This window comes from Aureibaculum flavum (genome assembly GCF_016406085.1).
Classification (GTDB): domain Bacteria; phylum Bacteroidota; class Bacteroidia; order Flavobacteriales; family Flavobacteriaceae; genus Aureibaculum; species Aureibaculum flavum.
In genome coordinates this window covers 1-230,686 of record NZ_JAEHFJ010000005.1, presented here as the reverse complement: position 1 = coordinate 230,686, position 230,686 = coordinate 1, and the positions used below count along the sequence as shown (strand labels likewise).

Here is a 230,686-nt window from a genome sequence, read left to right as displayed (position 1 = left end):
CCTTGTTTTAGACGCGAAGCAGGTTCATATGGAGCTCATGTAAGAGGTTTAAACAGATTACATCAATTTGATAAAGTTGAAATAGTAAGAATTGAGCATCCAAATAATTCTTATGATGCCCTTGACGGGATGGTTAATCACGTTAAAGAAATTTTACAAGAGCTAAAGTTACCTTATCGTATTTTAAGATTATGTGGTGCAGATATAGGATTTACGGCTGCACTAACCTATGATTTTGAAGTATTTTCAACAGCTCAAGATCGATGGCTAGAGATCAGTTCTGTTTCAAATTTTGAAACATTTCAAGCAAATCGTTTAAAGTTACGTTTTAAAAATGAAGATGGAAAAAGTGAATTGGCACATACGTTAAACGGAAGTTCATTAGCATTACCTAGAGTTTTAGCTGGAATTTTAGAAAATTATCAAACCGAAAATGGAATTGAAATTCCAGAAGTTTTACAAAAATATACAGGTTTCAAAACTATAGACTAAAATATATCCACTAAATAACATTCTATTTTTTTAATAAATAAGCAGACCGTCTTGTCGATCCGAATTAAGTTTCAAATTGACAAGACGGTCTATTTTAATCGATGTTGTAATTATATTTAAGGCTAAAAGCCACTACACGGCAAGTTTATGCTTTAATCGCACAAAACGTAATCACCAAAAGCTATATCAAAAATTCTTTTAAAGAAAATTAGAACTTCTAATAACTAATTAGCGACAACAGCCACCATTAATCTTTTATAACGATTTATTTCTAGTAACGCTTTAAAATAGTCATTGATTTGACCATTCTTCATAAAAAAAGTAGCTTGTTCTTTTGCGTTTTGATGTTGTTGTTTTAACTCGTTCATGGTAAAAAAAATTAGTTGATTTTAACTTTAAGGCAATGATTATGCCAAAATGCAAATTGGGTTAAGTAATTTTTTTATCTCACGTATTATTTTTAATTAGTTAAAACTTCTTTTATTACCTTTGAAGCATATGTCAAATTAATTTCGACACAAGCTATAACGACATGCCATCTAAAATTATTGTACTGTTTTTTTTAATTTCATCATTTTGTAGTGCACAAAATGCTAATTTGGCCAACATGTACTTTGAGCGTGGCGATTATATACTCGCCAAATCACTGTACGAGCAACTCTATAAAAAAAACGATGTAAGACGCGATTATTTTAAACGGTTACTCTCTTGCTACCAAGCACTTGAAAACTACGATAAAGCTACCTCTTTACTTATCAAACATCAAAAAAAATTCAGAGATCAAACCAATTTATGGGTTGAAATAGGTTATAATTTCCAGTTGCAAGGGAAAACAGAAGAAGCTGTAATAAATTATGAAAAAGCACTTAAATATATTGAAAATGACCCCTATCAAGGTAATGTCATGGGCCGGGCTTTTGAAGAAAATCATTTAACAGATTACGCTTTACGATCCTACAAAAGAGCAATGGAGTTGAATCCTAATTTAAATTTAGACCTTAATGTAGCCTATCTATATGGTGAAAAAGCAGATATTGAAAATATGTTTGACAGCTATTTGAATTTAGTTGAAAAAAACGAAAAATATTATGCTACTGTGCAACGATATGCTGGTAGATTTATAACTGACGATAGTGAAGACCCTAGTAATGTTCTCTTCAGAAAACTCGTTTTAAAAAGACTACAGAAGAATCCGAACAACTCATGGAACAAATTATTGAGTTGGTTATTTACACAACAAAAAGACTATAACAAAGCTCTAGTTCAAGAAAAAGCTCTATTCAAAAGAAATTCAGAAAATTTATTTAGAATAGAAGAACTAGGCGACATTGCTTTTTATGACAATGATAACACTACTGCACAAGAAGCCTTTAGTTATGTTTTAGAAAATACCAAAGATCAAAATTCAATATTAAATGCCCAATACTACTTATTAAATGTGGCTATTAAAACTGCGGTGACAAAAAAAGAAATACAAACTGTTGAAGAACAGTTTCAAGAATTATTTACTGAATACGGTCGCACTTTTACCACTTTAGATTTACAAATGGCTTATGCTGATTTTTTAACCTTCACAAAAGACGAACCTGAAAAAGCGATTGTTATTTTAAAGGATGCACTCAAAGAAACCACTTCTGATTATCAACATGGTAATTTTAAATTAAAATTAGGAGATGTGTTGGTTTATACCAATAGATTTAACGAGGCATTAATCAATTATTCACAGGTACAAACAGATTTAAAAAACAGCACACTTGCACAAACGGCTCGCTTTAAAGTAGCTCAAACATCTTATTTTAAAGGCGATTTTAAATGGGCATTATCACAATTAAAAGTATTAAAAAAATCAACATCACAATTGATTGCCAATGACGCCTTAGAACTTCATTTATTAATTTCTGAAAATATTATAGGGGACACTTTACATACTTCATTAAAAATGTATGCCAAAGCAGATGTATTGGCATATCAAAATAAAACACAAGCAGCTATTGATACATTAAACGCTGTTTTAATAAAATTCAAAGGTGGTGCTATTGAAGATGAAACCATCTATAAACAAGCAGAACTCTATACTAAAATCAAAAAATACAACTTAGCTGAAGGCAATTATTTACAACTAATAGAATTAGATAAAACAGGCATTCTAGTAGATAATTCTTATTTTAAATTGGCCGAATTATACCAAAACAACTTAAATAATAGCGATAAGGCAAAAGAAATGTATCAAAAGATTATTTTTGAATTTCCAAATAGTATATATTTAGTTGAGGCAAGAAAACAATTCAGGAAATTGAGAGGTGATATAATTAACTAGCGTTAATAAATTACAAAAAGACAAATTTCAATTTTGGGATTTGAGATTTTAATAATTAAAAATTATTTTTTATGTATATCTATAATGTAACTATAAACATAGAAAGTTCTATTGAGCAGGAATGGCTTAAATGGATGCAAAACGAACACATACCTCAAATGTTAGAAACAGGTAAGTTTTTTGAAGCTAAAATGTGTCAAGTAATGGTTCAAGAAGAAACGGGCGTTACCTATTCTATTCAGTATACTGCTGAAGACAAAGAAGCAGTAGAAAGGTATTATAAAGAAGATGCTGACGAGCTTAGGCAAGAGACTACAAAATTATTTGGCAGTAAATTTGTAGCATTTAGAACAGAATTAAAGGTAGTAAATCACGTTAAGAATTTTATAAAATCATAAAAGATTCAATGTCAGTAAGAGCAAAAAAACACTTAGGTCAACACTTCTTAAAAGATGAAAATATAGCGAAAAAAATCGCTGATACACTTACTGAAAACAATTACGATACGGTTCTTGAAATAGGTCCTGGTATGGGCGTATTGACTAAATATTTATTGCAAAAAAAACTAACTACGCACGTAATAGAAATTGATACAGAATCTGTAGAATACCTAAAAGCCCACTATCTCAATTTAGCAGATAGAATTATTTCAAAAGATTTTTTAAAGTTAGATATTAGTACTATTTTCAATAATGAACAATTTGCTATTATAGGTAATTTTCCATATAATATATCTACCCAAATAGTTTTTAAAACTATTGAAAACAGAAACCTCATTCCTGAATTATGTGGAATGTTTCAAAAGGAGGTTGCCAAACGTATTGCTGAAAAACCAGGTAGTAAAGCTTATGGTATTCTATCCGTATTAACACAAGCATTTTATGATGCTGAATATTTATTTACTGTTTCTCCAAGTGTTTTTAACCCACCGCCAAAAGTAGAATCAGGTGTTATACGATTGATTCGTAAAGAAAATTACAATCTTCCTGTTGACGAAAAGCTTTTCTTTAAAGTTGTGAAAACTGCTTTTAACCAACGTAGAAAAACGATGCGGAACAGCTTAAAATCATTGAATTTATCAGATAAATTAAGAGAAGATACTATATTTGCCCAACGCCCTGAACAATTATCTGTTGAGGAGTTTATAAACCTTACTAAAAGTATAGCCAACGATGCCATTTGAAATTACAGATGAACTGATTAAACAAATTGAAGAGCTTATCTTAAAACAAGATAATGAAACACTCTTAGGTTTGCTGGCAGAGGAGCATCATGCAGATATTGCAGAACTACTAGAGGACTTAAATCTAGAAGAGGCTACTTATATCATAAAATTATTAGATAGTGAAATAACATCAGACATTTTAATGGAAATGGATGAAGACGATCGTGAGAAAGTCTTAAAGAACCTATCGTCCAAAGAAATTGCAAAAGAGCTTGATGAGTTAGACACCGATGATGCGGCGGATATGATTGCCGAACTTCCTGAAGAACGTCAAGAAAAAGTAATTTCAAAAATTGAAGATGAGGAGCATAAAGCTGATATAAAAGAATTACTAAAATATGACGAAAATACTGCAGGTGGTTTAATGGCGAAAGAGCTAGTTAAAGTTTATGAAAACTGGAATGTATTAAAATGTGTGAGAGAAATGAGAGCACAGGCAGAATTTGTTACGCGTGTACATTCTATTTATGTGGTTGATGAAAAGGAAGAATTAAAAGGAAGACTTTCTTTAAAAGATTTACTGGTAACCTCAACAAAAACACATATTTCTGAAATTTATATTCCAAAAGTTGATTCGGCAAATGTTCATGACAAGGCAGAGGATGTAGCTCGGGTAATGCAAAAATATGACTTGGAAGCGATACCAGTGGTTGACGATAAAAATCATTTACTAGGTAGAATTACCATTGATGATATTGTTGATGTAATTAAAGACGAAGCTGATAAAGATTATCAAATGGCAGCTGGTCTATCTCAGGATGTAGAAGCAGATGATACACTATGGCAGCACACTAGAGCTCGATTACCATGGTTATTTTTAGGACTATTGGGAGGAATTGGAGCTGCTTCCATAATGGGTGGCTTTGAAGACCTTATTAGCAAACATGCGGTACTTTTCTTTTTCACTCCATTAATTGCAGCCACTGCTGGAAATGTTGGTGTGCAATCCTCAGCTATTATTGTGCAGGGCTTGGCCAACAATGATCTAAAAGGTAGTATTGGAGAAAGACTGTTTAAAGAATTCTCTTTATCGCTTATAAACGGTTTAGCATTATCATTATTTTTACTTCTCTTTACATGGATTTGGAAAGGAAATATGCTCACTTCCATAGCAATTTCTATATCTTTATTCTCAGTAATAGTTGTAGCCGGAATAATAGGAACTTTTATTCCGTTATTTTTAAATAAAAGAGATATAGACCCAGCCTTAGCTACGGGACCATTCATAACTACAAGCAATGATATTTTTGGTATTCTAATTTACTTTTGGATTGCCAAAATGGTATTGGGCATTTAATTAGTAAACAAATCAAATATATTACTTAAAGCACTTGTCTTCGCTTTATAAAATTCAGTATAAGAACATTTTTCGCAAGTTACCGAGGTATATTTTTGACTTTGAACATCAAAAATTTTACTGAGTGTTCCACCAGTTCCTCTCATCTGCCCTACTTTATAAGTTTTGTTATTACATTTCGGACAACTATAATTTAATTTTCCCATTTTATGATTGTTTTTAAGTTACAACTATACGTAGTAAAAATTAGTAAAACGTTACAGTAATCAAGGTACTTCACTATTAATATTTTCCCTACTTTTGTAGACTATTTCAAATTAATATTGGATGTCTGAAGAAAAAAAATCGCTCAATTTTTTAGAGCAAATCATTGAAGAAGATTTGGCTAACGGGCTTACTAAAGATAAATTACACTTTCGTTTTCCGCCAGAACCAAATGGATATCTCCATATTGGACACGCTGCATCAATTTGCTTAAATTTCGGATTAGGAATTAAGTATAATGCCCCCGTAAATTTACGTTTTGACGATACCAATCCTGCCAAAGAAGAACAGGAATATGTAGATGCTATTAAAAAAGATATACAATGGTTAGGCTTTAAATGGGCCAACGAATTATACTCGTCAGATTATTTTCAACAGCTATATGATTGGAGTATTCAACTTATTAATGATGGATTGGCTTATGTTGACGATCAATCATCGGAAGAAATGGCCATCCAAAAGGGCACACCTACTGAAGTTGGAACGAATAGTCCAAATAGAGATAGAAGTATTGAAGAGAACCTAGAATTATTCATGAAAATGAAAAATGGTGAATTTCAAGAAGGCTCTCATGTATTACGTGCAAAAATTGACATGGAGCATGTAAACATGCATATGCGTGACCCAATTATGTACCGTATTTTGAAGAAGCACCACCACAGAACAGGAGATGATTGGTGCATTTACCCAATGTATGACTGGACCCACGGTGAATCTGATTATATTGAACAAATTTCTCACTCAATTTGCACTTTAGAGTTTAAAAGCCATAGAGAGTTGTATGATTGGTATGTTGATCAAGTATATTCTGGTGATGATCTAAGACCTAAACAACGTGAATTTGCTCGTCGTAATTTGAGTTATACGGTAATGAGTAAACGGAAATTACTCCAATTGGTACAAGAAGGACATGTAAAGGGATGGGATGATCCTAGAATGCCTACCATTTCGGGATTACGTAGAAGAGGTTACACACCAAACTCAATTAAAAAATTTAGTGAAATTGCGGGTATTTCTAAACGTGATAATGTGACCGATGTAGCATTATTAGAGTTTTGTATTAAAGACGATTTAAACAAAACTGCCCCAAGAGTTATGGCAGTTTTAAATCCTGTAAAAGTGGTCATTACAAATTATCCAGAAGGTAAAGAAGAATGGTTAACTGCAGAAAACAATCCTGAAGATGATAATGCAGGTAACAGAGAAGTTCCTTTTTCTAAAGAACTTTATATTGAAAAAGAAGATTTTAGAGAAGAAGCTAATAAAAAATTCTTTAGATTAAAATTAGGTAAAGAAGTGCGTTTAAAAAATGCATATATTATCAAAGCAGAATGTGTAGTAAAAGATGAAAATGGAGAAATTTTAGAAATTCATTGTACGTACGACCCTCTATCTAGAAGTGGTAGTGGCACAGAAGAAAGCCAACGCAGAGTAAAAGGTACATTGCATTGGGTATCAATCGCTCATGCAATTAAAACAGAAGTTAGATTATATGACCGGTTGTTTATTGATGAAGCTCCAGACAGTCATAAAGACAAAGATTTTAAAGAATTTATAAATCCGAATTCTTTAGAATTAAATACAAATGCTTTTGTAGAACCAAGTCTTAAAGAAGCAACTATCGGTGATAGATTTCAGTTTCAACGTTTAGGCTACTTTTGTGTAGATGATGACAATACCGCAGAACATTTAATCTTTAATAGAACCGTACCTTTAAATGACAGTTGGGCTAAAATAGAAAAAAAAGGGGAACAGAAAAAACCAGCTAACAACAACGCTATTAATGAATTATTAGCTATTTCTGGTAAATATTTAAAGTCAAAAGAGAATGATGATCGCTTGAGTTTATTAGATAAAATGTCTGATTTAAGCAAAAAGATTGAATTTAAAAACTTACCTGAATTATTAAAAACGGCAGCTAGCAATAAAGAATATTTCACATATCTAGTTGTTTTTAACAACTCAAATGCGTTAGAAATCTTAGCTAAAGAGCATGCTAACCTAGTAACAGAATTTATCAGTGCTGCATTACAAATGAAAAATTCTTATGTACGTTATCAGGCTGTTGAATTTATATATATCAACAGTAGCGTAAAAGATGATTATATCACAATACTAAAAGATATGGTAGCAGAGGAGCGAAATTCTATGATTGCTGAACGCTTAGAGCTCATTTTAAACTAAAAATATTAAACCGAGGTATTGTTCCTTTGAAACCCTTAATTTGTATTATGATAACACAAGGTTCCGATTCCATAGAATGGATTTAATTTAATTATATTTATTCAACATTATCAAAGTCTTTGTTGTTTTATCATTATTATTTAGATTATTTATACTCCATTTGGAGCTTATTTACAAATCATTATTCATATAGAATAATAGAACTAATAAAATCGTAAAAACCACATTTGAAAATCATAGAGCAAATAAAACTTCCTATTAAAGAGGAAATGGAATTTTTTGAAGACAAATTTAAAGCTTCAATGATTTCCAATGTGCCATTGTTAAATAAAATAACACATTTTATAATTCGTAGAAAAGGCAAACAAATGCGACCAATGTTCGTTTTTTTGGTTGCCAAAATGGTTTCTGGAGGTAAAGTTAATGATCGCACCTATAGAGGAGCGTCTTGTATTGAATTGATACATACAGCCACTTTAGTGCATGACGATGTAGTTGATGACAGTAACCGCAGACGTGGTTTCTTTTCTATAAATGCATTATGGAAAAATAAAATTGCTGTGTTAGTAGGCGACTTTTTATTATCAAAAGGCGTTTTATTATCTATTGACCATAGTGATTTTGATATTTTAAAACTGATCTCGGTTGCTGTACGAGAAATGAGTGAAGGCGAATTACTACAGATTGAAAAAGCGAGAAAACTAGACATTACTGAAGATATCTATTTTGAAATTATCCGACAAAAAACAGCTACTTTAATTGCTGCTTGTTGTGGCATTGGAGCTTCATCTGTAAATGCACCTCAAGAAGAAGTTGAAAAAATGCGAAAATTTGGTGAGATCATAGGAATTGCTTTTCAAATTAAAGATGACCTTTTCGATTATTCAGAAGCTAAAATAGGCAAACCAACGGGTATTGATATTAAGGAGCAAAAAATGACATTGCCTTTAATTTATACGTTAAATAATTGTTCTGAAAAAAATAAAAAATGGATAATTAACTCTGTAAAAAACCATAATAAAAATAAGAAACGTGTTAAAGAAGTTATTGACTTTGTAAAGGATAATGGAGGTATTGAATATACTATCAAAAAAATGAATACCTATCATGAAGAAGCTCTAGCCATTTTAGATACGTATCCAGACTCTCAATATAAAAAGTCATTGACGGAAATGGTTAATTACGTAATAGAGCGAAAAATATAATTAACCACACACCTTACAGTCTTCTTTACTTTTAAGTTCACCCACCAATTTTCCTTTTTCATTTAATTCGTAACCACAACAATCTATAAAACCTTGGGCGATCATTTTTCTCGCCCGCTGAATTTGTGACTTTACGGTTGGTAATGGTAAACCTAAAATCTCAGCTATTTCTTGATGCTTAACCCCCTTTATATCAGCCATAAATAAAGGGTCTCTATATTTCTTTTCTAAGTTTTTAATAATTCCGTATAAACAATCATGTTCCGTATGCTCAAAAAAATCTGCAGTATGATCATCTGAATCCACAATATCCACCTCCATTTTTTCACCAGCTGAAATACTATATTGTCTTTTAGATGACCTAAAATAATCCATTATGGTATTATTAGCCACTGTAAAAAGCCATGACTTTATTTTTTGCACATCTTGAACACTAGAAATTTTAGTATGTACTTTTATAAAAACCTCTTGTAGTAAATCATCTGCTATGTTTTCATCATTTATTTTTGACAAAATAAAGTGCTTTACATCATCCGAATATGTATTCCAAATAATTTTTGTGTCTGTCATAGAATTAATAATTTCATAAAGTTGTCAGGTTGAGCAGAGTCGAAATCTCTTTTACGATTATATGATAAGTTCTCTACAACGCTCAAACCGACAACATTAAACTTTACTTCTTAAAAACATCCAAGAAAGTAGTTTTAACAATTACACCCTGAACAATTACAATTTGCACAAGTGCAGTTTGCACAAGTTCCGTTTTTACACCCATCACAATCGCAGGTACATGTTGAATCTTTCATAATATTAAGTTTAAATTAGACTTCCTTTATACCAATAAGACGTAAAGATTATAAAAAAGATGCAGTTTTAAACCACTTTTTCTGAAGAAGACATTTCTAACAACTCATCCATAAAGTCTCTACTATTAGATAGTCTTGGTACTTTATGTTGCCCACCTAGTTTATTTTTGAACTTTAACCAATCGTAGAACAAACCTGTTTCAGCTTGATGGACCTTGGGCATGGTTAAGGTCATATCATTATAACGCTTGGCTTCATAATCAGAATTTATAGACTTTAAAGCATTATCTAACAACTCTGTAAAGTAATTTAAATTCTTGGGAGCTTTTCTAAATTCGATCATCCATTCATGAGAACCTTGTATTTTACCGTCCATAAAAATAGGTGCTACTGTATAATCGGTAATTAGCGATTTTGTTTTTTCGCAGACTTGTCTTAAAGCCTCCTCTGCATTTTCGATGATTAATTCTTCACCAAACACATTAATAAAATGTTTGGTTCTACCTGTAATCCTAATCCGAAACGGATCAAGAGAAACAAACTTAACGGTATCTCCTATTAAATACCTCCACAATCCAGCATTGGTTGTAATTACGATTGCATAATTAATGTCTAATTTCACCTCATCTAACGGAATAGCAATAGATTTTTCTCCATTAAATTCGGACATCGGAATAAATTCGTAGAAAATACCATAATCTAACATTAACAATAAATCTGTAGAATCATTGGTATCCTGCAACGCGAAAAAACCTTCAGAGGCATTATAGGTTTCGTAATATCTAAAGTCTTTTTTAGGAATTAATTTTTTGTATTGTTCTCTATAGGGATTGAAGTTAACGCCTCCATGAAAATACACTTCCAAGTTGGGCCAAACTTCCAAAATATTATCCTTGCCTGTTTTTTTCAATACAGCATTTAATAAAACAAGCATCCATGATGGTACTCCAACTAAACTGGTAATATTTTCATTAATAGTTTCATTAACTATAGCCTCCATTTTTGTCTCCCATTCGCTCATTAAAGCCACCTCTGTTTTTGGAGAAGAACTAAAATCGGCCCAAAAAGGCATATTTTCAATAATTATAGCCGATAAATCGCCAAAATAAGTATTATTATCTTCATAAATAGCACTACTACCTCCTAAACGCAATCCACGTCCATTGAACAAACCAGCATCTTCATTATTATTTATATAGAGAGCAAGCATGTCTTTTCCAGCCTTTAAATGGCAATTTTCTAAAGCCTCATTACTTACTGGAATAAACTTACTTTTTGCATTTGTGGTGCCACTTGATTTAGCAAACCATTGTATTTGTGTAGGCCAAAATAAATTTTGCTCCCCTTTTCTAGCTCGTTCAATTAAAGGCTCAAAGGTTTCATATTGCTGAATAGGCACTTTATTTCTAAACGTTTCATAATTGTATATGGAAGCGAAATGATACTGTCTACCAAACTCCGTATTTTTAGCCATTTCAACCAAGCGTATCATGAGCTCATGTTGAACATCAATAGGGTATTTTAGAAAAAGCTCCATTTGATGCTTTCTCTTTTTTAAAAACCAAGAAACAACGGTGTTAAATAAAGGCAACATTTTCTAAATTTCTATTTGAGGTTTTATATCTTTGAACAATAAAAGTACGATTTTTCTTAGTATAAAATTAAATATAATCAAATTATGGCTAAAGTAGGTATAATTATGGGTAGCAATTCTGATATGCCTGTGATGCAAGAAGCAATTACAATACTACACGATTTTAATATTGAAACTGAAATTGATATTGTTTCGGCTCATAGAACCCCTGAAAAATTATATGATTATGCTAAGAATGCTCACTTGCGTGGAATTCAAGTGATCATTGCTGGTGCAGGCGGTGCCGCACATTTACCAGGCATGGTAGCCTCAATGAGTCCGTTACCTGTAATTGGCGTACCCGTGAAATCTAGCAATTCCATTGACGGCTGGGATTCTATACTATCAATACTTCAAATGCCAGGTGGCGTTCCTGTAGCTACAGTAGCTCTAAATGGAGCTAAAAATGCTGGAATATTAGCAGCTCAAATACTGGGAAGTAGTGATAAAGAAGTACAGCAAACAATTATTGATTATAAAGAATGTCTTAAAGAAAAAGTAAATAAATCCGCGGAATCAATAAATTCCAAAAAATAAGCACCAAATTCCAAAAAAAAGCAATGGCAAAAAAAGTTTATGATTTAGAGGAAAGAACATATCTTTTTGCAAAGAATTGTAGGCTTTTACTTTATAAATTCCCTAAAACTACTGCAAATTTTGAAGACTCCAAACAATTAGTAAGGTCATCTGGATCAATAGCTGCAAATTATATTGAAGCTAATGAAAAATTAGGTGATAAAGACTTTAAATTTCGACTTAAAATATCAAGGAAGGAAGCCAAAGAATCAATTTTATGGCTAAGGCTTTTACGAGACCTGAACGAGCCTTTCAATAGTCAATTATCAGATTTAATTAGAGAAGCAGACGAACTAAGAAAAATACTCTCAACCATAATCAATAAAGTATAATCCATTGGAATTTGGAATTTTTTTATTGATTTTTTAAATTTTATTTTATGAAAAACCCATTATTACAAAACTTCAATACGCCACATACAACCGCTCCATTTTCAAAAATAAAAAACGAGCATTTTAAACCTGCCTTTGAAGAAGCTATTCAAAAAGCAAAAGCTGAAATTGATGAAATTACAAGTAATTCTGAAGCACCTTCTTTTAAAAACACTATAGAACCGTTAGATTTTTCAGGTTATACGTTGGATAGAGTTTCTTCTATTTTCTTTAATTTAAATTCTGCGGAGACCAATGACGAAATTCAAAAGATTGCCCAAGAGGTTTCTCCATTATTATCAGAATTTTCAAATGACATTCGCTTAAATGAAAAACTATTTGAACGTATAAAATCGGTTTATGATGCTAGAAAAAATTTAGACTTAACCGTTGAACAAGCAACCCTTTTAGATAAAAAATATAAAAGCTTTGCCAGAAATGGAGCTAACTTAGATGATACGTCCAAAAATAAATTAAGAGAAATTGATATGAAATTATCAAAACGCTCACTACAATTTGGAGAAAATGTATTGGCAGAAACCAATGCTTTTGAAATGCATTTAACCGATGAAAATCAATTAAAAGGATTACCTGACGGAGCAAAAGAAGCCGCAAAAATGGCCGCTAAAGAAAAAGATTTAGAAGGGTGGCTAATTACCTTAGACTACCCTAGCTATGTGCCTTTTATGACCTATGCGGATGATCGAAACTTACGTAAAAAATTAGCTATCGCTTTTGGAGCAAGAGCTTTTAAAAATAATAAATTCGACAATCAGAAAGTTGTCTTAGACATTGTAAATCTTCGCCATAAAAGAGCCAACTTATTAGGTTATAAAACACATGCTCATTTTGTATTGGAAGAACGTATGGCAGAAACGCCTGAAAAAGTATTGTCATTTTCAAATGATTTATTAGAAAAAGCGAAACCTGCTGCTGAAAAAGAATTTAAACAATTATCTGATTTTGCTAAAAAAGACGGTATTGAGCAGTTACAAAAATGGGATGGTGCTTACTATTCTGAAAAACTAAAAAAGCAAAACTTTGATTTAGATCAAGAAGCCTTAAAACCGTATTTTAAATTAGAAAATGTTATAGACGGTGCATTTACAGTAGCTAATAAATTATTTGGGTTACAATTTAAAGAGGTTGACACCATTGATAAATACCATAAAGACGTAAAAACCTATGAAGTTACCAATACAAATGGTGACTTTATAGCTGTTTTTTATGCCGACTTTTTCCCTAGAAAAGGGAAACGTAATGGAGCATGGATGACTTCGTACAAAAGTCAATGGAAAAAAGACAGCGAAAATTCGAGACCACATATTTCTATCGTATGTAACTTTACGAAACCTACTGATACAAAACCTTCGCTCTTAACGTTTAATGAAGTAACCACCTTATTTCATGAATTTGGACATGCGTTACATGGAATGTTAGCAGATACTGTTTACCCTAGCCTATCGGGAACTAGTGTCTATTGGGATTTTGTAGAATTACCTAGTCAATTGTTAGAAAATTGGTGTTACGAAAAAGAGGCCTTAGATTTATTTGCAAAACACTATGAAACTAATGAGCCTATCCCCATGGACTTGGTTCAGAAAATTAAAGATTCTTCTAACTTTTTAGAAGGAATGCAAACGATGCGTCAATTAAGTTTTGGACTTTTAGATATGCAATGGCATGGAGCAGACCCGACAAATATTAAAAACGTAAAAGAATTTGAAAACCAAGCTTTTACAGATACACAACTCTATCCAGATGTTGCTGAAAATTGTATGAGCACAGCTTTTTCACATATTTTTCAAGGTGGTTATTCTAGTGGTTATTATTCTTATAAATGGGCAGAAGTATTAGATGCTGATGCTTTTGAATTTTTTAAAGAAACGGGAATTTTCAATAAAGAAACGGCAACTTTGTTATTGGAAAATGTATTATCTAAAGGAGGTACAGATAAACCAATGGATTTATACAAACGTTTTAGAGGTGCTGCACCGAGCAATAAAGCTCTACTAAAAAGAGCGGGTTTGGTTGAGAAACAATAGAGTTTTAACAGCAAAGAATACTCTAAAAATTCCTCCCCTTTTTCAAGGGGAGGTGCCTTTAGGCGGAGGGGTTTATTTTCAATTTTCTTAACTTATTTCAACCCACACCTCCTTAATACTAACTTTTTTGATAATTAAGCTGACTTATTTGGATAATAAAATTTACCAATTACAAACACGCCAACTAAACCTATCACAGTTACACTGAATAAAGTTCCACCAACTGCTCTTTCACCAATAATTGTTAAATATGTACCACAACCTAAAGTAATTAGCCCCATAATAAAGCCTAACCATTGACCTCTTTTAGTTTGAGAATTCATATTATCAATCGACTTATTTTCAACTTTATGTCTATTTTCTTGTTCATTTTCAAACATTGACATAATTCTATCTGCACCGTCCGGAATTATATTCTTATATTTTTCTAAAGTAGTTGGCTCTGGTAGCCATGTAGAATAATTGCTGTTTTTCATGTCCTTTTCGGACATTGGCATTTGTTTATTTTTTGCCATAGTTATTTTTTACAAATTAATTATTTATTTTTAAATAATTATCAGTAATATTTCTTTTTCAATAAGACATAAGTATTCTAATTCATTGAATAGTAAAACTCAAATCACGGGGAGGTTTTAGAACAAATAATTCTTTGAATTCTTTTCTTAGCAGAAATAACTTAACGCAACATTTCTCATAAAACTGTACTCAACTTAAAAAACTTTGTAATCCCTTTAAAATCAAACTATAGCGAACCTACATTTCAATTCTAAAGGAAATCTAAAGTTGTGTTCAGAATACCTGATATTGTTCAAAAGCGTCATTTTTTGTTGATAAAATACGATTTCAAGGTTGCAGAGCTGTCAGACATGACGACCATATCCATTTACAAATAAAATAAGTGTATCTTTTATTTTTAGTAAGTTAAAGATTAAACCTTAACTATTTCTTTAAGTCTAATCATCGATGAAAGCAAAACACATACAACATTTATTTTGGCGTGCAGGATTTGGAATTACCCCTGCAGCGTTAGAGATACACTCTAAAAAAAACAGAAAAAAAATTGTCGCTGAGTTTTTTGAAAATTCCAAAAAATCAACACCACTAACAGTTGATACTTCCGAGCTCATAAGTACTTTCTTAAATATGGATAAGACAGACAAATTGGCCAAACAAAAACTGGCTGAAGCAAATAGACAAAAACAGTTCGAATTGAATTCGGCTTGGCTCTTGCGGCTTACGAATTCTAAGGAAATACTTCGTGAAAAAATGACCTTATTTTGGGCAAATCACTTTGTTTGTCAAGACAATAACACTATCTACATAGAGCAGTTTAACAATACATTACGTAAGCATGCTTTAGGTAATTTAAACGATTTTGTAAAAGCCATTTCGAAAGAGACAGCTATGATACGTTACTTAAACACCAAACAAAATAGAAAATTAAAACCTAATGAGAATTTCGCCCGAGAGTTATTAGAATTGTTTACGCTAGGCACTGGTAATTATACTGAAACAGATATAAAAGAAGCCGCAAGTGCTTTTACGGGATACAACCACAATTTGAAAGGTGCGTTTCATTTTAATAAAAAACAACATGATTTTAAATCGAAAACTTTTTTAGGTGAAACAGGAAATTTTAATGGTGATGCTATTATAGATATTATCTTGAAACAAAAAGACTGTGCAACATTTATCTGTAAGAAAATCTATCAAAATTTTGTAAATGACACACCAAATAGTGAACATGTTAATCAGATGGCTGAATTGTTCTATCCAAAATATGATATTGGAGAACTAATGCAATTTGTGTTTAATTCGGACTGGTTTTATGAAGATAACAATATAGGATGTTTGATAAAATCACCAGTAGAATTAATGATTGGTATGTATAATGTTGTTCCTTTTGAATTTCACGATTCTAAAAGCCCTTATTATATTCAAAAATTATTAAATCAAGTATTGTTACGACCTCCAAATGTTGCGGGTTGGAAAGGTGGCAAAACCTGGATAGATAGTAACACCATTTTAATTCGATTAAAGCTACCATCTGTTTTATTAAATAATGCCATTATAGCCTTAGAGGAAAAAGGCGAATTTGAAGATTCTTATCAAAAGTATTACGCCAATGTGAGTAAAAGAAAAAAAGCAATTAAAACCACTGTTGATTGGAATACATTCGATAAAAACTTTAAAAAAATAAGTATTTCAGAAATGAAAGATTTTTTATTAGTCAGCCCTTTAAATACAGGAACAAGAGATTTACTTCATCAACTTACAATGGACAACAAGCAAGAAGTTTGTGTACAATTAATGTCATTACCCGAATATCAACTTTGTTAAACCCTAGCTTATGAAACGTAGAGATTTTTTAAAAAACACAGGTTTAGCGAGCAGCTTATTTTTAGTACCTAGTTTTGTAAAAGCATTTGAAAAAATTGCCACAGAACAATTAGGCTTTAAAAGACTTGTTATTATACAGCTTTCTGGAGGTAACGATGGTTTAAACACCGTAATTCCTTTTAGGAATGATATATATTATAAAAAAAGACAAGGCATTGCCATTCCAAAAAATAAAATCATTTCGTTAACGGACGACCTTGGTTTTCATGAAAGTTTATTACCACTAAAACGGTTGTATGACCAAGGTTATGTTTCCATTATTAATAACGTAGGCTACCCTAACCCAGATCGATCACATTTCAGATCGACTGACATTTGGCACACAGCAACTGACTCAGACAAATATGCAACTTCAGGATGGTTAGGTAGATATTTAGATCAATATGGTCAGCATCCATATAATGGGATTGAGGTTGATGATAGTTTATCTTTAGCCTTAAAAGGAGAAATTAACAACGGAATTGCTACAAAAAATGCGGCTCTTCTGTTTAATACAGCACGGGAACCTTATTTCAAAAAAATACTAGCCAACCCACAAGACGCTCATTTAAGTGAGCATAATTTAGGCTATTTATACAAAACATTAATCGCGGCTGAATCATCAGCAAAGTACATTTACGAAACTTCTAAAACTTTCAAATCTAAACAAGAATATCCGCAAAATCCGTTTGCAAAACAATTAAAAACTACGGCTGAGTTTATTAATAGTGGTTTGGACACTAAAGTATTTTACACTTCATTAGGTGGATTTGACACACATGCTAATCAGCCTAACAAGCAAAAACAGTTATTAAAAGTGTATGCTGAAGGAATAGAAAGCTTTGTCAAAGATTTAAAGAAAAACGAAACGTTTAAAGACACACTAATATTAACGTTTTCTGAATTTGGAAGACGTGTTCAGCAAAATGCTGCAAATGGGACCGACCATGGTACTGCTAATAATGTTTTTATTATTGGAGAGCATTTAAAACAAAAAGGGATTTACAATAGTGTTCCAAATCTTTTAAAACTAGATGCTAACGGAGATTTAATCTATGAGATTGATTTTAGACAAATCTATGCGACCGTTTTAGATAATTGGTTAGGTGTTGATGCTAAAGCGATATTATTTGAGAAGTCTTTTAAAAAGTTAGATTTTATTTAGTAGTTCTCAATCCATTTTGATAATTTCCATTAAACAGTATAATAAAAAACATCTTTCTCAATTCTAAAAACTTAAGACCAATTTAATTACATAAAGAGCATTTTCTTTAAGCTTTATATATTTTTTTAATCTCTTTATCTTTCGAGATGTTAAACATCATGAAAATATAGATGTAAAATTGAATATTTTTTTATATTTACAACTTATGAAAATAATGTTTAATAAAATAGGTCTGATATTACAGTTAAGTATATTCCTATGGTTAAATACCGGAAATTCACAAAATTCTAATGAATATCTCTCTTGGTTTGACCAAAAAGTTAGCCCAGAAAACACAGCCTTATATAATGGCTATTTGGATGATGGTGAAGGAGATTTTGAGCGTACTAGATCATTTAAAAACACGCAACGATATTTCAAAAGCTATGACTTTTTAAATGGCTCAATTACTTACGAAGGGCAAACCTATACAAATCAACAAATTAAATATGATTTATACCAAGATGAATTATTATTAAATTTAACAAGTAGTAGAGGCTCTATGGTTAAAGTTAAACCTATAAAACATCGCATAGATGGTTTTAATTTAGCTGGTCATAAATTTATTAGCTTATCAAATTTTAATGATTCGAAGTATGAAGGATTTGCTGAAAAAAAATTTACAGGATCTAATTTTATTTTCTTTACAAAATATAAAAAAACAAGATCTGAGAGAGTTGTTGAAAAAAAAGTTATGTTTGAATACTATGAATCAAATTATAACTTACTCTACTTTAAAGGTAATTTACACCTCATAAAACGGAAAAAAGATTTAATAAAACTCTTTCCTGAATTCAAAAAAGAAATGAAAGATTATGCAATACACAATGCCACTGCTGCTACGGATATTCTAAACTATTTAACTAGATTAAATTCTTTACTATCTAAAAAACAATAACCAAATGAGGAAATTAATTGCGATCACCTTATTTATGGTGTCATTAAATTTTTTGAATGCCCAACAAAATCAAGACTTAATTTCAATAGATTTTAATGATATTAGTAGAACAGATGCTATGCATCAATTAGAAGAGAAGTTCAACTATCAGTTTTATTTTGTTAAAGAATGGTTTTCTCAAGAAAAAATTAATATAAATTTCAAAAATGTTACTATTTCAAAAGTATTAAATCAAATTTTTGAAGACACAAATTTTAATTATTTTATTTTAAAAAACAAAGGAATTGTTATAACTCAAAACAGAGTTATCTATAGCGACTTACCCGATAACTTTTTTGGTAACAAAAAAGTTATCGATAAAAACAATAGAATTGAAACCGAATCTGCCCGCCCTGTTTTCAAAAACAAAATAGTATCGTCAAATAAAACTCGGACGGAAACGGTTAGTATTGGAAAAGAAAACCCATTAGACAAACGTACCAAATATAAACTTAGTGGTTACATTCGTGATTCAAAAACGGGTATGCCATGGTCTAATGTATCAATAGTCGTTAAAAACACAGTTTTAGGCGTTGAAACAGATAAAAATGGATATTACCAAATCACGATTCCCAGAGGTTACAACACTATAGAAACAAGCTCTATTGGCCTAGGAAAAACTCAAAAAAATGTAATTATTTATAATGATGGTACTTTAAATATAAATCTTTCAGAAAACATTGAAGAACTTGACGAAATAATCGTTTCAAGTAAACAAACCAGTAATGTAGTAGATTCTGAAATAGGCACAAACGAGGTAGATTCTGAAAAATCTAAAAACATACCTCTAGTAATGGGAGAAAGGAATATGCTAAAGGTGGCAACAGCTTTACCGGGTATTACAACTGCTGGCGAAGGCTCTTCTGGATTTAATGTTAGAGGTGGAAAAACAGATCAGAATCTAATACTTTTAGATAATGCTGTTTTATATAACCCAGCACATTTTTTTGGAATATTTCAAGCATTAAACCCATTTACCACCAAAAATATTAAAATTTATAAAGGAAGTGTACCTGCTCAATTTGGTGGTCGTTTGTCATCAGTATTTGATATTACAACTAAAGATGGAAGTTTAGATAAATTTAAAGGAGAAGCATCTATTGGACCCGTTACAGGAAATATTGCTTTAGAAATACCAATAATTAAAGAAAAAGCTTCGTTAGTATTAGGTGGTAGAAGTACGTATTCCAACTGGATTTTAAACTCATTAGATAATAAATCCTTAAAAAACAGCAAGGCCTCGTTTTACGACCTAATTGGCAAATTTAATGCTAAAATTGATAGTACGAATGAAGTACGAGCTACGGCCTATTATAGTAATGATGATTTTAGCATCACGTCAGATTCTGTTTACGGATATAATAATTTATTACTTTCCGTACTCTGGAATAAAAAATTTAACGATAAAAATTCGAGCAGCTTATCTATATCTAAAAGTCAATATAAATTTAATATAAATTATGACGGACAATCAAATGATAATTTTGGATATGATTATGGCATAGACGAAATTGGAGCAAAATTAAGATTAGTTTACTTACATAGTGATAAACATAAATTTAATTATGGAGTATCTGTAAAAAAATATGAAGTAAACCCTGGTAAAAAAGAGCCATTGGGTGAAAATTCAGCTGTAATACCACTAAATTTAGAAAATGAATACGGTCTTGAATCTGCCGTTTTTTTAGAAGATGGTTATAAAATAAACAATAAATTTTTAATTAATGTTGGGCTACGCTATTCAATGTTTCAAGCTTTAGGAAGCTCATTAACAAGAGTGTATGAAACTGGCCAACCCCGCAATAATGAAACGGTATCTGACACTCTAAATTTTGGCAAAAACAAAACGATAAAAAACTATGGTGGATTAGAAACTAGATTGTCTGGCAGGTATTTACTAAACAAAGATTTCTCTATTAAATTGGGCTATAATAGTGCCTACCAATACCTACACACTCTGTCTAATAACACCACACTTTCTCCAATAGATACTTGGAAATTATCTGATTATCACATCAAGCCACAAAAATCTCAACAGCTTTCTTTAGGTTTATTTAAAAATATAAATGGTAATGATTATGAACTAAGTTTAGAGGGGTATTATAAGAAATCAGAAAATGTACCTGACTTTAAAACAGGAGCTCAATTGCTACTTAACGAAAATGTAGAAACTGAAATACTTCAAGGTAAAGGTAAAGCATATGGTATAGAATTTTTAGTTAAAAAGAATAAAGGTAAACTTAGCGGTTGGTTTGCTTACACTTATTCCAAATCACTAATTAAGCTTGATAGCCCTTTTAAAGAAGAGCAAATAAACAACGGAAATTATTTTCCATCAAATTATGACAAACCTCATAACTTAAATATTGTTTCCAATTTCAAAGTTACAAGACGTTTTAGTTTTTCAGCAAATTTCGAATATCAAACAGGAAGACCAGTGACCTATCCTATTGGAAATTTTGACTATCAGGGTGACACTTATGTTATTTATAGTGAACGAAACAAATTTAGAATTCCTGATTATTATAGATTAGACTTAAGTTTTAACATTGAAGGCAACCATAAATTAAAAAAATTAGGACATAGTTATTGGAATATATCAGTTTATAATGTTTTAGGAAGAAACAACCCATATTCAGTATTTTTTGTTACTGAAAACGGAAATGTAAAAGCATATAAAAGCTCTATTTTTTCAGTTCCAATTCCTACAATTTCTTACAATATTAAATTCTAAGTGAAAATGAAAAAATACCGTAAAATAAATACTAACAGGATAACGGCATACATAGGGGCTTTTTTTATTGCCCTTATAACATCTGGCTGTATTGAAGAGTTTAATGCGACCACGGAATCATTTGAAAGTATTTTAGTTGTAGATGCATGGATTACTGATGAATTTAAAGAGCATCACATTAAATTAAGTAGAACTTATCGCTTTGAGCAAGATGGGGCTACGCCAGAACAAAACGCAGAAGTATCCATAACTGATAGCAATGGCAACATATACATATTTAATGAGGTCTCTGAAGGAACTTATGTTTCTTCTGTAATGTTTAATGCAAAACCAAATATCGATTATTCACTAACAGTAGAAACCAGTGATAATAGCATTTACACCTCCAAACCCGAACGTTTAGTGATTGGCGATGAAATTGTAAATGTTGAAAGTTTAAAAATTGAAAATAATCAAGAAAATTCAGGTGTTGAAATAAATGCATTTTCTATGATCAATTCCAATGATCCTAAGTATTATGTATATACTTATGAGGAAACCTATAAAATTATTGCTCCACTTTGGTCTCCAGTTGAAGCCAAAGTTGTTTCTATAAACCCTCCAGAGGTTGAGTTAGTACTAAAAACCAAACAAGATAAAATTTGCTATACTACAAATGTTGTCGATAAGGCTGTGGCGGGTTCGAAAACTAAATTAAATGGGAATACAATCCAAAAAACCTTGATAAAATTTATTCCAAAGTACGATTATGAAATAGCAAATAGGTATAGCATACTTGTAAAACAACATAGTATTTCTAGAGCAGCAGATAAGTTTTATTCATTATTGAAAGAATTCTCCACCTCTGGAAGTTTGTTTTCTCAAATTCAGACCGGATTTATTGATGGTAATATTTCATCTCAAAATGAGGCTGAACAAAAAGTAATTGGCTTTTTTAATGTGTCATCAACTTCATCTAAAAGAATATTTTTCAACTTTACTGATCTTTATCCTAATGAAACTTCCATTGATCTACCTGTTGATTGTCCAACTATAACACCAGAATTAGATGAATTAGTTGAACTATTAGCTAGTGGCGACATGCTTTATTACATCTACAACCCCTGTTTATTGGCACCCGCACCTGAATATTGTGATTTTGACGAGCCACAAGGACCCTATCAAATTGTTCCAAAAGTTTGTGGTGACTGCACAGAATCAGGAACAAATATTAAACCTGAATTTTGGGAAGAATAAAAATTATACAATGAGAAAAATATTTTACTTGCTTCTTATTATTTCTAGTTGCGTAGAGAATGTAATAAGTCAATCAATACATCTGCAACCTGGTGATGAAAAAATTCTGAAGCAAATACCAGAAGAAAACGTTTTTGTTCGTGCAAATTCACATTTACTTTTTGCGGGTGAGTATATGTATTATTCGTTTTACGCTTTAAAGGCAAACTCCTTGCAACCAAGCAATATCAGCACAATTGGTTATGTTGAATTAATAAACGATAGTAAGGAAGTTATTTTTAAACATAAATTACGTATTGAAAACGGTAAAGCACAAGGTGATTATTTTATTCCCGTAAACATACCTTCTGGTAGTTATAAAATCATCGGTTACACAAATTGGATGCTTAATGCCAATTCATATTTTAGTCAAGATCTAAGTATAATCAATCCTTATTTAGCGGATCAACAGGCTATATTAACTGGTAGTAAAAATCTTTATCTTAAGGAAGAAAGAAAAACATTTAATAACACGAATTTAGATATTTCATTAGACAATAATCAATACTCAAAAAGGAGTAAGGTGAATTTTAAAATAAAAAACGACCAAAGAATAAAAGGAAATTTCACACTGTCAGCACGAGAAGTAAGTCCAATTAAATCTAATCAAAACAACACGCCTAAATTAGTTAAGTCTTCTATTAAAAATACTACATTTAAGAATGATCAAATAATACTTCCTGAGTTACGTGGTGAAATAATTAGTGGTAAAATAATTCCTAAAAATGGTAATACAACTGTCGATAATTTACAAGTGTCTCTGTCAATACCTAATGAAGGTAACTATATAATTAAATTAGCTAGTGTATCGGCTAATGGTGATTTTTATTTTAACATCATTGAAAAATATAAGACCAAAGATGCTGTATTTGAAATACTAGGTGAGCATAAAGAAAATTATAATATTTTTTTAGACCCTAAACCTACTGCAGATTATTCTAATATAAGTTTTAAACCGTTTTTTATTGATAGTGTAAATAAAAAACAAATTATTGATCGTAGTATTCATAACCAAATAGAGAATGGATACTTTAATGTAAAACCAGATTCTATATTATCAAACCAAATAGAACTTCCTTTTAATTATAATAACTTAGTTCTTTATAATTTAGATGAGTATACTCGATTTCAAACAATCAAAGAGACCCTGGTAGAAGTTACGGAAAATGTATGGGCCGAAAAAAGAGATGACAAATATGTATTTCAAGTAAGAATTTTAAAAGCTAAAAACAATAATTATAATTATAAAGTTAATAAACCTTTGGTTTTAATTGATGGTGTTTTTGTGTCAGATCATGATGCATTAATGTACTATGACGCTCGCAAAGTAAAAAGTATTGGTATTATAAGAGAAAGGTATGTATTTGGTAGAAATGTGTTTACTGGTGTTGTTATCATAGAAACAATAAAGGGTGATTATCAAATTAATAGCACGTCAATATTAAAAAAAGAGCTATTTACACCTGTAAATAACAAAAATTACTATAAACAGAAATATAATTTCGAAACAAAAACGCAATCAGATCGGATTCCAGATTTTCGATATCAATTACTTTGGAAACCAAATTTTGAAATTAACAAAGAAGATTCGTTGGGTACATTTTACACTTCAGATGTCACTGGCACATTCGAAATCTCAATTACTGGATTTACCGATGAAGGGGAACAAATTTTTATAAATAAAACATTCACCGTAAAGTAATTATATCTAAAATTTAATGCAAATTTTTCTCTTCAATCCATTTTGAAAGATACTTTGTACTCTTCATTGTATGATGCTGCAACATGCTACCCATAAAGTTCTGATCTCTATGTAGATCCAAATCCTGATGGATTTTAATAATTCTCTCGCTCAATTTTTCTGACAATTGCTTTTTAGAATATATAGAATTTATTATTTCAATTCCATGTTGTTGTAATTGCTCCCAAATATCTCTATTCGAATAAAGTTGAACTGCCTTATCTGCAAATGTTTTTGGATTATCATTAATAAAGCCATTCCATGATAAATTATTATGCATTCCTTCTGCTCCAATAGTTGTGGTAACCGATGGTGTTCCGTTTAGCATGGCATCTATAAGTTTTCCTTTGAGTCCTGCCCCAATTTGAAGTGGAGTTAATAACACACGAGCATTTGAGACAACTTTATGAGCATCATCTGCCCTACCCTTAACTATAAACCCTTCCTTTTCATTATGTAAATCGGTTACTTTTTGAGAAGGATACGATCCATAAATAAATAATTTTGAATTCGGTAATTGTTTTCGAATCAATGGCCAAATGGTTTTCTTTAAATACAATACCGATTGCCAATTGGGCTCATGTCTAAAATTTCCAATACTTATAAAATCATGTCGTTCATCAAAAGTTGGTTTTTCAAATAACGTATCTTTTGAAAGATCATCAAGCATGAATGGCAATTCAATTAAAATAGTTTCAGGAATTTTAAAATGGTCTATTAAAAGTTGATATTCGTATGGTGAAATAATCAAAGACAAATCACATCTATAAATACTGGCAATTTCTCTTTTGGTAATATCCAATTGATTCAGTTGATTCAATTCAAACGTTGCATTCTTTTTAAACGCTTCTAGCCGTCCATGCCGCAAACAATGTAAATCTTCGGTGTCTAAAACCCGTATTGCTTTAGGGCAATTCTCTGTAACACGCCAACCAAATTGTTCTTCGGTTATAAAACGGTCAAAAACGACAACATCAGGCTGCAAGGTTGTAATAAATTTATCGAAACTAGTATTGTTCAATTCAATAGAAATACTGTCTATTGCTAAACTTTTAAGATTATCTATATACGGCGTTATTTGGGCTGCACTAGCAAAAGTAATTTGATAATTTTCCTCTAAAAAAAAGTGAAGTAATTGCAAAATTCTACTTCCAGCAGCTGTTGAAGTAGATTCAGGAAAAACCAATCCGATAAATAGGACTTTTTTCATCCTGCTAAAATATAAAATTGATCACTCTTATCTACATTAATCTGAATGTAATTAAAATAAATTTTCAATAATTATTGAAAGTTTAAAAATAATTGTATATTTGCATATGGAATATCAAGAAGCAAAAGAAAAATTTATTAGCACTTGGGGTAGTTTAGGAACGATGTGGGGTATAAATAAGGCCATGGCAATGATACAAGCCTTACTTTTTGTTTCTACAAAACCATTGTCTATGGAAGACATTATGGAAGAGTTACAAATATCAAGAGGTAATACCAGTATGAATTTACGCCAATTGATGGATTGGGGCATTGTTACTAAAGAAATTATTCCAGGTGAACGCAAAGAGTTTTTTACGACCGAAAAAGATGTGCAAGAATTGGCCAGACAAATTGCAAAAGAGAGAAGCCGAAGAGAAATACAACCGGTAATTAAAGTATTAAAGGAAGTTTCAAGCATAAAAGATGATAAAACAGAAAAAACAAAAGAACTGATAAAACAAACTAAAGCCTTGCATGAATTAACCGAAAATGCCGACAAGATGTTAAACAAGTTGATTAATCAAGATCAAAATTGGTTGACAAAGTCTTTGTTCAAACTTATTAAGTAAAAAAAATTTAAATAATACTTTCAATATTTTCTGAAAGTTTAATAACTACAATTATGACCACACTTAAAAATTACACTTTATTATACGATGACGATTGTCCTTTATGTAAAACCTATACTTCGGTGTTTATAAAAACAAAAATGTTGGATAGAAATGGGAGACAGGCGTATAGTAGCATATCACAAATGGAATACGGTTATATAGATTTGGAAAAAGCTAAGAATCAAATTGCACTAATAAATCATGACGATAAAACGGTCCTTTACGGAATTGATAGTTTATTGAAAGTTATCGGATACTCGTTCCCTTTTATTGAAAAAATTGGACAAACTAGTCCAATCAAATGGTTCTTAAAAAAGCTATATTCTTTTATCTCATACAATCGAAAAGTGATAATTCCGATTAAGAAACGGGACTTTCAATGTATGAGTTGTGAGCCTGAATTCAATATCAAATACCGTATTATTTATATTCTCTTTACTACCTTAATTACCAGCTTGGTACTTTATCAATATTCAGAACAATTATTCTTTTTACCTGATTCTACGATAGGAAGAGAAACAGTATTAGCCATAGTACAAATTGTATTTCAAAGTGTTTTCTTATTAAAAATAAACCGTAATGATTTACTAAACTATATTGGTAATTTAATGACCGTTTCTTTAATGGGATCTCTTATGTTAATGCCAATTATTATCATCAACCATTTTATCATGTTACCTACATTGATCCTACTTAGTTGGTTTGGTCTTACGGCACTATTAATGTTTATGGAACATTACCGTAGAGTTAACTTACTAAACCTATCTACTTATTTATCTTACACATGGGTGTTGTATCGCGTTATCGCGTTACTATTAATTTTAAACTTATAATTATGAAAACATTGCATTATATAAATCTAACAGCTTTCCTCATAACATTTGGTCTATATGCAAGTATTCATTTCGGAATATATGGTATGATTGCTTCTTTAGGTCTGGGTGTAATCCAACTTTTTCTTGGAATTGTCTTAGTCGTTTATTCAAAAGAATTTAGTAACAAGCATCAAAATTATCTCAAAATATATTGGATTCTAGCGATACTAAATATAACTGCAATTATAATTGTCACTGAAACTCGACATGGTTTAAATAGTTATTATGCTGCAACTCTTACTTTTATAATTCCAATGTTTATTGCTTCATATTTTGTCTATTTAACTTATCAAATTCAAAAATCTTTCCAATTATGAAAACAATTGTAATAGCTGGAGGCAGTGGCTTTCTTGGTCAAGTTTTAGAAAATTATTTTACTAAAATTGGTTATACTGTTAAAATATTAACGCGTTACCCGAAAAAAGAATACGATGTGTATTGGGATGCTAACACATTAGGTAAATGGACCATTGTATTAGAAGATTCAGAAGCTCTTATCAACTTAACTGGAAAATCAGTCGATTGTAGATATACGGATAAAAACAAAAAAGAAATTTATGATTCCCGAATCAACTCAACGCAAATTTTAGGAAAAGCTATTCAGCTATGTGAACAACCTCCTAAAGTTTGGATGAATGCCTCCACTGCAACGATATATCGTTATTCTTTAGACAAAAAAATGACAGAAATCAATGGAGAAATTGGCGATGATTTTTCAATGAATATTGCTAAATCTTGGGAAAAAGAATTTAACCAATTTGATACCCATAAAACGAGAAAGATTATTCTTAGAACATCTATTGTATTGGGTAAAAACGGTGGAGCATTCATCCCGCTAAAAACTTTAGCAAAATTAGGTTTGGGCGGTAATCAAGGTAGGGGAAATCAAAAGGTGAGCTTTATTCATGAAAAAGATTTTGTCAGAGCGGTTGAATTTATCTTAAACCGTCCCAATCTCAATGGTATTTTTAATGTGACCGTTCCAAACCCAACTAACAATATGATTTTAATGAAAACCATCCGTAAAAAAATAGGAATGCCTTTTGGGTTATCACACCCCAAATGGTTATTAAAAATTGGTGCCAAAATAATTAAAACGGAAACAGAATTGGTTTTAAAAAGCAGGAATGTTATTCCTGAACGTTTATTACAGAATGGTTTCAGTTTTAAGCATCCTACCATAGAAACTACCATATCTGATTTATTAAATTAATACAGGTTATTCAATTACACATATTATCCCTATTTTTGTGTTATAAAAATATTTTTTACTTATGAGTACATATGATGTAGCCATTATTGGTTCTGGTCCTGGAGGATACGTTGCAGCAATTCGCTGTGCACAATTAGGCATGAAAACTGCCATTATCGAAAAATATGATACCCTAGGTGGTACCTGTTTAAATGTTGGTTGTATTCCTTCAAAAGCATTATTAGATTCTTCGCATCATTATCATGATGCCATTGCACATTTTGAAGACCATGGTATTGAGATTTCAGGCGATATAAAAGCCAATCTTAAAAAAATGATTGACCGTAAACAAAACGTAGTTGACACCAATACAAGTGGAATTAAATATTTGATGGATAAGAACAAGATTACTATCTATCATGGTATGGGCTCTTTTGTTGATGCTACTCATATTTCTATCGCTCAAGCGGACGGAAAAACAGAAGAAATTGAAGCGAAAAACATCATTATAGCCACAGGTTCTAAACCTTCAACGTTGCCATTTATTAAATTAGATAAAAAACGAGTAATCACCTCAACTGAAGCGTTGAGTTTAAAAGAAATACCAAAGCATTTAGTCGTTATTGGTGGTGGTGTTATCGGATTAGAACTCGGACAAGTATATAAAAGATTAGGTGCAGAAGTATCAGTAATTGAATATATGGATCGAATCATTCCTACGATGGATGCTTCTTTGTCTAAAGAATTGCAAAAAGTATTAAAGAAACAAGGTGTAAAATTTTACACAAAGCATAAAGTAACGGCCGTTAAAGCTGGAGCTAAAGAAGTAACAATTACTGCAGATGATAAAAAAGGTAATCCCGTTGAATTTAAGGGAGATTACTGTTTAGTTTCTGTAGGTAGAAAACCATATACAGATGGTTTAAATTTGGATAAAGCAGGTGTAAAAGCCAATGAAAAAGGACAAATTGATGTAAATGATCATTTACAAACAAGTGCTTCAAATATTTACGCCATTGGTGATGTTATTAAAGGAGCTATGTTAGCTCATAAAGCGGAAGAAGAAGGTGTTTTTGTTGCAGAAACTATTGCTGGTCAAAAACCACATATTGATTATAATTTAATTCCTGGTGTTGTATACACATGGCCAGAAGTAGCTGCAGTTGGTAAAACAGAAGAACAACTTAAAGAAGCCGGTGTTGATTATAAATCAGGACAATTTGCAATGCGTGCCTTAGGACGTTCTAGAGCAAGTGGAGACATTGATGGTTTTGTAAAAATATTAGCTGATGCCAAAACAGATGAAGTTCTAGGTGTACACATGTGTGGTGCGAGAGTGGCAGATTTAATTGCCGAAGCTGTTGTAGCCATGGAATTTAGAGCATCAGCAGAAGACATCGCTAGGATGAGTCATGCTCACCCGACCTATGCAGAGGCTGTTAAAGAAGCTGCATTAGATGCTACCGGTAAAAGAGCGTTACATAGTTAAGATGCACTTTATGCATTAGATCTTAGAGTTTAGAGTTTAGATTTAAGAAAATTGGCAGAAAAATTTGTGAAAATGAAAGTAAAGCTCCTCCCCTTCTTTCAAGGGGAGGTGTCCTTTTAAAATGATTAAGGCTTCTAAAACGACTATGGACGGAGGGGTCAAAATACATAATAACCAATTAATTCTTTCATTGTGAAAATAAAACGCTACGAATTCTTATTAATTCCAATCTTAGTTTTCTTGCTTTTTACAGCGTGTAATTCGCAAAAAGCAGCTACTACGACGTATCAAACGAGCAAACAAGAAATAACAACCATGATGATGCAGCAAGCAAAAGATTGGTCAAATGGCGATTTGGTTGCTTTTATGCAAGGGTATATAAAATCGGATAGTCTGAAATTTGTGGGTAGTAGCGGTATTACATATGGATGGCAACAAACTCTAGATAATTACAAAAAAGGCTATCCAACAAAAGAGCATACGGGAACCTTAACGTTTAAATTACGCGATTTTGATCAATTAGCAAATAATGTGTTTTTGGTGATTGGTGAATTCCATTTAAAAAGACAAGTTGGCGATGCCGATGGAATGTTTTCTATTATCCTAAAACGAATTAAAGGGGAATGGAAAATCATTGCCGATCATTCTTCTTAAAATAACTGTTTGCGGTCTTCAAAAAAAATAACACTAGAAAATTCAGCTGAATTCAAGCACAAATTGCTGATTTGGGCCCAACAGTACCATGAATTTGTATGGCTGGACAGTAATGATTATCCACAATCCTATTCTAACTATGATGCCGTCTTAGCAGTTGAGGCCCATTCGGTACTACAGAGTAATTACCTTGATGCATTTACTAAATTAAAGAACTACAAAAACAAGATTAACGATTTTATTTTTGGGTATTTAAGCTACGATTTAAAGAATGATACCGAGGTCTTGAATTCTAAAAATGATGACGGATTACATTTTCCTGATGTGTACTTTTTTCAACCCAAAAAAATATTCTTTTTTAAGGAGAATGTGTTGGAGATTCAGTATTTGGTGGAGAATAGGAATAATATCAATGATGATTTAGAAAGCATTGAACAGATTACTTCGTCCCGAAAAGGGTCTCGCAATGACAGTAATTCGACTTTGGAACAGCATAACGTCAAAATAAAAAAACGTATCACTAAAAAAGAATACCTTAATCAATTAGATAAAGTTTTAGAACACATTCACAGAGGTGACATTTATGAAGTAAATTTTTGTCAGGAATTTTATGCAGAGAACGCATCTATCAATCCACTCAATGTTTATCATCATTTGAATGAAATTTCTAATCCGCCCTTTGCGAGCTTCATTAAAATCAATGACAAGTATGTGATTTCCGCATCTCCCGAAAGATTTGTAAAAAAAGAGGGAAATAAAATCATTTCTCAACCTATAAAAGGGACGGCAAAACGACTTGTAGATAAAATTGCTGATAAGCAACTCGCCACAGCTTTAGCAAGCGATCAAAAAGAGCGTTCAGAAAATATAATGATTGTAGACTTAGTGCGTAACGATTTATCGAAAACAGCTATAAAAGGCTCGGTAAAAGTTGAAGAGCTCTGCAAGGTTTATTCGTTTGATCAAGTGCATCAAATGATTTCAACCATAAGTTCGACCGTAAAAGATACTACTGATTCCATAGATATTATTAAGAGTCTATTCCCTATGGGAAGCATGACCGGTGCACCTAAACTATCCGCTATGCAGATAATTGAAGAATTAGAAGCCACTAAACGCGGAATATACTCAGGAGCTATAGGTTATTTTACACCTACGGGTGATTTTGATTTTAACGTCGTCATTCGAAGTATTTTATATAATAAAACGAAAAACTATGTATCTTATTCAGTTGGTGGAGCAATAACTTCAAAATCGGATCCAGAAAAGGAATATGAAGAATGTTTATTAAAAGCTATTGCAATGAAAAAGGCGTTAATTAATTAATCTCTTAAAAAGTACATTGATAACCTTCAGCATTCCAAATTACTATTCCTTCCTGCAATAATTCAACAGGAAATTTATCATCACCAAGATACCCGATATTTTCTCCACTACAGTTATAAACCGTAATTACAGAATTTGCAAGAGGATTACAATCTCCATAAATAAAAATATCTTGCTTTTCAAAAGAAGTTTGCATTATATAAGAATATTGATAGTCAACTACCTCATCCTGTTCTCTCTGCTCAATTTCACTTTTTAACCAAGCCAAATTTTCAATCGGATTTTCTACCCCACAAGCTGATTTCTCATTAGATTCATCAGTATTGTTACAACTATACGTTAAGAAACAAAAAAATAAAATAAAAGCTATGTTTTTCATAATTCATTATTTTATTGAAGACGTAGATTATTACAGATGGTTGCTTTAATTTTCTATTTTTTTTACGGTATCTTTTCGCAACAAAAGCAGTGGTAATGATACACCAATAGATAATGAGATTAAGATAAACAACATGGTAAAACCGTTTGAAAATATAGCATCCATAAAAACTAATCTTTTTGCATCATCTTTTTCTAGAAAAGTAAAAGACATGATTGACAACACTGTCTCATAAGCATAAAAACCAGGAATCATCGGAATTACCGCAGGTATAGAAAATACTACGGGAGGCTGATGAATACTATGAGCTAAAGGTATACTTAATAGACCAACAAACGAAGCTGCAACCAAGCTTGCCAACACAATATTTATTTGAAAATCCAATAAAAAAGTTTTGATAAATCCAGCTCCAAACCCTAATAAAAAAACCGTAAGAATCGCCTTTTTAGGTATATTAAATAATATGCCAAAGCCAACAGCAGCGATACCGGCCCAAATGGAAATTTCTAAAATGTTTAATATAGTTTCTATCATTTTAATTCAAAAATTAACATGGCTATAAAAAGCCCGAGTGCCATTGCTAATACGGTCATGACACCATTGGCAAATCTTACCATTCCATTCAATACATTTTTATCTAAAAGATCAGAAAAAGAGTTAATTAGAGCAACTCCCGGAACTAAAAACAGTATGGAAGTTGCCAAAGCTGCCTCAGGTTGCGTACCTAAATTAAAATAAACACCTAGTGAGGCTATTGTAGAAGCTGTTAATGATGCTAAAAACACATTTATATAAACATTAAATAATTTTTTATGCGTTTCTTGAAGTATCAGTAGACCGCAAAAGGTACTTACAAATGCTATCAGTAAATTTAAATAATCACCTCCAAAAATTTTACAAAAACCTGCTCCGGCAAAACTTACTGCAATAAGCACAACAATTCTTGGATATCTTTTTTGATTTTTCAGTCTATTAATTTCATCTCTAATGTTTGATAAAGACCAACCTTCTTCAATAGCATTCCAACTGGCTTTACTAATTAATGAAAGTATTGTAAAATCTATTTTATGGGAAGGTAAATTTTTAACTTTAGTGTAATTTTCACCCGTTTTAATATCTACGACAGTTAATATAATAGTCTTCTGACTGATTAAACTAAAAGATTCACAATTTAAAACGGATGCAAAACGGTCAATATTTAAGTCCACTCTATTCGTATTTGCTCCTGAAACCATCAATAGTGATGATATTTCTAATAACAAATCTGCTACTTGCTTTAAACGATTGGTAGTGTCCATTTTTATGAAATAATACCGTGCAAATTTAACATTTTCATGGGTATTTTCCTTAAAAAATCAATAGTAATTTTGACCATTTTCAAAGGTTATTATTCTATATTAAAAATTATTTTAACGCGGTAATCATTTTTTCATTTATCTCTTCCAAACATAAATTACCTATACTCCCTAAATGTGTATGATTCACATTTTTATCAGGTTTAAATTCGCCTTTTTCTACTTTAGCCCCAACCATTTTATAAGCATCTCTAAAAGCAACACCGTCTTGCACTAATTTATTAACCTCTTCTACTGTAAACAAATAATCATATTTTGGGTCTTCTAAAATCTTAGTATTTACACGTACATTTTCAATGGAAAAAGTCATCATCTCTAAACAAGATTTCAATGTTTGAATTGCTGGTAGAACAGCCTCTTTTAACAATTGTAAATCACGTTGATAACCACTTGGCAAATTGTTAGAGATTAAAGTCAACTCATAAGGCAGAGCTTGCAGTGCATTACATTTACCTCTTATCAACTCAAAAACATCAGGGTTCTTTTTATGAGGCATTATACTAGAGCCAGTAGTCAACTCATCTGGAAAAGAAACAAAATTAAAATTCTGACTCATGTACAAACATATATCCATGGCAAATTTCGAAAGCGTTCCTGCTACGGTACTTAGTGCCGAAGCCAATGCCTTTTCTGTTTTACCTCTACTCATTTGAGCAGCGACAACATTGTACTTTAACGTTTCAAATCCCAGTAATTCTGTTGTCATTTGACGATCAATATCAAATGAACTTCCATAACCAGCACCTGAACCTAATGGATTTTGATCTGCTATTTTAAAAGCGGCATTCAACATATAAACATCATCAATTAAACTTTCGGCATACGCAGAAAACCACAAGCCAAATGAAGAAGGCATGGCAACTTGTAAATGGGTATATCCCGGTATTAACACCGCTTTATGTTCTTCTGCTTTTGACATTAACTCGTCAAATAACGATTTTACTAAATTTTTAATCTCTGAAATTTCATCTTTAAAATACAAGTGCAAATCAACCAGAACTTGATCGTTTCTAGACCGTGCCGTATGTATTTTTTTACCAGTATCGCCCAACATTTCAGTAAGCATGAATTCCACTTTAGAATGAACATCTTCAAAGGTATCTTCAATAACAAAATTTCCTTTTTCTATATTTTGAAGAATACTGTTCAGTTTTGCCTCAATAATAACAATTTCTCGATCTTGTAAAATTTCTATTTTATGCAACATTTTGGCATGGGCAATTGAACCCAATACGTCATATTTAGCAATGATCAAATCTAATTGACGATCATTTCCGACAGTAAACATGTCAATTTTTTTATCAGTGCTAAAGCCTTTATCCCAGAGTTTCATAATTTTAATGTTTAAGTATTTTTAATCTGTTTAATTGGTCTACAAATTACAACTAACGAAACTGTTTATACAATAACGTCTGTTAACAAATCAATATAAATTTTTATTCCTTCTTCAATTTCATTCACATAAATAAATTCATCTGCAGTATGTGAGCGTAATGAATCACCAGGACCTAATTTTAATGACGAGCAAGTTAATACTGCTTGATCTGATAAGGTTGGAGAACCATACGTTTCTCTACCTAAAGCAATACCAGCTTTTACTAAAGCATGTTCTTTGGGTATAGATGATGAATTTAATCGTAAAGATCGTTCTTTTACTTCAACCTCAACATGACGCTTAATAATTTCCAACACTTCTTTATTGCTATACGCATCAGTAATACGAACATCTACTACAAAATGACATTCGGCAGGAATCACATTATGCTGACTACCCGCATTAATTTGCGTAACTGTCATTTTAATCTCCCCTAACGTTTCTGAGACCTTCGGAAACTTATAGGTTCTAAACCATTCTATGGCCTCCATGGCTTTATAAATTGAATTATCACCCAACCCATGTGCAGCATGACCTGCCTTTCCGTGTGTAATACAATCTATAACTAATAAGCCTTTTTCTGCCACAGCCAATTGCATCAATGTAGGCTCACCTACAATGGCAACATCAATTTTTGGTAGTATTGGCAACATACTATTTAATCCATTTTGACCAGAACTTTCTTCTTCCGCCGAAGCTACTATAATCAAATTGTATTTTAAATCCTTATGATTATAAAAATACGTAAATAACGCCATCAAAGAAACCAAACAACCACCAGCATCGTTACTTCCAAGTCCAAATAATTTACCATCAATAATTTCAGGGTTTAAAGGGTCTCTGGTATAAGCCGAATTTGGTTTTACCGTATCGTGATGCGAATTCAATAATAACGTAGGCTTATCTGCATCAAAATACTTATTAAAGGCGTAGACATTATGATTGTTTCGTTTAAAACTAATCTCATTTTTCTCAAACCATTTTTCAATTAATGCTGCTGTCCCATCTTCTTCTGAAGAAAAAGATTGTGTTGCTATCAATTTTTGTAATAATTGTATGGCTTCTTTTGTGAGTTTTTCAATCATAAACTTAATGTTGTGTGTTGTGTGTTTTTATTCGTTATAAAATCAGAATTAGCAATATGAATTTCAGCAACACCTTTGCTTAATGCATAAAAACAATTTTCTAATTTTGGTAGCATACCGGCTGCTATAATATTATTTTTTTTAAGTGTTTTATATAGTTCAGCATCTATACTTTCTATTACAGAATCTTCATCATTTATACTTTCTAAAACTCCTTTCTTTTCGAAAATATACGTTAAACGAACCTCATACTTTTTTGCCAAACCAGATGCTAATTCTGAAGCGATGGTGTCGGCATTGGTATTGAGTAATTGACCTTCTTTATTATGCGTAATTGCACAAAAAACAGGAATTAAATCGTTCTCTAACAATATAGAAATAGTGTTGGTATCAACTTCATCTACGTCACCAGCAAAACCATAATCTATTTCCTTTACTATTCGTTTATGAGCCTTAATAGCGTTACCATCTGCACCTGAAAGCCCTATTGCGTTACAATTATTTTTTTGCAAATTTGCAACAATATTTTTATTTAACAAACCTGCATAAACCATCGTTACTACTTCTAAGTTATCAGCATCAGTTATACGTCTACCCCCAATCATTTTAGGTTCTAATTGTAGTTTCTTAGCAATCTCCGTGGCTTTTTTTCCACCACCATGGACTAAGATATTTAACCCCTCTAACTTTGAAAAATCGACTAAAAAAGAAGATAAATTTTCCTCATGATCAATAACATTACCTCCAATTTTTATGATGTGTAGTTTTGGTTTACTCATTTTCCAAAATCTTTTTTAACACCAACTGTGCAGCATAGGTTCTATTATTGGCTTGCTCTATTACCAAGGAATTTTCTCCATCTAACACTTCATCAGTAACAATAACATTTCTTCGTACTGGTAAGCAATGCATAAATTTTGCATTATTGGTTAAATTCATTTTTTGTTGATCAATCATCCAATTTTTATCCTTTGAAATTATATGTCCATAATCGGAAAAAGAACTCCAATTTTTAACATAAATAAAATCTGCATTTTTAAATGCCTCCTCTTGATTATATTCAATTTTAGAATTTTTAGTAATCTCTGGATCAAGCTCATATCCTTTAGGATGTGTAATCACAAATTCTGCATCTTGCAATTGCATCATTTCTACAAAAGAATTGGCAACGGCATGAGGTAAAGCTTTTGGATGCGGAGCCCAAGACAACACTACTTTTGGCGATTTCTTTTGATTATACTCTGCCAATGTTATAGCATCAGCCAAAGCCTGCAACGGGTGTCCAACCGAACTTTCCATATTTACAATAGGAACCGAAGCATATTTTTTAAAATTTTGAAGCACTTCCTCCGCTTGGTCTTTTTCTTTATCCTCCAACAACGCAAATGCTCTAATCGCAATAATATCACAATATTGAGAAATTACTTGAGCGGCTTCTTTTACATGTTCAGATTTACCCTGATCCATAATAGTTCCATCCTCAAATTCTAACGCCCATCCTTCATTAGAAAAATTCATTACAATCGGATTTAACCCCAAATTTAAGGCCGCTTTTTGTGTGCTTAATCGCGTACGTAAACTAGAGTTAAAAAACAATAGTCCAATAGATTTATCTTTTCCAAGCGTATGATATTTTAAAGGATCTTTTTTTATACTTATCGCTTCTTGCACCCAATCATGCAATGAGTCAATATCGTTAATAGAGAGGTAATTCATTAGTTTTTGTTTAATATTTTGGTAAATGTAATTTCATTGTTGATTGCTTTTTGTATAAAACCGTCATCTATTCCATTAACTATCCAAGTTTCTATATTGTTATTTTTTAAAATTCGAGCGGCATCAATTTTAGATTGCATACCTCCTGTTCCTCGGGAGGATTTATCAGTCGAAATTTCACTTTGCAATTTATCTATATCTTCAACAAGCTGAATGGTCTTTTGTTCATTTTCATTCATAGATACTTTCGTATAGATTCCATCAGTATTTGTGGCAATTATTACTAAATCTACATGTAACAAACTACCAGTTAATGCGGCCAACTTATCATTATCTCCGAATTTAATTTCATCTGTGGCAACAGTATCATTTTCATTAATGATAGGTATATAATTATTTTCCAGCAACACATTAATGGTATTCATAATATTTTGCCTAGAAATTTCTCTTTCAAAATCTGCATAAGACAATAAACATTGAGAGGTTAACAGCCCAAGTTCCCAAAAATTATCATGAAATATCCGCATTAAATGAGGCTGACCAATAGCAGCTAAGGCCTGTTTCACATTAATTTCCTTACCATTACCTTCTAATTTTACAAACTGTCTTGCAACGGCAATAGCCCCAGAGCTAACAATGATAAATTCGTAATCATCCTTTAATGCTAATATTTGTCTTCCAATATCTTCAATTTTACCTCTTGAAATTTGATCAGTTTCTTTAGTAAGTGTATTGGTTCCTATTTTTAATAGTACTCTTTTTTTACCTAATTTGCCCATCTCCGAAAATATACCATTTATTAGTTACTAAATGTTGTAGACCAATTGGTCCTCTCTGGTGTAATTTATCTGTACTAATAGCGAGTTCACCACCTAAGCCAAATTGAAATCCGTCTGTAAAACGTGTTGAAGCATTTTGATATACAGCAGCAGCATCAACAGACTCCATAAATAGTTTAGCTTCAGTATCATCTCTGGTTATAATTGATGCGGAATGACCTCCACAGTACTTATTTATTTTAGCAATTGCAGCCTCTGAATTTTCTACAAGTCCAATTACTATTTTATAATCCAAAAATTCTTCAAACCAAATGTCTTCATTTGGTATTAGATTTACATTCGCCAAACCCTCCAATGACGCATCTACTAAAACGGTTACATTACTAGTTGATAATTTTATAATTAGATCTTCTAAAAAACCATGATAATTTGGCAATTCTGAATCTATCAACACTTTATCTAAAGCGTTACATGCCGAAATTTTTGCCACTTTTGCATTCATAATTATATCAAAAGCTTTTTGCTTATCTGCTTCCTTTGACACATAAACAAAATTATTACCTCTACCACTTACAATCACTGGACAGGTTGCGTTTTCTTTTACAAAAGCAATTAACTTCTCACCGCCACGAGGTATAATTAAATCAACTTTTTGAGTTGGATTTTTCAAAAAAGACTGTGTTTCAGTTCGGTTATAATTCAAATACGCAACCCAATTTTTATCAATTTCATTTTCTTCTAAAGCACGATGCCATAAATTAACAATTGCTAAATTTGAATTCAACGATTCCTTACCACCTTTTAATAAAATTTTATTACCAGATTTAAATGCTATTCCACCCGCTTCTACCGTAACATCAGGTCGTGATTCATAAATAATCATTACTGTACCAAAAGAAGCTGTTTTATTTGAAATTTTCAATCCATTCTCATGGGTAAAATTAAACCGCTCTTGACCTACAGGATCTTCTTGACTTGCCAATTGCTCTAAAGACAAAATCATACCTTGAATTTTATCTTCGTCTACTTTTAACCTATCAAACATTGCCAAATCATTTACCGCAAAAGTTGCAATATCCTCTTTATTAGCATTAATTATAGTTTCAGTTTCCTGAGCTACTAACTTTGCCATACTAAGCAATACGGCATTTCTTTGCGATATAGATAAAATTGTATTCATTTTTTTATTCGTCAAGTAAAATTTTTAAAGCTTCAAAAAATTGATCAATATGATCTTTTTGTATTGTTAATGGAGGTAAAATTCTTAGTAGCTTTTTATTACTAGCACCACCAGTAAATATGTGCTTATCATAAATTAATTTTTTTCTTAATTCACCCACTTCAAAATCAAATTCAAGACCAAGCATTAAGCCCTTTCCTTTTATCTTTTTTACTTGTGGTATCTCCTTAGCGATTTCCATAAAATAAGCCGACATTTTTGCCGCATGGCTTATTAAGTGTTCTTTTTCAAGAACTTCTAACACTGCTATTGAAGCTGCACAAGCTAAATGATTTCCTCCAAAAGTGGTTCCTAGAAGTCCATAACTAGCTTTTAGTTTTGGTGCAATTAGAATTCCTCCGACTGGAAATCCATTTCCCATACCTTTTGCAACCGAAATTATATCAGGTTCTATATTATGATGTTGAAAGGCAAAGAATTTACCACTTCTACCATAACCCGATTGAATTTCATCGGATATTAAAATAACATCATATGTATCACATAATCTTCTTAAGTCCTGAAAAAAAGTTGATGTTCCTTCATCTAAACCACCAACACCTTGAATTCCCTCAATAATTACGGCACAAACATCCCCTTTCGACAACTCGCCTTCCAGTAAGTCACTATTGTTTAAAGGTAAAATTGTAACAGGATTACAGGCATTTATGGGTGCAATTATTTTTGGATTATCGGTTACAGAAACGGCACCAGACGTACGTCCATGAAAAGAATTTTTAAAAGCAATCACACGGCTTTTACCGGTATGAAATGATGCCAATTTCAAAGCATTCTCATTTGCTTCTGCCCCTGAGTTACATAAAAATAGACTAAAATCTGGACATTGAGAAATCGCACCTAATTTCTGGGCTAATTCAACTTGTAGCGGGTTTTGAACAGCATTAGAATAAAAACCAAGAGCCTCTAATTGCTCTTTAACTTTTGCAACATAATGTGGATGTGCATGGCCTATAGAAATGACTCCATGCCCTCCATAAAGATCTAAATATTCTACTCCATAAGCATCAGTAACCATGAGGTCTTTACCTTTTACAGGGGTAACAGAATACAATGGATAAACGTCAAATAAATTCATGTGTTTGCTTCGGTTATTTGGTTAATTTTATTAAAAGAAGAGACAATTCCTTTTATTAAAGAAGAACTTAAACCACTGTGTTCCATCTGGTTTAACCCTTCAATAGTACAACCTCCCGGTGTAGTAACTCTATCTATTTCCTCTTCAGGATGGTTCCCTGATTCTACCAGTAGCGTAGCCGCTCCTAAACAAGTTTGCATCGCCATTTCTTGAGCTATGTCAGCTTCAAAACCCAATTGAATTGCTCCTTGCGTTGTTGCTCTTATCAATCGCATCCAAAAAGCAATACCACTTGCACAAATAACAGTTGCAGCACGCATTTGCTCTTCAGGAATTTCAACAGATGTACCTAATCTATTAAAAATAGACTTGGCAATATCAATACGCTTTTTCCCTTTCTCATTACTACATAAGCAGGTTATTGATTTACCTACTGAAATAGCCGTATTCGGCATCGACCGGATTATAAAATTATCTGAACCAATAACAGCTTCAATATTAGAAATTTTGAACCCAGTTATCGTAGAAATTAAAACGTGATTTTCGGTTAAAATATCAGAAATATCATTAAGGATACCATCAAAATGTTTCGGTTGTATTGCAAAAATAATAATGTCTGAATTTTTAACGGCCTCTCTGTTATCGGTCGTTATTTTAACATTATCATATTCCGACCACTCTTCAATACTAAGTGTATGTCTTTTTGTTAAATACAATTGGGTATATGCATTGTTTACAATAAGCCCTTTTGCAATTGATAACCCTAAATTTCCCGCTCCTATTATTGCTATTTTCATTGTTTTCTTTTTTAGTACGCCTATTAGAAGTAAGTTGCTTTTAAATTCAAACCCTCACTTTCTTCAAATCCAAACATTAAATTCATATTATGAATTGCTTGACCAGAAGCTCCTTTTAGTAAATTATCTGTGATACTGCTGATTAACAATTTATCATTATGCTTATGTAAATGCACTAAACATTTATTTGTGTTTACCACTTGTTTTAAATGTAATTCAACATCACTTAGAAAAGTAAATTTCGCATCCTTGTAAAAATCTAAATATATTTGTTTAGCCTCTTCCAAAGTACCTTCAAATTTTGAATAAGCAGTTGCAAAAATCCCTCTACTGAAATTACCTCTATTCGGCATAAAGTTTACTTCATTGCTAAATGAAGTTTGCAATTGCGTTAGACTTTGATTTATTTCACCTAAATGTTGATGCGTAAAGGGTTTGTAATACGAAAAATTATTATCACGCCAAGTATAATGGGTAGTTTTAGATAATGATGTACCTGCACCTGTAGCCCCAGTTACCGCATTTACATGAATATCACTATGTAACAAATCATGTTTTGCTAGTGGCAATAACGCCAACTGAATAGTCGTAGCAAAACATCCTGGATTTGCAATATAATTCGCTGTTTTAATAGCTTCTAAATTAAGTTCCGGAAGGCCATAAACAAATTCCTTGCCTTGAAAAATACGATCATTCAGTAACCTAAAGTCATTACTTAAATCGATAATTTTTGTAGCACTAGAAAAGTGATTATTTTCTAAGAACGTTTTGGAATTTCCATGACCTAAACAAAGAAAAAGTACATCAACCTCAGTATTAATTTTATCAGAAAATTTTTGATCTATTTCACCAATAAGGTCTTGATGAATATCACTAATTTTATTGCCTGCATTTGAAGTACTGTAAACAAAATTAATATTAACTTCTCTATGATGAATAAGTAATCTAATTAATTCGCCTGCTGTATACCCTGCCCCACCAATAATTCCAACCTGTATCATTCGTTGTTATTTACTTGATTAAAAATCTTATTTTGATTGGATAGAATCTTAATAAATCCTTTTGCATCATCCGCAGTCCAGCCTTCATTCATTTCTCCATATGCGGCAACTTTAGAATTCATCAAATCGTGACGCGACTGAACTCCATCAAGGCTAAACCTATATGGATTTAAGGTAACGATAACATCTCCATTTACATTTGCCTGAGAATCTTCCAAAAAGGCTTCAATATTTCGCATTACAGCATCTAAAAACTGCCCTTCATGCAACATTGTACCATACCAATTTGACAAATACTCTTTATGATGTTGTTGCCATTTTGTCAACACATGTTTTTCTAATAAGTGATGTGCCTTAATAATAATAAGTGGTGCTGCAGCTTCAAAACCAACTCTACCTTTTATTCCAATAATTGTATCACCAACATGAGTATCACGGCCAATGGCATATTTAGAGGCTAATTCATTAAGAATTCTAATATTTTCTATTGGACTATTTTTTACATAATCAATGGCTACCAATTCTCCTTTATCAAAACTCAACTTCACTTTTTCAGAACCTTCTTTTTCTAACTGGCTTGGGTACGCCGATTCTGGTAACGGTTCATTTGAGGTTAGTGTTTCTTTACCTCCAACACTAGTACCCCATAACCCTTTATTAATAGAATATTGAGCTTTTGCCCATGACATTTCAACACCATGCCCTTTTAAAAACTCTATTTCATCCATTCTTGAGAGCTTTAAGTCTCTAATGGGTGTTATAATTTCTATTTCAGGAGCTAGTATTTGAAATATCATATCAAATCGAATTTGATCATTCCCTGCACCAGTGCTACCATGAGCAATAAATTTAGCTCCAATATTCTTTGCGTACATTACTATTTCAATCGCTTGAATTATACGTTCTGAACTAACAGATAAAGGATAGGTATTATTCTTTAATACATTACCGAAAATAAGATACTTCACCACCTTTTCATAAAAGGTTGAAATTGCATTAATATTTTTATAAGATGTAACGCCTAAAGCATATGCTTTTTTTTCAATATCATTGATTTCTTCATCTGTAAACCCACCTGTATTTACACTTACAGCATGAACTTCGTAACCTTTTTCAGCAGACAAATATTTTGCACAATAAGATGTATCTAATCCGCCACTATATGCTAAAACTAATTTATTCATTTGTTTTTATTTTTTAAGAATACTGTTTCTTTAATGTTTTTTAATCTTTGTAAAACTCTTTTATTATAAGGGTGATTCTGTTCACTTTCCTCTTTTACTTTTTTATCATTGGGATCATAAAGCATCCCTGTACATAAGCACATTTTTCGTTCTGTACGCGTTAATATATCGTAATTTTTACACGTTTGACAACCTTTCCAAAAAGCATCATCAGTTGTTAACTCAGAAAAAGTAACGGGTTTATACCCTAATTCATAGTTAATCTTCAATACGGCTAAACCGGTAGTTATGCCAAACATTTTAGCATCTGGGAATTTCTTTTTCGAATAATCAAAAATTACTTTTTTGATTTTTTTTGCTAAACCTAAGCTTCTGTAATCAGGATGCACAATCAGACCTGAATTAGCTACAAATTTACCATGATCCCAAGCTTCGATATAACAAAACCCTGCAAACTTATCACCATCTAAGGCAATTACAGCATTCTGATTTTCAAGTTTAGTCATGATATACTCTGGAGTACGCTTAGCTATTCCAGTCCCTCGGACTTTTGCTGATTCCGCAATGGTATCGCAAATAATGGCAGCATACTTATTATGCTTTTTTGTAGCAATAACAATATCCATACTATGATAATAGATTAATTAAAATGTGTTTGTAAAATTGTGTGTTTGAAAAAAGAACCGGACTCACCTAAGTTCATTAAAATATAAGATACCCTTACGGGCGACGAATCCCAGATGGGCGACTAAAATATGTAGAAACTATATGTATTTGTAACACTTTCACATAGCAATATTACAACTTTTTATTAAAGGCATAAAAAATTTTATATTATTTATTTTAGAATTGCATATTATTTTGACTTAAACAATTTAACGACCATCTAATTACATTTTTGTTAATCAAAACAAAGATTAACTAACTATTTTTCAATGTGCTCGAAAGTTATTTACGCAACATCTTCTATTACTGATTATTACATCTAAAGTTTTTAGCATTAATTAACAATTTTGCTATTACCCTGTGATGCTTTGCTACTTTTGATTTGTTACAAAACCTATCAACCTCAATGAAGAAGCTTTTCACTTTTATTTTATTCTGTAATTTTTTAATCGCTGTTGCTCAGAACGCCTTGGTAGATAGTTATGAATATGAAACGAACCCGACTGAGGTGAATGTTGCTTATACTATTTCTCACAACACTACTGATACTAAAATAAAACCGAGCAAGGTTGAGAATTTCACCAGCATGATATTAAAGGACAGGTTGGCAATTCTAAATGACAAAACTCCTTTTGACGTTCCTTATAACGCCACTGTAGAACGCTTTATTCGCTTATATATAAAGGATAAAAAAGAGGCCATTTCTAATTTAATGGACAGAGCAGAATATTACTTTCCCATTTTTGAAGAATATTTAGACAAATATGATATCCCCCTTGAGATTAAATACCTTGCTGTAGTAGAATCTGCTTTACTACCAACAGCAACATCACATGCAGGTGCAAAAGGTATTTGGCAATTTATGTATCATACAGGTAAAGAATATGGTTTAGATGTAACTTCATATATTGATGAACGCACTGACCCAATAAAAGCTACTGAAGCAGCTTGCAAGTATTTAAAAAAATTGCACGACACTTTTAATGACTGGGACTTAGCTTTGGCAGCTTATAATTCTGGACCAGGTAATGTAAACAAAGCTATTAGACGTTCTGGAGGTAAAAGAAATTATTGGAATATTAGACAATACTTACCACAAGAAACAAGTAGTTATGTTCCGGCTTTTTATGCCATGTTTTATCTTTTTGAATATGGCGAAGCACATCAAATTTATCCCAACAATATTGAAATTGATTATTTCGATACAGACACGTTACATATTAATCAAAGGCTAAGTTTTTTAGAAATTGAAAAAAGGACAGGAGTACCCAATAAATTCTTAACTTCTTTAAACCCTCAATATAAGTTAGAGATTATTCCGTTCAACAAAAACAAAATCCAAGTATTAACATTACCAAAGCGTGCCATTGCAAAATTTTTAAGTAAAAGCCACGAGGAATATAACACCTTGAATAATAAAGAAAAACCACATCATATTATTCCAAATGCTGAAAATAGCTATGTTGTAGAACAGCTAGACAACTTACCTAAAATTGCGAGAAAATTTGGAATAACATTAGAACAACTAAAAGAATGGAATGGTTTACAAACAAACTTTCTCATTGAAGGACAACGTTTGGTGATTACAAACAAGAAAAACGAAATTGCTATAAAAGCATCTACCGAACCTGTTAAAACTAATGAAGTATCTGTAAAACCCGATGTTTTTAAAGTATACACCGTAAAAAAGGGCGACTCCCTTTTTATAATTTCAAGAAAATTTCAAAATGTTTCCATAAATCAACTTCGTAATTGGAACAATATTTGGGGTGTACCTCATATTAAACCTGGTACTGAACTAAAAGTTTTAACAAGCACTGAATAATTTGTAGAGGTATTTTACGTTATGCTAACAGTTTAATATCACAAACTAATTTCAAACACCTGCTTATCAGGTGACTAAGTTTTATTTTGAATAGGAATTGGGTTTGTAGGATTGACTTAAAAATAATTTTTCTATTTTTGTTTTCTTCTAACCCTAATTTACAGCTGTCAATATTTCTAAATATTTAACATGATGAGATTCGTTTATATAGTCATTTTATTATTATCACCTAGTCTTTTGTTTGCTCAAAAAATAGGCAATGAACTTAAAGATAATACTACTACAAAGGCATTGAAAATAAATGGAGATAGCCTAAAAGTAACCCCTCCTGAATTAATTGATCATAGTGATGCTAATTTAATTGATAGTTTATGGGTTGCTCGTTTAAGAGCATCATCGTTAGATAATGACTTTCAATATGTAGATCCTGATGAAGAGATTTCTGATACATTAAATAGTGGACTAAGTACTGAACTTTTAAAAGAGAGGTTGGCTCACCTGAATAGTACAACTCCATTTAATGTTGAGTATAATTCCTCTCTAGAACGATTAATAAAACATTATTTAAAAACGCGTAAAAAATCACTTGGTATTTTAATGGGAAGGGCAGAATACTACTTTCCTATGTTTGAAGAACACCTAGACAAATACAATATTCCTTTAGAAATTAAATATTTAGCAATTGTAGAATCAGCATTAAGACCAACAGCTAGATCTAGAGTGGGAGCATCTGGTTTATGGCAGTTTATGTATTATACTGGCAAGCAATTTGATTTAGAAGTAAATTCTTATGTAGACGAAAGACATGACCCAATTAGGGCTACGGAAGCAGCCTGTAAGTTTTTATCCCAATTATATAATACATTTAACGATTGGGATCTTGCATTAGCCGCATACAACTCTGGCCCTGGAAACGTTTCAAAAGCTATAAGACGCTCTGGTGGTAGCCGAAATTATTGGAATATTAGACACAATTTACCTCGTGAAACTGCTGGTTATTTACCGGCATTTTATGCGACATTATATCTAATGGAATATGCCGATGAACACAGCATTAGGCCTCAAAAATTTATTACTAAAAGATTTGAAACCGATACTATTGTTGTCAAACATCAAATTACATTTGACGAAATTAACAAGGTTTTAAATACGGATAATGAGCTGTTAGAACATTTAAATCCGCAATACAAGTTAAAAATAATTCCTTTTGTAAAAGAAAAGAAATACACGTTACGTTTACCGATTAATTTGATTGGAAAATTTGTTTCTAATGAGGAGCAAATCTATGCCTATGCCAAAGAAGATCTTGCTAAACGCGAAAAACAGTTACCAAAATTTCAAACGGCTTCTGATAAAATCAGATATCGAGTTAGAAATGGTGATTATTTAGGTAAAATAGCCAAACGTTATGGTGTTGGAGTATCTCAAATAAAAAGATGGAATGGTTTACGTTCAAATAATCTAAAAATTGGACAACGATTAACTATTTATCCTAAAAATTATAAAACTACTGCTACTAAAAGCACAACAACTATTACTAAAAAAACAACTCCACAACCTACTCCAACAGGCAAGTATACTACCTATACAGTTAAAAAAGGAGATTCATTATGGATCATATCAAAAAAATTTCCACAAGTTTCTGTTGAACAAATCAAAAATTGGAACAATATTTGGAGCGTTAAAAGTTTAAAACCAGGTACAAAACTTAAAATTTACAAAAGTTAAATTCATTGATATTAGTTTGACATAGTATAACCGCAAAGTAGTATCTTGGTTAAAGGAATTAACATCTAACATTAAAACCAATACGACCCCATGAAAAACCTATTAGCAGTAGCTTTATTTAGCGTTTTTTTTATTTCTTGTAATTCAAAAAACACCAAAATTACTTTAAAAGAATCTTACAGTAGAATAAATCACTTAACGATTGTCATTGAAAATAACCTTTGGAAAGGTCAAATTGGTGATTCACTGAGAGATATAATTGCATCCCCCGTTTTAGGTCTTCCGCAAGAGGAAACTCAATTTACAGTAAATCAAGTGAGTCCAACAGCTTTTTCAAATTTATTCCAAACCAATAGAAACATATTATTTGTTGGTATAAGTGAAAAAGAAGGATATTTTTTAAAGAAAGATGTTTATGCCGCACCACAGTTAACTATGACTATCTTTGGGAAAGATGAAAACGATTTGAATGAATTAATTCAATCTCATAAAGAAGACATTATTTCCGTTTTTAAAGATTCTGATTTAAAGAATTTTCAAAGAGAAAATATTCAAAATTACTACGAAACAAAAGAGATTAAAACATTAAGTAAACTAGGAGTATCAATAAAAATTCCACGGAATTTTGCCATTGTTGATGATACTCTTGATTTTTTATGGCTTAGACAAGATATTACAAAAGGTAGTTTAAATATTATTGCTTACACCCTTCCTTTATCAGAAAAAGATAGTATCCCAAATAATATAGTAAAAGCAAGAGACATCATTGGCAAAAACCATATTCCAGGACCTGCAGACGGCTCATATATGGTTACAGAAGCTGCTTACACTCCATTTACGAAAGAAGTTGTTTTTGATGACAAACCTGCTTTTGAAACAAGAGGTACTTGGGAGGCACAAGGCGATTTTATGGCGGGTCCGTTTTTAAATTACACTATAATGGATAAAGAAAATAACAGACTATTAGTGGTTGAGGGTTTTACTTATGCTCCTTCAATCAATAAACGTGATTTTATGTTTGAACTTGAGGCTATTATAAAAACCTTAAAAATTTGAGGTAGCAAAAGTTTTTACGGCTCCAGAATCGTCACTATAGATAATAAAACCTTTGAATTGTTTTTTACTTTCTAAGAAGTTTTGAGCTTTGTTTAGCGACATTGCCATTACGGCAGTTGCATAAGCATCTACGTCTGCACAATCATTTTCAGCAATGATAGAAACACTTAATAGATCACTTTGTGCTGGGTAACCGGTTTTAGAATTAATGATATGTGCATATTTTCTTCCAGTGATTGAGTCAATTTTAAATTTTCTATAGTTACCTGAGGTGGCCATTGATTGATTATTCAATTCAATAATCTTTTCAAAAGAACGGGTACCATCATAATTGGGATGCTCTATACCTACCTTCCAAAATGCATTTTTACTTTTATTCATACCTTTAGATCTTAACTCACCACCAATTTCTACCAAATAATTAGATATGTTTTTCATTTCTAAAAACCTACCGGCTACGTCAACCGCGTAACCTTTAGCAATAGCATTAAAATCAAAATACATACTATCATTATCCTTAACTACTTTACCTTTTAGAAGCTTCACTTTATTAAAACCAACCAAACTCAATAAATGCTTTATCTTAATTGAATCCAACCCTTTTGTAGATTTCTCAGGTCCAAAACCCCAGGCATTAACAAGTATTCCAATTGTAGGATCAAATACACCATCAGTGTCTTTATAAATAGCGGATGACTTTTTAAAAACTTCGGTAAAAAAGTGATCTACAATAATAGTACTATCACCACTATTTATTTTAGAGATATCAGAATTCGAAATATAAGTAGATAATGAAGTATTTACTAAAGAGAATAAACTATCGATAGATTTAGAATAATCATTTTGGTCCGCATTAAAATAAGTGATATGAAAAGAAGTTCCGAAAGCTGACCCTTCCAATTTTACAGGTTTTTCATGTTTTAAATTGTTGCATGAACCTAAAATAACAACTACAATAAAAAAAAGAGTAAATCTCTTGTACAATGCACTCATATTGAATAAAATTTCATATTTTTATACTATTGCAAAGGTAAAGATTAATTTTTCAGAATTACTTTGTTAAATTCTTATTAAATATTCTTTGCTCAAATAAATTTTTAATAACTTCGCTTACTAATTAAACAAAAACAACTATTAAATCATGAAAAAAATACTTTTTCTTTCTCTATCATGTGCAATTTTATTATCATCTTGTGTTTCTCAAAAGAAATATGACGATTTATTAAGCCAGTACGATACCGCAAAAACTGAATTAACTGACGCTAAGGCTAAAGTCTTAGATTGTCAAGTTGAAAAAGACAAGTTTGCAGGTATGGTTGCTAACTTAGAGGCACAAAATAAATTTTTAACAGAAAATCATGCACAATCAATAAGACAAATTGAAAACTTGACTACGTTATCACAATCAGCATCTGGTAACATTAAAGATATTGTTGCTCAATTGAGTGAAAAAGACAAATACATTAATGGTATCCGTGGTGCTATGTCTAGAAAAGATTCAATAAACTTGACGTTAGCAGTACACTTAAAAAGTGCCCTAGCAGATGGTATTCAAGACGAAGATATTATCGTAAATGTTGAAAAAACGGTAGTTTACGTTGAGATTAACGATAAATTATTATTTAGAAGTGGTAGTTCTACTATTTCTAGTAAAGCAAAAAATATTTTAGATAAGGTAGCTACTGTAATTGCTGGTAGACCAGAAATGGAAGTAATGGTTGAAGGTTACACTGACAACTTACCAATTAATACAGCTATAACTAAAGATAACTGGGACCTAAGTACACAACGTGCAACTGCTGTGGTAAGAATTCTACAGGATGATTTCAAAATAGATCCTAAAAGATTAATTGCTGCAGGTAGAAGTGAATATTTACCTTTAGCAACAAACAATACTGCAGAAGGAAGATCTAGAAATAGAAGAACAAGAATTGTTATTTTACCAAAATTAGATCAATTCTTTGATATCTTAGAGCAAAAGCCTGATGGCACTCCAAAATCTGAATAAGAATTATAATTCTTAGAAAAAAGGCGATAGTTTTAAAACTATCGCCTTTTTTGTTATAGGACCATCTTTTTTATTAAACACGTCATTTCTAGATACTCCATTCGAATATAAAGCACATAGAAATTTTGATTAAGCAGCAGCTTACACGTTATAAAACAAATATTAATCCAACACCTTAACAAACTCATCAAAGGCCATATAGTATGGCTGATCTTTGAATACCGGCATTTCTACACTTTCTGCATTGGCAATGCCCACACCTGCAAACCAAACCTTTGCATTTTGTTTCATAGCATGCTGCTTAAAGGTTTCCATCCAAATGACATCGTAATCTTGGGCATTTTGTAGGTTAGAAGTCACTTTAACCAACACAAAAATAGTAGGTTCTCCCTTTTTATAAAGCACATATTGAGGATGACTTTTAAGCTTACTATTAATTGCTACAAATTCATAGCCCATTTGTTGCAATTTTTCTCCAACAATATTCATTCCTAAATTATGAAGCTCTTGTTCCGTAAGTGGTACCATTTAGTTTAATTTAATTAGAGTATAAATTTACAAAATATAATAATTTAGTTGGTTCCATAAAACAATAGATACTTCTAACAAACCATGTAATAAAACATATTGTAATCTTACAAATAGCATTTATATCGTTAATAAGTAATAAAAACTACAAAAGAAATGGTATGCAATTCTTATTACCTTTAAAGGCAAACAAATAGCACCATTATTTAGTTTGTTTTTAAACAATTATTGCCATGAAAAAAAACCTGCTTTTTATCCTTTGTGTTTTAACTTTTAGTTCTGTTTTTTCCCAAAAAACAGTTAAAGTAACTAGCTCGAGAGATGAAAAAATTGAGACCTATTACGTGCTTGATACCAATCGCAAAATGAAGCATGGAAAATACTTACTAACCTGGGATGCAAACCTATATAAATCTATCATTGAAGAGGGAAATTATGATAATGATAATAAAGATGGGATTTGGAAAGCATACTACCCTTTTGAAGGTAAGTATGATAAAAACGATACGAGAGTCCATTATCTTACAACTTATAAAGACAACAAAAAGAATGGTCTTTTTGTCGAATTTGGCTATGGAAAAGACACAATAGAAGTTGGTGAATTTTTAGCAAATAAAAGATCTGGAATCTGGAGAAAGTATAAAAACGGAAAATTAGTAGGTAAATATAACTTCGATACTAATGATAATTTAGCTGATAAAATTGAAATTAAAAAACAAGGTTCTTATAAACTTCCTACATTAATAAAAGACGACTTAAATTTATATCTTATTAATAATTTTCATCCCATAAATCATAAAAAAGTAAAAAGGTTATTTGGAATTGTAGATGTTACTATGACTATAGATAAAAACGGAAGTGTTGAAAATGTAATTGTAAAGGGTGCGGAATATCCTGAATTGGAAAAGGAATTTATTTCAGTTTTAAAATCAACGTACGGATTATGGAATCCAGCACTAAAAAATGCAGAACAAGTAACAGTTGATATCGCTATACCCATCAAATTTTTGATTGAATGGAAAAAAAAGGGACATAGAGTAGGTGTTCAGTGTGGAACCTTGGAAATTATTGAGCAATAATTATTATATGTATAGATGGCTATGTATTAAACAATTACTCAATTAATGACACTAAGAGTTAAAGGAAATTTTACAAAAGACACCGCAACGATGCTTAAAGGGTTATTAGCCGTTGGAATTGTTTTACATCATTTATCTGAAAAAACAAATGTTATATTCATAATTGATTATTTTAAATATTTAGGCAGTGCAATTGTATCAATTTTCTTTTTCATATCAGGTTATGGATTATTAAATTCTTTATTAACAAAAAAAAAGTAACTATCTAAATACTTTCCTTAAAAAAAGGTTTACTATAGTACTTACACCATTCTTATTAGCAATATTTACGTTTCAAACTTGTGCATATATAGATAATCAATCCAATAATTTTAATTTAATTTTTAAAAATCTGATTACTGGAAACACCGATTCTCTCTTACCTTTTTCTTGGTACATATTTACTATTATATTTTTTTATTATATATTTTATATTGTTTTTAAAACTAAGCAGGGTGCATTACTTTATGGCATTTTTATAATATTATTTTTGTCCATTATCTACGTAATGGTATTAAAATATTTTAATTATGGAGACTGGTGGTATCTATCAACCTTCGGATTTACTACTGGTTTTTTTATTAAGTATTTCGAAAATCTAATAGATAAAAAGATTCTAAACTCTAAATATACACTTCTAATAGTTGTAATCATTATACTATTAATTCCAATTTTGGGAGTTTACAGTTACGTGTCAATGTGCCTTTATCCAATAGCTACCTTCTTATTTCTTAAACAATTTTATTTCCCAAGAAATAAATCACTACTATTTCTGGGTAAAATATCTTATGAAATTTACTTAATACAAGGTATTTCAATTTTCTTTTTAAGAGGTAATCACATTTTCATTACAAATGATTATTTATATATTACATTAACAATTATTATAACAATCCCATTAGCAATAATATTAAACTTGTTTTCTAACATAATTATTAAGAAGTTAGTCTGAGCTTTGCAAGGATAAAACTTATTTTTAAATAGTGAAAATATAAAAAATGATGATTTTATCCCAAATACATATATATTCTAAAAAAAAGCGTTTTTAATCTAGTTGACTACCAATTTATAGACTTAAAAATCAATGCACCTAAAACGATACAATTAGACTCATACTTGTTCCTAATCAAAATGAAATACCTGAGCTACACGTTCAATTATTAAAAAGCTAGAATAGTCGTATCGTAGTATTATCTTGAATAATAGAAATCCTGTTTCATGTAAAAAATAGATAATCGCTAAGAAAAAAAGAAAGCGAAAACATTTGAAAACAAGCAACAGTTTGTTACCCTAATCTCTTTACTTTTTTAGGTTTATAATATTTAAACCCTTTTTTCATTGAAGCATTGCCAAATCATTAACATGTGCATGGTTAATCGTATTGATTGTAGACAATTCTGTACATGCAATAGTTACAAGATAAATTGAATACTACGGAATCATTTCATTGTAAATGATAACTTCTTGCGAAGTTTCTGTATTAGCATATCCCTTTTTCCTTAAATCATCCAAAAGAAATTATCTCCTTTATCTTTAATTTCATTATTGATTTGTCTGTAATATAAGACGATATATAAGAATTATTATTTGTAAACTTTATTCCGAATAACTTCAAACTAAAAATATTCATACATCAGGAATTTATCTGTATTCCGGATTTTCAAAAGCCCAATGTGTACCATCGTCCCATTTTTCTCTAGAATTTCCATAATTGGAATAACCATTATTCTCTTTTAGCATTTTTGCCAAATGCAATAAGTTATACGTCATAAATGTAGTATTTCTATTGGTAAAATCAGAATCAAAACCAACTGGAATATTTAATTTTTCGTCTTTCCATTCTGTATCACCATAACTTGGTCCAGGGCCAACCTTACCAATCCAACCAGAATCTGCTTGCGGTGGTATGGAGTAACCAACATGCTGTAATGCATATAAAATACCCATTGCACAATGTTTAACACCATCTTCATTACCCGTTATCATACAGCCTCCAACTTTACCATAAAAAATATATTGCCCTTTATCATTCGTTTTAGAACTCATAGCATACAAACGTTCAATAAGTTTTTGAGCTTCCGAGGACTTCTCACCTAACCAAATTGGTGTTCCCACAATTAATACGTCTGCGGCCATAATCTTTTCAAAGATTTCTGGCCAATCATCTTTATCGTAACCATGCTCTTTCATGTCTGGATAGATTCCCACGGCAACCTCTTCATCTATCAACCTAATGGTTTCATAAGCTACATTTTCTTTTTCTAAGATATTTTGCGAAACCTTCATCAAGGTTTCAGTATGGCTTTTTTGGGGTGATTTTTTTAATGAACAATTAATGTAAATAACGGAAAGATTTGAAAAATTCATATTGATAGATTTAAATTAAGGCGAAACTTATCCTTTTAGGTATGTAATAACCATTTTGATAGGATATTTAAAACTACGCACAAATATTGCTTTATCTGTGCTCAAGAACAATTAATGTTAACCCATTTGAATAAATTCAGTTTTTTAAAGCTTATATAATTAAAATTAATTGACATCACCTCTAATTCCTTATAACTTGTAGTACTTGAACTAAAACGGATCTTATCCTAGATTTTTTAGTCCAAAAAAGAATTGAATTATAAATTATTCTACTTAATTAAAACTAAACTAAGTGGACCTTTACAAAACAAATTATAAGTTTTATCTTCGTGTATTACTAAGTTGCTAAATGCAATTTTTTATTAAATTAATAAACGTATGTATAGAGTTGTATTATTTCTGATCTTTTTATTTAATTCATCCACAATATGCTTCAGTCAAAGCAAAACTGTTCATGGTAACGTTTATGCTTTTAAAGATTTAGCACTTCAAAATATAAAAGTAGTTTCTAAAAAATCAAAACTATCTGTATTAACGGACTCTCTAGGTAATTATACTATTAATTGTAAATCCAAAGATAGATTAATCTTTTTAGGAGCTGGATTTGAAAAAGTGATAAAAAGAGTTAATAATAAAGATACCATTAATATAAAAATGGTCTTAAAAGAGGATGATAAATCAATTTCCGAAGCTAAAGAATTTGGTCATGTATCTGAATCAAACCTTTCGTATTCATTGGCAAATTACGCTGAATACAACAATGATTTCTCTAATTACCCAGATATTTTTGCTATGCTACAAGGAAAATTTCCAGGTATACAAATAATCAATAGTCCACTTGGTAGAAAAATACAAATTAGAGGTAAAAACTCAATAACTGGAAGTTCAGATGCTCTTTATGTAATTGATGGCGTTATTAGTCAAAGTATAGAAAACATAGAGCCTTTTAATGTTAAAACGATAAAAATTTTAAAAAATGCGGCTATTTATGGTGCACGCGGGGGTAGTGGTGCCATAGTAATTACAACTAGAATTAAATAAAAACAAATTAATAATATTGAATGTTAAATTACACTAAACCCATCAGATGGGGCATTATAGGTTGTGGAGATGTAACAGAATATAAAAGTGGACCAGCCTATCAACAAACTGAAGGGTTTACTATTTCAGCAGTAATGCGGCGTAATGCTAAAAAAGCAAAAGATTATGCTTCGCGTCACAAAATAGATAAATATTACGTAGATGCTGACGAATTGATTAATGATCCAAATGTGGATGCCGTTTATATTGCCACTCCACCGGACACGCATAAATTGTATGGATTAAAAGTTGCAATGGCAGGTAAACCGTGTTGTATTGAAAAACCATTGGCCCCTACATACAAAGATAGCTTAGCCATTTATGAAGCATTTAAGGCCGCGAAAACACCTTTATTTGTAGCTTATTATAGACGTTGCCTTCCTCGCTTTACAAAAATCAAAAAATTGTTAGATAAGAATACGATAGGAGACTTAAGACATGTCAGTTGGCAATTAAGTAAGCCTCCGAGCTCCATAGATTTGTCAAAATCAGATAATTGGCGTACGAATCCTGATGTAGCCCCTGGTGGGTATTTTGATGACTTGGCCAGTCATGGACTCGATTTATTTACCTGGCTTTTAGGAAACGTAAAAAAAGTAAACGGAATTAGTTTAAATCAACAAGGGTTGTATAAAGCTAAAGATGCTTTTACAGCGTGCTGGATACATGAAAACAACGTTACTGGCAGTGGATTTTGGAACTTTGGTAGCTCACAGAACGTAGATAAAGTTTCTCTTTTGGGAAGCAAAGGAGAAATTGTTTTCTCCATTTTTAATGAAAACCCAATTGTATTGAACCTAGAGGGTAAAATATCTAAAATTGAAATTAAGCATCCTAAGCACGTACAACTACATCATGTAGAGAGTATGAGGAATCAACTCTTTGACAACATAATGGCCCCGTCTAACGGAGAAACAGCAGTCCATACTAGTTGGATAATGGATCACATCGTGGGGGATCTTCAATCATTCTAAGCCTATACAAATAATTGATAAAAAAAAGAACCCAACAGAGTCCCTTTTAAGTTGATTAAAAATTTAAACATAAAACCATATTGAAATCAAAAAAATTATATCCGAGATTAGTTCAAATACTCCTTTTATTGATATTCATTGTTACCTTAAATAGCTGTGGATCTTGTAATTTTTTATCAAAACAGTACTATTTCACCGATAATGGAGGAATTAGACCCGGAAAAACGAAATTTGATTTGAGTAAAGATATTTACGTTTTAAAAAAAGAGGATTTTATTAAAACGAACGTTGTCTATCAATCATGTGCTAAATGGAATAAAGAGGCACTAAGATATGAAGTCACTAATTGTAGCGACGCTACTACAACTATCTCATTTATTCGTTTCTTTGAGAATGGCAGGGTGTTGATTAATACTATATCAGATGAAAAGATACCATTAGATCAATATAATAATTTAGAAGGTGGTACTGTTGGTTATTATAAAATTGAAGAAAATGAATTAATCCTAGAATACTTTTCAGTCAATATTGGAGGAATGACGTCTGATTGTGGGAAATATTACATAGATAAGTACAAACTAAGTGTTGAAGGTATTCAGCTACAAGAAATCAGAAGATCTGACAATGGGATATTTTATGGATGGAGAAAAGTTGAGCATAGTGTCCCATATATTAAAAAAGGTGTTGAGGGGTTAAAAGGAGATCCAACTTGGTAGGTATATTCCATTTTAATGGTATCAAAATAAAGACAAGAAGCTGGATGAAAATTTAAATTTAGCTGATCAATTAATTTTACAATAAGTTCTACAAACAATAAATATTCTCTTTAAAACAAAAAAACTGAAGGATTATATCCCTTCAGTTTTTTTTATATAATTTATTATTTTATTATTTTTTACCCTCCAAAATCATCGAAGCGTATGTTCTCATCATCCATACCAAAATCTTCACCCATTTTCTGAACCGCATTATTCATTAATGGCGGACCACAGAAATACAATTCTAAATCTTCTGGTGAATCATGCTTAGATAAATATTGATCTATTACAACTTGGTGAATAAAACCAACAAAGCCATCACCTTCGTCATTGACATCCTTTTTAACTTTCCAATTATCTGCTTCAGTTGGATCTGATAACGCAATATAAAATTTAAAATTTGGAAAATCTTTCTCTAAAGCTCTAAAGTAATGTATGTAAAATAATTCCGCCTTAGAACGTCCTCCATACCAAAACGTAACTTTTCGATTTGTTTTTAGAGTTCTAAATAATTGATATAAATGCGAACGCATTGGAGCCATACCAGCACCACCACCTACATATAACATTTCTGCTTCAGACTCATTTATGAAAAACTCACCATAAGGTCCAGAAATGGTTACTTTATCTCCAACTTTTTGATTAAAAATATAAGAAGAAGCTATTCCTGGATTTACATCCATCCAACCACCTTTGGCACGATCAAAAGGAGGCGTTGCAATACGTACATTTAGCATTATTTTTCTTCCTTCTGCAGGATAAGAAGCCATTGAATATGCTCTTTCAATTGTTTCTGTATTCTTCATCACTAAAGGCCAAAGTCCAAACTTTTCCCAATCTGGCTTAAATTTATCTGGTTCACCCGGATGATCTTGTGGATGTGCTTCCACATCCATATCTGAATATTTAACTTCTATTTCAGGAATTTCAATTTGAATATAACCTCCAGCTTTGTAATTCATATCCTCTGGGATTTCAACTACAAATTCCTTAATAAACGTTGCAACATTATAATTTGAAACTACAGTTGCTTCCCATTTTTTAATACCAAACACCTCTTCAGGGATGGTAATAATCATGTCTTGTTTTACCTTAACCTGACAAGAAAGTCTTGCACCTTCTTTTAATTCTTTACGCGAAAAATGCGGCGTTTCGGTCGGCAAAGCTTCTCCACCACCTTCTAACACATGACATTCACATTGAATACATGTTCCACCACCACCACAAGCAGAGGGTAAAAATATTTTTTGACTACCTAATGTAGATAGTAATGAATCTCCAGAAGGAACTTCTATAACTTTTTCACCATTTATGGTAATTTTTACAGGACCAGAAGGAGCTAATTTTTGTTTTACAAATAATAAAAGTGATACCAATAAAAGTGTAATTGCTAAAAACGCAACTACAGTAGCTATGATTACCCCTGATGTACTTACTAATAATAACATATTATTGATTTAAAGCGGTTGTATTTTCTACTAATTTTTCTTCTTTCTTTAAAATAACATCAGCATCGTTCTCTTTCTGATCTATTTGAATAGCTTGCTCTGTTGGTGCAGGAGTTTCTACTCCTTCATCACCACCAGTTAACATTCCTCCAAAACTCATAAAACCGATAGCCATTAATCCTGTTAGGATAAATGTTATACCCAATCCTCGTAATGCTGGAGGAACAGACGAATATCTGATTTTCTCACGAATGGCTGCAATGGCAATAATGGCTAAAAACCATCCAATACCAGAACCTACACCATAGGTTAAGGCTTCACCTAATGTTGGTATTTCTCGTGATTGCATAAACAGTGAACCTCCTAAAATGGCACAGTTTACAGCAATTAAAGGTAAAAAGATACCCAATGAGTTATATAACGAAGGTGAAAATTTTTCAACTACAATTTCTACCAATTGTACCATGGTTGCAATAGTTGCAATAAACATAATAAATGATAAAAAGCTAAGATCGTATTCAGCATATTCAGGACCTAACCAAGCTAAGGCTCCTTCTTGCAATACATATTGATCTAACAACCAGTTTAAAGGTACCGTAACTGCTAATACAAAAATAACAGCAGCACCTAAACCTACAGCGGTAGATACCTTTTTAGATACAGCTAAGTAAGAACACATTCCTAAGAAATATGCAAATACCATGTTATCTACAAATATTGATTTAAAAAATAATTCTATATATTCCATATTGTTTAGTATTGAAATTCTGACATAACTAATCAGAATGACGCAGTACGTCTAATTTTCTTCTATTAACTCTTTATTATTACTACGTTGTACCCATATGATAAGACCTACAACAATTAATGCCATTGGAGGTAAAACCATAAATCCATTATTTTCATATCCAATACTATACAATCCCGTTTTTTCAACAGAATCACCTAATACTTTAAAACCAAATAATGTACCTGAACCTAATAATTCTCTAAAAAAACCAACAATTATTAAAATAAGTCCATACCCAGCAGCATTACCAATGCCATCAAGGAAAGATTTCCACGGACCATTTGCCAATGCAAATGCTTCAAAGCGACCCATAATTATACAGTTCGTAATAATTAAACCAATGAAAACCGAAAGTTCTTTACTAAGTGTATATGCAAAAGCTTTTAGTACTTGATCTACAATAATTACCAATGTAGCCACTACTATTAACTGTACAATAATTCTAATTTTTGACGGAATAATGTTTCTCATCAAGGAAATAACTACATTTCCTAAACCTAATACAAACATTACAGAAACTGCCATTACAATGGATGGCTTTAATTGTGCTGTAATTGCCAATGCAGAACAAATACCTAGTACTTGGATCGTAACTGGGTTATTATCCGTCAAAGGATCTGTCATTAACTTTCTATTCTTTTTAGAAAACAAAGGTTCTTTTGGAGCCTTTACAATTTCTTGTTTTTCTGCTACTTCTGCCATGTTAATTTTTTAAAGTTTTAAAATAAGGAACATACATTGCTAAATCTTTTTTAATCATTGCTGTTACACCATCACCAGTAATGGTAGCACCTGCAATCGCATCTACTTCATTATCCTTTTTTTCTTCATTTTTTGGGTCTGCATTACCTTTAGCTACAGTAACTCCTTTAAAGGCACCTGAATCATTCAAAACATGTTCTCCTGTAAAATCATCCATAAAGTAACGCTGTTTAATCTCTGCACCCAAACCTGGAGTCTCTCCCTTATGATCAAAATATACACCTTGAATAATCATTGATTTATCAACGGCTACAAAGCCCCAAATAGCATCCCATAATCCTTTACCGCGAATGGGAATTACATAAATAGGATTACCATCCTTTTCACCTTCAAACAAAGGTAATTTCCGTGTGTAATTAGGATCCTTAGCTTTTGTCTCTTCCTTTTTAATATCTATCATGTACGCTTTAGCGTCTTCAGTAACCTTATCACCTTCAATCACATATTGTTTGGTAATGGCTTTGTTAAAGACATCTTCAACTTTATCCGTTGAAATAAACTCAACATCTCCTGCACCTGCATTATCGTTGATGCCCATGGCATACAATATATTTTGTTGCTTTTCAAAACGCTTATTGGCATCAACTAAAGGTTTTAAACCTTGAGCAAGCCCTGCGAGTATAGACCCCACTACCAACACCATAACAATGGCAAAAATAATGGTATAACTATTTTTATCTGTATTGATTGCCATAACTTAAGCTGTTTTTAATTTTGCTCTTTTTAATCTTTTTTTCACATTGCCTTGCACAACATAATGATCTATTGTTGGTGCAAATACATTCATTAATAATATTGCTAGCATTACACCTTCAGGATATGCTGGATTAAATACACGGATCATTATTGATATAAAACCAATTAAAAAACCATAAATCCATTTTCCTTTATTGGTTTGTGCTGCCGTTACCGGATCGGTTGCCATATAAACAATACCAAATGCCATACCCCCAATTAATAGGTGATGCCAAAATTCAGTACTCATTAATCCATAAAACTTACTCGTATCTGTTATCCAACCAGCGGCAACTACCATGTTAAAGATATAACCCATAACCAAAGCACCAATAACAGCACTAAGCATTACTCGCCAACTTCCAATTTTAGTAAAAATGAGGAATAACCCACCTAATAATATTAAGAGTGTAGAGGTTTCACCTACGGAACCCGGAATAAAACCAAAAAACATATCCATTACGGAATAGTCAACTGGATTTGATTGAGCCAAGCTACCTAATATCGTTTCACCAGAAATAGCATCAGCTGTTGAACCATTTGCAATTTCTTTTGTTCTTTCTACAGCACCTTGCACCCAAACTTTATCACCACTCATCCAAGTTGGATATGCAAAGAACAAAAATGCTCTAATGGTTAAAGCGGGATTCAAAATATTCATCCCTGTACCTCCAAATACTTCTTTTCCGATAACAACACCAAAAATAACAGCTACAATTAACATCCACCAAGGAATATCAATAGGCACAATTAATGGCACTAACATACCAGTTACTAGATACCCCTCTTCTACTTCGTGTCCTTTAATAGTTGCGAAAATAAATTCAACACCTAAACCAACACCATAAGAAATAATTATTAAAGGTAATATTTTCCAAAACCCAAGACTAAAATTTTGCAATGACCAAAATTCACCGCTAAAAAAACCTCCAGAAACGGATTGTATTTCGCCTAACGCTAAGTAATGCTGGTAACCTGCATTAAACATACCGAAAATTAAACATGGAATTAAAGCCATAATAACCGTATTCATGGTACGCTTTAAATCGTCAGCTGCCTTTATGTGAGTACCACCATGTGTAGTATCGTTTGGCGTATATAAGAAAGTATGCAAGGCGTTAAAGGCTGGTGCCATTTTAGTTCCTTTATACTTTTCTTTTAAATTATGTAAGTTCTGTTTTAAACCCATTGTTTTTATTTTAACCTATTTCTTCAATCATTAAGTCTAAACCTGCTCTGATAATTTGTTGATGTGGTTGTTTAGACACACAAACAAATTCCGTCAATGCAAAATCTTCTGGTGCCACTTCATACATCCCTAAAGCTTCCATTTCATCTAAATCTTTATATAAACAAGCTTTTAAGATTTGCATAGGATAAATATCTAAAGGAAATACTTCTTCATAATTACCAGTAAGCACGAACGCTCTATGTTCACCATTAGTGTTGGTATCTAAATCATACTTCTTTTTAGGACTTAACCATGAAAAGGTTAACGCTCTAGTATTAGATATTTTATTAAAAACAGGTACCGTCCAACCAAAAAGTTCATAATCATCACCTTCTTTTATAGCAGTTACCTGATTATCGTAATAACCAAGATAATCTTCTTGAGCAACTCGTTTACCAGATAATACATTACCACTAATAATTCTTGTATGGCTGTCTAAATTTTCTGAAACAATATCAGACATAATAGCTCCTGCAATAACTTCTACATATTGGTTTTTGATGAATTGCGATCCTGTTAAAGCTACAGTTCTTTTAATATTAAAATTACCTGTAAGTAATAACTCACCTATCACCACCAAATCTTGAGGTGTAACCACCCAAACAACTTCGCCTTTATTAATAGGGTCAATTTTAGCGATTTGTGTACCTACGTTACCACTAGGGTGCGGCCCAGAAACCTTGTGAATTTCTGCTCCAGTTAAATTGGCTAGCGGTGAATTTGAATTTTTACCAATGCTAATATGTACTTTACCTTCAGTTAATTTTGATAATGCAGTTACAGCAGCTTGCAATTCAGCTTCTTTACCTTTTAAGGTGTAGTCATAATCTGCAGCTAAAGGAGCACTTGCATAAGCAGAAATAAAAATTGCCTTTGGTGTTTCTTCAGGATTGGCTATAACGTCATAAGGACGTCTCTTAATAAAAGGCCAGCAACCAGAAGCTAACAAATGTGTTTTCACTTCATCTGCAGTAAGGCTATTGGCATCTTTTTTACCAAAATTTTGATATTGCTGTTGTTTATCGGCTAATATTTTAACTTCAAGTATTTTTCTTTTAGCTCCTCTAACAATTTCAATAACTTCACCACTAACTGGAGAAGGAAACATAATACTTTCAAATTGCTTGGAATGGAAAAGGGCTTCACCTGCTTTAACCTCTGCACCTTCTTTAACAAGAAGTTTCGGTTTTATTTTATGAAAATCAGCGGGCTTCAAAGCATAAACACTAGTAGAAGGTAGTTTGGCTGTAACCTTATCGGCTTCACCTACAAGCCTAATATCTAAGCCTTTTTTGATACGAATGTCTTTTGACATATTAATTTTAGTCTAGTTAATTATCAATAAAAAACGGTGCAAATTTAATTATTTTGTACGTGTTATCTATGTTTTTATATTATAAATTACTATTTATAATAATTCTAAATAGTAAATTTATTCTTCTGATTGATCCTCTAAAACTAAACCTAATTATTAAAATCAAATTAATTGATTAATTTTGGTATCACTTTTGTATTTAACTACACAAAATTATTCGATGCAATACCCTAATTTTTGTTATATATTCACGCTATTGCTTACCATTACAATTGGCATCAGCAATGCCCAATCTGATGTTATTGTTGACCCTCCAGAATATATAAAAACTATTGTTTTACGCTCACTACAAACAAACAATTATACACCCATTCTTAAATTAGGCGATCCATTGCTTTTAGAGTTTGATGATTTAAGCGATAGCCAAGCGGAATATACTTATAAAATAGAGCATTATGATTACGACTGGAAGATCTCGAAAATGATAGCTACAGAATACATAAGTGGTTATGATAATGATTGGATAAGAGAATTTGAAAACTCATTTAACACCTTACAGCCCTACACTTATTATAAACTAATATTACCCAACGATAAAACCCAAATAAAGAAAACTGGCAATTATTTAATAAGTATTTTAGATTCAGACAAAGAGATATTATTTACAAGACCATTTATTGTGTACCAAACTTTAGTTGATGTAGGAGTTAGTGTTCATAAAAGCAGAGATATTTCAACAATAAATACAAAACAAAATGTTGAATTTAGCATTAACCATCCGGACTTACTCATTAATAATCCTAGTCAAGAAATTAAAGTGGTTGTATATCAAAACAATGATTGGAATACTGCAATTAAAAATATAAAACCACAATTTTATCGAGGTACACAGTTATTGTATAAATATTCTGACAAAGTATCTTTCTGGGCAGGTAATGAATACCTGTTTTTTGACACTAAAGAAATTCGAAACGCCACCAATAATATTGCCAAAAGTAGACTTGATGGATTGTTTCACACCTACTTGTACACTGACGAAATGAGAAAAAACAGACCATACACTTTTTACCCTGATGTTAATGGTAATTTTGTGGTTAGAACAATTGACAGTGATGTAAGTGCTACGGAAGCTGACTATTCTTACGTACACTTTACATTGCAGGCTTATACCGATATTGGTGACGATGATATATATGTTTATGGCGATTTTAATGACTGGCAACTTACAGAAGAGAACAAGATGAACTACAACGAACGTTTACAGCTATATGACTGTACAATGTTATTAAAACAAGGATTCTACAATTATACTTATGTTACCGCCAATAATAAAGGTATAATTAGCAATGATGCTGTAGAAGGTTCTTTTTATCAAACAGAAAACGACTATTCAGTACTTGTTTATTACAAGCCAATTGGTAGCAGATATGAACAAGTAATTGGCTATGGAAAGGCAAATTCTGAAAATTTACGCAACTAAACCTCTTTTTCTGCATCTACTTTATACTTAACCAAGATTTATCAACAAAAATAGTTATATCTTTGTTATAATTCTACCACTATATAGCTATGGTACAACAAGTAACAAATGGAATTAAAATATCTGTAAAGACAAAGTTTGAAGGCATGAGCAATCAAAACCGCAGGTTGCTTTTCACTTTTAGCTACGAAATTACCATAGAAAATCAAAGTAATGCTTCTGTACAACTAATGAGCAGACATTGGAAAATTTTTGATTCATTAAAAAGTTTAGAAATTGTTGAAGGAGAAGGTGTAATTGGCAAAAAACCAGTTTTAGCACCGAAAAAATCATATACCTATAGTTCGTATTGTAATCTAACTTCACCTACTGGTGCCATGAAAGGTTTCTTTAATATGATAAACTTTACAAACACGAATAGATTTAAAGTTAACATCCCTTCTTTCCAATTAACAGTTCCCGCGGTATTGAATTAAACACTCTTTTATTTTACTTCAAATAGGTCTATACAGAAAGGTAAGTAAAACGGTTGCACTTTTTTTTGTAGTTTAGCCCTAATTAAAAAAAGTATTCTAAACTATTCATGAAATCAACTACCCGATTTTCTAAAAACATACGCGGAATAGAATGCTTAAATTGTAAGCAACCCTTATCTGACAGCGATAATTTCTGCTCAAATTGTGGACAAGTAAATGATTTACAACCTTTAAGTGTGAAACAGTTTTTTTCTGAATTTTTTTCAGGTTTTTTCTCATTTGACTCTCGTTTTTTTAGAACCTTTATCCCTTTAGTATTTAAACCCGGTAAAGTATCCAAAAGTTACATTGAAGGCAAACGCATGCAATATGCAAACCCATTCCGGTTATATCTAAATGTTACTATTGTTTTCTTTTTGTTACAAAGCTTGTTTTCAGTAGTTGATAAATACACTCTCAATGAATTTTCATCAGAGAATAGTAATAATATTATTTCCGTTAAAGATTCTACTCATACTAACACAACGCCTGCGGATAGTATTATAAAAGATTTACCCATCTTTAAATCTAATGAAAATTCGTCCAATGATTTAACGAAAAACCTCTTATTACGCATAGATTCAATTTTTACATCAACCAACCTCCTTCAACAACTTAAAACAGATTCAAACCTTAAAATTGTAAAGGATTCTATTTATAAAGACTTCTTTAATTCTAATAACAACTATATTTCTGAACAAATAAATAAAGCTGTAGAAAATAACAATTGGAATGTATTTCAATCCATGTCAACCCTAGACAAAGACACTTATAAGCATGTAGAACAAATTTTTAAAGAAAATGAAATAGATTACTCTATTCCTGAGGAATATAAATCACAAACAGAAGCCGACATTAACAAAATTGATTTTTTTAAAAAACTTAATAAATTTTCAAAGTACGATAACGCTCACCCTAATGGAACGGCTTTAAGTGCCATGGAAGAATTGGGTGTAGCAAAAACACGTTTTAATGCATTTTACTATAAGTTAGCTCAAAACTATAATAAACTTCAAGATGACCCCACTTTCAGACAATCTTATGTAAATAGTATCATTTCAAAAATATCGATTGCATTATTCTTCTTACTACCTATATTCACGCTAGTGCTTTCATTACTTTACATCAGGCATAAATGGAACTATACAGAGCATTTAATATTTGTGTTTAATGTGCAGACTGTATTTTTCTTGTTGCTTTTGGTCTTTATAATAATTGATCGAATAGTAAACACAAATACTAAAATATACCTATTTGTGCCTTTATTCCTATTTTACTTATTTAAGGCTTTACACAATTTTTATGGACAATACAAAACTAAAACCTTTGTGAAATTTATTCTATTGAACTTTTTTTATTATTTATTAGCCTCCCTGGGATTAATTGCAGTTTCATTTATCGCTTTTATTTTATAAATATTACTGTTTTAACAGTTTGCCTAAAAAATTACGATTAACATCTTTTAAATTAATTTTTAGCAAGAATTGATCATTCGCAGTCCATTCTAACTTTGTAGATTTAACTAATTGCAAAAACTTTTGTTGATCTTTAGTTAATGGAATGTCAAGAGGAGTTTCCATATACTTCTCAGTATTAAAATAAAAATTAAACTTTGAGGATGTAGCTGAAGTATTTTCACTTTTCTTGTTTTTATTCACACGTATTTCAAACTTATCTTCAACGTTAGTTGTCAAAACTTTAAAAACTGGAATGGTAGTAAACACGGTGTCGTTCTCAATAATTTGAATGGCATTTTTACCGTAAAAGTAATCCGTTAGACTGGAAACACTTTGCTGTCCTAAGTTTGCATATAAAGATGGAATCCTTTTATCTTGAGTAGATTTAATTTCTACTTTATTAAAATCATCATCATATTCATAAGAAACTATAGTATCTGTTTTCTGCTCAATAGAAGTAATATTCATATGAAATTTCCCATTCCATTTATTAACAATAGAATCTAAAGACAAATGGGTAAACGCATTAAATTTATCTTTTTTATCCGTTAAAAATTGCTTGAACACAGCATTATTCCTGTTTAACTCACCTGACATTGAAATAACTCCATCCTCATCAGATGCAGGATTCTCATTTACTAGAAACAAATCAGACTTTAGAGAACCTTCTAACTCAAAAAATCCATCTTTAAAATTAGCGTTTAGCTCATCATCACCCAAAGAGAAACTTATATCATTGGTATTATTTACTATCGGTTTTAAAATTATCGCATCTTCTGATAAATAATCGTCTTCACTAAACAAGGTGAGTATAGTAGTGCTTACATCTACTTTGGGACTGGTTTTTAAGGCAATAATGAACTGCTCTCCTTTTACGGATAAAACAAAATTAGCCTTGCTAAAATAAACAATGCCATTATTTTCAATTTTCTTAAAACCTTCCTTAAGCAAAAATTTGAATAATTCTTCTGTATCATTAATGGCAACAATACTGCTAAACCAATTATTACTTAAATCAGTCGGATTGGTATAAAATAAAATATTTTTAGGAACACTAACACCTTTGGTTAGAGCCGTTCGTGGTTTCTTTATTGAATCTTTCTTTTTTCGAGACTTTAAATAGGTAATGGGGTTGGTTAAAAAATCAAATAATAAATGATTTTCTATCTGCCTGAGATTGACATTAATCACTTTTGTTGCGTTAGCCGGGACTCTATTTTCAAATACTTGTGCTCGCTTATATCGCCATACATAAAGCACAACCAATACAATTACAAATACAATAAAAAAATAGAGTCCCTTCTTACGCATATTAAGCTATTACTTCATCATAAAATCCATAAAATCTAACAATACTTTTAGTGAGTTTTCACGATTATCTGCTGTATCAACTACAAATTCGGAAACCATACTATTACCTTTCATTTTACCTGTTTTATAATGAACATTGTTTATGTTGTCATTAGCAAATGAGAACATCTTCTTTTCATCGCGACTTAAATCTTCACTTGGAATTTTTGCTAATAATTTTTTAACATCCAAATACATAACCGCTGCATTTTTACGAATCAACTTTTTATGTTCTCCTGTAAATGAAACAGGATTAGGGCTAATTATATTTGCCAATTGTTTTTCTGAAGAAGTAATAAATACAATTCCATCTTTAATTACTGCATACAGGTCAAATGGTGTTTTATTCGGCAAATTCAGTTTATAATAATTCGCGTTTTGCTCTAATGCTTTGTGCTTAACCCCTAACTTAATTAACTTATAAAGTAATTTTTCATTTTCAGAACCTACCATAAATGTAAATTCAGGACTCATTTCCGTTTTCGTTTTTGTTACTTCGGTTTCTTTATAGTCATCATCATATTCATAAGTAGTATAAGTAACTTCCTTTTCTCCCAAATCATTTAAAACAAATAGCATATTACCAGTAATTAAATCGCCAACGGCCTCTTCGTCTATAAGCACTGAAAACAATTCTGTACCAACTTCCATTTCTTCTCTAAAGTCTGGTAACATACCTCCATAAATTTGACTAATTAAATTAGGATATTCATCTAAAACAGCTTCAGTGTTCATTGCAACACTGGTATAACCAATAATTTCATTTTCATTAAAGTACTTAAAAAATGATTGGTCAATTTTTGATTTATAGATATTCTTAAATGCCTTTTTCCAAGTATCATTAACCTCCATGTTAGTGGTTATTTTTGCTTCATTTTTTTCAAAATACAAATGAGCACTCATGGTTCCGAACCCTAAATTATTATAGTTGGGTTTTAAACCACCCATATAATAACTAAATCCTCCCATAACACCACTCATTAATTCACCATAACTATTAACCCATGCTGATGCTTCGGCATTTTTATCAATCGTTTTTACATAGCTTTTATTAGAAAGTATTGAAGCTCCATTGTAATTGAATATTGTACTAGAATAATTTGAAATCCATTGAGCTACGACTACTTTTTTAACATCGTAAAAATCTTGATCCTCACCTCCAAACTCATTCATAAGTCTTTCTTTATGTTCGTCAAAATAACTATAAGACTTATCTCCGCCTATAAACAATAGCATGTTATCATTCCACATAATAGCCGTATTATGATCGGCAAACGTACTTATGTTTCCTTTTTTAACAATTTCTTCTTTACTTGAAGCATTGAAAATTGCCTCAAATTTTTTTCTATCTTTAATTTTTAGAATAAAACTATGATAAGAAATACTATCTGAAGGTTGGTAAAAATAAAATGCTTTAGATTCTAAATCAACGCCAAAGTCGGCTAAACCATTGAAGTCTTCATTTTCTCGTTTAAATTCCTTAATCATTTCTTTACCTAATGCATTGGTATCAAAATCTGTTAAGGAAATTAAGTCAAAAATATTATTACCATTAACTGAAATTACAGCTTGTGCATTTGCAGGTATCTTACTTTCTAATTGTTGTGCAAAACTAAACGTTGTTGCAGCTAGGGCTAGGGTTAGCATTATCTTTTTCATATACTAATTTTAGTGATTTTTATTTCTGTAATTTGATTTGATTTTTAATTGATTTATTCTGATTGATAATATCTTGTGCAGATATTTTTAACATGATTGCTTTTTTACTCTTTGAAATTTTTGCTGCGTTATTACTGCTAGAAGCTATTCCCTTAGGAAAACGATATATGGTTGTAATGGATGCTGTTTTAAAAACTTCCCTATCTTCCATTTTTGTTTTTTTAATTTCTTTAGCTAAATCGTAATGATAGCTCCTCGTAAAAAGCTGATTATTTTTATCATAACTAAAATGCTTATGATTCTTAATCCTTTTTGCTTCTTCTTTAGAGCTGAAATTTGAAACGACCATATTTAGAGCATCAACATCATTAAAATCACATGAAAGCGTAAAAATATAATCTTCTAGATTTATAGAATTGGTTACATTAGTTATACCTCCAGTATTTTTTACTGTTTTTACCATATCAGCAAAATGCTGTCTGATTTCTTGCTCTGAAGGAACTTCGTAATTATTAACGCTATCCAATAACATTATCGAATTTATCTTGGTTTTACTTCTGCTTAGGTTTAGTGTTAACGTAACTTTACCTGAGCCATCTTCATTTAAACTAACTTCTTCAATAATTTCGAAGCAGCTTGTACAAATGAACAGCAAAGCAAAAACAAAAATGTAATTAATTTTTTTTATCATAATATTATGTACGATGTATAACGTACTTTTTTTATTTGAATTACACTATTCAATTATTAATTTAGATTTCTCGTGTTCTTTTACATCTTCATAAACCATACCTAAACATTTTTTTTCTTTATAAACGGAAGTAATACTTACCGTACCTCCTAATTTTCTATCCATCATTACATCAATAGTGGGGTCTCCAATACCTGCATTATGATGAAACTTTAATATATTTTCTTGATTTATTTTATTTACCTGTTGCCATTGCTCAAACCAATTCCGTCGTAATTGTTTTACCCTATCGTCATATAATGTTGAAGAAGACCAAATTTGCGGCTCTAACTCCATGTTTTTTATATATTTATTTTCTCCATCCCAAACAAACTCAATCAACTCTAACGTTTTATTCCAATCAACAATAACTAAAGTAAATTGCTCTACTCCTATTAGATTTAATGCTTCTAACCCATTTTGGATATTTTCAACCTTAAGGAGCTCTTTTACAATTAACCCCCTACTCATTTTATAATTTATTAAAGAAATATGATCGACAAACCCACCATTTAACAAACAGATTAACCTATTTTTAGAGCTTGTACCTATCCATGAACCACCTGCCTTTCCATCTTTTGGATAGCTAAGTTTTACACCATCTTCTTCATACGCTTTCGGCGGTAATGCCTTTTGACGAGAAAACGGAATATCCCTACTCGAGGTCAAGATAAAATCCGTCTTATTTAAAGGAAGAAAGGTAACCGTACACATACTTCTTTGTTATGAGTTTATAGTTTTAAAATCTTAGTACAAAAATGACACAAAATTAAATGGTGCAAAACACGCTAAACCGTAAAAAACACACCCCTGTAAATAGGGTTCTAGAATTTACAATTAGTGCTTCGTTTTTGTTATTTACTATTTGTAACTTTGCGACAAAATTAGTTGAATTTTATAAAAACACATTACATATGGCAAGCGGATTTTATAATGTACCCAAAGCAGTAAACGAACCTGTAAAAACTTATGCACCTAATAGCCCTGAAAAAAAGAGTTTATTAGATACTTATAAAAAAATGTACAATGAAAAAGCGGATATCCCTTTTTACATTGGAGGAAAAGAAATTAGAACGGGTAATACTGTATCTATTCACCCACCACATGACCACCAACATACTGTTGGGCAGTATCATAAAGCGGAAAAAACACATGTTGAACAAGCAATTGCCAATGCACTTGAAGCTCGTGACGCATGGTCTAAGACACCTTGGGAACACCGTGCTGCTATCTTTTTAAAAGCAGCTGAACTACTTGCTGGACCGTATAGAGACAGAATGAATGCGGCTACAATGATATGTCAATCTAAAAACGTAATGCAAGCTGAAATCGATGCCGCTTGTGAAATGATAGATTTCTTTAAGTTCAATGTTGAATTTATGACAGAAATTTATGCAAATCAGCCTATTTCAAGTCCTGGTATTTGGAACAGAATGGAATATAGACCTCTAGAAGGATTTACTTATGCTATCACTCCTTTCAACTTTACTTCTATTGCAGCAAACTTATGTGCAGCACCAGTAATGATGGGTAATGTTTGTGTATGGAAACCTTCTGATCATCAAATATATTCTGCTCAAGTAATTGTAGAATTGTTTAAAGAAGCAGGTTTACCTGATGGCGTAATAAATGTAGTTTACGGAGATCCTGTTATGATTAGTGATACTATTTTAAGCCATCGCGAATTTTCTGGCATTCACTTTACAGGTTCAACGCATGTATTTAAAATGTTATGGAAGCAAATTGGTGAAAACATTGGTAACTATAAAACCTATCCGAGAATTGTTGGTGAAACAGGAGGAAAAGATTTTATTTGGAGTCACCCTTCTGCTAACGCAAAACAGGTTGCAACAGCAATTACAAGAGGAGCATTTGAATACCAAGGACAAAAATGTTCAGCAGCCTCTAGAGCATACATTCCGGAAAGCTTATGGGCTGATGTTAAAAAATATGTCGTTGCCGATTTAAAATCAATTAAAGTAGGTAGCCCAGACGATACTTCAAATTTTGTAAATGCAGTAATTCATGAAGCTTCTTTCGATAAAATCTCAAGCTTTATTGATCAAGCAAAACAAGATAAAGATGCAGAAATTGTAGCCGGTGGTAATCATGATAAATCAAAAGGTTATTTTATTGAACCTACAGTTATTTTAGCCAAAGATGCAAAGTACACTACCATGTGTACAGAATTATTTGGCCCGGTAATCACCATTTATGTTTATGATGATAAAGACTGGAAGAATTCATTAAAATTAGTTGATGAAACTTCTGAATATGCATTAACTGGAGCTATTTTCAGTGCAGATAGATATGTTATTGATTACGCTACAAATGCACTAGAAAATGCTGCAGGTAATTTCTATATCAATGATAAACCAACAGGAGCTGTCGTAGGTCAACAACCTTTTGGTGGAGCGAGAGCTTCAGGGACAAATGACAAAGCTGGTTCAATTTGGAATTTATTGCGTTGGGTTAGTAACCGTACCATTAAAGAGACTTTTGTAACGCCTACAGATTATAAATATCCTTTTTTAGGTGAGTAAATCTAATCGCTTATAAAAGCTTTCATTCTAAAAACCCTTCATTAAATTTTAATGAAGGGTTTTCTTATTATAAATTTCAAAGACAAATAAAAACAGATACTTTTGTTACCTAAATTTTAAAACACTTTTATATGAAACACTTTTACTTTTTGATTCTATTTTTAACTGTTCAATACTCATTTTCACAATATGGAAATGTATCAACCATTGCAGGGGGAGGAACCAATGGACATGATGTAATTGGAGGATTAGCTACAGATGCAGACCTTAGTTACCCTACTGGAATAGCTATTGATAACGCTGGAAACATATATTTTTCTGAAATTACAAACAGTATTATTAGAAAAATAGACGTTAATGGTATTATTTCAGATATTATAGAATTTCCAGAGGTAAATACACCGCATGGATTAACCGTTGACGCAAGTGGTACTATTTTTTTTATTGATAGAGCAAATGATAGAGTAAGAAAATTAGACACAAATGGCACTATCACAACTGTAGCAGGAAATGGCACTAATGGAGATAGTGGAGATGGCGGACCTGCCACTTCTGCACAATTAAACACTCCTCAATATGTTGCCGTTGATGCATCTGGAAATATTTATATTTCTGATTGGCAAAATCATAAAATTAAAAAAGTAACAACTGACGGAATCATTAATACGATTGCTGGCACCGGAGTATATGGTTTTAGTGGAGATGGTGGTTTAGCAACCCAAGCGGAGTTAAAAAGCCCAAGTGGAATAACCGTAGATACTTCAGGAAATATTTATTTTTCAGATAGAAATAATTACAGAGTTAGGAAAATAGATACTAATGGCATAATTACTACGATTGCTGGTAAAGGTGGTTTTCAACCATTTAGTGGAGATGGCGGATTGGCAATTGATGCTGAATTATATGAACCTAGTGGAATTACTATAGATAATAGTGGAAATATTTATGTGGTTGACGGAAATAATCAAAGAGTTAGAAAAATAACCACTGACGGTATTATAAACACTATAATTGGATCTGGAGCAACAGGAATTAATTCTGGTGGTTTCAATGGTGATGGATTGGTGGGCACCGCTACTTTATTAAATCAACCAGTAGATGTCGTTATTGACAATTCAGGAAATGTGATTGTAGGTGACTATAAAAATCATAGAATTAGAAAATTACCCTCAGCGGCACTTAGTGTAGATAATTTTTCTTTAGAGAATATAAAATTATATCCAAATCCTATTTCAATTGATGAGCAATTAACCATTTCTTCTCAAGAAATAATTACTGCTATTTCTGTTTACAATACCCTAGGACAAGAAGTTTATCAAGCAAAACCAAATGCTAACAATTATGTAATAAACTTAAACAAGATAACTTCAGGTATCTATTTGGTTAAATTAAATAACACTGAAAACAAAAGCATAAATTATAGACTTATAAAAAAGTAGGTTCTTGATATTTATATTACAACCACGGCAATTGCCGTGGTTTTTTTTATTAATAAACAGTCTCATTTTCATAATTAGCTAATTAAATTACTAATTTTAAACGCTAAAGAAACTCTATGAAAAAAGTAATACTATTAGTTGCACTTTTATTAACTATTCAGACCATCCAATCTCAAAAACAAACGAAATGCTTAATTGAGACCTCTTTGGGTGAGATTGAAATTGAATTGTATGATAATAAAGCACCAATTACCGTTCAAAATTTTTTGCAATATGTAGATAGTACTGCTTATAACAATAGTAGCTTTTTTAGAACCTGTACTAAAGAAAACGAAGCTGAACGGACCATAAAAATTCAAGTAATTCAAGGAGGTAACATCACTGAAGAAACTGTACGAGCACCAATAAAAATTGAAACTACCGCAGAAACTGAAGTTTTACATAAAAACGGGACTATATCAATGGCTAGAAGCGAACCGAACAGTGCTACAAGTAGCTTTTTTATTTGCATAAATGAGCAACCTGAACTAAATTTTGGTGGAAAACGAAATCCAGACGGGCACGGTTTTGCTGCTTTTGGCCAAGTTACAAAGGGGATGGATGTCGTTTTAAAAATTCAATCTCAAAAAAATAAAAACCAACAACTTTTAGAACCTATAGAAATTCACGCCATAACTAGAGTTTCCAATTAAAAACCAACCCTTTTATTTCATTATCATGAAATGCCATTATTATATACCTTTACACCAAACTAAAGATTAAAAATAGCGTTCCATATAACCTATAAAAAATTATAAATATTAACAGATGAAAAAACTAGTCAATTATTTCTTACAAGGTTTATTATATATTGCTCCTTTGGGTATAACTGCATACATTATTTATGCTGTTTTTACATTTTCAGATGGTTTGTTACAAGACTTATTACTTAAATTTTTTGATATTAAAATTCCTGGCTTAGGCGTTTTAACGCTTATATTATTTTTAATTTTCGTAGGTTTTTTAGGACGGACAATTATTGCCGATCCTTTACGAAAATTGTTTAAAAACCTGATTGAACGTGTTCCGTTGTTAAATTTTATCTACTCTGCTTTTAATGACTTGTTTTCAGCTTTTGTAGGTAAGGAAAAGAAATTTAGCAAACCAGTACTCGTTAAAGTTAACTTAAATTCTGATTTAGAAAAATTAGGATTTATAACAGAAGAGAATTTAGAGCTATTAGGAGAAATGGATAAGGTTGCTGTCTATTTTCCTCATTCTTATAATTTTTCTGGTGAATTATTTATTGTACCTCGAGCCAATATTAAAACAGTAGATATAAACTCTAGTGATGTAATGAAGTTTGTAGTTTCTGCTGGATTAACGGGATGGAATAAAGATGATGTTACAGAACATGAAGAGGCAAATTAATTCTTAAACGAAGATAAGATGAATACTTTTAATCTTAAAATGTTCTTGACTTCAAATCTTGATATTGACGAAAAGGACATTTTGTCAATAGTAGATAACTGCACTATTAAAAGGGTTAAAAAAAACGAGTTCTTATTACAAAAAAACGAACACTGTAAGCATACCTTTTTTGTAGAGAAAGGATTATTGAGACAATATTCAATTGACGAAAAAGGCAAAGAACACATACTTTCTTTTGCTCCTGAAAATTGGTTTGTAACCGATAGAGAAAGTGCATATTTTAATAGACCTTCCGCATATTATATCCAAGCATTGGAAGAAAGTCAAGTAGCAATGATAGATGAAAATTTCATTCAATTACTTGCTAAGAAAATACCCTCATTTACCGATTTCAACAATAAATTATTACACAATCATATTCTTCATTTACAAAACAGAATTAATTTATTACTAAGTGCTGCTGCGGAAGACAGGTATTTACAATTTGTTAAAATGTACCCGGACATACTTTTGAGAGTTCCGCAAACAATGATCGCCTCTTATTTAGGTATTACCCCAGAGAGCCTAAGTAGAGTCCGCAAAGAATTGGCTCATAAAAATTTTAAAGAGTAGTTCTTATCATACATCAATGCACAAGTTTTTTGCTCATTGTACATTTGTGGTATAAAATTAAATGATATGAAAACAAAAACAGTAGAATTAGTAGCCAGTCCAAAAGCTCCACATTTTGTTGGAGATGGCTTTCGTGTACATAACTTTATCCCTAGTGGATTTAGACTTGACATGCAACGGATGAACCCGTTTATAATGTTAGATTACAATTCGAGCTACCACTTCCCTCCTTCTCATAAACCAAAAGGGGTTGGTGTGCATCCTCATAGAGGTTTTGAAACCGTTACTATAGCCTATAAAGGCAAGGTGGCCCATCATGACAGTAGCGGTGGTGGTGGAGTTATAGAAGAAGGTGATGTGCAATGGATGACTGCAGCAAGTGGTGTTTTACATAAAGAATACCATGAAGAAGAATGGAGTAAAACGGGTGGCGATTTTCAAATGGTACAACTTTGGGTAAACTTACCTAAAAAGGACAAAATGAGTGCTCCAAAGTATCAAGCCATAAAAAACGAAGCCATTAACCGTTTTTTATTAGAAAATAATGCTGGACAAATTGAAGTAATTGCAGGTGAATATAAAGGTATAAAAGGAGCTGCTTCAACATTTACACCATTGCATATGTTAAATGCAAAATTGAACAAAGGTGGCAAAGCTACATTTCATTTTCCTGCCAACTATAACACTGTATTACTTATTGTGGAAGGCAGCATTTTAATTAATGGTAATGAAAAAGCTCCAACAGACCATTTAGCACTCATGGCTACCGATGGTGAAAATTTTGAGATTGAAGCCATAGATGATGCTATTGTTTTAGTATTAAGCGGCGAACCAATTGATGAGCCTATTGCCGCTCATGGCCCTTTTGTAATGAACACGAAAGAAGAGTTAATGGAAGCCTTTAATGATTTCAATAATGGCAAGTTTGGATATTTAGAAGATTAATAATCTTCAAGAACAAAGTATAAAATAAGATACCAGAAGTTTCAGGTTATACAAAAGGTGCTTCTGGTTTTTTCATAGCAACTATAAATAAAAGATTCATAGCAATTAAACGTTTAGAATTCCTAAGGCTTATACTTCAATGGTAAATGCACCACTTTTTTAGTTTCAAAAAAATCTTCTTTAAAATAATCGGACAAGTTATAGGTAGTTGCTTTAGGAAAATTAGCTAACTCTTCAGTTAAATCACCTCCTTTTAGGTAAAGAATACCATTTTTAAGTTCGTGCCGCTGTTTTTTAGTTACTTTTTTACGGGTCCATTTTACAAAATCGTCCATATTAGTAACGGCACGACTTACAATAAAATCGAATTCTCCTTTTACGCTTTCCGCTCTAATGTGTTGGGCTTTTACATTCTGAAGTCCTAACGCCTTAGATACTTCTTGTACTACTTTAATTTTTTTACCAATAGAGTCTACTAATAAAAATCGTGTTTCAGGAAACAAAATAGCAAGAGGAATTCCTGGAAAACCACCACCGGTACCTACATCCAAAACTTTTGATTTTGGCACAAAAGGCTGCACCTTAGCAATACCCAAAGAATGAAGCACATGTCTTTCATACAGGGTTTCAATATCCTTTCTAGATATTACATTAATTTGTGCATTCCATAATGCATACAATTGCTCTAATTGTTTAAACTGACTAATTTGCTCATCAGAAAGTTCCTTAAAATATGTCGAAATTATTTCCATAATAGTAAACGGCAAAGCTACCATCTTTTGTTAAATATTTAACAATTCATCGCTAAAAACCTACAGAAAAACAAAAATTGCGTAAATTTGCAATTCATTAAACTACCTAATACACATGTCTCAAACGACTATAAAATATTCACGAGTAGATTCTGCGAAGTTTTTCAGGACGCTCAATAAGAGAATTAACACATATTTTAAAGAAAAAAATATAAAAAAAACAGGAAACGGACAATTATACATTAAAACAGTTGTCATGTTTGTTTTACTCATAGCACCATTAGTTTTAGTACTTACATTACCTATGGCTTGGTGGGCACAAATTATTTGCATGATCGTTGTTGGCATTGGCATGGCTGGTGTTGGAATGAATGTAATGCATGATGCCAATCACGAATCTTTTTCTAGTAAAAAGTGGGTAAATAAATTAATGGGAAGTAGTATTTACATCCTTGCTGGTAATGATTACAACTGGAAAGTACAACACAATGTACTACACCATACCTATACAAATATTCAAGGGCACGATGAGGATATTGATGCCGGTAGAATAATCCGTTTTTCAAAACATGCTAAATGGCATAGTTTTCATAAATATCAAAAATATTACGCCTTTTTTCTTTATGGATTATTAACCGTAAACTGGGCTATTACTACTGATTTTAAGCAAACTTATCAATACTTAAAACGTAAGTTATCTTATGGAAAAATGCCACATCCTGCTACACAGTGGACAAAATTAATCATTGGTAAAATAATTTATTATGCCATTTGGGTCGCCTTACCATTATTTGTTGGTATTGTTTGGTGGAAAGTGCTTATTGGCTTTTTTATTATGCATTATACTGCGGGTATTATTTTAAGTGTAATTTTTCAATTGGCTCATGTTATGCCAAATACAGAAATGCCAATGCCTGATGAAGTAGGTAATATGAAAAACACTTGGGCAATTCATCAATTATTTACAACTTCTAATTTTGCTCCAAGAAACTGGTTAGTGCGTTTTTATACTGGTGGATTAAACTACCAAGTTGAGCATCATTTATTCGCAAATATTAGTCATGTTCATTATAAAAAATTAGCTGAAATTGTAAAAAACACTGCTAAAGAATTTAGCCTTCCTTACAACGAGTATAAAACGTTTAGAAGAGCTGTAATTGAACATTATAAGCAGTTAGAAGTCTTAGGAAAAAAACCTTCTATAGCTTAGATAGAATTCACAAAAAATTAAAAACAGCTGCGACATATCGCAGCTGTTTTTTCGTTAGATCTCATACCAATATTCCATTCATCAATATTTTCACTATTATTAGTAATTCGTTTAAATTCTAACTTTTAGTTAATTAATAATTATTTAAGGTTGTTTCTACATTATTCTTTTTAATTTTGTTGTCTAAATATTTATCAAACAATTATGCAACAACTTTCCGATAGAATTAATAATCTACCAGTTTCAGAAACCTTAGCAATGGCGGCAAAAGCTCGCGAATTAAAGGCTGAAGGTAAAGACATTATCAGTTTAAGTTTAGGTGAACCAGATTTTAACACACCTGACTTTATTAAAGATGCCGCTAAACAAGCCATTGATGATAATTACAACTCTTATTCACCTGTGGATGGTTATTTAGATCTTCGTGAAGCTATTTGCAGAAAGTTTAAGCGTGATAATAATTTGACCTATAGTCCAAATCAAATCGTAGTTTCTACAGGTGCAAAACAATCTATTGCGAATATAGCATTGGTATTACTAAACCCTGGAGACGAAGTTTTATTACCAGCTCCATATTGGGTAAGCTATTCAGCTATTGCTACTTTGGCAGAAGCGACATACAAAGAAATACCTTCTAGTATTGATACAGATTTTAAAATTACACCTGAACAATTAGAAGCTGCAATTACGCCAAAAACAAAATTAATTTTCTTTAATTCACCTAATAACCCAAGTGGTACCGTTTATACGGAAAGTGAATATAGAGCATTTGCTAAAATTTTAGAAAAATATCCAAATATCTATATCTTATCAGATGAAATTTACGAACATATCAATTATGGCCAACCTAATTTTAGTTTTGCTAGTATTGAAAGTATGTACGATAGAACCATTACCGTAAATGGAGTTGCTAAAGCTTTTGCCATGACTGGTTGGAGAATTGGCTATATGGGTGGTCCGGCTTGGATAGCAAAAGCGTGCACTAAGATACAAGGTCAAATTACGTCTGGTGCTAATTGTATAGCACAACGTGCAACAATAGCAGCATTAGATGCTCCGGTGTCTAAAATTCAATTTATGGTTGATGAATTTCATAAAAGGCGTGACTTAGTTTTAGAATTACTCTCTGAAATTAAAGGAATTAATATAAATACTCCAAAAGGTGCATTTTATGTATTTCCAGATGTATCCTCGTATTTTGGAAAAACCATAGACGGTGTAACTATTAATGATGCTGGAGATTTTTCTATGTTTTTATTAGAAAAAGCAAATGTAGCCACCGTTACTGGAGGTGCTTTTGGAGCTCCTGATTGTATCAGACTTTCTTATGCAGCATCAACTGAAGATTTAAAAGAAGCGTTTAAACGCATTAAAAATGTATTAAATTAGTATGATTTTTAAATACACTTTCAAAACACGTTGGTCAGATTTTGACCCAAATAGACATTTACGTCACACTGCATATAATGATTACGCGGCAGAAAGTAGGGTTCGTTATTTAAACGAACACAACTTTGGCATGGATAGATTTCAAAAAGAAAATATCGGTCCCATTTTATTTAAGGAAGAAACTACTTTTTATAGAGAAGTAAATTTAGGGGAAGACATCACGATTGAATTATTTTTAGAAGGATTATCTGAAAATGGAGAGCGATTTAAATTCTTACATAAAATATATAGAGAAGACGGTGTACTAGCTGCTGAAATTATTGTTCTGGGTGCTTGGTTAGATTTAACCAAACGAAAACTAATACAACCACCTGCAGATATGGTAAAAACTTTTAAAGAACTTACAAAATCGGAAAATTTTGAAGAAATTCCTTTAAAAAGTAAATCATAGGTTTGAAAAAAAAAGCCCTTGTTTATCCTATTATAATACTCTTATTGGGTTTAGTGATGTATCTTTTTATTCCAAAGAATGATACTATAGATACTGATGTAAACCCAGTAGCAGTTTCAGGTTTTAATTATTTACCTACATCAACTACAAATACAATAGTTAACCATCAATATTATAGTCTTTCGTACAATGAAAGTTATGAGCAGGCAGAATGGGTTGCATATGAATTAACACAAGAACATCTTTCAGGTTCAAACAGAAAACGCCCTTATTTCATTCAAGATAAAAAAGTAAAAACGCAGTCAGCAGATTACAGAAATTATAAAAAATCGGGGTACACCAAAGGTCATTTATGTCCTGCCGGAGACAGGAAATTTTCTAAGACTGCTTTTGATGAAACTTTTTTAACATCGAACATTTCTCCTCAAAAAGCTGATTTCAATGGAGGTGTATGGAATAGATTAGAGCAAAAAACACGTTATTGGGCTAGTAAAGACAAACAATTATTTGTAGTTACCGGTGGTGTTTTATCGTCTAATTTAAAAACAATAGGATACGAAAAAGTTGCAATTCCTACTCATTTTTATAAAATTCTACTGGATTATTCTGAACCTAAGATTAAGGCCATTGCATTTTTAGTACCACATGAAGCGTCAAAAAAACCACTCTATACTTTTGTAGTTTCAATAGATCATCTTGAAAAATTGACAAATATTGATTTTTTCCCAGCGTTACCAGATGATTTAGAAGCCAAATTAGAAGCCAGCTCTAGCTATAAAGATTGGAGTTTCAATTAATACTTTATTAAAATTCAGTACTTGTTTTTAAAACCATAAGTAATTTACTCATTTCCTTATTTTGGTTCGTAAAAAGTAATAAAGCTAGTAATGGTAATGCTATCATATAATTTATAAAACGGATACTTAGTTTGGCAACTCTTTTTTTCATTTTTAGGTTGGTTTTGCTTAAGGTAAAACTATAACGTAAAAGACTCCTAAAAAATTGTTTTAAAACAAAAAAAGCTCCTTATTTCTAAGAAGCTTTTATTACTGTACAGGCGGAGAGACTCCCCTCGACGATCGCTCGGGACAGGCTTCTCGTCTCTCCTGAACTTTCGTTTAGAATAAAATAGATTTCATAAAAAAAGCTCCTTATTTCTAAGAAGCTTCTATTACTGTACAGGCGGAGAGACTCCCCTCGACTATCGCTCGGGACAGGCTTCTCGTCTCTCCTGAACTTTCGTTTAGAATAAAATAGATTTCATAAAAAAAGCTCCTTATTTCTAAGAAGCTTCTATTACTGTACAGGCGGAGAGACTCCCCTCGACTATCGCTCGGGACAGGCTTCTCGTCTCTCCTGAACTTTCGTTTAGAATAAAATAGATTTCATAAAAAAAGCTCCTTATTTCTAAGAAGCTTCTATTACTGTACAGGCGGAGAGACTCGAACTCTCACACCTTGCGGCACTAGATCCTAAGTCTAGCGTGTCTACCAATTCCACCACGCCTGCATTTTTGTTTGGTACTAGAATAATTCAAGTTGGCTACCTCCCGACAATTTGGGACCACCACACCTGCATAATTCTAAAATTTTATACAAATACGCATATAAAATTTGTTAATTGGGGTGCAAATATAATCAATCTTTATAAAAAGCCATACGGTTCATTTATATTTTTATTACTTTTGAGTATATTAATCATTAAACTAACCATGGACAACTTAAAACCTTACGTACAACAACATAAAGAACGTTTTATAAATGAACTCATTGAGATTTTAAAAATACCCTCAATTAGTGCAGATTCTGCTTTTAGTCAAGATGTTATAGACACCTCTGAAGCAGTTAAAACAGCTTTAGAAAATGCAGGTTGCGACCATGTGGAAATATGCGAAACCCCAGGTTACCCCATAGTTTATGGCGAAAAAATAATTGATAAAAATTTACCTACTGTTTTAGTTTATGGTCATTATGATGTGCAGCCACCAGATCCGTTAAATTTATGGAACTCACCTCCTTTTGAACCTGTTATTAAAAAAACAGAAATTCATCCTGAAGGTGCCATTTTTGCTAGAGGATCTTGTGATGATAAAGGTCAAATGTATATGCATGTAAAGGCATTGGAATACATGACAGAAAATAACAATTTGCCTTGTAATGTAAAGTTCATGATTGAAGGTGAAGAAGAAGTTGGTTCTGAAAGTTTAGCATGGTTTGTTAAGCAAAATCAAAAAAAATTAGCTAATGATGTCATTTTAATTTCAGATACGGGCATGATTAGCAATACACAACCATCTATTACCACAGGCTTACGCGGTTTAAGTTATGTTGAAGTTGAAGTTACAGGCCCAAATAGAGATTTACACTCAGGCTTGTATGGTGGTGCCGTAGCAAACCCTATTAACGTGTTAACAAAAATGATTGCTTCATTACACGATGAAGATAATCATATTACCATACCTGGGTTTTATGACAACGTTGAAGAGCTATCGGCTGCTGAACGTGCAGAAATGGCTAAAGCTCCTTTTTCTTTAGATGATTATAAAAATGCAATAGACATTGATGCTGTTTATGGTGAGAAAGGATATACGACAAATGAAAGAAACTCGATTAGACCCACTTTAGACGTTAATGGCATTTGGGGTGGCTATACTGGTGAAGGTGCAAAAACAGTTATTGCCAGTAAGGCATTTGCAAAAATATCGATGCGTTTAGTACCGCATCAAGATTGGATTGAAATTACTGAATTATTTAAAAAACATTTTGAAAGTATTGCTCCAAAAGGCGTACGTGTAGTAGTTAAACCTCATCATGGTGGACAAGGATATGTTACTCCAATAGATAATATTGGCTATAAAGCAGCCGCAAAAGCTTATGAAGACAGTTTCGGTGTAACTCCAATACCGCAACGTAGTGGCGGTAGCATACCAATTGTAGCTTTATTTGAACAAGAATTAAAAAGTAAAACTATTTTAATGGGCTTCGGTTTAGATAGCGACGCTATTCATTCACCTAATGAACATTTCGGAATATTTAATTATTTAAAGGGCATTGAAACAATTCCTTTATTTTATAAATACTTTACAGAATTAAGTTCTTAGTAGTAAACTTTACTAAAACAAAAAAAACACGAGGTATAGTATAAACTACCTTTTCATAAAAAATCATTTCACAGCCATCGGCTATGAAATGATTTTTTATTTTTACGAATATTTTAATTTTTTAAAACTAGTGATTCACCGAAAGTACTGACCAAGATTCTGGACATACATTGTTCTTAGACACAAATTGATTAAAATCTAATGGCCAAGCACTAGTCTCACTTTTACTATTTTTACTAGAAATCATGCGTTTATATTGCTTAGCAATGTGTGCATTGAATTTACTTTTTTTAGTTTTCATTTCTAATGTTGTTGTTGTTGTCATCATTTATAGTTTTTATAGTTTATTATAGAACAACTTATTCTAACAAATTCCTACCATGACTTACTAACGTTTTAAAATAAAATAACTTTTAAACTTTAACATTTAATTCACTCACTGTTAAACAACAATGAGGTTTTCAAAATCGTTTTACTATTATATCCCCTTAATTATGATAAAAAACTTCTTTTGGATGTGCTCCGGTGCTGATCCTGATTTATTAAATGAAAGTCCCAAATCTGAACAAATAAAATATGCAGGCATTGGTGGTACTATTTTTTTCACTGCTGTTATGGCCTTTATTGCCAGTTCATATGCTTTATTTACAGTTTTTGACAATGCTTATATTGCAATCTCTTTTGGTTTAGTTTGGGGCCTACTTATTTTTAACCTAGACCGTTTTATTGTTTCTACAATTAAAAAGCGTAACAATGCTTGGCAAGAAGTATTACAAGCTTCACCACGAATTGTACTAGCCATAATTATTGCTATCGTTATCTCTAAACCACTTGAGATGAAAATATTTGAAAAAGAAATAAATCAAGTGTTATTGGAACAAAAAAATGAACTTACACTGCAAAACAAGAATCAAATAGCAGATCAATTTACCCCAGAAATTGAGAGAATTCAATCCGAAATAAATGCTTTAAAAATTGAAATTGGCACTAAAGAAAAAGAAGTTAATGATCTATACACCACTTACATTTCTGAGGCAGAAGGAACTTCAGGTACAAAAAAGCTTGGTAAAGGACCCGTGTATAAAGAAAAAAGAGAGAAGCATGATGCTTTACTTAATGAGCTGCAACAACTAAAAAAAGAGAGCTCTATAAGTATCTCCGAAAAAGAAGCATCTATAGATCTTTTAAGAAATAAACAAGAGGTGCAAATTAATCGAGACCAACCTATTATCGATGGATTTGACGGATTGATGGCAAGAATTAATGCTTTAGACGAATTGGCATGGTTACCTTCATTTTTTATTTTTTTATTGTTTGTAGCTATTGAAACCGCACCGGTTTTAGCTAAAATTATGGCATCAAAAGGGGCTTATGATTTAAGATATGAAGAGCAGGAAGATGCCTTGAAGGTTTGGGTTGAACAACAAAAGAATCAACGAGCTGCTTTATTATCGACAGACGTTACTTTAAATGAAAAGGTATATTACGATGTTGCTAAAGATGAAGAAATTTACGACTACAAAAAGCAAAAAGCTAAAGACTTATTAAAATTACAGTCAGATACATTCTATAAAAAACAAAGTGAAATTATTGGATAATTTTTAATGCTTATTTTTGATAAACAATTTATCATCATGAGATTACTAACCACCCCTAGACTTCATTTAGACTTTGCGACTAAGAAAGATGCTGTCTTTTTATTTGAATTGATGAACGATGCCGCGTATCTAAAAAATATTGGAGATCGGAATATAAAAACAATTGCTGATGCTGAAAATTTTATAACTGATAAGTATATTAAGAGTTATATAGATAATGGTTATGGTTATTATATTATCAAATTTAAAGAAAATCTAAAACCAATTGGAATATGCGGAATAGTAAATAGAGAAGAAATGAGTTTCTTTGATATTGGATACGCTGTCTTACCGAATTATAGAAATAAAGGATTTGCATATGAAGCTACCAAAGCATTATATGATTTTGCACTGAACTCTTTAAAAATTCAAGAAATTGCGGCTATAACTGATCCTGATAATCATGAATCAATAGCATTAATTAAGAAGTTGGGAATGAAATACAAAAAAAAGATACAGTTGCCAAATGACGACATTGTATGTGATTTATATATAAATGAAAAACAAGCCTAGAAAAACTACATTCATAAAAAGCACGAATGCGTTTTAAAATTTAAACTACTTTGAAATTATTTTGTTTTTACTGATTTCAGAGAAAGTTTCTCTGAATGGTGATGATGCTCTTTTTTAATGTCACTTAAAACATTCTTAGCAAAGTCATAATCTACTTTTCTAAACCTATCTCTAGCGTAAGCATTATGTCCGCTTCTTATAGATTTTGTTTCCTTAAGTACTAAACCATCATCGTAAGGATTAAACCCTACAACGGTGTACATTTCATTTTCCTTAAGATTTCCTAATTTATACCATCTGCGTCTAGCATCGACGCAAACTACCATTTCACCAATTTTAAACATATTATTATTTAATTTTCCCGTGGTGAATATAGGAATATTATTTTAAGTCTAAAAGTTAATTAATGTTAAATATTAGTTTAATAATGAAAGAGCAAATTTTTGTGGTTGTAATTCACGCTCAACTTCTGGTTGTGGAATTGGTTGTTGTTCAACTTGTTCAGCTTGCATTTCGTTTAAAAGACTTGTTGCAAAATTATAATCTACTTTTCTAAATCTACTTGCAGCAAACGCATTACATCCACTTCTTGGACTTTTAATTTCATCAAGTATCAGTCCACCATCATAAGGATTAAAGCCAGTTACAGTATACATTTCATCTTTCTGTAAACCACCAAGTCTATACCATCTTCTCTTTGCATTTACACAAACTACTATTTCTCCTACTTTAAACATAATTTCCAATTTTATTTATTAATTGCTTTCGTATTTAAAACAATTTCCAATTAAAAACTCCCCTTAGTTTTTTACTTTTTTTTTAAAATTTTCTCTAAGTAGCTATAAATCAAGTAAAAAAATTGCCACTTCTTTTTGTATAAACGAGTATTTATTTCGATTATTTTATAAACGTACTAAATGAATCTAAAGGAAATCTCAAGATTCTTTACTATTTCAGTATAATTTTATATTTTCTTACCAATTAATATGAAGATCTCTTTTATGGCTCGGTATAAGCAAACATTGTTAAAAAAAAGCTAAAATTCACAGTTTTAGCCCATCCTATATTCTAATTAAAACTTTCGGTCGGGATTAAACGGTGTTATATTTATTGAAGATTTCCTATTCGTGATAATTTCAGAAATCAATTTTCCAGTTGCGGGTCCAAGGCTCCACCCCATCATTGCATGTCCAGCTCCGATGGTTAAATTTTCGAATTTGGAAGTTCTTCCAATATAAGGTAAACCATCAGGTGAAACAGGACGCAGTCCACATTGTGCACTATCTATATTATATTGTGGAATCTTTAATCCCTCATAATACTGTTCTGATGCATTGGCAATAGCATCAACTCGTTTCGTATTAATTGTATGATTAAGTCCCGACATTTCCATTGTGCCTGCAAATCGTGTAAAGTCTTTCATTGGGGTTACCGCCACTTTTTTCTCCATTAAAATTGCAGGATAATTAATTCCCGTCTCTTCTTCCATATTAATCCTATACCCTTTCCCTCCTTCCATTGGAAGTTTTAAATGCAACTTTTTTGCCATAAGACCACTCCAAGAACCAGTGGCTAAAATAATTTCATCTGTCTTATAGCTATTTTTAGCCGTTATAATCTCCGTTATATTTTTATTCTTAAACGCAAAATCAACTACCTTTTCGTTTTTAAGGAATACAACGCCATTTTTCTCCAAATGGATTTTCATACTACTCATTATTTCGTTTGGACTTGTATGAAAATCACATAGGTAATGAATAGCTCCTTTTACCTCTGCACTCACTTTTGGTTCTATAGCATTTAATTCTTTTGCATTTAAGATCTTAGATTCCAGATTCATACCCTCTGCTATTCTAGCAATTTTTGACTCTGCTTCACCTGCCTTATCTGTTTTGTAAAGCATGAGCAATCCTTTTTTTCCTAATTGAAATTGCCCCAAATCATTTGAATTATAAATCTCTTCGTACAAATCTCTACTCAGAAGGTTTATATCTTTGATCACTGGCATAGCTCGCTCAACTTTATTTTGAGTTGCTGATTTTTTAAAATACCAGTTCCATTTTAAGAAATCTATATCTAACCGAGGCCTCATATAAAATGGACTCGTACTATTAAACATATATTTAATACCCTTAGAAATCATTCCAGGTGCCGCCAATGAAATAATATGGCTTGGTGTTAAGTATCCAGCATTCACGTAAGAAGCCCCTCCTGTTAAACCATCCATATTGGTTTGATCTATAACAGTTACGTTACAAACTTCTTTTTGAAGATAATATGCAGTACTTAATCCGATAATACCTCCGCCGATGATAATGCAGTTTTTCATATTTATAAAATTAGTAATTTATATTATATGGAAACCAAACGCATAAGAATTGTTATCATCTACGCAAAAAAGTAGGTATAGCGGAATCTTTTCAACTACACTTTTAATAAAATGACCGTTACAACTTCATTAGTCTCGTTTACAATGAAGCTTGAATATAGCTATTAATACGTTGCTCTAATATTGGCAAGGTAACTGTTCCTTGTTCTAAAATTTTTTCATGAAATTCTCGAAGGTCAAATTTACTTCCTAATTCTTTTTCTGCTTTTAGTCGTAATTCTCGAATCTTTAGTTCGCCTATTTTGTAGGATAATGCTTGTCCTGGCCAAGAGATATATCGGTCAGTTTCTGTATTTATTTCATGTAATGATAACGCTGTATTGGAAGTCATATAATCGACTACTTGTTCTCTAGTCCAGCCTTTAGCATGTATTCCGGTATCAACTACCAATCGACAAGCTCGCCACATTTCATAAGTCAATTGCCCAAATTTTTCATATGGGGTTGTGTACATACCCATTTCTTCGGCTAAAAATTCACAATACAATCCCCAACCTTCACCATATGCAGATAGGTAGAAATTTTTTCTGAATTCGGGAATACTATCACCTAATTCATTATTTAAACTTATTTGTAAGTGATGTCCTGGCACAGCCTCATGAACAGTTAATGCTGGTAAAGTATATAAGGTTCTACTTTTTAAATCGTAGGTATTTACCCAATAATAACCAGGTTCTGTACTGTTTTTAGTTGTACCAATATATCTTCCTGTCGTATATTTAGGAGCAATAGCATCTGGTACTGGAGCAACACCATATGGTTTTCTAGGTAAGGTATTAAAGAATTTTGGTAATTGGGCATCCACGCGTTTTGCCATATCTCTAGCAATCATCAATAATTCTGCGGGAGTTTTAGCATAAAACTGTTCGTCGGTTCTTAAAAATTTTAAAAAGTCAGCAAAACTTCCTTTGAAGTTTAAATCAGTTATTATTTTTTCCATTTCCGCTTTTATCCTTGCTACTTCCTTTACACCAATTTGATGGATATCATCAGCCGTATATTGTGTACTTGTAGTATAAAAATTAATTCTGTTTTGATAAAACGCTTTCCCATTTGGTATTTCAGAAATACCAATACTTGTTCGAGCATTAGGAAAATATTCTACTTCAAAAAAGTTTTTTATTCTTTTAAACTGAGGTACAACAATCAACGCTATTGCAGCCTTCGCTTTTTCAATAACTGAATCCTTTTGAGAATTAGTTAAGGTAGATGGCAAATCTTTAAAGGGAGAATAGAAAAAATTATCAACTGGGTTATCGGTAATGTGTGTATTATAAGTGGACTCATATCCTTTAAAAATAACCTTAGGTTGCGTTATTCCTTTCACTAAACTTAATTGTAATAAATCTAAATGCTGATCTACAAAAACTGGCAAAGCAGTGAGTTTATTTAAATACTTCTTTACGTCATCATAGTTATTTAGGGGACGGACGATATAGGGCAAACTAACATGAAAACCTGAATCAGAAAGTAATGGATTAAGATATTGCTCAAAACTATTATAATCAATCGTTTCTTGAAGTGTGAATTTTAATAAAGTTAAGGATATTTTTTCTGTATCAGATAGATTTTTTTCGTTAATTTCATTCAAAAGATTTAATTGCTCTTTGGCATAATCAGCTTCTTTCTGATAGAATTTCTTTGTAAACAACCCAAGTGGAAATTCCTCTTTATCGTATCCTTTATGGTCTTGGTATTCATTTACTATTTTATCCAATTGAGCAGAAGAATTCTTTGCCTGTTGCTTTTTATTACAAGCAGATAAAACGATTAGAAACAATATTAATGATGCTAAATGATTCTTCATATTAAATATATGTTTAAATTTTAAAGTGATTCGTTCATTATATAAAAACACAAATCTATTATTAATTTCTTTATGCCCTACCTAAGTAATTTTTAAACTACTTTTTCTTTCATCATTTAAGTAAATCTAATTAGTAATTCTACTAAAATTGAAGTGATTTATTCAAATTTTAGCTAAAAAGGAACTTATTACGCCTCTTTTTGACGTTGTAAAAAAAACCACAACACCCTAAAAACATTGATATTAACTCTAGGTTCATATAAATTTATTGTCAAATAATTTGCATATTCAAATTTTAACTCTACATTTGTAGAGTTAATTCTAAACATGTAGAGCAATGGCCTTATCAAAAACTGAAGAACAATTAATGCAATACCTCTGGAAGCTTGAAAAAGCTTTTATGAAAGACTTGTTGCAAATCTATCCAGAGCCAAAACCGGCAACCACAACTATTGCAACCTTATTAAAACGAATGATTGGAAAAGGCTTTGTTGCTTATAAATTGTATGGAAATGCTAGAGAGTATTACCCATTGGTTAAAAAGAAGGATTATTTCTCTAAGCATGTAAACGGATTGATAAAAACCTTCTTTAACGATTCTGCCTCACAATTTGCTTCCTTTTTTACCGAAGAAACCAATCTCACCAAGGAGGAATTGGAAGATTTAAAAAAACTGATTGACAAACAAATAAAAGAAAAATAATATGTTAGACTACTTATTAAAATCGGGAGTTTGTTTGGCAGTATTTTATCTGTTCTACAAATTATTATTAGAAAAAGAACCCATCCATATGTTTAAGAGATTTTATTTATTGGGTGGATTACTATTGGCATTTGCTATACCATTAATCACTTTTACAACAATGGTGGAAGTAGAACCGATGATTATGGCACCAATCAACTATTCAGAAGTCACTTTTGAACCTCAACCAATATTTGATGCAGAAGTTACACCTATCAATTATTGGCCCATTATTTTATGGACGGTATATGGATTTGGAGTTTTAGCATTTGGGTTAAAATTTCTATTTAACCTTTTTCAAATAGGGTTTAGAGTGAGGAAAAACACAAAGCAAAAAGTAAAGCAATTTACACATGTTTTATTAGAGCATTTAAGTACACCACATACCTTTTTTAATTATATCTTTTTGAATAAGCAAAGGTATTTACAGCATCAAATTCCACAAGAAGTCTTTTGGCATGAAGAAACCCATGCCAAACAAAAGCACAGCTTTGATGTTGTTGTATTAGAAATTTTACAAGTTGTTTTTTGGTTTAACCCACTACTCTACTTCATTAAAAAAGACATTAAACTGAACCATGAATTCTTGGCAGATAAAGCCGTATTAAATAAAGGTGTTTCACTTACTGCCTACCAAGAAATTTTATTAGCATTTTCAAGTAATTCAACTGAACCTGTATTAGCCAATGCATTAAATTATTCATCCATCAAAAAAAGATTTACGATTATGAAAACAAAGACATCACAAAAAAAAGCTTGGTTTAAAAGCTTGGTTTTATTACCATTAGTTGCAGTGTTGGTTTATAGTTTTAGTAGAGAAAAAATAATTGAAGTAGAAGCTTCAAATGAAACTGTGCAAATTAATTTAGAAGATGAGAATGAATTTCAAGAAAATTATAAATCATCTACAATTGAAGGAGCAACAGATCGTATGATGGAAGAGTACAGTGAATTTATGAGCTCATTCGAAAAGTCCAAAATGGTTTATGGCAATTTATACAAACGAGCAGTTGCTATTTATGATTTAATGTCGGATGCTCAAAAAGCAAGTGTAAAGAAATACCCAAATTTTGGCGTTATGAATCATAAAATGAGTGAAACAAAGCCGAGGAAACCTACCGAAGCCGAATTTAATTCTTGGAAGGATAAATCAAAATTTGCCATTTGGATAGATGGAAAATATGTTGACAACAGTGTATTGAGTAATTACACTAAATCTGATATTGTCTACTTTTCAGGAAGCTTTGTATACAAAAATGCCAGAAGTAAAAAATTTCCACAGACCCAACAATACAGCCTGTACACTAAAACGGGTTTTGAAGAGGCCTACGAAAAAGCGGATTACAAGAAATACATGAACCTCTTAAATAAATATAACGAAGAAGTAGAATTCTTTAATAAAACGGATAAAACAGACAATTCAGAATTGTTAATTTTAAAACAGCAAGCTGATTTCATTTACAATAGTTTTAATGAAGAAGAACTTACCAAATACAATCCTCCTAAAAGTCAAGAAGTACCAAAAGCACTAATTAGTACAAACAATGCAGCAAAAGTAAATGTTGTGCCAAATATTTACATTAGTATTAGTAATAATAAAGAAATAGTAATAAATGGAAATAACCCTATCGCTTTAAAAACCATAACACCTGCCATCGAAGAAATTTTAAAAGAGTATACTCCCAATCAAGTTTCCAAAATAAAGGTAATCATAAAAACAGACGCCATTACAAATATGGGTTGCGTACTAAATGTTAAAAATAAACTTCATGAAGCTGGCATACGAGGGCGAATAATAAATAGTAGTTCAGTTGAAATGCAAGTTAGAGACAAAGCTACACCACAAGAAATAGCAGAATACAATAAATTGGCAAAAGAGTATAATGCCGTTCCTACCGATAAGATGATCGTTAAAGAAAAGGATTTAGAAAGGATAAATTACATCTATAATAAGATGACAAATATCCAAAAAGAAGAAGCTGAAACTTTTCCGGATTGGAAGTTTCCACCTCCTTTAAGCAATAATCAGTCACAGGATACAACTTCAAATAATAAATTAGCACGATTAGTATCAAAATATAACATGTTAAAAGCACAACAAAATGCTAGTAAAAATAGTGCAGATTCAAATAATTTAACTGAACAGTTAAAAGCTCTAGAGAAAAGTATTAACGAACATTTAAGCAATGTTACCAAAAATAGTTACCTAGCTACTCCACAAGAACTAACCGAATACAACAAATTGGCGAAGCATTATAATAACATGTCAAAACAGAACATGAACATCAAACTAAAAGATGTAGAACGACTTCAGTTTATCTACAATAAAATGACGCAAGAACAAAAAAATGGTGCGGAGTCTTTTCCTGATTTGCCACCGCCACCGCCTGCACCACCAACACCTCGAAAAGTAATTAAAAACGACACTCAATATGGATATGACATTCCACCTCCGCCACCTCCTGTTCCTAGTCAAAAGACTATAAATAAAGGATCTATAGAATTACAAAAAGCTTTTAAGGAATTCTCAGAAAAATCAAAAATATATGGTACATCAGTACAAAATTACAGAACTACGAAAGAAGGTATGCGTAACGTTGAAGATGAGTATAAAAAAGTAATGGAACTGTATGAAAGATATGAAAAAATTGCCATAGAAGAAGGTATTTCACCAACGCCGCCACCTCCGCCTCCAACACCACCAAACCCAATAGATCATATCGTAGAACTGGCAAAACAAAACGCATTATTTTATTATGAGGATAAAAAAATAACATCAGATAAGGCTATTGAACTGATAAAAGAAAGCAAACGTATTCATATGCACGTTTTGAGTGAAGGGTCGAGTAAACCCATAGTTAAATTATCTAAGAAGCCCATTACAGTAAAAAATTAAAGACATCTCGTTATAAAAACTTCTCGATACAAATATAAAAAGGGTAAAACATAGTTTTACCCTTTTTATATTCACTCGAAGTGACGTTTTGAATTATAATTTCTTTACATACTTTGTAATGATCACAATTTGTTGACTACCAACTCTACCTTCAATGTATTCAGCATTTTCGTGATCTAAAGAAATACGTCTTACAGCCGTACCTTGTTTGGCAACCATGCTAGAACCTTTTACTTTTAAATCTTTAATCAATACTACAGAATCACCTGCTTCTAAGATTACACCATTTACATCTCTATGCACAATAGCATTTGCTTTATCTAAATGCTCACCAGATGCTCTTGCAAAAGCTAAGGCTTCATCATCTAGATACATCATGTCTAATAGGTCTTGTGGCCAACCTTCTGATTTTAATCGTTGTAACATCCGCCAAGAGAGAATTTGTACAGGTTTATGCTCGCTCCACATACTATCATTTAAACATCTCCAATGGTTAGAATCCATTTTTTCTTCATCTTCTATTTGCTCTAAGCATGTACCACAAACCAATACCGCTTCATCAACGGTTTCGTTTAAAGCCGGTGGTAATTTATAAACACTTAAGTTATCTGTGGCTTTACACATTTCGCAAGTTGAATTGCTTCTTTCTTCTAAGGCTGTTTGTACGCTCATTTTTTATTTTTGGATGTTGCAATATTAGGATTAAATTATCTGGTTTGCAAGTTCAACACCCCTAAAGTCCCCTCAAGGGAACAATCTTTTTAAAAATAGTAACAATTGTGAATGAGATTCCTAGTACCTCGGAATGACAACAATAAAACCGACCTTGGCATTCAAAGCGTTTCACGGAGTTTTTTGGACAAACCACTTACTACCAAATTATACGAATGATCAATTAATTCCTCAAGAATTTTGTTAGACAGTCTACTTTCCAGAAGAATAGTATTCCAATGTTTTTTACTCATATGATACCCTGCTGTAATAATCCCATCGTATTCTTCACGTAACTCAATAGCACGTTCAGGATCACATTTTAAATTTACTGCAGCAGGTTTTTGATTCAATCCCGACAATGCAAACATTTTACCTAGCACTTTAAAAACCAATGTAGATTCATCAAAAGGAAATGCTTCCGTCACTCCTTTTTTATTCAAACAATAATCACGAAATTCTTCTATGTTCATTTAATAATTTTTTCCATTACTTTTTCAGGATGTTTTAAATCTGTAAAACCATATTGCTTATACAAACCATGTGCATCAGACGTTTTTAACATCCAAACCGTGCAACTTTGCAATTCGGAATCATTAAGTACGTTATCCATCAATTGTTTGGAATACCCTTTCCCTCTATGTTCTGGTAGAATAAAGACATCCATAATATATGCAAAGACGGTATAATCGGTACAAATTCTAGCAAAACCAATTTGTTTACCCTCTAAATAAGCACCAAAACAGAAACAGTTATCAATTGTTTTTTGAACCTCTTCAATGGTTCTCCCTTTTGCCCAATACGCTTCGGTTATAAAATTGTAAATGGTATTGATATCCAACAAGCTTTTATCTGTGGAAATTGTAATCATTTTTCTTTTCCTATTTTACCCAAATGTGTGTTATTAAAACTGTCTGTATATTTAAGACCATAGCCTAACATTCTATCAAAGGAGGAATGACCAAAAAATACGAGACCCACCATTTGCAATGTTTCATTTTGAAAGTAAATTCCCAAAAAGTAAAGCAATAGCATTATCCCTTTATGGTGTAAAATATTGTAGGCATAGGCTCCTATTTTCGAGTTGATACCATATGCTATAAAACTAATATCAGGAAGAAAGAATAATCCTAAATACCACCACCAACTAAAGTTTAAAAATGAAAATAAGTATACAGAAAGAGCTAGCAATGCCATTTCTTCTAACTTTAGAATATTTTTCATTTTCGTGACCGTTTAATTCAATACCTCATATAATATAGGCTTACTAGGTGTTGCGTTATTTTCGAACGGAGCAATTTGAAGATTTAAAAAATACTTTCCGTCTTTAATTTTATTGGACACAAAAATCATCTCTGTTATGGTGGCTGCGAGTCTCTTTTTACCTTTTGTGTTCCAAAATGCATTATGAGCCAACAATTTACCACCATCTTTCTCTTTATCGATAGAAGGTAAGTCAATCAATAAATGTTCAATCCCTTTATCTTTTAAAAGTATAACAGCATCTTCCAATAAATATGGTGGATTGCTTTTAGAGTAGTTTCTTTTAAGTTTATCAGTCATATTAGGCATGGTTCGTATAATAATAGCTTCACGCTTTTTATTACCTAGTACAAATTGCATTTGCTTTTTTGATATTACTAAGTCCCCATTTATTTTTTCTGGAGCTACTGTAACTACTTCTGCCAAAAAGAAAAATTGCTTTAAGGTTTTGTTTATGGATATAAATTCATGCGTAATATGCCCTATACATTCGGTATGTGTACCATGGGCATGTGGCATAAAAAGAATAGAATTAAAATTAGTAGAATGTTTTTTTCTAACACTCCTTAATTTTTTTAGTCTAGGGCTTTTTTGATCCCAAGCAAGTACACCCACATTATCTCGTGTTAATGGCACTGGTATTGAAATATCTAATGGTTCTGATAAATTTATTTTTAATTTTTGTGAACCGTATTGAATCGTAGTGAGCATAAATTACATGGCATTTAATTATGTCAAATATAAGGATTAAAAAAGGTTCCACACAAAGTCCGAAAAGTTTTACGAAAAGTATTTAATACTAAACAGTATAAGAAATAGCTTTAAAACTAATGCACCAAAAACAGATCACTGGCTATACCATCAGCTAAGAACCTACCTTTTTTAGTGATTTTTAATTTTTGGTCTTTGGTAAGCTCCAACAGTTCTTTTTGAATGAATTTATCGGCGTTTGCAATAAGTTTATCTTTAAAGGAAGTACTAAAATGATTTTCGATATGTTTTAAATCTATACCCCAAATGGTACGTAAACCGATCATTATAGTTTCATTAAAAACATCGTTCTGAGATAATGTTTCTGTTTCATTTGGAATGATATTATCACGTAAAGCTTTATTATACTTTATATTGTTTGAGACATTCCAACTTCTTTGTTTTCCGTTAAAGGAATGAGCCGAAGGTCCAAATCCCAAATACGATTTACCCAACCAATACGAAGTGTTGTGTTTTGAAAAATAATTAGGCTTACCAAAATTAGAAACCTCATAATTGACAAATCCATTTTTTTCCGTTGCTGCAACCAAAATATTAAAATGCTCTAATGCCAGTTCTTCTGATACATTAGGATATTTACCGGAACGTATAAAACTTGCCAATGCGGTTTTAGGTTCAACGGTTAACGCATAACTCGAGATATGATTGATACCAAAATCAAAAACAGTTTGTAGATTTTCTTGCCAACGTTCGTTTGACATATTTGGAATTCCGTAAATTAAATCGACCGTAATATTATCAAAATGACGTGTGGCCTCTTCTAAACAATTTTTTGCTTGTTCTGAATTGTGAGAACGATTCATAGTTTGCAGGTCTTCTTCAAAAAAAGATTGAATACCAATACTTAATCTGTTGACTGGAGAAATGGCAAGCTCTTGAATCTTTTCTTTTGTCAGATCATCTGGATTAGCTTCTAACGTAATTTCTGGATGTTCAATTACACTGTAATTTTTATAAACCGTATCTATTAAATAATGTAATTCTTCAGTACTTAAGAGAGATGGCGTTCCTCCACCAAAGTAAATGGTTTCAATCACTTCATTCAATTCACTTTTACGCAACACAATTTCCTTTGCTATTGCTTGAATCATTTCTTCTTTTCGCTGTAACGAAGTTGAAAAATGAAAATCACAATAGTGACAGGCCTGTTTACAGAATGGTATGTGAATGTAGATGGAAGACATAAAAAAGTAGCAGTTTACAGTAGCAGTAGTTAATTGGCTCTAATATTGACGGTTAAACTTCTAGACGATCTTCTTATTTGATCCGTCAAAGAATAAGTTTCTTTCTTCGGGAATTTTTTTAAAGTGTCAAAAATTCTCATCGCTAAAGCAAAGGACTTTTTAAATGCCAATAAATCTTTGAATGCCATAAGTAATATTATAATGATTTATAAGTAAAAACTGTTACTGCCTACTATTACTGAAAACTATTTTTTCACCCTCTTTTCATTTTGCTTCACAAAAGCACCCCATCCTGAATAATTTTTACCCACCTCTACTCTACCTTCATTATAAAAATGACATACAGCAGCGGCCAAACCATCGGTAGAATCTAAATTTTTAGGCAATTCTTTTAACCCGAGTGTACTCTGCAACATCTTAGCAACTTGTTCTTTACTAGCATTACCACTACCCGTAATTGCCATTTTAATTTTTTTGGGAGAATATTCAGTAATGGGAATATCTCGCGAAAGGCCTGCTGCCATGGCTACACCTTGGGCACGACCCAGCTTGAGCATACTTTGCACATTTTTACCAAAAAAAGGAGCTTCAATAGCAATTTCATCAGGATGATACGTTTCTATCAACTCGATAGTGCGTTCAAAAATAAGTTTGAGCTTTACATAATGGTTATCGTATTTTTTTAGCTGTAACTCATTTAATTGCATAAAGTGCATCTTTTTATTGACCACTTTTATCAGCCCAAAACCCATTATGGTGGTTCCAGGATCTATCCCTAATATGATTTTTTCTGTATTCAAATTATATTTCGCTATACCTACAAAACTAATCATTTCTACTTTGTTAGGTTCTTTATTCTTTAAGTTCAAATGTAGTGACAACAAACCCATGATCTGATGGATAATTGATCTGTTTTTCATTAATGGAAAATGGTTCATTTAAAAAAGCCATATATGATGTTGATTTTATGGCTTTAAGTTTTGGGCTTTTATAAAAAATATAATCTATTCTATGTTCATCTTTTATTCCTTTGGAATCCCAAGTAATTCCAGGATGAGTTATGGAATTAGCATTTACTTCTCTGTAAGAATCTATCAACTCCAATTCTTCTAATACTTTCGTTGAATACCACGGCACAACTAAATTATTATGTATTTTTTTGGCGTCTTCTCCCCAATCCAAATGAGATAAAGAGTTCATATCTCCACCAAAAACCATTGGGATAGAATCAGTTTGTAAGGCATATTTTTTAATAGTAGGGAGTACTTCTTGAATCATTTTATATTTAATTTCTGTTCGCTCCCATTTCAATAATTCTTCAACAGTTTTACCCATTTTTTCAGGTTCATCACTCCAGGGTAAATAATGAAACCAATTTGAAAAAAAATTGATTTTTTGACCCTTAATTATAACGGCTCTACCTCCTAGATAAAACGGAAATTTTGTATCAATTCTTTCTCCAAAAGGGAATTTAGAAAAGATTGATAAGTTCACACTTTTATCATCCAAAGGGGTACCTTCTTGAGCAATCAAATGAAAATTATATCCTGCAGCATCAGCAATCATTTTACCAGAACCATAGGTTTCTACCATTAAGATAACATCAGGGTTTATTTCTTTAATAATCTTAATGGCATTTTCAGGACCATTTTCTATATCATTGACACCATGCAAAATATTCCATGCCATTACTTTAAAAACAATGGGTGCTTCTTGAGTATTTGCAACAAAAGAAAAACACATTACGAAACTAATTAAAAGAACGTTTTTCATTGAAGGATTAATAAGGGTGAGGGTAATATGTATTTAAAAGTGTACCATCATCAAATAAATCGATAATAGCATATCCTGGAGGTGTTTCTCTATACCAATATTTCTGTGCAGAATGTTCGTCTCCTTCTTCCCACCAAGCACCACTCACTGCTCCTGTAACATAATAGTTTACATTATTATAAACGGCCGCATCTAACAAGTGGATATGACCACTAAAACAATTTATTTTTTTGTCTTTATGCTTGTAAAAAATTTTGGTAATTTCTTCATAATCCTTGTGGTTGCCATTTTTAAAAACACCACTAGCACTCAAAATAGGGCAATGAGACATTATTACAATTGAGGAATCTGCTGGTAATTTTTCTAAATCTTCGGCTAACCATTTTCGCTGATCTTCGCCTAATGCAATGGTTTTATCATTCATGCTATCCAATATAATAAAATGCCATCCTTGCCTATCAAAACTATAATAGGTAGCTGGCATTTCCAATTGCTTCACCACATATTCTTTACCATACATAGGATCGGTTTTTTCTGGAGCCGCCCACCACATATCATGATTACCTAAACAACAATGCATATCATATTCTGAAAATTTACTTCTTAAGTCTTTCCAAATATCCCATTGTTCATTAACTCTATCTCTTACTATATTTTTATAATTTGCAGCGTAAATAACATCACCACCATTAAGAAAAAAGTCGATGTTGTGCTTTTTAATATCTTCCAAACATTTTTCAAAGCGAATAGGAGCATTATGCTCTGGTCTTATGTGGATATCTGTTATATGAGCAACTCTTAACACTCTTTTTTTAGTGATGGTATTCTCTTTGGCAACAGATGCAGAAACTAAAGGTGAAATAGTTATTGCACCTGCAACCAAGCCCAACTTTTTCAACGTATTTCTCCTTTCGAAATTAAAATTCTTATCTGTTTTTCCCATTTTATAACATTAATGTAAATATTTACTTACTTTGCACTTGAGCGACTAAAGTACAACCCATTGCCAAAAAAAACTAAACAATTCTTTTTTTTTCTGATTAAACTAGCCATCGTTGTTGGTGCTTTTTATTTCATTTACGATAAAATAATACATAACGATCAACTACCAATTCGCGATTTTATAATTCAGCTAGAAAAAAGTATTTTCAAAAGTTATACAACTATCCTGATACTAATTGCCTTTACAACATGTAATTGGTTTTTTGAAATAGTAAAGTGGAAAACATTGGTTTCAAACATCAAAAACATATCGTTTTATAATGCCTTTCAACAGAGTTTAGGTTCTCTTACAGCTTCCTTATTTACACCCAACCGCATTGGTGAATATGGAGCAAAAGCCATCTATTATAAAAAAGGAAATAGAAGAAAAGTTATGTTGTTAAATCTGCTTGGAAATAGCAGCCAAATGGCAATTACTGTGCTATTGGGCATTGTAGGATTAACCTATGTTTTTATTAATTTCGATATAGAAATTGATCTATACCGTTTTAGAAAAGCTGGTTATATTTTAGCGATATTATTGGTAATTTTAATTGGAGGTAGTATTAAAGGCTTTAAAAAAATAAGAGGTTTTTATATTGATAAAATAATTCAGTTTTTTAAAAAAATACCTTTGAGTTTACATTTCAAAACGCTGCTTTTCTCATTTTTGAGATATGTTTTTTTCTCACATCAGTTTTATTTTTTATTGACAGTATTTGGAGTTGACCTTAATTATTCAACCGCAATGGCTTTAATAACGAGCATGTATTTGTTGGCTTCTGTAGTGCCCAGTTTAGCATTGTTAGATTGGTTAGTAAAAGGTTCTGTGGCTATTTGGGTATTTAGTTTAGTTGGTGTTAATGAGTTGATTATTGTAACAATAACCTTATTGATGTGGATTCTAAATTTTGGATTCCCCGCAATGATAGGTAGTTATTTTGTGCTAAACTTTAATACAAATCAACAAAAATGATACTTACAACCATTATCATCATATTTTGTTATGCCGCTATAATAATCGCTTTAAGTATAGGGTTCGAAAAAGTATCTCCATTCAACAATGAAGTTAAGAGCCCCGTTTCTAAATTCTCAATTATTATTCCTTTTCGTAACGAAGAAGCCAATCTAACTGAATTATTGAACAGCTTGGTTTTATTAAACTATCCTAAAGAATATTATGAAATTTTAATGATTAATGATGCTTCTGACGATGCTTCTATTCAACGTATTGAGCATTTTAAAACTAAGCACCCAAGCTTACCGATACTAATTTTAGAAAATAGCAGAAAATCGGTTTCACCAAAAAAAGATGCCATTGAAACTGCTATTAACGTCGCACAATTTGATTGGATTATTACTACGGATGCTGATTGTATTTTACCAAAAACTTGGTTGCAAACTTATGATGCCTTTATACAAACTCACGAATCTAAATTAATTGCAGCACCAGTTACTTATGCAATTGGAAATGGCTTTTTAGAACACTTTCAATTGTTTGATTTCTTAAGCTTACAAGCGTCAACAATTGGAGGATTCGGATTAAAAAAACCATTTTTATGCAATGGTGCAAACCTCTGTTATCAGAAATCAGCCTTTATTGAAGTACATGGATTTAAGGGGAATGACAAAATTGCCAGTGGTGATGATATTTTTTTATTAGAGAAAATGACAAAAAAATTTCCTGATAACGTACATTTTCTAAAATCTAGTGATGCTGTTGTTATCACCAAACCTCAACCCTCATTTAAATCGTTAATTTCACAACGGGTTCGTTGGGCCTCCAAAACCACCTCAGTTAAAAGTAGATTTACAAAATTAGTAGGCCTTATTGTTTTATTAATGAATTTTTTGTGGATTTCATCCTTCATATTATATTTAGTAGGCTATATTAATTGGCAGTATTTATTTACCGTTATTACGCTTAAAATAGTTGTCGATTTTGTGCTGCTGATAAAAGCATTTCATTTCTTTAAGCAATCATTTAATTTTCTAAAATTTATTCTAAACAGTTTCTGCTACCCATTTTTCAGTATGTTTGTCATCATTCTATCCTTCAAAAAAGGGTATCAATGGAAAAACAGGATGTTTAAAAAATAACATATGGCATACGCTAATTACAACACATCGAATCCAGTTTTTAGTAGCTATATCTGGAAATACAATCGCAGTTCTGCATCAAAAATGACCCTAAATGGTGTTATTATAAAATCGATTTTTTCTCTTGTATTGGTAGGACTAACCACTTGGTATGTTTGGGATTTAGTAAACAAAGGTGAGGATGTTCAATATTACACCTATGGCGGAATGATAGCTGCCATTGTATTTAGCATTATTACTTCTTACAAAAAGAAATGGTCACCAATTACCACTCCCCTTTATGCTCTATCCAAAGGATTATTTTTAGGTGGAATTTCCGCGTATGCCGAAGCTAAATTTGAAGGTATGCCCATGCGAGCCGTTGGTGTTACGTTACTTACCTTTTTTATAATGCTAATACTTTACAAAGCACGAATAGTTATTGTCACTAAAAGATTTAGAAGTGTCTTAATTACGGCCATAATTACCATTATGAGCATCTATATTATCAGTTGGATATTGAATATTTTCGGCATTAACACACCCTATATTTGGGGTACTTCATGGTTTGCCATTGGATTTAATATCATTGCGGCAATAGTTGCTTCATTCTCATTATTACTTGACTTTGATTTTATTGACAGAAAAATAAATAAAGCTCCAAAATATTATGAATGGGTGGCAACTTGGGGTTTGCTCGTTACACTTATATGGTTATATGTAGAGGTAATACGTTTAATGAAGAAGTTGGCGATCAGGTTTTAAGGGCATTTAAATTATGCTCTCTAAAGGTAACTCATCATTGTGAGATTCTTCGCTTCGCTCTGAATGACATATAACATTTAAATTGTTTTCACTTCAATAGCCATTCTGTACTGAGATCGTACTAAAATGCCTTGTTTTTTAGCAGGAAACATAGTTGGCAAACGATTAATACTTTGTTCTATAATTTGTCTAAAATCAGGAATTTGTTCATCAATTTCTGTCGTAGAAATTATATCGACAAGACTTGCTCTACCTGTGTTATCTATTAGAATATCAATCCAAGCGGCATCATTAACTACTTTTTTAACCTTTATATCTTCTTTGCTTAAAGACTCACCTAATTTTTGAGGTAGCATTTTGTAGAAGCAATCTTTTTGATTGTCACTTTCCGCATAATTCTCACAATCAGAAAACACAGGATACGTATCTACTTTTGTAAAATCAATAATAGTATTAGCTACTTCTAAGTTACTTTTTGATGTAGATGAACTAGACCAAAAGTACTCGCAAGAAGTACATAAAAGTATTAAAAAAAGAAAACTAATGGTTCGCCTTAACATTGTCGCATTTAAAAGAACGAAAGTACAATTTTTTGATAAAACAATGTTATTCCTCTTCTGTTCCTTTCATAAAAAGCTCTTTATTAATCTCTTTTATACGAGATTTTGCATACAAAGTTGATTTTTCATCTTTCGATGAAAAATTTTCCACATATTGCTCATAATGCCTTAACGCAATTTTTTTATCCTTAAAATAATTTTCAGAGAGCATGGCTATTTGAAATAAAAGTTGATAATTTCTAGAATTATTTTCATAACCTTTCTCAAAAGATGTTATCGCTTTTTTAACTTCTTTTTGTTCTAACTGCACTTTTCCCAATTCAAAATAGTTCTTATCATATTCAGGTTTTTGAAAAGCTATAGACATATAAAAACTCATTTCAGCTTTTTTATATTCTTTCATAGCAGCATGTACCAAACCAATATTAAATAAGGTACCCGTATCCATAAAATCGGCCATTTTGACTTTATTAAAATACAACAATGCATTTTCATAATCTTCGTTTTTGAAATAGCTTAAACCAAATAATTTATTGACAAATACCGTTTTGAAATTTAGAGCTTCTAATCTTTTTAGATACACTATTGTAGTGTCATATTCCTTCTTTAAAAATTCATTTTGGGCTTTTAATTGTAAAAAGTTCAAATTTTCAGAATCGATTTCCAGCCCTTTATCAATAAATAAGTCCGCTGAATCTCTCACTTTTACCTTATTGAAATATTTTGCGAGTTGATACATGCTTTTAACATGAGAGGTATCTAAACGATAGGCTTCTAAATACGGTTTCGTCGGGTCTTTTTTTATCTTATTTAATGCCTCACCTAACTCATAATGATAATTCGGGTTCTCAGGATCTTTTTCTACCAACCCTTCCAACAAAATAATAGCTTCCTTTGTTTTTCTATTGGCAGCATATAATTTGGCTAAATGATATTGCAATAATAAATTATCAGGATTGTCATTTAAAACCTCACTTTGCAATTGCATCGCTTTTTTAGAGTTGCCAGTATATTGATAACATTTACCCAGTTGTTCCTTTACTTTATCCGATGGATTTAAACTATATATTTTGTTATAATAGTTAATGGCATTCGCATAATTACCTGTTTTCTGGTAAATATCTGCTATTTTATTAAGAACTTCTATAGTTGGGTTTTTATCCGTTTTTAATTGCTCTAAAGCCAATTGATAATTTCCCTTTTCCAAGTAATTATCTGCAATGGCTAAAACCGATGTTTGAGCATCGGTTTTAGAAATAAATAAAATAAAAAGTAATACGACTAATTTTTTATGCATAGTAAAATGTGTACGGTGTTACATAGTAACTTTATAATTATTATTCTCAGTAACCTTAAATTCAGTAGAAGGCAATCCTTTAAAATCAAGAATCAATATATCTCCTTTATCCGCTTCAATTCTAAAATTTCCATCAAAATCTGTTACAGTTGCATTATTTGTTCCTTTAATTGATACTGTTGCACCTGGCAAGCCTTTCAGTTCGCCTGAAACGAGACCGTTCACATTACCTGAAATTATTCCATTTTTAATAGAATTATCTGTAGATGCTAATACTTTTGGTTGACTTTCTAAAGTAATAGTTTCTGGGTGTTTAGAAACTTCTTCGACATTAACCATTAAAGTAATAGGCAACGTATATTTTACTCCTACCTTTTCACCCTGATGTTCTCCTGGGATCATTTTAGGCAAGCTACTTACAACCCTTAACGCCTCATCTTCTAAAGCCCGGTGTGGACCACGAGCTTTTACATCAGTAACATTACCTTCTTTATCAATTTTGAATATCACATAGACTCTCTTTTTTCCGGGATCTAAACCCAAACCTTTAGTTAGATTCGTATTGAATTTTTGAGCAACAAACTTTTCAATACTTTGTTTTAAGCATTCTTTTGGGTCTTCTGCATCTTCGCAATCTGGAAAAATAGGTGCATTTTCAATAACGGCAAATGGAACACTTTTCCTTAAAGCGATTTGATCCAAAGCTGATATTTCATTATTATCTTTTTCTATACTATAGGTACTTTGACTACAGGAAGTATACAATAACATACCCGCCAATACAGGAATTAGCAATACGTACTTAAACTTCAGGTTTTGCTTTGATTTGTTTTTGTTTAGCATAAGTATTCGTTTTTTAATTAATGAATGTTTAAAAAATGGGTTTATAAATGATATGTTTTGCACTCCAAAAGTTTCGGATAATAGATTATTGAAATACGTTGCTTTACCTTCGGTTTTTATGGCTTTTGAGTCGGCAATAAACTCATGCAATTCAGATATTCGTGCTTGGTACAAGTAGCTATATGGGTTAAACCAAAACAGAATTTTCTGGAGTTCAAAAAATAATAAATCTAGGCTGTGCTTTTGTTGTACATGTACTAACTCATGTTCTATAATTTGCCTTTTATTAGAACTTTCTTTTCCTAAAAAAATGTAGTTAAAAAAAGAAAATGCTTTATTGTTTTGTAACCATACCAAATAATAACTCGAGGTAAATTCCTTCTCGTTTGCTGTTATTAATCGGACTAACTTATAAAGCCTTAGAGCAAATAAAACACCAGCGACTGCAACTCCTATCCAAAAAACTACTTTTAAAACAAAGAAAAGTGTAATGGGTTGGCCCAATTGTTCTTTTATTACTGTAGAAGGGTTTAGAACTACTTCAGGCAACAGCACCACATATTCTTGAGGTATAATTTGCTGTACACGATCAATTTTTACCAACGGAATAACATATGCCAACACTGAAGTTGCCATTAAATACACTCTGTTCCATTGAAAAAAAGTTTCTCGCTTTAAAAACAGGTCATACACCACTAAAAATAGTGTTTGAAAAAGCAATACTTTGATGATGTAGTCTAGCATGGTTAAAATTTTAGTCGGAAGACGGAAAACCACGATCCGAAGTTATTTTTCTTACTTATGTCATTCGACGCAGGAGGAATCTGTCAAATTAATAGTGATAGATTCATTGCTTCGCTCTGAATTACATTTAATTGTTCTTATTGTTAATTATCTGAATTATTTTTTTCATTTTCAGTATTATTTACCTCCTTCATGATACTTTCCAATTCCTTCATACTCACATCATTTTTCTCCACAAAAAAGGATACTAAACTTTTAAAGGAGCCTCCAAAATAACCATCCATTAACTTGTGTAAACTCTGATTACTATAGGAAGATTTTTCAACTAAAGGAAAGTACTTATACCCTTTTCCGAAAGTTTCATGATCTACAAAGTTTTTATCTTCCAAAATTCTAACTATCGTAGACACCGTGTTATAAGCGGGTTTTGGCTCCGGAAACTTTTCAATCATTTCTTTTACTGTGCACAATTTTAATTGCCACATAATCTGCATAATTTGCTCTTCTGCTTTTGTTAATTGTTTCATTTTATTCCTTTTTATTTATTTCCACAAGACAAATATAACTAAAAAATTAGTTTAAACTAATTTTTTAGTTATAAAATTTAGCACGCTTATTGCTATATTGCAAATAAATACTAAAATAATAATGGATATACTTTTACTTATACTTGGCGGATGCCTAATGTTATTAGGCTTAATCGGCTCATTTTTACCCATATTACCTGGTCCACTTACCGGATGGTTGGGCTTATTGGTTTTACATTTAACAGATGCAATACCCATGAACTGGACCTTTTTAGGTGTTACTTTAGGGGTTGCTTTACTTATTTGGGTTTTAGATTATATAATTCCCGCTATGGGAACAAAAAAATTTGGTGGAAGTAAATCAGGTGCTATTGGCACAACCATCGGATTGCTAATTGGACTGTTCTCCCCCATTGGGCCGTTCGGATTTATAATTGGTGCATTTGTCGGAGCCTTTATTGGAGAAATGATGCATGATAGTAAAGATACCAAACGTGCTATTAGAGCAAGTTTCGGATCTTTTTTAGGTTTTCTATTCTCTACAACTGTAAAATTTTTAGTAAGTATGGTGTTTCTGGTATTGTTTATTAGTAAGGCATATGACAATTGGTCATTACTCATTGGATAACTGATTTTAAACTTCCAGAGCGTTTTATAAAAAAAAAGACTTCCCTAAATGGAAAGTCTTTTTAATGTAAATTGGATTGAAATATTTTTTGTCTATAAATCTCAATTATTACACTATAATAAAGACACGTAATCTTCATTGGTTAGGTAATTAGAATCCTTGAGGCGAACCTTATAAGGAACCATTTTGTTGAGACTTTTCTTTTTCGGTTAATCATTTGTTGCAAATGTTTCTTTTTAGGGACTTTTAAAAAGTTTACTTTATGTTTCACTTACACTAATAAAACAATTTGTCATTAAAAGTTCCTACCCTAAACTTCAAATAATTACGATTTTAAATTTTAAATTCCTGATTTTCTTACACTTAGTGGTTGTATTTTTTCTTACAACACTTTAATTTAAATTAATTACGAACACCATAGAAGGATTAAATTACAAGTAAGATGAAAAGAAATTTAACCTTATATCTTTCAATAAATAACATAATACTAATACAAAGCTTCCTCTAACGGATATAAATTAAACTTACACGAATATCGTTTCCCTACATATCATTGCCATTTTTAAGCTACTTTTATTGCCACGTTAAGACAACTATATGGATATGTTTATTATAAATACGAATGCTACTTATATAAAGAATATTTTAATTTCAGAAGATTATGTAAAAGTAACTGATGGAGATTATAAGACAAAAGAAGATTTTTTAGAAAAATTCAATGGTAAAAAAGGTATCTTAGATACTCAACATCAAATTATTTATAATAACATCGAAAAAATTGTGTTATATGAAGACGAGCTAGCCTATCAACTTTACTTTCAAGAAAATGACAAAAATGAAATGTGTGTATTACATTTCACTACATTACAACAGTATAATGAAGTTTTAGATATTATCCTGTCAAAGACTAACTTAAAGAAAAGTGAAGTTAAAATTCGTACTAGAACCTGGGTAAAACCAGCTGTATACACCCTAATTTCTGCTATATTAACATTTGCTCTATTTATGTCTGCCAAGCAACTTGAGGCTGGTGAAAAACTTCAAATTTCAGGGAGCAGAAGGGGGCTAAAAAAAATAATGCTACAAATTTCAGAATATTTAGGATCCACAAATGCACTGCTTTTAGGAGGTATTGTTACTTGTGGCTTTATTTACTATGCGTATAATGCATATCAAAAAAGCACCATTAAACAAGAGGCATTTATAAATTAAAATTATTTCAAGAAAATAATAAATTGAAAACAACGACAAGCTTTAACAGTACATTTACATTTATTGTAGGCGTAATTAATACAATATTATTGTATAATTATCTCTACGGCTATGGAAGCAATCTACATATATCTCCTAATATATTTTTGTTTTTGGCGGTCCAAATAGGCTTAATATCCTATTTTGAAAAATCAAAAAAAAGGAAGCTTTTTATCCTATTAGCAGTCCTTAGCATAATTGTTTTCATCATCTTGGGCGTTTTGGAAGCTTATACACATGCTTTAGCTAAAGCATATTCAAATAATTAAAATGAGAATTCACAAACTTACTTTAGTCTTTTTGAGTATTACTGTCATTCTACTGGCACTAAACATATATAAGCATAACAGTTACGAGTCTTGGAAAGAGAATAAGCATTACTATTCCGTAGCGGTTGGATTTGCTGAATATCATCCCGTTTATGGTGAATTTAAGTTAACAGCTGAAAACGGAGAGGATTTCGGGCTATTTAATGAATCTGACTTTGGATATTGGGGAAATGCGTATAATACAGATTCTAAATTTATGCAATTACCGCAAACCATTTCGGCTCAATGGGTTGCACTAAGAGAGCGGAAAATTTACAAAGGTACTTTTGACTTGCCATATCAAAAAATAGATAGTTTATTTAGATTGAAGAATCCAAATAAAAAGAAATTTAACGTTTATAATAAGAACAATATATATGGCTATACTTTTGTAATCGGGATAGAACCAGGTGGATATATTACATTATGGTTGGAAGGAAATTACAAGTACCAAAAAGAAATTGCACGTTTTAAAGCAAAAACTACAGAAGAATATTTAGAGAATGTAATTGAACAAGAATCAATGGATGTTTTAAGGGAAAAATTATTTGACAGATCTCAAACTAGTCAATTAGACAGTATATTCAAGAACAATATACCCGCCAACATGGAAAAGTGGAAAATTCTATCAAAAAAGTACAATTACATCCTTCAATTTGAAAATTTTCCATCAACGGTTACTGCGATAGATACAGATTTTTTTAATAAAGAGAGGGATGCGTTCCCTACAAACAATAGGCATGTTGTTAAAACTGGTGTTCCTTTCTCATTCTTTTTCAGAATTAATAAAGACAATAATGATGGATCTGTGGACATGAGACCATCTGAAGAACTAATGGAGGCTTTTAAAGTTAAACAAAGCACATTAGCCATAAATGACACATTGGTTTATTTGGTTAACTATAATAAGTCAAAAAAATCAATTGAAGGCTTTTTGACAACAGTAAACGAAATTAAACGTTAACTAAATTAATATGTTTATTTTTAACTTTTAATGGGCAATACCAAATTCATATATATATTCTTCTTATTGTTTTTTACAATAAAAATGGCTTTCGGCCAGAACGAAGAGATAAAAGACTTAACTCAACTTTTTAAAGAACGGAAATTTCAAGAAGTAATTGATGTTTTAAGTTCAGAAGACGAAAAGCGTGAATTGAGTTTAGATGAACTTTTTTATTTAACAAAATCATACGGAAGGACAGGCCAATACTCTAATGGCCTTATTTATGCCGAGAAAATGAAAAACATTTGTTTGGCACAAAAAGATACCACAAACTTAGTCAGGGCACTCAACTTAAAAGCAGAAAACGTTATAGATTTAGGCCGTTACGAAGTAGGTGTAAAATTTTGTAAAGAAGCAAGCACCGTATTTAGACCACAGGACTCGTTAGAATATCAGAAGTTATGTTTTAAATGGGGCATGATGCTATATCATACCGAGCAATATAAAGAAGCGTATGAAGTTTATAATAAAATTACACATAAACCTTATAGAAAACTGACGCTATTTACCAATAATTATGCATTGACCTTAATGGGAATAGAGAAATGGAACGAAGCTATAAAATATCTTAAAGAATCAGTTTCTACTGACATTAATAGTGATAAAAATATAAGTATAAATCTATCAAACATGGCTCATGTTTATATGAATTTAAAACAGTGGAAACAAGCTGAAATTCATTTAGACTCTGCGGTAAGATCATTAAAATCAGACAATAATTTAACAGCAAGAAAGGCAATTTATAAAAACTATTTTGAACTATTTAAAAAGCAAAATAAGATTGATAAAGCCATGTTTACGTTAGACGAAATAGAGAAAATTAATCAAGATATTTTCAATCAGAAAGTAAACGAAAAAATACAAGCTTTAGAAAGTGCAAATAATAGTAAAGTGTCCTTAACTAAAAAAGTAAAAGTAATTGATGATCAGTTACAAGTATCGCAACGCCAAACGCTATGGGGTGCGGTTATTTCCTTATTACTAATTATAGGTTTACTTACTACACTATTTATTTACAAATACCGAAACATAATGGCTGCTCATGAAAATGTATTGGTAGAGCAAAAGCTTTTACGATCGCAAATGACACCCCATTTTATTTTCAATTCCCTGTCTGTTTTACAAGGTATGATTTTAAATAAAGAAGATAGAAAAGCGGTCAGTTATCTTTCTAAATTCTCCAAATTATTGCGATTAATTTTAGAAAATTCAAGAGAAAAGTTAGTCCGACTAGAAGACGAATTAAATGCGGTACAACACTATGCAGACTTACAAAATATGAGAAGCCAGAATCAATTTATATATACGTTAACCTTTAAAAACAAACTGCCTTCTCAAAACATACTTATTCCACCTATGTTAATTCAACCCTTTGTTGAAAATGCAATTGAACATGGCTTTAAAAAGAACTTTGCAAATGCAAAAATTGATGTTGATATTTTATTTAAAGACGATCAGTTAACTTGTATTATAAGTGACAACGGTATTGGGGTAGATGCTGACAGTAATAAAACGAACAATAAAAAGAAATCGTTAGCAACAAAAATCACCTCAGAACGTTTAAAAATAATATCGAGAGAATTTAAAATGGAGTCTGGCGTTCATGTACAAGACCGAAAAATATTTAACGAAAAAGGGACATTAGTTACCCTAAAATTACCTTATAAAATTGATAAAGATGCTTAAAGCCCTTATTGTTGAAGACGAATTATATATTAGAAAAGGTTTAATTTCTATGGTAGAAAGTCTTCACAAAGATATTGAAATTATTGGCGAATGTGAATCTGTTAAAGATGCCGTTACTGTTACTAAAGCCTGTAAACCTGATCTAATTTTTTTAGACATTAACTTGGCTGATGGTAACGCGTTTGACTTCTTAGACCAAACCACAGAGCTCTCATTTAAGGTTATTTTTATTACTGCTTATGAGCAATATGCATTACAAGCTATTAAAAATGGAGCAGTTGATTATATTTTAAAACCAGTAGATATTGATGAACTAGAAGCCGCTATTGACAAAGCTGTAATTACTGAAGTGGTTACTCAAAAAGAACAGTTAGAGGTTGTTAAGAGTCAATTGATAGACAATACCAAAACTAAATTAGTTCTTAGGTTACAAGAAGGCTATCAGGTTATTGAATTCGATGCATTGGTATATTGCCAATCAGATAAAGGCTATACTACATTTTACCTTTCTGATGGTAAATCATATATTGCTTCTAAACCTATAAAAGAATTTGAAGGACAACTACCTACAACAAATTTTATTAGAACACATCAATCGTATGTAGTTAATCTAAATTATATTGATAAATATGACAAAACAGGGTATATTTATTTAAAATCAGGCGTAAAAGTACCTGTAGCTTCACGGAGAAAAGAAGAATTTGTTTCCAAATTACTTGGAGAATAAATAACAGTTTCATTTGAAAAATCAAATTTAAACTCATCTCAATCAAATAGTAGTAAAAATAGCGTAAATATACATTTGCTCGTTATTTAAACTTTGGTTGGTATTAGTTTTGATATTGAATTTAAAATCCATTACAGATGAAACGTAAACTACAACCAGAATACAATTCACTTGAAAATATCAAACAATTTTTAATGACTAAAACTACAATGGAATGTTCTATACAACAAGACCAATGGTTTGATGATGGACAAGTAATGTTAACCGCAGGTAAACAATGTATTGTTATTAAAAAAAGTGGTACTGCGGGTGCAAAAATAGTATTAAAAGAAAATAATATTGTTGATATAAGACCTATTGCACCAAGCACCTACATTAATACCTTAACTCAGCGTGGCATTATAGCAATGCTTGTACATGCTATTATAGCAGGTTCACAAAATAAGGTAGCTAACGAAGTAGAAAACTATTTAATAGAAATTCAAAATAACTAACCATGAACACGAAAACCTTCAATTATAAAGAAAAATTTTCAATTTGGATTTTTTCACCTGCCGTTGTTTTTATTGCGGTAGCAATATATGCCTTTATTGAAAAAGTAAGTTTTTCGTATAGAGGTAATATAGTCTTAAACTATCCTCTAAGCTATTATATACCAGCAGTACTTGGAGTACTATTTATCGCTTATGCTGTTTATAAATTTATAAATGCTTCAAAATCAAAACAAAATAAAAAACCGATTAGCTTAGGTGAATCTTCAATGAGTTTTCCTAAAGGTTCCTCTGATACTGTACAATTAAATTATAGTAGCGTTAATGAATTATGGGTAAAGGAAGATAATGACGATGGAGAGTCCGTTATTTTATATAGCGAGAATAACAAAAATCGATTTGAATTTTTTGCAGAAAATTTTGACGCTGACTCGCAATACATAGAATTTAAAACCTTTTTAGAAAAAGTCTGTACTAATATCACCAATAGAGATTGATTTTAATCAAAAAAAACGAATATCAACCAAATCGTAGCGAATAAACATTGCTTCACTATTAAGCAATAAAGTACTACTATTTTAGCCAAGTGAATACAAATAATCACAATAAATAATTAAACCATTTAAATTTTAAAGATGAAAACATTAAAAATTAGTTTACTAGTTGCTATTGCAGCTTTCACCATTAACACTGCAGGTGCACAAAAATTAAAAGCATTTGGTAGTTCTATCGAGAAAAAAATTGGACCAGTTACAAAAAAAGTTCCTTATACGGATGTCGTTAGTTACTTAGGCCATGCAGCCGTAGATACTGAAGATGAAGTTAGAGATGGAAAAAAATTCTATTATATCTACGTATGGATTCCTGCTGTAGCACCAGAATTAGGACTTAGAATGATCTCTCCAGCTAATAAAGTAAAAGTTAAAAACCCTATTAAAGGAGCAACTTATGATGCCAATGCATCTTCTAAAGATTTCTTTGATACTTATATTACTTTAGAGCGTTCTGATATTATTTCTAAAGATAAAGTTGATAATTACAAAACGGCATCTTGGCATAAATTAGCTAGTAATGATGATACTAGTGAAATATACAAACAACCTAGTGGTAACTCTTATAACTCTTTATTAAGATATAAAAGTAAAGTTGGAGACCCAACAGGTGCATTAACAACAGGTTTATACAGAATTGGTTTTACTACTTATAAAAAAGGAGAAGTAAAAGGTACTTTTTTAGCTCAAATTGGTTCTCCAATAAAATTACCTGGAGTTGTTATGGCTAAAACTATTGAAGAATTAAAAGCTCAAATGAAATAATTTATTAAATAATGGGAACAACAGGAACAATAATATTGGTAATTGTACTTTGTGCTTTTTCATTTGGTTGGTATTTAATGCAACAAAAGAAAACAGCTAGTGTAACAAAGAATTTTAATGTTATCAATCAAAAGGAAAATACCTCTATATATTTTAAGGAACTTTTAAATGGAAAATTTTCATTTTTAAAAGATGAAATGAAAAACGCTCCTGTTGATGCTTTCTCTGAAGGCCGAATTCCAACTACCACAGGAGATAAAGCAAAAGCACTTGCTACTGACATGGCTAAATCAGCCGCTTGGAGGTTAGTTGGCGTAAAAGCCAGGTACACTAGAGAAGATGCCGTGTGTTACTTTGTTTTAAGTGGAGATGAACTTCATTTTCTCACTTATTTTGAGGATAAAATTGAAAGCCATATCATATTTAATAATGATCAAGTTAGATCTGCAACAATATCGCAAATTGAAAATTCAAAAACCCAAAAGAAATTTGGTGCTGGAGATCACAACGAATATGAATTGACTTTTACTTTAAAAGGTGAGCCTACTGCATTAATTCTAAAAGATTATATAACAGAAGTAGTGGGACAAGGTATACCGAATGCTATGAGTACGGAGTACAATAAAGATTTGGTTAAACAGAACTTAATTGGCCTACACTTTAAACAAGTATTAGGAGAAAAGTACCATCATTTAAAAATTGGATTATAAAGTTTTAGAATACTCTACCTTAAATTTAAGGTAGAGTATTCTTATTTTAAGACACCTTAGAAGAATTCAAATGCCACAGTTAGAGCGAAACATATTAGATAACGGAACACCAAGTCTCTACCTCAACTACATTAAAAAGAGTGAACTACAGCCAGAGGTTGACCATATAATCATTACATTTGGCAACCTATTTATAAATTTAAAAAATTTAATAGTATGATATTTTACGGAAGTAAAAGTAAACATTTAAAAACAGAAAGGGTTACAGGTCCTACTTGTCAGTACTGTAAAAATCAGGCCCCTATCAATATTACTATTTTTGGTAAATACGCACATCTTTATTGGATACCATTTTTCCCTTTGGGTAAAACTGGAGTATCAGAATGTACACATTGTAAAAAAACGCTTGCACCTAAAGAAATGGATACTTCGTTAAAAAGAAAATATGATGAAATAAATTCTTTTATCAAAACACCATTTTGGTTTTGGTCTGGTATCATACTTATACTATTTCTTTTTTTACCATCTATAATAATGACTATATTTAGATAACAACAACATAAAATAGCATTCTTTTATCTCTTATTTAATTAATAGAGGTTATTTATACGTGCATTTTAAAACTATATTTTTTTCCTGCAAAAAGCGTATTATAAAATACGTTTTGGTAATAAAGCTCTTTCTAAATACATTTCTTCATACACTCCCTACACTATTCATTCTGAGAGATTATATATTAGAAGCTATGAGATAAGGTTTACCAATGGCATGAGCACTCAATACACAATAACAATTTAATCTAGAACGAATATTGATTTTAGCTTAGCAGATATATATTCTTATGATTGATATCTTACAATTAAAAGTATTTTAGCTCTATCATTCAAACCAATGAAAACAACATTTTTCAATCATGAAAAAATATAATTATTTGCTCATTCTATTTATAATCATTGTTTCGTGTAACTCGCAAGATGAAAGTTTACAAGAAGCTAAATCTGACTTAAAGAAAAGTGTCGAAATAATGCAATCTGCATTAGATTTTAATAACGAGCCTGATATTTATAACCCTGCTATCATTATCAATTCTAAATCTAAAAACAATCCCCAAAAACAACTTGATTCGTTAATTGTAAAAAAGAAAATTATCAATTATTTAGATTCCATATTTTTCACAGAGAGAATTGATTATCCTGGTAATTATTTGGAAATAGATTATGATAAAAGCGATTTTGGACTTATAAGAGGTGATAAAAATTACTATTATCAACACAAAGATGAAGAACCTGTTTTTTTATTAGAAAAAGTGATATATAGAGATAAAACCTCACAAGTTTTAGCGGACACCATTGAGTACGGAGCACAAACCAACCTATACAAGGGTATTGTATTTAATACTCCAAAACCTATTGAACAACTACAAGTAAAAGTAATATATAAATACCCACAAGTAAAAAAAGTCAGTTTAAGAAAAGACAAACTATCAATAGAATTACCAGAAGGTGAAATAAGGTTAAAAAAACTGGAGAATAATAAAGTTCAGTTTATTATGCCTATAAGTTTAAGAGAAAAATTAGCTAATGTTTTTGCTTATGACGGTGATGGAAACGCTATTGATGTGTCAAATTATTCTTATAGCAAAGCATTGACAACAGATCAGATTTCATATTTAGAAAAGGTAATTCCGATTCAAAAAATGGCAATTGAAAAACTAAACAAAAATGAATTTAATAGCCAATTAGAGTTAGACACATATATAAATAATAACAGTCCTGCCGACCCCAAAGATGGTAGCACAAAACTTATAGCTACTTATATTTTTGAAGAAGATATTGCTTATATAGATGTGTTTTTTCAAAAAGGAAATGAATTATATACAGAACATAATATAATTATAGAAAAGGATACTTATAAAGCAACACATTTAAATTTTTCTAAAGCAACAGATACAACTACTAAAAAACTAGGTTTTGTTGGTTTAGATGGAAATTGGATTAAACCACCTGTATTTGAAAATTTAAATTATCAAAATGACTATTATTATACTGCAACTAAAAATGACTCCCTACTATTATTGCGTTTAAACCCTAAAGAAAATTCTTTTGACCCTGTAAATTATAAATTAGGGGAATACGATTTATACTATGAAAATTTAGCAATTATAGAAAATCCAAACAAAGAGCAAGGTATTATCAATGCTAAAACCAACCAAATGGTACTCCCATTTAACTATGAATATATTTTTGAAGATGAAGGACTATTTATAGCAAGAAATATAGATGACAAATACGGAGTTTACAATGCCAACATGAAGCAAGTTTTACCAGAAATTTATGATGATATTGAAATATATGACGGTAAAATCAGCACCAAAATTTGGGAAGATGGAAAACTTAAAACTGATGATGATTTCAATTTAAAAGGTTTAAAATTAAAAAAATAAAAATCAAGTCAATAAACTTAAATTGATAATTTAAACTCATGAAAAAATACATTTACATAACCACGTTATTATTATTTAGCATTTCATGTAAACCTCAAAACAGAGATTTACAAGAGGCAGAGATTGAGCTTGAAGAAAAAATAAAATCTGCAGAATCATTGCTAAACTTTATGGATTCGAATATTGTTTTTGCACCAGCTGACCAGGTACAAGACGATTCTTTGAAAATATATTTTCAAGAAGCATCAGGTTTAAAGGATACTTTAGAAATAAAAAAAGCTATCAATAAGTATTTAGATTCATTGTATTTAAGGGAAGACTTACAATACCCAAGTAATTATATAACATTTGACTACTATGATGGTAAGTTTGGCAATATTATTGGCTATTCAAGTTACTATTATGATAATGAAAAAGAAAATCCTGTTTTTTTATTAAAAAAAGTAGTTTTTAAAGACAAAACCGTATTAGTTACAAACGACACTCTTAAAAGATTAACTAAAAGCAGTTCTAATATAGGTGTTCGGTTAAAGCAATCTAAACCAGTGGAAAAATTGGAAGTTGAAGTCAATTATCAATACCCCGTAGTAGAAAAATTTAACCTTGGGAAAGATAATACAAAACTAACCTTTCCAGAAGGTGAGATTATTTTAAAAAATATAGAAAAAAACAAAGTCACTTTAATTATGCCAAAGTCAATTGAGGAAAGGTTAGTTGTTATTGATGCTTTATATAAGGATGGACGTGTAATGCAAAAGCATGGAATGTCGGGTGGAACATTACCTTCAAAAGAAACATTATCTTTTTTAAAAACAGTAATGGGTATTCAAAAGAACGCTTTAAAAAAATTAAAGAATAATGAGTTTAAGGACAAAGCGGAACTAGAGACTTTTATCAAAAAAAATATACCCGCTGAACCCTTGGAAACAGAACCTTATTACACTGCCACCTATAGATACTCAGGTAATGTTTCTTCCATAAATATATTTATTAGCAAACAACAAAATATATTAGGCAAAAAAAATCTTGTCGTGCAAAAATCATATCTAAGTAAAAGAAAAGATCAATTTGGCTATTTTATTTCCACAGATTCTATTACTAAAAAAGATGGGTTGGTAGGTATTGATGGTAAATGGAAAATACAACCAAATTTTAATGAATTGAGCTCTCTAAATTATTATTATTATGGAGGTTATCTTAATGGTTCTTATCAATTGTATCTTCTTGACCTTTCTAAAAATAATCTAACCCCAGTATCTTACAGTCTATTTGAATCCGATTTATATCATAATACTTTGGTAATTGTAGAGCGTAAATCTTTACGAGGCGTAGTTGATGCTAAAACTGGAAAAGTCATAATACCTATTGAGCATAAATACATATGGGCCGAGAAAGATCTTTTCAAAGTTAAAAACCAAAGCAACAAGGTTGAATATTTTGACAAAAACGGAAAGCAGGTATCGCCATAAATTTACAAAAGTATAAACATCTTTAGCAATAAAATTAAAACCAGTAGAAGCATTGACGGACAATCCAATTCTAAATATGAAGTTTTTAATTTTAAAGGTGTTGAACTAAAAGAATAGGGAAATGTATAGTCATATGAATAAATTTCTTTTTACAGTAATTATTTATTTAACATCGATAAGCATTACTGCACAAGATGTAATAAAAACTCCAATTATAGATCTAATTGCATATGATAATGATGCTTATTATTATTTGTTTCAAAAAGATGACGAGGGTAATTTTAATGAAATTTATTTAGATAAAAGCACCAATAAAGACTATGTAATTTTACTTGAACCACACCAATCCAATAGTGTAAAAACACTCCACGAAATTCAAGAAAAATATGACAACACTTTTTATACAACAGCATTAGCATCCTATACGCTTTTAGATTTTAAAAATTTATTATCAGAAAACAATTGGATTCTACATAATTCAGAAACTGATGAAAAAAACACCACTTTATTAAAACCCATTTCAGAAGATATAATAAGTATAAATGAACTTACGTATTCAACTCGGTTAAGTGCAGGCCTTGGAGGATCTATTGAAAACCAACAAGATGATAAAACGGACAAATGGAGAATAAAAGATAGAGAATTTCTTACTACACTTATTTTAAGTTTAGGTAATGATAAATACATGAACCTTTATTTTCAAGGTAATTCAATAGAAGGAATTTTAATTCCATTTAAAAAAGAAAACTTATTGGTGTTTGATGACTACGAACCGATTGCAAACAGTAACATCTCTATAAATGACAATCGATATAATTTTAGAAACAAAGAATTATTAACCTATTTTAATCCAGAAGATTTTTACCAATTACAGAAGGATAAAAACCAATATAGATTGATTAACCACTATGGAACTGATAGACTTAAAAAAGCATTTGACTCCATCTTTTTTAGCCCACATTATATTATTGGTAAAACTTCAACTAATATTTCAATTTATAATTTTGCTTTAAAGCCATTAGAATTTAATTCTTTACAACAGGTTTATTTTTATCATGCTGGTATAGAAATATTAGATACTGAAGGTGCTTATTATTTGGATAGTGAAGGTAATAAAATACTTACATTGCCCCCAGTATCCTATTTTGTTTGCGGCACAGTTTCTTCAAATGAATATCGAATTATAAAGAACAAAGATCTTAAAACACCATTCAGCATAAGCTCCTCAAGAGGTTCTTTTGGAGGAACACTGTATGGAGAAACATTACAGTTAAGAGGTTTTCCAAAAAATAGTAAAGTGAGTTTTTTAAATAATTCTAATCAATTCTCTTGGGATGGCAACAGCAGCTATGTTGGTGAAATAAATATAAAACCTAGGTTACTAAAGGTAACACAAAATAGTAAAGTCGGTATTTTCACCTATGAGCCAGAAAAAGCTGTATTCAAAAAAGCTACTAAAGAATACTTTATCACAAAATCTGGTGATTCAATTCTAAAGCCAATTCCAACTGATTTAAATAAAAAAGGTTATGTAAAAGTTACCGAAGTACTTCCATTAATTTATGATAATATTGAAATGAATACTAATGATGGACTAATCTATTTTTACAAGGATAATAAAGTTGCTATTTATCCCAATCATAAAACTGTTCAATTTGATTCTATGGAACAAGTTACAAAGTCTTTTTACAAAATATCTAGAGATGGAAAAAATGGTTGGTTAGATACAAAAACCTTTAAAGAATATTATTAATAAGTTGAAATTCTCTAACTCGTAATTAAAATGAAAAATTTAAAAACCCGCACTTTATCAGTACTAGTCTTTTTTATAATTATTTCATATGCTGTAGGCAGTCAAAATAATTTTATTTTTAAGCATGAATACAAATTCGAATCCAAACTAAACAACAAGAAAGATATTCAATTAATATCTTGGACAGAAAAATCAGTTTATAACCTTTCAGATACTATCGTATTAATTGTAGAAACGAATAAAACTTTTGATTATTTTCCGCCCTTTGAGTTGACAATACCAGGCCTAAAAAAAGGGGCCTCTAATTCATCAACAAAAATTAATAATGGCCATGTAAAATCATACACCTTAATTTATTTTACACCTCTAAAGACAGGAAAAATAAGAATCCCCAAGATAAAAGCTCTTATAGACGAAAAATACTATTTCACTAAAAAACACAATATTAGAATTGTAGAGTAAACAATACCATTAAAGCATATACTATAATTTATGGGACATAGAACCTACTTAAGCATACATACCAAAAGTGAAGATGGTGAAATGTTATTTGAAGCAAATAATTCATTACCGTTTTTCTGGATTGGTCTGATGGATAATAAACAGCTGGATGCTATAAAACCAATCTGGAAAAAAATTGAAGAATTATCAATGTTAGAAGACGAAAGTCTATTAGATAATTATTACAAAAATGAACCCGAGGGTGCATGTATTAAAATAGACAAAGCATCTTTTATAAAAAATGCAAACCGAACTCTTTTATTTCTAGAAAAATACGCTTCTGAAAGTGTTCCTTTATTTAAAGATTTTGTAAAATATATCCGTTCAAAATTTGCCGAACCTAATCAATATCTACTTTTAGATATTTTTGAAATTGCTAATTTCAGCACTCTTGAAGAGTTTACAATCACTATACAAACTGATATTAACACCATTGAAACCCAAAATCTTCAAGCAGAAACCTATTTAATGCGATATGATTTAATTGCTGGTGGTACTGGATTTTCTTATTCTAAAGAATTTGAAGATATTTTTCCAAATTATAGCAAAGCCAAAAAAGATAGACGGATACCAAATTTTCCAAGCAAAAAGGTTGTTCCCACCAAAAAATCGTTAATAAACAATATAATAATTCTACTTCTGACTCCTTTTTTCACTTACATTGTCTATAGAGGATACATTAAGGATGGATTTTCATTTTGGGTTATTACTATCGGCTTTATCAACTTATCATTTTATGTTTATACTATTATCAACTTAATACAAATCAGCAAAGCTCTTAAATTAGAAAAATAATTCTAATATTTTCGAATATCCATTGAAAATACTCAAATATTGATTGCCCAATTTTTATTGCAACTTTCCATTTTATATTTACAGTATTAAAATAAAAAATTATGGAAAACGAGAATGTTATAGAAGTTGAATTAGATACTCTTAGTAAATTATCAGAAACTGAATTAAAAAGCTCACTTGAGGTTTATAAATCTTTAGCAGATATGGAAACTTATGTAAAACTACCTTTTTTAGGAATTGGTATTTTAGTCTTAATTCACAATGTGTTTTTAGCAGGAAAATCTTATGAATTAAGCACTTATAATACAATTATGAATACAGAAATGACAATTGGTGGTATTTTATTACTTATTGTATTTACTATGGCTGGTATTGCCATTTCAAAAACAAGTAAACTCAAAAATGAAATTAAACAATATGGTAAAAAACACCATATCAAAAAACAAATACTAGCAGAAGAATTTAGCTTAGTAGCCACTCAATTGTACGGAGGAAGTGGTATAAAAATAAAATAAATTGAAAGCAAAACCAGATAATAGCATTGCCGCAGAACTTATTTTGTTAGGAATTTTATTTTTAATTGGTTATTATTTTTCTGATTCTTTACAGAAACATCCGTTGGGCTATTTCTGGCTTGCTTTATCAATTACAACACTATGTTACGGCTTTTGGAAAATAGAGCGTTATGAAATAAAAAACGCTCAATTAATAAAGAAAAACTTTTTTGGCCTTTTGACCAAAACTGCTGATTTAAAAAAGCTGAAACAAAAACAAATTAAAAAACATAAAACAGGCACAAGTCCGTTTATATTCATAAGCTTACTAAAAAACACCGACAAATATCGTAATTTTCAAAAAGTAAAGTTGACTTTTTATAATGGTAAAAAAATGACAATTTATCAAAACACCATCGATACTAAAGATTTTTATAGCTTAATGAAACAACTCAAAACACGCAAATTATGAACGTAGGTTACTTATCAAGACTTTTCCCTTTCTTGACACTTTTAATGCTTTTGGGGTGTCCTAATTTTGAAGATAGGGACTATATTCATAGACATACTTCAGAAAGCGTAATAGATGCTTCAGAAGCAGCAGATGCGGTAGGTGTTGAAGAACCCTTGGTTGAAGATGCTCTTTCTAGAGAGGATAAAATCATGAACACCATAGAAAGGCTAGATAGTATTAATTTGGCATTAGACTGGAACCTTATTAAGGACAAACTTTACCGTAATAACAAAGGTCAACTCGGTTTTCAAATTGACTATGCCACTGAAGTTGGTAATACTAAAAATTATATTACCCAATTTTGCGATAGTGAAAGCACTTTAAATGAAATAATTGACATCAAATCATTTGATTATTTAGGAAGTACTTTTTATAAAGATAAAAATTACATCTATCATTATTTTGACATGGCATATGGTGGTAGGTTTTCTATTTATAGTATTGCAGATTACAACACTTTTAAAGTAATCGGAGACCATTATGCGAAAGACAAAAACCATATTTATGGTGAACGAGCTGGCCAATTAAAAAATATAGATTATAATACTTTTACTTCAGAAGTTGGTGCTGGACCTTACGCAAAAGATAAATTTGGATACTATTTTTGGAATGAACTTATTATGACACATGATGAACTTTATAAAAAGCATAAGCGTAAATCTATATCTACCCGTGAATTTTCTAAATTAATTAAAAATTAATCATCATGAACATTTACACTTTTTCAGATTCCGTTATCAATAAATTTGCTACTAAAAAAGTAATTGCCATATACCCAATGCTAATAGGTTTAATTTTTACAAGTATGGTTATAGCGAATTCCGTAAAAAATGGCGAGCTATTTGAGGAAAAAGAATTTGTTTATATACTTGTCGGTATTGGAGTTTTTTTTCTAATCGCTGGATTTTTCTCAGCAAAAAAAGGAGTGAAAAGCGTTTTTATAGACACGAAATATATTGTTGAAGACTCATTTATAGAAAAGCAAGTACCCAATGCTAAAAGCACTAAGATAAGCTTTAGAGATATTAAGAGTTATAGTGAGACAAAACGAGGACTACGTATACGGGCATTAAAGAAACAGATTTTTATACCAGCCGAACTGACCGATTACCAAGAAGCGGCATCAATCATTAAAAAGAATACACAGTCTGGAGTTATAAACTATCGCACTAAATTTAAACTTAATGAACATGTAGTTATAAACTTAGCTGGATTTGGTATGATGGCCATATTAATTGGTTTTTTTGTAATCGAAAACAAACAATACAAACTTCTATTTGGCATTCCACTTCTAATACTATTATTATACGCCATTCTCGATGCTTTTACGAATAAACACACACAGACTGATGAAGGTGTATTAGCCAAAATAACACTTTATACCATTAGTTTAATGGGCTATTTAATCTACATTCTATTTTTTTCATAAAATGAGAGTCTTTCTATTATTTGTTATAGTACTAAATGTTAATTTATGCTTTGCTCAAAACAAACATAAAGTTTTTGAATATAGCGAAATATCCCCCAAAACAGATAAGTCCAAAATTTATCATTTAGAAATTCACGGTTTTTACTATAAAATAAATGAACTTCCAACTGATATTGCAGAATTTAAAAACTTGAAAAGTCTCACTATAAAATTTCAAGATAGTTTAACAGATATAACACCTTTAAGTAATTTAACCAACCTAGAAAAATTAACTGTTTCGCACTGCAATGGAATTGAAAGCCTAAAAGGCATTTACAATCTTAAACATTTAAAAAACTTAAATATTAGTTTTTGTGAATTACTCACTTTACCTAAAAAAATAAAAAAAATTACCCAACTTGAACACATAAGAATAGGAAATCTAGAAAATGAGAAGCATATTAAAAGGATTATCCCTTTAAAGAAACTAAAATCATTAGATGTATATCTAAACTATAAAATTCCTAAGGCTATTTTAAAATTAAAATCACTAAGAAAAGTAAGATTATCAGCTGACTCTATTAGCGACTATGAAAGTTTTAAATACTTAGCACAAATAGATACACTCATTTTTGAACAAACCAAACTAGATTCAATTCCCAAAAGTTTCAAGTATTTAAAAAACTTAAAATATCTTGACTTACATTACAGCAATAACTTGACAGACCTATCAAATTTAAAATACACAAAACAACTTGAATATTTAAACCTATCTTCATGTGACATTTCAGAAATTCCTGAAACATTTAAAGAATTTAAAGAACTAAAGCACTTGAATATTTCTGACAATCGTAAATTAAGTGACTATAGAAGTACAGAGGTTTTAGAACACTTAACGAAGTTAGAAACTCTAGATATTTCGTATAGTAATATTTCTGATATTCGACCTGAAATTTTAGCTCTAAAAAACCTAAAATCACTGAAAATAGGAAGTGTCTTACAGAATTTTGAAGGATTAGAACAATTAACGAATCTTACACATTTAGACCTACAAGAAAACAGAGGAACAGGTTATATGCTTCCTTATGAGGTTTCACAACTTAAAAAACTAAAATACCTAAATCTATTTGACAATGATAATTTAGAAAGTCTGGCAGGTATAGAAAACCTAAGTGACCTTGAAGAGCTAAACCTCAGCTTTTGTCCTTTTGAAAGTGTACCTAAATATTTGATTAAACTTAAAAAATTAAAAAAGCTGAACTTAAGTTTTAACAAAAAAATTAAACGTTTTGATTATTTAGGCAAAATAGAACATTTAGAAGAATTAAACATCGGTTTCTGTAATTTAAAAGAATTACCCAAAGAAGTATATGCGTTGAAAAATTTAGAAATACTTCATTTCGATTATTACAAGGATGGAATCGATAATAAAGTTTTTGACGATCTAAAAAACATAAAGGAGGTTTATTTAAACTATTCTGAAGATGAAGCTTATGTCGAAATTGAAAACCTCAAAAAAAAATATCCAAATATAAAAATTCATACATTCCATCGTCGAGCTAATTAAAACTCATGAAAAAAATAATTTTATTTATTACACTAATAGGCACTTTTACTTCTTCTCATAGTCAAGTAGAAGATGACTCCACTAAAGTAAAAGCTAATGCAAATATACACGGCGAATTAAAGGCATTTCAAAACCAACCACACTATAAACTAATAATTAATTCGCAAAAATGCGAAGTTGATGTTTTCATAAATGGAATCGAAATTAAACCCGCTTATGGTGCAAATAATTATGATTTAAACAATTTTATTACTGATAAGTTTTCTTCTATTAAAATAATAGCAAATCCTGGATATATATCTTATCCTGAAAATGGAGTTATTTCTAAAAGAAAGGTTCAAAGTTTTAGAGCATATTCAAAACTATCTGCCATGGTCATAGAAGAACAAACTTTGGACACTTTAAAGACTATTGACACCACAGAACTTGAAGGCAGTGAACCATTCGTTTTTCAATTTAAGTTTGATTCTAAATTACCTTATTACCCAGAAACATGGAAAAATGGCGTTAATCTGCGTAAGGATGAAAAATTAAAAGCTAAAATAATTGCACTTTTTGATAAGCTAGGCAAAGCTATCTTAGAGAACGATGAACATACAATTAACAATCTATTTTATATACGGCAATACGAAATTCAGCAATTGGATTTTGATACGAAAATTGAAACTACAACAAAACTATGGAAAGAAATAGTTGCACTGAATGAACCCACAAAAAATTATACTGTAACAGAAGATTTTAACATTACGTATTATGCTGACGGAAAATTGGTATACATACAACCTGAAAATATTTTAGATATGCTCATCTTCAATGGAAAAACAATAGATACTCAAATGTCTTATATGTTATACCAGCCAGAAGAATCTGATGAGCTCAAAATTATAAAATAACAAGTAAATCTATAAAGAAGTATAAAAAACATAACGGTGAAATATCAAATATATACCAAACTACTACGAATATATATTAGCAATTTTAACCAATTTTAAATAGTAATATGTTTGTAGTGTTGAATTACTAAAAGAACAGCTAACCCGTAAAAAACTTATGAAAAAACTAACCATAATCCTATTATTTATAACCCTTTGTGGCTACGCCCAAATTGACTACAAAGGACTTGTAAAAAATTTAGAAGACATCACCTTCGAAACTGATATTAAAACTCATTTTAAGGGCATCCCGTTTAAGGAAGAATACAGTCAAATTGAGTTTAGTGATGAACGCTTTTTAAGATTCTATGACATAATTGTTGATAAAGTAAGTTTTGAAAACAATTGGGGTGGCAGAACAATGACTATGAAACTCTTTAATGAAAAATCAGATTATAACAACATTAAAACGAAGTTAATTGAATTGTATGGTGAGCCTGAAATAAACGAAAGAAGTAGTTCTATTTTTTACGAATGGAAAACTGATAAAGTTAATACTACACTAAGAATTAAGACAGAAGAAGGAATATTTACTGAATTTGACGAACTGGTAGTCACACTCATTCAATAACAATAAAACACAAAATTTCAATCAATGAAAAACGTTATCTTTTATATAGTATTATTAGCCAGCATTTCCATTACCTCGTGTGGTAAAGATGCACTTAAATACGACTTTTCCAAAATTAAATCTCACGCAGATACAAAAGGCCTAATTGCAAAAATACAACTAGAAAATGAAGATGAAGACATTGACAGTACTTCTAGTTTTGAACAAATTACCATAAAAGGAATGCACTATGCTGGAGTACCTATAAAGGAAGCATTAATTACTGATAATTACACATTACTGACAACGGATACCCTTAATTTTTCTGCTAAAAATTTACTGGAAGCAATTGAAGCCAATAATGGATTAATAAATTTAACTGACAGCTACAGTGACCGTCTTGAATTTGGGTGGAAAGACGAAACTGAAGATAAAACACTTAAAATTAACTTGGTAAATGGCAAACATTTAGCAGCCTTTGGAGATAAAGATTATGCTGAATTAACTATCAATTATAAACCCATTTATACGATCCCATTAGCAAACATCCATAAAGAAATAAAAACCTTTGACAACCAAGCTAAATACGTATTAAACACAAGATCTTATGATTGCGTATATGACATAATTGTAAACGACATTATAATTACTGAGTCTTCTAATGAAACAGAATTTAATTTAAACAATTATATTGTTGGACCAGACTCATCAATAAAAATAATCGTTAAACCTCGTCAAAAAGATGGTGCAAAAGCTTTTAATGAACAGGCTTATTTTACAGCTGCTATCGTAAATAATGAAAATGAAGAAATTATTGAAGCAATAGAAAAAACAGCTTTAAAAGGTAGTACACCTATTGTATTTCAAACAGATTTTAATTCTACATTACCTTACTATCCTAAAGCATGGACCGATGGTGCTGACTTAAGAAACGACGAAAGGTTGAAAGATAAAGTAATTGCCTTATATGATAAATTAGGTAAAGCTATGTTGGCGAAAGATGAGCAAGCTCTTAACGATATATTCTATCAAAAAGATTTTGAAATGCAGCAATTAGATTTTGATACTAATTTTGAACCTGCACGTAGTGAATGGGAAACCTATTTGTCTGTTCAATTATATTGCTATAAATATACTGTAGCAAATGATTTTGATATTGAATTTAATAGTGGCGGAAAATTAATTTATACATATGCCAAGGATAAATCAGATATGATCATTTTCACTGGTAAAGGCCATGATTTTACATTAAACCATTATTTATATCAACCAAAAGGATCTAACGAACTCAAAATAATCAGATAATGAAAAAACTTATATATCTAATTACAGCACTTTTAACTGTAATAAGTTGTGACAATTCACAACCAAATGACAACCCTGAATTAAATGAATTTATATCAAAGCTAGATGATAAATCAATAGAAGAAATTAAGGAGGAAATGAATAGTAACGTTAAACAATTTGAATCAATTTCTAAATTCTTTGAGAATTCATTTTCCAATGAAATAGAAGTAATTGTGAAAGAAGATGAAAAGTATGAAGAAGCGTTCAAAATAGATACTACAGGAATTAGTAAAGCTCTTTATCAATTTAATGATATTGTATTTGTGCAAACTTTTGAAGACTATGAAAGTCAATTAGAATTTACTAAAAACAATTCAGACTCATCGAAACCTATAAATCTTGGAGAAGGCGTTTCTCAAAAATTTATTCCTAATAAAATTTACTATCATGATGGTGAAATACGAACAGATAGTATCGCAGATTACGAAGTAGACTTTACCTTTGATGAAGCTTGGGGAAAAGTAAAACCAATAGACAGTATAGACATTACTTATAACCTTAATTATGTAAAAGATTACGATGTTGTTGAAGTCTCTTTAGACAAACCTAAGGTTACTTTTAAAGGCGGCGAAATTACCTTGGTAAAAGCAGAAGGCAATTACATCTATTTTACTCTAAGTGATACTATTGATTCTCCTGTGAGAATACAAGGTTATAATGCAGAAGGAAAAGTATTAGATAGAAGTGGATATTCAAATAATGGAATAGCACCTGGCGAAATGAAGTCCGTATTTACAGAAATGTTAGGATATTTTAAAAAATTACAGGAAAAATTAAACGATGATGATTTTGAAAACACAGCTGAATTTCAAGAGTATTTAAAAAATAATTTATCCAACTTGGATTTCTTTAACGATAATGATGGTATTTTTCACAGACAATATTATTATCATGGAAATGTAAAATCTATTAAATTATATTTCGAAAATGACTCTGAAAATCGTGAAACATTATTTACCGCTCGCAACTATAAACCCTTTAAAGAAACCGACGATTTATTTGCAATGGAAACTGAAGATGCAACCGTGTTTTTAAACAGCAAAGGTGAACCACAAATAACAATAAAAGGATCAGACGGCTTAGAAAATACAGGCGGCAATTTTTATGAAGATTATAATTACTTTTATTATTTAAATAGAGCCGAAAAACGATTAGACACATTATTAGTTTATGACGTAAAAGTATTTAATAATGGACTTGTCGGAATACTACCCGAACAAGAAAATGAACATTATACTCTTTTTACTTCTGATAACAAACCGATAGGTTCAAAATCATATTGGCTTATGAGAGAAGTTGGCGATTTATTATTCGGAATTACTGACGATGACAAATACTATATTTTAGATGAGAACGCTAATGCAACCCTATTAACTGGTGTTACAAAAATTTCTGATAACCTATCTGATGACAGAATTATAGTAAGTAATGCCAATTCAAAGATTGGTTTCATGAATAGTAAAGGCAAAATGGTAATTCCATTTAAATACAGTGATGCTGAAGATTTTGAAGATGGTATCACTGCTGTCCAATTCAATGGAACTTATAAATTTATTGATTTGAATGGAAAGGTGTTATTTGACACCAAGGAAGATGATATTGACTTTCTTAAAAAGGACGATCAAGAAAAAAGAATCTATAGTTTTGATTATGGTAAAACAAGCTATAATTACAAAGGAGAATTAATAAAAAAATAATGAAACCTAAGATTATAAAGCTTGTTCTTTTTACCTTAGTTTTCGGACTGTTGTTACTAGTTATTTTACTAAACGGCATGCCTTTTTGGAGTATCGTTTTACTTACGCTCCTTTTCATTTTAATGATGGCAGGTTATATATTCTTCTTCTTTTTAAATGAGAAGAAGCAAACAAATACTATTGAATTTTCAGAAGACCTTAACACTGACTTCAGCTACTTAAAAAAAATATCGACTAAAAACCACTATTATTATAATGGTGTTTTTTATATACTCAATAATGAACAAAAAGCTATTTCCATACCTTTTAATGATATTATTGAGCTTAAACACACAATGCTTAAAGTAAACAATAGAAGAATCTGGAAATTAATTGCACTGCACAACAATGAACAAGTTGAATTTAAATTCAGGCACAACTTTACTTTATGGAATAAAAATTTTACACAATTTTTAAAAGAACTTAAAATTGAAAATCCAAATGCCACAGTAGGTAAATTTAACCTTTGGACGATGTAAATCATTAAAAAAACACACGAATATTGTTTACTACCACTCAAATATAAATTCCCCCCTTTTTATAGTGTTATGATGCTATACTTTTGAGTAAAAGCAATCTAAAACACAAGATAAAACAGTGGTGTTTCATATACTACATAACATACCCTTACCCGAAAAGTTAAAAGAGGTAATTCATCAATAATATGGCAAATAGAAGTTATTTATATTCCCTTAATTACAACCAAGGCAAACTAGAAAAAACAACTCAAAAAAACATTTGTGGTGTATCAGAAAGCGAGTATTATATTCCGTTAGCTTATAAAATACTAATCAGTGAAGATGTTCAAATGTGTAATTCTATAATTTGGGACAATAAGCAAATGATAGCCTTAACAGGTAATTTAGAAAAAGGTAAAAGTAAATTATTCGATTTTTTAGAAACCCTCAAAACAAAGAGACTATTTGATGAAAGTGTTCTTAATAAAAAAATTGAAGAGGCAAGAAATTCACTATCTGGCACGCAACATTACGGACTTTTAGAAGCTGGAGAAATATACGACATGGAGGATGATGATATTTACGATCAAAACATTAGACTTTACAGTAATATAAAAAATATAGATGTTGAAATTACATCATTTTATAAAGCTGTTTTAGAAATTGAAGAAAAGCTTACCAGCCAAAAAAATTATTTAAAAAATCTTAAAGATAATAATGACTTTGTAGGTAGAATACTCGTTAAACTATTTTCAAAAAAGAAAGTACCTGTCAAAGACAATATCCGTAAGCTTGAAAATAACATAGCATATTACCAACAAGAAAAATGGAATTTATTAGGCATTGACCAATGGAAAGATCATTTATATTATAATTTTTAATAAGACCTACTTTATAATAACGGAAATTATCATTTTTTAATAGGAGGTAAAAGCTGTGATAATAATTCAATACATAGCATATTTAACTACAGAAATGGTTATCACTTTAGAAATGTATTAAAATTTAATCGTCTATGTAATGACGTTATTTACTTCTAAAATAAAGTAATAGAAATTATAAAAATATAACACACGAGTAGAAGGCTCTGGAGTAATAACCATACATTGAATACAATTTGATTCTTTAGGTACCTATTATGAAAAATAAACGGAAAGCAATATATTTATTGATTACATTACTAACTATAAATTTAGGTTTTTATTTATGGACGAACAGTATCCACAACAAAACTAAAAAATACGACAACTACGATTTTGAAATTGGTCGCTTTTTTGAACAGTCTTTTGGTAACCAGGTTGATTCATTAGAAATGGATGCAAAAATGAAATCAGTTGAACCCACTTTACGATGGTTTGCAGCTATAGACTTTTATGCTAGTAATAGTGAAAAAGATGTTAGAGTACAACAGGTAAAAGCTAAATATTCTGCTATAAAAACAAAAAGTGATGCTGTTTCTTTTAGTGAAGCCTTTTATACAAATCTTAATCAACTCAAAGAACAGTACTTTCAAAGTTATTCTTATAAACTTCGTGAATATAAATGGTATGCTCTTACTCCACTTTATGCAATAGGTCTATTATTCTTGTTTAAGCATACGAAATAAAAAGATTTTTAATCATCTCAATTTTAGTACTTTTTAGCAACACGTATGCTCTGTATCAAAATTCACTTCTTTCAGAAAACTGATTACTTTTAAAAGCACTTTCTAAATTGAATAATATTCATGAAGTTAATTACAACTATAAATAAGTAAGTATAATTAATTTCAAATTTGGTGTGGCTTAAAAAAACTGGAAAAGTATTTACCCTGCAACAGCCAATACCTCTTCTTCTATTTCCACGCCTGGTGATTATATTATACTTTCAAAAGGAGATAATTTATCACATCGATTGTATGGAATGATTGACAATACAGGAAAGAAATTATTTATTGATCGATTAGAAAACACAATTGATGAAGATCAACTTTAACTTTAAGAAATCACAATACAAGATAACATCTTACTCAGGTCTAAAAAAGCTCATGAAATCGAAATAACTAGAACATTGAGCCTTAAGAATGGAAATTTTCTGAAATAATTGTCTTTACTTTTTTATTCAACGATGACATAGCTCTGTAACTGGTATGTTCTAGAATAATGACTACCAAATCGTCTTTTTGATACTGGGTAAGTCCCGTACTAAACCCATTCCATTTACCATAATGATAAATTATATTTGGATCTTCAGTGTTTATTCTTAAGCCAAAACCGTAAGGAATTTTCTTTCCGGAAATTGTTTCTCCTTTAGAATACATTAGGTTTACGGATTCTTTTGAAAGTAGTTTTCCACTATTTAAGCCAAGTGTCCACTTCAGTAAATCTATACTGGAAGAATAAACATTTTTATCACCTACAATAGCATCATTAACTGTAGTATTAATTTTTAGATGTTTATAACCTCTATATACCCTATAACCGTCTAAATGATTTTCTATAGTAGCATCATTTTCAGAACTAAGGACAAAAGAATCGTTCATCTCTAATGGTTCAAAAATATTCTTTTTCACAAATGCACTAAAACTTTTACCAGAAACTTTTTCAACTATAGATGCCAATACAAAATAACCTGTATTAGAGTAATCAAAATTCCGTCCTGGTTTAAAATATCGTTGAGCTTTACTTGATTCAAGTAATTCCATCATTTCACTATTCGTTGGTGCTTTTTTATGATTCCATTCATGCTCTGCAACCCAAAAATACCTCGGCAAGCCAGACGTATGATTTAGAAGGTTTTTAATTGTTATATTTTCATAAGGAAAATGAGGAAAATACTTATTTACAGTATCTGTAAGTTGAATTTGATTCCGTTCAAACAATAACATTATAGCTGCTGCAGTGAATTGTTTACTGACTGAGGCTAATTGAAATATAGAAGCTTCATTTACTGGTGCTTTCTTATTAAAATCTGCATAACCGACATAATTGTCATACAATATTTTCCCATGCTTTGCTACTAACAATGATCCATTAAAATCTTGCCTTTTATTAATACGCTGTAATAAAGAATCTAATTTATGACTTACTTTTTTTGTTGCTACTTGAGGATAGTGTTCAATTAACAGGGAACTTTCCTTTTCAATAGGAGTCGCTAATACTACTACAGGCTCAATTGTTTCTTTCTTTGCAGATTCAGGCTTAGCACCTAGCATAAAGCTGCTCAAAACAACTATTAGGGCTATTAATAGTACTGGAATATATTTTTTCAATGTGATTATGTTTACGGGTGCAAATTAACAATCACCTTAGATTTCAAAAAGGTTTAGTGCTTATAACGTAAATTTTAGGGTTTTATGATACTGTTTATGCAAATCCAACATAATTTAACACTTCAATACAACCAAGTGAAAGAAAAATTTGGCAAATAATTGTGCTTAACCCTAGTGAACAAAACAATGCCACTTTAAAATAGGAAGAAAAATGGCTATAAAACAAAAAAGCATCCCGATTTGGGAAGCTTTTATAATAATTTAAAAAAATTGAATTATTTATTTTTGACTTATAGTTTCTTTTTTAACCAACATAAAAATAAATTTATTGATATGTACTATTAAATCTCTCACCTCTTTTTCATCAACTGAAGTATTTTCATGCATTACATTATTCCTAAGGCTTCTAGCTCGAGTCATTTGTCCTAATAAAGATTCTTCAATTTTATTAAATTTAAAAAATAGTTTTAATTCAATATCCATTTTATATGAAAGGTCAACGGATTTTTTATTATCATTAATTTTCCTATTTGAAATACCCCTAGATTTCTTTACTTTATCAGTAATACGTGTAACCAACATTTCAACCGCAACAAAACATTCCAATAAAGCCAATTTATAATTACCAAAATAGTTTAATTGTACTAATCCTAATGAGTAAAGCTCAAATACATCAAAATATTCCTCTGAAATTTGATTTAATCCATCACTTTTTTCAATTTTTGGAACCTCTGATAGCGTTATTCCATATTTAGACATTGCGAATCTAGTCTCCTTAGCAACAAATGTTAGATTTAGTTCAGGACGGCTCTCTATCAATTCATCAAAGTCCATATCAAATTCCAATTTAGATTCAAAAATTATAATTGATTCGTTTAAATAATGACCATCTATTGGAAGAATTACGCTATTAATTATATTAGAATTATATATAACAAATATAAAGTTCAAACATTCTTTAATTTTTGCAGAATTATCAATATCCCAAGACTCTTCTATTAATAAAATAAGTCTAGTACTTCCCTTTTCAAAGAAACTTCTGCCACTTTCAAAATCTCTTTCAATTATTGAAAGAAAACCAGTATTTCCACTTTTAAATACTGGTTCCAAAATAAGATTATCTTTTTCAATTTTTTCTATCCTTTTCTTTAATTTAGACTCTTTCTTGTCCCAAACTATAGAATTGTTTGGATCATTAATAACTAATCCTTTTCTTGGCTCATTAACAAAAAATGCAAAACTTCCAATTTTATTGGAAAATTTAAACCAAATATTAGGTTTTAGACTAAAAATACCTGGATAATTAATTGAATATACACAATATTGATTCATACCTAATTTATTAAACCAAATTTAAGAATTTATGTTTAGTAAAAAAAGATAACAGAATAAGTTATTTCAGTAAGAAGACTTCAAAGATTATCAGAAATTTATGTTTTACAATCTCCATATAAATGAAAATTGAATGTTTTACAAAACCTCTATAAAACAAAAAAGCATCCCGATTTGGGAAGCTTTTCATCGACTAACTTATTCAGTTAGAGTAGTTTTATATGTAAACTACTAAAAACAACACAACGTCGTTAAAATTTCTCGAACTTTAGAAATTTTAGCGGTCTGGACGGGATTCGAACCCGCGACCTCCGCCGTGACAGGGCGGCATTCTAACCAGCTGAACTACCAGACCGTTGCTTAAAGCGAGTGCAAATATAAGTTGTTTTTTTTAATAGCAAAATGTTTTTACAAAATTATTATAAAAATTTTTTCCTACTGACTAAATACGTAGTAAGAACCTGCTCAAAACCTTCATTAATATCTACTGGAACATAGTCAATTTTATATTGCATACATTTCATTTTCAAGTTATTAAAATACTTTTCGACAATATCCTTATACCCTTCCTTTACGGTATCAGCATATAAATTAATATGTTCACCTGTTTCTACATCAACAAATCTTTTTGGAGTATTACTAAAATCGAAATCTAGCTCCTTTTTACCGTCAAACGTATGAAACAGTACTACTTCGTGCTTATTATACTTTAAATGACGTAATGCTTCGAATAAACTCTCTTCTTCTATATCTGACTGAAACATGTCAGTAAATAAGAAAATTAAAGAGCGTCTATGAATTTTGTCTGCAATTTCATGCAATGCTGTAAATGTCTTTGTTTTGGTCTTTGCCTCTTGCTCAAGTAATAATTCGAGCTGATTCAATAACATTCGCCTATGGCGTTCACTCCCCTTAGCTGGAGCGTAATATTCATTTACATCAGAATAGACACTTAACCCATAAGCATCACGTTGACGCTTTAGAATCTCTAATAAGGCCGCTGAAGCTACCACTGAAAACCCAATTTTATTCAATTGCTTTAATCCTGAATTTTTCAATTGAGGATAATGCATCGAAGCTGAATTATCTATAATCAGCTGACATCTTAAATTTGTTTCTTCTTCGTACCTTTTTACAAATAGCTTATCCGTTTTTGCAAATAATTTCCAGTCTATATGTTTCGTACTTTCTCCTTTATTATATAAGCGATGTTCTGCAAACTCGACCGAAAACCCATGAAATGGGCTTTTATGTATACCGGTAATAAAACCTTCTACCACTTGATTAGCAAGCAGCTCTAAGTTCTTTATTCCGGTTATATTTTTTGCTTCATTAACTGACATTGACACAAGATATCATAAAAAAAGGTTTGTATCGGACTACGTCTGAAACAAACCTTTTTAAAAATTTTACTAGCTTTTCTTTAAACTAAAGCTTCTAATTTTTCAGTGTATGTTGCTTTTGGTGCTACACCAACTTGCTTATCAACCACTTCACCACCTTTAAATATTAAGATAGTAGGTATATTTCTAACACCGTATTTAGCCGCGAATTCTTGATTTGCATCTACATCAACTTTTACAACAACTGCTTTGCCTTCAAAATCGGTACTTAATTCTTCTACTGTTGGAGCTAACATTCTACAAGGGCCACACCATGCTGCCCAAAAATCTACTAAAACAGGTTTTTCTGATTTTAATACTACATCCAAAAAGGTAGCATCTGTAACTTCTATTGCCATATTATTTTTTTATAATTGTTATTATTTTTTACACTACAAAAATAGTAATTATTTTACCAAATAGAATAAACTATAATTGCTTTTGCTTATGTTAGTATCTAAAATACTTATTTACTTACAAAATAAGTTAAAAAACACCCTGAGCTACCGCTTTAATGTTATCTGACTTACCCATTGAGTAATAATGCAATACTGGCACACCAGCTTTTAACAATTCCTTAGACTGTTGAATACAATACTCTACACCCACTTGTCTAACGGCTTTATTATCTTTACATTGTTCAACTTCTTTTATCAGTTCTTCCGGTAAATCAATTTTAAACACTTGTGGCAACAATTGTAAATGTCGTTTTACAGCAATAGGTTTAATTCCTGGTATTATAGGTACCATAATTCCTTCTTTTCTTGCTGCAGCAACAAACTCAAAATATTTTTTATTATCAAAAAACATTTGGGTTACTACATAATCTGCACCAGCATCAACTTTTTGCTTTAACCTTTTTAAGTCGGTTACTAAAGATGGAGCTTCCAAATGCTTTTCAGGATAACCGGCTACACCGATACAAAAATCTGCTTTATCATCTGCATCAATTACATCATGTAAATACTTACCTGTATTTAGATTTTGTATTTGGCTTACCAATTCAGTAGCAAAAGTATGACCACCATTGGTCGCCTTAAAATATTGCTCATGTTTCATAGCATCTCCCCTAAGAGCCATAACGTTTTCAATACCTAAATAATGACAATCAACCAACAGATATTCCGTTTCTTCTTTAGTAAAACCTCCACATAAAACATGCGGAACTGTATCAACGTTATATTTATGTTTTATAGCAGCACAAATACCAACGGTTCCCGGACGCATCCTAGTCGTTTTTCTATCTAACAGTCCATCTTTATCAATATAAATATATTCTTCTCTAGACGTTGTAACATCTATAAAAGGAGGTTTAAACTCCATCAAAGGATCTATATTATTATATAACTCTTGAATATTTTTACCCTTTTGTGGTGGGATAATTTCAAAAGAAAATAATGTTTTTCCTTTTGCTTGTGCTATGTGTTCTGTTATTTTCATTTTTTTAGTAATTCATTTACGGCTTCTAAAGTGCCAGCATATTCCCAATAAATCCATCGACCATCTATATAATCGGTTAATATATATTTTTCACTTACCGATTTAATTCTTGAAAGTGCAACCAATTTTCTTGAAAATCCTTCAACAATAACTTCTTCTGTTATCTCTTTATTTTCTTTGTCATAACCATGTACAACAATATGACTTCCTAACTTTAATTCAATAAATTTCATAGTATTTAATCTTCTGCCAAATTCGGGTTCAACCATTTTCTTGCTTCATCAAGCGGTATATTTCTACGTTTTGCATAGCTTTCTAATTGGTCTTCTTTTATTTTTCCTAGACCAAAATACTTAGCCTCTTCATTACCAAAATAATATCCAGACACACTTGAAGCTGGCCACATAGCAAGACTATCTGTAAGTTGCATTCCAATATTTTCTTCCACATTTAGCAACTCCCAAATGGTTCTCTTTTCAAGATGATCAGGACATGCAGGATAGCCTGGTGCCGGTCGAATACCTTTGTAACTTTCTTTTATCATCTCTTCGTTAGATAAATGCTCATTTACATCATACCCCCAATAATCAGTTCTAACTTTTTCGTGTATATATTCTGCAAAAGCTTCTGCTAGCCTATCCGCTAATGCCTTTACCATAATGGCATTATAATCATCTAAATTATCTTGAAATTCCTTAACAATCTCATCGGTACCAAAACCTGTAGTAACGGCAAAACAACCAATATAATCTTGTTTACCGCTCTCTTTAGGGGCTATAAAATCAGCCAACGCGTAACTTGGAATGCCCTGACGTCTTTTAAGTTGTTGCCTTAGCGTAATAAAAGAGTTTACTGCGTTACCGTTTTCATCATAAATTTCAATATCATCGTCATTTATTGCACTTGCAGGAAACAACCCAAAAATAGCTTTACCAGCCAATAATTTTTCATCAAAAATACGTTGTAATAAAATCTGTGCTTCTTTATAAATTATCGTGGCTTGCTCACCCACAACAGCATCAGTTAGTATATCAGGAAATTTACCATGAAGTTCCCAACTTCTAAAAAAGGGACTCCAATCTATATAATCCTTCAAAAGACTTAAATCAAAATCTTCAATAATTGTAACACCTAATTTTTTCGGGGTTGTAATTGTTGTATGTTTCCAGTCTATTTTATACTTCCGTTCTCTTGCAACTTCTAAGGTGGTGTATTCTTTAGCTTTCATACGACTTAAAAAATTATCTCTAAATTTATCGTACTCTTCTCTGATTTGTTTTTTAAACGCCTCATTATTCTTGTCTAACAGGTTACCAACAACGGTTACTGCCCTTGACGCATCATTAATATGCACTACTGTATTATTATACTTCGGCGAAATTTTGACAACCGTATGAGCCTTTGATGTTGTGGCACCACCAATCAATAGAGGAATGGTCATCCCGCTCTTTTCCATTTCTTCTGCCAGAAACGTCATCTCGTCTAAAGATGGTGTAATTAGACCACTTAAACCGATTGCATCCACATTATGTTTTATAGCCTCAGCAATAATTTTTTCTGGCGGTACCATCACACCTAAATCAACAATATCATAATTGTTACACGCTAAAACAACAGCAACAATATTTTTACCAATATCATGTACATCGCCCTTTACAGTAGCCATTAGAATTTTCCCTATTCCTTCTTTTGGAGCTTTAGGGTCTTTTGCAGCTTCTATAAATGGTTGTAAATAGGCTACTGCCTTTTTCATTACTCGTGCTGATTTTACCACTTGCGGTAAAAACATTTTCCCACTACCAAAAAGATCACCGACCACATTCATTCCGGTCATTAAATTAATTTCAATAACTTCTATCGGTCTTACAGCAGTTAGTCTCGCTTCTTCTACATCTTCAATGATAAAGGCATCAATTCCTTTAACCAATGCATGTGTAATTCTATCTTGCAACGGGTCATTTCGCCATAGATTTTTCGTAACATCATCTACCTTATCTTTTCCAACTACGGTTTCTGCAAATTCTAATAATCGTTCTGTAGCATCGTCACGTTTATCGAATAATACATCTTCAACACGTTCTAATAAATCTTTAGGAATATCGTCATAAACCTCTAACATTGTTGGATTTACAATACCCATTGTCATTCCATGTTGAATAGCATGGTACAAAAAAGCCGCATTAATCGCTTCTCTTACAGGATTGTTTCCTCTAAACGAGAAAGAAACATTACTTACTCCACCACTTACGTTGGCATGAGGTAAATTTTCACGAATCCACTTAGTAGCTTTAAAAAAGTCAAGTGCATTTAATCGGTGTTCTTCCAATCCAGTGGCAACTGGAAAAATATTTGGATCGAAAATAATATCTTGAGCTGGGAAACCAACTTTGTCCACCAAAACATCGTAAGAACGTTTACAAATTTCAATTCTTCTTTCGTAAGTATCCGCTTGTCCATCTTCATCAAATGCCATAACTATTACGGCTGCACCATAGCGTTTCACTAATTTTGCATGATGAATAAATTGCTCTTCACCTTCTTTTAAACTAATAGAATTTACAACGCCTTTACCCTGTACTACTTTTAGTCCGGCTTCTATAATGTGCCACTTTGAGCTATCAATCATCACTGGAACTCTAGCAATATCTGGTTCTGAAGCAATAAGATGTAAAAATTTCACCATTGCCTGTTCACCATCTAACATGCCCTCATCCATGTTTACATCGATAATTTGAGCACCTCCTTCTACTTGATCTCTAGCAACACTTAAGGCTTCATCAAACTTTTCTTCTTTAATTAACCTCAAGAATTTTCGAGAACCTGTAACATTGGTTCGTTCACCAACATTTACAAAATTACTCTCTGGTGTTAGAATTAATGGTTCTAAACCAGATAAGGTTAAATATTTCTTTTCGTCTTTCATTTATTTATAATGTTCTACAATTGGAAAAGGCTCATAATAATGGTGTAATAACGCTTTCCAATCTTGATACTCTGGTGATTTTCTAAAGCCAACTTCGTGATCTTCTATAGTATTCCAGTTTACTAATAATATATACTTATCTTCTTGCTCAACACATTTTTTAAGCTGATGAGAAACATATCCATTTTTAGATGCTATTATTTTTTGAGCTTCGTTAAAACTAATCTCAAAATCTTTAGACAATCCTTTTTTAATATGTAAAATAGCTACTTCTAAAATCATAAGGTTTGTTCTAAAACGCTCCTTGGTTTATATTTTTTTGCTACCTCAGCAATCGCTCTAATATGCTCTGGATTTGTACCACAACATCCTCCAATAATATTGATTAAATTATCTTTTAGATAGCCCTCAATTAAGGCTTGCATTTCTTCAGGAGTTTCGTCATATTCACCGAAAGCATTTGGCAACCCCGCGTTTGGGTGAGCAGACGTTAGAAAGGGAGTTATTCTAGATAATCTTTGTACATAGGGTTTTAATTGATCTGCTCCTAAAGCACAATTAAACCCTACACTTAAAATTGGAATATGAGAGATTGATATTAAAAAAGCTTCAACGGTTTGTCCAGACAATGTCCTACCTGAAGCATCGGTTATTGTACCCGAAACCATAATTGGAATATCAACGTTTTTCTCCTCTTTTACCTCCTCTATAGCAAATAATGCCGCTTTAGCATTTAACGTATCAAAGATGGTCTCTACCAACAATAAATCTACGCCACCATCAATGAGAGCTCCCACTTGTTGTTTATATGCAATACGTAATTCATCAAAAGTTACAGCCCTAAAAGAAGGATCATTCACATCTGGAGACATACTTGCCGTACGATTTGTGGGTCCAATTGAACCTGCTACAAATCTTGGTTTATGGGGTTCTTTTTCTGTAAATTCATCAGCAACTTCTCTGGCAATTTTTGCTGATTCAAAATTAAGTTCATATACAATATCTTGTAAATCATAATCTGCCATGGCAATGGTAGTTCCTGAAAAGGTATTGGTTTCAATAATATCTGCACCCACCTCTAGGAACTTGGCATGAATCTCCTTTATGGCTACTGGTTTTGTAATTGACAACAAATCATTATTTCCCTTTAAGGGTAAGTGAAAATCTTTAAAGCGTTCTCCTCTAAAGTCTTCTTCTGAAAATTTATATTGCTGTAACATGGTACCCATTGCACCATCTAATACTAAAATTCTTTTTTCTAATTCTTGTCGAATATTTTTCATCTGCATTTTTTTTATATCAGTTCATAGTTTATCCTTCCTTTTTAGGATAATTATAATATATGTGTTCGCAAGAATCGTGGAGTTTGAAAATCTCGTAGTTATCTAGCCTAAATTTTTAGTTTGACACTAAAAACCCTAAAACAACTATGGTTATAGGAAGAGTAGAATGTAGCACCTTCTTTATTCTGAGAAATCAGAAAAAGGGTTGCTAAGGTTTCATAGGGTCTAATCCCTCCACCTTTCTTGATAACATATATTAAAGAACTAATACTTAGGCACAAAATAAAGCAATAAATAACTTAAAACCAATTTTATTGAAACAAATCTGAAGACAAATATCGATCACCTATATCGCATATTATGGCAACAATCACTCCTTTTTCAATAGTCTCTGCAATTTTTAAAGCAGCACTAACTGAACCTCCGCTGCTCATGCCAGCAAACACACCTTCTTCTTTTGCCAATGTATTTGCTACATTTCTAGCGTCTTTTTCGCTAACCTCTATTATGGTATCTACTTTTGATCTGTTAAAGATTTCAGGTAAGTATTCTTCTGGCCATTTTCTGATACCGGGAATTTTAGCTCCATCTGCGGGCTGAGCACCTACTATTTCTATAGCTGCATTTTGTTCTTTCAAATAGGTAGAAACCCCCATAATAGTTCCCGTTGTACCCATCGCAGAAACAAAATGTGTGATTTCTCCTTCTGTATCTTTCCAGATTTCCGGACCTGTAGTTTTGTAATGAGCTTTCCAATTATCGTCATTCGAAAACTGATTAAGCATAAAGTACCCCTTATCTTTTTCTAGTTGTATAGCTAAATCACGAGCTCCTTCAATACCATTATCAGCTGGTGTTAAAATTAATTCTGCTCCATACGCCCTCATGGTTTTAATTCGTTCTTCTGTTGAATTCTCGGGCATAACCAATACCATATTTAATCCCAAAAGCTTTGCAATAAAAGCTAAAGCAATCCCAGTATTTCCACTAGTCGCTTCCACCAACGTATCTCCTTTACTAATATCTCCACGTTTTAAGGCTTCGTTAACCATGTTATATGCCGCACGATCTTTAACACTACCTCCAGGGTTTTTCCCTTCTAATTTTAAGAATAGACGTACCTTTTTATTTGAAGTAATATTTTTCGCTTCAACCAATGGTGTATTACCAATAATATCAATTATAGATTTACTTTGAATCATTATCTCTTGTTCTTATTTTAAATTCTTTTTGATAGGTTAAAATTGAGTTTTCGGGTACAGATTCGGTAAGGCATACATTTGCACCTATAATACTATTAGCTCCTACAACAACATCACCTCCTAAAATAGTAGCATTGGCATAAATAATAACATTATCTTCAATAGTGGGATGCCTTTTTGTACTCGCCAAACTCTTTTTTACTTGAATTCCTCCTAGCGTAACACCTTGATATATTTTTACATTATTTTTTATAATTGATGATTCACCAATTACTATTCCGGTAGCGTGATCTATAAAAAAAGAATCGCCAATAGTGGCACCGGGATGGATATCTACTCCCGTTAACCCATGCCCATATTCGCTCATCATTCTTGGTAAAATGGGGACTTTTAATTTATAAAGTTCATGACTTAATCTATAAATTGCAGTAGCATGAAAACCTGGATATGCCAAATACACTTCTTCTAAACTTTCTGCGGCAGGGTCATTTTCTTCAATAGACTTTGCATCTAAATTCAATTTGAATTGAATAGCTTCAAACTTTGATTGAAATTCTTCCCAAAGTTGCTGATTGCCATTTACATTAAGTCTATCTGTAATTTTTAAAAATGTACTTTTTAAAAAATCATAATTTTCAGCTTTAAAAACGCTATCAAACAAACTATAAAAAAGTTTTTTGGTAAATACCTCTACAGTATCTTTTAGACAGATGTTATAATTTCTAAGTTGTGGCTTTTCCTGAGAATGTAATTGCATAAATTAAAAACAGATTAAAGTGTTTGACTATAAAAACATTTAATGCAAAGGTATTAAGTTTAGCCATTTACAACACCACCTTAATTGAGGTTTTATAAAATAAACTTAATTATAATTCTGGTGCCAATTCAATTTCTAAACCGTGTAACGCTTCTGTTATCGGTATTTGACAACCAAGTCTACTATTTTCTTTCACATAGAACGCTTCAGACAGCATTGCCTCTTCCTCGTCTTGTATTTCTAACAAACTATGATCAGATAAAATATAGCATTGGCATGATGCACACATGGCCATACCACCACAAGTTCCCTCTACAGGAAGTTCATAGGATTTACAAACTTCCATTAAATTCATTGCCATATCAGTCGGTGCAAGTACCTCATGAATTACACCTTCTCTGTCTTTTATTTTTATTTTTACGTCAACCACCTCTATACTATTGCTTTAACTACTGCTTTTGGTGATTCTTTTCGGCTACCGTCAAATCCATTAATACCACTAACTGTAGTGTATTTCATTACATATTTTTTACCAGGATTCAACATTTTATATGCAGATTGGCACATTAAAGTAGCCTCATGAAATCCACATAAAATCAACTTCAATTTACCTGGATATGTATTTACATCACCAATAGCAAAAACACCAGGAATATTTGTTTGGTAATCAAACGTATCCACTTTTATAGCATTTTTTTCAATTTCTAGTCCCCAATTTCCAATAGGGCCTAACTTAGGTGACAATCCGAAAAGCGGAATAAAATGGTCAGTTTCAATACGTTCTTCTTTACCATCTTTTAACACTGATACGGCTTCTACTTTAGTATCTCCATGTAACTTGATTACTTCTGCAGGTGTTACTAAATTTATCTTACCCAACAGTTTTAATTCCTGAACCGTATCAACAGAATCTAATGCTCCTCTAAATTCATTTCTACGATGCACTAAGGTAACCTCACTCGCTACATCAGCTAAAAAGATTGCCCAGTCTAAAGCAGAATCTCCACCTCCAGAAATTACCACTTTTTTATTTCTATACACTTCAGGATCTTTTATAAAATATTCAACACCTTTATCTTCATAAAAAGAAATATTTTCAATTTTAGGTTTACGCGGCTCAAAACTACCTAATCCACCTGCAATTGCCACAATTGGGGCTTGATGTTTTGTCCCTTTATTTGTAGTGACAACAAAAGAACCATCTTCTTGTTTATCGATAGTTTCTGCACGTTCACCTAAGGTAAATCCTGGTTCAAATTGTTTACCCTGTTCTAGTAAATTATCTGTTAATTTACCAGCTAACACTTCAGGAAACCCTGGAATGTCATAAATAGGTTTCTTTGGATAAATTTCTGAACATTGTCCACCTGCAATTGGCAAAGCATCAATTAAATGACATCTTAACTTTAGTAATCCTGCTTCAAAGACCGTAAACAATCCTGTTGGACCCGCTCCTATTATTAATATATCTGTCTTAATCATTTTAATATTTTTTGATATTCCGATTTATAAAATCAATTTAATTTTTAATTAATAAAGTTTCTGTAAGCTTATTTAAGGCATCGACTTTTGACTTAAAAGTTCCTTTAATGGTCTTTCTAAATGAATTTAAATTACCCACCATTATGTTAATGTCATCTGGAATTACTTCTTCGAAAAATTGACGTAATCTTTTAGCTACTGTTGGCGATTCCCCATTGGTTGAAATTGCAATTTTTACATTACCCTTGGTAACAATCCCACCAAGGTAAAAATCACACATTTCAGGAGTATCTGCAACATTAACTAATAATTGTTTTTGTTTTGCATCCCTATAAATTTCAGCATTTACATCTTTATTATTTGTGGCGGCAATAACAATATGTTGCTTGTGTAAAATGTTTTGCGTGTAGGGTCTTTGCATCGTTAATATATCATGCTTTTTTGCCAATCCTAATAGCTTAGGAGAAAAGTCTAATGCTATTAAACCTACTTTCGCATTTGGACTCGATTTTAATAAAAAAGAAAGTTTCTCAAGTGCAACCTCTCCTCCTCCAACAATGATTATATTGAGTTGATTTACTTTTAAAAATATTGGATACAATTCATTTTTATCTCCTAACATACCTCTTGTTTTATTTGAACTTCTTGTTGAACTTTATCTAAAATATTTCTTTGATTTACTACGTCACCAATAACAATAATAGCTGGAGATGACAGTTTTTTTTCTTTTACAACTTCACTGATCGTTTCAATAGTTCCAAAACCGTATTTTTCATTTTCAGTTGTACCATTCTGGATAATAGCTACTGGTGTTTTTTGCTTATTCTCAGCAGAGAACAACGCTACAATTTCATCTAGTTTACCCATACCCATTAGAATAACAACGGTTGCAGATGATTTTGCTGCCAACGCAACATCGGTAGATATTTGATGAGATTTTGTAGTACCTGTAATTACCCAAAAACTCTCAGATGCTCCTCTTTTCGTCAATGGAATACCTTGATAAGCAGGTACTGCCATTGCTGAAGAAATTCCGGGTACCACAGCAGTTTCTAAACCAAATTGTTGAGCATATTCTATTTCTTCAGAACCTCTACCAAATATGTAAGGATCACCACCTTTTAATCGAACTACATGTCCATCAGATTTCGCTCTACTTACAATAATTTCATTGATTTGCTCTTGCTGATAACGGTAACATCCTTTTCGTTTACCTACAAATATTTTTTCAACACCAGCAGATGCATATTCCAAAAGGGCTACATTAATAAGTGCATCATACATAATAACATCAGCAGCTTGTATTGCTTTAATCGCCTTTAAAGTAATTAGTTCTGGATCTCCAGGACCAGCACCTACAACAGTCAATTTTGGTGTTTTTAAACTCATATCTATTTTTTTATACAGCTTTAGCTTCTAATTGTTTTTGAGCTTCTCTATACGCTCTAACTTTATTTAAAAACTGATTTGAATTTTCAATATACTTGGTAGCAAAATCTTCAGTTGGAGGAAATTTATTGATTTGGTATATCAAATCAGAAAATGAAGTTCCTAAAACTATTCTATCACTTTCAACAAAAAACTCATCAAACTGAGCAATAATACCAGCATGTGTATTTGTTTTTTTATTTTCAGCTAACAACATTGCTTTAGCTGAATTTACTAATGAACTATAAGCGTGATAAATAGCACTTGAATATACTTGATTACCAAATGCTTCTTCTGCATTTTCAATTTTCTCTTCACTTTCTAAAAACAGGGTAGCAATTAAATCAATAACAACACCTGCACATTCACCTATACCAATTTCTTTAAGGTACTTTTCTTCTTCACCCCAATCAATAAAATCAGATTGAACTAAATTAACTACGTCTTGTAAGTCATTTAAGAAATCGTAAAAATACTTTTCACCTTTTTCTTTATAATAGTCAACAAATTGTTTTCCGTTAGCATTTGCTTCAAAATCATTTAATATTCTTCTAAGTGCTTCTGGTCCTCTTTTACTTGGAACTTTTACTACTTTATCTGCAAAGGCTCCATTTCCGTTTCCTAAATTACCTCCACCTAACAATACTTGTAATGCTGGAGCAATTAATTTATCCGGAGTTCTTACGGTCATACCTTGAAAACCAATATTCGCCATATTATGCTGACCACAAGCATTCATACATCCACTTATTTTGATGACTAAATCTTCATTCTTTAAATATTGTGGGTATTCAGCTTTAAGCATACGCTCTAACTCTACTGCTATACCTGTACTACTAGCAATACCCAAATTACAAGTATCAGTACCAGGACACGCCGTAATATCTATGGCTTTATTATAACCCGCTTCAACAAATCCTAATTTCTCTAATTCTTGATAGAAAAGGGGAACTAAATCTTCCTTAACAAAAGGAATAACTATATTTTGACGTAGCGTTAAACGTATTTCACCAGCAGCATATGTGTCTACCAAATCTGCTAATAAACGTGCTTTATCTGTATAAAAATCACCCAACAACACTTTGATACCTATAGCAACATAACCTTCTTGCTTTTGAGGAATAAGGTTCGTAGATTTCCATAAATTGAATGCGTCTTGATCCTTAATTTCTACTTGAGGTGCTTCTACTGAAACTGGTTTTGAAGCTACATAACTAGCAGCATCAATTGCAATACTTTTAAACTCAATCGCCTTTTGCTCTTGAGCAATTAGTTCTTTAAAAGCATCTAAACCGATATCTTTTAACAAGAATTTCATTCTCGCTTTGGCTCTACTTTTACGCTCACCATAACGATCAAAAACCCTTAAAACACCTTCCATAATTGGAATAATTTTATCTGAAGCAACAAAATCATATAGCACATCGGCATGACGTGGTTGAGAACCTAAACCTCCAGCTACAACAACTTTAAAACCACGAATACCATTTTCAATTTTAGCAATGTAACCTATATCATGAAGGTAAGATAACCCCGTATCTTCATCTGTAGATGAGAAAGACACTTTAAATTTACGCCCCATTTCTTGACAAATTGGGTTACGTAAAAAGAATTTATAAATGGCATCGGCATAAGGCGACACATCAAAAGGTTCGTTAATATCTATTCCAGCAGTTTCAGATGCTGTTACATTTCTAACAACATTACCACAAGCTTCTCGAACGGTAACTTCATCTTTTTCTAATTCAGCCCATAACTCCGGAGTTCTATCTAAATCAACATAATGAATTTGAATATCTTGACGTGTAGTAATATGTAAACGTCCACGAGAATACTCATCAGATACTGCTGAAATTCTACGCAACTGATTGCTCTTTAATTTACCGAAAGGTATTTTAATACGGATCATTTGAACACCTGCTTGACGCTGACCATAAACACCGCGTGCTAAACGAAGACTTCTGAATTTTTCCTCATCAATTTTACCATTATGAAATAGCTCAATTTTATTCGCTAATTCTATAATATCTTTTTCTACAACTGGATTTTCTAATTCTGTTCTAAAACTTTGCATAATTGCTTACCTCACTTACCTTCCCGGAGGAAAAGAACTCTCTTATGGATTTCTGAGAGTATTTATATTTATATTTTCTCACTTTTTAATAACACCTATATCCTATAGAGTTACTAGTTTATTAAACGTGTTTTTTAATACACTTTTTTAACCACCTTAAATTCTCTTGAATTTGAATTAAATGACTATTACTTCAATTTAATTCTGACTGATGAAACCAGCTCCTACTGTGTTATTGGTTTGTGTATCAATTAATATAAATGAACCATTCGTTCTATGATTTTTAAAGGCATCATAAAAAATAGGTTTGTTTAATTTAAAAGAAACAGATGCTATATCATTAACGCCTAACCCTAAAACATCTTCATTAATACCTGAATAATCTGGATTTATTTTATGATGGATAGTGTCCACTTTTGCCAATACTTTATTCACTCCATGCTGAACAATATACTTAGCACCTGCAGTCAACTCTTTCGTATCCATCCAACATACTTGAGCCGTAAATTGCTTATCGATAGTTGGTATTTCACCAGCCTTAACAATCATATCTCCTCTACTCACATTAATATCATCTTCTAATGTTATAGTTACTGAAGATCTTCTTGATGCTGTTTGATACTTTTTATCATAAAAATAAATATCTTTTATTTTTGATTTTGTTTGTGATGGCAACACCACAACTTCATCCCCAACGCTTAACTCACCTCCATAAACTTTACCTGCATATCCTCTAAAATCATGAAATTCATCAGTCTTAGGTCGAATTACAAATTGTACCGGAAACCTAGGTGTGCCCACATTAAAAATGTCTTGTTTACCTAATGCTTCTAATCGATCTAAAATAGAAGGACCGTCGTACCAAGGCATATTTTCAGACTTACGTACAACATTATCACCTTTAAGTGCACTAACAGGCACAAAAGTTATCTTTTGATTTTGATAATCTCTTTTACTCATTAATGCTTCAAAATCAGCTTTTATAGCATTATATTTTTCTTCAGAATAATCAACAAGATCCATTTTATTAATAGCGACAACAACCTCTTTAATTCTTAAAAGGTTATTGATAAAAAAGTGGCGATTAGTTTGCTCTATTACTCCTTTTCTAGCATCAATTAAAATAATTGCCGCTTGTGAGGTCGATGCACCCGTAACCATATTTCTAGTATACTCAACATGGCCAGGAGTATCTGCTATTATATAACTTTTAGTAGCCGTTGAAAAATAGATATGAGCCACATCTATGGTAATACCTTGTTCTCTTTCCGCTACTAATCCATCAGTAGCTAAAGAAAAATCAAGATAATCATATCCTTTCTGTTTACTTGTTTTTTCAATGGCTTCTAACTTATCATCTGTTAAAGATTTTGTATCATAAAGTATTCTTCCTATTAAGGTACTTTTACCATCATCTACGCTACCTGCCGTTGCTATTTTTAAAACTTCCATAATCTAATTTGTATTCTGTTTTCAGTCATATCTTTGATGAACTGATTACTATAACTGGCTATCGCCTTACCTACTAAAAGTACCCTTGTTGTTTCCGTTTTTCCATAGCCGCTTCGCTACGTTTATCATCTATTCTTGCTCCTCTTTCTGAAATTGTAGATGCTCTTATTTCTCTAACAACAGATGTAATATCTGCTGCATCAGAAAGTACTGCTGCGGTACAACTCATATCACCTACGGTTCTAAAACGCACTACACGATCAACAACCTCTTCATTGTCATCTCTATAAACGATACCGTCATCTGCTGTCCAAATCATACCGTCTCTTACAAAAGTTGCTCTGGTATGAGCAAAATAAATTGATGGAATTTCAATGTCTTCTTTTTCTATATAAGACCAAACATCTAATTCAGTCCAATTTGAAATTGGAAAAACTCTTACATTTTGACCTAACTCAATTTCACCATTTAACATGTCAAATAATTCTGGTCTTTGTTTCTTTTCATCCCATTGTCCAAAGTCATCTCTTACAGAAAATATTCTTTCTTTAGCTCTCGCTTTTTCCTCATCTCTTCTAGCTCCACCAATACATGCATCAAATTTAAATTCTTCAATAGCATCTAACAATGTTGTTGTTTGTAATTGATTTCTACTTGAATATCTTCCAGATTCTTCTTTTACTTTTCCTTGATCAATAGAGTCTTGTACATTTCTAATAATCAATTCCAGACCCAATTCTTTAACCAATCTATCTCTAAACTCGATAGTTTCCGGAAAGTTATGCCCCGTATCAATATGCATTAAAGGGAACGGAATTTTAGCAGGATAAAAAGCCTTTTGAGCCAACCTTACTAAAGTAATTGAATCTTTACCTCCTGAAAATAATAACACAGGTTTTTCAAATTGTGCTGCTACTTCTCTAAAAATATAAATTGCTTCATTTTCTAAAGAATTTATTGATGCTGTATTATTAATCACTGCTGTACTTTTTATATGTTCTAATTTTTCTATCGTCTCCATTTCTCTATAGTTTGTTACTGTATCTTATGAATGTAATCCACATTCTCTATTTTCTAACACTTTTGTTGGATCAAAGTATTTAAATTCATTTGGCAAACTATTTACCTCTAAATAAGCATCCAATTCTTCATCACTATAATGATAAAATGGACTCACTTTTAATAAACCATTCGCATCTTGCGATAAAATATCAATACTATCTCTAAACGCAGTTTGCCCTTTTCTTAAGTTTGTAAACCACACATCTGGTGTATGTTCTGCCATGGCTCTTTTGAACGGCTCTAATTTTACTTGTTCCGTAAATATTTTATGTTTTGGATCATCTACATTCGGAATACCTAAAACCACATCTCTATGAGCTGAAGTTTGCTTTGGAACATATAATTTTATATTTAATTTTAATTTATCAATCAACTCCTCAGCATGTTTATAGGTATTTGGCGTATTATAACCCGTATCACACCAAATTATTTTAATATCTTTTTTAACCTGAGATACTGCATGCAAAATTGCAACTTCATAAGGTCTAAAGTTTGTGGTAAGTACAGGTGCTTTTGCTAGAGTTATTGCCCATTCAATAATTTGCACAGGTGTTTTCGTACTTAGATCTTTATTAAGTTGTTCTAAATTCAATTCCATTATTTCCCCCATTTTATGTTGTTCCATGCTCTTTCGTGAAAGAAATAAAGTACCATTTTTGAAATAAATTCTAATGCTCCAATAGAAAGTGCTAATGCAATTGTACCAGTAATTAACCACGATATAATTACAGTATCTATAGTACCAATAATTCTCCAACTAATGGTTTTTGCTACACTGCGTTTCACATGCTCCTTATTCCCTGAAGTCTTTTCTTTAGCTTCTACTCTACTATTAATCAGGCTATCGATTATCATATAAATTCATTTTTACAATTATCCTATCGGCTTACTAGGATATAATGCAAATGTAAAAGAAATATTGTATCGATAGTAAAAACAAACTGATAAAATTGAATATTTTTTTAATTTTTTAACATATCACAATATTCTTTGTAACATGTGTACAAATCAGTAATCAATTAAGTTTTTTCTTGAATATATGATAAAGGTTACTTTTATAGGTATGAATAAACAAGTTTGGATTGCAGTATTATATTAAATACATTCAGAACCTTACTCTTCAAAAAACAATTTATTTAGAACTTGCTTGTTTTTTTCTGCAGATATACCTTGTGCTTCTTTTCCATACATTAAATCCAAACGATCTTGATATTTTGTGGTAATTTTATGACGCACCATTTTTAACGTAGAATTGATCAGGAAGTTTGCTTCAGAAAACTCTTCTTTTATGATTTGAAAATTAGAAGGAATCCATTTAGGTGGAAACTTCCCCTTAAATTCAGGTTGTTTACTAAAAGCTAATAATTCCTTTTTCAATTTCTGAAGTACCTGATCCGCATCAACCTTTTTGTGTGCTTTAATAAAAGACTGAACATGCATCCTATTTAATGTAATTAATGCAGTAGTATATTTTTTATGATCATTATAAATCATAATTTGTTCAATTAAAGGAGAAACATTAATAACAGCCTCCTCTATTTCTTCCGGTGAATATTTTTCACCATCTTCTGAGATCAACAATGCCTTTTCTCTACCTACTACAACTAAAAAGTTATCTTGATCTATAAAACCTAAATCGCCAGTAAATAGCCAGCCTTCTTTTATGGTTTCTTTAGTGGCCTCTTCATTTTTATAATACCCCTTCATCACATTATCTCCTTTTATACAGATTTCCCCTCTTTGTCCTTTGGGAAGTTCGATACCATTTTCGTCACAAATTTTACATAACATATTGTTTAAAATAATACCGGATGTTCCCATTTTATGAGCGAAAGGCGTATTTGTTGAAATAATTGGTGACGCCTCTGTTAGTCCGTACCCCTGATATACAGGAATACCAATCGCTTTATAGAATTGCTGTTGTTTAATATCGAGTAAAGCACCTCCACCAACAAAAAATTCAATTTCAGAACCAAAAATTAAACGAAGTTTTTTAAATATTAATTTTTCTGCAATACTATAATTAAAGTATGTTACCAGCTGAGTCATTACACCAGGTTTAGTAAAACCATCACCATTTCTTCGAATTCCCGCTTTTAAACCACGCTTGAAAATTCCTTCAATAAATGGTCCTTTTGTTTTAATTCCATCCTTTATCTTATTTATAAAATTTCCAGTTAAGGCTGGTACTGTCAATAAAAAATTGGGTTTCGCTTCCACCAAATTTATAGGAATGTTTTTTAACGCATTCATACCACCTCCACGAGCATCGACAAAATGAATAGAAATACCACAGACCAATGCTGTATATAAACCAATAGTATGAGCAAATGAATGATCTGTTGGTAAAATAATCAATGTAGAAATTAGCTCTCCAATTTTAAAAGTATTTACAGCCTCATTACTATTAGAAAAATAATTTAAATGGGTTAACATTATCCCTTTTGGGTTACCTGTTGTACCCGAAGTATAGGAGATTGTTACAACATCATCTTCTTGAGTGCTCTTTTCATTTTCTTCAATTTTCTTTAAGTTTACTTCTAATTTCGAAACCCCTAGCTCATACAAATCATCGATAAAAAGAAGTTCTTTTTCATCAAAATTAGCGGCTTTACAAATTTCACTAATTTTAGCAGAAGGCTTATCAAGTATAATAATCTTCAAATCTATATTTTCATATAAATTCCAAGATCCAATAACTTTTTCTAAGGTATTTTCTGAAATTACAAAAAACTTAGCTCCAGAATGGTTAACGCGAAAAGGCACTTCTTCTGGTAATAATTTTATAGATAGAGGAACAATAACGCTACTTGCATATAGAGTTGCAAATTCTGAAATTACCCAATCTATTTTCGCTTCAGATAAAATGGCGACTTTATCTTTAGCATTTACTCCCAATTCAATAAATGCAGAGGCTAACTTTAATGCCCTTTCTTTAGCCTCACTAAAGGTAATCCTATCCCAACCAGAATCGTTTTTTTGACTTAAATAATTATTATTTTTATAGGTAACAGATGCCTCGTTGAGCATCTTAAACACAGTACGTTTTTGCATTATATTAAATTCTAGGAATCAAAAATAAGCTATTTTTTTCGCCTTTTAAAAATTCGAAAAAGAATAGTGAATGGATTTTGATTGAAAAGGAAAAAAGAAGTATTAAATGAGATCAGCAAGTGTTTTGTGATCAAATATTTTCAGCGTACTGTCTCTTACCTCTAGCATAAGATGACGGACTTCACATGTTTCTTCATCAACACAGTCTGCACATTTTTCATAAAAATTAAGACTAACACAAGGTGTCAAAGCAATGGGACCTTCTAAAACACGGATAACGTCAGACATTTTTATGTCTTCAGGATTTTTTAATAAGTAGTAACCACCACCTTTACCCTTTTTTGATCCTAAGAATCCACTTTTACGCAACGTCAATAAAATACTTTCTAAAAATTTTCTAGAGATATTCTCCTTTTCAGAAATGGTGGCAATCTGAACTGGTGTTCTATCCTTTTCTCTTGCCAAATAGGAAAGAGCCTTAAGTCCGTATTTTGTTTTTTTTGAAAGCATTGTACTGCGAAAGTACTAAATTTTTTAACTACTTTTTAGTGCTTGATCTAAATCTTGAATTATATCATTTACATTCTCTAACCCCACAGAAACTCTTACTAAACCGTCAGTAATTCCGGTTTCTAATCTATCTTCTTTACTTAATTTACCGTGTGTTGTAGAGGCAGGATGCGTAACAATAGTTCTCGTATCACCTAAATTTGCAGAAAGCGAACAGATTTCTAAAGCATTTAAAAACTTTTTACCAGCTTCTACTCCTCCTTTAACTTCAAAAGCTACAATATTACCACCGGCCTTCATTTGTTTTTTAGCAATAGCATATTGTGGGTGCGACTTTAAAAAAGGATACTTTACTATATTAACATGCCCATGGCTTTCTAAAAATTCTGCAATTTTTAAAGCATTTTCACAATGCTTATCTACTCGAACCGCCAAGGTTTCTAAACTTTTTGATAACACCCATGCATTAAAGGGAGACAATGCTGGCCCTGTGTTTCTTGCAAATAAATAAATTTCTCTGATTAAATCAGCTCTTCCCACGGTAACTCCCCCCATTACTCTACCTTGTCCGTCAATTAATTTAGTGGCAGAATGTATTACCAAATCAGCTCCAAATTTTATAGGATTCTGCAAATAAGGTGTGGCAAAACAATTATCAATTACAAGTAATATATTATGCTTTTTAGCAATATTACCCAACAGTTCTAAATCTAAAATATCAACAGCAGGGTTGGTAGGACTCTCGGCATATAAAATTTTAGTATTCGGTGTAATTAAACTTTCAATTTTATCTAATTCATCAATTTTAAAATAACTCGTAGTAATATTCCATTTTGGTAAAAACTTTGTAAATAAACCATGAGTAGAACCAAAAACAGAACGTGCAGAAACAATATGATCTCCTGCATTTAACAACGCTGCAAAGGTTGAGAAAACGGCAGACATACCTGTTGCAAAAGCAACACCTTGTTCCGCTCCTTCCATTTTACAAATTTTATCCACAAATTCTGAATTATTTGGATTTGTAAAACGACTGTAAATATTACGTTCTTTTTCTTCAGCAAAAGAAGCCCGCATATCTTCAGCATCTTCAAACACAAAACTAGACGTTAAATATATAGGATTAGAATGTTCTAAAAATTGTGAACGCTCAGTTTGAGTTCTGATGGCTTCTGTTTCGAAGTTTTTTTGTTTAGACATGCATACTATTTTAGATTTGAAATGAACAGAGACAGTTATATTAGTTACTTGAACACCCCTAAAGTCCCCTCAAGGGGGCAATTGTTAAATTTAAACTTTTTTTAGTAACAAAGATGTTTTACCCCAACTTCTCCGTCAACCTTAAAATATCACCAAAAACACCTCTTGCAGTAACTGCTGCTCCGGCACCTGCACCTTGAATAACAATAGGTTGGTCTCCATAAGATTCCGTATAAATTTCAAAAATAGAATCACTACCTTTTACTTGACCTAATGGACTATCTTCTGGCACAGAATCTAATTGCACATTTAATTTTGCACCATCATCTTTCGATAAATCACCAGACAAATCGCCTACATATCTAAGTACATGATTGGGTTTTTGATCTTGTTTTACAGTAGTATAAACGTTATCTAATTCGGCAATTCTAGTTAAAAATTCATCAGAAGAAACCGCTCTTAAATTCTCTGGAATCAAATTTTGAATTTGCACATCTTCCAATTCATTTTTTAAATCTAATTCACGTGCTAAAATCAATAATTTTCTAGCCACATCATTACCACATAAATCTTCCCTAGCATCTGGCTCTGTAAACCCGTTATCAATGGCCTCTTTTAAAATAACGCTAAATGGCCTATCCTCTACTGAAAAATGATTGAACAAATAGCTTAAAGATCCTGAAAAGACACCTCTAATTCTAGTTATATTTTCACCTGAAAGGTGTAACAACTGAATGGTATCAATTAATGGTAACCCTGCACCAACATTGGTTTCGTATAAATAATTTTTTTGATTTTTTGACAATACCTCTCTGAGTTCCTCATAAAAATCTAATCCGATAGTATTTCCAATTTTATTTGAAGACACTAAGTCAAATCCATTTTCCGCCAACTTGATATAGTTAGCCACAAAATCTTTACTTGCTGTATTGTCAACTGCGATTAAATTTTCCAAATGATTTTGATTCGAAAAAGTGATGATATCATCTACAGTATATGATATACCATCATTTACAATATCAGATTGCCAAGTTTCTTTTACGCCATTTCTATCAAGCAAGACTTTCTTAGAATTACCAACACCAAAAATATTTAGTTTTATACCTTTTCGTTTTTCTATACCGTCTTTAGAATTTATAATTTGATTGATCAAAGTTCCACCAACCAAGCCATGTCCAAAAATGGCTATATTTATCTTTTTAGAAATGCCAAATATCTCACTGTGTATCACATTAAGAGCTTTATGCAATTGCTCTTTTTTAACCACAATACTTACATTTTTTCCAGAAATAGTATTGTTAAATAATAAAGGTACTACTTGATTTTTAACAAGAGAGTTAAAAGGTTTATGAAAAGAACTCAAATCAATTCCTATCAAAGAAATAACGGAAACCTGATCTATAACACTTATTTTATTTACATCTTGAGAATAAAAATCACTTTCAAATTCACGCTCTAAAGCAACAACTGCTTGAGTAGCTTTTTCTGCATCTACTACTAAACCTATACCACGTTCTGAAGAACCTTGAGAGATAATACTTACACTAATATCATGATTTCCTAACGCCCTAAATATTCTTGCATCTACACCTACTTTACCTAATAAACCACGACCTTCAAAATTAATTAATGCCGTGTCTTCTAATACAGAAAGCGATTTAATACCTTTAGAACTTGCTCTAGCTGTAATTAAAGTACCTTCATCTTCAGGGTTAAAGGTATTTAATATTCTTAAGTTTATATTTTTTTCAATTAACGGAATAATCGTTTTAGCATGTAAAATTGTAGCTCCAAAATTTGCTAACTCATTGGCTTCACTATAAGAAAGTTCCTTTATTTTTCTTGCATCAGCAACCATATCAGGATTTGCCGTATAAATCCCATCTACGTGTGTATAGTTTTGTAACTCTTCAGCATCTAAATAATTGGCTAATAAAGCAGCCGTATAATTACTACCATTTCTACCCAACGTCGTGGTTTCATTTTTTTGATTAGAAGCAATAAACCCAGTAACAATATTTACCGTTGTACCATTAAATTTTTTGAAGTGCTCTATTACATTCTCTTTAGAGATTTTACCAACGGGTTGTGCATTCCCAAAGTTCTCATCTGTTTTTATTAAGGCTCTAGCATCAGTAATATTTGTATTAACACCCTGATCCTTTAATACATTTGCAAGTAACTTTACAGAGAGTAATTCACCTTGAGCTAACACTTGATCTTTTATTTTTTGACTATAATCTCCTAATAATTGAACCCCATTAAAAAGTTTATCGAGTATGGCAAATTCATCAGTAAAATCAATGTTCTCATAAATATCTCGTTGGTATTTCTTAAAAGTATCTAACGCTTCATGATAATCTTCATTTTTAACTGCTTTTTCAAGAATTGACTCCAATTCATTTGTCGCATTACCACGAGCAGAGACTACCACAGCAATTTTATCACCTTGATCTACCTTTCCCTTAATAATGGAAACTACTTTATTGATGCCCTCTCCATTAGCAAGCGATTTACCTCCAAATTTTAATATCTTCATTCTTTTTGTTTCAGACGAAGGCCTAAATACACCTTCAATAATTTTTTCTAATTGGTCAAACTCTATTAAAAAAGCATCGTGCCCGTGTACCGAATTAATTTCATTATAGGTAACATTAGGATGCGTTAATGCCAATTTTAGTTGTGTTTCTCTATTTTCTTCTGCTGTAAAGAACATGTCAGAATCTACACCTACCAAATGAATATTAGCAGAAATAGTATCTAAAATTTTATCAGAATTATCTTTAGAGGCATCAATGCTTTTAAGCAATTGATTCATTAATTTATATGCAGATAACTGAAAGCGTTCTTGTAACTTTTTACCATGATGCAACAACCAACTCTCTACATTAAAAACATCTAATTCTTCATTTTTAGAACGATGAAAACGCTCCTTAAAAGATTCTGGAGTTCTATAACATAGCATGGCATGCATTCTGGCATCATGCACAGGACTACTGGAATTTAATAAAAATTGTTCTTGAATTTGACAATTGGCTATCAACCAATCGGTCGATTTCCAATCTGAAGCTACGGGAATCAAATTTTCCGTAATTTCTGGTGATAACACTGCCATTTCCCATGCAATTCCTCCACCTAAAGAACCTCCAACAATAGCAAACAATTTGTTCACTTTCACCTGTTTTAATCCCAATAAAAATAAACGTGCTATATCTCTAGCTACAAAATCTTTGTAATTTTCAATTACAAAACCATCATAACCATTCCCTGGAATATTAAAAGCCAGCACGGTAAACTTTTTAGTATCAATTACCTTATCATCACCTACTAAATCTGTCCACCATCCACCCTCACCAGCAACATTACTATTCCCTGTTAAAGCGTGGTTAATCAAAACAATTGGTGCCGAATGAAGTTCTTTACCAAAAATTTGATAACTCAACGGGATTTCTTCGTAAGAAACCCCTGACTGAGTTACATAATTATGTATGCTGATTTTTGAAAGCATGTTTTATTACTAGATTAAGCTAATACACTTTTATCAATTGCGGCAAATGCCTCTTCTAAATCAGCTTTTAAATCTTCTATATCTTCTAAACCAACTGATAATCTAATCAAATCTTGACCTACACCAGCATCAGCTTGTTGTTCTGCAGTTAACTGCTGATGAGTTGTACTTGCTGGATGAATTATTAGCGATTTTGTATCACCAATATTTGCTAACAAAGAAAATATTTTGGTTGCATCAGTAACTTTTTTGGCCGATTCAAATCCGCCTTTTACACCAAAAGTTACCAATCCGCTTTGACCTTTTGGCAAGTATTCTTTTGCTAATGCATTGTACTTATTACTTTCTAAACCTGGGTAATTAACCCAAACAACTTCGTCTCTACTTTCTAACCAAGTTGCCAATTCAAGAGCATTAGCACTATGTTGTTTAATTCTAACTGGTAATGTTTCTAAACCTTGTATAATTTGAAAAGCATTAAATGGACTTAAAGCTCCACCAAAATCACGCAAACCTTCCAATATTAATTTAAAAGTAAATGCTGCGGCACCTAAAGCTTCGCTATACACTAAACCGTGGTAACCTGCAGTAGGTTCTGTAAATTCAGGAAATTTACCATTTGTCCAATCAAAAGTTCCTGCATCAATAATTGCTCCACCTAATGAAGTTCCTTGTCCGCCAATATATTTAGTAAGTGAATGAATTACCAGGTTCGCTCCATGTTCAATTGGGTTTAATAAGGCAGGAGTTGCTACGGTATTATCTACAATAAAAGGTACTTGAGCTGCCTTAGCTTCTTTTGATATTGCTTTTAAATCTAGCACATCTAATTTTGGATTACCCAAAGATTCTACAAAAAAGGCTCTTGTATTCTCTTTAACCGCTTTACCGAAATTTTCAGGGTCAGAAGCATCTACAAAAGTAGTTGTTATACCTAATCTTGGTAAAGTAACATTTAAAAGGTTATAGGTACCGCCATACAAACTGCTTGATGCAACAATATGATCTCCAGCTTTTAAAAGCGTTAAAAGGCCTGTTGAAATAGCCGCTGATCCTGATGCGAAAACTACTGCTCCAACACCACCTTCAACTGCAGCCAATCGGCTTTGTAATATTTCATTTGTTGGATTATTTAATCGTGTGTAAATAAAACCTAATTCTTTTAATGAAAATAAGTTTGCGGCGTGGTCTGTATTATCAAAAACATATGATGATGTTTGATAGATAGGAACAGCTCTTGTTCCTCCATTGGTTTTTGTGTCGTGGCCTGCGTGTAATGCATTGGTTGCTAATTTGAGTGTACTCATTTTTCTGAAATTAAATTATTAAATAAAATTGACTCGATTTTCGAGACAAATACTTTGTAATTGAACTTATAAGTATAGCGTTAAGTCAAAATCTAGGCATAATCTGATACCTCTTTTGTACTAAATCTTTATACTAGAAAAATGTTATTAAGAAATACATAAAAATTACTAAAAGTAATTTTGTCTGTGTTATCTATCCTAAAGCTTAAAAACTTTTTTGGTAGAATTTAGCACCTTCTTTAAAGATTAAAGGGTTGCTAAGGCTTCAACGGGTCTATCCCTCTGCCTTTCTTGATAACAATTTCAATAAGTAATTGAACTTACGTTGCAAATATTGCAAAACAATTCTAATATATCAAAGCTTTTTCTTAACTTTTTTTAGAATCTATATGAATAACGTAAAATATAAACTTTTATGTTTTCTTCAATTGTCTTACTCTAGATATCCTATTTAAGTTCTGCATGCCCAAAACTTACGGAAAAATCTACACACCAAATATCTACAATTTTATATTTAGACACATCTGTATTTTCCGGAATTGCATATGAATAATTGCCAGAAACACCTTTTAAATCTCCTAAAGAAACAAAATCAGATGAGCCAACAGCAGTTGTAAGATACACTAATAGCTTAGGTCCATTATCAGTTTTAAAATTGGTAAAATTTAATGTTTTTAAGTCAGAGCTAACCGATACTTTACCCGTTGTGGTATGGGCACCCGAAACAAAATCTCCAGCTTGAATTTCAACTTCTTCCATCTCTTCTTGTTCAGCTTGCATTTCACCATCAGAAGACGAGCAATTCAAAAAAAATACCATTATAAATGACAATATCAATACCTTTCGCATATTTGTAGTTTTGGGTTTTGTCGTAACAATTAACAGAAGCTTACGCAAAAATAAAAATTACCAAAATTTTAATATTACTTTATATGTTATGACTTTTATTTTTCTACCTTTGCCCCCGTTATTGAATAAATTGATTATTCAATTTTATAATACAGAGGATTAATTTGACTGATTGCAACCTCTTTAAAAATGCTAAAGCAGTAATCCTACTCCTTTAGTCAGTTTTGCAATCTTTTTTATTTAAAATCGTTACCATTTAAAATAACATTATGGCATATTTATTTACATCAGAAAGTGTTTCGGAAGGACACCCTGACAAAGTCGCAGATCAAATTAGCGACGCATTATTAGACAATTTTTTAGCCTTTGACCCTGAGTCTAAAGTAGCTTGTGAAACCTTAGTAACAACTGGACAAGTTGTTTTAGCAGGTGAGGTTAAAAGTAAGACCTATTTAGACGTACAAGAAATTGCAAGAAAGGTGATCAATAAAATTGGTTACACCAAAGGTGAATATCAGTTTTCTGGTGATTCTTGTGGTGTAATTTCGTTGATACACGAACAATCTCAAGATATTAACCAAGGTGTTGATAGAGCTACCAAAGAAGAGCAAGGTGCAGGTGACCAAGGAATGATGTTTGGTTATGCAACCAACGAAACAGAAAACTATATGCCTTTGGCTTTAGATATTTCTCACAAAATATTACAAGTATTAGCTGAGTTACGAAGAGAAAATTATGAAATTTCATATTTAAGACCTGATGCTAAAAGTCAGGTTACTATTGAGTATAGTGATGATAATAAACCACAACGCATAGATGCGATTGTAGTTTCTACGCAACATGACGATTTTGACAATAATGATGCAAACATGTTGGCAAAAATTAAAAGTGATATCGTTTCTATTTTGATACCTAGAGTTAAAGAATTGTTCCCTGCTCATGTACAAGCATTATTTAATGATGACATTGCATATCATATAAACCCAACAGGTAAATTTGTAATTGGTGGTCCACATGGTGATACCGGTTTAACAGGAAGAAAAATTATTGTAGATACATACGGTGGCAAAGGAGCCCACGGTGGTGGTGCATTTTCAGGTAAAGATCCTAGTAAAGTAGATAGAAGTGCTGCCTATGCCTCTAGACATATTGCAAAAAATTTAGTAGCTGCAGGTGTTGCTAGTGAAGTATTGGTACAAGTGAGTTATGCTATTGGGGTTGTGGAACCTACTTCAATATTTGTAGATACTTATGGGACCTCAACATTAGGTTTAACAGATGGCGAAATAGCGAGAAAAGCGGCTTCAATTTTTGACATGCGACCTGCTGCTATAGAAGAGCGTTTAAAGTTACGTAACCCTATTTATTTAGAAACGGCTGCTTATGGCCATATGGGTAAAGCACCACAAACCATTACCAAAGTATTTGAAAGCCCGTATTCAGGTAAGGTAGAAAAAGAAGTAGAATTGTTTACTTGGGAAAAATTAGATTTTGTAGATAAAGTAAAGGAAGCTTTTAACATTTAAAAGGCTCATTCTTCATGGAAGTAATGATATCTACAAAAGTAACTACTTCAATATGAATGAATAATATAAGACCTCAAAGTTTTAGATAACTCTGAGGTCTTTTTGTGTGAAATATTAAAACAACCTACACCTTAGTTCGTTTGGTTCTTACATATTATAATATAACTTAGCCAAATTCATTAAAATATTGTATCATTTTTTGACTCTTCATTATCATAATAGTTAATTATAAATCTTACAAATGCTAAAATCAATATCACTTTCATTCTGTATTTGCACCATAGTTTTATTATTATTTTCATGTAATAATCACGCAAAAAAAGTTAAAAATGAAGGAATACCTCTGGAATCTATTGATAAAAAGTTAATATACAGAAGTGAGAATCTTGCAGAAGGCATTTTAAATTCTTTTGATGATAAAAATGGGGTTGATTATTTATTTAGAATTAATAATATCACACCTATATTAACAGCGGGCATTAAGAGATACAAAATAATTTTTGAAGAATCATATTCAAGATTAAACTCTATTTTGGGAGATTTAACTTCGCCTGAATTGATTAAAGTTGTTCAAAAACCTTATCTTAAATCTTTTCGTTATAAGTTAACAAGCTCAAATGAAGATATTACTATTTCTTCCGTAACATTAATTTTAGACATTAACGTTGATTACAACCTTGCGAATTTCTATTTAATGGTTACAAGCAAAAATGGCAAATTAATCAATCAAAGTGTATTACCAGAAGTATATATACAATTTTAGAAACTACTTAAACTTACTCCTTCTTAACTTTTTTAAGTCTTTCATCTATAGGTAATTTAACAAACTCAATTACCTGCACTTTGCCAAACTCTTTGTACAAAGGATTAAGAATTATATTTGATTCTAAACCAACAATAGTAGATGGCACCCTTAAAGCAAATAAGTTTCGATTTTTAATTAAGTTTGTAAAAACCTTTGTAGTCTTGGATGTGTAGGGATGTTGATTCCACCTTTCTGGAAGTTCTTCTAATTCTTCTATAATAAATTCATCTGGAAACTGAATTTTTGCAATTAATATTTCTTTGGGTAAATATGCAATATTTTCAGAATGAACATAATACTCTAGTAATGCTAAAGAAATATTTTCTGAGCAATAAACCGCACGTGTTCCTACTTCATTCCATCTTCCACCGACCTTTTCAGCCCCAATACCAGAAAGTGTTGAATCTTTATATTTAACATTTGCAATTCTATAAACAATCATTAACTATAAACGTTGTACTGAATTCTCACTATTTCATTCTCTACCATTTCGAATCCAAAACTACTATCTAACAATTCAAACGGAATTTTATTCCCCAAAGTTCTTGATGGAGTCATTAGCCATTGCTTAAAATCATTTTTAGAATCAAAAACCTCATAACCTAAGCCAAACAACCTTGCCAATTCGTAGATTCGTTCTGATGTTTCTTTTCCATAAACAGTTTTCTTTTGCATACTACTAATTGATGTCGGTAATATGTGCTCAAACTCTTTTTCAGTTGACCCAGTATAATGTATTAACTGCTTCCAATCTGTTTTTTTTACACCTACGCGAATACGACCAATTAATTCCATTTTATAACCAGGGGTTTTCTTAGCATTTAAAACAACCCAGGCTGGTGAAAATTTAGTTAGACTTTTGCGTTTACTTACTGTTTTAGAAACTGTTTTGCTTACATCCTTCTTTTTTCCAAATTCTTTTGATGTCGACCTTACACTCATGATTGTATATTTACATTCGTTTAATTGTAAATATACAATAAAATTATTTATATACATCCAAAAAAGAAATTATTTGAAATATTTAGCGTGTTTAAAACAAAAAACACAACCTAAATATCTATAATTCAGTACAATCCCTAATACACACTCAAATTGTTTCAATACTCGTAGACCAATTCCACAACGAAATCTTAACCAAACTATTTAATCATAAAAAAACCTTTTCAAATGAAAAGGTTTTTTTATGTATTTTAAAACTGCTGACTACTACTGCCAACTGAATACTGAATTATTTCTCTTCTAGCATTCCTTTACGTTCAGGAGAACGCGGTGTTGGCCAAACCATTTGCTCACCTGTTCTTCTGCTCATTGGCAATACAATTTTATCTTTTGGTGTAGATTGTTCATCTTCACTAGCCATATAGGTTAAAATAGCTGTTAAAATGGCATTGCTACGTACATCATCAAAAACAATTTTGTCATACGTATCTAAGTTGGTATGCCATGTATAATTCCAATACGACCAACTTAAAGAACTTAAACTAAAAGCAGGTGCACCCGCTGCCAAAAACGAAGCATAATCTGAACCTCCACGACCCGGAGCTCCAGGATAGTTCGTTTCTATATGTTTACTAATATCTTTAGGTACAGCATTAAGCCATCTGCCTAAAAAGTCATAAGAATGTAAAAATCCTTGACCTGATAAATTCACTACTCTACCGGTACCATTGTCTTGATTAAAAACAGCTTGAATGTTTTTTACAATTTCAGGATGGTCTTCTACAAACGCTCTAGAACCGTTTAAGCCTTGCTCCTCACTACCCCAGTGTCCAACAATAATTGTTCGTTTTGGATTTGGATAGAATTTTTTTAATAAACGCATAGCTTCCATCATAACCAAGGTACCTGTTCCATTATCGGTTGCTCCTGTACCACCATCCCAAGAATCGAAATGGGCAGATAGAATAACATATTCTTCAGGTTTTTCTGTTCCTTTAATTTCTGCAATGGTATTAAAATTTGGAACAGCTCCTAATTCTTTAGATTCCGCTACAATTTTTAATTCTGGTTTATTTCCGTATTCAGCCAATCGATACAACATACCATAATCTTCCAATTCAATATCTACAGTAGGAATCTTTTTTGTTCTCGCACTAAATATCTTATTTGCCCCAAAACCTTTAGACCAATTAGATGTAATAATACCAGCGGCACCAGCCTCTTCTAAGGCTGCAATAATGGTACGACTATTATAGCCAGTATGACTCATGTTTTCTCTCCATGCTTTAGTTTGAGCATCACGGTCTTCTTTCATTTTTTTAAACGACTCTTCAGTCGCAAATTCCTCCCAATTATAATCCGGTCGACCCGTAGGTTGGTTCATAGAAATCATCACGAACTTACCTTTTACATTAGGTAACCAATTTTTAAAAGTCATTGAATCTTTTACCGTTGGTAATATAATTGCTTCTGCCGTTACTCCTTTTTTAGAAGTACTAGGATTCCAAGCCAATTGCGTACCATCTAATGTTTGAATTCGAGGAGAAACCATATCAATATGAGTTATACCGCGTTCCCAACCACGCCATTCTCCCCATTTTTCATTTTTTGCAGAGATACTCCATTTACCATATTGAGCTACCGCCCAATCATTGGCTTGTTTCATTTGAGGTGACCCCACTAATCGTGGTCCGATAACATCTAGCATTTCATGAGCCAAACGTTCTAATTGAGAATTTTCATTGGCTTCTTTTACAATACCTTCAATTATAGGGTTGCTTTCTTGAGCGTAAAAGGTAACACTTAATAGCAATGCTACAATACAGGATAATTTACTTAATTTCTTCATGTTTAAGGAGTTGTTTAGTTTATTATTTGATTTGATGAATTTACAAATTATTTATAAAACAAAACAAGTCCTTCGTTTTAGAGAAGAACTTGTTTTGTTTACATGGTTTAATTGTACACTAAATATTATATATTAACCTTAGTGTTATATATCTAGGCTGAATAAAATATTCAGATGAACTTACTGAAAAAGTACCTGCACTTGCCTGACTTTGGGAAGTAGCATCCAAAAGGTTTGTTGCTTTTAACTCATACTCCATTTTACTATCATTATTTTTTCTATAGGCTAAAGAAGCATCCCAGAATTGATATTTGTTTAATGTACTGTTTTCATCTCTATATAGATTATAACTAAACTCCGTACGGAAAGTTAACTTTTTAAACAATAAGGCATCAAAATCAATAGATGGTGAATGTGTGTAATATTTAGTTCTACTTGCCCCTTGATCATTGTCAGCAATTCTTAAACTATAACTTAAGTCAAAGTTTGGAGCTTCAGTAAAGTTACTATTTACACCCAATCTGTATGTTTGCGTATAATTTTCGTTAATTGAAGTAACTCCATTAAAAATCTGGTTGTATTTACTATAGTTTAAACTACCGCTTAAACTAGCTCTTAGCTTACCAAAAGTACGTTGAAACCTACCACTAAAACTTACACTTTCATCAGAAAAATCAGAATTAAAAGGCTTACTAATATTTACAATACTACCCTCGTTAAAAGTTGCTGAATTACGTATTTGATTGATGTTTTTACTATAGGTAAGACTACCGTTAATGTTGGTATAACTAAATAAGTTAAAATTAAAATAGTTTAACCTGATATTATGTCTTAATGAGTTTTCCAAATCAGGTGTACCTGAAGTAAAAGAATTATAATCGCCCATCACAATACCACGAGCAATATTTGTTACATCAGTAAACTGTGTAGTCATTCTATAATCTAAAGATATGTTTTCACTTTTCTTTAAATCAACCCGTGTATTAAAACTTGGTAAAAACCTAAAGAAACTATCATCATAAGTGGCACCATACTGTACACTTTTAGTACCGTAGGCATGACCAGAAACACCTGGTGTAAATGTAAATATACCTACTTTTAATCTATATTTTAAATCTAAATAAATATCAGAAAAAGTATAATCTACATCATTTCCAACTTCGAATAAACTTGTATTTGTAGCAGGATCTAATGTACTTCCATCATCTAATATTTGAAAAATATCAGAATCAAATTTTTGATTGCTATACACCGAACCCAATGTTATATTAATATTACTTTTTTCGTTTAAAATATTCCAATAATCAAGTGCAGCATCAAATTGATTTGATTTTACCCGTTTATTTTGATTTAAGTTATAAGCATTTTGACTAGAATCAAACCCAATGTCATCAGCCGTTCTATTAAAAGTAGTATCCGACAGTACGGCATTGTAAAATGGATCTTCATCTTGTAACAAATGTTGTGCTGTTAAAGAGAAAATATTGTTTTCATCATGTGTATAATAATAATTTAAATTTTGTCTTAAACTGAAAGGCGACGAACTATCAACTTCGTTTACAATTCCACTTATATTAGAATTCACAAGTTGATCTTGTCTCTGCTTAGAAAGCCTACCTATAGCATAATAGTTTAACTCATTATTAGCGTTAGGTATATATTTTACATTAAATTTAGCCATACCCAAATCACTAACCTGATTTGTATTGGTTTCCGTATACAAATCTGGAGGTGTGCCAGTACCTGATTCAGCATATTGTATTGCTCTATTTTGTTGCATTTCAGTTTCGTTATTTGAATAAATCAGAAACCCACTTAAGTCTAATGCTTTGTTTGGCGAATGACTAATGTTTACAGCTCCAAACTTCGTTTCTATAGATTTAGCTCTATTATTTTGTAATTGTAAAAAACCTAAATCATTGCTTCCTAAATCTATGCTTGTACCACTATTACTACTTGGAGCTCTAAAGCCACCAGTAAAATTTCTATAATCACTTCTTGTAAAAGCCACTTCTCCTAAATTGTTTAAATCGCCAATGACATTAACACTTGTTTTAGGACTATAATAAAATAGTTTTGGTTGAAATATATACTGACTATCTTCATTTGCTATACCTGCACCCGCTTTAATATCTCCAAACCAAAAATTCCCTTTTCCTTGCTTCAGTTTAATATTAATGGCAATATTATCTGTATTATCTTGCACGCCACTTAATTGCCCAACCTCAGCATAATTCTTTAAAATTTCAACTTTATCTACAGCATTTGATGGAATGTTTTTAGTTGCCAATTTAGTATCACCATCGAAGAAATTTTTACCATCAACCATTAATTTAGTTACGGTTTTCCCTTCTACCTGAATTTGTCCATCATCGTTTATTTCTAAACCAGGCATTTTTTTAATTACATCTTCTAATTTACGTTCCGTTCCATTTTTAAAAGAATCGGCATTATAAATCATGGTATCACCTTTTATAGTAATAGGCATTTCATATACCAAGTTTATTTCATCTAAATTATTATCTTCATATAAGTTGAAATTTCTATCAATATCAGCGTCTACAGTGTTTAAAATTATATCAATTGTTTTATATCCTATAAAACTAATTTGTAACTTATAACTCGCATTCTCTTTTAAACTTAATCTATAACGCCCTTTATCATTAGTAATAGCATATGAATCTAAAGCTTTTGTTGCTTGGTTTATAGCTACAACATTTGCCAATTCTAACGGTACACCGAGGCTATCTTTTACAAAACCCTCTAACTTTAATTGAGCAGAAAGTGTAATGCTCGTTAGCATTATTAGGGCAATAAGAGTTTGTTTCATTTGTGTGTATTTAATTCTTAAAAGATTTTTTTTAATATTTATTAACTTTATATGTTTGAAATCGTAACGATTTTAATTTCTTCCACCTCCACGGTTTCCTCGACCTTGAAAACGCTCACTCATTTCTTCCATCTTTTCTTTAGTAATTTTATTGTACTCCTCTTGTGTTACTTTTTTACCTTTTGATGGTCTTTTAATAGTTTCAGAATTATCACTATTAATCTCAATTTTAGTACATAATATAGAAGTATTGCCTTCATGTACTTCTAATATTAAACCAGGTAATCCCCAAAATTTACCGGGGCCTTGATTTACTGGAATCTGCATAGTATACCAAGCTGTTACCTCAACCATTTTTGGCTCTTCTGGTTTAACATCATCTTTTGAAGCCTGGTCATTGTTTCCTCCACGAGGACCACCTGGACGAGGACTAAAACCAGCAGTTGAAGCCTCTTTCATTGCCGTTGCTTTAAAAGCGGTATATTGACCAATTTGCTTAGTTTCACCACTCATTTTCCAATCCAATGCTTTCAAATTATCATTCACTAAAAAATTTTTACCTAACAATTCATTTTCTTGTAAAAACAGACTGTCCTTAATGTTTTTATATTGCGAGCCATTTGCAGCTCCCATCATTGCAGCAAATCTACCACCTCTTCCACCACCTTGTCCTGGTGTTTCTAACTTTTCATCCTCTTTATACATTGACTCTGACTTATTAAAAGCAAGTGTATATGTTTTTTCAAGAAAGCTCTTCATTCGATCAGCTATTTCCTTTTTTCGCTCTTCACTGATTTGTCTATCCCCAAAATTCATATCCATAGTTGTCTTACTTTGATAATAAGCCTTACCTTGAAAGTCTTTTTGAGCAATAGATGTTGATGTAAATGTAAGTGTAGCTGCTACAACAAGTAACGTGATTATATTTGTTTTCATAATTATATAATTTTGTAAATACTTTTTATTTTTTTACAATTAAGATTGTTTGGAATCTCAATTACAATACAAAACTATATATAAATAGTATAAACGTAGGTTAACTTATGTTAACGAGTGTTAACCGATTAGTTTAACATTATTATTGTATTTAAATTTGAAGTATTAAATGTTCATTTTAGTCATTAAAAACGGGTTTGAATAATAAACAAATTACAGATGAATGAAAAAAACTACAAATGGGTAGTGGGTTTTATTATCTTGACAATTCTTACTACAATTGGCGTTCAGTTGTTTTGGAACTTCAAAGAATATCGAGTAAACAAAAACCATCTCATAAGCAAAGTACAACGGAGTTTAGACAATTCTGTAGAAGCTTATTTCGCCAATATTACAAGAACCGGTATTATCAAATATAATGTAAACCTTGAAGAACGTACAGACACTATTAATAGTCCTTCAAAAAATGATTTACGTACAAAGATAGACAGTACCTTAAAAAACATTTCAAAGTTAGAAAATGAAAAGCCTATTTTAATAAAAGACTATAGAAATAGTAATTATCCTTTTTATACTTCCAATAAAATTTTACCTCAGAATATTGATAGTTTAATATCTAAAGTATTTATATCAATTTCTAGAGACAGCATGGATCTGGATAAACTAAATAGTTATTTAACTGAAGAATTAAAACGACATCATCTGGATTTAAAATACGCATTACTTTATGATTATTCGAAACGTGACTCTTTAGACAACATTATCGTAGAGTCAAGAAATCTAAACCTTGATAATTTTCCAAAGCACTATTTAACTGCAAGTTCTAAATCTACTTTTTTACCCAGAAGAGGAAAGTTAAAATTGCTATTTACAGATGAAGTTGCTATTCTCTTAAAAAAATCATTAGCCAGCATATTATTATCATTGCTACTATCTGCAGCGATTGTTACCAGCCTAATTTTATTATTAAAAACAATTTATAAACAAAAGCAATTGGCCGAGGTTAAAAATGACCTTATTAATAATATTACACATGAATTTAAAACTCCGATAGCCACTATTGGAGTTGCGTTAGAAAGTTTAACTAATTTTAATGCCATTGAAGACAAAGAAAAGACAAAAACATATATTAACATGTCAACGGATCAATTGTCAAAGCTGAACATTATGGTTGAAAAATTATTAGAAACAGCCTCTTTAGATAGTGACAATCTTAATTTAAATTTTGACGAAATAAATGCCTCTACAATAATTCAAAGTATAATTACAAAACACAGCTTCCAATCAAAAAACAAGACTATTGAATTTAAAAATAGTGATTCCGAACTACTTATTAAGGCCGATGAATTCCATTTTGAAAATGTAATTAACAACATAATTGATAACGCTATTAAATATGGTGGAGATAAAATTATCATTGAAACCAAACAAGTAAAAAACAAATTTGAACTTTCAATTTCTGACACTGGAAATTCGCTATCAAAAGCGAATAAAACTAAAATTTTTGAACAGTTTTACAGAGTCCCAAAAGGAAATACTCATGATGTAAAAGGGTTTGGAATTGGGCTATATTATGCCAAAAAAATAATTGAAAAACATAATGGAACAATCGATGTTCACTTAAGTAATAATTTAACCACATTTAAAATAACACTACCAAATGAGTGAAAAGGTGACCATATTATTAGCGGAAGATGAACCTGCACTAGGGCAAATAATAAGAGACAGTTTAGAAACAAGAAATTTTAAGGTCTTATTATGCGAAGATGGTGAAATTGCATTAAAGAAATACAAAGAGAATGACCCTAAGCTCTTAGTTTTAGATGTAATGATGCCTAAAAAAGATGGTTTTACGTTGGCAAAAGAAATTAGAAAAGAGAACAATGAAATTCCAATTATATTTCTAACTGCGAAGTCACAAACAAAAGATGTTGTAGAAGGCTTTACTATTGGTGGTAATGACTATGTGAAAAAGCCTTTCTCTATTGAAGAATTAATAGTTAGAATTAATAGCTTATTACAAAGAACAAATTTACAGAAAACAGCAGAAATTATAAATCTAGGTCATTACACATTCGATTTTAGACGACAAATACTACAGTATAAAACAGAAAAGGAACTACAGCTTACCCATAGAGAAGCTCATTTATTATTTAATTTATATAAAAATAAAAATGAAGTGTTGGACCGTTCTATTATTCTTAAAAAGCTTTGGGGTACTGATGATATTTTTAGTTCTAGAAGTATGGATGTATTTATAACAAAACTTCGAAAAAAACTAAATCAAGACCCAGCTATTCAAATTCTGAATGTAAGAGGATATGGTTATAAATTGGTATGCTAAATACTATTTTTTTGTTTGATTTTTAAGCCAGTCTTAATTAAAAAAAATCGGTCACAAGGTATTGCTGTGTATATACATACTTCAATACTGAAAACTCCAAAAAATTATTACCAAAAAATAAATACTATAATCGTTTTACCAATTCCCTTAGCGAGAAATAGTAAATTCGCAGCATCAAATTTCAAAATAAACAATGAATTTAACGATTGAAAACATACTATTAATAGGTTCCTTATTGCTACTTGTAAGTATTTTTGCAGGTAAAACCTCTTATAAGTTTGGCGTTCCAACTTTACTACTCTTCTTGGCTATAGGAATGTTAGCAGGTTCTGACGGCATTGGAGGCATCCGTTTTGACGATCCTAAAATTGCTCAATTCATTGGTATCGTTTCTCTTAACTTTATTTTATTCTCAGGTGGACTTGACACCAATTGGACCGCCGTTAAACCGATCCTTTGGGAAGGAGTTGCCTTATCTACATTAGGCGTATTATTGACAGCAACTTCTCTTGGTACTTTTGTATGGCTGGTTACTGACTTTACCATTTATGAAAGTCTATTATTAGGTTCAATTGTATCTTCAACAGACGCGGCTGCCGTATTTTCGATTCTTCGTTCAAAAAGTTTAGCCTTAAAAACCAACCTAAGACCTACATTAGAGATGGAAAGCGGTAGTAACGACCCAATGGCATATGTACTTACAATTGCATTTTTAACGTTGGTAATTAATCAAGATCAAAGTTTTCTATCTATAATACCCATGTTTTTACAACAAATGATTTTGGGTGGTATTTTAGGTTTTGCCTTTGGAGTGCTTAGTAAGTATATCATTAACAAAATTAAACTCGACTTTGAAGGACTTTACCCTGTTTTAGTTATCGCACTAATGTTCATTACATTTTCTGCCACCAATTTTGTAGGGGGCAATGGTTTTCTAGCCATTTATATTTGTGCGGTGTACCTCGGTAATCAAGACCTAATCCACAAAAAAACCATTTTTAAAATGTTTGATGGTTTAGCTTGGCTCATGCAAATTGTACTGTTTCTCACTTTAGGGTTACTCGTTTTTCCTTCTCAAATAATTCCATATATGGGTATTGGACTGCTCATTTCAGTATTTTTAATTGTTGTTGCTCGACCTATAGGTGTGTTTATTAGCCTTATGTTTTTTAAAATGAAATTGAGAAGAAGGTTTTATATTTCTTGGGTTGGACTGCGTGGTGCAGTTCCAATTGTGTTTGCTACCTATCCTCTATTAGCTGGAATAGATAAAGCAAACATGATTTTTAACATTGTGTTTTTCATTTCAGTTACATCCATATTGATTCAAGGAACTACGCTTTCCATTGTGGCAAAATGGTTAAATGTCGGATTACCAGAAGAAGCAAAAAAATTAAACCCAACTGATTTACTTTTAGCAGAAAACCCTAAGGCTGAAATGAAAGAATTCTTAATTACATCAGAATGCTATGCAGTAAATATGAAAATTGTTGAATTAGGCTTTCCTAAAAATGCAATAATTGCAATGATTAAAAGGGGTGATAGCTATATCATACCAAATGGTATCACAAAAATTGAAGCCCAAGACACGTTAATTGTTCTTGCAGATAGACCCCTCATTTTTGATGATGTACACAAAACACTTAGTACTCAGAAAACATAACACATCAAGATTTCCAATTTATTTTGTTAGCATTTTTGGTTTATAATCTGGTTACTAACTTATAGAATATTGTTTGATTGTTACTATATTTTCTTCTAATTTCGCTATTATTCTAAGCGATTAACCAATCAATGAAAAAAGAATTTACCCCCAAACTATTCTCTCTTTTAAAACAAGGGATATCAAAGAAAACACTTACAAAAGATCTCCTTTCAGGAATAATCGTCGGCATAGTAGCACTGCCTTTAGCCATTGCCTTTGCGATAGCTTCTGGTGTTTCTCCAGAAAAAGGAATCATAACTGCTATTATTGCAGGAATCATCATTTCTACGTTTGGTGGTAGTAGGGTTCAAATTGGAGGTCCCACTGGTGCATTTATTGTCATTGTTTACGGTATTATTCAATCTTACGGTATAGATGGGTTGATCATAGCTACATTTTTAGCAGGATTTTTAATGATAGGAATGGGACTTTTACGTCTGGGTAATTTACTGAAATTTATTCCTTATTCTTTAATTGTAGGTTTTACAAGTGGGATTGCACTCATAATTTTTTCGTCACAAATTAATGATTTTTTCGGGCTCCACATCTCTAAAGTCCCTGCTGATTTTATAGATAAATGGATAGTGTATTTTGAAAATTTCGATAACATAAATTGGTATGCCATTGCTATTGCAGTATCCACAATTTTAATAACAATCTATTTTCAGAAATTAGTAAAAAAAATTCCGGGATCAATCATTGCTATTGTATTATCAACTATTATAGTAAAAGTATTTGATATTCCTGTAGACACTATAGAAAGTAATTTTGGAGAAATTCCCAACCATTTCAGTTTACCTCATCTTCCAAATGTCAATTTTGACACCATTCAAGCCCTGATACAACCCGCCTTTGCAATAGCCATTTTAGGAAGTATCGAGTCTTTGCTTTCTGCAGTCGTCTCAGACTCAATGATTGGTGGAAAACATCGTTCAAACATGGAGTTAATTGCTATGGGAGGAGCCAATATCGTTTCTGCATTATTTGGTGGAATTCCTGCAACTGGTGCCATTGCAAGAACTGCCACTAATGTTAAAAATGGTGGTCGTACGCCATTAGCTGGTATTTTCCACAGTTTAGTTTTATTAGCAATAATGCTATTATTTGCACCTTATGCAAAATTAATACCCCTTCCTTGTCTTGCTGGAATATTAGTAGTTATCGCATATCACATGAGTGAAATGGGACAATTTAAATCCATTTTAAAAGGGAATAGAATGGACATTATTATTTTACTAACCACTTTCTTTTTAACTGTAATTTTCGATTTAGTAATTGCCATTGAAATTGGAATGGTACTGGCAAGCTTCATGTTTATGAAAAGAATGAGTGAATCTGTTCATATTCAAAATATAACTTCTAAAACAAAAGATGAAGAAAATCTTTTTGATGAAGAATTAATAGATGTACCTAAAAATGTATTACTCTATGAAATAAATGGACCACTTTTTTTTGGTGCTGCCCGTCAATTTCAAGAAACCGTTACAAACACGCATTTACAACCAAAAGTTATTATTATAAGAATGCGTTATGTCCCTCTTATTGATGCTACTGGTTATCAAAGTATTAAAGAAATTGTTAAGATATTTAAAGAAAGAGGCATTACAGTAATTATTTCAGGAGTTAATCAACAATTAAAAAAGGATTTCGAAAAAAATGATATGTTTTCTGTGTTAAAAAAAGAATTTGTAGTGACAGACATTGATGAAGCTCTAAAAAAGTCCTACGAAATTCAGTAATGCTAAATAGTATAAATTAAGCTAGTTTAAGTGTATTTCATAAACCCATTAAAAGACCTAAACAAAGGTTCTTTTCGCTATACATTCCCTTCTTATACGTATACATCGAAAGTTGAATATAAGCGTTTTTGGCTTTGTATTGTTATCTTAAAATTACCACTCTCCTGCTACTAGCAATCTATTCCTTTTTCACAAACCTCTCAAAAGACCTTATTTTACAGTCATTTTACCGAATTTAAAAATAAATATGCAGTCTAAAAAAACTAACTGTGTATATCAAATAATATGAATAGATTTGCACCCAATTTGAAAATGACATAAATGAAACGTATTAATGATTACAAAAAGCTTTTTGAGGTAGACGGAGAAATTGACCTTAAAGAACTTAAAACGACATACAGAGGCTTAGTAAAAAATTGGCATCCTGATAAATTCCAGGATGATGAGAAAAAGTTAGAGGCTGAAGTAAAAAGTCAAAAAATTATTGATGCTTATCATTTTCTAGTAAGTATAGCACCAAAAACCAAAGAAAGCAACCTAGAAGAGTATAATTCTATAACTATACCCTCAACTGTTGAAGATTTTCAACATAAAAGTATGCTTTTAGAAGTTACTTTTTCTGATGGTAATACTTATGAATATTTCGGAGTCAATCGTAAACTATTCATCAAATTCGTGAATAGTAAATCAATAAACAATTTTGGAAAAAGAAATATTTTCAACTCTTTCCTTTACAGAAAATCAAAGAAAGCTTCAGTTATGGCTTAACTAGGAATCTGCAATAAAGTAAATTCTTATATTTTAATAATACAACTACAATGACGGAAAAAGGCGTAAGTCGTTTTCCGTCATTGTAGTTAAATGAGTTTACACTACTTAACATTACTAGCCAATAGAGCTATGTAAAACTAAAACACTTCCCTTTTAATCAAATAACTAAACGTGTTTTAAAGTGCTACTTTTTAATAAAAAACTTTTAATTAAGTCTTCGGGATGACTGGTTTTAAGAATTGGAAAATCAAACCAAGTTTGTAAATCTTCTTTAAACCCTGTCTTATTTAAATAATTATTTAATGCAAGGTTCAATCCCTTTGTATATTTAGGATGATCAGTTCCCTCTGGATCCTGATGATATAAATCATTTTGAGCAAACCCTTCAAAAACAGGTCCTGTTATTTTTATTCCAAATTGTTCAGGATTTTGACCAATAGGACTGTGAATAGTGGTAGTAAATTGGTGCCAAAATGCAGACTGAATACAATTTTTTTCAAACAATTGTCGTACAACTTCCAATGAATCAATGGTTTCTTGCTCATTTTGAGTAGGAAATCCATACATAAGATATGCATGAACCATAATATTTTGTTCTGAAAAATTATGAGTGACTCTCGTAACTTGAGCAATATCAACTCCCTTTTTCATCTTAACCAACAACCTATCCGAAGCCACTTCTAACCCACCAGTTACAGCAATACAACCTGATTTTGCCATTAATTGACATAATTCAGCGTCAAATGTCTTTTCAAAACGAATGTTTGTCCACCAAGTAATGTTTAGGTTTCTTTCTATCAATTTCATTGATAGAGCCCGTAACATTTTAGGTGGAGCTGCTTCATCAACAAAATGAAAACCTGTAATACCTGTGTCTTTAATTATTTTTTCAATTTTATCTACTAAATCAATAGCCGTTGTGTTTTGATAATTACCTATATAATCTAGGTTTACATCACAAAACGAACATTGTTTCCAATAACATCCATGAGAAATAGTTAACTTATTCCATCTCGCATCTGTCCACATTCGATGCATCGGGTTTACTACATCCAAAAAAGAAACATATTTATCAAACGGCAATCCTGAGTAGTTAGGTGCGGGTAAATTTTTATGATGGTAAATAGTATTAGGTATTTTATTCTTATAAATTACTTGATTCTTTTCTAACACAAACGTTCTTTCCAATTCGTTTATATCACTTTTGCCTTCAAGGTAATTAACCAGCTTTAGCAAGGGACCTTCACCGTCATCTAATGAGATAAAATCAACAAATTGAAAAATTCTAGAATCTTCTAATGAACGGAGCTCTGTGTTACAATATCCTCCCCCAAAAGCAACATGAATGTCCGGAAAAAACTGTTTAATAAACTGAGAACAACGCAGAGCCGCAAATAAATTTCCAGGAAAGGGAATTGTAAAACAGATCAGATTAGGATCATGCGTTTTAATTTGATCTTCCAAAATATTCATCATTTCATCTTCAATAAGCGTAGGCTGATATTGCAAAAAATCATCTAATTGATTAAAGCTACTTGCCGAAGTTCCAATTTGCTCGGCATATTTCGTAAATGCAAAAAACTCATCTACGTTTGCATGAATAAAATCTCCTATTTCTTCAATAAAAAGTGTACCAAAATGCTTTGCTTTATCTATTATACCGATTGCTCCAACTTCCCATTTTATTTCAGTATTCACCTTCATTAACCTATGCCCTGATGGTAAAAAACCAGCTTCTAAGATTTTATATGCAGTCTCAATATCCTGTTTTTGAAGAAAATTAAGAACCACATCAACCCTAGAAATATAGTGTTCCTTCATTTTACTAAGCTCGGGATAATGATAATTCTCCAAATCTTCGGCTTCCTGAAAAATAGAACGCAAAAAATCACTAGTAAAAATAGCTGTAAAGAGCTCAATGCTTAAATCACAGTGCTCAACAGACACCTCATGTTTCTCCAAAAACCCCTTAAGATAGGCAGTTGCAGGATACGCAGTATTTAGCTGAGTAAAGGGTGGCGTTACTAAAAGTAATTTCGGTTGCATAATGCAAAGATAGCGTTCTTTTAGGGTAAGCGTATAAAGTAGAAAATAATTAAACAGATATTAATAAGAATATTTCTTTTACATGCAAATTTTGAAAGCTAGTGGATAAAATTTAAAATTTGCTTGATAAATTGATTATTATTATCTTAACCACTAAATTTATTCAAATCATTATTCCTCCAGTGAACAATACAAGGTCATCTTAAAAATTAGTTTATGAGTTTCGGAATAGTTCAATCAATGATAATCTCACTGAGAAATAACTCAAGAAAAAAAGAGTTAATTCACTTTGATAGACGAAGTATGCCCTTAAAAGGATTGAAAGGTGAGTTTGGTGAATTATTGAAAAGAAAAGCAACACCAGAACAATTAGTGAAAATCAGGAATAAAATTAAACAAGAAGAAAGAGCTGAATTGATTAAAAACATTATCATAATTCTGCTTTTATCCCTAATTATAATAATAGGCGTAAAATTTCTGATTTTTTAAACAACTTTTTTTAAGAAAAAACACGATACATTTTATATCTCAAAAAAAATCAACATTTTCAATCCTGCCATTCTGCAATAAACAGGTTGGTATCTAATTTAGATATTTCACAATGCCAATCCTTTTAGTCTTGCCATTCTGCAATAAACAAGTTGGTATCTAATTTAGATATTTCACAATGCCAATCCTTTTAGTCTTGCCATTCTGCAATAAACAAGTTGGTATCTAATTTAGATATTTCACAATGCCAATCCTTTTAGTCTTGCCATTCTGCAATAAACAAGTTGGTATCTAATTTAGATATTTCACAATGCCAATCCTTTTAGTCTTGCCATTCTGCAATAAACAAGTTGGTGTCTACTTTAGATATTTCACAATACCAATACTTTTAGTCTTGCCATTCTGCAATAAACAAGTTGGTATCTAATTTAGATATTTCACAATGTCAATCCTTTCAGTCTTGCCATTCTGCAATAAACAAGTTGGTATCTAATTTAGATATTTCACAATGCCAATCCTTTTAGTCTTGCCATTCTGCAATAAACAAGTTGGTATCTTACTTTTTATATTTCAGATTGTCAATCCTTTCAGTCTTGCCATTCTGCAATAAACAAGTTGGTATCTCTACCACCTCCATTATTTCTATTAGAAGAAAAAATTAATTTTGTACCATCATTTGAAAAAACTGGAAACGCATCAAATGTTTCTCCATGTGTAATTCTCGTTAGGTTTTTTCCGTCAAGGTCAATCATATATAAATTAAAAGGGAAACCTCGTTCTGCTTCAAAGTTCGAAGAAAACAAAATTTTCTCACCAGAAGGGTGAAAAAATGGACTCCAATTTGCATTACCTAAATTAGTTAATTGACGTAGTTCAGAACCGTCAGCATTACAGATATACAATTCCATTTCTGTAGGCATTACCAGACCATCTGCCAATAAGTCTTTATATTCTTTTATTTCTTTTTCGGTTTTAGGTCTTGAAGAACGGAATATCAATTTTGTTCCATCAGGTGAAAAGAAAGCTCCTCCATCATACCCCAATTGATCTGTAATTTGTTTTACATCTGAACCATCAATATTCATAGTATACAATTCCAAATCGCCACTTCTATCTGAAGTAAATACAATTTTATCGCCTTTAGGAGAAACTGTAGCTTCGGCATCATACCCTTTTTCAGTAGTTAATTGTTTCGTTATATTACCTTCTAAATCGGCTACAAAAATATCATAGGTATCATAAATTGGCCACACATATTTCCCTTCTTTACGTAAAGGAGCGTCAGGGCATTCTTCACCTCCTAAATGTGTAGAGGCGTAAACAATACTTTTATTATCAGGCAAAAAATAGGCACATGTAGTACGCCCTTTTCCTGTACTTAATAATGGAGGTGCAACCAAACTATCTAACGTTTCATCAGCATCCATTAAAAACATTTGATCACATTCAACACCCCATTTCTTATAATTAGATTGAAAAACAAGTTGTTTATCATCAAAACTCCAATACGCTTCTGCATTATCACCTCCAAAAGTTACTTGACGCAAAGATTTAAAATGCTTTTCTTCCGGAAACACGAGAGAATTTCCTTCAGAATTAACATAAACAGGTGCTGTTTCTGTTGTTTTCTTTACAACTGCTTGAGTTGTGTTTTGCGTCTTACATGCGAATAAAACGAATACTAGCAATATGGTAAATATAAATTTCATTAATTTAATTGTTTGAATATTAACCGCTTAAAACATAGCGAGTCTACTATTTTGATTAAACCCTTTATGAGGGCAAAATTTAGTAATTTTACCAAAAATAATACTATTATGATGAATCGGATATTAATTTTTGCTTTTTTTACTTTGCTTTCTGTTGGCAAAACCAATGCACAAACAGAATCTCAAATTCATAAAGACGTTGTCTATCTTGCAGATGACAAACTAGAAGGTAGAGCAACTGGCTCAGAAGGTGAAAAACTAGCTACCGAATATATTGCTATGCGATTTAAAGAAATTGGCTTAGAACCTAAAGGAAATAATGGCTATTTCCAAGACTTTACTTTTACGCCTAAAACACATCCTCACGGAAAAGTTAACTTCTCAGACACTACAAGTAACAAAGCTATTACAGGAAGAAACATTTTAGGATACATCAATAACAATGCAAAGCAGACCATTATTATTGGTGCTCATCACGATCATTTAGGTTATGGTCAAGAAGGCTCTTTGTATAGAGGAAAAGAAAAATTAATACACAACGGTGCCGATGATAACGCCAGTGGTGTAGCTACTTTACTAAACTTAGCCGAAAAACTAACCAAAGTAAATACAGGAAACAATTATTTAATTATGACCTTTTCTGGTGAAGAAATGGGATTATTAGGTTCCAATTATTTTGTTAAAAATGCAACCATAAATCTTGACTCCGTCAATTACATGATTAATATGGATATGGTTGGCCGTTTAAAAGAAGATAATGCATTAGCCATTTATGGTGTAGGTACTTCACCTATTTTTAAGCATATTGTAAATGCATATAACGAAAATTTCAAACTCATTCTTAAAGAGTCTGGCGTAGGTCCATCTGATCATACATCATTCTATTTAAATGACATACCCGTTTTACACTTCTTTACCGGTCAACATGAAGACTATCATAAACCTGCTGACGATTCAGATAAATTGAATTATAAAGGTATGGAAACTATATCTAATTATATTTTCAACATTATTACTGATCTTGATGATAATGGTAAATTACCTTTTAGAAAAACTAAAAATGAAAGTGATGAAGCTCCGCGTTTTAAAGTAACATTAGGTGTTGTGCCTGACTATATGTTTGATGGTAAGGGAATGCGAATTGATGGAGTTAGCGAAGAAAAACCTGCACAAAAAGCTGGTTTACAAAAAGGCGATGTTGTTATCCAATTGGGTGACAACCCAATTACTGATATGATGGGATATATGAAAGCATTGTCAAAGTTTAATGCAGGTGACACCACAACTGTGAAGATTGAAAGAAACGGAAAAACTATTGAAAAGCCAGTTACTTTTTAAGTTAAATAATTAATAAGAATCAAGACTCTATTACGCAGCAACTAAGTATCAGGGAAAACTAAAAAATTTCGTTATAAATGAGTAGACCTCACAGATTCTGACTTAAAAGCGTCTAATCTATGAGGTCTTTTCACACAACGCACAACGGCATGATTAAAACCAAAAATGATTTTATAACTAAGATTCATTTGATCATTTCTGTATGTATTGTTGTTCCTGTTGCATTTATTTACGGATTTCAACCCAGTTTAAATTTTGACATTCATTTACAAACTATTGATGAGCACAATCAATTTAAAGCCATTATGGGATTGTATTTGGGGTTTTCAACTTTATGGATACTCGGAATATTTAAATCCTCTTATTTAAAAATAGCCATCATTACTAATATAATATTTATGCTCGGGTTAGGTTTCGGAAGGCTTATAAGTATTCTTATGGATGGTACACCTACTTTTGCTTACATTTTTGGTACCGTTGCCGAGTTATTTTTAGGGTTTTACGGACTTTGGGTATATAGATTTATAGCAGTTAAAAGAATAGAATTCTAGTTACTTAGAAAAAATGTATTTTTGCACAAAAATAACATTTGGTTAAAATAGACAACATAGAACTTCCCGACTTCCCATTACTATTGGCTCCTATGGAAGATGTAAGCGACCCACCTTTCCGTGCATTATGCAAAGAACAAGGTGCTGATGTTGTATATACTGAATTTATTTCTAGTGAAGGTTTGATTCGTGATGCAGCAAAAAGTATGATGAAGTTAGATATTTACGAAAAAGAACGTCCTGTTGGTATTCAAATTTTTGGAGCAAATTTGGAAAGCATGTTACAGACTATTGATATCGTTGAGAAATCGAATCCTGATATTATTGATATCAACTTTGGTTGTCCGGTAAAAAAGGTAGTAAGTAAAGGTGCAGGTGCTGGTATTTTAAAGGATATTGATTTAATGGTAAAGTTGACTGAAGCTATGGTTAAAAGAACGCACTTACCAATTACCGTTAAAACAAGACTCGGTTGGGATCACAATTCTATTAAAATAGTTGAAGTTGCAGAACGCTTGCAAGATGTTGGTTGCAAAGCAATTTCAATTCACGGTAGAACTCGTGCCCAAATGTATAAAGGTGATGCCGATTGGAAACCAATTGCAGAAGTAAAAAACAACTCGAGAATGCACATTCCCGTTTTTGGAAATGGAGATATAAACTCACCTGAAAAAGCTATGGAAATGCGTGACCAATATGGGTTAGATGGTGCTATGATTGGTAGAGCAACTATCGGTTATCCTTGGTTTTTTAAAGAAGTGAAGCACTTTTTTAATACAGGAGAACATTTACCAGCTCCAACTATTGCAGATCGCGTAGATATAGCCCGTAGACATTTACAAATGGCTATCGATTGGAAAGGTGAACGCTTAGGTATTGTAGAAACAAGACGTCATTACACAAACTATTTCAAAGGCATTCCTCACTTTAAAGAATACCGATTAAAAATGGTTACTACTGATGATTCAGAAGGTGTTTTTAAGATCTTTGATGAAGTAATTCATCAATTTGGTGATTATCAGTTTTCTTAAGAGACTATAATCAATTCAGTAGGATTTTCAGAAAAATAAAAGGCTATCATTCATAAACATATTCGCTTATGAATGATAGCCTTTAAAATATATAAGGAAATAATTACTTTATGCTAATAAAGCAAGATCAATGTCCTTCATCTTACCATTTTCAAGTTTACCTAAAACGGTTACAACTTTGGTTTTTTCGTACTCTTGAATTGCTATTACTAACTCTTTAATATTTTCTCGGTGAATTTTAATACCTCCCGATTTTTGATTTTTATTTTTTATTTCTATATAATAACCATCTCTTAACTTCTTTGGTTTTGTTGCAGGTCTACCCATAATACTCTTACTTTATCTTTTCAAAATTAAACTTATCTTTGTTGGCGACAATGTACATCGTTTCGCCCAATATAAGTAATTTACTTCGTTAAACATTAGTTAATTTAAAAAAAATTATAATATTTTTAAATTAATTTCAAAATTTGAATTTAAATCCAATTAAAAATTCATCTTTATTTCCGCTAAAGCCAAGTTCCATGTGCTCTTGCTGGTAAGGTGTAGTAAAAAGATAAGTACTTCCAATTCCAATTACCGCACCAACTAAAACATCATAAACATCGTGCTTATCTGCATGAATTCTACTAAACCCTGTATAGCTAGCTAATAAATATGCTGGAATTCCATATTTCCATCCGTATCTACGTTGTAAAAAGGAGGCACTTTGAAAAGTAATAGAAGTATGACCTGAAGGAAAGGAGTCTGTATTTTCCAAATTAGGTCTTTCTTTCACAACAATTGCTTTCAACCCAAATGATAAAGCAAAATTTAACACGGCTCCTTTTGTAAATTGCCATGTTCCTTTATAATCTTTTTTAAAAATAGTAGAACCGATGGCTACAGCTGGCATTGTAAAAAGCAATACATCTCCAGATGTTTGAATTGTTTTACTTTGTGAAATAGAATTTTGGAAACAGAATGCGAAAAAAAGAATTACAATTAGCTTTTTCATTTTATGATGAAAGTAAGATACTAAAACGAATCTATTCAATAAAAATTATATCTAAAACCCGAAACCTAAACCGAAAGAAAAACGAGCTCCCTCATCCGCATTAAATACCGAAATTTGAAAAGTCATTACGTCAGCTGCATTTGCAAAAACGCCTCCTCCATAAGCATTGTGCCATTTATCAGAATCTTCACCATCTAACCAAACTCTACCATAATCTACACCTCCGTAAACTCCTATATGCAAGGGTAAAATAACTGTTTTTAACTTTGTTAAATTTAATCTCAAATCTGTACTTTGATAAAATGAAGATTTCCCTGTAAAACGCTGGTTTCTATAACCACGTAATCCGTCACTTGCTCCAAGTGAAGCTGCTTGATAAAACTCAAAATTATCTCCAAAAATAACATTTCCTTTAATTTTTGTTGCCAGTACCAATTGACCTGAAGGTACCAATTTATAATCAAAACCGATGGATGGAGTGATATAACTAAATCCGTTCGACTCATCTATATTCGCCTTATACCCAACTTCTAACCGGGTTTTCATCCCTAAGGTAGGAAAAGCCTTATTGTCCTGGTTTTCATAACTAAACTCAGCATTTACACCCACATATTGAATCTTATTTTCTATTTGATTTTCTGTATAGAATATATTTATAAACCGATCTGAAGTCTCTTCAACTTCAATAGCCTCATAACTTGCCCCAACTTTAAATCGAGTACCATAAGTACCTATTTTCACCAATGAAGGTTTAAATGCAAGGCTACTAATTTTGACACGGTTAAAATCCATATCAAAATTATCTTCATCTAATGCATTCAGATTACTGGTTTCATTACCAAAATCGAAGAAATTAATACTATAGTTTGGGCTTGTCATTTTAGCATCCAAACCTAAATTCCATGTTCCTATAACATTTGAAAACTCACCATGATATCCTATCTCAAATCCATTAGTCGCAAAGAAATAAGATCCTGAAAGGATATGCTGAGAAGTAAATGGATTACGCTCAAAACCATATGTTGTATATGTATTTGAGGCCCCTATCTTAACCCCATCATCAGGATTAAAACCAACGGTTGGTATAAATTGATTTATATTATTTTTAAGCTTCGTATAATCATAAACATTTGTCTCGTAATCATCCGTTAGCTTAACACTTCCTTTATTCGTTATGAATTCATTTTTCTTTGACTTATAGTCATAGAGTTTAACTCTTTTACCATTTTCCACATTATAGGTGTCGTTATTCTGACCGCCTATAATTCTAATTTTTATAAGACTGTTGCCTTCACCGAAGGTTTTGAACACATCATCATCGTCAAGCCCATAAATCCATATTTCTTTAGTATCTTTTTTATCATATACCCTTTCATGAAATATAGTGCCTTTTTCACCATTTTTAATTCTATAGCCAACTACTTTTGTTAAACCATTTGGAAGCCGTTCTATATCAAACCAATCGTCTTTATCAGTCCCTCTTATAACCGCAAATTTATTAATGATTTTATAGTATTCACCAGCCGTTTCATTAAGGTTTTTGATTCTTGACACTAGAATGCGTTTGATCTCTAAAACAGTTTCATCTTGAATCTCTTTAGGCATTATATGTAATGCTCTTTCGATTACTTCAGCGGTTAAATTTTTCTGAATAAATTCAGCCTGCTCTATCCATTGTTTCTTTTCAGTCTGATTAATTATAATCATATCTAAAGAATAAGGACTTGAATTAAAACCCTTAACATTTCTTATGTTATCATAAAAACCCTCCATTAATTTTAATGGGGGTGTAATTCGCGTAGCTATTTGCATTAAGGCTCCATCTCCCATTATAGAAAAAGTTTGATCTCTATCTCTAGGTATTGGTTTAAAAACCACCTTGCCTGATTTTTTATCTTTAAATTCTGCCCAACGCCATTGGTCTACATGCCTATCCCAATCGCCAATAACCATATCAAAAAGCCGAGCTCTTAGGTAGGTTACATCATCAACAACATATTTTTCATCCTTTCTTAATTTTTTCAACAAATCATCAGTGCTTTCAATTTTTTTTGCAAAACCAAAACTTTTAAGATTTTGCTGACTATCGCCAACATGTTCTTCAATCATATAGAGCTCATCACCAAAATCAGTATTAAAAGCTCCCAATGCGTTTTGTTTTGGCACATAATATAATACAGGATTGGTATGATATAAGTCAATAGCATCAGATAATTCTCCAGTGGTAAAAGGAGCATAAGGATGTGACCCTGTGTAAAAATCTTGTAATAAACTTTCGGTAAAGGTATCTTCAAAATCACCAATAATATACTGATCTTTAAAAGCCATAGCTTGCAGATACACCTCGGCACTTTTTCGTAAAGCACGCATAACATATTGTTTGCCTTCACCATCGATTAAACGAAGTGACTTAGATTGATGTCCACCTCCTTTTCTTAAAGGCGTAACCCCTCCAAACAACGTGTCTAAATTAACAGTTGGAGCGGCTACTTTCTCTCCGTAATACTTACGGTATCTTTTACCCCAAATACCTTTATGAAAATTAGTCTTATCAACCTCTTCATCTGTATAAATCGAAGCTTTTACGATGGCAGGAAAGTCATTTTTATAAGGTTCTAATTGATTCGATTTATCTGAAGCTAAAACCTCAGTTTGAAATATTATTTCATTTGTTTTTGCCGAATAAAAGCGAACAAAAGAAGCCCCATCTTTAAAAACGTCTAAAATAGCATAACCTGAATCACTAGATGTAAATTCTGCCGAGACATTACGAGTTGCTGTATTTTTTGAGCCAGAACCGCTAATAATTTGAGGTAAATTATCCTTCTTTAGATATTGCAAATTATGCTCGTGACCAGAAACAAAAATTACTTTATCATTTTCTTGAGCTAAAGTTACAATTCTTTTTATAAGGTAATTATAATTCTTATTTTGAGTATCTGCAGGAGAAATTCCACTTGTTTTTCGAATTAAATTTTTTAAGCTTCCTAAAATAGGTAATGGTTTTAGATTTGATTTAAAATCAAATTGCCCAGCATGTGGCCCGTTACTAAACATTGGATTATGAATGGCTACCAGTGTAGTTTTACCTTGCGATTTTTTAATTAATCCTTCAAACTCTTCAAAAAATTTATTTCGCGTTCTTATTTCACAATCATCATTAATTGTAGGATGCTTATCCCAATCAGTTAAATACCATTCTCCATCTATAACAATTAACACTGTGCTTTCATCAATATCAACTTTTTCTATTGGACAACCATTTTCAGGTAAAAAAGTTTGAGCTCCCAAAATTTCCTCAATATAATCCTCTTGCCTTTTAAGACCTTTAACCCCTGAATACCAATCGTGGTTACCAGGTATAAATATGGTATTACCCTTAAAATTTTCTACTGCACTTGTTTGTACATTCAATTGATGCTCTGCAAAAGCCCTATTCTTATCGTCCTCATTAGGCATTCCTTTGGGATAAATATTATCTCCTAAAAAAATAACTGTGCTATTTTTAGATGCTTTTGAAATTTCATTTTTAAAAGATTGTAATGCAATAGAAGAAGTCCCTATTTCAGAATTACCGGCATCACCAATTAAGTAAAAAGTATGCTGAATTTCTTTATCTGGAAACGTTGAACTTACTAGTCCTTTTTTAATTTGAGTTTTATAGGTAGCACAAGCATTCAACAAAAACACAGCAACAAAGAACAATACAAATCTGTAATAATACCTCATATGTTTGTTATTCTATTTTTAAATAGTAACACCAGATGTTCTGAATGCAACCGCAAAAGCAATGACTGACATAATAATTCCTATCAAAAATATGGTGTAAGTAACCCTTAGTATTTTATATTTCTTATGTAAAACTAAGCCCAAAAAGTATAAATCTTTTTTCATTGATGAATACAAATAGTCTCTATCTTCCATCATTTCTCCCATAGCCCATTCGAATTCTTCCAATTTCACTTTATGAAAATTACCAAAAAAAAGTAAGTTTACTTTTTTATCTTCAACATCTTTTTTGGTAAACTTACCACTTGTAATATTAGGTCTTGTAGCCAACACTGATAACCCCATAGAAACTAAACTAAATGAGACAAAAATAGCAGTTGGAATAATTAAGTAATGATTTGACGGATTATCTAACTTAGGAATTAAATTTGATAACGCCATTGATATAATAATAGCATTTACTGACAATAATATATTGGCTTTTGTATCAGCAATGTTACTCAGATTAATATGATTTCTAAGCGTAACTCTAAACATGGTTTCAATGCCACGTTCAGGAATTTCGGCTTTACGTTTTTTTAATTTATACTCACCGGCTTTCATTTTACCTTTCGCTAACGCCTGCTTAATTTTTTTTCTAGATTTATATAATCGAGCTAAATTTTTATCTTTAATTTTTTGCCAATTAATTCGGGCATAATTTGTATAATAATGATGTTTTTTAGTAAAAAAATTAATATTCTCGTCAATCCATTCAGAATCGGTAAATTTCTTAGAGCTAGATAAGTTCCATTCTTCTCGCAACAACTCATTAACTTCTGAGAACACACTATTTCCTAAATGAGCACAATCAGCATCAAGTAAGACCTTTTCCAAAATATTTTCAGGCTCCGATTCCATATTTGTAGCCATAATGCATTTTTGTACACTTGAAATAATTTCAGATGTCAAATTGTGTCCCTCTAAAAAATCTTTTGCTATTTCTGAACTATTAATTTCATGTCCTTCAAATCCGTTAATAAATCCAATATCATGAAACCATGCCGCCAATTCAACAATTTGCGTTTGTTCAGGTGTTAATTGCTCTCCTATGGCCAGTTCTTTAACAGAACTTACAACTCTTTGGGTATGACTTAAATTGTGATAAATATATACACTTAATAAATGTTCCGTTAGTTGACTTACAACATATGCCTCAACTTTTTGTAAAATATCCATAAATAATTAGGCTTTTATGTCTTCAATTAATTGATCAATTGTAATGGTAGTTTTCTCATTAAATTGTTCTTTATATAAAACTTCAACTCGGAGAGCTTTTAAGCCAGAAACACCTTGTAAATCTTCCAATTCTAAATATTCTAATTGACCTAAATAGTTTTTTGATTGTAAATATTTAATATATTTTTTATACTCTCTAGCATCTTTATCTTGAGAGTAAACAATCGCTATTTTTCCTGGAGTGGTTAAACGCTCAGTAGTATCTTTTATATTCGCCTTATCAATACGTTTTTTAATAATTTCGTACCTAATATTATAAGCTCCATCAACATCAAATTGCTTTTCATCCATCCTAAATTTAATGGCCAAAGAATTACTATGCACCAAAATTAATGACGCAATTTCAAGCTCATGATCTAACGTACCTTTCAATTGAAAAGCAAGATTTTCCATTTCATACATCAGCTGTAACTGCCATAACCGCATGTTATATAAGTATAACGAATTATACTCTTTATTTTGAACCAATGATTGGCCTATATACATGTTATATTCTACACCATCAGTTTTGTACCTTTCAAAATAATGAGGAAACATTGCCTGAGCTTCTTCCTGCTTTTTGTCTATAAGATCGGCTAGTTTCTCATTTAGAATTGTTACACTCTCTTCATAGGCTTTTCGTTGCTCGTATACTACGTGCAAACTATCATCTAATCGATTCATGTAGATATCAACAGATTTTTCTAACTCCGAATTAATTCCTTTAATATGATTAAACACCGGATAAATATCACGTTTTAGAAAATCAAGTATTGCGATCTCATCTCCAGCATGTAATCCTTTTTTAACATCTCTTAAATACTCTTCAACACGAAACATTAACTCATCATAAATTGGTATTTCTTCAACTTTACAAGCATTATTCAAAACATTTGATGCTAGATTAAGCTGAACTGATAAGTCATTTTTTATGGCATCATTACGTGCTATAGAAGACCCTTTTATATCAGCTTGCCCATATAATGGGAATACATTATCAAAAACAATATCATCTAATTTAGGACTTTCTATCCCTTTAAATTTATCACCATAATAATGCTCGGCTGCTTGATAAAAACGCCATTTTACAGTGGGATGAATTGAAGTGTAATGCTCTTGAATAGTGGCTTCAAGAATATTTTGATGCTCTTCTGAATTTCTTTTTACAGCAGCTTCAAAAATTGGAATTATGTCTTTTAGCTTATTCTGATTAATAGAATTTAATTCATAAGGCCTAGGTGATGCAATTTCTAATAAAGCCAAATCATTATTTTCCGTTGCCTTAATAGGTATCAAGATAATACTTTGAATTCCTTTAGACTTAAGGTCTTTATAAAAAGAATTTTGGTTAGTTGATTTCCCATATTTCTCAACATCAGAAATTGTTACAATTTCGTGCTTAATGAATACATTATTCATTATTCCATCACAAAAATAATCCTTACAATTAACAACACTTTTACCCTCAAGAATTAAACTATCTGACTTTTTAATATTGGTTTCACACAACTTAATATTTACAGCGTCAAATATTGAAAACCCAAGTTTCAAGTCTCTTATGCTATAGAATTCACGCAAATATTTTCGTAAATCACCAATGAGATTATGGTCTTGTCTTAATAAGCTATTAGACAATGATGACAATGTCTCATCTTGAGTTACATCAAAAAGATTCATGATTCCAAAACCTTTGTATATATAACTATTTGGAGGAAACTTTTCTTTCCAAACCTCTATGTTATTGAAATTATCCAATAACAATCTAAAATCTTCTTCTGTAATTTTCGGAGCATTTTCTGTCGGAATAATATCAGCAAAATCACCATTTAGGGCTACTCTATAATGTTTTGTAACTCCTGTATTTACATCAGGAATATCATAAAAGAATGGGCGTTTTAAATCTATGTTATATCCATAACAGTAGGCTAATATCATAACACAACCATGAATATACAACTCATTATCGTGAAAATTTCTGATACTAAATTGATAGTCATCACCAGAATTATTAATAATATTTTTGAACCTATTTGAGATCTTAAAAGTTGTAAATGAAAATGGAATACTAGCTGCTTTTATTTCATTATCAGTTAAAATTTCAGGAAATAATCCTTCCAATAATAAATCAATCTCATCTTTATATTTCAATAATAAAGATTCATCTGTAAAGCCATCAATCAATTCTGGGTATTTTTCCAAACGCCCAACAATTTCCTTCGCCGAATTATAAAAAGGGTGTTCCTTATCATCCAAATACTTTTGATAAAATTGAAAAACCTTTTCAAAACTTATCTGTAGTTGCAACGGAAAAGATTTCTCTTTTAAATTTACTGATTGTTGAATAATCATAATTAAAATATTTGAACCTACTAAGTTACACAATTTATATTAGGTATAGACGTTAACAAACCCCATTCCTAACAATAAGAAAATAACAATTTTAAATTAAGAAACAATTTTTTTAGAAATTCTAGAACTCGCAATCAAAGCTGCTAAATATCCTAAGGTTAAAATTGTGAAAAACACTATTAGAACATTAAAAATAGTGAATTCTACAGGATATGCTAATGACGAATTAATCATTATCAACCCGAAGTACTTTTGCAGTAAAACAAAAGAAATAGCCAAAAATAAGCCTAATAGTAACCCGAAGAAAGACAGTAAAAAACCTTGATAAATAAATATTTTTTTTATCTCTTTTAAACTAGCTCCTAAGCTGAATAATGTTTTTAAATTTTCACGTTTGTCTAAAATCATCATTACAATAGCCCCAATAACATTAAATAAAGCAATAATTAAAATTAATGTAAAAATTAAATATGAAACTAAATTTTCAGTATTCAACATTTTATGAAAAACGGCATTGAGTTGTTCTCTGGTTTGAATTCTATATTTACTTCCTAATTTCTGTTGTAGAATTTCAATTACTTCAGGTCTATTTACATTGTTTGCCAATTTTAATTCTATTGCAGATATTTGATTTGGCTTATAATTTAATAAACTTTGCACAATTGACAATTGAGCAAAAACATAATTTTTATCCAATTCTTCAGTCAATCTAAAAATACCTGTAGGTTGCAAATTTAAACTAGTAAATGCTGTTTTAGCATTACTTATATAACCTTTACCTGGCTTAGGTACTGAAACTTTTAAGGATTCTGTAAAATCATAGGTACCTAAAGATAAAATTGCAGAGACACCGTTACCAATAACAGCCGAATTAACAATATCTTTATCTAACCATTCTCCAACATAGATTGCTGTATCTATATTATTAACTGACAAATACTTATCATCAACTCCTTTAATACTCGCTATATGCGACTTTTCATTATAACTAAAAAAAGCTCTTTCTTCTACTACTTTACTATAACTCTTAATGTTTTTGTCATTAACTACTACAACAATGGAGTCATTAAACAGGAAAGACTTTCCTACAGAAGCACTTATTTTTAGATCAGGATCAGAAACTCTAATAAAATCTAAACTAAAATCTTTTAAACCCGAAAAAACTGACAACACAATAAATAAAGCCATTGTACCAACAACAACACCTGTAGCGGCTATAATGGTAATTATATTTATTGCATTATTACTACTTTTAGAAAATAAATATCGCTTAGCTATGTATAAAGGAAATTGCAATTTATCTTTTTTGCCTTTTGGATAAAATATCTGGATTCTTAATAGGGTTTTCCACATTACCCTTTAGTGATTTATCTATACCTTCAATATAGTCTAATGAATCATCTATATAAAAGCTCAATTCTGGCATCCGGCGTAATTGATTTTTTGTCCGCTTAGCCAACTCGTGTCTAATTAATGGTGTATTTGATTTAATGCCTTCTAATAATTCTGCACCTTTTTCTGTTGGAAAAATACTTAAATATACTTTAGCATCAGACAAGTCAGAAGTAACATTAACCTTAGTAACTGATATTATTATGCCCTTCATGCCATCTTGTGCAGCATGTTGTAACACATCAACCAAATCTTTCTGTAAAACACCGGCTATTTTTTTCTGTCTATTTGTTTCCATAATGCAAAAATAGGGTATAAAACTGAACTTTTGATTTTACCAGATATTTAATAATAATATTGTTTATTTTTGAAAGAAGTACAATTAATATAAATAAGACTTAACGCCTAGACAAATGAAAAAAATTGAACATATTGGTATTGCAGTTAAAGACTTAGACAACTCTAACACGCTGTTTGAAAAACTCTTTGGAAAAGCAGCCTATAAACTTGAAGAAGTAGCTTCTGAAGGAGTTATTACTTCTTTTTTTAAATCGGGTCCGAATAAGATTGAATTATTAGCGGCCACAACACCAGAAAGCCCAATCGCAAAGTTTTTAGAAAAAAAAGGAGAGGGAATTCATCATATTGCTGTTGATGATATTAAAAGTGAAATAAAAAGGTTGAAAAAAGAAGGTTTCATCGTCTTGAACGACAAACCAAAAAAAGGTGCCGACAACAAACTTGTAGCTTTCTTACATCCAAAAAGCAGCAATGGGGTTTTAATTGAATTGTGCCAAGAAATTAAGCAAAAATAAGTATATTGCGTCGCAAATTTTAGCACAAACTACAATGAGTACTTCTTTTGAAAAATATCAAAAAAGACGATTAAAATCTTCCTATTTTTCTGTAATACTAAGCATCGCTTTCGTATTATTTTTATTAGGATTATTTGGTCTTTTAGTGCTCAATACTAAGAAAATTTCTGACTATTTTAAAGAACAGTCATCAATAACCATTTTTCTTAATGACGAAGTTGACTCACAAAAGGTCAAAAATCTTCAAACGCTTTTAGAAAGCGAAGGATACACAAAATCTATTGTGTACATATCTAAAGAAGAGGCTGCTAAAATAGCAACTGAAGAAAATGGTGAAGATTTTATGGAATTTTTAGGTTACAATCCTCTAAAAAACGCAATTGATTTATATTTAAAAGCTGATTTTGTTTCACCAGAAAAAATGAGTGAAATAGAAAATGAATTAGCAAAAAATAGTATTGTCAATGAAGTTTCATATGACAAACCTCTAATCGGTTTATTAACAAAAAATATAAAACGTATTAGTCTATGGGTATTAATTTTTAGTAGTCTTTTTGTTTTGATAGCAATGCTACTTATTAATAATTCGATACGCTTGTCCGTTTACTCAAAAAGATTTACCATAAAAACAATGCAACTTGTTGGAGCTACCAAACGTTTTATTCGTAAACCTTTTATTTGGAGCAGTATAAAATTAGGTGCTTTTGGAGCATTGGTAGCATTAATTGCTTTAGCTGTAGCAATGTACTATTTAAATATTAATTTTCCAGAATTTGGCTTTTTAGAAAACACCAAATTGATAGCAATTTTATTTGGAAGTATTTTTCTATTGGGAATTATTATATCTTGGATAAGTGCGTTTTTTGCAACACAGCGTTTTTTAAATTTACGAACAGATCAATTATACTATTAAAAAAATGAGTAAAAAAGAAATCCACAAAAACACGGAGAACGAATTCCTTTTTGGAAAAAAGAATTACATGATTATGCTCGTTGGTCTAATTGTCATTGCACTTGGCTTTATATTGATGGCTGGTGGAGGTAGTGATGACCCAACTGTTTTTAATGAAGAAATTTACAACTTTCAACGAATTAGATTAGCCCCAACATTAGTTCTTATTGGTTTAGCTATAGAAATATACGCCATTTTGGCGAATCCAAATAAATAGGAATGAGTTATTTAGAAGCTATTATTTTAGGCCTCATTCAAGGTTTAACAGAGTTTTTACCTGTATCTTCAAGCGGACATTTAGAACTTACTAAAGCATTATTTGGAGATAGCTCTCTACCTGAAGAAAGCTTAACATTTACTGTTATTTTGCACTTTGCAACAGCTTTAAGTACACTAATCATCTTTAGAACAGAAGTTATTCAAATTTTAAAAGGGTTGTTTCAATTTAAATGGAATGAGGAAATGATTTTTTCATTAAAAATTATTCTTTCAATGATTCCAGCAGTAATTGTTGGATTGTTATTTGAAGAACAATTAGAATCATTTTTTGGTGGAAAAATTCTATTAGTCGGTTGTATGCTCATAGTAACTGCAATTTTATTATTACTTGCAGATCGAGCAAAAAACACTACAAAAGATGTAACTTTTCCTAACGCATTAATAATTGGAATTTCACAAGCAATAGCTATGTTACCAGGAATATCGAGATCAGGTGCAACAATATCGACTTCTGTCTTATTAGGCGTAGACAGAACCAAGGCTGCCCGATTTTCTTTTTTAATGGTAGTTCCGTTAATTTTTGGAAAAGTAGCCAAAGATATTATGGGAGGTGATTTAAACTTTGAAAGTGCTCAAATTGGACAAATGACAATTGGATTTATAGCGGCTTTTATTTCAGGACTATTTGCCTGTACATGGATGATTTCTTTAGTTAAAAAAAGTAAATTATCGTATTTCGCCATCTATTGTACAATTGTCGGATTAATAGCTATTGGCTATGCTCTATTTTTTAAATAATGACTGAAGAAGATTACAAAAACGGTCAAGTTCTGCTTATAGACAAACCTTTAAAATGGACCTCCTTTCAGGTGGTAAACAAATTGAGATGGGCCATAAAACAACAGTTCAATTTAAAGAAAATAAAAGTCGGTCACGCAGGAACTCTAGATCCTTTAGCAACCGGATTACTTATTCTTTGTACTGGAAAATTTACTAAAAAAATTGACCAATTTCAAGCTCAAATAAAAGAATATACAGGCACTTTTACAGTAGGTGCCACTACTCCATCATACGATTTAGAAACTGAGATTGACCAACATTTTGAATTCAGTCATCTAACTAATGAAATTATCCATAACACAACAAAACAATTTATAGGTGAAATTCAACAAAAGCCACCTATATTTTCAGCCTTAAAAAAGGATGGAAAACGGCTTTATGAATTAGCAAGAGCCGGTGAAACCACAGAAATAAAATTACGTAACATAAAAATTTCTGAATTTGAAATCACCAATATTAATCTACCCAATATTGAATTTAGAGTAGTTTGTAGCAAGGGTACTTATATTCGTTCTTTGGCCTATGACTTTGGGCTAGCCTTAAACTCTGGAGCACACTTATCAGAATTAAGACGAACTAAAATTGGCGACTTTGATGTTAAAAACGCACAAAGTATTGATACTTTTTTAAACGGCCTAGACAACTAAACAAGCACATCTCGAATTTTACTTAGGCCAATTGACCAACGTTCAACAACTGCAACAAATCACTTTCTATTGCTTTTCCTTTATCGCTATTATACCAATTTTGAAGTTGTTCTTTAAACGCTGCGTCAAGTACCCCAAATTTTTCTTTTTGCTCTAATACCATTTGAGTTGCAATGGCTGGTCTAGGACCAAAAGTACCCAACACCTCAAGTGTATTTGCATTTAACATTATCAATTTAGGAATTGCTTGTCCACCATTGGTTAAAAATTGATTCATCAACGCTTCATTCTCATCTCTTAAAACTATTTTCAAATCAATATTTTCAGAAGCTTCAGCAACTTTATTAATTATAGGTAATACTTGAGCCGCATCTCCACACCAACCTTCAGACAATACTAACCAAATATATTTTTCTGTTACATTATCTAAAGCTTCTACAGTACTTTCAGCAATAGAAATTGTTTTATCCAAACGCTTCATTCTGCTGTTATTCAACTTACTATAATGTACTAGATCTTCAGATTGATTTACCCCAGTAGCTTTACCTTCCTTTAACAATCCAGTTACCAACTCTCTATACGTTGAATATGATATTGCTTTTTCTAAACTATTTTTAATACTATTTTTCATCTATATTTATTTAAGCCTGCAAATTTAAGAAATGTTTAGTCGAAGAAATGTTACAAATATTACACAAAATTTAATTTGCCTCTTTAATTAATCTTAAATTTTCTAACATCGTTTCCGTCATTTTCTCTAAATCAAAATTCGGTTTCCAATTCCAGTCTTTTTTAGCTTGACTATCATCCATATTTTCCGGCCAACTATCAGCAATTTGTTGCCTAAAATCAGGTGAGTAATTTATACTAAAATCTGGTATCTGTTTTTTTATAGATTCCGCTATCTCCTTAGGTGTAAAATCAGTTGCAGAAATATTATAAGAGGCAAAGTCGTTTGGCAAATCAGCATCCATTAAACTAATAGTTGCATCAATAGCATCATCCATATACATCATTGGTAATCTTGTGTCTTCAGACAAAAAACAATCATAACTACCATCAGATAAAGCCTTATGATAAATCTCTACGGCATAATCTGTTGTACCTCCACCTGGAGGTGTCTTCCAACTTATTATTCCGGGATAACGTACGCTTCTAACATCTATACCGTATTTTGCTTTATAATAAGCACACCACCGTTCACCTGCCAACTTACTTATACCATAAACCGTAGAAGGCTCCGTAATGGTTATTTGGGGAGTGTCAATATTTGGTGTCGTTTTACCAAACACAGCTATAGAACTTGGCCAAAATACTTTTTTTAAATAACCTTCTTGAGCTAATTCTAACACATACAACAAACTGTTTATGTTCAAATCCCATGCATTATGTGGATACTTTTCAGCAGTAACCGAAACCATTGCTGCCATGAGGTAAACTTCAGAAACATTATGTTTTTTAATAATTTGTAAAATTGCCCCCTTGTAAGTAGCATCTAAAATTTCAAAAACACCATTTTGCATTAGCTCATCTGAACCATTTTTAATATCTGAAGCAATAACTTTATCATTACCATAAATGGCTCTTAACTTAAACACAAGTTCAGAACCTATTTGTCCACAAGCACCAATAACCAGTATTGAATTATTATTCATGTATTTTATTTTATATCCAATACAAAATTAATAAATTAAAATGCCTAATTCGTCTAATGGTTACTTATTTATTTAACTTTGTCACAAGTCTTATTTGCAAATTAAGTGTATGAATTATTTAAAAATCGTTTACTTTTTAGTATTTATCTTAGCATTAGCCTCATGTAAAAAAAATGAAAATAATGTAGTGAACGATAGCACTACGGCTAATGATTCTATTGTAGATACTGATAAAAGAACCATAAGGGCTATTGGCGAAACACTATCTCCAGACGGCAAGGAAACCGTTAAAGATTGGGAGGAGTATCAACTATTAGATGATTTTTTGGATAATTTTTATAGCAGCTCACCTAATGAAGCATTGAATCTTTCAAAAGAACTATCTCATACAACAAAGCAACTAATAGATTCTTTAAAAATTGACAGGTTTAAACAACCAGATGTTAGCATCAGACTTAACGTTATTCACAATTATGCACTTCGCTTAGCTGACATGTCAACCATTCCCAACATTAACCCTTCTGAAGTGCAAGATGAAACCCAAAATATTTTAGATGCTTTTTCCTCTCTAAATAAAAAAATAAACAACTTGGCGAAACAAGAAAAATTAGAAAAAGAATTAAAAGGATTTACAGCTCCTATACTCATTGAAAAGGACAGTTTGAATTCACCGAAATTATCTCCTCCACAAGGATTAAAATAGCATTTTACTCTTTTACCAAAATCTTCAACATCCTCACTTTTTAATTAAACGAAATAAATTTACTAAATTTGAGGAATTCCCTTAATTCATTTCATATCTAATTCTATGTATAAAAAATTACTCCTTATTATATTATTATTTTCTGCTATTCAAACAATATACTCGCAAGATCTGCCTTTGGATGTAAATAATGGAAATAGTATCCAAAAAAACAAAACGACTAATACTACTTTTGAAAATACAGTTAATATTTATGAGAATTATTTCTCTACTAAAAATGTTGCGAAAAAAGGAAGTGGATTCAAACCCTTTAAAAGATGGGAATATCATTGGAGTCGTTTTCTTCAAGAAGATGGTACTATTGCTCCTTCTAAACTTTTATGGGATGCATGGGAACAAAAGCAAAAAATGTCAAAAGCTACAAAAGCTACAAGCAATTGGAATGCCGTAGGACCTTTTTCTCAATCAAGTAATAGTGGACAAGGCCGTATAAACACTATTTTTGTTGATCCAAATAATGCTAATACTATTTATGTTGGTGCACCTGCTGGTGGATTATGGAGGTCTACCGATGCTGGGGTAAACTGGACTCCATTAACAGATGATTTACCTCAAATTGGAGTCTCAGGCATTGCGGTTGACCCTAACAATTCTAACATAATTTATATTTCTACAGGAGATGATGATGCTGGAGATTCTTATTCTGTTGGTGTTTTAAAATCGACAAATGGCGGTGTTACTTGGAACCAAACTGGCTCATTGGGATCTATAATTGGAGATAATGGCTATAACACAAGTAATGAAATTTTAATTGACCCTTCCGATTCAAATGTTATTTGGGTTGCAACGGGCAGTGGCTTATTTAAATCTGAAGATGCTGGTGTAACATGGATCAATAAAATTACCGGTATTCATATTAGAGATTTTAAATTAAAACCCAGTAACGCTAATACTATTTATGCAGTATCAGGAAACACATTTTATGTGTCAATAGATGGAGGTACAACCTTTACATCCGCGGCCTCAGGTTTACCAAACTCTAGTTCTACTGGTAGATTAAGAGTTGAAATTACCCCAGCAACTGGAGCAACTAATAATGTATATGTTTTAGCTACTGACAATTCCTATGCTTTTGTTGGGGTGTATAAATCAACCAACAGCGGTACAAGCTTTACAAAAACCGCAGAAAATGATGACATTTTTGGAAGTACTCAGGCTTGGTTCGATTTAGCTTTTGCTGTATCCCCCACGGATGAAGACATGATTTTTGTTGGAGTATTAGACATCTGGCGATCAACAAATGCTGGTAATAATTTTTCAAGAATTAATGATTGGCGTCAGCAAACAACTGCTTATACACATGCTGATATTCATTTTTTAAGATACTACAATGGAATACTATATGCAGGAACAGATGGTGGCGTCTATAAATCTACTAATAACGGTGGTATCTTTACAGATCTGACTAAAAATTTAGGAATAAGTCAATTCTATAAACTTTCCGTTGCCAAACGTACGTCAACTAAAATGTCAGGTGGATTACAAGATAATGGAGGATTTTCCTTAATAAATAACAATTGGCACAACTTTCACGGAGGTGACGGTATGGACTCTGCTGCTGATCCCAATGATGAAAATACATTCTACGGTTTTACACAATTTGGTAGTGCATTAACCAAAACTACTGATGGCGGTTTAACTAGCACTACTATAGCCGGTGCTCCAGATCTTGAAACTGGTACCAACGACAATGGAGGTAACTGGGTTACTCCACTGGTAATTAATAAAGCCGGAGAAATATATGCCGGGTACAAACAACTATATCAACTTATAAATAACAGCTGGACTAAAATTTCTAGTCACAACTTTGGTGCAGACATAGATGCTATTGAAATAGATCCAAGTAACAATAACAACATTTTTGTTTCGAGAGGTAAAACGATTTTTATTAGTAATGATAAAGGTAAAACTTTTACAACACGTAACTCCCCTCAAACAGGCATATCAGGCACAAATATTAGTTCTATTGAAGTTCATAGTTCCAATAGTGATATTGTATGGATAACAACTACTGGAGTAAGTAATACTTTAGGACCTAGTAGTGGGCATAATGGAGGAGGTGTTTATAAATCGACAGATGGAGGTTTTACATTTACCGACATATCTACCGGCTTACCAGACGAATCTAAATTTGTGGTAAGACACCATCCCTTTTCTACAAATAACTCCATCTATTTAGGTACAGCATTAGGTATTTATCATAGAAATGACGACACCAATACTTGGGAAGTTTTTTCGACAGGCTTACCAAATGTTGCCATTCCTGATATTGAAATAAACCCTTTTGATGCAAAAATTACTGCAGCAACTTACGGAAGAAGTGTTTGGCAGTCTAGTATACCAACTATTACGCTACCAACTAAAGAAATTGAATTGACCAAAATAAGTTCACCTAATAATAGTGTAACCTGTGGTCAGGTTACGCCAAAACTATTAATTACAAATAATGGTCAAACAACCTTGACTTCATTTACCGTAAATTATAATATTGATGGTGGTACAAATCAAACTTTTAATTGGACAGGAAATATTACTTCAAACACAAATAGTACTATCGACTTACCCGCTATTTCAGCTAGTACTGAAGGAACTCATACCTTAGAAACAACTGTTGTTTTGACTGATGATGCTAATGTTTTCAATAATTCAGCTTCAACATCATTCACAACTAATGCCTCCGGAGATGGCCAAGTAATAAATAATTTTGATGATAGCACCACTGATCAATGGATTGTTTCAGATAATAATTTATGGCAAATTGGTACACCAACTACAACGCTTTTAAATAATAAGGTTTCTTCTGGTTATGTAACAAATCCTTCTGGTAATTACCCAGATCAAACGACCAGCTATTTAACATCTCCATGTTATTATTTAGCTGGATTAGAAAATCCTATTTTAAAATTTAAAATGGCTTTTGACCTTGAAGAAAATTGGGATGTAGTTTATGTAGAATATTCCACAAACCAAGGAGAAAATTGGGAGGTACTTGGTACAGCTAATGACCCCAATTGGTATAATAGCAATCGAACAAATAGTTCTTCTGGTTTTGCTGACGATTGTCAAAATTGCCCAGGTGCTCAATGGACCGGTACTGATACAATCCTAAAGGAATATAGTTACAATTTATCGGCCTTGAACGGAGAATCAAATGTGATTTTTAGATTTGCATTTATTTCTGATCAAGCAGAAAACAATGAAGGTGTAGTAATCGATGATTTTCAAATTGACGCCACCGCTATTTTGGGAATTGACGACTTTGACGAAGGTGAATTTTTAATTTATCCAAACCCGTCTTCATCAATTTTTAATATTAAACGAAGAAATACCGCTGGCCAAAATATGTCTATTAATGTTTTTGATATGACAGGTAAATTAATACAAAAACACAGAAATATTACTAATGAGAATTATCAATTACAAATGACCGGAGTGGCTAAAGGTGTTTACTTTATAAAAATTAGTATAGATAATAAGAACTTAGTGAAAAAATTAATTCTAAACTAACCCTTAAAACAATTGGAGTAAATCACTTAATAATTTATGATTTCTAGTCTTTATTATAAAATACTTATAATATATTTGCCAAGAATTTTATGAAATCAAAAATAAATGAAAAATATACTTACAATAATAGCATTATTTAGCTTTATCCATATAAATGCACAAGCTTTTTATGGAAAAGAAGATAGTAAATTTCAAATAGGTGTTAATTTTCAACATAACGCTACATCAATAAATGTTGCTTATGACTATGGTCTTGGTGAGAACTTCTCAGTAGGTCTTTCTTCATCTTATGCTCTTGGAGTACCTGCGGTTCTAGATGCAAAATTTGACGATCGCATTGACCTAAAAGCAAGATTTAATGCCAACATTGGCTCTGTTTTAAACATCGATGAAAATTTTGATTTTTATCCAGGGATAAATTTTAATTTAAAGAATTTTGGTGCACATGCTGGGGCACGTTATTTCTTTAGTGATGGTTTTGGTGTATTTTCAGAAGTCAACTTTCCAATTGCAAAATATAACGCTGGCACTTTAACTGACGCTGAAAAATTACACAACCAATTTACAGTTAGTATAGGTACAGTATTTAATTTAAATTAAATTTCAAGACGTCAGCTCCGATACTTTAGTATAAACCAAATTCGTTTCCCAACCACGGTACAGCAAGTAATCTGCCATTTTTTTTCTTTTCTTTTGAATATTTGGCTCTGTTATTTGAGTATACTTTTTTTCCGCTAATTGATCAAAAGTAGAAAGATATTCAGACTCATCTATCTCTTTTAGAGCTTGAGTAATATTGTAATTTGTTATTTTTCTAAATTTCAATTCTCTGACTATTCGAACTTTTCCCCATTTTTTTATATTAAATTTACCTCTGGCGAATGATTTAGAAAAACGCTCTTCATTTAAAAAATCATGCTGTAATAAGTGTAAAATAATTTCCTCTTTTTCGTCTTGAGATAAATACATCTCATATAATTTTTTCTCCACCTCTGAATGACACCGCTCTTGATAAGCACAATAATTTTCTAACCTCCTTTTAGCTTCTTCAAGTGAATAAATTTTCTTATTTGTCATAATAGATTGCGAATCATTTTATACTACTCTACAGATCACTGCGTTTCGTTCCTGTAATAATGTGGAAATTATTCATCACTAATTTTATTTAGAGTTTACCTTCAAGCTAAGCCAATATACCATATTAAAAATTATACTCACTTACTAAAAAGCAAAAAAAAACCTATAAGCCTTAGCTTATAGGTTTTGTATGATATAATACTACCTTATTTAATCTCATTGTCATCTTTATCAAAAAAATGATATTCTAGATATTGGTAAGCATCTCTCGGTATAACTTTAATCCACTTTTTGTATTTAAAAAACCATTTTTGTTGAATTGAGGGCATCCCCTTTTTAAGATATGATTCTACAAAAGAATGTGCATGAAGCGTTAATCCTTTTTTAGACTTATCTATAATCCTTCCTAAGTGATTTTCAATTTTATCTACCAAAATTATTGGAGCCTCGACTTCTCCATTGATATTTGGATTTTTTTCTTGTGTCTTAATAACCATCTCTGGTCGAACACGTTGTCTAGTAATTTGCACTAAACCAAATTTACTTGGTGGCAATATCTTGTGTTTTGTTCTGTTAGATTTCATCTCATTTTTTAAATGATCGAACAATTTTTGTCTATGACTTGCAGTGTGCATGTCAATAAAATCTACCACAATAATTCCACCCATATCACGTAATTGTAATTGACGTGCTATTTCTGAGGCTGCAATTAAATTTACTTCTAATGCAGTATCAGCTTGTGAGTTTGCCTTGTTTGAACGATTACCGCTATTCACATCTATTACATGTAAAGCTTCTGTATGTTCAATGACTAAATAGGCTCCTTTTGGCATTGATACCGTGCGGCCAAATGCTGTTTTTATTTGCTTTTCTATCCCATATTTTTCAAAAATAGGTAACTTCGATTTGTAAAGTTTAATCATAGAAACTTTTGTAGGAGCGATGCGTTCTATATATTCTTTAAGTTCTTCAAATAACTGAGCATCATCAGTAACGATGCTAGAAAATGAATCATCAAAAATATCTCTAAGAATAGAAGACGCTCTATTTAATTCAGACAACACTTTTGCTGGTGCCTGAGCTCTTGGTAAATGTTTACATAAGTTAACCCAACGTTGTAAAGAATTTTGTAAATCTTTATCCAATTCAGCTACTTTAATACCCTCGGCCACCGTTCTTAAAATAACGCCAAAGCCTTTAGGTTTAATACTTTTCGCAAGTCGTTTTAGCCTTTCTTTTTCTTTATTGTTTGATATCTTTTGAGATACCGAAACTCTATCCGAAAAAGGTACTAACACCAAATATCTACCTGCTATTGAAAGCTCAGAACTTATTCGAGGTCCTTTTGTTGATATTGGTTCTTTTACAACCTGTACTAATAAATTTTGACCAGACTTAATAACTTGGTCAATGGATCCATTTTTATTTATGTCTTTTTCTAAATGGAAATCTTTTAAAGTGTAATCTTTTAGTTTACCCGTGCCTATTAACTTAATGTACTTAGTTAAAGATAACAACTGTGGCCCTAAATCATGATAATGTAAAAAGGCATCTTTTTCACTGCCTACATTTACAAAAGCTGCATTTAAGCCTGACAATGTTTTCTTAATCTTAGCTAAAAATATATCGCCAACATTAAAATTATTGTCATTTGTTTCTTTGTGTAATTCATTAAGTCTACCATCTTTTAATAAGGCAAAATCTATATCAGAGGAAGTTGATCTAATTATTAATTCTGTTTTCACTCTGCATAAGTTTTGTATCCATACTAACTAATATAGTACAGATTGATTAAAAAAATGTTTACGAGTTAAATAACCCGATGAAATTTGTTTTTGCAAATTTCTTTTTCAAAGAACGATTTGATTCAATAAAAGAAAAAATAGCTTATGCTATTTTTTCTTTTTGTGTCTGTTTTGTCTACTTCTCTTTTTACGCTTATGAGTAGAAATTTTACTGCGTTTTCTTTTTTTACCACTTGGCATAATCTATATCTGTTTTATTGTGAGTACTTATTTAACGGGTACATTTTTCTTAACACCTTCTACAAAAACTTTTGCTGGTTTAAAAGATGGAATGTTATGTGCCGGAATTTTAATTGTAGTATTTTTAGAAATGTTTCTACCAGTTTTTTCAGCTCTAGTTTTTATAATAAAACTTCCAAAACCTCTTAAATATACATTTTCGTCATTTTCTAATGAATCTTTTACTTCCTTCATAAAGTCTTCGACTACTCGTAATACATCAACCTTTTCAATACCAGATTTTTCGGAAATACTGGCTACAATCTCTGCTTTTGTCATGCTAATTCTATTTTATTTTTATTATATGTGTATTTTAAAGGGTGGCAAAGATAAAACAATAAATCAATTTTAACTAGCCAATCTGTTAAAATTTAACGGTATAAATCCTTAATTTTGCGTGTTTTAATAAAACTATGGATTTTTCAAAAATATTAACGAAGTGGTATTTACAAAATAAACGAGATTTACCTTGGCGTAATACCGTTAATCCATATTACATATGGCTATCAGAAATCATACTACAACAGACAAGAGTTAACCAGGGACTAGCCTATTATGAAAAATTTATTGTTACGTTTCCTACAGTTTTTGATCTCGCTAAAGCAAATGAAAACACTATTCTTAATTTATGGCAGGGCTTAGGATACTATTCAAGAGCCAGAAACTTACATTTTTCAGCAAAATACATAGTCAATGAACAAGATGGGAAATTTCCTACCACATATAAGGACATTTTAAAACTAAAAGGCGTTGGCGATTATACCGCATCAGCAATTGCATCAATTTGCTATAATGAACCACATGCAGTAGTGGACGGCAATGTTTATAGAGTATTAGCACGTTATTATGGTATTGACATACCTACCAATAGCACTGAAGGCATTAAACTTTTTAAAAAATTAGCACAAGAACTGATAGACCTTAAAGATCCAGCTACGTTTAATCAGGCCATTATGGAGTTTGGAGCCATACAATGCAAACCAAAGAATCCTGATTGCACCATTTGCCCTTTTCAAAATTCCTGCAAAGCCAAGGAAGAAAAAAGGGTTGAGATTCTTCCCATTAAGGATAAAAAAATAAAAGTTACCAAAAGATTTTTCAACTACATAGTATTAATAAGTCCTACGGACAGGACATTATTAAACCAAAGAAAACAAAAAGGTATTTGGATGAACCTTTATCAATTTCCCTTAATAGAGACCTCTAAAGAAATTGACATTAGTGAATTAATCAAAATGGATGAACTTCATGAAATAACAAATACAAGCAACAACGACATCTCATTGTTTAATAAGAAACCTATTATTCATAAATTATCTCATCAACACCTAACTGTAAAATTTTGGGTAATAAATTCAGGTAAAGAAATTGAAAACAGCATTCCTATCAGCGAATTTGATAAGTACCCAGTACCTATTCTAATTCATAATTTTGCAGAAGCCTATTTTTAACTATTGAATTTATATTTTTAAGATTTTTATTTTCATTATCTTTGACACACAATTTTATTATCATGGCAGGTACATTAAATAAAGTAATGTTGATTGGACATTTGGGAGATGAGATAAAAATGCACTTTTTTGAAGGTGGCAACGCTATTGGCAGGTTTCCTGTTGCTACAAATGAGACCTATACAAACAGACAAACTGGTGAGCGAGTAACAACTACTGAATGGCACAACGTTGTGGTGAGAAACAAATTAGCTGAAATATGTGAAAAATATTTGAGTAAAGGCGATAAAGTATATGTTGAAGGAAGGATAAAAACCCGTCAATGGGATGACCAAAGTGGAAACAAACGATATTCAACAGAAATTCATGCTGTAGAAATGACATTTTTAACTACTAAAAAAGATTTAGATAATAGCCCTTCTAAACCACCAGTTAATCAAACTACAAAACCAAAAAGTGATGAAACTCCTCAAGAAACTGATGATGATTTACCATTTTAACTTTAAATAAACCATATAATATTGGATCCTGAACCCTCGAGTTTGCTTTTATTAAATACTATCAATTGGTCTTTTACAATCGGATTAATTGCACTTATTGTGCTACTCTTAATTTCTGCATTAGTTTCAGGTTCAGAGGTTGCCTTTTTTTCACTTTCAAAAACAACATTAAATGAAGCTGAAGAATCTAAAAAAACGAACCTGGTTACTACACTGTTAGGACGTCCAAAAAAACTGTTAGCAACTATCCTAATAGCAAATAACTTTGTAAACATATTAATCGTCTTGCTTTTTGCCTATTTGGGTGATTTTTTCTTCGGTAGTATAATCAATAGTGGTTTCCGATTTTTACTCGAAGTAATCTTAGTCACATTTTTAATTTTACTTTTTGGTGAAGTACTTCCCAAAGTTTACGCGAACAGAAATGCATTAAAATTCGCCACTTTAATGGTCACTCCAATTAGTATTTTAAATGTACTACTTACTCCTTTAAGCATCCCATTATTAAACTTAACAAGTATTATAGAAAAAAGGTTGGGTAAAAAGAATTCAGATTTTTCAGTAGAAACGTTGTCTCAAGCCTTAGAATTAACCTCTGAAGAAGGCTCTTCAAAACAAGAACAAAAAATCTTGCAAGGCATTGTTACATTTGGCAATACTGAAACTGTACATGTAATGTGCCCTAGAACAGATGTCTTTGCTTTACCCGAAAGTGATACTTTCGCAGATGTAGTTGCCAAGGTCATTAAAAACGGACACTCAAGAATACCTGTTTATCATGATAATATTGATGAGATTACGGGTGTTTTATATTCGAAAGACCTTTTACCACACCTTAATAAGAAAACATTTCAGTGGAAAAGGGTAATGCGTAAACCCTTCTTTGTTCCTGAAAATAAAAAATTAGATGATTTACTTAAAGAATTTCAAGAAATGAAAAATCATCTAGCCATTGTCGTTGATGAATATGGTGGCACTTCAGGTATTGTAACCTTAGAAGATGTAATTGAAGAAATAGTAGGTGACATTAGTGATGAATTTGATGACAATGACTTGAGTTATTCTAAACTTGACAATAACAATTATGTTTTTGAAGGTAAAATTGCATTGAAAGATTTTTATAAAGTATTGAAAATTGACGATTCTATATTTGAAGAACATAAAGGCGAAGCTGAGACTTTGGCAGGATTTATACTTGAAATTAACGAAAAATTTCCTCTTTTAAATGAGCAAATTATGTTTGAAGATTACAAATTCAAAATTGAAGTGCTAGATAAAAAACGTATCAAACAAATAAAAGTGACAAAACCCACCATTCAAGATGTTACAACAACTTAAAAAAATTACAGTATTCGCAGTAATAGGATTATTACTTTCTTCGTGTTCCAATGAGGATTATTTGCCAAAACCAAAAGCATTTTTACGTTTGGCTTATGCTGCCCCAAACTATAAAGAAATAGCCTCAGACTGTCCTTATACATTTGAAGTACCAGACAATACGCAAACAAAGTTTAATGAAAAATGCTGGATAAACATTAAATATCCAAATTTAAAAGCATCACTTAATATTACCTATAGAAGTGTAGAAAACAATTTATCAGAACTTTTAAGTGAAGCTGAAAAATTGACCTACAATCACACTATAAAAGCAGATAATATAATCACTAAAGATTATGAAAATACAGAATTTCAAAAATACGGTGCGTTACGAGAAGTAATTGGAAATGCAGCGTCTTCTTTGCAATTTCATCTTACAGACAAAACAGGTCATTTCATTACTGGAGCCCTGTATTTTGAAGCAAAACCAAATTACGACTCTATATTACCTGCAGTAAAATTTATAGAAAAAGATATAGAACACATTATGGAAACCTTAAGTTGGAAATAAATTTGAATTAAATTGACTACCCAGAAATACAAATACACGAAAACCATTAGAATATGGTTAATTTTAGGATTAGTTATGTTAATTGGACAAGTAGTTCTTGGCGGCATAACAAGATTAACAGGATCTGGACTCTCCATAACCCGCTGGGATATTGTTAGTGGAACAATACCTCCTTTAAACCCTACACAATGGCAAGAGGCATTTGAACTTTACAAAGAGACGCCTCAATACCATAAAATAAATTCTCATTTCGACTTAACCGATTTTAAATTTATTTTTTTCTGGGAATATTTTCATAGACTTTGGGTTAGAATATTGGGCTTTGTTTTTTTAATTCCGTTCATTATATTTATTATAAGAAAACAAATTAACGCATACTTAATAAAACGATTGCTTTTAGTTGTGCTATTTACAGCACTTACAGCTTCAGCAGGATGGATTATGGTAAAGAGCGGATTAGTAAACCGACCTTGGGTTAATGCCTATAAGCTTACTTTACACTTCATGCTTGCCCTAGTAAGTACCACTTTTATGGTTAAAACAATTGCTGATGTATATAATTATAAAAGTACTTCAGAAAAAAAATCGAGTATTATTCTTCCAATTTTTATCGCTATTACATTTATCCAAATGATATTTGCGGGTTTAATGGCGGGTATGAAAGCTGGTTTGTACTATCCTTCCTGGCCAGATATGAATGGTTATTTTTTACCTGAAGTAATGCAGAGCCTTGAAAATTGGAAATGGATAAACCTAACAAACTATGATACTTTTACCTTTGCACCTGCATTAATTCAGTTCATTCACCGCTTATTAGCTTATGTATTAGTTATCTTTACTCTTTATCTGTTCGTTATTTATAGAAAGTCCGTTTCTAAACTTTCGAAATTCTGGTTAAATTTCATTTCATTCTTAATTTTAGGACAGCTTCTTTTAGGAATATTGACTGTGTTAAATATAAATCCTGGTATACCATTATCTTATGGAGTACTGCACCAATTGGTTGGTTTACTATTCTATATTAGTTTGTTCTTTTTCTACTTCTCATTACGAACCAACAAAAATGTTTAATTTTAAGGCATAAAAAAAGGCTTCCAAATTGGAAGCCTTTTTTATAGTGTTTTTTGTTGTTAAGAATTAGTTACTCACTGCTTCTTTAACATCATTTGCTTTTGCTTTTACAGCATCAACAGTTTTTTCAGCACCTTCTTTAACACCTTCAACAGCGTTTTCAGCACCTTCTTTTAAATCTTCAGCTTTAGCTTTAACAGAGTCAATAGCCTCATTAGCTGTGTCTTTTACATCTTCAACAGCTTCATTAGCTGTATCTTTAATGTCTCCTGCTGTTTCTTCTACGGTATCCATAGCGTCACCAGCTTTGTCTTTTGCTTCTTTACAAGAAACAGCAATTAAACCTACTAGAGCAATTGCAAAAAATCCTTTAAGTAATTTCATTTGTTTTTAAATTTAGTTTTTAATACGTTAACGAAACGCAAAATAACTAATAATATTTCACATGAACAAAGGTTTTTTTCCGTTTTTTCTATTCAGCCTTTTTAACTTCAATTACTTTGTATAAATCTCCGCCAGCAATTTGCTCTACAATATCAACTATCTCATCCTCAGTAATCCTATTAGAGTCAAACTCAACAACACCTCTTTTATTTTCGAAATTAACCTCCGCCATTTTAACTCCTTTTGTCTTTGAAAGCTTCGATTGTATAGTTCTAGCACAACCAATTTCACATGTCATTCCGTCAATTCCTAATGAGATCTTCTCTAAATTTGCAGCAATATTTTCATTATCGCCATCGGAATTATGACTTCCGGCAACATTATGTACATTCGTTTTAGAATTATTTCCGCATGAAAGAAATACACATACTGTAATAAGGAGTACTATTGGTTTTAGAAATTTCATTTATTTATAAATTTATATCACAAATTTAATGAAAAAATCAGTTTTACACCTATATATATAGAGTCACATTGTTGATATTAACATTATTATAACAGATGGCCAAATTAAACAATTAACATTTTTTACAATTCACATGTTGCTTATTTATAAAATAGAAGTATATTTGCACTCATTTTCAAACAAGCAAAACCCTAAACAATGGGTTTTCAATAAAAAACATTAATTTATGTACGCAATTGTAGAGATAGCAGGGCAGCAATTTAAAGTTGCTAAAAACCAGAAGGTTTTTGTACATCGTTTACAAGACAAAGAAGGTTCAGAAGTTACTTTTGATAACGTTCTTTTATTGGATGATGGCAAAGTAACCATAGGTGCCCCAGCTATAGAAGGTGCAGCAGTAACTGCTAAAATCCTTAAACACCTTAAAGGTGACAAAGTAATCGTTTTTAAGAAAAAACGTAGAAAAGGTTACAAAGTAAAAAATGGACACCGTCAATATTTATCTGAAATTCAGATTGAAAGTATTGTAGCTAGTGGTGCTAAAAAAGCTAAAAAGGAAGCTCCTAAAAAGGAAACTCCAAAACAAGCGGAACCAAAAGTAGCGGCAACTCCGAAACCAGCAGCTAAAAAAGCTCCTGTTAAAACGGCTAGTGCTGATGATTTAAGAAAGGTTGAAGGTATTGGTCCAAAAATTGCTGAAATTTTTGCTGAAGCTGGTATTGATACTTTTGCTAAATTAGCAAAAGCTTCTCAAAAAGAATTAAAAGCTATTTTAGAAGGTGCAGGTTCAAGATATGCATCGAAAAATCCTGGTTCATGGCCAAAACAAGCAAAAATGGCTGCTGAAGGTAAATGGGATGAGCTTAAAAAATGGCAAGACGAAACTAAAGGTGGTATTGAAGCTTAATACCTCAAAAAAATATTTAACAATTTAAAACTATAAATCATGGCACATAAAAAAGGTGTAGGTAGTTCTAAGAACGGTAGAGAATCAGAATCGAAACGACTTGGCGTTAAAATATTTGGAGGTCAAGGTGCTATTGCCGGTAATATTATTATCCGTCAAAGAGGTACTAGTCATCATCCAGGTGAAAATGTATATATGGGAAAAGACCATACATTACATGCAAAAGTTGATGGTATTGTAAAATTTACTAAGAAAAGAAACAATAGATCTTACGTTTCTATTGTACCTATTGAAGCTTAACAGCTCTTTAATATAGAATATATAAGCCCTTACCATTTGGTGAGGGTTTTTCTTTTATATTTGTATCTACAATAAAAAATTAAACTTGAGTTCGTTACAACGATTTTTTAAAGACACCATTATATACGGAGTAGCTGCGGTTTTACCCAGAGCGATCAATATAATTTTAACAAAACTCCATACAGAAAAGTTAGAATCAGCTAAATTCGCCGAAAACACATGGTATTTCGTTTTTGCAGCCTATTTTATCGCATTTTTAACTTTTGGTTTAGAAACTGCTTTTTTTAGATTCTTCTCAAAAGAGAAAGAAAAAGGCAAAATTGTTTCCACATCTTTCATTACTTTAATAGCTTCTACTCTACTTTTTTTAGTTGTTCTCTTGACTTTCAATAATCAACTATCTCATTTGTTAGGTTTTGAAAACCCCATACATCTAAAAATATTAACATTTGTTACCGCTTTTGACTTGCTAGTTGTTATTCCTTATGCTTATTTAAGGGTGACAAACAGACCCATAAAATTTGCTTTCTATAGAATATCAAATATTATTATTTATGCCTTCTTTAATTTATTCTTTTTATGGTTTATACCTTATGCCATAAAAAATGGCATTGACTTACCCTCATCAATTATAGAGTTCTATCAAAGTACACCTACAGTTGTCTTTATATTTATAGCCAACTTAATAGCTAGTTTTGTTACCTTCTTGATGTTATTGCCTTCTATGTTCAAATTTGGATTTGAGTTTGATAAAAAAATACTTTTAAGAATGTTAGCCTATGGCGTACCGATAATGATTGGTGGCTTAGCATATACAACTAATGAGAATTTAGACAAATTATTATTAGGCGATATAATTGGCAAAGACCAAATGGGTATATACGCGGCTTGTTATAAATTAGGCGTATTTATGACCTTATACATTACAGCTTTTAAACTGGGAGCTGAACCCTACTTCTTTAATCAATCTGACAAGGCAAATGCGAAGCAGAATTATGCTAAAATATTAACGTGGTTTACGATTATTGGTGCCTTTTTCATGTTATTTGTAGTTGTATATATAGATTTTTTAGCGAGTTTTATAATCGCTGATGAATATTTTGGAGCACTAGCCATTGTTCCAATTATACTATTGGCCAATTTATTATTAGGAGTTTATAATAATCTATCAGTGTGGTACAAATTAACCGATAAAACTAAATACGGTATGTATTTTTCAGTGATTGGAGCCCTCATTACCGTTGTTTTAAATTTAGTGTTTATTCCAAAATACGGATTTATGGCTTCCGCTTGGGCAACATTAATTGCATACGCTAGTATGACACTTCTTTCTTATTATTATGGTAAAAAATATTATCGAGTACCTTATAAAATGAACAAAGTATTACTTTACATTATACTTTCATTTGGCTTATCCGTAGTATCATACTATCAGTTTAAGTCCAATTATTACATATCCACTATATTCGTTTTAGTATTTATTAGTATTATTTACTTTAACGAAAAAAACGAAATTAAAACCATCTTCAGAAAATGATTGTAAAAATTATCAATAAGTCAAAACACCCATTACCTAACTACGAAACTATTGCTTCTGCTGGAATGGATTTGAGAGCAAATATAGAAGATTCTATTACCTTAAAACCCTTAGAGAGAGCTATTGTAAAAACAGGTCTTTTTATTGCCTTACCGATAGCCTATGAAGCTCAAGTAAGACCTAGAAGTGGTTTAGCTGCTAAAAACGGCATTACAGTTCTCAATGCTCCTGGTACTATTGACGCCGATTATCGTGGAGAAATTGGTGTTATTTTGATAAACCTATCGAACAAAGATTTTATTGTAAAAGACGGAGAGCGTATCGCTCAACTTGTAATTGCACAATATACTCAGGCAAAATGGGAACAAGTAGAAATTTTAGATGAAACAAAACGAGGAGCAGGAGGTTTTGGGAGTACAGGTAAATAATGATTAGAATTTAATGACCGAAGGAAGATTTTAAAATTATATCTTCAATCAATTTATTGAAATAATACACTGAAGCTTATTCTGAGATACTTTTCTCTATAACGTTATCAATTTGCTTTTTTGCTTTATCTGGCAATAAGGATTGTGCCGCAAGAAACAGTCCAAATACCATTAATGCAATACCCATACCCCTTTTAATTTTTCTAATAACGATTGGAGTTAGTTTATTCTTTAATTGTTTGGCAAGTAAAATTTTAAGTAAATCCGTAATAAAATAAGCTAATAAAACACCCGCAAAATAAGTAAAAATTCGAGAGTCGTCCATTTCCAATTGTGGACTCATAACTACAATCATTCCTAACCAAAAAGCTAATACTCCAATATTAATAAAATTCAATAAAAACCCTTTAAAAAACAATCCAAAATAGTTGTTTTTTTCTACCACAACTAAGTCATTATCCGTTATAACGGGCTTTCTACGTTTAAAAAATATGAGGAGTCCGTAAACAAATAAAATTCCACCACCTAGTAAAAATAATCTAGGGTCATCTTTGATTTTTTCTAATAACGTACGACTTCCAAAATAAGAAAAATACAGAAAAATAATATCTGCAATTATGACACCAATATCAAAAACCAACGCGGCTCTAAACCCCTTTGTTGCACTTGTTTCTAGCAATACGAAGAAAACTGGGCCTATCATAAATGCAAGACCTATTCCAATGGGTATAGCATTTATAATATCATTCATAGGTTATATATGTTTAGCGTTTGCAACAAATTTATTTCTAACAATTTTAAATTTAATAATGCGTTTTAAAAATTCATTATAGATTTATACATCGTCATAATCAATGCTTATAGTAGCCGTTGTTGGATGTGCTTGACAAGTTAATATCAATCCTTCCTCAATTTCTCCATCGGTTAAGATAGCGTTTTTATCCATCACTGCCTTACCCTCGGTAACTTGTGCCAAACATGTACTGCAAATACCTCCTTGACATGAGTATGGAGCATCTAAACCTTTTTTCAATGCAACTTCTAAAATAGTTTTTCCTCTATCCATTTCAAAAGTATGTTCTTCATCATCTAACATTACTTTAACGGTAGTTTTACCTTCAATATTGGCATCTCCAATTTTTTCATCAACATTCGTTGAAAATAATTCAAAATGGACATTTTTTTCTTTCACTCCCTTATCTAATAAATTTGACTTTATCAAATTTATCATAGGTTCTGGTCCACAAAGAAAATAATCATCGAATGTAAGCTCTTTACACTTATTATCTAAAACAAAGTCTAATACAGAAGTATCAATCCTTCCAAAAAGGGCATCTTCTTCTTTATGCTGACTGAATACATATTGTACGGTAAAACTAGTTGGGTATGCCGACTGAAGTTCATCAATTTCTTGTTTAAAAATAACATCTTCTATAGATTTATTACCATAAACCAATACGAAATGACTTTCTTTTTCCGTTTCTAGCACCGATTTTACCATAGATAAAACAGGTGTTATACCGCTACCAGCTGCAAAAGCCATATAATTTTTTTTATGCTTACTGTTTGGCATTAAGTCAAACCGACCTTCTGGTCTTGAAACTTCTAAAACATCACCAACGGCTAAATCATTTACAGCGTATTTAGAAAACAGACCATTATCAACCTTTTTTACAGCTATTTTAAGGATATTACTTAGTAATGAAGAGCATATGGAATACGCCCGTCTAACTTCGTTATCGTTTAATACTTTTTTTATGGTTAAATATTGACCTGGTATAAACTTAAAACGTTCTTGTAGATCTTGAGGCACATCAAAAACTATGGAAACTGAATCTTTTGTTTCTTGCTGAATCTCTTTTACTGAGAGCTTATAAAATGTAGACATTAATTGCTTTTTTTAAAGCTGTAAAGTTAATAAAACCTCCTTAAAATATCGAATAATTACTAACTTAAAGATATAGAGTCTGGCAACTCATTTTTATCATCTTTTTGATACGGAAAATATTGTTTTAATTTCGCTCCTGTCTCAAGGATTCCTTCTTTTAAACCTTGTGTATAATTACCATCTTTAAAGGCCGTAATAACGCTATTTTTTACACTGTCCCAAAAATTATCTGGAACAGCGATATCAATACCTTTATCTCCTAAAATTGAGAATTTTCTATCGTCAACTGCAACATAAAAAAGCACTCCATTTTGTTGTTTTGTTTCATTCATTTTTAAAAAACGAAAGACTTCTCTGGCTCTTTCTAAAGGTTCCTTATCAGTAGTTTTCTCTAAGTGAACACGAATTTCACCTGAAGTATTTTGTTCCGCCAAGCGAATAGCTTCAATTATTTCTTGCTCTTCAGCTTTGGTTAAAAAATCTTCTACTTTAGACATAAATAAGGTGTTAAATTTTAATGTAAACCAGATTTACAGCTATGTAATAACTGACCACTAGTCAAAAGACTTTAAATTAATCTATTATCAGCCTATTTAAAATCAAAATCTACGTCTGGAGCGTTTTCAGAACCAGCATCTGATTTAAATAATGGTAGATGATTGAATCCAAAAACCTTTGCAAATAAATTTGTTGGAAATTTCTCTATATAATCTTTATATACAGTGGCTACTTCATTGAATCTATTTCTCTCCACATTAATTCTATTTTCAGTACCCTCTAATTGGCTTTGTAATTCTAAAAAATTCTGATTAGCTTTTAATTCTGGATAGCGTTCTACCACAACCATTAATTTACTTAACGCCCCTGAAAGTCCACTTTGTGCTTGTTGAAATTTAGCCATATTTTCTGGTGTTAAGTCACCAACGTTTATAGATGTTTTGGTAGCTTCGGCCCTTGCCTTGATTACACCCTCCAATGTTTCTTTTTCAAAATCAGCTGCCCCTTGAACAGTTTTCACAATATTTGGTATTAAATCTGCTCTACGCTGATAAGCACTTTCTACATTTGCCCATTGTTTTTCAGCTGCATTTCTTTTTGGAATAATAGAATTATAGGTATTTACGCCCAAAAAGACTAAAACACCGATGATTATTAAAGGAACTATCCACTTTTTCATTATATAAATATTTAGAGTTGATTTTTAATTTTCAGAAGTTCTCCTTTGATGGATTCCAAACGAGCAATAATGTCGAAATTATCTTTTATTTCTTCAGGTTTCGATTTCAATTTTTTACGAGCACCATCTAATGTAAAACCTCTTTCTTTCACCAAATGATAAATCATTTGAATATTTTTAATATCATCAGGCGTAAACATCCTGTTGCCTTTATTATTCTTTTTAGGCTTTATAACATCAAACTCCTTATCCCAAAAACGAATCAAGGAAGCATTTACATTAAATGCTTTGGCTACTTCGCCAATTTTATAATATCTTTTATCTGGTAAATTTATATCCATTAATCAAATGATTGTCCTTCTTGAGCAGCAATTTTTAACATTTCTTCAAACTCGTCAGGTGTTAAGTTACCATAATAGAAATTAATTGGATTGATTGGCTTTCCATTTTTATGCACTTCATAATGCAAATGTGGCCCTGAAGACCTACCTGTATTACCCACAAACCCAATAAGATCACCACGTTTAACTGTTTGACCTTGCTTAACATTGTATTTACTCAAGTGAGCGTAAATTGTTTTATAACCATACCCATGATCTATTTCTATATGCTCCCCAAAACCAGAAGCTCTATTATCTGCTCTGTATACTTTTCCGTTTCCTGATGCATAAATGGGTGTACCTGTAGGTGCCGTAAAATCCATACCCTTATGCATTTTTCTCGCCTTCGTAAATGGATCTGAACGCCATCCGTAACCAGAAGCCATACGCGTTAAATCTTCATTATTAACAGGTTGAATTGCCGGAATTGAGGCCAATAGCTTTTCCTTATCTTCAGCTAAATTAATTATTTCGTCCAAAGATTTTGATTGAATATAAAGTTGCTTTGAAAGAATATCCATTTTCTTACTTACATCAATTATCATTTCTGAATTTTCAAAACCCTCTAAAGATTTATATCTATTCACACCCCCAAATCCCGCTTTTCTTTGTTCATCTGGTATCGGGTTCGCTTCAAAATACAATCTATAAATATCGTTATCTCTATGTTGAATGCCATCTAAGACATTTTCAATTTGAGCCATCTTCTTATCCAACAATCCGTAACGTAATTTTAAATTTTCTAATTCACGCTTTTGAGCTTTCTCTTTTGGAGATTCTACAAACTGGAAGGAAATGAACATAAAGATTAAGCCAAAAGAGATTGCCCCCAAAAAAAACACTAGGAATTTTTTAAATTTATCGCGTTTACGTAACACCACTTTCTTATAAGATAGTGTGTCTGAATCGTAATAATATTTTACTTTAGCCATAGATTAAAATATGCTATTTTTGTAGCATTTAAAATGTACTTTAGAATTGCTTAACAAACAAAGTTACAAAATGTTTTGCAAATGAAAAGTACTTAATTTTTTTAGTTTATAATCAGTACAATATGACTTCACAAAAAATCAGACAACAATTTTTAGATTTTTTTAAAGATAAGCAACACAAAATAGTGCCATCGGCTCCCTTAGTTTTAAAGAACGACCCTACATTAATGTTTAACAATGCAGGTATGGTTCCTTTTAAAGAATATTTTTTGGGACAAAAAACGATAAAGAATAAACGTATCGCTGACACCCAAAAATGTTTACGAGTATCAGGTAAACATAATGACCTAGAAGAGGTTGGCATTGACACGTATCACCATACCTTATTTGAAATGCTAGGCAATTGGAGTTTTGGTGATTACTTCAAAAAAGAAGCTATTGGTTGGGCTTGGGAGTTATTAACGGAAGTCTATAAAATTGATAAATCAAAATTATATGTCACCGTTTTTGAAGGAGATAAGCAAGATAATTTAGATTTTGATCAAGAAGCTTATGATTTTTGGAAAAGTCACATTGATGAAGATAGAATTATCAATGGTAATAAAAAAGATAATTTTTGGGAAATGGGTGCTCAAGGACCTTGTGGACCTTGCTCAGAAATACATGTAGATTTAAGAACTAAAGAAGAAAAAGCTAAAATTCCAGGTAAAGATTTAGTAAATAAAGATCACCCTCAAGTGGTTGAAATATGGAATTTGGTTTTTATGCAGTACAATAGAAAAGCAGACGGTTCCTTAGTCGATTTATCTGCAAAACATATTGATACAGGCATGGGGTTTGAACGTTTATGCATGGCATTACAAGGCGTAACTTCTAATTATGATACTGATGTATTTACACCTTTAATTAGAGAAGTAGAAACCATTACAAATCACAATTACGGTAAAGACAATGAAACAGATATTGCTATAAGAGTAATTGTTGACCATGTACGTGCTGTTGCTTTTTCAATCTCAGATGGCCAACTGCCAAGTAATACAGGTGCAGGTTATGTAATAAGACGTATTTTACGTAGAGCAATACGGTATGGATTTACTTTTCTCGACCAAAAAGAACCGTTTATCTATAAGTTAACGAAAACCTTGTCCAACCAAATGGGCGACGTTTTTCCAGAAATAAAAAATCAGGAAGTATTAATACACAACGTAATTAAAGAAGAAGAACATTCTTTTTTACGAGCGTTAGACCAAGGGCTTTTACTATTAGATAGGATTATAGCTAATACGAAAGACAAGAATATTTCTGGAGGAAAAGCTTTCGAACTCTACGATACTTACGGTTTCCCTTTTGATTTAACACAACTTATTGCAAAAGAAAAAGGATATACAGTTGATGAAGATGGGTTTAATGCCCATATGAAAAAACAAAAAGACCGTTCTAAGGCAGCTTCTGCTGTGGAAACTTCTGATTGGGTTGTATTAGTTGAAGACGAAGAAGAGGAATTTATTGGTTATGACAGCTTGAATGCTAAGGTTAAAATTACCCAGTACAGAAAAGTTACTACCAAAAAAGATGGCGAAATGTATCAATTGGTATTTAACATGACCCCTTTTTACCCAGAAGGTGGCGGTCAAATAGGTGACAAAGGACATCTTGAAATGAGTAATGGGGACGTTATTTATGTTTTAGATACCAAAAAAGAGAACAATATAATTGTTCATTACACGAAGCATTTACCAAAAAACAAAACCGAAATATTTAACGCTGTAGTAAATAAAGAACAACGAAAATTGTCGGCTAGCAATCATACTGCGACGCATTTGCTACACCAAGCTTTACGGAAAGTATTAGGCACTCATGTGGAACAAAAAGGCTCTTTAGTGAAACCTAAATCATTACGTTTTGACTTTTCTCATTTTGCAAAAATTGAACCTCAACAACTTCAAGAAATAGAAGATTTTGTAAATGCTCGTATTCGTGAAAATCTACCTTTGGTAGAAAAACGCAACATCCCAATTCAAGAAGCTATTGACGAAGGTGCCATGGCTTTATTTGGCGAAAAGTATGGTGATAGTGTTAGAGCTATTAGATTCGGAAAATCCATTGAGCTGTGTGGTGGTACTCACGTTCAGCACACTGGTGAAATCTGGTATTTTAAAATAAAGTCTGAAAGTGCTGTTGCCGCTGGTATTAGACGAATTGAAGCAATTACCAATGCTGCTGTTGGCGATTATTTTGTAGAGATAGATGAGAATTATGAAGCTATAAAACATGTTTTAAAAAACCCTAAAGAACCTGTAAAGGCAATAGAAAACTTACAAGAGGAAAACGCTAATTTGAAAAAACAAATTGAAGGTTTTTTAAAAGATAAAGCCTCCAATCTAAAAGATGAATTAAAAGATAAAGTTCAACAAATAAATGGTGTAAACTTTATAAGTGCAGAAGTGAGTTTAGATGCCAATAGTGTAAAAGATTTAGCTTTTCAATTAGGCGGAGAAATTCAAGACTTATTTTTTATTGCAGGGTCTAATATTGATGGTAAAGCCATTTTGACTATTTATATTTCAAAAAACATTGCGAACGACAAGCTACATGCTGGAAACATAGTACGTGAATTGGGCAAACTAATACAAGGTGGCGGTGGTGGTCAAGCTTTCTTTGCAACAGCAGGCGGTAAAAACCCCTCTGGAATTAAAGAAGCATTAGAGAAGGCAAAAGGGTATTTATAATTAAGTTGATGTATTTGTTAATCCTTAATTTGTTTAATTGATAAAATCATCATTTCGATACGGAAAAGCCTATCAAAATCATCGTACCAATTCGCAATAGTATTTGGTACCCGGAATAACAAAATTAATGGAATTTCCGTATTAGAAATATTCAAGGCAATCTGTATTTTATTCTTAACATCATTCAATGAAACTAAAAACGGAAATACCTATTAAAAAACAGAGTAACCCAATTACATATGATAGCATTATCATTCTAATTGGCTCTTGTTTTTCTGATAATATTGGTGAGCAATTGAATTATTACAAGTTCAATACTATTGTAAATCCAAATGGTATTTTGTTTAATCCCGTTTCTATTGAAAACGCTATAAAAGACGCTGTTAACAAGCGAGAATACACCAAGGATGATCTTGTTTTTCATGATGGTTTGTGGCATAGTTTTAACCACCATTCTAAGTTTTCAGAACCTACGCCTGATGTATTAAAGAAGAATAAAAATGTAACTCAATTTAATAAATCTATTAAATCAGCGACTCATATCTTTATTACACTTGGTACCGGTTGGGCCTATCGACATTTAAAATCAAATACCATTGTAGCAAACTGTCATAAAATACCACAGTCTGCATTTAAAAAGGAACTATTAACTGTTACCGAAATTGAAAAAAGCTTGGTTTCAATACTTGAACTGGTAAAAACGGTAAATATAAAGGCTTCCGTCACCTTTACGGTAAGCCCTGTCCGTCATTTAAAGGATGGATTTATCGAAAATCAGCAAAGCAAAGCTCATTTGTTGACTGCCATTCACAACGTAATAAACAGCAATAATGTAGCCTATTTTCCAGCTTATGAAATAATGATGGATGATTTACGTGATTATCGTTTTTACAAACAGGATATGGTGCATCCAAATAAATTGGCTATCAATTATATTTGGGAAAAATTTACAGATGCTTTTATGTATGAGGACACTAGTAAAATAATGTCACAAGTAAATCAACTACAAAAAGATTTAGCACATAGACCTATACATCCACAAAGTGAAAGTCATCAAAAATTTCTTAATGCTACTTCAAAGAAATTAAAAACCTTTAAAGAAAACCACCCAACAATTATTTTTTAATTTACATGTGTTTGTCCACATTTTGCCAAGGACCACCATTAATACAATCAATACCGTGTTCTTTTAAAATACTTTCAGCACTTCCACTTCTTGCACCACTTCTACAACAAGTAATTACCGGTTTATTTAAGGCTTTAATTTCATCTATATGATTTTGGATAGTATCTAAAACAATGTTTTTTGAACCTTCAACATGACCTTCACTGTATTCTGCTACCGTTCTTACATCAATAACTACCGCCCCTTTTTTAAGGTATTCTTCTATATTATTACTACCTCCTGATCCAAATAAATTAAATAATCCCATATTTCTATTTTTAAGTTTAAGATTGCAAATGTAAGTATAAAATTGTTTTACATACTGTAACTCTTGTTACCAAAGTGATTAAGGTAATCAATTAAAATCTTGCCTATTTTTCTTTAATAACATAATAAATCCCGCTCAAGGCGGGATTTATTGTACTAATTCTATTTAATTTCTTAACGAGTAAAAAGCATTTCTCTATACTTAGTTAAGGTCCAAAGTTCATCATCAATCATAATTTCTAATTTATCACAATGGTATCTAATATCGTCAAAATAAGGCTTAACCTTATTACAATAAGCATCAGCAGCTTTTTGTCCTTCTAATTTATTAGCTTTCTTACGTTCTTCGATCATTGCGTTAATTTTCGAGTTAATTTCCGAAATATGCTCTGAAATTTCTCTAATTAATTTAATTTGCTCACCTGCTTCCTTTTTATAGTCCTGTTCAAAGATCTCTTTTAGTCCTTTTACATTTTCTATTAACATGTTTTGATACTTAACCGCTGTTGGTATAACATGATTTCTAGCAATATCACCCAACACTCTGCCTTCAATTTGAATATGCATTGTATACTCTTCTAATTCTATTTCATGTCTTGCCTCTACCTCCACCTTACTCATTACTTCCATTTCATCATAAAGAGCTAGTGTTTTTTTAGAAATTTGAGCTTTTAAAGCTTCTGGTGTTGTTTTATTATTACTTAAACCTCTTTTCTTAGCTTCTTTTTCCCATTCTGCACCGTAACCATTTCCTTCAAATAAAATTTTCTTAGAAGATTTAATATATTCTCTTAACACATTAAATATAGCCTCGTCTTTCTTTAAATCTTTCTTTTTAATTAAAGCGTCAACTTCTATTTTAAAATCTTTTAATTGCTTGGCAACAATAGTATTTAAAACAGTCATTGGTATCGCACAATTGGCGGTAGACCCCACCGCTCTAAATTCAAATTTATTACCTGTAAAAGCAAAAGGAGAAGTCCTGTTTCTATCTGTATTATCTAACAATACATCAGGAATTTTACCAACTACATTCAGTTTTAAATCTGTTTTTTCTTCAGGAGAAAGCTTACCATCAGTAACCCCTTCTAACTCTTGCAATACTTTGGTCAATTGCTCACCAATAAAAACAGATATAATGGCAGGTGGAGCTTCATTTGCACCTAGCCTATGGTCATTACTTGCAGAAGCAATAGTCGCTCTTAACAATTCCTCATTATCATAAACCGCCTTTATGGTATTGATAAAGAAGGTTAAAAATTGTAAGTTACTCATTGGTGTTTTACCAGGTCCTAATAAGTTAATACCAGTATCTGTAGAAAGTGACCAGTTGTTATGTTTACCTGATCCATTTACACCTGCAAATGGCTTTTCATGAAAAAGAACTTTAAAATTGTGACGAGAGGCAACCTTACCCATTACATCCATCAATAAAGAATTATGATCTACTGCTAAATTAGACTCTTCATAAATAGGTGCCAATTCAAATTGATTTGGAGCCACTTCATTATGACGTGTTTTAACCGGAATACCTAACAACATACATTCTGTTTCCAAATCACGCATATAGTTCAATGCCCGTGTAGGAATTGATCCAAAATAATGATCATCTAATTGTTGACCTTTAGCAGGAGAATGACCTAATAAGGTACGGCCTGTTAATATAATATCAGGTCTTGATGCTGCTAATGCTTTATCAATTAAAAAGTATTCTTGCTCCCATCCTAACGAAGCCGTTACTTTTTTTACATTTTTATCAAAATACTTACAAACTGCAGTAGCCGATTTATCAATTGCTTGTAATGCTCTTAACAATGGTGTTTTATTATCTAAAGCCTCACCTGTATATGCGACAAATATAGTTGGTATAGACAATGTTGTTCCAAAAATAAAGGCAGGAGAAGTTGGATCCCAAGCGGTATATCCTCTTGCTTCAAAAGTGTTTCTAATTCCCCCATTCGGAAAACTAGAAGCATCTGGTTCTTGTTGAACTAATTCAGAACCTCCAAATTTTTCAACCGCTAAACCATTACCAATAGTTTCAAAAAAGGCATCATGTTTTTCAGCAGTACCTCCAGTTAACGGCTGAAACCAATGCGTATAATGAGTTACCCCTTTAGACAAGGCCCAATCTTTCATAGAAGATGCTACTTGATCAGCAATTTTTCTATCTATTTTAGTGCCGTGCTGAATAGCACTCATAACACCTTGATAGGCTTCTTTAGTCAAATACTGACGCATTGTACTTTCATTAAATACATTTTCGCCAAATAACTCAGAACGTTTTATACTTTCATCAACCTCAACAGGTTTTCTATCTAAAGCCTCTTTTAAAGCATGGAATCTTAATACTGCCATAATATATAATTATTTAGTTTAAACAAATTTAGCGAATTTCACTGAAACTTATTATAAATATTTCTCAATTATATAGGGTTTTTTTTATATATATTTTACCTACCCCCCTAAATAAATCGGGGTATCTGTAAAAATATAGTATTAATGTCGATTTTCAATCCTCAAATTTCCATACTACTTTATAAATATTTATTTTTGTCTTAATATTTTAAAACTTAAAATACTTATAGATTATGGCTAAAATAAAATTAGAATACATTTGGTTGGATGGATACTTCCCAACACAAAACATGAGAAGTAAAACCAAAGTAGAAGAGCATGAAAATTTCAAGGGAACTGTTGAAGAAATAGGAAATTGGTCTTTTGACGGTTCATCTACGAAACAAGCTTCAGGTGGATCATCTGACTGTATTTTAAAGCCAGTTGCAATTTATCCTGACCCAACACGTATCAATGGTTATTTAGTAATGAATGAGGTTATGAACGCTGATGGGACTCCGCATGAGTCTAACGCACGTGCTACTATTGAAGATGATGATAATGATTTCTGGTTCGGATTTGAACAAGAATACTTTATAATGAATACGAGTACTGGATTACCTTTAGGTTTTCCAAGAGGTGGTTACCCAGCTCCACAAGGAATGTACTATTGTTCAGTTGGTGGTTTACATACTCATGGTCGTGATATCGTTGAAGAGCATGCTGATTTATGTATTGATGCTGGCTTAAACTTTGAAGGTATTAATCAAGAGGTTGCCTCTGGACAATGGGAATACCAATTGTTTGCTAAAGGAGCTAAGAAAGCAGGAGATGAAATCTGGGTTTCTAGATATTTATTAGATCGTTTAACTGAAGGAAAAGGAATGTACATTGAGTATCATCCAAAACCATTAGGAGATACAGACTGGAATGGATCTGGAATGCACGCTAATTTTTCAAATTCAATCTTAAGAACTTGTGGTTCTAAAGATAAGTATGTTGAAATATGTGAAGCTTTCCGTCCACTTGTAAAAGAACATATTTCTATTTATGGAGAATTTAATGATCAACGTTTAACTGGTAAGCATGAGACAGCTTCAATCAACGATTTCTCTTGGGGAGTTTCAGATAGAGGTGCCTCTATTCGTATACCAATTATCGTTGTAGATAATGGTTATAAAGGATGGTTAGAAGACCGTCGTCCATCTTCAAACGCTGACCCATACAAAGTTGCTGCAAGAATTATTAAAACGGTTAAACCAATAAAATAATCTTTCAACTTTTAATTATAAAAAAAACACCGCAATTGCGGTGTTTTTTTTATAATTACTGTCCCGTCCTGAAATAGCGATACACTAAAACTATAGTGTAATGAAAACAATAGCAAAGACGGGTTACGTCAAGCGTAGCCAAAAAGATTATTCGCTTTCTTTCAAGCTTCAATTGGTTGAAGAAATTGAATCTGGCCAACTTAATAG

The 230,686-nt window shown here is 31.4% G+C and carries 219 protein-coding genes, 2 tRNA genes, 2 pseudogenes and 2 riboswitches (1 of these 225 cut by a window edge); of the genes and pseudogenes, 112 read left to right on the top strand and 111 right to left on the bottom strand.

The window, feature by feature from the left end; translation table 11 throughout:
• Nucleotides 1–492: the 3' portion of a serine--tRNA ligase gene (gene serS, locus JBL43_RS11910; protein WP_198841658.1), read on the top strand. It extends 783 nt beyond the left edge of the window; the window shows 492 of its 1,275 coding nt (coding positions 784–1,275); the start codon falls outside the window, past its left edge; the stop codon is at nucleotides 490–492.
• Nucleotides 493–716: 224 nt separating this feature from the next.
• On the opposite strand, the gene JBL43_RS11905 is transcribed toward serS, so the two are convergent.
• The gene (locus JBL43_RS11905; protein WP_198841657.1) at nucleotides 717–860 is read right to left on the bottom strand and encodes a hypothetical protein; all 144 of its coding nucleotides are present in this window, start codon (nucleotides 858–860) and stop codon (nucleotides 717–719) included.
• Nucleotides 861–1,024: 164 nt separating this feature from the next.
• On the opposite strand from JBL43_RS11905, the gene JBL43_RS11900 reads away from it, so the two are divergent.
• The 4 genes from JBL43_RS11900 (at nucleotide 1,025) to mgtE (ending at nucleotide 5,331) form a co-directional block, all read left to right on the top strand.
• Nucleotides 1,025–2,809: a tetratricopeptide repeat protein gene (locus JBL43_RS11900; protein WP_198841656.1), complete on the top strand. Its 1,785-nt coding sequence runs from the start codon at nucleotides 1,025–1,027 to the stop codon at nucleotides 2,807–2,809.
• A gap of 71 nt (nucleotides 2,810–2,880) precedes the next feature.
• On the top strand, nucleotides 2,881–3,207 hold the full coding sequence (locus JBL43_RS11895; RefSeq protein WP_198841655.1) for a DUF4286 family protein: 327 nt from the start codon (nucleotides 2,881–2,883) through the stop codon (nucleotides 3,205–3,207).
• Nucleotides 3,208–3,215: 8 nt separating this feature from the next.
• Nucleotides 3,216–3,992: a 16S rRNA (adenine(1518)-N(6)/adenine(1519)-N(6))-dimethyltransferase RsmA gene (gene rsmA, locus JBL43_RS11890; RefSeq protein WP_198841654.1), complete on the top strand. Its 777-nt coding sequence runs from the start codon at nucleotides 3,216–3,218 to the stop codon at nucleotides 3,990–3,992.
• On the top strand, nucleotides 3,982–5,331 hold the full coding sequence (gene mgtE, locus JBL43_RS11885) for a magnesium transporter (protein ID WP_198841653.1): 1,350 nt from the start codon (nucleotides 3,982–3,984) through the stop codon (nucleotides 5,329–5,331). Before rsmA ends, mgtE begins: the two co-directional genes overlap by 11 nt.
• Here the strand turns inward: mgtE and JBL43_RS11880 are convergent.
• Nucleotides 5,328–5,537, bottom strand: a complete 210-nt coding sequence (locus JBL43_RS11880; protein WP_138951028.1) for a zinc ribbon domain-containing protein — start codon at nucleotides 5,535–5,537, stop codon at nucleotides 5,328–5,330. The genes mgtE and JBL43_RS11880 overlap by 4 nt on opposite strands.
• 121 nt (nucleotides 5,538–5,658) lie before the next feature.
• Here JBL43_RS11880 and JBL43_RS11875 point away from each other — a divergent pair, with 121 nt between their 5' ends.
• A complete protein-coding gene (locus tag JBL43_RS11875) occupies nucleotides 5,659–7,779 on the top strand; it encodes a glutamine--tRNA ligase/YqeY domain fusion protein (protein WP_198841652.1) in 2,121 nt (706 codons plus the stop codon).
• Between the two features lie 227 nt (nucleotides 7,780–8,006).
• Nucleotides 8,007–8,984, top strand: coding sequence for a polyprenyl synthetase family protein (locus tag JBL43_RS11870; protein WP_198841651.1), 978 nt, complete (start codon nucleotides 8,007–8,009; stop codon nucleotides 8,982–8,984).
• On the opposite strand, the gene JBL43_RS11865 is transcribed toward JBL43_RS11870, so the two are convergent.
• Both JBL43_RS11865 and JBL43_RS11860 read right to left on the bottom strand, forming a co-directional pair.
• Entirely contained in the window at nucleotides 8,985–9,554 is a 570-nt protein-coding gene (locus JBL43_RS11865; RefSeq protein WP_198841650.1) for a sigma-70 family RNA polymerase sigma factor, read from the bottom strand. It abuts the gene before it with no gap.
• 303 nt (nucleotides 9,555–9,857) lie between these two features.
• Nucleotides 9,858–11,384, bottom strand: coding sequence for a GH3 auxin-responsive promoter family protein (locus JBL43_RS11860; RefSeq protein WP_198841649.1), 1,527 nt, complete (start codon nucleotides 11,382–11,384; stop codon nucleotides 9,858–9,860).
• An 84-nt stretch (nucleotides 11,385–11,468) separates the two neighbouring features.
• Here JBL43_RS11860 and purE point away from each other — a divergent pair, with 84 nt between their 5' ends.
• Genes purE through JBL43_RS11845 form a run of 3 tightly spaced genes read left to right on the top strand, consistent with a single transcriptional unit; the run spans nucleotide 11,469 to nucleotide 14,415 of the window.
• Nucleotides 11,469–11,960 carry a 5-(carboxyamino)imidazole ribonucleotide mutase gene (gene purE, locus JBL43_RS11855; protein ID WP_198841648.1) on the top strand — a complete coding sequence of 164 codons (492 nt, stop codon included), beginning with the start codon at nucleotides 11,469–11,471 and terminating at the stop codon, nucleotides 11,958–11,960.
• Nucleotides 11,961–11,983: 23 nt separating this feature from the next.
• The gene (locus JBL43_RS11850; protein ID WP_198841647.1) at nucleotides 11,984–12,331 is read left to right on the top strand and encodes a four helix bundle protein; all 348 of its coding nucleotides are present in this window, start codon (nucleotides 11,984–11,986) and stop codon (nucleotides 12,329–12,331) included.
• 47 nt (nucleotides 12,332–12,378) lie between these two features.
• Entirely contained in the window at nucleotides 12,379–14,415 is a 2,037-nt protein-coding gene (locus tag JBL43_RS11845; protein ID WP_198841646.1) for a M3 family metallopeptidase, read from the top strand.
• 134 nt (nucleotides 14,416–14,549) lie between these two features.
• On the opposite strand, the gene JBL43_RS11840 is transcribed toward JBL43_RS11845, so the two are convergent.
• The gene (locus JBL43_RS11840; protein ID WP_198841645.1) at nucleotides 14,550–14,930 is read right to left on the bottom strand and encodes a DUF2335 domain-containing protein; all 381 of its coding nucleotides are present in this window, start codon (nucleotides 14,928–14,930) and stop codon (nucleotides 14,550–14,552) included.
• Nucleotides 14,931–15,378: 448 nt separating this feature from the next.
• Between JBL43_RS11840 and JBL43_RS11835 the strand changes: the two genes are divergently transcribed.
• The 6 genes from JBL43_RS11835 to JBL43_RS11810 all read left to right on the top strand — a co-directional run bounded on the left by JBL43_RS11835 (nucleotide 15,379) and on the right by JBL43_RS11810 (nucleotide 24,646).
• Entirely contained in the window at nucleotides 15,379–16,755 is a 1,377-nt protein-coding gene (locus JBL43_RS11835) for a DUF1800 domain-containing protein (RefSeq protein ID WP_198841644.1), read from the top strand.
• A gap of 10 nt (nucleotides 16,756–16,765) precedes the next feature.
• Nucleotides 16,766–17,959: a DUF1501 domain-containing protein gene (locus JBL43_RS11830; RefSeq protein ID WP_198841643.1), complete on the top strand. Its 1,194-nt coding sequence runs from the start codon at nucleotides 16,766–16,768 to the stop codon at nucleotides 17,957–17,959.
• Between the two features lie 205 nt (nucleotides 17,960–18,164).
• Nucleotides 18,165–18,896 carry a hypothetical protein gene (locus JBL43_RS11825; protein ID WP_198841642.1) on the top strand — a complete coding sequence of 244 codons (732 nt, stop codon included), beginning with the start codon at nucleotides 18,165–18,167 and terminating at the stop codon, nucleotides 18,894–18,896.
• A 4-nt stretch (nucleotides 18,897–18,900) separates the two neighbouring features.
• Nucleotides 18,901–21,669 (top strand): TonB-dependent receptor, encoded by a 2,769-nt coding sequence (locus tag JBL43_RS11820; protein WP_198841641.1) that lies wholly within the window; start codon nucleotides 18,901–18,903, stop codon nucleotides 21,667–21,669.
• A 6-nt stretch (nucleotides 21,670–21,675) separates the two neighbouring features.
• A complete protein-coding gene (locus tag JBL43_RS11815) occupies nucleotides 21,676–22,905 on the top strand; it encodes a DUF4249 domain-containing protein (RefSeq protein WP_198841640.1) in 1,230 nt (409 codons plus the stop codon).
• A gap of 10 nt (nucleotides 22,906–22,915) precedes the next feature.
• Complete coding sequence (locus JBL43_RS11810; RefSeq protein ID WP_198841639.1) at nucleotides 22,916–24,646, top strand: hypothetical protein; 1,731 nt, start codon at nucleotides 22,916–22,918, stop codon at nucleotides 24,644–24,646.
• A 13-nt stretch (nucleotides 24,647–24,659) separates the two neighbouring features.
• Here the strand turns inward: JBL43_RS11810 and JBL43_RS11805 are convergent, their stop codons facing one another.
• Entirely contained in the window at nucleotides 24,660–25,895 is a 1,236-nt protein-coding gene (locus JBL43_RS11805; protein ID WP_198841638.1) for a glycosyltransferase, read from the bottom strand.
• Nucleotides 25,896–26,001: 106 nt separating this feature from the next.
• On the opposite strand from JBL43_RS11805, the gene JBL43_RS11800 reads away from it, so the two are divergent.
• The 7 genes from JBL43_RS11800 (at nucleotide 26,002) to pabB (ending at nucleotide 32,083) form a co-directional block, all read left to right on the top strand.
• The gene (locus tag JBL43_RS11800; protein ID WP_198841637.1) at nucleotides 26,002–26,505 is read left to right on the top strand and encodes a GbsR/MarR family transcriptional regulator; all 504 of its coding nucleotides are present in this window, start codon (nucleotides 26,002–26,004) and stop codon (nucleotides 26,503–26,505) included.
• A gap of 53 nt (nucleotides 26,506–26,558) precedes the next feature.
• Nucleotides 26,559–27,380 (top strand): DCC1-like thiol-disulfide oxidoreductase family protein, encoded by an 822-nt coding sequence (locus JBL43_RS11795; RefSeq protein ID WP_198841636.1) that lies wholly within the window; start codon nucleotides 26,559–26,561, stop codon nucleotides 27,378–27,380.
• 2 nt (nucleotides 27,381–27,382) lie between these two features.
• On the top strand, nucleotides 27,383–27,739 hold the full coding sequence (locus JBL43_RS11790) for a hypothetical protein (RefSeq protein ID WP_198841635.1): 357 nt from the start codon (nucleotides 27,383–27,385) through the stop codon (nucleotides 27,737–27,739).
• Entirely contained in the window at nucleotides 27,736–28,635 is a 900-nt protein-coding gene (locus JBL43_RS11785) for a TIGR01777 family oxidoreductase (protein WP_198841634.1), read from the top strand. Before JBL43_RS11790 ends, JBL43_RS11785 begins: the two co-directional genes overlap by 4 nt.
• Before the next feature lie 61 nt (nucleotides 28,636–28,696).
• Nucleotides 28,697–30,103: a dihydrolipoyl dehydrogenase gene (lpdA, locus tag JBL43_RS11780; protein WP_198841633.1), complete on the top strand. Its 1,407-nt coding sequence runs from the start codon at nucleotides 28,697–28,699 to the stop codon at nucleotides 30,101–30,103.
• 192 nt (nucleotides 30,104–30,295) lie between these two features.
• Nucleotides 30,296–30,757, top strand: coding sequence for a YybH family protein (locus JBL43_RS11775; RefSeq protein ID WP_317193450.1), 462 nt, complete (start codon nucleotides 30,296–30,298; stop codon nucleotides 30,755–30,757).
• Nucleotides 30,758–30,766: 9 nt separating this feature from the next.
• A complete protein-coding gene (gene pabB / locus JBL43_RS11770; RefSeq protein WP_198841632.1) occupies nucleotides 30,767–32,083 on the top strand; it encodes an aminodeoxychorismate synthase component I in 1,317 nt (438 codons plus the stop codon).
• 4 nt (nucleotides 32,084–32,087) lie between these two features.
• Here pabB and JBL43_RS11765 read toward each other — a convergent pair whose 3' ends face one another.
• From JBL43_RS11765 to JBL43_RS11700, 14 genes are all read right to left on the bottom strand, one after another.
• On the bottom strand, nucleotides 32,088–32,462 hold the full coding sequence (locus JBL43_RS11765) for a hypothetical protein (protein ID WP_198841631.1): 375 nt from the start codon (nucleotides 32,460–32,462) through the stop codon (nucleotides 32,088–32,090).
• Between the two features lie 45 nt (nucleotides 32,463–32,507).
• Nucleotides 32,508–32,996 carry a threonine/serine exporter family protein gene (locus JBL43_RS11760; protein ID WP_198841630.1) on the bottom strand — a complete coding sequence of 163 codons (489 nt, stop codon included), beginning with the start codon at nucleotides 32,994–32,996 and terminating at the stop codon, nucleotides 32,508–32,510.
• Entirely contained in the window at nucleotides 32,993–33,760 is a 768-nt protein-coding gene (locus JBL43_RS11755; protein WP_198841629.1) for a threonine/serine exporter family protein, read from the bottom strand. Before JBL43_RS11755 ends, JBL43_RS11760 begins: the two co-directional genes overlap by 4 nt.
• Before the next feature lie 106 nt (nucleotides 33,761–33,866).
• Nucleotides 33,867–35,150, bottom strand: coding sequence for an argininosuccinate lyase (gene argH, locus JBL43_RS11750; protein WP_198841628.1), 1,284 nt, complete (start codon nucleotides 35,148–35,150; stop codon nucleotides 33,867–33,869).
• A 65-nt stretch (nucleotides 35,151–35,215) separates the two neighbouring features.
• A complete protein-coding gene (locus JBL43_RS11745) occupies nucleotides 35,216–36,277 on the bottom strand; it encodes a M20 family metallo-hydrolase (protein ID WP_198841627.1) in 1,062 nt (353 codons plus the stop codon).
• On the bottom strand, nucleotides 36,274–37,056 hold the full coding sequence (argB, locus tag JBL43_RS11740; protein ID WP_198841626.1) for an acetylglutamate kinase: 783 nt from the start codon (nucleotides 37,054–37,056) through the stop codon (nucleotides 36,274–36,276). Before argB ends, JBL43_RS11745 begins: the two co-directional genes overlap by 4 nt.
• A complete protein-coding gene (locus JBL43_RS11735; protein WP_198841625.1) occupies nucleotides 37,049–37,993 on the bottom strand; it encodes an N-acetylornithine carbamoyltransferase in 945 nt (314 codons plus the stop codon). Before JBL43_RS11735 ends, argB begins: the two co-directional genes overlap by 8 nt.
• Nucleotides 37,993–38,772: a glutamate 5-kinase gene (gene proB, locus JBL43_RS11730; protein WP_198841624.1), complete on the bottom strand. Its 780-nt coding sequence runs from the start codon at nucleotides 38,770–38,772 to the stop codon at nucleotides 37,993–37,995. Before proB ends, JBL43_RS11735 begins: the two co-directional genes overlap by 1 nt.
• Entirely contained in the window at nucleotides 38,756–39,952 is a 1,197-nt protein-coding gene (locus JBL43_RS11725; protein ID WP_198841623.1) for a glutamate-5-semialdehyde dehydrogenase, read from the bottom strand. Before JBL43_RS11725 ends, proB begins: the two co-directional genes overlap by 17 nt.
• A gap of 4 nt (nucleotides 39,953–39,956) precedes the next feature.
• Nucleotides 39,957–41,087, bottom strand: a complete 1,131-nt coding sequence (locus JBL43_RS11720) for an aspartate aminotransferase family protein (protein ID WP_198841622.1) — start codon at nucleotides 41,085–41,087, stop codon at nucleotides 39,957–39,959.
• Nucleotides 41,084–41,884 (bottom strand): pyrroline-5-carboxylate reductase, encoded by an 801-nt coding sequence (proC, locus tag JBL43_RS11715; RefSeq protein ID WP_198841621.1) that lies wholly within the window; start codon nucleotides 41,882–41,884, stop codon nucleotides 41,084–41,086. The genes JBL43_RS11720 and proC overlap by 4 nt, the downstream gene beginning before the upstream one ends.
• A 23-nt stretch (nucleotides 41,885–41,907) precedes the next feature.
• Nucleotides 41,908–42,885 (bottom strand): N-acetyl-gamma-glutamyl-phosphate reductase, encoded by a 978-nt coding sequence (argC, locus tag JBL43_RS11710; protein WP_198841620.1) that lies wholly within the window; start codon nucleotides 42,883–42,885, stop codon nucleotides 41,908–41,910.
• Entirely contained in the window at nucleotides 42,882–44,069 is a 1,188-nt protein-coding gene (locus JBL43_RS11705; protein ID WP_198841619.1) for an argininosuccinate synthase, read from the bottom strand. Before JBL43_RS11705 ends, argC begins: the two co-directional genes overlap by 4 nt.
• On the bottom strand, nucleotides 44,066–44,695 hold the full coding sequence (locus JBL43_RS11700) for a GNAT family N-acetyltransferase (protein ID WP_198841618.1): 630 nt from the start codon (nucleotides 44,693–44,695) through the stop codon (nucleotides 44,066–44,068). The genes JBL43_RS11705 and JBL43_RS11700 overlap by 4 nt, the downstream gene beginning before the upstream one ends.
• A 446-nt stretch (nucleotides 44,696–45,141) precedes the next feature.
• Here JBL43_RS11700 and JBL43_RS11695 point away from each other — a divergent pair, with 446 nt between their 5' ends.
• The 3 genes from JBL43_RS11695 to JBL43_RS11685 all read left to right on the top strand — a co-directional run bounded on the left by JBL43_RS11695 (nucleotide 45,142) and on the right by JBL43_RS11685 (nucleotide 49,344).
• The gene (locus tag JBL43_RS11695) at nucleotides 45,142–46,560 is read left to right on the top strand and encodes a lytic transglycosylase domain-containing protein (protein WP_198841617.1); all 1,419 of its coding nucleotides are present in this window, start codon (nucleotides 45,142–45,144) and stop codon (nucleotides 46,558–46,560) included.
• Nucleotides 46,561–46,749: 189 nt separating this feature from the next.
• On the top strand, nucleotides 46,750–48,288 hold the full coding sequence (locus JBL43_RS11690; protein ID WP_233098766.1) for a lytic transglycosylase domain-containing protein: 1,539 nt from the start codon (nucleotides 46,750–46,752) through the stop codon (nucleotides 48,286–48,288).
• Between the two features lie 90 nt (nucleotides 48,289–48,378).
• Entirely contained in the window at nucleotides 48,379–49,344 is a 966-nt protein-coding gene (locus JBL43_RS11685) for a DUF4837 family protein (RefSeq protein WP_198841616.1), read from the top strand.
• Here the strand turns inward: JBL43_RS11685 and JBL43_RS11680 are convergent.
• A complete protein-coding gene (locus JBL43_RS11680; RefSeq protein ID WP_198841615.1) occupies nucleotides 49,333–50,337 on the bottom strand; it encodes an FAD:protein FMN transferase in 1,005 nt (334 codons plus the stop codon). The two genes, JBL43_RS11685 and JBL43_RS11680, sit on opposite strands and share 12 nt — an antisense overlap.
• Nucleotides 50,338–50,485: 148 nt before the next feature.
• Here JBL43_RS11680 and JBL43_RS11675 point away from each other — a divergent pair, with 148 nt between their 5' ends.
• The gene (locus JBL43_RS11675) at nucleotides 50,486–51,352 is read left to right on the top strand and encodes an OmpA/MotB family protein (protein WP_138951068.1); all 867 of its coding nucleotides are present in this window, start codon (nucleotides 50,486–50,488) and stop codon (nucleotides 51,350–51,352) included.
• 162 nt (nucleotides 51,353–51,514) lie between these two features.
• Here JBL43_RS11675 and JBL43_RS11670 read toward each other — a convergent pair whose 3' ends face one another.
• Complete coding sequence (locus JBL43_RS11670) at nucleotides 51,515–51,880, bottom strand: DUF8840 domain-containing protein (RefSeq protein WP_198841614.1); 366 nt, start codon at nucleotides 51,878–51,880, stop codon at nucleotides 51,515–51,517.
• A gap of 233 nt (nucleotides 51,881–52,113) precedes the next feature.
• Between JBL43_RS11670 and JBL43_RS11665 the strand changes: the two genes are divergently transcribed.
• The 3 genes and pseudogenes from JBL43_RS11665 to JBL43_RS20440 all read left to right on the top strand — a co-directional run.
• Nucleotides 52,114–52,959, top strand: a complete 846-nt coding sequence (locus JBL43_RS11665; RefSeq protein WP_198841613.1) for an energy transducer TonB — start codon at nucleotides 52,114–52,116, stop codon at nucleotides 52,957–52,959.
• Nucleotides 52,960–53,004: 45 nt separating this feature from the next.
• Nucleotides 53,005–53,220 carry a hypothetical protein gene (locus tag JBL43_RS11660; protein WP_198841612.1) on the top strand — a complete coding sequence of 72 codons (216 nt, stop codon included), beginning with the start codon at nucleotides 53,005–53,007 and terminating at the stop codon, nucleotides 53,218–53,220.
• 13 nt (nucleotides 53,221–53,233) lie between these two features.
• Nucleotides 53,234–53,950 (top strand): annotated as a pseudogene (locus JBL43_RS20440) (acyltransferase family protein); the annotation flags it as partial.
• A 689-nt stretch (nucleotides 53,951–54,639) separates the two neighbouring features.
• Here the strand turns inward: JBL43_RS20440 and JBL43_RS11650 are convergent.
• A complete protein-coding gene (locus JBL43_RS11650; RefSeq protein ID WP_198841611.1) occupies nucleotides 54,640–55,365 on the bottom strand; it encodes a flavodoxin family protein in 726 nt (241 codons plus the stop codon).
• Nucleotides 55,366–55,743: 378 nt separating this feature from the next.
• On the opposite strand from JBL43_RS11650, the gene JBL43_RS11645 reads away from it, so the two are divergent.
• The 3 genes from JBL43_RS11645 (at nucleotide 55,744) to JBL43_RS11635 (ending at nucleotide 58,135) form a co-directional block, all read left to right on the top strand.
• A complete protein-coding gene (locus JBL43_RS11645) occupies nucleotides 55,744–56,406 on the top strand; it encodes a TonB-dependent receptor plug domain-containing protein (RefSeq protein ID WP_198841610.1) in 663 nt (220 codons plus the stop codon).
• Nucleotides 56,407–56,426: 20 nt separating this feature from the next.
• Nucleotides 56,427–57,419, top strand: a complete 993-nt coding sequence (locus JBL43_RS11640) for a Gfo/Idh/MocA family protein (protein ID WP_198841609.1) — start codon at nucleotides 56,427–56,429, stop codon at nucleotides 57,417–57,419.
• A gap of 80 nt (nucleotides 57,420–57,499) precedes the next feature.
• Nucleotides 57,500–58,135, top strand: coding sequence for a hypothetical protein (locus tag JBL43_RS11635; protein WP_198841608.1), 636 nt, complete (start codon nucleotides 57,500–57,502; stop codon nucleotides 58,133–58,135).
• A 179-nt stretch (nucleotides 58,136–58,314) separates the two neighbouring features.
• Here JBL43_RS11635 and nqrF read toward each other — a convergent pair whose 3' ends face one another.
• From nqrF to JBL43_RS11605, 6 genes are read right to left on the bottom strand one after another with little or no spacing between them, the layout of a single operon-like run.
• Nucleotides 58,315–59,625 carry an NADH:ubiquinone reductase (Na(+)-transporting) subunit F gene (nqrF, locus tag JBL43_RS11630; protein ID WP_198841607.1) on the bottom strand — a complete coding sequence of 437 codons (1,311 nt, stop codon included), beginning with the start codon at nucleotides 59,623–59,625 and terminating at the stop codon, nucleotides 58,315–58,317.
• Between the two features lies 1 nt (nucleotide 59,626).
• Nucleotides 59,627–60,373 carry an NADH:ubiquinone reductase (Na(+)-transporting) subunit E gene (gene nqrE / locus JBL43_RS11625; protein ID WP_198841606.1) on the bottom strand — a complete coding sequence of 249 codons (747 nt, stop codon included), beginning with the start codon at nucleotides 60,371–60,373 and terminating at the stop codon, nucleotides 59,627–59,629.
• A 51-nt stretch (nucleotides 60,374–60,424) separates the two neighbouring features.
• A complete protein-coding gene (locus JBL43_RS11620; RefSeq protein ID WP_198841605.1) occupies nucleotides 60,425–61,117 on the bottom strand; it encodes an NADH:ubiquinone reductase (Na(+)-transporting) subunit D in 693 nt (230 codons plus the stop codon).
• A gap of 1 nt (nucleotide 61,118) precedes the next feature.
• Nucleotides 61,119–61,871, bottom strand: a complete 753-nt coding sequence (locus JBL43_RS11615) for a Na(+)-translocating NADH-quinone reductase subunit C (protein ID WP_198841604.1) — start codon at nucleotides 61,869–61,871, stop codon at nucleotides 61,119–61,121.
• Nucleotides 61,872–61,874: 3 nt separating this feature from the next.
• Nucleotides 61,875–63,101 carry an NADH:ubiquinone reductase (Na(+)-transporting) subunit B gene (locus JBL43_RS11610; RefSeq protein WP_117879545.1) on the bottom strand — a complete coding sequence of 409 codons (1,227 nt, stop codon included), beginning with the start codon at nucleotides 63,099–63,101 and terminating at the stop codon, nucleotides 61,875–61,877.
• A gap of 10 nt (nucleotides 63,102–63,111) precedes the next feature.
• Nucleotides 63,112–64,458, bottom strand: coding sequence for a Na(+)-translocating NADH-quinone reductase subunit A (locus JBL43_RS11605; protein ID WP_198841603.1), 1,347 nt, complete (start codon nucleotides 64,456–64,458; stop codon nucleotides 63,112–63,114).
• A 220-nt stretch (nucleotides 64,459–64,678) separates the two neighbouring features.
• Between JBL43_RS11605 and JBL43_RS11600 the strand changes: the two genes are divergently transcribed.
• The 3 genes from JBL43_RS11600 (at nucleotide 64,679) to JBL43_RS11590 (ending at nucleotide 67,868) form a co-directional block, all read left to right on the top strand.
• Entirely contained in the window at nucleotides 64,679–65,938 is a 1,260-nt protein-coding gene (locus JBL43_RS11600; protein ID WP_198841602.1) for a type IX secretion system plug protein, read from the top strand.
• 89 nt (nucleotides 65,939–66,027) lie between these two features.
• A complete protein-coding gene (gene apaG, locus JBL43_RS11595) occupies nucleotides 66,028–66,414 on the top strand; it encodes a Co2+/Mg2+ efflux facilitator ApaG/CorD (protein WP_138951099.1) in 387 nt (128 codons plus the stop codon).
• A gap of 107 nt (nucleotides 66,415–66,521) precedes the next feature.
• A complete protein-coding gene (locus tag JBL43_RS11590) occupies nucleotides 66,522–67,868 on the top strand; it encodes a DUF3667 domain-containing protein (protein ID WP_198841601.1) in 1,347 nt (448 codons plus the stop codon).
• 3 nt (nucleotides 67,869–67,871) lie between these two features.
• Here the strand turns inward: JBL43_RS11590 and JBL43_RS11585 are convergent, their stop codons facing one another.
• Genes JBL43_RS11585 through JBL43_RS11570 form a run of 4 tightly spaced genes read right to left on the bottom strand, consistent with a single transcriptional unit; the run spans nucleotide 67,872 to nucleotide 72,363 of the window.
• On the bottom strand, nucleotides 67,872–69,221 hold the full coding sequence (locus tag JBL43_RS11585) for a hypothetical protein (protein ID WP_198841600.1): 1,350 nt from the start codon (nucleotides 69,219–69,221) through the stop codon (nucleotides 67,872–67,874).
• 9 nt (nucleotides 69,222–69,230) lie between these two features.
• Nucleotides 69,231–70,919 carry a hypothetical protein gene (locus JBL43_RS11580; RefSeq protein ID WP_198841599.1) on the bottom strand — a complete coding sequence of 563 codons (1,689 nt, stop codon included), beginning with the start codon at nucleotides 70,917–70,919 and terminating at the stop codon, nucleotides 69,231–69,233.
• A 19-nt stretch (nucleotides 70,920–70,938) separates the two neighbouring features.
• Nucleotides 70,939–71,610: a hypothetical protein gene (locus JBL43_RS11575; protein WP_198841598.1), complete on the bottom strand. Its 672-nt coding sequence runs from the start codon at nucleotides 71,608–71,610 to the stop codon at nucleotides 70,939–70,941.
• Between the two features lie 45 nt (nucleotides 71,611–71,655).
• Entirely contained in the window at nucleotides 71,656–72,363 is a 708-nt protein-coding gene (locus JBL43_RS11570; protein WP_198841597.1) for an NRDE family protein, read from the bottom strand.
• Nucleotides 72,364–72,563: 200 nt separating this feature from the next.
• Here JBL43_RS11570 and pruA point away from each other — a divergent pair, with 200 nt between their 5' ends.
• From pruA to JBL43_RS11540, 6 genes are all read left to right on the top strand, one after another.
• Complete coding sequence (gene pruA / locus JBL43_RS11565) at nucleotides 72,564–74,192, top strand: L-glutamate gamma-semialdehyde dehydrogenase (protein ID WP_198841596.1); 1,629 nt, start codon at nucleotides 72,564–72,566, stop codon at nucleotides 74,190–74,192.
• A 131-nt stretch (nucleotides 74,193–74,323) separates the two neighbouring features.
• Nucleotides 74,324–75,631, top strand: a complete 1,308-nt coding sequence (locus JBL43_RS11560; RefSeq protein ID WP_198841595.1) for an NHL domain-containing protein — start codon at nucleotides 74,324–74,326, stop codon at nucleotides 75,629–75,631.
• 116 nt (nucleotides 75,632–75,747) lie between these two features.
• Nucleotides 75,748–76,323, top strand: coding sequence for a peptidylprolyl isomerase (locus tag JBL43_RS11555; protein WP_198841594.1), 576 nt, complete (start codon nucleotides 75,748–75,750; stop codon nucleotides 76,321–76,323).
• A 115-nt stretch (nucleotides 76,324–76,438) separates the two neighbouring features.
• Nucleotides 76,439–77,041, top strand: coding sequence for a DUF502 domain-containing protein (locus JBL43_RS11550; protein WP_198841593.1), 603 nt, complete (start codon nucleotides 76,439–76,441; stop codon nucleotides 77,039–77,041).
• Nucleotides 77,042–77,059: 18 nt separating this feature from the next.
• Nucleotides 77,060–77,653: a Crp/Fnr family transcriptional regulator gene (locus JBL43_RS11545; protein ID WP_198841592.1), complete on the top strand. Its 594-nt coding sequence runs from the start codon at nucleotides 77,060–77,062 to the stop codon at nucleotides 77,651–77,653.
• A gap of 66 nt (nucleotides 77,654–77,719) precedes the next feature.
• Nucleotides 77,720–78,598, top strand: a complete 879-nt coding sequence (locus JBL43_RS11540) for a pirin family protein (protein WP_198841591.1) — start codon at nucleotides 77,720–77,722, stop codon at nucleotides 78,596–78,598.
• Nucleotides 78,599–78,720: 122 nt separating this feature from the next.
• Here JBL43_RS11540 and rsmG read toward each other — a convergent pair whose 3' ends face one another.
• Nucleotides 78,721–79,350 carry a 16S rRNA (guanine(527)-N(7))-methyltransferase RsmG gene (gene rsmG / locus JBL43_RS11535; RefSeq protein ID WP_198841590.1) on the bottom strand — a complete coding sequence of 210 codons (630 nt, stop codon included), beginning with the start codon at nucleotides 79,348–79,350 and terminating at the stop codon, nucleotides 78,721–78,723.
• Nucleotides 79,351–79,465: 115 nt separating this feature from the next.
• On the opposite strand from rsmG, the gene JBL43_RS11530 reads away from it, so the two are divergent.
• The 4 genes from JBL43_RS11530 (at nucleotide 79,466) to JBL43_RS11515 (ending at nucleotide 83,197) form a co-directional block, all read left to right on the top strand.
• A complete protein-coding gene (locus JBL43_RS11530) occupies nucleotides 79,466–80,560 on the top strand; it encodes a fatty acid desaturase family protein (protein WP_198841589.1) in 1,095 nt (364 codons plus the stop codon).
• A gap of 204 nt (nucleotides 80,561–80,764) precedes the next feature.
• Nucleotides 80,765–81,949, top strand: coding sequence for a pyridoxal phosphate-dependent aminotransferase (locus tag JBL43_RS11525; protein ID WP_233098765.1), 1,185 nt, complete (start codon nucleotides 80,765–80,767; stop codon nucleotides 81,947–81,949).
• Nucleotide 81,950: 1 nt separating this feature from the next.
• Nucleotides 81,951–82,400: an acyl-CoA thioesterase gene (locus JBL43_RS11520; RefSeq protein ID WP_198841588.1), complete on the top strand. Its 450-nt coding sequence runs from the start codon at nucleotides 81,951–81,953 to the stop codon at nucleotides 82,398–82,400.
• Nucleotides 82,401–82,402: 2 nt separating this feature from the next.
• Nucleotides 82,403–83,197, top strand: a complete 795-nt coding sequence (locus JBL43_RS11515; protein WP_233098764.1) for a DNA/RNA non-specific endonuclease — start codon at nucleotides 82,403–82,405, stop codon at nucleotides 83,195–83,197.
• A 7-nt stretch (nucleotides 83,198–83,204) separates the two neighbouring features.
• On the opposite strand, the gene JBL43_RS11510 is transcribed toward JBL43_RS11515, so the two are convergent.
• Nucleotides 83,205–83,348 carry a hypothetical protein gene (locus JBL43_RS11510; protein WP_157972798.1) on the bottom strand — a complete coding sequence of 48 codons (144 nt, stop codon included), beginning with the start codon at nucleotides 83,346–83,348 and terminating at the stop codon, nucleotides 83,205–83,207.
• Between the two features lie 479 nt (nucleotides 83,349–83,827).
• Nucleotides 83,828–83,909 (bottom strand) — tRNA-Leu (locus JBL43_RS11505).
• Between the two features lie 202 nt (nucleotides 83,910–84,111).
• Here JBL43_RS11505 and JBL43_RS11500 point away from each other — a divergent pair.
• A complete protein-coding gene (locus tag JBL43_RS11500; RefSeq protein WP_198841587.1) occupies nucleotides 84,112–85,500 on the top strand; it encodes a dipeptidase in 1,389 nt (462 codons plus the stop codon).
• 127 nt (nucleotides 85,501–85,627) lie between these two features.
• Here JBL43_RS11500 and JBL43_RS11495 read toward each other — a convergent pair whose 3' ends face one another.
• On the bottom strand, nucleotides 85,628–85,828 hold the full coding sequence (locus tag JBL43_RS11495; RefSeq protein ID WP_198841586.1) for a hypothetical protein: 201 nt from the start codon (nucleotides 85,826–85,828) through the stop codon (nucleotides 85,628–85,630).
• A gap of 166 nt (nucleotides 85,829–85,994) precedes the next feature.
• Here JBL43_RS11495 and JBL43_RS11490 point away from each other — a divergent pair, with 166 nt between their 5' ends.
• Together JBL43_RS11490 and JBL43_RS11485 are read left to right on the top strand one after the other, a co-directional pair.
• Entirely contained in the window at nucleotides 85,995–87,098 is a 1,104-nt protein-coding gene (locus JBL43_RS11490) for a DUF4407 domain-containing protein (protein WP_198841585.1), read from the top strand.
• Between the two features lie 36 nt (nucleotides 87,099–87,134).
• Nucleotides 87,135–87,650 (top strand): GNAT family N-acetyltransferase, encoded by a 516-nt coding sequence (locus tag JBL43_RS11485; RefSeq protein WP_198841584.1) that lies wholly within the window; start codon nucleotides 87,135–87,137, stop codon nucleotides 87,648–87,650.
• A 56-nt stretch (nucleotides 87,651–87,706) separates the two neighbouring features.
• On the opposite strand, the gene JBL43_RS11480 is transcribed toward JBL43_RS11485, so the two are convergent.
• From JBL43_RS11480 to JBL43_RS11465, 4 genes are all read right to left on the bottom strand, one after another.
• A complete protein-coding gene (locus JBL43_RS11480) occupies nucleotides 87,707–87,994 on the bottom strand; it encodes a hypothetical protein (protein ID WP_198841583.1) in 288 nt (95 codons plus the stop codon).
• 72 nt (nucleotides 87,995–88,066) lie between these two features.
• A complete protein-coding gene (locus tag JBL43_RS11475; RefSeq protein ID WP_198841582.1) occupies nucleotides 88,067–88,387 on the bottom strand; it encodes a hypothetical protein in 321 nt (106 codons plus the stop codon).
• Nucleotides 88,388–88,722: 335 nt separating this feature from the next.
• Nucleotides 88,723–89,979: an NAD(P)/FAD-dependent oxidoreductase gene (locus JBL43_RS11470; protein WP_198841581.1), complete on the bottom strand. Its 1,257-nt coding sequence runs from the start codon at nucleotides 89,977–89,979 to the stop codon at nucleotides 88,723–88,725.
• Between the two features lie 139 nt (nucleotides 89,980–90,118).
• Nucleotides 90,119–91,846, bottom strand: coding sequence for a DUF885 domain-containing protein (locus JBL43_RS11465; RefSeq protein WP_198841580.1), 1,728 nt, complete (start codon nucleotides 91,844–91,846; stop codon nucleotides 90,119–90,121).
• Between the two features lie 337 nt (nucleotides 91,847–92,183).
• On the opposite strand from JBL43_RS11465, the gene JBL43_RS11460 reads away from it, so the two are divergent.
• Complete coding sequence (locus JBL43_RS11460) at nucleotides 92,184–92,549, top strand: BlaI/MecI/CopY family transcriptional regulator (RefSeq protein WP_198841579.1); 366 nt, start codon at nucleotides 92,184–92,186, stop codon at nucleotides 92,547–92,549.
• Between the two features lies 1 nt (nucleotide 92,550).
• Nucleotides 92,551–95,484, top strand: a complete 2,934-nt coding sequence (locus JBL43_RS11455; RefSeq protein ID WP_198841578.1) for a M56 family metallopeptidase — start codon at nucleotides 92,551–92,553, stop codon at nucleotides 95,482–95,484.
• Nucleotides 95,485–95,577: 93 nt separating this feature from the next.
• Here JBL43_RS11455 and JBL43_RS11450 read toward each other — a convergent pair whose 3' ends face one another.
• From JBL43_RS11450 to JBL43_RS11405, 10 genes and pseudogenes are all read right to left on the bottom strand, one after another.
• Nucleotides 95,578–96,156 (bottom strand): PhnA domain-containing protein, encoded by a 579-nt coding sequence (locus JBL43_RS11450; RefSeq protein ID WP_198841577.1) that lies wholly within the window; start codon nucleotides 96,154–96,156, stop codon nucleotides 95,578–95,580.
• Between the two features lie 161 nt (nucleotides 96,157–96,317).
• Complete coding sequence (locus JBL43_RS11445) at nucleotides 96,318–96,668, bottom strand: MmcQ/YjbR family DNA-binding protein (protein ID WP_198841576.1); 351 nt, start codon at nucleotides 96,666–96,668, stop codon at nucleotides 96,318–96,320.
• Complete coding sequence (locus JBL43_RS11440; RefSeq protein ID WP_198841575.1) at nucleotides 96,665–97,066, bottom strand: GNAT family N-acetyltransferase; 402 nt, start codon at nucleotides 97,064–97,066, stop codon at nucleotides 96,665–96,667. Before JBL43_RS11440 ends, JBL43_RS11445 begins: the two co-directional genes overlap by 4 nt.
• Nucleotides 97,063–97,419 (bottom strand): DUF4260 domain-containing protein, encoded by a 357-nt coding sequence (locus JBL43_RS11435; RefSeq protein ID WP_198841574.1) that lies wholly within the window; start codon nucleotides 97,417–97,419, stop codon nucleotides 97,063–97,065. The genes JBL43_RS11440 and JBL43_RS11435 overlap by 4 nt, the downstream gene beginning before the upstream one ends.
• 12 nt (nucleotides 97,420–97,431) lie before the next feature.
• Nucleotides 97,432–98,169 (bottom strand): cyclase family protein, encoded by a 738-nt coding sequence (locus JBL43_RS11430; protein ID WP_198841573.1) that lies wholly within the window; start codon nucleotides 98,167–98,169, stop codon nucleotides 97,432–97,434.
• 116 nt (nucleotides 98,170–98,285) lie between these two features.
• On the bottom strand, nucleotides 98,286–99,392 hold the full coding sequence (gene hemW / locus JBL43_RS11425) for a radical SAM family heme chaperone HemW (protein ID WP_317193454.1): 1,107 nt from the start codon (nucleotides 99,390–99,392) through the stop codon (nucleotides 98,286–98,288).
• Nucleotides 99,393–99,454: 62 nt separating this feature from the next.
• Nucleotides 99,455–99,601, bottom strand: a pseudogene (locus JBL43_RS11420) (four helix bundle protein); the annotation flags it as partial.
• A gap of 57 nt (nucleotides 99,602–99,658) precedes the next feature.
• Nucleotides 99,659–100,213, bottom strand: coding sequence for a crossover junction endodeoxyribonuclease RuvC (ruvC, locus tag JBL43_RS11415; RefSeq protein ID WP_198841817.1), 555 nt, complete (start codon nucleotides 100,211–100,213; stop codon nucleotides 99,659–99,661).
• Between the two features lie 52 nt (nucleotides 100,214–100,265).
• Nucleotides 100,266–101,186, bottom strand: coding sequence for an endonuclease/exonuclease/phosphatase family protein (locus JBL43_RS11410; RefSeq protein WP_198841570.1), 921 nt, complete (start codon nucleotides 101,184–101,186; stop codon nucleotides 100,266–100,268).
• A 7-nt stretch (nucleotides 101,187–101,193) separates the two neighbouring features.
• The gene (locus tag JBL43_RS11405) at nucleotides 101,194–102,129 is read right to left on the bottom strand and encodes a metallophosphoesterase family protein (RefSeq protein WP_198841569.1); all 936 of its coding nucleotides are present in this window, start codon (nucleotides 102,127–102,129) and stop codon (nucleotides 101,194–101,196) included.
• A 60-nt stretch (nucleotides 102,130–102,189) separates the two neighbouring features.
• Here JBL43_RS11405 and JBL43_RS11400 point away from each other — a divergent pair, with 60 nt between their 5' ends.
• The 3 genes from JBL43_RS11400 to JBL43_RS11390 are packed head-to-tail and all read left to right on the top strand — an operon-like array spanning nucleotide 102,190 to nucleotide 105,011.
• On the top strand, nucleotides 102,190–103,143 hold the full coding sequence (locus JBL43_RS11400; protein ID WP_233098763.1) for a lysylphosphatidylglycerol synthase domain-containing protein: 954 nt from the start codon (nucleotides 102,190–102,192) through the stop codon (nucleotides 103,141–103,143).
• Nucleotides 103,140–104,267: a glycosyltransferase family 2 protein gene (locus JBL43_RS11395; RefSeq protein ID WP_198841568.1), complete on the top strand. Its 1,128-nt coding sequence runs from the start codon at nucleotides 103,140–103,142 to the stop codon at nucleotides 104,265–104,267. The genes JBL43_RS11400 and JBL43_RS11395 overlap by 4 nt, the downstream gene beginning before the upstream one ends.
• A gap of 3 nt (nucleotides 104,268–104,270) precedes the next feature.
• On the top strand, nucleotides 104,271–105,011 hold the full coding sequence (locus tag JBL43_RS11390; RefSeq protein ID WP_198841567.1) for a Bax inhibitor-1/YccA family protein: 741 nt from the start codon (nucleotides 104,271–104,273) through the stop codon (nucleotides 105,009–105,011).
• A 77-nt stretch (nucleotides 105,012–105,088) separates the two neighbouring features.
• Here the strand turns inward: JBL43_RS11390 and JBL43_RS11385 are convergent, their stop codons facing one another.
• The 4 genes from JBL43_RS11385 to JBL43_RS11370 all read right to left on the bottom strand — a co-directional run bounded on the left by JBL43_RS11385 (nucleotide 105,089) and on the right by JBL43_RS11370 (nucleotide 108,982).
• Nucleotides 105,089–105,571, bottom strand: a complete 483-nt coding sequence (locus JBL43_RS11385) for a hypothetical protein (protein ID WP_198841566.1) — start codon at nucleotides 105,569–105,571, stop codon at nucleotides 105,089–105,091.
• Between the two features lie 46 nt (nucleotides 105,572–105,617).
• Nucleotides 105,618–106,868 (bottom strand): tetratricopeptide repeat protein, encoded by a 1,251-nt coding sequence (locus JBL43_RS11380; RefSeq protein WP_198841565.1) that lies wholly within the window; start codon nucleotides 106,866–106,868, stop codon nucleotides 105,618–105,620.
• Between the two features lie 18 nt (nucleotides 106,869–106,886).
• On the bottom strand, nucleotides 106,887–108,455 hold the full coding sequence (locus JBL43_RS11375) for a M56 family metallopeptidase (protein ID WP_198841564.1): 1,569 nt from the start codon (nucleotides 108,453–108,455) through the stop codon (nucleotides 106,887–106,889).
• A 143-nt stretch (nucleotides 108,456–108,598) separates the two neighbouring features.
• A complete protein-coding gene (locus JBL43_RS11370; RefSeq protein WP_198841563.1) occupies nucleotides 108,599–108,982 on the bottom strand; it encodes a BlaI/MecI/CopY family transcriptional regulator in 384 nt (127 codons plus the stop codon).
• A 121-nt stretch (nucleotides 108,983–109,103) separates the two neighbouring features.
• Here JBL43_RS11370 and JBL43_RS11365 point away from each other — a divergent pair, with 121 nt between their 5' ends.
• From JBL43_RS11365 to JBL43_RS11235, 27 genes are all read left to right on the top strand, one after another.
• Nucleotides 109,104–109,610, top strand: a complete 507-nt coding sequence (locus tag JBL43_RS11365; RefSeq protein ID WP_198841562.1) for a DUF456 domain-containing protein — start codon at nucleotides 109,104–109,106, stop codon at nucleotides 109,608–109,610.
• A gap of 597 nt (nucleotides 109,611–110,207) precedes the next feature.
• Nucleotides 110,208–110,822: a hypothetical protein gene (locus tag JBL43_RS11360; RefSeq protein ID WP_198841561.1), complete on the top strand. Its 615-nt coding sequence runs from the start codon at nucleotides 110,208–110,210 to the stop codon at nucleotides 110,820–110,822.
• Between the two features lie 309 nt (nucleotides 110,823–111,131).
• The gene (locus JBL43_RS11355) at nucleotides 111,132–112,133 is read left to right on the top strand and encodes a DUF2931 family protein (protein ID WP_198841560.1); all 1,002 of its coding nucleotides are present in this window, start codon (nucleotides 111,132–111,134) and stop codon (nucleotides 112,131–112,133) included.
• 84 nt (nucleotides 112,134–112,217) lie between these two features.
• Entirely contained in the window at nucleotides 112,218–113,861 is a 1,644-nt protein-coding gene (locus tag JBL43_RS11350) for a tetratricopeptide repeat-containing sensor histidine kinase (RefSeq protein ID WP_198841559.1), read from the top strand.
• Nucleotides 113,854–114,588: a LytR/AlgR family response regulator transcription factor gene (locus JBL43_RS11345; RefSeq protein ID WP_198841558.1), complete on the top strand. Its 735-nt coding sequence runs from the start codon at nucleotides 113,854–113,856 to the stop codon at nucleotides 114,586–114,588. Before JBL43_RS11350 ends, JBL43_RS11345 begins: the two co-directional genes overlap by 8 nt.
• Nucleotides 114,589–114,725: 137 nt before the next feature.
• Nucleotides 114,726–115,082: a hypothetical protein gene (locus JBL43_RS11340; RefSeq protein ID WP_198841557.1), complete on the top strand. Its 357-nt coding sequence runs from the start codon at nucleotides 114,726–114,728 to the stop codon at nucleotides 115,080–115,082.
• Nucleotides 115,083–115,084: 2 nt separating this feature from the next.
• Nucleotides 115,085–115,576 (top strand): hypothetical protein, encoded by a 492-nt coding sequence (locus JBL43_RS11335; protein ID WP_198841556.1) that lies wholly within the window; start codon nucleotides 115,085–115,087, stop codon nucleotides 115,574–115,576.
• 138 nt (nucleotides 115,577–115,714) lie between these two features.
• Nucleotides 115,715–116,395: a LipL32 family surface lipoprotein gene (locus JBL43_RS11330; protein WP_198841555.1), complete on the top strand. Its 681-nt coding sequence runs from the start codon at nucleotides 115,715–115,717 to the stop codon at nucleotides 116,393–116,395.
• An 11-nt stretch (nucleotides 116,396–116,406) separates the two neighbouring features.
• Entirely contained in the window at nucleotides 116,407–117,105 is a 699-nt protein-coding gene (locus tag JBL43_RS11325) for a hypothetical protein (protein WP_198841554.1), read from the top strand.
• A 216-nt stretch (nucleotides 117,106–117,321) separates the two neighbouring features.
• A complete protein-coding gene (locus JBL43_RS11320; protein ID WP_198841553.1) occupies nucleotides 117,322–117,657 on the top strand; it encodes a hypothetical protein in 336 nt (111 codons plus the stop codon).
• Nucleotides 117,658–118,018: 361 nt separating this feature from the next.
• Nucleotides 118,019–119,548 (top strand): WG repeat-containing protein, encoded by a 1,530-nt coding sequence (locus tag JBL43_RS11315; RefSeq protein WP_198841552.1) that lies wholly within the window; start codon nucleotides 118,019–118,021, stop codon nucleotides 119,546–119,548.
• A gap of 38 nt (nucleotides 119,549–119,586) precedes the next feature.
• Complete coding sequence (locus JBL43_RS11310) at nucleotides 119,587–121,017, top strand: hypothetical protein (RefSeq protein WP_198841551.1); 1,431 nt, start codon at nucleotides 119,587–119,589, stop codon at nucleotides 121,015–121,017.
• Nucleotides 121,018–121,150: 133 nt separating this feature from the next.
• Nucleotides 121,151–122,770 (top strand): hypothetical protein, encoded by a 1,620-nt coding sequence (locus tag JBL43_RS11305; RefSeq protein WP_198841550.1) that lies wholly within the window; start codon nucleotides 121,151–121,153, stop codon nucleotides 122,768–122,770.
• A gap of 30 nt (nucleotides 122,771–122,800) precedes the next feature.
• The gene (locus JBL43_RS11300; RefSeq protein WP_198841549.1) at nucleotides 122,801–123,232 is read left to right on the top strand and encodes a BatD family protein; all 432 of its coding nucleotides are present in this window, start codon (nucleotides 122,801–122,803) and stop codon (nucleotides 123,230–123,232) included.
• 30 nt (nucleotides 123,233–123,262) lie between these two features.
• Nucleotides 123,263–124,066, top strand: a complete 804-nt coding sequence (locus JBL43_RS11295; RefSeq protein WP_198841548.1) for a hypothetical protein — start codon at nucleotides 123,263–123,265, stop codon at nucleotides 124,064–124,066.
• Nucleotides 124,067–124,167: 101 nt separating this feature from the next.
• A complete protein-coding gene (locus JBL43_RS11290; protein ID WP_198841547.1) occupies nucleotides 124,168–124,581 on the top strand; it encodes a hypothetical protein in 414 nt (137 codons plus the stop codon).
• A 1-nt stretch (nucleotide 124,582) separates the two neighbouring features.
• Nucleotides 124,583–125,032: a hypothetical protein gene (locus JBL43_RS11285; protein ID WP_198841546.1), complete on the top strand. Its 450-nt coding sequence runs from the start codon at nucleotides 124,583–124,585 to the stop codon at nucleotides 125,030–125,032.
• The gene (locus tag JBL43_RS11280; protein WP_198841545.1) at nucleotides 125,029–125,775 is read left to right on the top strand and encodes a DKNYY domain-containing protein; all 747 of its coding nucleotides are present in this window, start codon (nucleotides 125,029–125,031) and stop codon (nucleotides 125,773–125,775) included. Before JBL43_RS11285 ends, JBL43_RS11280 begins: the two co-directional genes overlap by 4 nt.
• Nucleotides 125,776–125,780: 5 nt before the next feature.
• Nucleotides 125,781–126,503 carry a hypothetical protein gene (locus JBL43_RS11275; RefSeq protein WP_198841544.1) on the top strand — a complete coding sequence of 241 codons (723 nt, stop codon included), beginning with the start codon at nucleotides 125,781–125,783 and terminating at the stop codon, nucleotides 126,501–126,503.
• A 1-nt stretch (nucleotide 126,504) separates the two neighbouring features.
• Nucleotides 126,505–128,049 (top strand): leucine-rich repeat domain-containing protein, encoded by a 1,545-nt coding sequence (locus tag JBL43_RS11270; RefSeq protein ID WP_198841543.1) that lies wholly within the window; start codon nucleotides 126,505–126,507, stop codon nucleotides 128,047–128,049.
• 5 nt (nucleotides 128,050–128,054) lie between these two features.
• The gene (locus tag JBL43_RS11265; RefSeq protein ID WP_198841542.1) at nucleotides 128,055–128,942 is read left to right on the top strand and encodes a hypothetical protein; all 888 of its coding nucleotides are present in this window, start codon (nucleotides 128,055–128,057) and stop codon (nucleotides 128,940–128,942) included.
• A 157-nt stretch (nucleotides 128,943–129,099) separates the two neighbouring features.
• Entirely contained in the window at nucleotides 129,100–129,552 is a 453-nt protein-coding gene (locus JBL43_RS11260; protein ID WP_198841541.1) for a hypothetical protein, read from the top strand.
• A 24-nt stretch (nucleotides 129,553–129,576) separates the two neighbouring features.
• A complete protein-coding gene (locus JBL43_RS11255) occupies nucleotides 129,577–130,836 on the top strand; it encodes a hypothetical protein (RefSeq protein ID WP_198841540.1) in 1,260 nt (419 codons plus the stop codon).
• Nucleotides 130,836–132,575, top strand: coding sequence for a WG repeat-containing protein (locus tag JBL43_RS11250; protein WP_198841539.1), 1,740 nt, complete (start codon nucleotides 130,836–130,838; stop codon nucleotides 132,573–132,575). Before JBL43_RS11255 ends, JBL43_RS11250 begins: the two co-directional genes overlap by 1 nt.
• A complete protein-coding gene (locus JBL43_RS11245) occupies nucleotides 132,575–133,093 on the top strand; it encodes a hypothetical protein (protein WP_198841538.1) in 519 nt (172 codons plus the stop codon). The genes JBL43_RS11250 and JBL43_RS11245 overlap by 1 nt, the downstream gene beginning before the upstream one ends.
• Before the next feature lie 185 nt (nucleotides 133,094–133,278).
• Nucleotides 133,279–133,953 carry a DUF7822 domain-containing protein gene (locus JBL43_RS11240; protein WP_198841537.1) on the top strand — a complete coding sequence of 225 codons (675 nt, stop codon included), beginning with the start codon at nucleotides 133,279–133,281 and terminating at the stop codon, nucleotides 133,951–133,953.
• A 257-nt stretch (nucleotides 133,954–134,210) separates the two neighbouring features.
• Nucleotides 134,211–134,678 (top strand): hypothetical protein, encoded by a 468-nt coding sequence (locus JBL43_RS11235; protein WP_198841536.1) that lies wholly within the window; start codon nucleotides 134,211–134,213, stop codon nucleotides 134,676–134,678.
• Between the two features lie 450 nt (nucleotides 134,679–135,128).
• Here JBL43_RS11235 and JBL43_RS11230 read toward each other — a convergent pair whose 3' ends face one another.
• The 27 genes from JBL43_RS11230 to JBL43_RS11100 all read right to left on the bottom strand — a co-directional run bounded on the left by JBL43_RS11230 (nucleotide 135,129) and on the right by JBL43_RS11100 (nucleotide 164,567).
• Nucleotides 135,129–136,322: a serine hydrolase domain-containing protein gene (locus tag JBL43_RS11230; RefSeq protein WP_233098762.1), complete on the bottom strand. Its 1,194-nt coding sequence runs from the start codon at nucleotides 136,320–136,322 to the stop codon at nucleotides 135,129–135,131.
• A 279-nt stretch (nucleotides 136,323–136,601) separates the two neighbouring features.
• Nucleotides 136,602–137,654, bottom strand: a complete 1,053-nt coding sequence (locus JBL43_RS11225) for a hypothetical protein (protein ID WP_198841535.1) — start codon at nucleotides 137,652–137,654, stop codon at nucleotides 136,602–136,604.
• 281 nt (nucleotides 137,655–137,935) lie between these two features.
• Nucleotides 137,936–138,009, bottom strand: a tRNA-Asp gene (locus tag JBL43_RS11220).
• A 64-nt stretch (nucleotides 138,010–138,073) separates the two neighbouring features.
• Nucleotides 138,074–138,997, bottom strand: a complete 924-nt coding sequence (locus tag JBL43_RS11215) for a DUF58 domain-containing protein (RefSeq protein ID WP_198841534.1) — start codon at nucleotides 138,995–138,997, stop codon at nucleotides 138,074–138,076.
• A gap of 80 nt (nucleotides 138,998–139,077) precedes the next feature.
• Nucleotides 139,078–139,395 (bottom strand): thioredoxin, encoded by a 318-nt coding sequence (gene trxA, locus JBL43_RS11210; RefSeq protein WP_138951474.1) that lies wholly within the window; start codon nucleotides 139,393–139,395, stop codon nucleotides 139,078–139,080.
• A 127-nt stretch (nucleotides 139,396–139,522) separates the two neighbouring features.
• Nucleotides 139,523–140,476, bottom strand: coding sequence for a methylenetetrahydrofolate reductase [NAD(P)H] (gene metF, locus JBL43_RS11205; protein WP_198841533.1), 954 nt, complete (start codon nucleotides 140,474–140,476; stop codon nucleotides 139,523–139,525).
• On the bottom strand, nucleotides 140,473–140,709 hold the full coding sequence (locus tag JBL43_RS11200; RefSeq protein ID WP_198841532.1) for a hypothetical protein: 237 nt from the start codon (nucleotides 140,707–140,709) through the stop codon (nucleotides 140,473–140,475). The genes metF and JBL43_RS11200 overlap by 4 nt, the downstream gene beginning before the upstream one ends.
• 5 nt (nucleotides 140,710–140,714) lie before the next feature.
• Nucleotides 140,715–143,399 (bottom strand): methionine synthase, encoded by a 2,685-nt coding sequence (gene metH, locus JBL43_RS11195; RefSeq protein ID WP_198841531.1) that lies wholly within the window; start codon nucleotides 143,397–143,399, stop codon nucleotides 140,715–140,717.
• On the bottom strand, nucleotides 143,400–143,681 hold the full coding sequence (locus JBL43_RS11190; RefSeq protein WP_138951482.1) for an antibiotic biosynthesis monooxygenase family protein: 282 nt from the start codon (nucleotides 143,679–143,681) through the stop codon (nucleotides 143,400–143,402).
• On the bottom strand, nucleotides 143,678–144,682 hold the full coding sequence (locus JBL43_RS11185) for a homocysteine S-methyltransferase family protein (protein ID WP_198841530.1): 1,005 nt from the start codon (nucleotides 144,680–144,682) through the stop codon (nucleotides 143,678–143,680). The genes JBL43_RS11190 and JBL43_RS11185 overlap by 4 nt, the downstream gene beginning before the upstream one ends.
• A 147-nt stretch (nucleotides 144,683–144,829) precedes the next feature.
• Nucleotides 144,830–144,935: riboswitch (SAM riboswitch) on the bottom strand.
• A 58-nt stretch (nucleotides 144,936–144,993) separates the two neighbouring features.
• Nucleotides 144,994–145,884, bottom strand: a complete 891-nt coding sequence (gene cysM / locus JBL43_RS11180) for a cysteine synthase CysM (protein ID WP_233098761.1) — start codon at nucleotides 145,882–145,884, stop codon at nucleotides 144,994–144,996.
• Nucleotides 145,871–146,641 (bottom strand): serine O-acetyltransferase EpsC, encoded by a 771-nt coding sequence (epsC, locus tag JBL43_RS11175; RefSeq protein WP_198841529.1) that lies wholly within the window; start codon nucleotides 146,639–146,641, stop codon nucleotides 145,871–145,873. Before epsC ends, cysM begins: the two co-directional genes overlap by 14 nt.
• Before the next feature lie 109 nt (nucleotides 146,642–146,750).
• A complete protein-coding gene (locus JBL43_RS11170) occupies nucleotides 146,751–147,071 on the bottom strand; it encodes a 2Fe-2S iron-sulfur cluster-binding protein (RefSeq protein ID WP_198841528.1) in 321 nt (106 codons plus the stop codon).
• 2 nt (nucleotides 147,072–147,073) lie between these two features.
• Nucleotides 147,074–148,123, bottom strand: a complete 1,050-nt coding sequence (locus JBL43_RS11165) for an NAD(P)/FAD-dependent oxidoreductase (protein WP_198841527.1) — start codon at nucleotides 148,121–148,123, stop codon at nucleotides 147,074–147,076.
• 37 nt (nucleotides 148,124–148,160) lie between these two features.
• On the bottom strand, nucleotides 148,161–148,745 hold the full coding sequence (locus JBL43_RS11160) for a precorrin-2 dehydrogenase/sirohydrochlorin ferrochelatase family protein (protein WP_198841526.1): 585 nt from the start codon (nucleotides 148,743–148,745) through the stop codon (nucleotides 148,161–148,163).
• Nucleotides 148,739–149,512 carry a uroporphyrinogen-III C-methyltransferase gene (gene cobA / locus JBL43_RS11155; protein ID WP_198841525.1) on the bottom strand — a complete coding sequence of 258 codons (774 nt, stop codon included), beginning with the start codon at nucleotides 149,510–149,512 and terminating at the stop codon, nucleotides 148,739–148,741. Before cobA ends, JBL43_RS11160 begins: the two co-directional genes overlap by 7 nt.
• A 10-nt stretch (nucleotides 149,513–149,522) precedes the next feature.
• Nucleotides 149,523–151,625, bottom strand: coding sequence for a ferredoxin-like domain-containing protein (locus JBL43_RS11150; RefSeq protein ID WP_198841524.1), 2,103 nt, complete (start codon nucleotides 151,623–151,625; stop codon nucleotides 149,523–149,525).
• Nucleotides 151,626–151,823: 198 nt separating this feature from the next.
• Nucleotides 151,824–153,077 carry a sulfate adenylyltransferase subunit 1 gene (locus JBL43_RS11145; RefSeq protein WP_198841523.1) on the bottom strand — a complete coding sequence of 418 codons (1,254 nt, stop codon included), beginning with the start codon at nucleotides 153,075–153,077 and terminating at the stop codon, nucleotides 151,824–151,826.
• Nucleotides 153,078–153,150: 73 nt separating this feature from the next.
• Nucleotides 153,151–154,098 carry a sulfate adenylyltransferase subunit CysD gene (cysD, locus tag JBL43_RS11140; protein WP_198841522.1) on the bottom strand — a complete coding sequence of 316 codons (948 nt, stop codon included), beginning with the start codon at nucleotides 154,096–154,098 and terminating at the stop codon, nucleotides 153,151–153,153.
• 24 nt (nucleotides 154,099–154,122) lie between these two features.
• Nucleotides 154,123–154,737 carry a phosphoadenosine phosphosulfate reductase domain-containing protein gene (locus JBL43_RS11135; RefSeq protein WP_198841813.1) on the bottom strand — a complete coding sequence of 205 codons (615 nt, stop codon included), beginning with the start codon at nucleotides 154,735–154,737 and terminating at the stop codon, nucleotides 154,123–154,125.
• Nucleotides 154,737–154,994 (bottom strand): DUF2061 domain-containing protein, encoded by a 258-nt coding sequence (locus JBL43_RS11130; RefSeq protein WP_198841521.1) that lies wholly within the window; start codon nucleotides 154,992–154,994, stop codon nucleotides 154,737–154,739. Before JBL43_RS11130 ends, JBL43_RS11135 begins: the two co-directional genes overlap by 1 nt.
• 258 nt (nucleotides 154,995–155,252) lie before the next feature.
• Complete coding sequence (locus JBL43_RS11125; protein WP_198841520.1) at nucleotides 155,253–157,193, bottom strand: AMP-dependent synthetase/ligase; 1,941 nt, start codon at nucleotides 157,191–157,193, stop codon at nucleotides 155,253–155,255.
• A gap of 102 nt (nucleotides 157,194–157,295) precedes the next feature.
• The gene (locus JBL43_RS11120) at nucleotides 157,296–157,703 is read right to left on the bottom strand and encodes an RrF2 family transcriptional regulator (RefSeq protein WP_138951502.1); all 408 of its coding nucleotides are present in this window, start codon (nucleotides 157,701–157,703) and stop codon (nucleotides 157,296–157,298) included.
• A 24-nt stretch (nucleotides 157,704–157,727) separates the two neighbouring features.
• Entirely contained in the window at nucleotides 157,728–158,903 is a 1,176-nt protein-coding gene (locus JBL43_RS11115; RefSeq protein WP_198841519.1) for an O-succinylhomoserine sulfhydrylase, read from the bottom strand.
• A 118-nt stretch (nucleotides 158,904–159,021) separates the two neighbouring features.
• Complete coding sequence (thrA, locus tag JBL43_RS11110) at nucleotides 159,022–162,411, bottom strand: bifunctional aspartate kinase/homoserine dehydrogenase I (RefSeq protein WP_198841518.1); 3,390 nt, start codon at nucleotides 162,409–162,411, stop codon at nucleotides 159,022–159,024.
• A 14-nt stretch (nucleotides 162,412–162,425) separates the two neighbouring features.
• Complete coding sequence (locus tag JBL43_RS11105; RefSeq protein ID WP_198841517.1) at nucleotides 162,426–163,718, bottom strand: O-acetylhomoserine aminocarboxypropyltransferase/cysteine synthase family protein; 1,293 nt, start codon at nucleotides 163,716–163,718, stop codon at nucleotides 162,426–162,428.
• A gap of 186 nt (nucleotides 163,719–163,904) precedes the next feature.
• Nucleotides 163,905–164,019: riboswitch (SAM riboswitch) on the bottom strand.
• A 146-nt stretch (nucleotides 164,020–164,165) separates the two neighbouring features.
• Entirely contained in the window at nucleotides 164,166–164,567 is a 402-nt protein-coding gene (locus JBL43_RS11100) for a DM13 domain-containing protein (RefSeq protein WP_198841516.1), read from the bottom strand.
• Between the two features lie 269 nt (nucleotides 164,568–164,836).
• Between JBL43_RS11100 and metK the strand changes: the two genes are divergently transcribed.
• Nucleotides 164,837–166,093, top strand: a complete 1,257-nt coding sequence (gene metK / locus JBL43_RS11095; protein WP_138951512.1) for a methionine adenosyltransferase — start codon at nucleotides 164,837–164,839, stop codon at nucleotides 166,091–166,093.
• A gap of 241 nt (nucleotides 166,094–166,334) precedes the next feature.
• Nucleotides 166,335–166,856 carry a hypothetical protein gene (locus JBL43_RS11090; RefSeq protein ID WP_198841515.1) on the top strand — a complete coding sequence of 174 codons (522 nt, stop codon included), beginning with the start codon at nucleotides 166,335–166,337 and terminating at the stop codon, nucleotides 166,854–166,856.
• A gap of 13 nt (nucleotides 166,857–166,869) precedes the next feature.
• Here JBL43_RS11090 and JBL43_RS11085 read toward each other — a convergent pair whose 3' ends face one another.
• From JBL43_RS11085 to JBL43_RS11065, 5 genes are all read right to left on the bottom strand, one after another.
• Entirely contained in the window at nucleotides 166,870–167,340 is a 471-nt protein-coding gene (locus tag JBL43_RS11085; protein ID WP_198841514.1) for an RES family NAD+ phosphorylase, read from the bottom strand.
• On the bottom strand, nucleotides 167,340–167,840 hold the full coding sequence (locus tag JBL43_RS11080; protein ID WP_198841513.1) for an Xre family toxin-antitoxin system antitoxin: 501 nt from the start codon (nucleotides 167,838–167,840) through the stop codon (nucleotides 167,340–167,342). Before JBL43_RS11080 ends, JBL43_RS11085 begins: the two co-directional genes overlap by 1 nt.
• A gap of 289 nt (nucleotides 167,841–168,129) precedes the next feature.
• A complete protein-coding gene (locus tag JBL43_RS11075; RefSeq protein ID WP_198841512.1) occupies nucleotides 168,130–169,689 on the bottom strand; it encodes a M20/M25/M40 family metallo-hydrolase in 1,560 nt (519 codons plus the stop codon).
• Between the two features lie 118 nt (nucleotides 169,690–169,807).
• Nucleotides 169,808–172,519, bottom strand: coding sequence for a TonB-dependent receptor (locus JBL43_RS11070; protein WP_198841511.1), 2,712 nt, complete (start codon nucleotides 172,517–172,519; stop codon nucleotides 169,808–169,810).
• A 72-nt stretch (nucleotides 172,520–172,591) separates the two neighbouring features.
• Nucleotides 172,592–173,455, bottom strand: coding sequence for a GLPGLI family protein (locus tag JBL43_RS11065; protein ID WP_198841510.1), 864 nt, complete (start codon nucleotides 173,453–173,455; stop codon nucleotides 172,592–172,594).
• Between the two features lie 219 nt (nucleotides 173,456–173,674).
• Here JBL43_RS11065 and JBL43_RS11060 point away from each other — a divergent pair, with 219 nt between their 5' ends.
• The 5 genes from JBL43_RS11060 to JBL43_RS11040 all read left to right on the top strand — a co-directional run bounded on the left by JBL43_RS11060 (nucleotide 173,675) and on the right by JBL43_RS11040 (nucleotide 180,011).
• Nucleotides 173,675–175,123, top strand: a complete 1,449-nt coding sequence (locus tag JBL43_RS11060) for a sensor histidine kinase (protein WP_198841509.1) — start codon at nucleotides 173,675–173,677, stop codon at nucleotides 175,121–175,123.
• A complete protein-coding gene (locus JBL43_RS11055) occupies nucleotides 175,116–175,799 on the top strand; it encodes a response regulator transcription factor (RefSeq protein WP_198841508.1) in 684 nt (227 codons plus the stop codon). Before JBL43_RS11060 ends, JBL43_RS11055 begins: the two co-directional genes overlap by 8 nt.
• Before the next feature lie 193 nt (nucleotides 175,800–175,992).
• Nucleotides 175,993–177,462 carry a potassium/proton antiporter gene (locus tag JBL43_RS11050; RefSeq protein ID WP_138951527.1) on the top strand — a complete coding sequence of 490 codons (1,470 nt, stop codon included), beginning with the start codon at nucleotides 175,993–175,995 and terminating at the stop codon, nucleotides 177,460–177,462.
• Nucleotides 177,463–177,593: 131 nt separating this feature from the next.
• Nucleotides 177,594–179,243, top strand: coding sequence for a SulP family inorganic anion transporter (locus tag JBL43_RS11045; RefSeq protein WP_198841507.1), 1,650 nt, complete (start codon nucleotides 177,594–177,596; stop codon nucleotides 179,241–179,243).
• Nucleotides 179,244–179,564: 321 nt separating this feature from the next.
• On the top strand, nucleotides 179,565–180,011 hold the full coding sequence (locus JBL43_RS11040) for a KTSC domain-containing protein (protein ID WP_198841506.1): 447 nt from the start codon (nucleotides 179,565–179,567) through the stop codon (nucleotides 180,009–180,011).
• Between the two features lie 168 nt (nucleotides 180,012–180,179).
• Here JBL43_RS11040 and JBL43_RS11035 read toward each other — a convergent pair whose 3' ends face one another.
• A complete protein-coding gene (locus JBL43_RS11035; RefSeq protein WP_198841505.1) occupies nucleotides 180,180–182,060 on the bottom strand; it encodes a B12-binding domain-containing radical SAM protein in 1,881 nt (626 codons plus the stop codon).
• Between the two features lie 216 nt (nucleotides 182,061–182,276).
• Between JBL43_RS11035 and JBL43_RS11030 the strand changes: the two genes are divergently transcribed.
• A complete protein-coding gene (locus tag JBL43_RS11030; protein ID WP_198841504.1) occupies nucleotides 182,277–182,549 on the top strand; it encodes a hypothetical protein in 273 nt (90 codons plus the stop codon).
• 587 nt (nucleotides 182,550–183,136) lie between these two features.
• Here JBL43_RS11030 and JBL43_RS11025 read toward each other — a convergent pair.
• Nucleotides 183,137–184,258 (bottom strand): TolB family protein, encoded by a 1,122-nt coding sequence (locus JBL43_RS11025; protein WP_198841503.1) that lies wholly within the window; start codon nucleotides 184,256–184,258, stop codon nucleotides 183,137–183,139.
• 111 nt (nucleotides 184,259–184,369) lie between these two features.
• On the opposite strand from JBL43_RS11025, the gene JBL43_RS11020 reads away from it, so the two are divergent.
• The 3 genes from JBL43_RS11020 to dusB all read left to right on the top strand — a co-directional run bounded on the left by JBL43_RS11020 (nucleotide 184,370) and on the right by dusB (nucleotide 187,178).
• The gene (locus JBL43_RS11020; protein WP_233098771.1) at nucleotides 184,370–185,596 is read left to right on the top strand and encodes a M28 family peptidase; all 1,227 of its coding nucleotides are present in this window, start codon (nucleotides 184,370–184,372) and stop codon (nucleotides 185,594–185,596) included.
• A gap of 149 nt (nucleotides 185,597–185,745) precedes the next feature.
• Nucleotides 185,746–186,147, top strand: coding sequence for a DUF4345 domain-containing protein (locus tag JBL43_RS11015; RefSeq protein ID WP_198841501.1), 402 nt, complete (start codon nucleotides 185,746–185,748; stop codon nucleotides 186,145–186,147).
• Between the two features lie 38 nt (nucleotides 186,148–186,185).
• Entirely contained in the window at nucleotides 186,186–187,178 is a 993-nt protein-coding gene (dusB, locus tag JBL43_RS11010) for a tRNA dihydrouridine synthase DusB (RefSeq protein ID WP_138951540.1), read from the top strand.
• Between the two features lie 108 nt (nucleotides 187,179–187,286).
• Here dusB and JBL43_RS11005 read toward each other — a convergent pair whose 3' ends face one another.
• From JBL43_RS11005 to rbfA, 7 genes are all read right to left on the bottom strand, one after another.
• Entirely contained in the window at nucleotides 187,287–187,505 is a 219-nt protein-coding gene (locus JBL43_RS11005; protein WP_117879703.1) for a hypothetical protein, read from the bottom strand.
• 136 nt (nucleotides 187,506–187,641) lie between these two features.
• Nucleotides 187,642–188,175, bottom strand: coding sequence for a phosphatase PAP2 family protein (locus JBL43_RS11000; RefSeq protein ID WP_198841500.1), 534 nt, complete (start codon nucleotides 188,173–188,175; stop codon nucleotides 187,642–187,644).
• Between the two features lie 51 nt (nucleotides 188,176–188,226).
• Nucleotides 188,227–191,904, bottom strand: coding sequence for a metallophosphoesterase (locus JBL43_RS10995; protein ID WP_198841499.1), 3,678 nt, complete (start codon nucleotides 191,902–191,904; stop codon nucleotides 188,227–188,229).
• 18 nt (nucleotides 191,905–191,922) lie between these two features.
• Nucleotides 191,923–193,122 (bottom strand): Pycsar system effector family protein, encoded by a 1,200-nt coding sequence (locus JBL43_RS10990; RefSeq protein WP_198841498.1) that lies wholly within the window; start codon nucleotides 193,120–193,122, stop codon nucleotides 191,923–191,925.
• Nucleotides 193,123–193,128: 6 nt separating this feature from the next.
• Nucleotides 193,129–195,510: a GAF domain-containing protein gene (locus JBL43_RS10985; RefSeq protein ID WP_198841497.1), complete on the bottom strand. Its 2,382-nt coding sequence runs from the start codon at nucleotides 195,508–195,510 to the stop codon at nucleotides 193,129–193,131.
• Between the two features lie 96 nt (nucleotides 195,511–195,606).
• Nucleotides 195,607–196,806 (bottom strand): ABC transporter permease, encoded by a 1,200-nt coding sequence (locus JBL43_RS10980; RefSeq protein WP_198841496.1) that lies wholly within the window; start codon nucleotides 196,804–196,806, stop codon nucleotides 195,607–195,609.
• A 1-nt stretch (nucleotide 196,807) separates the two neighbouring features.
• Nucleotides 196,808–197,200, bottom strand: a complete 393-nt coding sequence (rbfA, locus tag JBL43_RS10975) for a 30S ribosome-binding factor RbfA (protein WP_138951550.1) — start codon at nucleotides 197,198–197,200, stop codon at nucleotides 196,808–196,810.
• Between the two features lie 115 nt (nucleotides 197,201–197,315).
• Between rbfA and mce the strand changes: the two genes are divergently transcribed.
• The 5 genes from mce to truB are packed head-to-tail and all read left to right on the top strand — an operon-like array spanning nucleotide 197,316 to nucleotide 200,375.
• Nucleotides 197,316–197,717: a methylmalonyl-CoA epimerase gene (mce, locus tag JBL43_RS10970; protein ID WP_198841495.1), complete on the top strand. Its 402-nt coding sequence runs from the start codon at nucleotides 197,316–197,318 to the stop codon at nucleotides 197,715–197,717.
• 34 nt (nucleotides 197,718–197,751) lie between these two features.
• Nucleotides 197,752–198,630 (top strand): cell division protein FtsX, encoded by an 879-nt coding sequence (locus JBL43_RS10965; protein ID WP_198841494.1) that lies wholly within the window; start codon nucleotides 197,752–197,754, stop codon nucleotides 198,628–198,630.
• Nucleotides 198,631–198,634: 4 nt separating this feature from the next.
• The gene (locus JBL43_RS10960; RefSeq protein ID WP_198841493.1) at nucleotides 198,635–198,886 is read left to right on the top strand and encodes a DUF3098 domain-containing protein; all 252 of its coding nucleotides are present in this window, start codon (nucleotides 198,635–198,637) and stop codon (nucleotides 198,884–198,886) included.
• A gap of 2 nt (nucleotides 198,887–198,888) precedes the next feature.
• On the top strand, nucleotides 198,889–199,686 hold the full coding sequence (locus tag JBL43_RS10955; RefSeq protein WP_198841492.1) for an undecaprenyl-diphosphate phosphatase: 798 nt from the start codon (nucleotides 198,889–198,891) through the stop codon (nucleotides 199,684–199,686).
• Entirely contained in the window at nucleotides 199,686–200,375 is a 690-nt protein-coding gene (gene truB, locus JBL43_RS10950) for a tRNA pseudouridine(55) synthase TruB (protein ID WP_198841491.1), read from the top strand. Before JBL43_RS10955 ends, truB begins: the two co-directional genes overlap by 1 nt.
• 22 nt (nucleotides 200,376–200,397) lie before the next feature.
• On the opposite strand, the gene JBL43_RS10945 is transcribed toward truB, so the two are convergent.
• The gene (locus JBL43_RS10945; RefSeq protein WP_198841490.1) at nucleotides 200,398–201,006 is read right to left on the bottom strand and encodes a thioredoxin family protein; all 609 of its coding nucleotides are present in this window, start codon (nucleotides 201,004–201,006) and stop codon (nucleotides 200,398–200,400) included.
• A gap of 70 nt (nucleotides 201,007–201,076) precedes the next feature.
• Entirely contained in the window at nucleotides 201,077–202,030 is a 954-nt protein-coding gene (locus tag JBL43_RS10940; protein ID WP_198841489.1) for an NAD-dependent epimerase/dehydratase family protein, read from the bottom strand.
• Nucleotides 202,031–202,139: 109 nt separating this feature from the next.
• Between JBL43_RS10940 and JBL43_RS10935 the strand changes: the two genes are divergently transcribed.
• The 3 genes from JBL43_RS10935 to JBL43_RS10925 all read left to right on the top strand — a co-directional run bounded on the left by JBL43_RS10935 (nucleotide 202,140) and on the right by JBL43_RS10925 (nucleotide 206,900).
• The gene (locus JBL43_RS10935; protein ID WP_198841488.1) at nucleotides 202,140–202,733 is read left to right on the top strand and encodes a hypothetical protein; all 594 of its coding nucleotides are present in this window, start codon (nucleotides 202,140–202,142) and stop codon (nucleotides 202,731–202,733) included.
• 105 nt (nucleotides 202,734–202,838) lie between these two features.
• The gene (locus JBL43_RS10930; RefSeq protein WP_198841487.1) at nucleotides 202,839–206,300 is read left to right on the top strand and encodes a T9SS type A sorting domain-containing protein; all 3,462 of its coding nucleotides are present in this window, start codon (nucleotides 202,839–202,841) and stop codon (nucleotides 206,298–206,300) included.
• A 105-nt stretch (nucleotides 206,301–206,405) separates the two neighbouring features.
• A complete protein-coding gene (locus JBL43_RS10925; protein WP_198841486.1) occupies nucleotides 206,406–206,900 on the top strand; it encodes a DUF6646 family protein in 495 nt (164 codons plus the stop codon).
• Nucleotides 206,901–206,903: 3 nt separating this feature from the next.
• Here JBL43_RS10925 and JBL43_RS10920 read toward each other — a convergent pair whose 3' ends face one another.
• The 3 genes from JBL43_RS10920 to JBL43_RS10910 form a co-directional block, all read right to left on the bottom strand.
• Nucleotides 206,904–207,377 carry a regulatory protein RecX gene (locus JBL43_RS10920; RefSeq protein WP_198841485.1) on the bottom strand — a complete coding sequence of 158 codons (474 nt, stop codon included), beginning with the start codon at nucleotides 207,375–207,377 and terminating at the stop codon, nucleotides 206,904–206,906.
• A 206-nt stretch (nucleotides 207,378–207,583) separates the two neighbouring features.
• Complete coding sequence (locus tag JBL43_RS10915) at nucleotides 207,584–209,122, bottom strand: Rne/Rng family ribonuclease (protein WP_117879719.1); 1,539 nt, start codon at nucleotides 209,120–209,122, stop codon at nucleotides 207,584–207,586.
• A 267-nt stretch (nucleotides 209,123–209,389) separates the two neighbouring features.
• Complete coding sequence (locus tag JBL43_RS10910) at nucleotides 209,390–209,680, bottom strand: HU family DNA-binding protein (protein ID WP_117879720.1); 291 nt, start codon at nucleotides 209,678–209,680, stop codon at nucleotides 209,390–209,392.
• A 134-nt stretch (nucleotides 209,681–209,814) separates the two neighbouring features.
• On the opposite strand from JBL43_RS10910, the gene mutY reads away from it, so the two are divergent.
• The 5 genes from mutY (at nucleotide 209,815) to JBL43_RS10885 (ending at nucleotide 214,311) form a co-directional block, all read left to right on the top strand.
• Nucleotides 209,815–210,852: an A/G-specific adenine glycosylase gene (mutY, locus tag JBL43_RS10905; protein ID WP_198841484.1), complete on the top strand. Its 1,038-nt coding sequence runs from the start codon at nucleotides 209,815–209,817 to the stop codon at nucleotides 210,850–210,852.
• Nucleotides 210,853–210,914: 62 nt separating this feature from the next.
• Complete coding sequence (locus tag JBL43_RS10900) at nucleotides 210,915–211,352, top strand: single-stranded DNA-binding protein (protein ID WP_198841483.1); 438 nt, start codon at nucleotides 210,915–210,917, stop codon at nucleotides 211,350–211,352.
• Nucleotides 211,353–211,373: 21 nt separating this feature from the next.
• Entirely contained in the window at nucleotides 211,374–212,690 is a 1,317-nt protein-coding gene (locus JBL43_RS10895; RefSeq protein ID WP_198841482.1) for a gliding motility-associated protein GldE, read from the top strand.
• Nucleotides 212,674–213,240, top strand: coding sequence for a gliding motility lipoprotein GldD (gene gldD, locus JBL43_RS10890; protein ID WP_198841481.1), 567 nt, complete (start codon nucleotides 212,674–212,676; stop codon nucleotides 213,238–213,240). The genes JBL43_RS10895 and gldD overlap by 17 nt, the downstream gene beginning before the upstream one ends.
• Before the next feature lie 12 nt (nucleotides 213,241–213,252).
• Nucleotides 213,253–214,311: a COX15/CtaA family protein gene (locus JBL43_RS10885; protein WP_198841480.1), complete on the top strand. Its 1,059-nt coding sequence runs from the start codon at nucleotides 213,253–213,255 to the stop codon at nucleotides 214,309–214,311.
• A 66-nt stretch (nucleotides 214,312–214,377) separates the two neighbouring features.
• Here the strand turns inward: JBL43_RS10885 and JBL43_RS10880 are convergent, their stop codons facing one another.
• Both JBL43_RS10880 and JBL43_RS10875 read right to left on the bottom strand, forming a co-directional pair.
• On the bottom strand, nucleotides 214,378–214,695 hold the full coding sequence (locus JBL43_RS10880; RefSeq protein WP_198841479.1) for a hypothetical protein: 318 nt from the start codon (nucleotides 214,693–214,695) through the stop codon (nucleotides 214,378–214,380).
• 88 nt (nucleotides 214,696–214,783) lie between these two features.
• On the bottom strand, nucleotides 214,784–215,161 hold the full coding sequence (locus tag JBL43_RS10875) for a heavy-metal-associated domain-containing protein (protein WP_198841478.1): 378 nt from the start codon (nucleotides 215,159–215,161) through the stop codon (nucleotides 214,784–214,786).
• 226 nt (nucleotides 215,162–215,387) lie between these two features.
• On the opposite strand from JBL43_RS10875, the gene rplU reads away from it, so the two are divergent.
• From rplU to dut, 4 genes are all read left to right on the top strand, one after another.
• Complete coding sequence (rplU, locus tag JBL43_RS10870; RefSeq protein WP_198841477.1) at nucleotides 215,388–216,068, top strand: 50S ribosomal protein L21; 681 nt, start codon at nucleotides 215,388–215,390, stop codon at nucleotides 216,066–216,068.
• Nucleotides 216,069–216,107: 39 nt separating this feature from the next.
• Nucleotides 216,108–216,368, top strand: coding sequence for a 50S ribosomal protein L27 (gene rpmA / locus JBL43_RS10865; RefSeq protein ID WP_117879729.1), 261 nt, complete (start codon nucleotides 216,108–216,110; stop codon nucleotides 216,366–216,368).
• An 85-nt stretch (nucleotides 216,369–216,453) separates the two neighbouring features.
• Complete coding sequence (locus JBL43_RS10860) at nucleotides 216,454–217,905, top strand: oligosaccharide flippase family protein (RefSeq protein WP_198841476.1); 1,452 nt, start codon at nucleotides 216,454–216,456, stop codon at nucleotides 217,903–217,905.
• Nucleotides 217,902–218,333 (top strand): dUTP diphosphatase, encoded by a 432-nt coding sequence (gene dut, locus JBL43_RS10855; protein WP_198841475.1) that lies wholly within the window; start codon nucleotides 217,902–217,904, stop codon nucleotides 218,331–218,333. The genes JBL43_RS10860 and dut overlap by 4 nt, the downstream gene beginning before the upstream one ends.
• A gap of 76 nt (nucleotides 218,334–218,409) precedes the next feature.
• Here the strand turns inward: dut and JBL43_RS10850 are convergent, their stop codons facing one another.
• The 6 genes from JBL43_RS10850 to JBL43_RS10825 all read right to left on the bottom strand — a co-directional run bounded on the left by JBL43_RS10850 (nucleotide 218,410) and on the right by JBL43_RS10825 (nucleotide 222,710).
• Nucleotides 218,410–219,084, bottom strand: coding sequence for a LysE family translocator (locus tag JBL43_RS10850; RefSeq protein ID WP_198841474.1), 675 nt, complete (start codon nucleotides 219,082–219,084; stop codon nucleotides 218,410–218,412).
• Between the two features lie 84 nt (nucleotides 219,085–219,168).
• Entirely contained in the window at nucleotides 219,169–220,221 is a 1,053-nt protein-coding gene (locus JBL43_RS10845; RefSeq protein WP_198841473.1) for a ferredoxin--NADP reductase, read from the bottom strand.
• A 59-nt stretch (nucleotides 220,222–220,280) separates the two neighbouring features.
• Nucleotides 220,281–220,718: a TPM domain-containing protein gene (locus JBL43_RS10840; RefSeq protein WP_198841472.1), complete on the bottom strand. Its 438-nt coding sequence runs from the start codon at nucleotides 220,716–220,718 to the stop codon at nucleotides 220,281–220,283.
• Nucleotides 220,719–220,810: 92 nt separating this feature from the next.
• Nucleotides 220,811–221,398 (bottom strand): LemA family protein, encoded by a 588-nt coding sequence (locus JBL43_RS10835; protein WP_198841471.1) that lies wholly within the window; start codon nucleotides 221,396–221,398, stop codon nucleotides 220,811–220,813.
• An 11-nt stretch (nucleotides 221,399–221,409) separates the two neighbouring features.
• On the bottom strand, nucleotides 221,410–221,739 hold the full coding sequence (locus JBL43_RS10830; RefSeq protein WP_198841470.1) for a MerR family transcriptional regulator: 330 nt from the start codon (nucleotides 221,737–221,739) through the stop codon (nucleotides 221,410–221,412).
• Nucleotides 221,739–222,710 carry a M23 family metallopeptidase gene (locus tag JBL43_RS10825; protein ID WP_198841469.1) on the bottom strand — a complete coding sequence of 324 codons (972 nt, stop codon included), beginning with the start codon at nucleotides 222,708–222,710 and terminating at the stop codon, nucleotides 221,739–221,741. The genes JBL43_RS10830 and JBL43_RS10825 overlap by 1 nt, the downstream gene beginning before the upstream one ends.
• A gap of 122 nt (nucleotides 222,711–222,832) precedes the next feature.
• On the opposite strand from JBL43_RS10825, the gene alaS reads away from it, so the two are divergent.
• A complete protein-coding gene (alaS, locus tag JBL43_RS10820; protein ID WP_198841468.1) occupies nucleotides 222,833–225,439 on the top strand; it encodes an alanine--tRNA ligase in 2,607 nt (868 codons plus the stop codon).
• Nucleotides 225,440–225,626: 187 nt separating this feature from the next.
• Nucleotides 225,627–226,565 (top strand): GSCFA domain-containing protein, encoded by a 939-nt coding sequence (locus JBL43_RS10815; RefSeq protein WP_198841467.1) that lies wholly within the window; start codon nucleotides 225,627–225,629, stop codon nucleotides 226,563–226,565.
• Nucleotide 226,566: 1 nt separating this feature from the next.
• Here the strand turns inward: JBL43_RS10815 and JBL43_RS10810 are convergent, their stop codons facing one another.
• Together JBL43_RS10810 and JBL43_RS10805 are read right to left on the bottom strand one after the other, a co-directional pair.
• Nucleotides 226,567–226,872, bottom strand: coding sequence for a rhodanese-like domain-containing protein (locus JBL43_RS10810; RefSeq protein ID WP_117879740.1), 306 nt, complete (start codon nucleotides 226,870–226,872; stop codon nucleotides 226,567–226,569).
• A gap of 173 nt (nucleotides 226,873–227,045) precedes the next feature.
• Nucleotides 227,046–229,229, bottom strand: coding sequence for a glutamine synthetase III family protein (locus JBL43_RS10805; RefSeq protein WP_198841466.1), 2,184 nt, complete (start codon nucleotides 229,227–229,229; stop codon nucleotides 227,046–227,048).
• 233 nt (nucleotides 229,230–229,462) lie between these two features.
• Here JBL43_RS10805 and JBL43_RS10800 point away from each other — a divergent pair, with 233 nt between their 5' ends.
• Entirely contained in the window at nucleotides 229,463–230,479 is a 1,017-nt protein-coding gene (locus JBL43_RS10800) for a glutamine synthetase beta-grasp domain-containing protein (protein WP_198841465.1), read from the top strand.
• Nucleotides 230,480–230,686 lie beyond the last annotated feature (207 nt).

What these genes read in the sequence shown, in the direction of transcription:
- JBL43_RS11035 (WP_198841505.1), bottom strand. Translation starts at nt 182,060, where the DNA reads ATGCAACCGAAATTACTTTTAGTAACGCCACCCTTTACTCAGCTAAAT.
- JBL43_RS11875 (WP_198841652.1), top strand. Translation starts at nt 5,659, where the DNA reads ATGTCTGAAGAAAAAAAATCGCTCAATTTTTTAGAGCAAATCATTGAA.
- JBL43_RS11320 (WP_198841553.1), top strand. Translation starts at nt 117,322, where the DNA reads ATGATATTTTACGGAAGTAAAAGTAAACATTTAAAAACAGAAAGGGTT.
- JBL43_RS11225 (WP_198841535.1), bottom strand. Translation starts at nt 137,654, where the DNA reads ATGAATCAATATTGTGTATATTCAATTAATTATCCAGGTATTTTTAGT.
- JBL43_RS11445 (WP_198841576.1), bottom strand. Translation starts at nt 96,668, where the DNA reads ATGAACATAGAAGAATTTCGTGATTATTGTTTGAATAAAAAAGGAGTG.
- cysM (WP_233098761.1), bottom strand. Translation starts at nt 145,884, where the DNA reads ATGATTCAAAGTAAATCTATAATTGATATTATTGGTAATACACCATTG.
- JBL43_RS11080 (WP_198841513.1), bottom strand. Translation starts at nt 167,840, where the DNA reads ATGAGTGTAAGGTCGACATCAAAAGAATTTGGAAAAAAGAAGGATGTA.
- JBL43_RS11245 (WP_198841538.1), top strand. Translation starts at nt 132,575, where the DNA reads ATGAAACCTAAGATTATAAAGCTTGTTCTTTTTACCTTAGTTTTCGGA.
- JBL43_RS11045 (WP_198841507.1), top strand. Translation starts at nt 177,594, where the DNA reads ATGAAAAAAGAATTTACCCCCAAACTATTCTCTCTTTTAAAACAAGGG.
- JBL43_RS10945 (WP_198841490.1), bottom strand. Translation starts at nt 201,006, where the DNA reads ATGAAAAATAGTATTAAAAATAGTTTAGAAAAAGCAATATCATATTCA.
- JBL43_RS10960 (WP_198841493.1), top strand. Translation starts at nt 198,635, where the DNA reads ATGAGTAAAAAAGAAATCCACAAAAACACGGAGAACGAATTCCTTTTT.
- proC (WP_198841621.1), bottom strand. Translation starts at nt 41,884, where the DNA reads ATGAAAATAGCAATAATAGGAGCGGGAAATTTAGGGTTATCAATTGCA.
- JBL43_RS11275 (WP_198841544.1), top strand. Translation starts at nt 125,781, where the DNA reads ATGAACATTTACACTTTTTCAGATTCCGTTATCAATAAATTTGCTACT.
- JBL43_RS11395 (WP_198841568.1), top strand. Translation starts at nt 103,140, where the DNA reads ATGATACTTACAACCATTATCATCATATTTTGTTATGCCGCTATAATA.
- JBL43_RS11645 (WP_198841610.1), top strand. Translation starts at nt 55,744, where the DNA reads ATGTATAGAGTTGTATTATTTCTGATCTTTTTATTTAATTCATCCACA.
- JBL43_RS11040 (WP_198841506.1), top strand. Translation starts at nt 179,565, where the DNA reads ATGAAACGTATTAATGATTACAAAAAGCTTTTTGAGGTAGACGGAGAA.
- JBL43_RS11615 (WP_198841604.1), bottom strand. Translation starts at nt 61,871, where the DNA reads ATGGCAATCAATACAGATAAAAATAGTTATACCATTATTTTTGCCATT.
- argB (WP_198841626.1), bottom strand. Translation starts at nt 37,056, where the DNA reads ATGAGTAAACCAAAACTACACATCATAAAAATTGGAGGTAATGTTATT.
- JBL43_RS10830 (WP_198841470.1), bottom strand. Translation starts at nt 221,739, where the DNA reads ATGGATATAAATTTACCAGATAAAAGATATTATAAAATTGGCGAAGTA.
- JBL43_RS11055 (WP_198841508.1), top strand. Translation starts at nt 175,116, where the DNA reads ATGAGTGAAAAGGTGACCATATTATTAGCGGAAGATGAACCTGCACTA.
- mgtE (WP_198841653.1), top strand. Translation starts at nt 3,982, where the DNA reads ATGCCATTTGAAATTACAGATGAACTGATTAAACAAATTGAAGAGCTT.
- JBL43_RS11085 (WP_198841514.1), bottom strand. Translation starts at nt 167,340, where the DNA reads ATGATTGTTTATAGAATTGCAAATGTTAAATATAAAGATTCAACACTT.
- JBL43_RS10920 (WP_198841485.1), bottom strand. Translation starts at nt 207,377, where the DNA reads ATGACAAATAAGAAAATTTATTCACTTGAAGAAGCTAAAAGGAGGTTA.
- JBL43_RS11570 (WP_198841597.1), bottom strand. Translation starts at nt 72,363, where the DNA reads ATGTGTACGGTTACCTTTCTTCCTTTAAATAAGACGGATTTTATCTTG.
- JBL43_RS10985 (WP_198841497.1), bottom strand. Translation starts at nt 195,510, where the DNA reads ATGATTATTCAACAATCAGTAAATTTAAAAGAGAAATCTTTTCCGTTG.
- JBL43_RS11605 (WP_198841603.1), bottom strand. Translation starts at nt 64,458, where the DNA reads ATGTCAAAAGACATTCGTATCAAAAAAGGCTTAGATATTAGGCTTGTA.
- JBL43_RS10880 (WP_198841479.1), bottom strand. Translation starts at nt 214,695, where the DNA reads ATGAAATTACTTAAAGGATTTTTTGCAATTGCTCTAGTAGGTTTAATT.
- JBL43_RS10955 (WP_198841492.1), top strand. Translation starts at nt 198,889, where the DNA reads ATGAGTTATTTAGAAGCTATTATTTTAGGCCTCATTCAAGGTTTAACA.
- JBL43_RS11545 (WP_198841592.1), top strand. Translation starts at nt 77,060, where the DNA reads ATGAATACTTTTAATCTTAAAATGTTCTTGACTTCAAATCTTGATATT.
- JBL43_RS11680 (WP_198841615.1), bottom strand. Translation starts at nt 50,337, where the DNA reads ATGAGTGCATTGTACAAGAGATTTACTCTTTTTTTTATTGTAGTTGTT.
- JBL43_RS11115 (WP_198841519.1), bottom strand. Translation starts at nt 158,903, where the DNA reads ATGTCTAAACAAAAAAACTTCGAAACAGAAGCCATCAGAACTCAAACT.
- JBL43_RS11335 (WP_198841556.1), top strand. Translation starts at nt 115,085, where the DNA reads ATGAACACGAAAACCTTCAATTATAAAGAAAAATTTTCAATTTGGATT.
- JBL43_RS11475 (WP_198841582.1), bottom strand. Translation starts at nt 88,387, where the DNA reads ATGTTTAAAGTAGGAGAAATAGTAGTTTGTGTAAATGCAAAGAGAAGA.
- dut (WP_198841475.1), top strand. Translation starts at nt 217,902, where the DNA reads ATGATTGTAAAAATTATCAATAAGTCAAAACACCCATTACCTAACTAC.
- JBL43_RS11360 (WP_198841561.1), top strand. Translation starts at nt 110,208, where the DNA reads ATGGATATGTTTATTATAAATACGAATGCTACTTATATAAAGAATATT.
- JBL43_RS11610 (WP_117879545.1), bottom strand. Translation starts at nt 63,101, where the DNA reads ATGGGTTTAAAACAGAACTTACATAATTTAAAAGAAAAGTATAAAGGA.
- JBL43_RS11315 (WP_198841552.1), top strand. Translation starts at nt 118,019, where the DNA reads ATGAAAAAATATAATTATTTGCTCATTCTATTTATAATCATTGTTTCG.
- JBL43_RS11240 (WP_198841537.1), top strand. Translation starts at nt 133,279, where the DNA reads ATGGCAAATAGAAGTTATTTATATTCCCTTAATTACAACCAAGGCAAA.
- JBL43_RS11520 (WP_198841588.1), top strand. Translation starts at nt 81,951, where the DNA reads ATGATTTTTAAATACACTTTCAAAACACGTTGGTCAGATTTTGACCCA.
- JBL43_RS11485 (WP_198841584.1), top strand. Translation starts at nt 87,135, where the DNA reads ATGAGATTACTAACCACCCCTAGACTTCATTTAGACTTTGCGACTAAG.
- thrA (WP_198841518.1), bottom strand. Translation starts at nt 162,411, where the DNA reads ATGCTTTCAAAAATCAGCATACATAATTATGTAACTCAGTCAGGGGTT.
- JBL43_RS11470 (WP_198841581.1), bottom strand. Translation starts at nt 89,979, where the DNA reads ATGAAAAACTGCATTATCATCGGCGGAGGTATTATCGGATTAAGTACT.
- trxA (WP_138951474.1), bottom strand. Translation starts at nt 139,395, where the DNA reads ATGGCAATAGAAGTTACAGATGCTACCTTTTTGGATGTAGTATTAAAA.
- JBL43_RS11865 (WP_198841650.1), bottom strand. Translation starts at nt 9,554, where the DNA reads ATGACAGACACAAAAATTATTTGGAATACATATTCGGATGATGTAAAG.
- rsmG (WP_198841590.1), bottom strand. Translation starts at nt 79,350, where the DNA reads ATGGAAATAATTTCGACATATTTTAAGGAACTTTCTGATGAGCAAATT.
- gldD (WP_198841481.1), top strand. Translation starts at nt 212,674, where the DNA reads ATGTTACAACAACTTAAAAAAATTACAGTATTCGCAGTAATAGGATTA.
- rbfA (WP_138951550.1), bottom strand. Translation starts at nt 197,200, where the DNA reads ATGGAAACAAATAGACAGAAAAAAATAGCCGGTGTTTTACAGAAAGAT.
- JBL43_RS11600 (WP_198841602.1), top strand. Translation starts at nt 64,679, where the DNA reads ATGCAATACCCTAATTTTTGTTATATATTCACGCTATTGCTTACCATT.
- JBL43_RS11490 (WP_198841585.1), top strand. Translation starts at nt 85,995, where the DNA reads ATGATAAAAAACTTCTTTTGGATGTGCTCCGGTGCTGATCCTGATTTA.
- JBL43_RS10825 (WP_198841469.1), bottom strand. Translation starts at nt 222,710, where the DNA reads ATGGCTAAAGTAAAATATTATTACGATTCAGACACACTATCTTATAAG.
- JBL43_RS11800 (WP_198841637.1), top strand. Translation starts at nt 26,002, where the DNA reads ATGGAATATCAAGAAGCAAAAGAAAAATTTATTAGCACTTGGGGTAGT.
- JBL43_RS11090 (WP_198841515.1), top strand. Translation starts at nt 166,335, where the DNA reads ATGCTAAAATCAATATCACTTTCATTCTGTATTTGCACCATAGTTTTA.
- JBL43_RS11510 (WP_157972798.1), bottom strand. Translation starts at nt 83,348, where the DNA reads ATGAAAAAAAGAGTTGCCAAACTAAGTATCCGTTTTATAAATTATATG.
- JBL43_RS11340 (WP_198841557.1), top strand. Translation starts at nt 114,726, where the DNA reads ATGAAACGTAAACTACAACCAGAATACAATTCACTTGAAAATATCAAA.
- JBL43_RS10930 (WP_198841487.1), top strand. Translation starts at nt 202,839, where the DNA reads ATGTATAAAAAATTACTCCTTATTATATTATTATTTTCTGCTATTCAA.
- proB (WP_198841624.1), bottom strand. Translation starts at nt 38,772, where the DNA reads ATGGGCAAATTAGGTAAAAAAAGAGTACTATTAAAAATAGGAACCAAT.
- JBL43_RS10940 (WP_198841489.1), bottom strand. Translation starts at nt 202,030, where the DNA reads ATGAATAATAATTCAATACTGGTTATTGGTGCTTGTGGACAAATAGGT.
- JBL43_RS11025 (WP_198841503.1), bottom strand. Translation starts at nt 184,258, where the DNA reads ATGAAATTTATATTTACCATATTGCTAGTATTCGTTTTATTCGCATGT.
- JBL43_RS11050 (WP_138951527.1), top strand. Translation starts at nt 175,993, where the DNA reads ATGAATTTAACGATTGAAAACATACTATTAATAGGTTCCTTATTGCTA.
- JBL43_RS10835 (WP_198841471.1), bottom strand. Translation starts at nt 221,398, where the DNA reads ATGAAAAAGTGGATAGTTCCTTTAATAATCATCGGTGTTTTAGTCTTT.
- cobA (WP_198841525.1), bottom strand. Translation starts at nt 149,512, where the DNA reads ATGAGTTTAAAAACACCAAAATTGACTGTTGTAGGTGCTGGTCCTGGA.
- JBL43_RS11720 (WP_198841622.1), bottom strand. Translation starts at nt 41,087, where the DNA reads ATGAATTTATTTGACGTTTATCCATTGTATTCTGTTACCCCTGTAAAA.
- JBL43_RS11815 (WP_198841640.1), top strand. Translation starts at nt 21,676, where the DNA reads ATGAAAAAATACCGTAAAATAAATACTAACAGGATAACGGCATACATA.
- JBL43_RS11590 (WP_198841601.1), top strand. Translation starts at nt 66,522, where the DNA reads ATGAAATCAACTACCCGATTTTCTAAAAACATACGCGGAATAGAATGC.
- JBL43_RS11100 (WP_198841516.1), bottom strand. Translation starts at nt 164,567, where the DNA reads ATGCGAAAGGTATTGATATTGTCATTTATAATGGTATTTTTTTTGAAT.
- JBL43_RS11365 (WP_198841562.1), top strand. Translation starts at nt 109,104, where the DNA reads ATGGATATACTTTTACTTATACTTGGCGGATGCCTAATGTTATTAGGC.
- JBL43_RS11525 (WP_233098765.1), top strand. Translation starts at nt 80,765, where the DNA reads ATGCAACAACTTTCCGATAGAATTAATAATCTACCAGTTTCAGAAACC.
- JBL43_RS11745 (WP_198841627.1), bottom strand. Translation starts at nt 36,277, where the DNA reads ATGATTGAAAAACTCACAAAAGAAGCCATACAATTATTACAAAAATTG.
- JBL43_RS11165 (WP_198841527.1), bottom strand. Translation starts at nt 148,123, where the DNA reads ATGATTAAGACAGATATATTAATAATAGGAGCGGGTCCAACAGGATTG.
- JBL43_RS11120 (WP_138951502.1), bottom strand. Translation starts at nt 157,703, where the DNA reads ATGCTTTCAAAAAAAACAAAATACGGACTTAAGGCTCTTTCCTATTTG.
- JBL43_RS10800 (WP_198841465.1), top strand. Translation starts at nt 229,463, where the DNA reads ATGGCTAAAATAAAATTAGAATACATTTGGTTGGATGGATACTTCCCA.
- JBL43_RS11660 (WP_198841612.1), top strand. Translation starts at nt 53,005, where the DNA reads ATGACACTAAGAGTTAAAGGAAATTTTACAAAAGACACCGCAACGATG.
- JBL43_RS11810 (WP_198841639.1), top strand. Translation starts at nt 22,916, where the DNA reads ATGAGAAAAATATTTTACTTGCTTCTTATTATTTCTAGTTGCGTAGAG.
- JBL43_RS11460 (WP_198841579.1), top strand. Translation starts at nt 92,184, where the DNA reads ATGGCCTTATCAAAAACTGAAGAACAATTAATGCAATACCTCTGGAAG.
- mce (WP_198841495.1), top strand. Translation starts at nt 197,316, where the DNA reads ATGAAAAAAATTGAACATATTGGTATTGCAGTTAAAGACTTAGACAAC.
- JBL43_RS11795 (WP_198841636.1), top strand. Translation starts at nt 26,559, where the DNA reads ATGACCACACTTAAAAATTACACTTTATTATACGATGACGATTGTCCT.
- JBL43_RS11690 (WP_233098766.1), top strand. Translation starts at nt 46,750, where the DNA reads ATGATGAGATTCGTTTATATAGTCATTTTATTATTATCACCTAGTCTT.
- JBL43_RS10990 (WP_198841498.1), bottom strand. Translation starts at nt 193,122, where the DNA reads ATGGATATTTTACAAAAAGTTGAGGCATATGTTGTAAGTCAACTAACG.
- JBL43_RS11670 (WP_198841614.1), bottom strand. Translation starts at nt 51,880, where the DNA reads ATGGTACCACTTACGGAACAAGAGCTTCATAATTTAGGAATGAATATT.
- JBL43_RS11345 (WP_198841558.1), top strand. Translation starts at nt 113,854, where the DNA reads ATGCTTAAAGCCCTTATTGTTGAAGACGAATTATATATTAGAAAAGGT.
- JBL43_RS11255 (WP_198841540.1), top strand. Translation starts at nt 129,577, where the DNA reads ATGAAAAACGTTATCTTTTATATAGTATTATTAGCCAGCATTTCCATT.
- JBL43_RS11825 (WP_198841642.1), top strand. Translation starts at nt 18,165, where the DNA reads ATGAAAATAATGTTTAATAAAATAGGTCTGATATTACAGTTAAGTATA.
- JBL43_RS11850 (WP_198841647.1), top strand. Translation starts at nt 11,984, where the DNA reads ATGGCAAAAAAAGTTTATGATTTAGAGGAAAGAACATATCTTTTTGCA.
- JBL43_RS11830 (WP_198841643.1), top strand. Translation starts at nt 16,766, where the DNA reads ATGAAACGTAGAGATTTTTTAAAAAACACAGGTTTAGCGAGCAGCTTA.
- JBL43_RS11300 (WP_198841549.1), top strand. Translation starts at nt 122,801, where the DNA reads ATGAAAAATTTAAAAACCCGCACTTTATCAGTACTAGTCTTTTTTATA.
- JBL43_RS10965 (WP_198841494.1), top strand. Translation starts at nt 197,752, where the DNA reads ATGAGTACTTCTTTTGAAAAATATCAAAAAAGACGATTAAAATCTTCC.
- JBL43_RS11450 (WP_198841577.1), bottom strand. Translation starts at nt 96,156, where the DNA reads ATGAGCGTACAAACAGCCTTAGAAGAAAGAAGCAATTCAACTTGCGAA.
- JBL43_RS11060 (WP_198841509.1), top strand. Translation starts at nt 173,675, where the DNA reads ATGAATGAAAAAAACTACAAATGGGTAGTGGGTTTTATTATCTTGACA.
- JBL43_RS11305 (WP_198841550.1), top strand. Translation starts at nt 121,151, where the DNA reads ATGAATAAATTTCTTTTTACAGTAATTATTTATTTAACATCGATAAGC.
- JBL43_RS11455 (WP_198841578.1), top strand. Translation starts at nt 92,551, where the DNA reads ATGTTAGACTACTTATTAAAATCGGGAGTTTGTTTGGCAGTATTTTAT.
- JBL43_RS11135 (WP_198841813.1), bottom strand. Translation starts at nt 154,737, where the DNA reads ATGGAATTGAATTTAGAACAACTTAATAAAGATCTAAGTACGAAAACA.
- rplU (WP_198841477.1), top strand. Translation starts at nt 215,388, where the DNA reads ATGTACGCAATTGTAGAGATAGCAGGGCAGCAATTTAAAGTTGCTAAA.
- JBL43_RS11685 (WP_198841616.1), top strand. Translation starts at nt 48,379, where the DNA reads ATGAAAAACCTATTAGCAGTAGCTTTATTTAGCGTTTTTTTTATTTCT.
- epsC (WP_198841529.1), bottom strand. Translation starts at nt 146,641, where the DNA reads ATGCAATTACATTCTCAGGAAAAGCCACAACTTAGAAATTATAACATC.
- JBL43_RS11390 (WP_198841567.1), top strand. Translation starts at nt 104,271, where the DNA reads ATGGCATACGCTAATTACAACACATCGAATCCAGTTTTTAGTAGCTAT.
- JBL43_RS11130 (WP_198841521.1), bottom strand. Translation starts at nt 154,994, where the DNA reads ATGATAATCGATAGCCTGATTAATAGTAGAGTAGAAGCTAAAGAAAAG.
- JBL43_RS11650 (WP_198841611.1), bottom strand. Translation starts at nt 55,365, where the DNA reads ATGAATTTTTCAAATCTTTCCGTTATTTACATTAATTGTTCATTAAAA.
- JBL43_RS11480 (WP_198841583.1), bottom strand. Translation starts at nt 87,994, where the DNA reads ATGTTTAAAATTGGTGAAATGGTAGTTTGCGTCGATGCTAGACGCAGA.
- JBL43_RS10845 (WP_198841473.1), bottom strand. Translation starts at nt 220,221, where the DNA reads ATGTCTACATTTTATAAGCTCTCAGTAAAAGAGATTCAGCAAGAAACA.
- JBL43_RS11385 (WP_198841566.1), bottom strand. Translation starts at nt 105,571, where the DNA reads ATGTTAAGGCGAACCATTAGTTTTCTTTTTTTAATACTTTTATGTACT.
- JBL43_RS11540 (WP_198841591.1), top strand. Translation starts at nt 77,720, where the DNA reads ATGAAAACAAAAACAGTAGAATTAGTAGCCAGTCCAAAAGCTCCACAT.
- JBL43_RS11005 (WP_117879703.1), bottom strand. Translation starts at nt 187,505, where the DNA reads ATGGGTAGACCTGCAACAAAACCAAAGAAGTTAAGAGATGGTTATTAT.
- JBL43_RS10900 (WP_198841483.1), top strand. Translation starts at nt 210,915, where the DNA reads ATGGCAGGTACATTAAATAAAGTAATGTTGATTGGACATTTGGGAGAT.
- JBL43_RS11805 (WP_198841638.1), bottom strand. Translation starts at nt 25,895, where the DNA reads ATGAAAAAAGTCCTATTTATCGGATTGGTTTTTCCTGAATCTACTTCA.
- JBL43_RS11665 (WP_198841613.1), top strand. Translation starts at nt 52,114, where the DNA reads ATGAAAAAAAACCTGCTTTTTATCCTTTGTGTTTTAACTTTTAGTTCT.
- JBL43_RS11550 (WP_198841593.1), top strand. Translation starts at nt 76,439, where the DNA reads ATGAAAAAACTAGTCAATTATTTCTTACAAGGTTTATTATATATTGCT.
- nqrF (WP_198841607.1), bottom strand. Translation starts at nt 59,625, where the DNA reads ATGTTATTATTAGTAAGTACATCAGGGGTAATCATAGCTACTGTAGTT.
- JBL43_RS10935 (WP_198841488.1), top strand. Translation starts at nt 202,140, where the DNA reads ATGAATTATTTAAAAATCGTTTACTTTTTAGTATTTATCTTAGCATTA.
- JBL43_RS11440 (WP_198841575.1), bottom strand. Translation starts at nt 97,066, where the DNA reads ATGATTACAATTTCCACAGATAAAAGCTTGTTGGATATCAATACCATT.
- JBL43_RS11145 (WP_198841523.1), bottom strand. Translation starts at nt 153,077, where the DNA reads ATGGAAGTTTTAAAAATAGCAACGGCAGGTAGCGTAGATGATGGTAAA.
- JBL43_RS11350 (WP_198841559.1), top strand. Translation starts at nt 112,218, where the DNA reads ATGGCTTTCGGCCAGAACGAAGAGATAAAAGACTTAACTCAACTTTTT.
- JBL43_RS11790 (WP_198841635.1), top strand. Translation starts at nt 27,383, where the DNA reads ATGAAAACATTGCATTATATAAATCTAACAGCTTTCCTCATAACATTT.
- JBL43_RS11160 (WP_198841526.1), bottom strand. Translation starts at nt 148,745, where the DNA reads ATGTTAGGAGATAAAAATGAATTGTATCCAATATTTTTAAAAGTAAAT.
- nqrE (WP_198841606.1), bottom strand. Translation starts at nt 60,373, where the DNA reads ATGGAATATATAGAATTATTTTTTAAATCAATATTTGTAGATAACATG.
- JBL43_RS11325 (WP_198841554.1), top strand. Translation starts at nt 116,407, where the DNA reads ATGGGAACAACAGGAACAATAATATTGGTAATTGTACTTTGTGCTTTT.
- JBL43_RS11835 (WP_198841644.1), top strand. Translation starts at nt 15,379, where the DNA reads ATGAAAGCAAAACACATACAACATTTATTTTGGCGTGCAGGATTTGGA.
- rpmA (WP_117879729.1), top strand. Translation starts at nt 216,108, where the DNA reads ATGGCACATAAAAAAGGTGTAGGTAGTTCTAAGAACGGTAGAGAATCA.
- JBL43_RS11700 (WP_198841618.1), bottom strand. Translation starts at nt 44,695, where the DNA reads ATGGATATTGTTATTGCTACAAAAAAGCATAATAAGTATGCTGCCATT.
- JBL43_RS11070 (WP_198841511.1), bottom strand. Translation starts at nt 172,519, where the DNA reads ATGAAACAAACTCTTATTGCCCTAATAATGCTAACGAGCATTACACTT.
- JBL43_RS11820 (WP_198841641.1), top strand. Translation starts at nt 18,901, where the DNA reads ATGAGGAAATTAATTGCGATCACCTTATTTATGGTGTCATTAAATTTT.
- JBL43_RS11735 (WP_198841625.1), bottom strand. Translation starts at nt 37,993, where the DNA reads ATGAATTACCTCTCTATTAACGATATTGACTCATTGCATGATTGGGTG.
- metK (WP_138951512.1), top strand. Translation starts at nt 164,837, where the DNA reads ATGGCATATTTATTTACATCAGAAAGTGTTTCGGAAGGACACCCTGAC.
- JBL43_RS11725 (WP_198841623.1), bottom strand. Translation starts at nt 39,952, where the DNA reads ATGAATACAATTTTATCTATATCGCAAAGAAATGCCGTATTGCTTAGT.
- JBL43_RS11020 (WP_233098771.1), top strand. Translation starts at nt 184,370, where the DNA reads ATGAATCGGATATTAATTTTTGCTTTTTTTACTTTGCTTTCTGTTGGC.
- JBL43_RS11030 (WP_198841504.1), top strand. Translation starts at nt 182,277, where the DNA reads ATGAGTTTCGGAATAGTTCAATCAATGATAATCTCACTGAGAAATAAC.
- JBL43_RS11880 (WP_138951028.1), bottom strand. Translation starts at nt 5,537, where the DNA reads ATGGGAAAATTAAATTATAGTTGTCCGAAATGTAATAACAAAACTTAT.
- mutY (WP_198841484.1), top strand. Translation starts at nt 209,815, where the DNA reads ATGGATTTTTCAAAAATATTAACGAAGTGGTATTTACAAAATAAACGA.
- JBL43_RS10840 (WP_198841472.1), bottom strand. Translation starts at nt 220,718, where the DNA reads ATGTCTAAAGTAGAAGATTTTTTAACCAAAGCTGAAGAGCAAGAAATA.
- JBL43_RS11265 (WP_198841542.1), top strand. Translation starts at nt 128,055, where the DNA reads ATGAAAAAAATAATTTTATTTATTACACTAATAGGCACTTTTACTTCT.
- JBL43_RS11370 (WP_198841563.1), bottom strand. Translation starts at nt 108,982, where the DNA reads ATGAAACAATTAACAAAAGCAGAAGAGCAAATTATGCAGATTATGTGG.
- JBL43_RS11105 (WP_198841517.1), bottom strand. Translation starts at nt 163,718, where the DNA reads ATGAGTACACTCAAATTAGCAACCAATGCATTACACGCAGGCCACGAC.
- JBL43_RS11895 (WP_198841655.1), top strand. Translation starts at nt 2,881, where the DNA reads ATGTATATCTATAATGTAACTATAAACATAGAAAGTTCTATTGAGCAG.
- JBL43_RS11185 (WP_198841530.1), bottom strand. Translation starts at nt 144,682, where the DNA reads ATGAAAAATATTCGACAAGAATTAGAAAAAAGAATTTTAGTATTAGAT.
- JBL43_RS11560 (WP_198841595.1), top strand. Translation starts at nt 74,324, where the DNA reads ATGAAACACTTTTACTTTTTGATTCTATTTTTAACTGTTCAATACTCA.
- JBL43_RS11150 (WP_198841524.1), bottom strand. Translation starts at nt 151,625, where the DNA reads ATGCAAAGTTTTAGAACAGAATTAGAAAATCCAGTTGTAGAAAAAGAT.
- truB (WP_198841491.1), top strand. Translation starts at nt 199,686, where the DNA reads ATGACTGAAGAAGATTACAAAAACGGTCAAGTTCTGCTTATAGACAAA.
- JBL43_RS11405 (WP_198841569.1), bottom strand. Translation starts at nt 102,129, where the DNA reads ATGGGAAAAACAGATAAGAATTTTAATTTCGAAAGGAGAAATACGTTG.
- JBL43_RS11280 (WP_198841545.1), top strand. Translation starts at nt 125,029, where the DNA reads ATGAACGTAGGTTACTTATCAAGACTTTTCCCTTTCTTGACACTTTTA.
- argC (WP_198841620.1), bottom strand. Translation starts at nt 42,885, where the DNA reads ATGATACAGGTTGGAATTATTGGTGGGGCAGGGTATACAGCAGGCGAA.
- JBL43_RS11260 (WP_198841541.1), top strand. Translation starts at nt 129,100, where the DNA reads ATGAAAAAACTAACCATAATCCTATTATTTATAACCCTTTGTGGCTAC.
- JBL43_RS11785 (WP_198841634.1), top strand. Translation starts at nt 27,736, where the DNA reads ATGAAAACAATTGTAATAGCTGGAGGCAGTGGCTTTCTTGGTCAAGTT.
- metF (WP_198841533.1), bottom strand. Translation starts at nt 140,476, where the DNA reads ATGAAAATAACAGAACACATAGCACAAGCAAAAGGAAAAACATTATTT.
- JBL43_RS11575 (WP_198841598.1), bottom strand. Translation starts at nt 71,610, where the DNA reads ATGATAAAAAAAATTAATTACATTTTTGTTTTTGCTTTGCTGTTCATT.
- JBL43_RS11840 (WP_198841645.1), bottom strand. Translation starts at nt 14,930, where the DNA reads ATGGCAAAAAATAAACAAATGCCAATGTCCGAAAAGGACATGAAAAAC.
- metH (WP_198841531.1), bottom strand. Translation starts at nt 143,399, where the DNA reads ATGAAAGACGAAAAGAAATATTTAACCTTATCTGGTTTAGAACCATTA.
- JBL43_RS11705 (WP_198841619.1), bottom strand. Translation starts at nt 44,069, where the DNA reads ATGAATAAATTAGTTTTAGCATATAGTGGCGGATTAGATACATCTTAT.
- apaG (WP_138951099.1), top strand. Translation starts at nt 66,028, where the DNA reads ATGGTACAACAAGTAACAAATGGAATTAAAATATCTGTAAAGACAAAG.
- JBL43_RS11765 (WP_198841631.1), bottom strand. Translation starts at nt 32,462, where the DNA reads ATGAAAAACATAGCTTTTATTTTATTTTTTTGTTTCTTAACGTATAGT.
- JBL43_RS11495 (WP_198841586.1), bottom strand. Translation starts at nt 85,828, where the DNA reads ATGATGACAACAACAACAACATTAGAAATGAAAACTAAAAAAAGTAAA.
- purE (WP_198841648.1), top strand. Translation starts at nt 11,469, where the DNA reads ATGGCTAAAGTAGGTATAATTATGGGTAGCAATTCTGATATGCCTGTG.
- JBL43_RS11380 (WP_198841565.1), bottom strand. Translation starts at nt 106,868, where the DNA reads ATGCATAAAAAATTAGTCGTATTACTTTTTATTTTATTTATTTCTAAA.
- argH (WP_198841628.1), bottom strand. Translation starts at nt 35,150, where the DNA reads ATGAAACTCTGGGATAAAGGCTTTAGCACTGATAAAAAAATTGACATG.
- JBL43_RS11675 (WP_138951068.1), top strand. Translation starts at nt 50,486, where the DNA reads ATGAAAAAAATACTTTTTCTTTCTCTATCATGTGCAATTTTATTATCA.
- JBL43_RS10850 (WP_198841474.1), bottom strand. Translation starts at nt 219,084, where the DNA reads ATGAATGATATTATAAATGCTATACCCATTGGAATAGGTCTTGCATTT.
- JBL43_RS11585 (WP_198841600.1), bottom strand. Translation starts at nt 69,221, where the DNA reads ATGCGTAAGAAGGGACTCTATTTTTTTATTGTATTTGTAATTGTATTG.
- JBL43_RS11375 (WP_198841564.1), bottom strand. Translation starts at nt 108,455, where the DNA reads ATGCTAGACTACATCATCAAAGTATTGCTTTTTCAAACACTATTTTTA.
- JBL43_RS11500 (WP_198841587.1), top strand. Translation starts at nt 84,112, where the DNA reads ATGGACAACTTAAAACCTTACGTACAACAACATAAAGAACGTTTTATA.
- JBL43_RS11310 (WP_198841551.1), top strand. Translation starts at nt 119,587, where the DNA reads ATGAAAAAATACATTTACATAACCACGTTATTATTATTTAGCATTTCA.
- JBL43_RS11065 (WP_198841510.1), bottom strand. Translation starts at nt 173,455, where the DNA reads ATGAAAACAAATATAATCACGTTACTTGTTGTAGCAGCTACACTTACA.
- JBL43_RS10805 (WP_198841466.1), bottom strand. Translation starts at nt 229,229, where the DNA reads ATGGCAGTATTAAGATTCCATGCTTTAAAAGAGGCTTTAGATAGAAAA.
- JBL43_RS11295 (WP_198841548.1), top strand. Translation starts at nt 123,263, where the DNA reads ATGGGACATAGAACCTACTTAAGCATACATACCAAAAGTGAAGATGGT.
- JBL43_RS11000 (WP_198841500.1), bottom strand. Translation starts at nt 188,175, where the DNA reads ATGAAAAAGCTAATTGTAATTCTTTTTTTCGCATTCTGTTTCCAAAAT.
- JBL43_RS11435 (WP_198841574.1), bottom strand. Translation starts at nt 97,419, where the DNA reads ATGAAAAATATTCTAAAGTTAGAAGAAATGGCATTGCTAGCTCTTTCT.
- JBL43_RS11330 (WP_198841555.1), top strand. Translation starts at nt 115,715, where the DNA reads ATGAAAACATTAAAAATTAGTTTACTAGTTGCTATTGCAGCTTTCACC.
- JBL43_RS11410 (WP_198841570.1), bottom strand. Translation starts at nt 101,186, where the DNA reads ATGAAAAACGTTCTTTTAATTAGTTTCGTAATGTGTTTTTCTTTTGTT.
- JBL43_RS11755 (WP_198841629.1), bottom strand. Translation starts at nt 33,760, where the DNA reads ATGGACACTACCAATCGTTTAAAGCAAGTAGCAGATTTGTTATTAGAA.
- JBL43_RS11235 (WP_198841536.1), top strand. Translation starts at nt 134,211, where the DNA reads ATGAAAAATAAACGGAAAGCAATATATTTATTGATTACATTACTAACT.
- JBL43_RS11760 (WP_198841630.1), bottom strand. Translation starts at nt 32,996, where the DNA reads ATGATAGAAACTATATTAAACATTTTAGAAATTTCCATTTGGGCCGGT.
- JBL43_RS10910 (WP_117879720.1), bottom strand. Translation starts at nt 209,680, where the DNA reads ATGACAAAAGCAGAGATTGTAGCCAGTATTTCCGAAAAATCTGGTATT.
- pruA (WP_198841596.1), top strand. Translation starts at nt 72,564, where the DNA reads ATGGCAAGCGGATTTTATAATGTACCCAAAGCAGTAAACGAACCTGTA.
- alaS (WP_198841468.1), top strand. Translation starts at nt 222,833, where the DNA reads ATGACTTCACAAAAAATCAGACAACAATTTTTAGATTTTTTTAAAGAT.
- cysD (WP_198841522.1), bottom strand. Translation starts at nt 154,098, where the DNA reads ATGGAGACGATAGAAAAATTAGAACATATAAAAAGTACAGCAGTGATT.
- JBL43_RS10875 (WP_198841478.1), bottom strand. Translation starts at nt 215,161, where the DNA reads ATGAAATTTCTAAAACCAATAGTACTCCTTATTACAGTATGTGTATTT.
- JBL43_RS11015 (WP_198841501.1), top strand. Translation starts at nt 185,746, where the DNA reads ATGATTAAAACCAAAAATGATTTTATAACTAAGATTCATTTGATCATT.
- JBL43_RS11430 (WP_198841573.1), bottom strand. Translation starts at nt 98,169, where the DNA reads ATGCTCACTACGATTCAATACGGTTCACAAAAATTAAAAATAAATTTA.
- JBL43_RS11200 (WP_198841532.1), bottom strand. Translation starts at nt 140,709, where the DNA reads ATGAAATTTATTGAATTAAAGTTAGGAAGTCATATTGTTGTACATGGT.
- JBL43_RS11845 (WP_198841646.1), top strand. Translation starts at nt 12,379, where the DNA reads ATGAAAAACCCATTATTACAAAACTTCAATACGCCACATACAACCGCT.
- JBL43_RS11620 (WP_198841605.1), bottom strand. Translation starts at nt 61,117, where the DNA reads ATGGCAGAAGTAGCAGAAAAACAAGAAATTGTAAAGGCTCCAAAAGAA.
- JBL43_RS11640 (WP_198841609.1), top strand. Translation starts at nt 56,427, where the DNA reads ATGTTAAATTACACTAAACCCATCAGATGGGGCATTATAGGTTGTGGA.
- JBL43_RS11075 (WP_198841512.1), bottom strand. Translation starts at nt 169,689, where the DNA reads ATGAAGAAATTAAGTAAATTATCCTGTATTGTAGCATTGCTATTAAGT.
- JBL43_RS10815 (WP_198841467.1), top strand. Translation starts at nt 225,627, where the DNA reads ATGAAACTAAAAACGGAAATACCTATTAAAAAACAGAGTAACCCAATT.
- JBL43_RS11900 (WP_198841656.1), top strand. Translation starts at nt 1,025, where the DNA reads ATGCCATCTAAAATTATTGTACTGTTTTTTTTAATTTCATCATTTTGT.
- JBL43_RS10995 (WP_198841499.1), bottom strand. Translation starts at nt 191,904, where the DNA reads ATGAGGTATTATTACAGATTTGTATTGTTCTTTGTTGCTGTGTTTTTG.
- JBL43_RS10810 (WP_117879740.1), bottom strand. Translation starts at nt 226,872, where the DNA reads ATGGGATTATTTAATTTATTTGGATCAGGAGGTAGTAATAATATAGAA.
- JBL43_RS11215 (WP_198841534.1), bottom strand. Translation starts at nt 138,997, where the DNA reads ATGTCAGTTAATGAAGCAAAAAATATAACCGGAATAAAGAACTTAGAG.
- JBL43_RS11580 (WP_198841599.1), bottom strand. Translation starts at nt 70,919, where the DNA reads ATGAAAAAGATAATGCTAACCCTAGCCCTAGCTGCAACAACGTTTAGT.
- JBL43_RS11355 (WP_198841560.1), top strand. Translation starts at nt 111,132, where the DNA reads ATGAGAATTCACAAACTTACTTTAGTCTTTTTGAGTATTACTGTCATT.
- JBL43_RS11465 (WP_198841580.1), bottom strand. Translation starts at nt 91,846, where the DNA reads ATGAAGAATCATTTAGCATCATTAATATTGTTTCTAATCGTTTTATCT.
- JBL43_RS11530 (WP_198841589.1), top strand. Translation starts at nt 79,466, where the DNA reads ATGTCTCAAACGACTATAAAATATTCACGAGTAGATTCTGCGAAGTTT.
- JBL43_RS11270 (WP_198841543.1), top strand. Translation starts at nt 126,505, where the DNA reads ATGAGAGTCTTTCTATTATTTGTTATAGTACTAAATGTTAATTTATGC.
- JBL43_RS11290 (WP_198841547.1), top strand. Translation starts at nt 124,168, where the DNA reads ATGGAAAACGAGAATGTTATAGAAGTTGAATTAGATACTCTTAGTAAA.
- rsmA (WP_198841654.1), top strand. Translation starts at nt 3,216, where the DNA reads ATGTCAGTAAGAGCAAAAAAACACTTAGGTCAACACTTCTTAAAAGAT.
- JBL43_RS11190 (WP_138951482.1), bottom strand. Translation starts at nt 143,681, where the DNA reads ATGATTTTAGAAGTAGCTATTTTACATATTAAAAAAGGATTGTCTAAA.
- JBL43_RS11860 (WP_198841649.1), bottom strand. Translation starts at nt 11,384, where the DNA reads ATGTTGCCTTTATTTAACACCGTTGTTTCTTGGTTTTTAAAAAAGAGA.
- JBL43_RS11125 (WP_198841520.1), bottom strand. Translation starts at nt 157,193, where the DNA reads ATGCAAAAACGTACTGTGTTTAAGATGCTCAACGAGGCATCTGTTACC.
- JBL43_RS11250 (WP_198841539.1), top strand. Translation starts at nt 130,836, where the DNA reads ATGAAAAAACTTATATATCTAATTACAGCACTTTTAACTGTAATAAGT.
- JBL43_RS10925 (WP_198841486.1), top strand. Translation starts at nt 206,406, where the DNA reads ATGAAAAATATACTTACAATAATAGCATTATTTAGCTTTATCCATATA.
- lpdA (WP_198841633.1), top strand. Translation starts at nt 28,697, where the DNA reads ATGAGTACATATGATGTAGCCATTATTGGTTCTGGTCCTGGAGGATAC.
- JBL43_RS11905 (WP_198841657.1), bottom strand. Translation starts at nt 860, where the DNA reads ATGAACGAGTTAAAACAACAACATCAAAACGCAAAAGAACAAGCTACT.
- JBL43_RS11555 (WP_198841594.1), top strand. Translation starts at nt 75,748, where the DNA reads ATGAAAAAAGTAATACTATTAGTTGCACTTTTATTAACTATTCAGACC.
- JBL43_RS11695 (WP_198841617.1), top strand. Translation starts at nt 45,142, where the DNA reads ATGAAGAAGCTTTTCACTTTTATTTTATTCTGTAATTTTTTAATCGCT.